General features: G+C 62.5%; 213 protein-coding genes, 4 pseudogenes and 2 riboswitches (1 of these 219 cut by a window edge). Of the genes and pseudogenes, 120 read left to right on the forward strand and 97 right to left on the reverse strand.

Annotation, left to right across the window (positions count from 1 at the left end; translation table 11 throughout):
* On the forward strand, positions 1–764 hold a 764-nt coding region (locus AC2ETI_RS09985), incomplete at its 5' end, for an acetyl-CoA C-acyltransferase (RefSeq protein WP_483633848.1).
* A gap of 72 nt (positions 765–836) precedes the next feature.
* Here the strand turns inward: AC2ETI_RS09985 and AC2ETI_RS09990 are convergent.
* A complete protein-coding gene (locus AC2ETI_RS09990) occupies positions 837–1052 on the reverse strand; it encodes a BldC family transcriptional regulator (protein WP_483633849.1) in 216 nt (71 codons plus the stop codon).
* 111 nt (positions 1053–1163) lie between these two features.
* On the opposite strand from AC2ETI_RS09990, the gene AC2ETI_RS09995 reads away from it, so the two are divergent.
* A complete protein-coding gene (locus tag AC2ETI_RS09995) occupies positions 1164–1571 on the forward strand; it encodes a RidA family protein (RefSeq protein ID WP_019747226.1) in 408 nt (135 codons plus the stop codon).
* Between the two features lie 22 nt (positions 1572–1593).
* Here AC2ETI_RS09995 and AC2ETI_RS10000 read toward each other — a convergent pair whose 3' ends face one another.
* A complete protein-coding gene (locus tag AC2ETI_RS10000) occupies positions 1594–1863 on the reverse strand; it encodes a DUF4235 domain-containing protein (RefSeq protein WP_007734706.1) in 270 nt (89 codons plus the stop codon).
* Positions 1864–2050: 187 nt separating this feature from the next.
* Between AC2ETI_RS10000 and AC2ETI_RS10005 the strand changes: the two genes are divergently transcribed.
* Entirely contained in the window at positions 2051–2266 is a 216-nt protein-coding gene (locus AC2ETI_RS10005; protein ID WP_019747225.1) for a hypothetical protein, read from the forward strand.
* Between the two features lie 7 nt (positions 2267–2273).
* On the opposite strand, the gene AC2ETI_RS10010 is transcribed toward AC2ETI_RS10005, so the two are convergent.
* The 4 genes from AC2ETI_RS10010 to AC2ETI_RS10025 form a co-directional block, all read right to left on the reverse strand.
* Entirely contained in the window at positions 2274–3431 is a 1158-nt protein-coding gene (locus tag AC2ETI_RS10010; RefSeq protein ID WP_029254636.1) for an AI-2E family transporter, read from the reverse strand.
* 64 nt (positions 3432–3495) lie between these two features.
* Complete coding sequence (locus AC2ETI_RS10015; protein ID WP_031332956.1) at positions 3496–3972, reverse strand: hypothetical protein; 477 nt, start codon at positions 3970–3972, stop codon at positions 3496–3498.
* A 136-nt stretch (positions 3973–4108) separates the two neighbouring features.
* Positions 4109–4264 (reverse strand): DUF6131 family protein, encoded by a 156-nt coding sequence (locus AC2ETI_RS10020; RefSeq protein ID WP_003945564.1) that lies wholly within the window; start codon positions 4262–4264, stop codon positions 4109–4111.
* A 164-nt stretch (positions 4265–4428) separates the two neighbouring features.
* On the reverse strand, positions 4429–4830 hold the full coding sequence (locus AC2ETI_RS10025; RefSeq protein ID WP_020968661.1) for a nuclear transport factor 2 family protein: 402 nt from the start codon (positions 4828–4830) through the stop codon (positions 4429–4431).
* Positions 4831–4929: 99 nt separating this feature from the next.
* On the opposite strand from AC2ETI_RS10025, the gene AC2ETI_RS10030 reads away from it, so the two are divergent.
* Entirely contained in the window at positions 4930–6267 is a 1338-nt protein-coding gene (locus AC2ETI_RS10030; RefSeq protein ID WP_483633850.1) for a DUF1254 domain-containing protein, read from the forward strand.
* A 52-nt stretch (positions 6268–6319) separates the two neighbouring features.
* On the opposite strand, the gene AC2ETI_RS10035 is transcribed toward AC2ETI_RS10030, so the two are convergent.
* A complete protein-coding gene (locus AC2ETI_RS10035) occupies positions 6320–7111 on the reverse strand; it encodes an SDR family NAD(P)-dependent oxidoreductase (protein ID WP_020906486.1) in 792 nt (263 codons plus the stop codon).
* 482 nt (positions 7112–7593) lie between these two features.
* Between AC2ETI_RS10035 and AC2ETI_RS10040 the strand changes: the two genes are divergently transcribed.
* From AC2ETI_RS10040 to AC2ETI_RS10060, 5 genes are all read left to right on the forward strand, one after another.
* A complete protein-coding gene (locus tag AC2ETI_RS10040; RefSeq protein ID WP_483633851.1) occupies positions 7594–8451 on the forward strand; it encodes a siderophore-interacting protein in 858 nt (285 codons plus the stop codon).
* 40 nt (positions 8452–8491) lie between these two features.
* Positions 8492–8672, forward strand: a riboswitch (cobalamin riboswitch).
* Positions 8673–8730: 58 nt separating this feature from the next.
* A complete protein-coding gene (locus tag AC2ETI_RS10045; RefSeq protein WP_483633852.1) occupies positions 8731–9744 on the forward strand; it encodes an ABC transporter substrate-binding protein in 1014 nt (337 codons plus the stop codon).
* Positions 9745–10497 carry a class I SAM-dependent methyltransferase gene (locus tag AC2ETI_RS10050; RefSeq protein ID WP_483633853.1) on the forward strand — a complete coding sequence of 251 codons (753 nt, stop codon included), beginning with the start codon at positions 9745–9747 and terminating at the stop codon, positions 10495–10497.
* On the forward strand, positions 10494–11534 hold the full coding sequence (locus tag AC2ETI_RS10055; protein WP_483633854.1) for a FecCD family ABC transporter permease: 1041 nt from the start codon (positions 10494–10496) through the stop codon (positions 11532–11534). The genes AC2ETI_RS10050 and AC2ETI_RS10055 overlap by 4 nt, the downstream gene beginning before the upstream one ends.
* Positions 11531–12304, forward strand: coding sequence for an ABC transporter ATP-binding protein (locus AC2ETI_RS10060; RefSeq protein WP_019747215.1), 774 nt, complete (start codon positions 11531–11533; stop codon positions 12302–12304). The genes AC2ETI_RS10055 and AC2ETI_RS10060 overlap by 4 nt, the downstream gene beginning before the upstream one ends.
* A 15-nt stretch (positions 12305–12319) precedes the next feature.
* On the opposite strand, the gene AC2ETI_RS10065 is transcribed toward AC2ETI_RS10060, so the two are convergent.
* Positions 12320–14680, reverse strand: coding sequence for an arylsulfatase (locus AC2ETI_RS10065; RefSeq protein WP_483633855.1), 2361 nt, complete (start codon positions 14678–14680; stop codon positions 12320–12322).
* Between the two features lie 177 nt (positions 14681–14857).
* On the opposite strand from AC2ETI_RS10065, the pseudogene AC2ETI_RS10070 reads away from it, so the two are divergent.
* From AC2ETI_RS10070 to AC2ETI_RS10080, 3 genes and pseudogenes are all read left to right on the forward strand, one after another.
* Positions 14858–15546: pseudogene (locus AC2ETI_RS10070) on the forward strand (HAD family hydrolase).
* Positions 15547–15558: 12 nt separating this feature from the next.
* A complete protein-coding gene (locus tag AC2ETI_RS10075) occupies positions 15559–16425 on the forward strand; it encodes a hypothetical protein (RefSeq protein ID WP_483633856.1) in 867 nt (288 codons plus the stop codon).
* A 55-nt stretch (positions 16426–16480) separates the two neighbouring features.
* Positions 16481–16894 (forward strand): PPOX class F420-dependent oxidoreductase, encoded by a 414-nt coding sequence (locus AC2ETI_RS10080; protein ID WP_030537614.1) that lies wholly within the window; start codon positions 16481–16483, stop codon positions 16892–16894.
* Between the two features lie 18 nt (positions 16895–16912).
* On the opposite strand, the gene AC2ETI_RS10085 is transcribed toward AC2ETI_RS10080, so the two are convergent.
* Entirely contained in the window at positions 16913–18289 is a 1377-nt protein-coding gene (locus AC2ETI_RS10085) for a WS/DGAT/MGAT family O-acyltransferase (protein ID WP_019747210.1), read from the reverse strand.
* A 369-nt stretch (positions 18290–18658) separates the two neighbouring features.
* On the opposite strand from AC2ETI_RS10085, the gene AC2ETI_RS10090 reads away from it, so the two are divergent.
* On the forward strand, positions 18659–19531 hold the full coding sequence (locus tag AC2ETI_RS10090) for a hypothetical protein (RefSeq protein WP_483633857.1): 873 nt from the start codon (positions 18659–18661) through the stop codon (positions 19529–19531).
* A gap of 159 nt (positions 19532–19690) precedes the next feature.
* Here the strand turns inward: AC2ETI_RS10090 and AC2ETI_RS10095 are convergent.
* A pseudogene (locus AC2ETI_RS10095) lies at positions 19691–20002 on the reverse strand (MarR family winged helix-turn-helix transcriptional regulator); the annotation flags it as partial.
* A gap of 62 nt (positions 20003–20064) precedes the next feature.
* Between AC2ETI_RS10095 and AC2ETI_RS10100 the strand changes: the two are divergent.
* Together AC2ETI_RS10100 and AC2ETI_RS10105 are read left to right on the forward strand one after the other, a co-directional pair.
* Complete coding sequence (locus AC2ETI_RS10100; RefSeq protein ID WP_060938310.1) at positions 20065–20940, forward strand: haloalkane dehalogenase; 876 nt, start codon at positions 20065–20067, stop codon at positions 20938–20940.
* Positions 20941–21108: 168 nt separating this feature from the next.
* Complete coding sequence (locus tag AC2ETI_RS10105; protein ID WP_019747203.1) at positions 21109–21747, forward strand: PAS and ANTAR domain-containing protein; 639 nt, start codon at positions 21109–21111, stop codon at positions 21745–21747.
* Between the two features lie 150 nt (positions 21748–21897).
* Here the strand turns inward: AC2ETI_RS10105 and AC2ETI_RS10110 are convergent, their stop codons facing one another.
* Positions 21898–22044 carry a hypothetical protein gene (locus tag AC2ETI_RS10110; protein ID WP_019747202.1) on the reverse strand — a complete coding sequence of 49 codons (147 nt, stop codon included), beginning with the start codon at positions 22042–22044 and terminating at the stop codon, positions 21898–21900.
* A gap of 185 nt (positions 22045–22229) precedes the next feature.
* Between AC2ETI_RS10110 and AC2ETI_RS10115 the strand changes: the two genes are divergently transcribed.
* Genes AC2ETI_RS10115 through AC2ETI_RS10130 form a run of 4 tightly spaced genes read left to right on the forward strand, consistent with a single transcriptional unit; the run spans position 22230 to position 25401 of the window.
* Entirely contained in the window at positions 22230–23417 is a 1188-nt protein-coding gene (locus AC2ETI_RS10115; RefSeq protein WP_019747201.1) for a zinc-dependent alcohol dehydrogenase, read from the forward strand.
* A 50-nt stretch (positions 23418–23467) separates the two neighbouring features.
* Positions 23468–23995 (forward strand): SRPBCC family protein, encoded by a 528-nt coding sequence (locus AC2ETI_RS10120; RefSeq protein WP_355333650.1) that lies wholly within the window; start codon positions 23468–23470, stop codon positions 23993–23995.
* Between the two features lie 51 nt (positions 23996–24046).
* The gene (locus tag AC2ETI_RS10125; RefSeq protein WP_355333653.1) at positions 24047–24622 is read left to right on the forward strand and encodes a TetR/AcrR family transcriptional regulator; all 576 of its coding nucleotides are present in this window, start codon (positions 24047–24049) and stop codon (positions 24620–24622) included.
* A gap of 8 nt (positions 24623–24630) precedes the next feature.
* Positions 24631–25401 carry a glucose 1-dehydrogenase gene (locus AC2ETI_RS10130; RefSeq protein ID WP_003945779.1) on the forward strand — a complete coding sequence of 257 codons (771 nt, stop codon included), beginning with the start codon at positions 24631–24633 and terminating at the stop codon, positions 25399–25401.
* Positions 25402–25445: 44 nt separating this feature from the next.
* Here the strand turns inward: AC2ETI_RS10130 and AC2ETI_RS10135 are convergent, their stop codons facing one another.
* Both AC2ETI_RS10135 and AC2ETI_RS10140 read right to left on the reverse strand, forming a co-directional pair.
* Complete coding sequence (locus tag AC2ETI_RS10135) at positions 25446–25931, reverse strand: RNA polymerase subunit sigma (protein WP_317558184.1); 486 nt, start codon at positions 25929–25931, stop codon at positions 25446–25448.
* 46 nt (positions 25932–25977) lie between these two features.
* Positions 25978–26316, reverse strand: a complete 339-nt coding sequence (locus AC2ETI_RS10140; RefSeq protein ID WP_355333658.1) for a hypothetical protein — start codon at positions 26314–26316, stop codon at positions 25978–25980.
* Between the two features lie 285 nt (positions 26317–26601).
* On the opposite strand from AC2ETI_RS10140, the gene AC2ETI_RS10145 reads away from it, so the two are divergent.
* Both AC2ETI_RS10145 and AC2ETI_RS10150 read left to right on the forward strand, forming a co-directional pair.
* Positions 26602–27489 (forward strand): SAM-dependent methyltransferase, encoded by an 888-nt coding sequence (locus AC2ETI_RS10145; RefSeq protein ID WP_355333661.1) that lies wholly within the window; start codon positions 26602–26604, stop codon positions 27487–27489.
* 184 nt (positions 27490–27673) lie between these two features.
* Positions 27674–29080, forward strand: a complete 1407-nt coding sequence (locus AC2ETI_RS10150) for a serine hydrolase (protein WP_483633858.1) — start codon at positions 27674–27676, stop codon at positions 29078–29080.
* Between the two features lie 80 nt (positions 29081–29160).
* Here the strand turns inward: AC2ETI_RS10150 and AC2ETI_RS10155 are convergent, their stop codons facing one another.
* Positions 29161–30114 carry an ornithine cyclodeaminase family protein gene (locus AC2ETI_RS10155; protein ID WP_483633859.1) on the reverse strand — a complete coding sequence of 318 codons (954 nt, stop codon included), beginning with the start codon at positions 30112–30114 and terminating at the stop codon, positions 29161–29163.
* Positions 30115–30262: 148 nt separating this feature from the next.
* Here AC2ETI_RS10155 and AC2ETI_RS10160 point away from each other — a divergent pair, with 148 nt between their 5' ends.
* The 10 genes from AC2ETI_RS10160 to AC2ETI_RS10205 are packed head-to-tail and all read left to right on the forward strand — an operon-like array spanning position 30263 to position 40817.
* Positions 30263–31849, forward strand: a complete 1587-nt coding sequence (locus AC2ETI_RS10160) for an ABC transporter substrate-binding protein (protein ID WP_128636513.1) — start codon at positions 30263–30265, stop codon at positions 31847–31849.
* The gene (locus AC2ETI_RS10165) at positions 31846–32877 is read left to right on the forward strand and encodes an ABC transporter permease (RefSeq protein WP_317558181.1); all 1032 of its coding nucleotides are present in this window, start codon (positions 31846–31848) and stop codon (positions 32875–32877) included. The genes AC2ETI_RS10160 and AC2ETI_RS10165 overlap by 4 nt, the downstream gene beginning before the upstream one ends.
* Positions 32870–33763, forward strand: a complete 894-nt coding sequence (locus AC2ETI_RS10170; RefSeq protein ID WP_317558180.1) for an ABC transporter permease — start codon at positions 32870–32872, stop codon at positions 33761–33763. The genes AC2ETI_RS10165 and AC2ETI_RS10170 overlap by 8 nt, the downstream gene beginning before the upstream one ends.
* Positions 33760–34758 carry an ABC transporter ATP-binding protein gene (locus AC2ETI_RS10175; protein WP_259117340.1) on the forward strand — a complete coding sequence of 333 codons (999 nt, stop codon included), beginning with the start codon at positions 33760–33762 and terminating at the stop codon, positions 34756–34758. The genes AC2ETI_RS10170 and AC2ETI_RS10175 overlap by 4 nt, the downstream gene beginning before the upstream one ends.
* The gene (locus AC2ETI_RS10180) at positions 34755–35735 is read left to right on the forward strand and encodes an oligopeptide/dipeptide ABC transporter ATP-binding protein (protein WP_021343104.1); all 981 of its coding nucleotides are present in this window, start codon (positions 34755–34757) and stop codon (positions 35733–35735) included. The genes AC2ETI_RS10175 and AC2ETI_RS10180 overlap by 4 nt, the downstream gene beginning before the upstream one ends.
* A gap of 60 nt (positions 35736–35795) precedes the next feature.
* On the forward strand, positions 35796–36755 hold the full coding sequence (locus AC2ETI_RS10185; protein ID WP_069147088.1) for a serine hydrolase: 960 nt from the start codon (positions 35796–35798) through the stop codon (positions 36753–36755).
* 29 nt (positions 36756–36784) lie between these two features.
* Entirely contained in the window at positions 36785–37546 is a 762-nt protein-coding gene (locus tag AC2ETI_RS10190) for a creatininase family protein (protein WP_259117343.1), read from the forward strand.
* The gene (locus tag AC2ETI_RS10195) at positions 37543–38637 is read left to right on the forward strand and encodes a serine hydrolase domain-containing protein (RefSeq protein ID WP_172932351.1); all 1095 of its coding nucleotides are present in this window, start codon (positions 37543–37545) and stop codon (positions 38635–38637) included. Before AC2ETI_RS10190 ends, AC2ETI_RS10195 begins: the two co-directional genes overlap by 4 nt.
* Positions 38638–38689: 52 nt before the next feature.
* Positions 38690–39535 carry a M55 family metallopeptidase gene (locus AC2ETI_RS10200; protein ID WP_259117346.1) on the forward strand — a complete coding sequence of 282 codons (846 nt, stop codon included), beginning with the start codon at positions 38690–38692 and terminating at the stop codon, positions 39533–39535.
* 13 nt (positions 39536–39548) lie between these two features.
* Positions 39549–40817 (forward strand): NAD(P)/FAD-dependent oxidoreductase, encoded by a 1269-nt coding sequence (locus AC2ETI_RS10205; RefSeq protein ID WP_259117347.1) that lies wholly within the window; start codon positions 39549–39551, stop codon positions 40815–40817.
* Here the strand turns inward: AC2ETI_RS10205 and AC2ETI_RS10210 are convergent.
* Positions 40777–41502 (reverse strand): GntR family transcriptional regulator, encoded by a 726-nt coding sequence (locus AC2ETI_RS10210; protein WP_021343097.1) that lies wholly within the window; start codon positions 41500–41502, stop codon positions 40777–40779. The two genes, AC2ETI_RS10205 and AC2ETI_RS10210, sit on opposite strands and share 41 nt — an antisense overlap.
* A gap of 350 nt (positions 41503–41852) precedes the next feature.
* Here AC2ETI_RS10210 and AC2ETI_RS10215 point away from each other — a divergent pair, with 350 nt between their 5' ends.
* Positions 41853–42239 (forward strand): hypothetical protein, encoded by a 387-nt coding sequence (locus tag AC2ETI_RS10215; RefSeq protein ID WP_483633860.1) that lies wholly within the window; start codon positions 41853–41855, stop codon positions 42237–42239.
* 517 nt (positions 42240–42756) lie between these two features.
* Positions 42757–43926 (forward strand): carboxylate-amine ligase, encoded by a 1170-nt coding sequence (locus AC2ETI_RS10220; RefSeq protein ID WP_483633861.1) that lies wholly within the window; start codon positions 42757–42759, stop codon positions 43924–43926.
* On the opposite strand, the gene AC2ETI_RS10225 is transcribed toward AC2ETI_RS10220, so the two are convergent.
* Positions 43920–44075, reverse strand: coding sequence for a DUF6131 family protein (locus tag AC2ETI_RS10225; protein WP_003945912.1), 156 nt, complete (start codon positions 44073–44075; stop codon positions 43920–43922). The genes AC2ETI_RS10220 and AC2ETI_RS10225 overlap by 7 nt on opposite strands.
* 145 nt (positions 44076–44220) lie before the next feature.
* Here AC2ETI_RS10225 and AC2ETI_RS10230 point away from each other — a divergent pair, with 145 nt between their 5' ends.
* From AC2ETI_RS10230 to AC2ETI_RS10240, 3 genes are all read left to right on the forward strand, one after another.
* A complete protein-coding gene (locus tag AC2ETI_RS10230; RefSeq protein ID WP_003945456.1) occupies positions 44221–44424 on the forward strand; it encodes a hypothetical protein in 204 nt (67 codons plus the stop codon).
* 77 nt (positions 44425–44501) lie between these two features.
* Positions 44502–45584, forward strand: a complete 1083-nt coding sequence (locus tag AC2ETI_RS10235; protein ID WP_019747189.1) for a M48 family metallopeptidase — start codon at positions 44502–44504, stop codon at positions 45582–45584.
* Between the two features lie 201 nt (positions 45585–45785).
* A complete protein-coding gene (locus tag AC2ETI_RS10240; protein ID WP_019747188.1) occupies positions 45786–46820 on the forward strand; it encodes a baeRF2 domain-containing protein in 1035 nt (344 codons plus the stop codon).
* A 37-nt stretch (positions 46821–46857) separates the two neighbouring features.
* On the opposite strand, the gene AC2ETI_RS10245 is transcribed toward AC2ETI_RS10240, so the two are convergent.
* Positions 46858–48024, reverse strand: coding sequence for a MinD/ParA family ATP-binding protein (locus AC2ETI_RS10245; RefSeq protein WP_020906466.1), 1167 nt, complete (start codon positions 48022–48024; stop codon positions 46858–46860).
* 385 nt (positions 48025–48409) lie between these two features.
* Entirely contained in the window at positions 48410–48754 is a 345-nt protein-coding gene (locus tag AC2ETI_RS10250; protein WP_020968637.1) for a hypothetical protein, read from the reverse strand.
* Positions 48755–48968: 214 nt separating this feature from the next.
* Here AC2ETI_RS10250 and AC2ETI_RS10255 point away from each other — a divergent pair, with 214 nt between their 5' ends.
* The 4 genes from AC2ETI_RS10255 (at position 48969) to AC2ETI_RS10270 (ending at position 52774) form a co-directional block, all read left to right on the forward strand.
* Positions 48969–49499: a hypothetical protein gene (locus AC2ETI_RS10255; RefSeq protein WP_020906463.1), complete on the forward strand. Its 531-nt coding sequence runs from the start codon at positions 48969–48971 to the stop codon at positions 49497–49499.
* 108 nt (positions 49500–49607) lie between these two features.
* Positions 49608–51038 carry a PepSY-associated TM helix domain-containing protein gene (locus AC2ETI_RS10260; RefSeq protein WP_483633862.1) on the forward strand — a complete coding sequence of 477 codons (1431 nt, stop codon included), beginning with the start codon at positions 49608–49610 and terminating at the stop codon, positions 51036–51038.
* Positions 51039–51063: 25 nt separating this feature from the next.
* The gene (locus AC2ETI_RS10265) at positions 51064–51564 is read left to right on the forward strand and encodes a copper chaperone PCu(A)C (protein WP_019747182.1); all 501 of its coding nucleotides are present in this window, start codon (positions 51064–51066) and stop codon (positions 51562–51564) included.
* The gene (locus AC2ETI_RS10270; RefSeq protein ID WP_483633863.1) at positions 51557–52774 is read left to right on the forward strand and encodes a Dyp-type peroxidase; all 1218 of its coding nucleotides are present in this window, start codon (positions 51557–51559) and stop codon (positions 52772–52774) included. Before AC2ETI_RS10265 ends, AC2ETI_RS10270 begins: the two co-directional genes overlap by 8 nt.
* 80 nt (positions 52775–52854) lie before the next feature.
* Here AC2ETI_RS10270 and AC2ETI_RS10275 read toward each other — a convergent pair whose 3' ends face one another.
* Together AC2ETI_RS10275 and AC2ETI_RS10280 are read right to left on the reverse strand one after the other, a co-directional pair.
* On the reverse strand, positions 52855–53991 hold the full coding sequence (locus AC2ETI_RS10275) for a GIY-YIG nuclease family protein (RefSeq protein ID WP_070796294.1): 1137 nt from the start codon (positions 53989–53991) through the stop codon (positions 52855–52857).
* 45 nt (positions 53992–54036) lie between these two features.
* Positions 54037–54624: a TetR/AcrR family transcriptional regulator gene (locus tag AC2ETI_RS10280; protein ID WP_225320295.1), complete on the reverse strand. Its 588-nt coding sequence runs from the start codon at positions 54622–54624 to the stop codon at positions 54037–54039.
* Positions 54625–54802: 178 nt separating this feature from the next.
* Here AC2ETI_RS10280 and AC2ETI_RS10285 point away from each other — a divergent pair, with 178 nt between their 5' ends.
* The 3 genes from AC2ETI_RS10285 (at position 54803) to AC2ETI_RS10295 (ending at position 58008) form a co-directional block, all read left to right on the forward strand.
* Positions 54803–56368 (forward strand): LVIVD repeat-containing protein, encoded by a 1566-nt coding sequence (locus AC2ETI_RS10285; protein WP_483633864.1) that lies wholly within the window; start codon positions 54803–54805, stop codon positions 56366–56368.
* The gene (locus AC2ETI_RS10290) at positions 56365–57021 is read left to right on the forward strand and encodes a DUF305 domain-containing protein (RefSeq protein ID WP_483633865.1); all 657 of its coding nucleotides are present in this window, start codon (positions 56365–56367) and stop codon (positions 57019–57021) included. The genes AC2ETI_RS10285 and AC2ETI_RS10290 overlap by 4 nt, the downstream gene beginning before the upstream one ends.
* Positions 57022–57084: 63 nt before the next feature.
* Positions 57085–58008 carry a DUF2797 domain-containing protein gene (locus AC2ETI_RS10295; protein WP_483633866.1) on the forward strand — a complete coding sequence of 308 codons (924 nt, stop codon included), beginning with the start codon at positions 57085–57087 and terminating at the stop codon, positions 58006–58008.
* 7 nt (positions 58009–58015) lie between these two features.
* On the opposite strand, the gene AC2ETI_RS10300 is transcribed toward AC2ETI_RS10295, so the two are convergent.
* Positions 58016–58486: a hypothetical protein gene (locus AC2ETI_RS10300; protein WP_020906455.1), complete on the reverse strand. Its 471-nt coding sequence runs from the start codon at positions 58484–58486 to the stop codon at positions 58016–58018.
* 704 nt (positions 58487–59190) lie between these two features.
* Between AC2ETI_RS10300 and AC2ETI_RS10305 the strand changes: the two genes are divergently transcribed.
* The 3 genes and pseudogenes from AC2ETI_RS10305 to AC2ETI_RS10315 form a co-directional block, all read left to right on the forward strand.
* The gene (locus tag AC2ETI_RS10305) at positions 59191–59559 is read left to right on the forward strand and encodes a roadblock/LC7 domain-containing protein (RefSeq protein ID WP_020906454.1); all 369 of its coding nucleotides are present in this window, start codon (positions 59191–59193) and stop codon (positions 59557–59559) included.
* Positions 59560–59671: 112 nt separating this feature from the next.
* On the forward strand, positions 59672–60037 hold the full coding sequence (locus AC2ETI_RS10310; RefSeq protein WP_269801276.1) for a pyridoxamine 5'-phosphate oxidase family protein: 366 nt from the start codon (positions 59672–59674) through the stop codon (positions 60035–60037).
* A gap of 78 nt (positions 60038–60115) precedes the next feature.
* Positions 60116–60859: pseudogene (locus AC2ETI_RS10315) on the forward strand (HNH endonuclease family protein); the annotation flags it as partial.
* Positions 60860–60903: 44 nt separating this feature from the next.
* Here the strand turns inward: AC2ETI_RS10315 and AC2ETI_RS10320 are convergent.
* The 4 genes from AC2ETI_RS10320 to AC2ETI_RS10335 all read right to left on the reverse strand — a co-directional run bounded on the left by AC2ETI_RS10320 (position 60904) and on the right by AC2ETI_RS10335 (position 64465).
* Positions 60904–61074 (reverse strand): hypothetical protein, encoded by a 171-nt coding sequence (locus AC2ETI_RS10320; protein ID WP_020906453.1) that lies wholly within the window; start codon positions 61072–61074, stop codon positions 60904–60906.
* 354 nt (positions 61075–61428) lie between these two features.
* Positions 61429–61797: an Rv1352/Rv1906c domain-containing protein gene (locus AC2ETI_RS10325; RefSeq protein WP_029537646.1), complete on the reverse strand. Its 369-nt coding sequence runs from the start codon at positions 61795–61797 to the stop codon at positions 61429–61431.
* A 288-nt stretch (positions 61798–62085) separates the two neighbouring features.
* Positions 62086–63204, reverse strand: a complete 1119-nt coding sequence (locus AC2ETI_RS10330) for an Ig-like domain-containing protein (RefSeq protein ID WP_400822751.1) — start codon at positions 63202–63204, stop codon at positions 62086–62088.
* A gap of 55 nt (positions 63205–63259) precedes the next feature.
* Positions 63260–64465, reverse strand: coding sequence for an Ig-like domain-containing protein (locus AC2ETI_RS10335; RefSeq protein ID WP_483633867.1), 1206 nt, complete (start codon positions 64463–64465; stop codon positions 63260–63262).
* 297 nt (positions 64466–64762) lie between these two features.
* Between AC2ETI_RS10335 and AC2ETI_RS10340 the strand changes: the two genes are divergently transcribed.
* The 3 genes from AC2ETI_RS10340 to AC2ETI_RS10350 are packed head-to-tail and all read left to right on the forward strand — an operon-like array spanning position 64763 to position 67370.
* On the forward strand, positions 64763–66262 hold the full coding sequence (locus AC2ETI_RS10340) for a SulP family inorganic anion transporter (RefSeq protein ID WP_172932344.1): 1500 nt from the start codon (positions 64763–64765) through the stop codon (positions 66260–66262).
* 35 nt (positions 66263–66297) lie between these two features.
* Entirely contained in the window at positions 66298–66723 is a 426-nt protein-coding gene (locus tag AC2ETI_RS10345) for a MerR family transcriptional regulator (RefSeq protein WP_019747166.1), read from the forward strand.
* A 26-nt stretch (positions 66724–66749) separates the two neighbouring features.
* Entirely contained in the window at positions 66750–67370 is a 621-nt protein-coding gene (locus AC2ETI_RS10350) for an L-threonylcarbamoyladenylate synthase (RefSeq protein WP_019747165.1), read from the forward strand.
* A 36-nt stretch (positions 67371–67406) separates the two neighbouring features.
* Here AC2ETI_RS10350 and AC2ETI_RS10355 read toward each other — a convergent pair whose 3' ends face one another.
* From AC2ETI_RS10355 to AC2ETI_RS10365, 3 genes are all read right to left on the reverse strand, one after another.
* Positions 67407–69320, reverse strand: a complete 1914-nt coding sequence (locus tag AC2ETI_RS10355; RefSeq protein WP_029254603.1) for an alkyl/aryl-sulfatase — start codon at positions 69318–69320, stop codon at positions 67407–67409.
* Between the two features lie 99 nt (positions 69321–69419).
* On the reverse strand, positions 69420–69983 hold the full coding sequence (locus AC2ETI_RS10360; RefSeq protein ID WP_483633868.1) for a TetR/AcrR family transcriptional regulator: 564 nt from the start codon (positions 69981–69983) through the stop codon (positions 69420–69422).
* The gene (locus AC2ETI_RS10365) at positions 69980–71215 is read right to left on the reverse strand and encodes a cytochrome P450 (RefSeq protein WP_483633869.1); all 1236 of its coding nucleotides are present in this window, start codon (positions 71213–71215) and stop codon (positions 69980–69982) included. The genes AC2ETI_RS10360 and AC2ETI_RS10365 overlap by 4 nt, the downstream gene beginning before the upstream one ends.
* A gap of 106 nt (positions 71216–71321) precedes the next feature.
* On the opposite strand from AC2ETI_RS10365, the gene AC2ETI_RS10370 reads away from it, so the two are divergent.
* A complete protein-coding gene (locus AC2ETI_RS10370; protein WP_483633870.1) occupies positions 71322–72167 on the forward strand; it encodes a glycosyltransferase family protein in 846 nt (281 codons plus the stop codon).
* Between the two features lie 113 nt (positions 72168–72280).
* On the opposite strand, the gene AC2ETI_RS10375 is transcribed toward AC2ETI_RS10370, so the two are convergent.
* Positions 72281–72439: a hypothetical protein gene (locus tag AC2ETI_RS10375; RefSeq protein WP_019747160.1), complete on the reverse strand. Its 159-nt coding sequence runs from the start codon at positions 72437–72439 to the stop codon at positions 72281–72283.
* 205 nt (positions 72440–72644) lie between these two features.
* Between AC2ETI_RS10375 and AC2ETI_RS10380 the strand changes: the two genes are divergently transcribed.
* Complete coding sequence (locus AC2ETI_RS10380) at positions 72645–73406, forward strand: SDR family NAD(P)-dependent oxidoreductase (protein ID WP_020723638.1); 762 nt, start codon at positions 72645–72647, stop codon at positions 73404–73406.
* Here the strand turns inward: AC2ETI_RS10380 and AC2ETI_RS10385 are convergent.
* The gene (locus tag AC2ETI_RS10385) at positions 73388–73600 is read right to left on the reverse strand and encodes a hypothetical protein (RefSeq protein WP_228118235.1); all 213 of its coding nucleotides are present in this window, start codon (positions 73598–73600) and stop codon (positions 73388–73390) included. The genes AC2ETI_RS10380 and AC2ETI_RS10385 overlap by 19 nt on opposite strands.
* A 144-nt stretch (positions 73601–73744) precedes the next feature.
* Between AC2ETI_RS10385 and AC2ETI_RS10390 the strand changes: the two genes are divergently transcribed.
* The 3 genes from AC2ETI_RS10390 (at position 73745) to AC2ETI_RS10400 (ending at position 77014) form a co-directional block, all read left to right on the forward strand.
* Positions 73745–74689 (forward strand): alpha/beta fold hydrolase, encoded by a 945-nt coding sequence (locus AC2ETI_RS10390; protein WP_259117369.1) that lies wholly within the window; start codon positions 73745–73747, stop codon positions 74687–74689.
* A gap of 261 nt (positions 74690–74950) precedes the next feature.
* The gene (locus AC2ETI_RS10395) at positions 74951–75724 is read left to right on the forward strand and encodes a VOC family protein (protein WP_019747156.1); all 774 of its coding nucleotides are present in this window, start codon (positions 74951–74953) and stop codon (positions 75722–75724) included.
* 135 nt (positions 75725–75859) lie between these two features.
* The gene (locus AC2ETI_RS10400; protein WP_483633871.1) at positions 75860–77014 is read left to right on the forward strand and encodes an alkaline phosphatase family protein; all 1155 of its coding nucleotides are present in this window, start codon (positions 75860–75862) and stop codon (positions 77012–77014) included.
* On the opposite strand, the gene murJ is transcribed toward AC2ETI_RS10400, so the two are convergent.
* From murJ to AC2ETI_RS10420, 4 genes are all read right to left on the reverse strand, one after another.
* Positions 77000–78616: a murein biosynthesis integral membrane protein MurJ gene (gene murJ / locus AC2ETI_RS10405; RefSeq protein ID WP_483633872.1), complete on the reverse strand. Its 1617-nt coding sequence runs from the start codon at positions 78614–78616 to the stop codon at positions 77000–77002. The genes AC2ETI_RS10400 and murJ overlap by 15 nt on opposite strands.
* A 97-nt stretch (positions 78617–78713) precedes the next feature.
* The gene (locus AC2ETI_RS10410) at positions 78714–79742 is read right to left on the reverse strand and encodes a beta-ketoacyl-ACP synthase III (RefSeq protein ID WP_003945837.1); all 1029 of its coding nucleotides are present in this window, start codon (positions 79740–79742) and stop codon (positions 78714–78716) included.
* 161 nt (positions 79743–79903) lie between these two features.
* The gene (locus AC2ETI_RS10415) at positions 79904–80545 is read right to left on the reverse strand and encodes a response regulator transcription factor (RefSeq protein WP_003945784.1); all 642 of its coding nucleotides are present in this window, start codon (positions 80543–80545) and stop codon (positions 79904–79906) included.
* Complete coding sequence (locus AC2ETI_RS10420) at positions 80533–81771, reverse strand: sensor histidine kinase (RefSeq protein WP_269586554.1); 1239 nt, start codon at positions 81769–81771, stop codon at positions 80533–80535. The genes AC2ETI_RS10415 and AC2ETI_RS10420 overlap by 13 nt, the downstream gene beginning before the upstream one ends.
* Before the next feature lie 109 nt (positions 81772–81880).
* On the opposite strand from AC2ETI_RS10420, the gene AC2ETI_RS10425 reads away from it, so the two are divergent.
* The 4 genes from AC2ETI_RS10425 (at position 81881) to AC2ETI_RS10440 (ending at position 87725) form a co-directional block, all read left to right on the forward strand.
* The gene (locus AC2ETI_RS10425) at positions 81881–82663 is read left to right on the forward strand and encodes an ABC transporter ATP-binding protein (RefSeq protein WP_019747152.1); all 783 of its coding nucleotides are present in this window, start codon (positions 81881–81883) and stop codon (positions 82661–82663) included.
* The gene (locus tag AC2ETI_RS10430) at positions 82663–85146 is read left to right on the forward strand and encodes an FtsX-like permease family protein (RefSeq protein ID WP_483633873.1); all 2484 of its coding nucleotides are present in this window, start codon (positions 82663–82665) and stop codon (positions 85144–85146) included. The genes AC2ETI_RS10425 and AC2ETI_RS10430 overlap by 1 nt, the downstream gene beginning before the upstream one ends.
* 21 nt (positions 85147–85167) lie before the next feature.
* Positions 85168–85800 carry a class I SAM-dependent methyltransferase gene (locus AC2ETI_RS10435; RefSeq protein ID WP_483633874.1) on the forward strand — a complete coding sequence of 211 codons (633 nt, stop codon included), beginning with the start codon at positions 85168–85170 and terminating at the stop codon, positions 85798–85800.
* Positions 85801–85889: 89 nt separating this feature from the next.
* On the forward strand, positions 85890–87725 hold the full coding sequence (locus AC2ETI_RS10440; protein ID WP_020906438.1) for an acyl-CoA dehydrogenase: 1836 nt from the start codon (positions 85890–85892) through the stop codon (positions 87723–87725).
* An 85-nt stretch (positions 87726–87810) separates the two neighbouring features.
* On the opposite strand, the gene AC2ETI_RS10445 is transcribed toward AC2ETI_RS10440, so the two are convergent.
* Entirely contained in the window at positions 87811–88440 is a 630-nt protein-coding gene (locus AC2ETI_RS10445; RefSeq protein ID WP_244891399.1) for a hypothetical protein, read from the reverse strand.
* Between the two features lie 179 nt (positions 88441–88619).
* Here AC2ETI_RS10445 and AC2ETI_RS10450 point away from each other — a divergent pair, with 179 nt between their 5' ends.
* Entirely contained in the window at positions 88620–89342 is a 723-nt protein-coding gene (locus tag AC2ETI_RS10450) for an ATP-binding cassette domain-containing protein (RefSeq protein ID WP_019747147.1), read from the forward strand.
* Positions 89343–89347: 5 nt separating this feature from the next.
* Positions 89348–91360, forward strand: a complete 2013-nt coding sequence (locus AC2ETI_RS10455; protein WP_019747146.1) for a YhgE/Pip domain-containing protein — start codon at positions 89348–89350, stop codon at positions 91358–91360.
* Here the strand turns inward: AC2ETI_RS10455 and AC2ETI_RS10460 are convergent.
* The gene (locus tag AC2ETI_RS10460) at positions 91357–91935 is read right to left on the reverse strand and encodes a nucleotidyltransferase family protein (RefSeq protein WP_020968602.1); all 579 of its coding nucleotides are present in this window, start codon (positions 91933–91935) and stop codon (positions 91357–91359) included. The two genes, AC2ETI_RS10455 and AC2ETI_RS10460, sit on opposite strands and share 4 nt — an antisense overlap.
* A 65-nt stretch (positions 91936–92000) precedes the next feature.
* Between AC2ETI_RS10460 and AC2ETI_RS10465 the strand changes: the two genes are divergently transcribed.
* From AC2ETI_RS10465 to AC2ETI_RS10475, 3 genes are all read left to right on the forward strand, one after another.
* Positions 92001–92246: a helix-turn-helix transcriptional regulator gene (locus AC2ETI_RS10465; RefSeq protein WP_019747144.1), complete on the forward strand. Its 246-nt coding sequence runs from the start codon at positions 92001–92003 to the stop codon at positions 92244–92246.
* A complete protein-coding gene (locus AC2ETI_RS10470) occupies positions 92243–92731 on the forward strand; it encodes a hypothetical protein (protein WP_019747143.1) in 489 nt (162 codons plus the stop codon). The genes AC2ETI_RS10465 and AC2ETI_RS10470 overlap by 4 nt, the downstream gene beginning before the upstream one ends.
* 85 nt (positions 92732–92816) lie before the next feature.
* Positions 92817–93800 carry an LLM class F420-dependent oxidoreductase gene (locus AC2ETI_RS10475; RefSeq protein ID WP_195849569.1) on the forward strand — a complete coding sequence of 328 codons (984 nt, stop codon included), beginning with the start codon at positions 92817–92819 and terminating at the stop codon, positions 93798–93800.
* 4 nt (positions 93801–93804) lie between these two features.
* On the opposite strand, the gene AC2ETI_RS10480 is transcribed toward AC2ETI_RS10475, so the two are convergent.
* Both AC2ETI_RS10480 and AC2ETI_RS10485 read right to left on the reverse strand, forming a co-directional pair.
* Positions 93805–96132, reverse strand: coding sequence for a VanW family protein (locus AC2ETI_RS10480; protein ID WP_355333745.1), 2328 nt, complete (start codon positions 96130–96132; stop codon positions 93805–93807).
* A 294-nt stretch (positions 96133–96426) separates the two neighbouring features.
* The gene (locus AC2ETI_RS10485; protein WP_259117384.1) at positions 96427–97782 is read right to left on the reverse strand and encodes an acetyl-CoA C-acetyltransferase; all 1356 of its coding nucleotides are present in this window, start codon (positions 97780–97782) and stop codon (positions 96427–96429) included.
* Between the two features lie 130 nt (positions 97783–97912).
* On the opposite strand from AC2ETI_RS10485, the gene AC2ETI_RS10490 reads away from it, so the two are divergent.
* On the forward strand, positions 97913–99259 hold the full coding sequence (locus AC2ETI_RS10490; RefSeq protein WP_113682200.1) for a 3-oxoacyl-ACP reductase: 1347 nt from the start codon (positions 97913–97915) through the stop codon (positions 99257–99259).
* Positions 99259–100122, forward strand: coding sequence for a MaoC/PaaZ C-terminal domain-containing protein (locus tag AC2ETI_RS10495; protein WP_042950937.1), 864 nt, complete (start codon positions 99259–99261; stop codon positions 100120–100122). The genes AC2ETI_RS10490 and AC2ETI_RS10495 overlap by 1 nt, the downstream gene beginning before the upstream one ends.
* Before the next feature lie 101 nt (positions 100123–100223).
* Here the strand turns inward: AC2ETI_RS10495 and AC2ETI_RS10500 are convergent, their stop codons facing one another.
* Together AC2ETI_RS10500 and AC2ETI_RS10505 are read right to left on the reverse strand one after the other, a co-directional pair.
* Positions 100224–100823 carry a TetR/AcrR family transcriptional regulator gene (locus AC2ETI_RS10500; RefSeq protein ID WP_003945885.1) on the reverse strand — a complete coding sequence of 200 codons (600 nt, stop codon included), beginning with the start codon at positions 100821–100823 and terminating at the stop codon, positions 100224–100226.
* Between the two features lie 72 nt (positions 100824–100895).
* Entirely contained in the window at positions 100896–102074 is a 1179-nt protein-coding gene (locus AC2ETI_RS10505; RefSeq protein ID WP_483633875.1) for a glycoside hydrolase family 3 N-terminal domain-containing protein, read from the reverse strand.
* 101 nt (positions 102075–102175) lie between these two features.
* Here AC2ETI_RS10505 and AC2ETI_RS10510 point away from each other — a divergent pair, with 101 nt between their 5' ends.
* The 4 genes from AC2ETI_RS10510 (at position 102176) to AC2ETI_RS10525 (ending at position 108458) form a co-directional block, all read left to right on the forward strand.
* On the forward strand, positions 102176–102643 hold the full coding sequence (locus AC2ETI_RS10510; RefSeq protein ID WP_003945900.1) for a universal stress protein: 468 nt from the start codon (positions 102176–102178) through the stop codon (positions 102641–102643).
* A 45-nt stretch (positions 102644–102688) separates the two neighbouring features.
* Positions 102689–103777, forward strand: a complete 1089-nt coding sequence (locus AC2ETI_RS10515; RefSeq protein WP_483633876.1) for an isochorismate synthase — start codon at positions 102689–102691, stop codon at positions 103775–103777.
* Positions 103778–103906: 129 nt separating this feature from the next.
* Positions 103907–104080 carry a DUF2613 domain-containing protein gene (locus tag AC2ETI_RS10520; RefSeq protein WP_003945488.1) on the forward strand — a complete coding sequence of 58 codons (174 nt, stop codon included), beginning with the start codon at positions 103907–103909 and terminating at the stop codon, positions 104078–104080.
* 43 nt (positions 104081–104123) lie between these two features.
* Positions 104124–108458: an alpha-(1->3)-arabinofuranosyltransferase gene (locus AC2ETI_RS10525; RefSeq protein ID WP_483634004.1), complete on the forward strand. Its 4335-nt coding sequence runs from the start codon at positions 104124–104126 to the stop codon at positions 108456–108458.
* Between the two features lie 23 nt (positions 108459–108481).
* Here AC2ETI_RS10525 and AC2ETI_RS10530 read toward each other — a convergent pair.
* A pseudogene (locus tag AC2ETI_RS10530) lies at positions 108482–109531 on the reverse strand (acyltransferase family protein); the annotation flags it as partial.
* Between the two features lie 216 nt (positions 109532–109747).
* On the opposite strand from AC2ETI_RS10530, the gene pgfA reads away from it, so the two are divergent.
* Both pgfA and AC2ETI_RS10540 read left to right on the forward strand, forming a co-directional pair.
* Positions 109748–110881: a cell envelope lipid trafficking protein PgfA gene (gene pgfA / locus AC2ETI_RS10535; RefSeq protein ID WP_483633877.1), complete on the forward strand. Its 1134-nt coding sequence runs from the start codon at positions 109748–109750 to the stop codon at positions 110879–110881.
* A gap of 169 nt (positions 110882–111050) precedes the next feature.
* On the forward strand, positions 111051–112007 hold the full coding sequence (locus tag AC2ETI_RS10540; RefSeq protein ID WP_020906427.1) for an ABC transporter substrate-binding protein: 957 nt from the start codon (positions 111051–111053) through the stop codon (positions 112005–112007).
* On the opposite strand, the gene AC2ETI_RS10545 is transcribed toward AC2ETI_RS10540, so the two are convergent.
* On the reverse strand, positions 111988–113214 hold the full coding sequence (locus AC2ETI_RS10545) for a lipopolysaccharide biosynthesis protein (RefSeq protein ID WP_031331334.1): 1227 nt from the start codon (positions 113212–113214) through the stop codon (positions 111988–111990). The two genes, AC2ETI_RS10540 and AC2ETI_RS10545, sit on opposite strands and share 20 nt — an antisense overlap.
* A 33-nt stretch (positions 113215–113247) precedes the next feature.
* Between AC2ETI_RS10545 and AC2ETI_RS10550 the strand changes: the two genes are divergently transcribed.
* A complete protein-coding gene (locus AC2ETI_RS10550; protein ID WP_483633878.1) occupies positions 113248–114987 on the forward strand; it encodes an MmpA family trehalose lipid delivery protein in 1740 nt (579 codons plus the stop codon).
* Here the strand turns inward: AC2ETI_RS10550 and AC2ETI_RS10555 are convergent.
* Positions 114934–116148, reverse strand: a complete 1215-nt coding sequence (locus AC2ETI_RS10555; RefSeq protein ID WP_483633879.1) for a glycosyltransferase family 4 protein — start codon at positions 116146–116148, stop codon at positions 114934–114936. The genes AC2ETI_RS10550 and AC2ETI_RS10555 overlap by 54 nt on opposite strands.
* A 173-nt stretch (positions 116149–116321) precedes the next feature.
* Between AC2ETI_RS10555 and AC2ETI_RS10560 the strand changes: the two genes are divergently transcribed.
* The 5 genes from AC2ETI_RS10560 (at position 116322) to AC2ETI_RS10580 (ending at position 121932) form a co-directional block, all read left to right on the forward strand.
* Positions 116322–117092, forward strand: coding sequence for a class I SAM-dependent methyltransferase (locus AC2ETI_RS10560; RefSeq protein WP_003945692.1), 771 nt, complete (start codon positions 116322–116324; stop codon positions 117090–117092).
* A 4-nt stretch (positions 117093–117096) separates the two neighbouring features.
* Positions 117097–117984, forward strand: coding sequence for an ROK family protein (locus AC2ETI_RS10565; RefSeq protein ID WP_483633880.1), 888 nt, complete (start codon positions 117097–117099; stop codon positions 117982–117984).
* A gap of 139 nt (positions 117985–118123) precedes the next feature.
* The gene (locus AC2ETI_RS10570) at positions 118124–119311 is read left to right on the forward strand and encodes a phosphotransferase family protein (protein WP_483633881.1); all 1188 of its coding nucleotides are present in this window, start codon (positions 118124–118126) and stop codon (positions 119309–119311) included.
* A 1-nt stretch (position 119312) separates the two neighbouring features.
* Entirely contained in the window at positions 119313–120482 is a 1170-nt protein-coding gene (locus AC2ETI_RS10575) for an Rv3169 family protein (protein ID WP_133727629.1), read from the forward strand.
* Between the two features lie 4 nt (positions 120483–120486).
* A complete protein-coding gene (locus tag AC2ETI_RS10580) occupies positions 120487–121932 on the forward strand; it encodes an aldehyde dehydrogenase (RefSeq protein ID WP_020906420.1) in 1446 nt (481 codons plus the stop codon).
* A 330-nt stretch (positions 121933–122262) separates the two neighbouring features.
* On the opposite strand, the gene AC2ETI_RS10585 is transcribed toward AC2ETI_RS10580, so the two are convergent.
* From AC2ETI_RS10585 to AC2ETI_RS10605, 5 genes are all read right to left on the reverse strand, one after another.
* Positions 122263–122964, reverse strand: coding sequence for a (2Fe-2S) ferredoxin domain-containing protein (locus AC2ETI_RS10585; protein WP_483633882.1), 702 nt, complete (start codon positions 122962–122964; stop codon positions 122263–122265).
* Positions 122961–123932, reverse strand: a complete 972-nt coding sequence (locus AC2ETI_RS10590) for an ABC transporter substrate-binding protein (RefSeq protein WP_416314913.1) — start codon at positions 123930–123932, stop codon at positions 122961–122963. Before AC2ETI_RS10590 ends, AC2ETI_RS10585 begins: the two co-directional genes overlap by 4 nt.
* Positions 123933–124018: 86 nt before the next feature.
* Positions 124019–124837, reverse strand: a complete 819-nt coding sequence (locus tag AC2ETI_RS10595) for an ABC transporter ATP-binding protein (RefSeq protein ID WP_047889134.1) — start codon at positions 124835–124837, stop codon at positions 124019–124021.
* The gene (locus AC2ETI_RS10600; protein WP_003945625.1) at positions 124834–125841 is read right to left on the reverse strand and encodes a FecCD family ABC transporter permease; all 1008 of its coding nucleotides are present in this window, start codon (positions 125839–125841) and stop codon (positions 124834–124836) included. Before AC2ETI_RS10600 ends, AC2ETI_RS10595 begins: the two co-directional genes overlap by 4 nt.
* 117 nt (positions 125842–125958) lie before the next feature.
* Positions 125959–126094: riboswitch (cobalamin riboswitch) on the reverse strand.
* Positions 126095–126110: 16 nt separating this feature from the next.
* Positions 126111–126623 carry a TetR/AcrR family transcriptional regulator gene (locus AC2ETI_RS10605; protein WP_483633883.1) on the reverse strand — a complete coding sequence of 171 codons (513 nt, stop codon included), beginning with the start codon at positions 126621–126623 and terminating at the stop codon, positions 126111–126113.
* Between the two features lie 148 nt (positions 126624–126771).
* On the opposite strand from AC2ETI_RS10605, the gene AC2ETI_RS10610 reads away from it, so the two are divergent.
* Genes AC2ETI_RS10610 through AC2ETI_RS10620 form a run of 3 tightly spaced genes read left to right on the forward strand, consistent with a single transcriptional unit; the run spans position 126772 to position 129014 of the window.
* The gene (locus tag AC2ETI_RS10610; protein ID WP_483633884.1) at positions 126772–127710 is read left to right on the forward strand and encodes an alpha/beta hydrolase; all 939 of its coding nucleotides are present in this window, start codon (positions 126772–126774) and stop codon (positions 127708–127710) included.
* Positions 127711–127720: 10 nt separating this feature from the next.
* Positions 127721–128680 carry a cation diffusion facilitator family transporter gene (locus AC2ETI_RS10615; protein WP_019747118.1) on the forward strand — a complete coding sequence of 320 codons (960 nt, stop codon included), beginning with the start codon at positions 127721–127723 and terminating at the stop codon, positions 128678–128680.
* Between the two features lie 28 nt (positions 128681–128708).
* Positions 128709–129014: a hypothetical protein gene (locus AC2ETI_RS10620; RefSeq protein ID WP_047889131.1), complete on the forward strand. Its 306-nt coding sequence runs from the start codon at positions 128709–128711 to the stop codon at positions 129012–129014.
* Positions 129015–129072: 58 nt separating this feature from the next.
* Here AC2ETI_RS10620 and epsC read toward each other — a convergent pair whose 3' ends face one another.
* From epsC to AC2ETI_RS10650, 6 genes are all read right to left on the reverse strand, one after another.
* A complete protein-coding gene (epsC, locus tag AC2ETI_RS10625) occupies positions 129073–129651 on the reverse strand; it encodes a serine O-acetyltransferase EpsC (protein WP_019747116.1) in 579 nt (192 codons plus the stop codon).
* Positions 129652–129656: 5 nt separating this feature from the next.
* Positions 129657–130592: a cysteine synthase A gene (gene cysK / locus AC2ETI_RS10630; protein WP_003945916.1), complete on the reverse strand. Its 936-nt coding sequence runs from the start codon at positions 130590–130592 to the stop codon at positions 129657–129659.
* Between the two features lie 170 nt (positions 130593–130762).
* Positions 130763–132592 (reverse strand): phosphoenolpyruvate carboxykinase (GTP), encoded by a 1830-nt coding sequence (locus AC2ETI_RS10635; protein ID WP_483633885.1) that lies wholly within the window; start codon positions 132590–132592, stop codon positions 130763–130765.
* A gap of 277 nt (positions 132593–132869) precedes the next feature.
* Positions 132870–133208, reverse strand: a complete 339-nt coding sequence (locus AC2ETI_RS10640; protein WP_483633886.1) for a DUF6802 family protein — start codon at positions 133206–133208, stop codon at positions 132870–132872.
* Between the two features lie 133 nt (positions 133209–133341).
* Positions 133342–134682: a hypothetical protein gene (locus tag AC2ETI_RS10645; RefSeq protein ID WP_483633887.1), complete on the reverse strand. Its 1341-nt coding sequence runs from the start codon at positions 134680–134682 to the stop codon at positions 133342–133344.
* Positions 134675–135607: a hypothetical protein gene (locus AC2ETI_RS10650; RefSeq protein ID WP_483633888.1), complete on the reverse strand. Its 933-nt coding sequence runs from the start codon at positions 135605–135607 to the stop codon at positions 134675–134677. Before AC2ETI_RS10650 ends, AC2ETI_RS10645 begins: the two co-directional genes overlap by 8 nt.
* A 163-nt stretch (positions 135608–135770) precedes the next feature.
* Between AC2ETI_RS10650 and trmB the strand changes: the two genes are divergently transcribed.
* Genes trmB through AC2ETI_RS10665 form a run of 3 tightly spaced genes read left to right on the forward strand, consistent with a single transcriptional unit; the run spans position 135771 to position 140165 of the window.
* A complete protein-coding gene (trmB, locus tag AC2ETI_RS10655) occupies positions 135771–136529 on the forward strand; it encodes a tRNA (guanosine(46)-N7)-methyltransferase TrmB (RefSeq protein ID WP_019747110.1) in 759 nt (252 codons plus the stop codon).
* Positions 136526–137233, forward strand: coding sequence for an NYN domain-containing protein (locus AC2ETI_RS10660; RefSeq protein WP_003945733.1), 708 nt, complete (start codon positions 136526–136528; stop codon positions 137231–137233). Before trmB ends, AC2ETI_RS10660 begins: the two co-directional genes overlap by 4 nt.
* 10 nt (positions 137234–137243) lie before the next feature.
* The gene (locus AC2ETI_RS10665; protein ID WP_021343022.1) at positions 137244–140165 is read left to right on the forward strand and encodes an MMPL family transporter; all 2922 of its coding nucleotides are present in this window, start codon (positions 137244–137246) and stop codon (positions 140163–140165) included.
* A gap of 1 nt (position 140166) precedes the next feature.
* Here AC2ETI_RS10665 and AC2ETI_RS10670 read toward each other — a convergent pair whose 3' ends face one another.
* Together AC2ETI_RS10670 and AC2ETI_RS10675 are read right to left on the reverse strand one after the other, a co-directional pair.
* Positions 140167–142011 carry a DUF2339 domain-containing protein gene (locus tag AC2ETI_RS10670; protein WP_483633889.1) on the reverse strand — a complete coding sequence of 615 codons (1845 nt, stop codon included), beginning with the start codon at positions 142009–142011 and terminating at the stop codon, positions 140167–140169.
* 137 nt (positions 142012–142148) lie between these two features.
* A complete protein-coding gene (locus AC2ETI_RS10675; protein WP_483633890.1) occupies positions 142149–142721 on the reverse strand; it encodes a TetR/AcrR family transcriptional regulator in 573 nt (190 codons plus the stop codon).
* A 150-nt stretch (positions 142722–142871) separates the two neighbouring features.
* Between AC2ETI_RS10675 and AC2ETI_RS10680 the strand changes: the two genes are divergently transcribed.
* Both AC2ETI_RS10680 and AC2ETI_RS10685 read left to right on the forward strand, forming a co-directional pair.
* Entirely contained in the window at positions 142872–143399 is a 528-nt protein-coding gene (locus AC2ETI_RS10680) for a cupin domain-containing protein (RefSeq protein WP_477846300.1), read from the forward strand.
* Between the two features lie 35 nt (positions 143400–143434).
* Complete coding sequence (locus AC2ETI_RS10685) at positions 143435–143887, forward strand: MaoC family dehydratase (RefSeq protein WP_416314908.1); 453 nt, start codon at positions 143435–143437, stop codon at positions 143885–143887.
* Positions 143888–143891: 4 nt separating this feature from the next.
* Here the strand turns inward: AC2ETI_RS10685 and AC2ETI_RS10690 are convergent, their stop codons facing one another.
* The 4 genes from AC2ETI_RS10690 to AC2ETI_RS10705 are packed head-to-tail and all read right to left on the reverse strand — an operon-like array spanning position 143892 to position 147684.
* A complete protein-coding gene (locus AC2ETI_RS10690; RefSeq protein WP_019747103.1) occupies positions 143892–144611 on the reverse strand; it encodes a DUF1707 SHOCT-like domain-containing protein in 720 nt (239 codons plus the stop codon).
* A 17-nt stretch (positions 144612–144628) separates the two neighbouring features.
* On the reverse strand, positions 144629–145285 hold the full coding sequence (locus AC2ETI_RS10695) for a response regulator (RefSeq protein ID WP_037134012.1): 657 nt from the start codon (positions 145283–145285) through the stop codon (positions 144629–144631).
* 4 nt (positions 145286–145289) lie between these two features.
* A complete protein-coding gene (macS, locus tag AC2ETI_RS10700; protein WP_003945490.1) occupies positions 145290–146513 on the reverse strand; it encodes a MacS family sensor histidine kinase in 1224 nt (407 codons plus the stop codon).
* Complete coding sequence (locus AC2ETI_RS10705) at positions 146506–147684, reverse strand: AI-2E family transporter (protein WP_069147046.1); 1179 nt, start codon at positions 147682–147684, stop codon at positions 146506–146508. The genes macS and AC2ETI_RS10705 overlap by 8 nt, the downstream gene beginning before the upstream one ends.
* 192 nt (positions 147685–147876) lie before the next feature.
* Between AC2ETI_RS10705 and AC2ETI_RS10710 the strand changes: the two genes are divergently transcribed.
* Entirely contained in the window at positions 147877–149355 is a 1479-nt protein-coding gene (locus tag AC2ETI_RS10710) for an adenylate/guanylate cyclase domain-containing protein (protein ID WP_003945952.1), read from the forward strand.
* A gap of 9 nt (positions 149356–149364) precedes the next feature.
* Positions 149365–150471 (forward strand): lysylphosphatidylglycerol synthase transmembrane domain-containing protein, encoded by a 1107-nt coding sequence (locus AC2ETI_RS10715; protein WP_020906399.1) that lies wholly within the window; start codon positions 149365–149367, stop codon positions 150469–150471.
* Here AC2ETI_RS10715 and AC2ETI_RS10720 read toward each other — a convergent pair.
* The gene (locus AC2ETI_RS10720; RefSeq protein WP_007734477.1) at positions 150468–151148 is read right to left on the reverse strand and encodes a FadR/GntR family transcriptional regulator; all 681 of its coding nucleotides are present in this window, start codon (positions 151146–151148) and stop codon (positions 150468–150470) included. The genes AC2ETI_RS10715 and AC2ETI_RS10720 overlap by 4 nt on opposite strands.
* 163 nt (positions 151149–151311) lie before the next feature.
* Here AC2ETI_RS10720 and AC2ETI_RS10725 point away from each other — a divergent pair, with 163 nt between their 5' ends.
* From AC2ETI_RS10725 to AC2ETI_RS10740, 4 genes are all read left to right on the forward strand, one after another.
* The gene (locus AC2ETI_RS10725; protein WP_483633891.1) at positions 151312–153048 is read left to right on the forward strand and encodes a 2-isopropylmalate synthase; all 1737 of its coding nucleotides are present in this window, start codon (positions 151312–151314) and stop codon (positions 153046–153048) included.
* A 78-nt stretch (positions 153049–153126) separates the two neighbouring features.
* Positions 153127–153675: a YceI family protein gene (locus AC2ETI_RS10730; RefSeq protein ID WP_019747097.1), complete on the forward strand. Its 549-nt coding sequence runs from the start codon at positions 153127–153129 to the stop codon at positions 153673–153675.
* Between the two features lie 64 nt (positions 153676–153739).
* Positions 153740–154117, forward strand: coding sequence for a DUF3054 domain-containing protein (locus AC2ETI_RS10735; protein ID WP_047889123.1), 378 nt, complete (start codon positions 153740–153742; stop codon positions 154115–154117).
* Positions 154118–154174: 57 nt separating this feature from the next.
* The gene (locus AC2ETI_RS10740) at positions 154175–155647 is read left to right on the forward strand and encodes a peptide MFS transporter (RefSeq protein ID WP_047889122.1); all 1473 of its coding nucleotides are present in this window, start codon (positions 154175–154177) and stop codon (positions 155645–155647) included.
* A 6-nt stretch (positions 155648–155653) separates the two neighbouring features.
* Here AC2ETI_RS10740 and AC2ETI_RS10745 read toward each other — a convergent pair whose 3' ends face one another.
* From AC2ETI_RS10745 to AC2ETI_RS10755, 3 genes are all read right to left on the reverse strand, one after another.
* Complete coding sequence (locus tag AC2ETI_RS10745; RefSeq protein WP_047889121.1) at positions 155654–156391, reverse strand: sulfite exporter TauE/SafE family protein; 738 nt, start codon at positions 156389–156391, stop codon at positions 155654–155656.
* Between the two features lie 30 nt (positions 156392–156421).
* A complete protein-coding gene (locus AC2ETI_RS10750; protein ID WP_047889120.1) occupies positions 156422–158101 on the reverse strand; it encodes an NTF2-like N-terminal transpeptidase domain-containing protein in 1680 nt (559 codons plus the stop codon).
* Between the two features lie 107 nt (positions 158102–158208).
* Entirely contained in the window at positions 158209–160026 is a 1818-nt protein-coding gene (locus tag AC2ETI_RS10755) for a penicillin-binding transpeptidase domain-containing protein (RefSeq protein ID WP_483633892.1), read from the reverse strand.
* A gap of 96 nt (positions 160027–160122) precedes the next feature.
* On the opposite strand from AC2ETI_RS10755, the gene AC2ETI_RS10760 reads away from it, so the two are divergent.
* A complete protein-coding gene (locus tag AC2ETI_RS10760) occupies positions 160123–160677 on the forward strand; it encodes a hypothetical protein (protein ID WP_029254565.1) in 555 nt (184 codons plus the stop codon).
* A gap of 14 nt (positions 160678–160691) precedes the next feature.
* Here the strand turns inward: AC2ETI_RS10760 and AC2ETI_RS10765 are convergent, their stop codons facing one another.
* Entirely contained in the window at positions 160692–161492 is an 801-nt protein-coding gene (locus tag AC2ETI_RS10765; RefSeq protein ID WP_020906392.1) for an HpcH/HpaI aldolase family protein, read from the reverse strand.
* On the reverse strand, positions 161489–162313 hold the full coding sequence (gene hpaH / locus AC2ETI_RS10770; RefSeq protein ID WP_047889118.1) for a 2-oxo-hept-4-ene-1,7-dioate hydratase: 825 nt from the start codon (positions 162311–162313) through the stop codon (positions 161489–161491). The genes AC2ETI_RS10765 and hpaH overlap by 4 nt, the downstream gene beginning before the upstream one ends.
* Positions 162314–162420: 107 nt before the next feature.
* Between hpaH and AC2ETI_RS10775 the strand changes: the two genes are divergently transcribed.
* The gene (locus AC2ETI_RS10775) at positions 162421–163017 is read left to right on the forward strand and encodes a MarR family winged helix-turn-helix transcriptional regulator (protein WP_021333122.1); all 597 of its coding nucleotides are present in this window, start codon (positions 162421–162423) and stop codon (positions 163015–163017) included.
* On the opposite strand, the gene AC2ETI_RS10780 is transcribed toward AC2ETI_RS10775, so the two are convergent.
* Positions 162984–163619, reverse strand: a complete 636-nt coding sequence (locus tag AC2ETI_RS10780; protein WP_020906389.1) for a flavin reductase family protein — start codon at positions 163617–163619, stop codon at positions 162984–162986. The two genes, AC2ETI_RS10775 and AC2ETI_RS10780, sit on opposite strands and share 34 nt — an antisense overlap.
* The gene (locus tag AC2ETI_RS10785) at positions 163616–164071 is read right to left on the reverse strand and encodes a VOC family protein (protein ID WP_019747088.1); all 456 of its coding nucleotides are present in this window, start codon (positions 164069–164071) and stop codon (positions 163616–163618) included. The genes AC2ETI_RS10780 and AC2ETI_RS10785 overlap by 4 nt, the downstream gene beginning before the upstream one ends.
* A gap of 281 nt (positions 164072–164352) precedes the next feature.
* On the opposite strand from AC2ETI_RS10785, the gene AC2ETI_RS10790 reads away from it, so the two are divergent.
* The 3 genes from AC2ETI_RS10790 to AC2ETI_RS10800 all read left to right on the forward strand — a co-directional run bounded on the left by AC2ETI_RS10790 (position 164353) and on the right by AC2ETI_RS10800 (position 167459).
* Complete coding sequence (locus AC2ETI_RS10790) at positions 164353–165954, forward strand: ABC-F family ATP-binding cassette domain-containing protein (RefSeq protein WP_483633893.1); 1602 nt, start codon at positions 164353–164355, stop codon at positions 165952–165954.
* A gap of 51 nt (positions 165955–166005) precedes the next feature.
* Positions 166006–166545 (forward strand): hypothetical protein, encoded by a 540-nt coding sequence (locus AC2ETI_RS10795; protein WP_387405300.1) that lies wholly within the window; start codon positions 166006–166008, stop codon positions 166543–166545.
* Positions 166546–166688: 143 nt separating this feature from the next.
* Complete coding sequence (locus AC2ETI_RS10800) at positions 166689–167459, forward strand: alpha/beta fold hydrolase (protein ID WP_387405378.1); 771 nt, start codon at positions 166689–166691, stop codon at positions 167457–167459.
* 18 nt (positions 167460–167477) lie between these two features.
* On the opposite strand, the gene AC2ETI_RS10805 is transcribed toward AC2ETI_RS10800, so the two are convergent.
* Both AC2ETI_RS10805 and AC2ETI_RS10810 read right to left on the reverse strand, forming a co-directional pair.
* Complete coding sequence (locus AC2ETI_RS10805) at positions 167478–169556, reverse strand: heavy metal translocating P-type ATPase (RefSeq protein ID WP_483633894.1); 2079 nt, start codon at positions 169554–169556, stop codon at positions 167478–167480.
* Positions 169557–169668: 112 nt separating this feature from the next.
* The gene (locus AC2ETI_RS10810) at positions 169669–170319 is read right to left on the reverse strand and encodes a DUF305 domain-containing protein (RefSeq protein ID WP_153213260.1); all 651 of its coding nucleotides are present in this window, start codon (positions 170317–170319) and stop codon (positions 169669–169671) included.
* 215 nt (positions 170320–170534) lie between these two features.
* On the opposite strand from AC2ETI_RS10810, the gene AC2ETI_RS10815 reads away from it, so the two are divergent.
* A complete protein-coding gene (locus tag AC2ETI_RS10815; protein WP_019747082.1) occupies positions 170535–171248 on the forward strand; it encodes a response regulator transcription factor in 714 nt (237 codons plus the stop codon).
* Positions 171245–172351, forward strand: a complete 1107-nt coding sequence (locus tag AC2ETI_RS10820; RefSeq protein ID WP_483633895.1) for a sensor histidine kinase — start codon at positions 171245–171247, stop codon at positions 172349–172351. The genes AC2ETI_RS10815 and AC2ETI_RS10820 overlap by 4 nt, the downstream gene beginning before the upstream one ends.
* Here AC2ETI_RS10820 and AC2ETI_RS10825 read toward each other — a convergent pair.
* Positions 172335–172625, reverse strand: a complete 291-nt coding sequence (locus AC2ETI_RS10825) for a YiaA/YiaB family inner membrane protein (protein WP_003945505.1) — start codon at positions 172623–172625, stop codon at positions 172335–172337. The two genes, AC2ETI_RS10820 and AC2ETI_RS10825, sit on opposite strands and share 17 nt — an antisense overlap.
* Positions 172626–172805: 180 nt before the next feature.
* On the opposite strand from AC2ETI_RS10825, the gene AC2ETI_RS10830 reads away from it, so the two are divergent.
* Complete coding sequence (locus tag AC2ETI_RS10830; RefSeq protein WP_483633896.1) at positions 172806–174014, forward strand: macrolide family glycosyltransferase; 1209 nt, start codon at positions 172806–172808, stop codon at positions 174012–174014.
* Between the two features lie 6 nt (positions 174015–174020).
* On the opposite strand, the gene AC2ETI_RS10835 is transcribed toward AC2ETI_RS10830, so the two are convergent.
* Together AC2ETI_RS10835 and AC2ETI_RS10840 are read right to left on the reverse strand one after the other, a co-directional pair.
* Positions 174021–174467, reverse strand: coding sequence for a hypothetical protein (locus AC2ETI_RS10835; RefSeq protein WP_019747080.1), 447 nt, complete (start codon positions 174465–174467; stop codon positions 174021–174023).
* Between the two features lie 57 nt (positions 174468–174524).
* Positions 174525–175931, reverse strand: a complete 1407-nt coding sequence (locus AC2ETI_RS10840; protein WP_019747079.1) for an aminotransferase-like domain-containing protein — start codon at positions 175929–175931, stop codon at positions 174525–174527.
* A 138-nt stretch (positions 175932–176069) separates the two neighbouring features.
* Between AC2ETI_RS10840 and AC2ETI_RS10845 the strand changes: the two genes are divergently transcribed.
* Positions 176070–177290, forward strand: coding sequence for a pyridoxal phosphate-dependent aminotransferase (locus AC2ETI_RS10845; protein WP_141487732.1), 1221 nt, complete (start codon positions 176070–176072; stop codon positions 177288–177290).
* A gap of 83 nt (positions 177291–177373) precedes the next feature.
* Here the strand turns inward: AC2ETI_RS10845 and purQ are convergent, their stop codons facing one another.
* Positions 177374–178051, reverse strand: coding sequence for a phosphoribosylformylglycinamidine synthase subunit PurQ (gene purQ / locus AC2ETI_RS10850; protein WP_019747077.1), 678 nt, complete (start codon positions 178049–178051; stop codon positions 177374–177376).
* Positions 178048–178287 (reverse strand): phosphoribosylformylglycinamidine synthase subunit PurS, encoded by a 240-nt coding sequence (purS, locus tag AC2ETI_RS10855; RefSeq protein ID WP_003945817.1) that lies wholly within the window; start codon positions 178285–178287, stop codon positions 178048–178050. Before purS ends, purQ begins: the two co-directional genes overlap by 4 nt.
* Positions 178288–178452: 165 nt before the next feature.
* Here purS and AC2ETI_RS10860 point away from each other — a divergent pair, with 165 nt between their 5' ends.
* Positions 178453–179100, forward strand: coding sequence for an MBL fold metallo-hydrolase (locus AC2ETI_RS10860; protein WP_029254557.1), 648 nt, complete (start codon positions 178453–178455; stop codon positions 179098–179100).
* 8 nt (positions 179101–179108) lie between these two features.
* Here AC2ETI_RS10860 and AC2ETI_RS10865 read toward each other — a convergent pair whose 3' ends face one another.
* From AC2ETI_RS10865 to AC2ETI_RS10880, 4 genes are all read right to left on the reverse strand, one after another.
* Positions 179109–180470, reverse strand: coding sequence for an Ig-like domain-containing protein (locus AC2ETI_RS10865; protein ID WP_030534664.1), 1362 nt, complete (start codon positions 180468–180470; stop codon positions 179109–179111).
* A gap of 226 nt (positions 180471–180696) precedes the next feature.
* Positions 180697–181401: a DUF2334 domain-containing protein gene (locus tag AC2ETI_RS10870; protein WP_019747074.1), complete on the reverse strand. Its 705-nt coding sequence runs from the start codon at positions 181399–181401 to the stop codon at positions 180697–180699.
* A gap of 123 nt (positions 181402–181524) precedes the next feature.
* Positions 181525–182022, reverse strand: coding sequence for a glutathione peroxidase (locus tag AC2ETI_RS10875; RefSeq protein ID WP_003945816.1), 498 nt, complete (start codon positions 182020–182022; stop codon positions 181525–181527).
* Between the two features lie 46 nt (positions 182023–182068).
* Positions 182069–183007: an ABC transporter substrate-binding protein gene (locus tag AC2ETI_RS10880; RefSeq protein WP_483633897.1), complete on the reverse strand. Its 939-nt coding sequence runs from the start codon at positions 183005–183007 to the stop codon at positions 182069–182071.
* Positions 183008–183129: 122 nt separating this feature from the next.
* Between AC2ETI_RS10880 and AC2ETI_RS10885 the strand changes: the two genes are divergently transcribed.
* The 3 genes from AC2ETI_RS10885 (at position 183130) to AC2ETI_RS10895 (ending at position 186739) form a co-directional block, all read left to right on the forward strand.
* Entirely contained in the window at positions 183130–184116 is a 987-nt protein-coding gene (locus AC2ETI_RS10885; RefSeq protein ID WP_483633898.1) for a sucrase ferredoxin, read from the forward strand.
* 125 nt (positions 184117–184241) lie between these two features.
* A complete protein-coding gene (locus AC2ETI_RS10890; RefSeq protein WP_020906373.1) occupies positions 184242–185519 on the forward strand; it encodes an acyl-CoA dehydrogenase family protein in 1278 nt (425 codons plus the stop codon).
* Complete coding sequence (locus tag AC2ETI_RS10895) at positions 185516–186739, forward strand: acyl-CoA dehydrogenase family protein (RefSeq protein ID WP_019747070.1); 1224 nt, start codon at positions 185516–185518, stop codon at positions 186737–186739. Before AC2ETI_RS10890 ends, AC2ETI_RS10895 begins: the two co-directional genes overlap by 4 nt.
* 131 nt (positions 186740–186870) lie before the next feature.
* On the opposite strand, the gene AC2ETI_RS10900 is transcribed toward AC2ETI_RS10895, so the two are convergent.
* Complete coding sequence (locus tag AC2ETI_RS10900) at positions 186871–188283, reverse strand: C4-dicarboxylate transporter DctA (RefSeq protein ID WP_003945501.1); 1413 nt, start codon at positions 188281–188283, stop codon at positions 186871–186873.
* Between the two features lie 119 nt (positions 188284–188402).
* Here AC2ETI_RS10900 and AC2ETI_RS10905 point away from each other — a divergent pair, with 119 nt between their 5' ends.
* Positions 188403–189989: a sensor histidine kinase gene (locus tag AC2ETI_RS10905; RefSeq protein ID WP_019747069.1), complete on the forward strand. Its 1587-nt coding sequence runs from the start codon at positions 188403–188405 to the stop codon at positions 189987–189989.
* On the forward strand, positions 189986–190675 hold the full coding sequence (locus AC2ETI_RS10910; protein WP_003945570.1) for a response regulator: 690 nt from the start codon (positions 189986–189988) through the stop codon (positions 190673–190675). Before AC2ETI_RS10905 ends, AC2ETI_RS10910 begins: the two co-directional genes overlap by 4 nt.
* Before the next feature lie 12 nt (positions 190676–190687).
* Here AC2ETI_RS10910 and AC2ETI_RS10915 read toward each other — a convergent pair whose 3' ends face one another.
* The 3 genes from AC2ETI_RS10915 to AC2ETI_RS10925 all read right to left on the reverse strand — a co-directional run bounded on the left by AC2ETI_RS10915 (position 190688) and on the right by AC2ETI_RS10925 (position 194882).
* Positions 190688–192802, reverse strand: a complete 2115-nt coding sequence (locus AC2ETI_RS10915; RefSeq protein WP_019747068.1) for a S9 family peptidase — start codon at positions 192800–192802, stop codon at positions 190688–190690.
* Positions 192799–193692: a phosphoribosylaminoimidazolesuccinocarboxamide synthase gene (locus tag AC2ETI_RS10920; RefSeq protein ID WP_019747067.1), complete on the reverse strand. Its 894-nt coding sequence runs from the start codon at positions 193690–193692 to the stop codon at positions 192799–192801. Before AC2ETI_RS10920 ends, AC2ETI_RS10915 begins: the two co-directional genes overlap by 4 nt.
* A 155-nt stretch (positions 193693–193847) precedes the next feature.
* Positions 193848–194882, reverse strand: a complete 1035-nt coding sequence (locus AC2ETI_RS10925; RefSeq protein ID WP_020906369.1) for an ABC transporter substrate-binding protein — start codon at positions 194880–194882, stop codon at positions 193848–193850.
* Positions 194883–195132: 250 nt separating this feature from the next.
* On the opposite strand from AC2ETI_RS10925, the gene AC2ETI_RS10930 reads away from it, so the two are divergent.
* The gene (locus AC2ETI_RS10930; RefSeq protein WP_030534668.1) at positions 195133–196065 is read left to right on the forward strand and encodes a tyrosine-protein phosphatase; all 933 of its coding nucleotides are present in this window, start codon (positions 195133–195135) and stop codon (positions 196063–196065) included.
* 96 nt (positions 196066–196161) lie between these two features.
* Here AC2ETI_RS10930 and AC2ETI_RS10935 read toward each other — a convergent pair whose 3' ends face one another.
* From AC2ETI_RS10935 to fepB, 3 genes are all read right to left on the reverse strand, one after another.
* Complete coding sequence (locus AC2ETI_RS10935) at positions 196162–196824, reverse strand: response regulator transcription factor (RefSeq protein WP_019747064.1); 663 nt, start codon at positions 196822–196824, stop codon at positions 196162–196164.
* Complete coding sequence (locus tag AC2ETI_RS10940) at positions 196821–198134, reverse strand: sensor histidine kinase (RefSeq protein ID WP_223257921.1); 1314 nt, start codon at positions 198132–198134, stop codon at positions 196821–196823. Before AC2ETI_RS10940 ends, AC2ETI_RS10935 begins: the two co-directional genes overlap by 4 nt.
* Before the next feature lie 111 nt (positions 198135–198245).
* Positions 198246–199241, reverse strand: coding sequence for a Fe2+-enterobactin ABC transporter substrate-binding protein (gene fepB / locus AC2ETI_RS10945; RefSeq protein WP_047889107.1), 996 nt, complete (start codon positions 199239–199241; stop codon positions 198246–198248).
* 66 nt (positions 199242–199307) lie between these two features.
* Between fepB and fes the strand changes: the two genes are divergently transcribed.
* The gene (gene fes, locus AC2ETI_RS10950) at positions 199308–200543 is read left to right on the forward strand and encodes an enterochelin esterase (RefSeq protein WP_080909059.1); all 1236 of its coding nucleotides are present in this window, start codon (positions 199308–199310) and stop codon (positions 200541–200543) included.
* A 15-nt stretch (positions 200544–200558) separates the two neighbouring features.
* On the opposite strand, the gene AC2ETI_RS10955 is transcribed toward fes, so the two are convergent.
* The 4 genes from AC2ETI_RS10955 to AC2ETI_RS10970 form a co-directional block, all read right to left on the reverse strand.
* Complete coding sequence (locus AC2ETI_RS10955) at positions 200559–200972, reverse strand: HIT family protein (protein WP_019747060.1); 414 nt, start codon at positions 200970–200972, stop codon at positions 200559–200561.
* Between the two features lie 66 nt (positions 200973–201038).
* Positions 201039–202460 carry an adenylosuccinate lyase gene (purB, locus tag AC2ETI_RS10960; protein WP_019747059.1) on the reverse strand — a complete coding sequence of 474 codons (1422 nt, stop codon included), beginning with the start codon at positions 202458–202460 and terminating at the stop codon, positions 201039–201041.
* A gap of 91 nt (positions 202461–202551) precedes the next feature.
* Positions 202552–203160 carry a TetR/AcrR family transcriptional regulator gene (locus tag AC2ETI_RS10965; protein WP_483633899.1) on the reverse strand — a complete coding sequence of 203 codons (609 nt, stop codon included), beginning with the start codon at positions 203158–203160 and terminating at the stop codon, positions 202552–202554.
* A gap of 64 nt (positions 203161–203224) precedes the next feature.
* Complete coding sequence (locus tag AC2ETI_RS10970; RefSeq protein WP_179154745.1) at positions 203225–204340, reverse strand: pyridoxal phosphate-dependent aminotransferase; 1116 nt, start codon at positions 204338–204340, stop codon at positions 203225–203227.
* A 207-nt stretch (positions 204341–204547) separates the two neighbouring features.
* On the opposite strand from AC2ETI_RS10970, the gene AC2ETI_RS10975 reads away from it, so the two are divergent.
* The 4 genes from AC2ETI_RS10975 to AC2ETI_RS10990 all read left to right on the forward strand — a co-directional run bounded on the left by AC2ETI_RS10975 (position 204548) and on the right by AC2ETI_RS10990 (position 212494).
* Entirely contained in the window at positions 204548–206158 is a 1611-nt protein-coding gene (locus AC2ETI_RS10975) for an ABC transporter substrate-binding protein (protein WP_020968549.1), read from the forward strand.
* A 54-nt stretch (positions 206159–206212) separates the two neighbouring features.
* Positions 206213–209581, forward strand: a complete 3369-nt coding sequence (locus AC2ETI_RS10980) for a serine hydrolase (RefSeq protein ID WP_483633900.1) — start codon at positions 206213–206215, stop codon at positions 209579–209581.
* A 20-nt stretch (positions 209582–209601) separates the two neighbouring features.
* Entirely contained in the window at positions 209602–210999 is a 1398-nt protein-coding gene (locus AC2ETI_RS10985; protein WP_019747054.1) for a serine hydrolase domain-containing protein, read from the forward strand.
* Between the two features lie 106 nt (positions 211000–211105).
* A complete protein-coding gene (locus AC2ETI_RS10990) occupies positions 211106–212494 on the forward strand; it encodes a sensor histidine kinase (protein ID WP_030534674.1) in 1389 nt (462 codons plus the stop codon).
* Positions 212495–212497: 3 nt separating this feature from the next.
* On the opposite strand, the gene AC2ETI_RS10995 is transcribed toward AC2ETI_RS10990, so the two are convergent.
* Complete coding sequence (locus AC2ETI_RS10995; RefSeq protein WP_024487527.1) at positions 212498–213172, reverse strand: response regulator transcription factor; 675 nt, start codon at positions 213170–213172, stop codon at positions 212498–212500.
* Between the two features lie 117 nt (positions 213173–213289).
* Between AC2ETI_RS10995 and AC2ETI_RS11000 the strand changes: the two genes are divergently transcribed.
* Positions 213290–214123: a phosphatase PAP2 family protein gene (locus tag AC2ETI_RS11000; protein WP_202022464.1), complete on the forward strand. Its 834-nt coding sequence runs from the start codon at positions 213290–213292 to the stop codon at positions 214121–214123.
* Here the strand turns inward: AC2ETI_RS11000 and AC2ETI_RS11005 are convergent.
* Positions 214059–215138, reverse strand: a complete 1080-nt coding sequence (locus AC2ETI_RS11005) for an ABC transporter substrate-binding protein (protein WP_230091086.1) — start codon at positions 215136–215138, stop codon at positions 214059–214061. The two genes, AC2ETI_RS11000 and AC2ETI_RS11005, sit on opposite strands and share 65 nt — an antisense overlap.
* 99 nt (positions 215139–215237) lie before the next feature.
* Between AC2ETI_RS11005 and AC2ETI_RS11010 the strand changes: the two genes are divergently transcribed.
* On the forward strand, positions 215238–215693 hold the full coding sequence (locus AC2ETI_RS11010) for a MarR family winged helix-turn-helix transcriptional regulator (protein WP_019747049.1): 456 nt from the start codon (positions 215238–215240) through the stop codon (positions 215691–215693).
* Between the two features lie 6 nt (positions 215694–215699).
* Here the strand turns inward: AC2ETI_RS11010 and AC2ETI_RS11015 are convergent, their stop codons facing one another.
* From AC2ETI_RS11015 to purD, 4 genes are all read right to left on the reverse strand, one after another.
* Positions 215700–216641 (reverse strand): substrate-binding domain-containing protein, encoded by a 942-nt coding sequence (locus AC2ETI_RS11015; RefSeq protein WP_483633901.1) that lies wholly within the window; start codon positions 216639–216641, stop codon positions 215700–215702.
* Positions 216642–216832: 191 nt separating this feature from the next.
* A complete protein-coding gene (locus AC2ETI_RS11020) occupies positions 216833–217666 on the reverse strand; it encodes a helix-turn-helix domain-containing protein (protein ID WP_031332880.1) in 834 nt (277 codons plus the stop codon).
* Between the two features lie 111 nt (positions 217667–217777).
* Complete coding sequence (locus AC2ETI_RS11025) at positions 217778–219436, reverse strand: GMC oxidoreductase (RefSeq protein ID WP_019747046.1); 1659 nt, start codon at positions 219434–219436, stop codon at positions 217778–217780.
* A 152-nt stretch (positions 219437–219588) separates the two neighbouring features.
* Complete coding sequence (gene purD, locus AC2ETI_RS11030; RefSeq protein ID WP_021333105.1) at positions 219589–220845, reverse strand: phosphoribosylamine--glycine ligase; 1257 nt, start codon at positions 220843–220845, stop codon at positions 219589–219591.
* Positions 220846–221016: 171 nt separating this feature from the next.
* Between purD and AC2ETI_RS11035 the strand changes: the two genes are divergently transcribed.
* The 6 genes from AC2ETI_RS11035 to AC2ETI_RS11060 all read left to right on the forward strand — a co-directional run bounded on the left by AC2ETI_RS11035 (position 221017) and on the right by AC2ETI_RS11060 (position 227422).
* Positions 221017–222639, forward strand: a complete 1623-nt coding sequence (locus tag AC2ETI_RS11035; RefSeq protein ID WP_259117449.1) for an ABC transporter substrate-binding protein — start codon at positions 221017–221019, stop codon at positions 222637–222639.
* Positions 222636–223670 (forward strand): ABC transporter permease, encoded by a 1035-nt coding sequence (locus tag AC2ETI_RS11040; RefSeq protein ID WP_080945744.1) that lies wholly within the window; start codon positions 222636–222638, stop codon positions 223668–223670. The genes AC2ETI_RS11035 and AC2ETI_RS11040 overlap by 4 nt, the downstream gene beginning before the upstream one ends.
* Positions 223663–224484, forward strand: coding sequence for an ABC transporter permease (locus AC2ETI_RS11045; RefSeq protein WP_020906350.1), 822 nt, complete (start codon positions 223663–223665; stop codon positions 224482–224484). The genes AC2ETI_RS11040 and AC2ETI_RS11045 overlap by 8 nt, the downstream gene beginning before the upstream one ends.
* Positions 224481–225398: an ATP-binding cassette domain-containing protein gene (locus AC2ETI_RS11050; protein ID WP_483633902.1), complete on the forward strand. Its 918-nt coding sequence runs from the start codon at positions 224481–224483 to the stop codon at positions 225396–225398. Before AC2ETI_RS11045 ends, AC2ETI_RS11050 begins: the two co-directional genes overlap by 4 nt.
* Before the next feature lies 1 nt (position 225399).
* Positions 225400–226047 carry an ABC transporter ATP-binding protein gene (locus AC2ETI_RS11055; protein WP_483633903.1) on the forward strand — a complete coding sequence of 216 codons (648 nt, stop codon included), beginning with the start codon at positions 225400–225402 and terminating at the stop codon, positions 226045–226047.
* A 70-nt stretch (positions 226048–226117) separates the two neighbouring features.
* Positions 226118–227422: an HNH endonuclease signature motif containing protein gene (locus tag AC2ETI_RS11060; RefSeq protein ID WP_483633904.1), complete on the forward strand. Its 1305-nt coding sequence runs from the start codon at positions 226118–226120 to the stop codon at positions 227420–227422.
* Positions 227423–227509: 87 nt separating this feature from the next.
* Here the strand turns inward: AC2ETI_RS11060 and AC2ETI_RS11065 are convergent, their stop codons facing one another.
* Positions 227510–228034 carry the final stretch of an ArnT family glycosyltransferase gene (locus tag AC2ETI_RS11065; protein WP_483633905.1) on the reverse strand. It continues 1626 nt past the right edge of the window, so only the last 525 of its 2151 coding nucleotides appear in the window; its start codon lies off the right edge, out of view; its stop codon occupies positions 227510–227512.

Below are 228034 nucleotides of genomic sequence, written 5' to 3' on the forward strand. Positions count from 1 at the left end.
CCTACGACGGCCTCCACGACATCTTCACCGACCAGGCCATGGGCCTGCTCACCGAACAAGTCAACCAACAAGAAACCGCCCACATCACCCGCGCCGAGCAGGACGCCTTCGCCGCCGCCTCACACCAGAACGCGGCCCGCGCCTGGAAAGACGGCTACTTCGACAACGAAGTAGTCCCCGTCTCCATCCCCCAACGCAAGGGCGATCCCATCGTCTTCGCCCAGGACGAAGGCATCCGCGCCGACACCACCACCGAATCCCTCGGCAAACTGCGTCCCGCGTTCAGCAAGGACGGCACCATCACCGCCGGCTCCGCCTCCCCGATCTCCGACGGCGCCGCCGCCGTGATCGTGATGAGCAAAACCAAAGCCGAAGAACTCGGCCTGACCTGGATCGCGGAAATCGGCGCCCACGGCGTCGTCGCCGGACCCGACTCCACCCTCCAGTCCCAACCCGCCCGCGCCATCGCCAAGGCCTGCGCCAAGGAAGGCATCGACCCCACCGACCTCGACCTCGTCGAAATCAACGAAGCGTTCGCCGCCGTCGGGATCGCCTCCACCCGCGAACTCGGCCTCGACCCCGCCAAGGTCAACGTCAACGGCGGCGCCATCGCCGTCGGACACCCCCTCGGCATGTCCGGCGCCCGCATCGCCCTGCACCTCGCCCTCGAACTGCAACGCCGCGGCGGCGGCATCGGCGCAGCCGCACTCTGCGGCGGCGGCGGACAAGGCGACGCACTCATCATCCGCGTCCCCAAGGCGTAATTACTTCATCCTGACCAGACAGGTCGCCGAGCCCTCATCGTGCTCGGCGACCTGTCTGTTTCATGTCGGAGGCTAGTTCGGATCAAGCGTCGTCAAACGGTTACGCAACAACTTCTCGATCTCCGAACGTCGGTATCTCCGATGTCCGCCAAGCGTTCTCAGAGTGCCGACCTTGCCCTCCCTCGCCCACCTGGACACCGTGGTCCTGTCGACATGGAACAGTGCGGCAACCTGTTTGGTTGTCAGCCATTCGTCGGCAGATGCTGCGTGCTCTTCTTCTCGGCTCATTGACAGTGATTCGTAGCCGTAGCGTGGATGGATGGGTCCGACAATGAATTGGCAACCCCTGGCGCGCTGTGAAAGACTCGCTGCAAAACTTTACTATTCCTTGGGGAAAATATGTCGAAGTCGGTAACTCTGATCCGTTCCACATCACTCTCATCGGTCGCTGAATACGCCTATGCAGCAACGGCTCCCGCCGAGGCTCGACTGATCTTCCTGGCCGGATCCTGCCCGTTGAACGAGGACGGCTCCACTGCCGCCATCGGCGACTACGCAGGACAGGCAGCCAAGGCCGTCGACAACCTGAGAACAGCTCTCTCGGACGCGGGCGCGTCCATCACCGACGTGATCAACACCCGCGTCCTGGTGGCGTCGAGCAATCAAGCCGACCTCGTTGCTGCGTGGGAGGTAGTCCGCGACGCGTTCGGTGATCACGACGCCCCAAGCACTCTGATGGGTGTGACCGTTCTCGGTTACGACGATCAACTGGTCGAGATCGAGGCAATCGCGGCCGTCGTCGACTGAACTCGAACCGAACCGGGCGTTCCTACCGGGGATCTTCGTGAGCAAGGGCCTGGTAGCCCTTTGCCCCCGCACGATCCACAGCGGCTCGCACAACAGCGAAGATGGCTCCCTGCAGGGCGGCGGCGATCAGGACTTCCTTACTCGACCTGCTCAAATCTTTTGGCTCGGGCGCATTCTTGTCGTCACCGATGCGCTTCCACACCTGTTGGAAGACGGCGCCGGCCAGAATGCCGCCGAGGACGCTCGTCGCCAGTGAGAGTGGCTTGTACATCGCTTTCGATACTGCGCTCATTGCGCGGATCCTCCATGGTTCGATTCGTACCGCCTGAGCGGGCTGACCGACTCTCCCTACCCCACAGGCGAACTGTCGAAACATTGCACCGGCGCGGCGCGAAGTTGACTGTCGCACGTTATGTTCCACGGTTTGCCATTTCGCGCGCCGGGTAGGATCGTCTTAGCGAAAGAAGGTTGTGTAAGTCATGGAAAACTACAGAATCGAACTACCGGACGGTACTACGGTGATGGAAGATTTCGTCTCGGATCGCGCCGCCATCGCATACGCGGTCGATCTGAATCACGGGTGTAGCGAGAAAGTATCGGTATTCCGTATCACCGACGAAGGGGAAACCATCCCGACTCGGATGTGCCCCAAGCCGAATCCTGGTTCGCGGCGTCGCGCGCGAAGCGTCCGATAGAAACCGGTCAAGAAGCGTCGAGGCGAGGGAAGAGCGTTTCTCTTGCGAGCAACAGCAAGGCCGCAGCGACCGGAATCGCCAGCAACGCACCGACAATACCGAGCAACGCTCCGCCCAACAGGACCGCGACCACAGTCACCAACGCCGGGACCGCTACCGTCTTCCCGATGATCTTCGGAACGAGCAGGTAGTCCTCGAGCAGACGTAACGCGATGAAGAATGCAACTGTCGCCAATGCCGTTGGGACAGAGACTGTCAGGGAGACCAGGGCGACGATAACCCCTGCGATCGTGGAACCGACTATCGGGATCAGATCGAGCAGAGCGACCAGCAGCGCCAGGATCAACGGGTACGGCACGTCGAAGATCAACAACCACGCGAAGGTGCACACTGCGGTGATCACGGAGATCAGAACATTGCCGAGGACGTACCCACCCACACCTGCCAGTATCTGATCACCGATGGCGATTGCTCGGGGCCGCCGCGAATGTGGCACCAGCCGATACAGATTCGTGCGGATTCGTGGATAGTCGATCAAGAAGTACGTCGTCAGTACAGCAACGATTCCGGCGTCGGCGACTGCGCTGAACACCGCCCGCCCCGCACCGAGCAAACCCGTCGCGAGCGCAGAACCCGAACCATCCAGTTGTGTGGTGAGGTGCTGCTCGAGGTGATACTTCTCATCGAGGTCGTTGACGATCGGGTACCGGTCACGAATGTGTGTCAGGAGTTCGGGAGCGTGCGATGCAAACTGACGTCCCTGCTCGACCAGCGGGGTGATCGCAGCAACGAGAAACAGCGCCAACATCACTGCAATTCCGAGGAGTACCACGGTGACTGCGATCCAGCGCCGGAAATGTCTCCGCTCCAGCCAGACGATCATCGGTTCGATGCCCACCGCGAGAAACAGCGCGACCACGATCAGGATCAGCATGCCTCGCGCCGCAAGCAGCACTTCGATCACCGCATAAGTCACGGCAACTCCGGCCGCGGCGCTCAGACCGATGAAGAACGGTGACCGACGGTCGAATCTCGGTCCGGGCTCACCCAGCGGCCGGACAGGCGTCGCCAATGCTGCGGCTTCGCGTTCCGCTTCCGCCATCGGATCTACGGCTTGGACTTCACTTTCGGAGTCCGGTGAACGGTCTGCGGAACTGGGATCCATTCAAGCCACCTCACGATCCGCGCGACTTCCCGGCACGGGAGTGAGTACCCGTGCCGTAGTCGGATCAACCTCGAGGCCTCTCCGCTCCGCTTCGGGTCAGTGCGAGCCCGGTTCCCACAACTCCGATGATCGACACTGCGATGGCGATACTGGGCCAACCGTCGCTCTGCCAGTAGACGTCGTCGAGAGTGATCAGCAACGCGGCCTCGTCGACGATGAGCCCGAGTGCAATACCCAACGCGATGCCCATCCATGTTCGTGCGCGAGGGCTTCGGTCTACGAGGCCGAAGATCGCCACCCCGGCCAACAGGAGGATTCCCCACAGGTAATGGTGAAGGTGCGTCCCACCAGCACTGATGTCGCCGACGTCCCTGGTGTCGATCTGGATCAACCAGGTCACCAGACGTGCTCCACCGAACGTCAGTGTGAAGGCCACCCACGCCAACACCAAACCGCGGCGTGATTCGTCAACTTGATTCCATCTGCGAGGAAACCTGAATCTCTCCGCAGGTTTCTCTTCCGCATGATCTCGAGAAAGCATCCTTCATGTTTACCCGACGCAGCTCAGAGCGATACTTTCGGGTAGAGACACCGAAAATCAATTGGAGAACGAAAAAGCGGTACTCGATCTCCGAAGAGATCAGGTACCGCCTTCTCAGCTACTCGCGCAGTATCGATCAATACCAGACTTTTCGTCCGCCCACTGCACGCCCGGTAGCACCGAGGATGGACAAAACTGCACCTACGACGACCAAAATGATGCCGACGGTGGTCAGAATGCTCAACCCCGTGAAAAAGCCGATCAACGCCAGAATAATGCCGAGAACAATCATGTGAGAACCTCATCCGGTATGCGTATAGAAATGATCTACTCAACTGACGCTACTACAAAAACTTCACAATCAAGAAATCCGATAATCGACATCATCAATACGAAACTCGTATTACTACCCAATAATGTCGGCGTTAAAACATTGGCCTTTCTTTTTCTTATCCCTCACGGTTCGATGCCTTCGATCTTGGCCTCGACGGCCGGCGTGATGTGGCTCAACACGCAGCGCCAACGACCGTCTCGCCGGGCGAACACGTCGGTGGTCCACTCGTCGGCGTCGTACTGCCTTCCGTCGTAGTGCGCAGTATTGGTGATCCGCGTGGTGAAAAGCGCAACGTCACCGAAGAAACGCACGCGAGCGCGCCCGACGCGATCCATCGCCGAATGAGTCAGGTCGCCAGAGGCCACGAAGCCCAGAAACTCCGCCTTGGTGGACACCCCGGACTCCGAGACGATCACCCAGTCGTCGGCCATGAAGTCGCCGATCCTTTCGGCGTCGTTCGAGCACATCGCGACGTTCCACTCGTCTGCAGTTGCAGTCAGCACCGCTGTTTCCTGATCCGACATGGCCTCTCCCTCTACCGTCGTCACCCTCGGCGGGTGATGCCTCGACGGCAGGGTTCCCGCAAGGTGGACGTCGAACCGACGAACTACGAGAGGGCAGAGATGACAGACACCAGTCGCACCGAGCTTGCAGCTCAGGCGTACATCTACGGATTTCCCCTCGTTTTCAATCTCGACCAGGTCCATCGGTACGTTCACGACGGTGTCGGAGCGAACCCCGCCGCACCTTTCAACACCTTCAGTCACGCCCGCACACTCGCCGGCCCGGCAGATACTTTTGTCACGATCAACAACGACACCGTGTATTCCATGGCGCAGATCGACCTTTCTGTCGGCCCCGTTGCGCTGCACGTCCCCGATACCGATGGCCGTTACTACGTCCTCCAGTTCGTCGACGCCTGGACAAACAATTTCGCTTACGTCGGGCACCGTGCCACCGGCACCAGGAGCGGAGACTTCCTTCTCGTCCCACCCACCTGGACCGGAACCCCGACCGCCCAGACCACAGTGATCAGATTTCCCACGACCGTTGCATCGATCGTCGGTCGGTGGGCGTGCGGCGGCGACGACCTCCCCTCCGTGCACGCCTTGCAGGACGCCACCACCCTGACCGTCGTCGACTCCGCCGGGGCTCCGGCCGGTCTACCGGTCCCCGACTCCGAGGTCAGCCAGGACCTCCTCTTCCTCGAGAAACTCCGCATCTGGTCGCAGGCCTTTCCGCCGGCCCCGCGCGATCGAGAACTCCAGGATTCGTTCTCACCGATCGGAGTCAACGAGCACGGGGCCTCCCCCTATGTATCGCTGTCTGCCGACGACGCTGCGGCGCTCGCAGACGGGTTGACCGCCGGAGAGAAGAATCTGCACGAAGCACTCACGCACGGCTCCAGCCCCGAGGCCAACGGTTGGAAGCTGACTTTCCACGCCTTCGACTACAACCTCGACTACTTCGAGGTCGGTGCAATCGACGATCCACAATTCAAGATCGCCGATCCCAGGTTGCGAATCATCGAACGAGCGGCGGCGGCCAAGGGCGGGCTGTGGGGCAACCACCCCTACGAAGCGGCGTACATCATGACCTACGTCGACGATCAGGGAACGCAATTGAACGGAAACCGCACCTACACGATCAGACTCGACCCCACTCCGCCGGTGAGCGCCTTCTGGTCGCTGACGATGTACTCGGTGCCGGACTTCTTCCTCGTGGCGAACCCCATCGACCGATACTCGATCGGCGACCGCACTCCCGGCATCGTCCACGACGCCGACGGTGCGTTGACGATCACAATCAGTCACGAGGAGCCGAAAGATGCCACGGCGAAGGCGAACTGGCTCCCCTGCCCGCGCGGAGACTTCCGACCGGTCCTGAGAATGTACGAACCTTCGCCCGCCGTACTCGATCAGTCCTACGTCGTCCCCGCTATCACTCGCTCGCGAGAATGACGGCTCACGTCTGACGGCCTGCCCCAGGCCAGGCCGTCAGACGGACACAGAATCAGGCGTGAGTGCCGCCGTCCACACGGATCTCCGTGCCGGTGATGAAGGCACCATCGTCGGATGCCAGCATCGCGATAACTCCCGCAACACTTTCCGGCCCGGCCATGGGAGCACCACCGGACTCCAGATCAGTGCTCAGAATTGGCGACAGCTTGCCGAAGAGCGACCAGTCGGTGTCTTCCGGCAGGTACGACGCCGTGGTGTCGGTGATCCCGCTCTTCACACTGCCCGGAGCTACCGCGACGGCGCGCAGACCCTGCTTGCCGTATTCGAGAGCCAGTGCGTGAGTGAAGGACTGGATTCCTCCCTTACTCGCCGCATATGCGGCCATGTACGGGTGCGCGAAGGCTGCGGAGGTGGAGCTGAAATTCACCACCACTGCGTTGCCGGTGGCCAGGAGAGCTGGCAGTGCCTGACGAGTGACGAGGAAGGTGCCGGTCAAGTTCACGGAGATCACCTGATTCCACAAGTCCAGTGAGGTCTCGTGGGTGTGCCCGCCTCGCAATATCCCGGCGGCGTTGACCAGTACGTCCAATCCCCCGAGAGCCGAAATTGCCTGACCCACAACCGTGATGACGGAACTCTCGTCACCGATATCGACGACGACGGTGTCGAGACGACCCTCCGTCGAGGCATGTTCAGCCGACCTCCGGGTGTCTGCCAGACCCTTCTCGGAGATGTCGGCAGCGACCACGCGGCCACCTTCGGCGAGCAACCGCAGCGCGGTGGCCTGCCCGATTCCCGATCCTGCGCCGGTGACGAGAATACGACGACCTTCGAAACGATTCATTGCTGTGTACCTTTCACGAAAACGAGTTGGCTGGTAATCCAGGCTCGGCGGCGCCGACACTCACAACTCACCCGCGAGAAACTTCAGGTACGGGAAATACGCAGCACTGCAACAGGTGTGGCACTGCGAAATCTCAGCGAGGTAATGCTCGCCGAAGTGGCGAATGTCAGACGGATCCGGCCGGTGCGGCCAAGGCTCTTTCGATCCAGACAAGACCAGAGGGGCGGCGGTCGATCGCCTTACGCCCCCGGCGGAATGTCGCTACGCCGAATCGGGCCGTGCGCAGTGCACGGCCGGAATCGAGAGTACAGCGGCGTATGGACATCACAGGCACCGTAGCAGCGCGAGTACAAGTCGCTCAAACGCGTTGTTCGCGACGCAGGTTTGATTCAGGTAATCAGATGTCACTTCTGGACAACTGTGCCGACTTAGGCAGCACTAACCTGATGGCATCTCGAAAACCCGATCCAGGAGCACAGTCGATGACACATGCAGACGCCACGAGCACAACAACTCCCCGGGCGAGCGTCCTACGAACCGCTGACCACAATCGCGGACTCAACGACGTTCTCGCCGTCGTCGAAGCAATGGAGCGACCGAGCGACCACCTGCTGCGGATCACGGCTCGTTTGACGGAGTCGACCGACGATCCGACCTGGTCACGCCCGAACGTCACCGTACGAATGAATCTCGGGCCCAATTTCGACGACGCTTCGCGTGTGTACACGGTGCGTTCCTACGATTCCGCCACCGGATCGATCGTCATCGACGTGGTCCTGCACGGACAGACCAGCCCGATGATGAGGTGGGCAGCGGCGTTGACCATCGGTGACACCTTCGGTCTCACCGGTCCGCGACCACACTTCTTGGTCCCCGACGTTCCAGGTCGACGGATCGCACTTTTTCTGGACGGCACCGCAATACCTGCGCTGTACTCGATCATCGAGCAGCTACCTACCGACGTGGTCGGAATCGGCTGGGTCACAACAGATGACGAGGTCGCTTTCGCCGAACTGCCCACCCTCCCCGGCCTGGAGCTTCACCGCGTGAGCGCAGATCTCGCCGAGCCCGACGGCCCACTGGCGGTACGAGCACGCGAGCTCGCAGATCCCGCGAGCTACGTCGTGTGGGGAGCCGGTGAACGCAACGAGATGCGCGCAATCCGTAGGCACTTTCGGTCGACCGTCGGACTCGACAAAGACGACGTCGCGATATTCGGATACTGGAAGCGCGGCATCAGCAACACCGAAATCGACCTCCGTCGGCGCGAGAACTACGAGCGCATCCTCGCCGACGGTGGAACCCTCACCGACATCGACGACCTGGCCATCGAGATCTGATCGCGTACACCGGCCGACCTGACCGGCCGTGCACTGCGGTGATAAGTTCCTCTGTGCCAGCGGACCTCCACACAGGGGGTCAGGGAATCCGGTGTGAATCCGGAACTGACGCGCAGCGGTGAGGGTGACCGCCCGGGCTTACGCCACTGGATGAAAATCTGGGAAGGCGCTCGGGTGGGGCGATCTCGAGTCCGAATACCGGCTGGCAGCAGGGGTCAACAGGCGCCTGTTCACACGGTAACGGGCTCCGCGAACGAGCCCCTGCGAGAACGAGATTCCATGCGTCTGTCCAGACTTCGCCTACCCGCCGCTGCCGTCGCGGCCTTGTTGAGCGCGTCGTTGGTTGCCTGCTCCTCCGACGACAGTGCTGCCCGACAATCCAACTCTTCCGAACAATCGCGCGTGACAGTCCAGAACTGTGGCCGAGACGTCACGGTGGAGCGACCGATCGAACGGGCGATCGCGGTAAATCAGCCTGCGGCCGAAATGCTGTTCGCACTGGGAGTGCAGGACCGGATGGCCGGCTACGCCATGAGCGACGACGACGTACTCCCCGAGTTACGTGAGGCACGCGGTCAGGTTCAAGCTTTCGACACCGAGTTCCCGTCCTTCGAGAGTGTCCTCGAACGCGAACCGGACATGGTCTACACGACCTTCAATTACACGTTCACCTCGGAAGGCATCGCCGACCGGACCAAGTTCACCGACCTCGGGGTCGCGACGTACCAGTCGCCCAGCGAGTGCACCGGTCAGGATGCCGAGCAGAGCAAGGCCCTCACACTCGACGACTTGTACGCCGAAATCGGCGACGTGGCAACACTGTTCGACGTCAAGGACAAAGGTGTCGAGCTGACCGAGAGTTTGAAGGATCGCGCGGCCACCGCCACGGCGTCGCTGGGAGCCGAAAACGTGACGCTGGCGTGGTGGTACGCAGTCACGAAGACTCCGTACTTCGCCGGGTGCTGCGGTGCACCGGGAATCATGACCGACGCGGTGGGCGCGAAGAACGCCTTCGACGACAACAAACAGTACTGGCCCGAAATCGGTTGGGAGAGTGTGCTCGATCGAGACCCGACCGTGCTGGTGCTCGCAGATCTCGACCGCGGCGGAGACGGCGACAGTGCCGCAGACAAGATCGCGTTCCTCGAATCGGACCCGGTCGCCAGCAAGCTCACCGCAGTGAAGAACAAGCGTTACATCATCCTCGAGGGAACCACGATGGATCCCTCGATCCGCAATGTCGGTGGCATCGAACAGCTCTCCGACGGGCTGCGCCAGTTGGGTGTGGTCTAGATGTCCGCGGAGATCAGTGAACTGGTGCGCCAGTGGGACGACCAGCAGGCGGCATACATCGCCGACCGCGAAAAGCGATTCGACGCGATTCTCGACGTTCTCGAATTGCAGTACGCGCACACCCCGTTCACGGTTGTCGACCTGGCCTGCGGACCGGGCTCACTGAGCGCCCGGATCCTCGAGAAGTTCAAGCACGCGAGCGTTGTGGGGATCGATTACGACCCGATGCTGCTGGAAGTCGCCCGTCAGTCGTCGACTCGTTTCGGAGACCGACTGCAGCTGGTCGACGCAGACCTGCTGAGCACCGATTGGCCGACTTCGGTGACTGCACCGGTGCAGGCGATAGTGTCGACAACAGCGCTGCACTGGTTACAACCACAACAGCTCGTCGAGGTGTACCGGCAGTGCCGCGAACTGCTGAGTCCTGACGGAGTCCTGCTCAACGGTGATCACTTTCGCTTCGACAGCCGCTTCCCTGTCATCGGTCGATGGGCGAAGGCTCACGACGAGCAGACGCAACGCTCCGCCTTTGCTGCCGGCGCTCCCGAGTGGGACAGCTGGTGGGACGAGCTGCGGGCAACTCCCGGCATCGGACCAATGACCGACGAGCGAGAGCGCAGATTCGCCGGACGCGACGCTACCGCGCCCACTGCCGTCGACTTCCAGTTGGCGGCGCTCGCGCAAGCAGGTTTTCGAGAGTCGGGAACGGTCTGGCAACTGTTCGACGACTACGTGGTCTACGGCGTGAGATGACGACAAGAGTTCGCCTGCGTGACAAACCTACAACCGTCACCCTGCTGTGGGTGATCGGTGTTGTCACGCTGGCCGGGTCGGCCGCCCTGGCGATCACGTTGGGGCCGGCCGGTCTGTCGGTCGGTGAGGTGGCCTCGATCGTCATCGGCCATCTCGGCGGTACCGCGGCGGACGTCAGCCCTATCCGCGACGGCATCGTGTGGGATCTCCGTCTGCCACGTACTCTGCTCGCCGCGCTCTGCGGTGCGGGCCTCGGGCTGTGCGGGGCGATCATGCAGTCTCTGCTTCGCAATCCACTGGCTGATCCTTTTGTCCTCGGTATCTCGTCCGGCGCCTCGACCGGTGCCGTACTGATCGTGATCCTCGGAGTGGGGTCGGGGGTGATCGGCTTGTCGAGCGGCGCCTTCATCGGCGCGGTGATCTCCTTCGCCCTTGTGTTGCTGCTCGCCCATGCGGCCGGCGGCACGCCGGATCGGGTGATCCTGGCCGGAGTCGCCGCGACCCAACTGTTCTCGGCGCTCACCTCGTTCATCGTGATCACCTCGGCCGATCCCGAGCAGACTCGCGGCGTGATGTTCTGGCTCCTGGGCTCACTCGGCGGCGCCGACTGGCTCGACGTCGCGCTCTGCGCTGCGGTGGTCGCCGTCGGCCTCGTGGTCTGCCTGACTCACTCCCGCGCACTCGACGCCTTTGCCTTCGGCGAGGACGCGGCGTCGTCGCTGGGGGTGAACGTGTGGCGGGTGCGCGTGACCCTGTTGTTGGCAACAGCTTTGATGACGGCGGTGATCGTGAGCGTCGCAGGCGCCATTGGCTTTGTGGGCCTCGTCCTCCCGCATGCGGCACGGGCTCTCGTCGGTCCGAGCCATCGGCGACTGCTGCCCGCGTCCGCACTGATCGGCTCGATCTTCCTGGTCTGGGTCGACGCCGTGGCACGTACAGCCATTGCGCCGCAGGAACTCCCGGCCGGTGTGGTAACCGCGTTGGTCGGTGTGCCTGCGTTTGCCGTCATCCTCTGGAGACGAAAGGCCAGGCCATGACACTCGAAGCGGCCGGCGTCAGCTGGCGGGTCGGCGGGGCGCTCATAGTCGACGCCCTCGACGTGTCCCCCACCGTCGGAAGTACGGTGGGGCTTCTCGGCCCCAACGGTTCGGGAAAATCGACACTGCTGAAACTGCTTGCCGGGCAGAACCGTCCGACAATCGGGGAGGTGACTCTGGACCGAACTCCGTTGCCTGACTGGAAACGCCGAGATGTCGCGCGTCGGATTGCCACCGTCGATCAGCACAGCAACACGGAGATCGACCTGACGGTAGCCGAGGTCGTCGAATTGGGACGCACCCCGCACCGCGGATTGTGGGGCGGGCATTCAGGTTCCGACCGCGACGCCGTCCGCGCGGCGATCGAACACACCAACCTCTCCGGGATGCTCGACCGGTCGTGGCACACCCTGTCCGGCGGGGAGCGCCAACGCGTGCAGATCGCGCGCGCCCTCGCTCAGGAACCTCACGAGTTGCTGCTCGACGAACCGACCAATCACCTGGACATCAACCATCAACTCGAATTGCTCGCGCTCGTGCGTCGCCTGCCCACCACCACGATCATGGCATTGCACGATCTGAATCTGGCCGCCATGTTCTGCGATTCGATAGTGATGCTGAACCGTGGCTCCATCGTTGCCCACGGAAGCCCGACCGAGGTCCTCACCGCCGACCTGATAGCCGAGGTCTACCAGGTCGATGCCGAAGTCCGCCTGGACGGTCCCGGCGGAGTACCCACCGTGAGATACCTTCCACCCAGCTCGGATTAGACGCACGCGGATCTGTCATTCACGCGAGAGCATCGCCACTGCTTCGCGTTCGAGGTCGACGTACGGTTCCCCACTGACGTCGATCGCCACCCGGCTGAGCGTTCCACCGGTAAACGCCCATGGTGAGGTACCCGGGTAGTCGTCGGTCACAGGCTCCCCGCTGTCACGGCCTGCATTGAGCCCTTCGCCACCGCCGATGCTGAACTTGCCTGGCTGAGTGCGGATTCTGCCCTCACCGACTTTCCGATCGCCGTAGTAGAGGCCGAGCACCCCGTGCGCAGTGCCCGACGGATCCTCACCTTCCTTGTCGAAAGTTGCTGCCAAGATTACATTTTCGCCGATGGGAAGGTCTTCGGTGGCATCGATCTTCTGCTGTTCACTGCCGAGGAAGTTGTACACGTAATGCAGTCGGTTGTCCTTGACGTACAGCGAGTGACCACCGAACCTGCCGCCATGCGAGAACAGCACACCGGCCGCACCCGGTTCGGCCAAGTCGACAACTGCCCCGATCGAGTATGAACGATTACGAAGGTTGACAGCGACGGCTTCCGGTACCTCGGCTCCCCCTGGACGGTAGACGTACCGGTTGCGCGGCGGAGCCAGCTGGGGGCGAGGTGTGGTGAGGAGTTCGACACCTGACCGATCATCCAGTGGCAGAGCTTGATTGGCGCCGGCCTCGTGGAACCACAACCCCACGAGCTCGGCGAGCCTGCCGGGTTCTTCGCCGGAAAGGTTCCGGAGCTCGGCTCGGTCCACCTCCGTGTGGTAGAGCTCCCAGGTGTCTTCGGAGAAATGACCCCATCCGCTCAGAGTCGGGTGCGTGGTGACGGCCTTCCACCCGTCATGCCAAATCCCTCGTCCTCCGAGCATCGAATAGAACTGGGTGTGCTTGGCGGTGGGGATGTTGCCGGCGTCGAAGCTGTACCGCATGCTCACGCCTTGGATCGGGTGCTGGGTGTATCCCTTCACCGTGTCGGGCAAGTCGACACCGACGCAGTCGAGCAGAGTCGGGACGACGTCGATGGCATGGTGGTACTGATCTCGAATCTCGCCTCGGGCGTCGATACCCTCCGGCCACGAGATGATGCAGGGGTCGCAGGTTCCGCCGTTGAACGAGTACCGCTTCCACATCTTGAAGGGCGTGTTGAACGCCATCGCCCACCCGTTGGGATAGTGGTTGTACGTCTCGGTGCTGCCCAACTCGTCCAGCTTTGCCAGGTTCTCGGCGAGGTCGTCGGGTACCCCGTTCGCGATTTTGTTCTCGTTGACTGAACCGTCGGGTCCGCCCTCACCGCTGGCACCGTTGTCGGAAACCACCACGATGATCGTGTTGTCCAGCTGCTCGATTTCTTCGAGGTATTCGAGCAGGCGTCCGATCTGATCGTCGCAGTGCGAGAGGAAGCCCGCGTACACCTCCGCCATCCGTGAGAACAGTCGTTGCTCGTCAGCGGACAGGGTGTCCCAGGGGCGGGTGAAATCCAGCGGCGGGAACGGTTCGCCGCCAGGTCCGGTGCGGGTGTCAGGAGTGCCTATCGGGTTGAGTGAGGGCAGAGTCGTGTCGTTCGGGACAAGTCCCATGTCCTTCTGCCTCGCCAGAATCTCATCCCGCATGGCTTCGTACCCTGCGTCGAACCTGCCTGCGTAGCGATCGGCCCATTCGCGGGGCGCGTGATGTGGAGCGTGTGCGCACCCGGGTGCGTAGTAGAGAAATACAGGCCGGTCCGGAGCTATCGACTTCACGTCGCCGATGTATTCGAGCGCTCTGTCGGTGATGTCGACGCTGAAGTGATACCCCTCTTCCGGCGTCGACGGCTGTTCGACGGGGTGGTTGTCGTGGACGAGGTCGGGATACCACTGATTGGTCTCGGCACCGAGAAAGCCGTAGAACCGCTCGAATCCGCGACCGACCGGCCAATTCCGTTTCGTGGAAGCAAGATTCATCTCGTCTTCGGCGCAGAGGTGCCATTTCCCGACCATCGCGGTACTGAACCCCTGCTCGACCAGAACCTCGGCGAGCGTGGCACATTCGGGAGGGATGTGACCGTTCCCGCCGGGAAACCCGACCGCGCACTCACTGATGCAAGCCATTCCGTTGGTCGTGTGGTTCCGGCCGGTGAGCAGACACGATCGCGTCGGTGAGCACAGCGCTGTGGTGTGCCACTGCCCGTACCGCAATCCGTTGCCCGCGATGCGGTCGATGTTCGGCGTCTCGATCGGTCCCCCGTAGCAACCCAAGGCGCCGAATCCGACGTCGTCGAGAACGATGTAGAGAATGTTAGGCGTGCCGGCGGCAGCCTTCGGCTGCTCGTACGGGCTCCAGTCGGGAATCGAATCGCGAATATCGAGGTTGACGACGCCTTTGAATGCGTTGGCCATGACCTGGCTCCTTGTAGGTGATCTGAATGCCAGCCTCTACGGCTGCATGGTCAATCGCATACCCCGATTGTGCTCACCGAAGCGCTGTCGCCCGAAATGGGCGATGCCATCTTCGGCAGGAGGTCCGAGTATGAAAGTGCCGGGTCTGTCATCGCCTCACTGGAAGCCAGGGACCACATGAGCAGTCAATTCGTTGAAGCCTCCACCTCCGATAACCCTGACCCGCTTCCGAGCTGGCAGGACGGCACGCCGAAACAGGCCATCAGGCAATTCGTCGAACGCGCGACGACTGAGGGAAGTCCGGACGAAATCGCACCGGAAGACCGGATCGCAGTCTTCGACAACGACGGAACTCTGTGGTGTGAGAAGCCGATGCCGATCCAACTCGACTTCATCTTGCGCCGCCTCGTCGAGATGACCAACCAGGATCCGACTCTTCGCAACCGTCAACCGTGGCAGGCGGCCTTCGAGCAGGACTACGCCTGGTTGAACGATGTGATCTCGAAGCACTATCGCGGCGACGACAGCGCACTGAAGGTGCTCGCGGCCGGTGTCCTGGCGGCATTCGCCGAAGTCACAGTCGACGAATTCGAAACCCACGCCGGCCCGTACAGATATGGAACCGAATCGGCCGACGACCCGTCATCGCGGCCGGAAACAGCAACGGTGACCTACCGATGTTGCAGTTCGCCGAACACCCGAACATTCCGGCACTTCGTCTTCTGGTGCTCCATGACGATCCGGAACGCGAGTTCGACTACGTGGACGGAGCCGAGCACGCACTCGACGCCTCGCGCGCAAACGGGTGGACAGTGGTGAGCATCAAAAACGACTGGAAGACAGTCTTCGAACCACTCGCCGAATGACAGTATGGACGTGTGACCCTCGATGATGTCGCCGACGAACTCTACGGCCTCGACCCCGGCGAGTTCGTCGAGGCGCGTACAAAGCATGTGAAGGCTGCCCGGGAGGACAACGACCGCACACTGGCCGCGGAGATCGGAAAACTTCGGAAGCCAACCACCGTGGGATGGTTGGTCAATCTCATTTCGCGCAATCTATCCGAAGATCTGGATGCACTTCTCGCGCTTGGCGAATCGCTACGCGACGCCCAACGCCATCTCTCAGGTCAGGACTTGCGACGGCTGACGACACAGAGGCAGCAGGTGGTGCGAAGTCTCGCCCACAAATCCGGTGAGATCGCGGCTTCGCGTGGAAAGAATGCCGGTGAGGATGCGTTACGTGATGTCGCGCAGACCCTCAATGCCGCCCTGTCCGACGAGGAGACTGCCGCGCAGGTCCGACTCGGACGAGTTGTGACCGCTGCCAGTTACAGCGGTTTCGGGCCGGCGGGACTTGCTGTAGTGGAGGAGGATTCCGCACAAGATGCCCCTGCGATCCACACCGAAGACAGCGCTCCGGCCAAATCCACTGCTCCGGATCGCAAGGCCGAACAAGCCAAGGCGAAAGCAGAATTGAAGGAAGCCAGGGCAGACCTCGAGAAAATCCGACGACGGGTCAAGGCCGAGACCGCCCAGTTCGAGGATGCCAGGTCAAAGCTGTCCGACCTCGACCGCCGCATCGAAGAACTCCGCGCCGATCTCGAACACGCAGAACAGGAACGACAGTTCGCCAAGAACACCGAGAAGGCTGCCGGCGTCGCGGTTCGAGAGTCCGAGGATGAGCTTCGCGAGGCCGAGCGCCGGGTCGACGAAGCAGAAGAGGGCCTTGACGAGACGGAATGAGTTGCACGTTCGGAGATCTTGACCTCTACAGCAGTTCAGGTTCTAGCGTGATTTCATGACATTCACCCGAATCGAACTCGACTACCTGGCCACACAGACTCTCGGACGCCTCGCGACGGTTCAACGGAATGGAACGCTGCAAGTCAGTCCGGTCGGATTCCACTACAACCCGGATACAGCCACGATCGACATCAGCGGTTACAACATGACGGGCAGCCGTAAGTTTCACAACGTCGCGGAGAACGGGCGGGTCGCGTTTGTCGTGGACGACATCGCATCTGTAGATCCATGGCGGGTCAGGTGCGTCGAAATCCGTGGACGGGCAGAGGCTTTGGATGTTGCGGGCGCTGGTGCGCATGGTCTCGACGCACCGATCATCCGTATCCACCCCGAACGCATCATCAGCTTCGGCCTCGACGACAAAGAACTGGACGTCCACCAGTTGGTCGTGAACGGACGTGACGTCTGAATGCACGAATCGAATTGATCAGCCTGCGGCGGCTTCGAGTTCACTCAGTGATTCCTCGAGGTGGCCCAGGAGCCGCTGCAGGTGCGGAACATTGCGGCGGCAACCGACGAGACCGAACTGCATGGTGTCCGCGTAGCCGATGACGGTGATGTTCATTGCCTGCCCGTCCAACGGAATCGATGCCGGATAACAGCTCTCGAGCTTCGCGCCATTCCAGTATCGCGTCGTCGTCGGGCCGGGGACGTTGGAAATCACCAGATTGAAGACTGGACGCCCGGTGATCAGTCGGGATGAACCAGGGATCAGCGGCAACCCGAGGCCCGCGACGTTCAATGCACTGAGCGCCGTGATCTGAAGGGGCGTCAGGCCCGACATCAGGGACTTGGCGCTACTCATCGAGTCGTGAACTCTCTGAAGTCTGGCCGCCGGATCCGCCAATTCGGTTGCCAGATCACACAACACCGCACCTACGGCATTGCCGGAAGCCTCACCCTCAGTGCCTTTACGAAGTGATACCGGCACCATCGCGATCAACGGTTTGTCCGGCAACTCGTCCAGTTCGATCAGGTATCGCCGTAGCGCGCCCGCGCACATAGCCAACACCGCATCGTTGAGCGTCACGTCTGCAACGCAACTGACCTTGCGCAGGCGCTCGATCGGCCACGACTGCGCGGCGACACGCCTCGCTCCGGTGATCGGGACGTTGAAGATCGATTTCGGGGCAGCAAACGGCAACGGTGCGACGTGGTCCTTCACTGCCGAGGCAGCGGCGTTCACTATCGCAGGGCCCACCCCGACCACATCTTGCACGGTCTCGATCACGGAGCCCACCCGCCTCTGCAGGTCCAGCCCGCGACTGGCTCGAACCCGCCCCGAAGAAGGTCGCTGCGCCCACGGAGGCATCGATTCTCGATCGAGCGGGTCCGACGAGAGGCTGCGGTACCACGCCTGAACAGCAGACACACCATCCATGAGTGCATGGTGCGTCTTCATGTACACGGCAACTCGGCCGTCGGCGAGACCTTCGATCACGTACGCCTCCCACAGCGGCCGGTGCCGATCGAGCAGCGTGCCGTGGAGCATGGAGGTCAGCTCGAGCAATTCGCGGACTCGTCCCGGCTTGGGCAGCGCGAGCAACCGGACGTGATACTCGAGATCGACATCCGTGTCCTCCGTCCAACGCACCGGCGCGAAGTTCGACAAGAACTGCACCGGCTTGCGGCGGAAGAGGGGGCGAATCGAGTCGACGTCGGTGAGCGAACGGTAGAGCGACCTGGCGAATTCGCCGTCGTCTCCTTCCGGCGGAACGAAAAGCGACAGTCCACCGACGTGCATGGGATGCTCTCGTGACTCCATCAGCAGGAACATCGAGTCGAGCGGCAGCATCAGCGTCATGGCGATCCGTTCTCTCGGGCAGCTGCCCGGAGTACCGATCAGCCGCTGTTCGACAAAGTTACTCGCCCTGACTTCCCACATTGGCGACTCCGACAAAACATTGCCCCCTCGATTTCGACAGGAGTCCGATATTCCCGTCGACGAACGCCTTTTCGGGTCGTAGCACCTCACAGCGATGCGTGGGTGAATGACGAGACACAGAGCACTGCAACAAATTTCAATCCTCACAGCCACAAGTAGTAGCGAAGGCGATCGCAGTAATACTTTTGTCGGAATTGTTTCAAATTGTCTGTACATCCAAGTCACACGTGACTACCGTCACTCATCATCACAATCCCGACTGGTCGGTTGTACCCAAAGGAGAAATACATGTCCCGACGTTCGACGTCGCGTGGGCTTTTCGGCGCACTCGCCACCGCAACTGTGTTCGCCACCGTCACCGCGGTGGGAAGCTTGTCAGCAGGTATTGCAGGAGCCGCCCCGGCAGCGGAGATCCCCTTCGGCGGTTGGGATTCATGTCCGATCGACAATCCCGAGACCAGCACCTGTATGGACGTCACGGTTACCGGCGGAAACATGAAGATCGGCAAGCTTTCCGTCGGCATTCCCGCCGGGGCGATGCGCATCGCAGGCGGAGTTGCCTACCGGGAGAATCCAGAGGCCGAATTCGGATTCGACCAAGTCTTCATCCCACCGAACGACAACAGTCGGGGGATCTACGCCGAACCTATCGACATCCCCGGGGGCGCACTCGGAATCGACCTACCATTCAACAATCTCTTCGGACTGAACAAGGCCTCGGCCACCGTCGAGTCGACGTCTGCACTTCCCACCGTGGATGCATTTCAGCTTGGTGTGAAGCTACCCGTCAAATTGAAGATCGCGAACCCTCTCCTCGGCGGCAAATGCTACCTGGGCTCGGACAACAACCCCGTTCAACTCAACTTGGATGTGACCGAATACGGCGTCCTCGAAGAGGTTCCAGGTTTCCCGGATACTGCCGTCGTTCGAAACACCGGGCACACCGGACAGCCCTTCGCCGTCCCGACAGCTTCCGGATGTGGCCCGTTCGGCGTTCTGAATCCAATCGTCAACTGGCGCGCCGGGCTTCCCTCGTCCACCACGTCCAACTCCCTCGCCACGACGAGTGACGTCTACAACATCGGTGCCGACAGCCTCAGGCCACGGCCGGCCGGCTCACCCGAACCTGCTGCCGTCGCCGCCGAACGTAGCGCCAAGTAAGTAGGTCGGACTTCATTCATCGCCGGCTTCGGTGGCGTCGAGTAACGCACCGAGGGCGCGGTGGAGCTCGGCCAGTTCCCGCCCACCGGTTTTCGTCAGCACTTCCGTATTCTTTGCATCCAATTGGCGGACAATGTCTTTAGCGAGTTCTATGACTCGTTTCCCCTCGTCACTGAGATCGAGGCAAACGGCTCTCGCATCGCGACTGTCTCGTTCGCTGACAACAAACCCGCTCTTCTCCAACGCTCGCACGAGCTTGGATATGTAGATTCGCTGCAACCCTGTGTGCGCGGCGAGTTCTCGCTGACTAGGCCTCTCCCCCGCACTCACCAGACCATGGAGAGACGCGAGCACCGAATACTGGGCGTGGGTCAACCCGAGGTGCGCGATCGCTCGGTCAACCCCCGCCCGCCAGCGCAAGCCAAGGTGCCACACCAGCGACCCCGTCGTCCATATTTCTCGATCTTGCATTCAAATAGAATACATGGCTACTATCTAAATTAGGGTACATGGAAACTATTTGAGGAGTCGCAATGCCCACAATTCCCGTGCTCGACTCGACTGTGGCCTACCGCTCGTGCGGAGACGGAACACCCTTCGTACTTATCCACGGGAACCCCACATCCTCCTACCTGTGGCGAAACATCCTCCCGCAGATAGGAAATCTCGGCCAAGCGCTTGCCCCTGACCTCATCGGAATGGGCGCGTCGGGCAAACCGCCAATCGACTACGGTTTTCTCGACACCGCCCGTTACCTCGACGCATGGTTCGACCAGATGGAGCTCGACGACGTCGTACTCGTCGGACACGACTGGGGCGGGGCACTTGCACTGGACTGGGCTGCCCGCCATCCCGAACGCGTTCGAGGTGTTGCCTTCTTCGAAACGATCCTCCGTCCGATGACCTGGGACGAGCACTTCCCGGGAGACGCACGAGCGCGGGTCGAGGCCCTGAGAGCTCCCGGCATCGGCGAGACCAAGGTACTCGACGAAAACTTCTTCCTCGAAATTGCGCTTCACAGAACAGTTCTCGGAGAACTGTCCGAAACCGATGCTGAAACCTATCGCGCCCCTTACCCCTCGCCGGAGAGTCGCCGGCCCCTTCTCGAGTGGCCACGGTCCTTCCCCGTCGAAGGAAGTCCCGGCGACGTGAATGCACGAGTGGCGGCGTACAGCGATTGGCTCGCAGAAAGCAGCGAGGTACCCAAACTCCTTCTCACCTTCAGCGGCCCCGCCGAACTTCTCATGATCGGACCTGACGAAGTCGCGTGGAGCCGATCGAATATCGCAAACCTCGAGGTGAAACAGTGCGGTCCCGCAGGACATCTCGCCCCCGAGGATCAGCCTGCGGCCATCGCGGCGGCGATCACCGAATGGACACAGCGGCAACACTGCTTCAGCCGCGACTGAAGTGGGACCGTCGCCACGTTCTCTGAGCGCCGGTTTCCCCGACCCATGCGGTAGCGATCCAGACGGTGCTCCGAAATATGGGACCGACACCACCTCCGCCGGATTTGTCCGATATAACTAACTGGCGAGTACGCCGGTTGGGACGAGGTCGAGAACGAGGGGGCGTGTGTGGTGAACGAGGACGGGTTGGGGCGAACGTCGGGATCGGGGGCTCCACACCGGGTGGGCGGCTTTCTTTATCACCGCAACGGCGACCGGTGGGAGTGGTCGGACGAAGTCGCACGGATTCACGGATACGAACCCGACCAAGTGGCTCCGACGACGGAATTGATGCTCGCGCACAAGCATCCCGACGACCGAAGACACGTTGCCCAGACACTCCATGCCATCCGCACTTCAGGCGGCCCGTTCAGCAGCCGCCACCGCATTATCGACACCGCAGGGGACACTCACTCGGTAATCGTCGTCGGCGACAGCGTCGTGGACGAGTCGGGTGCTGTGGTCGGCAGCTCAGGCTTCTACATCGACGTCACCGAAACCCTGGACAGCACGGTGAAAGCATCTGTCGACGTGCTGGTCAACGAAATCACTGCTTCTCGCGGGGTGATCGAGCAAGCCAAAGGCATGCTCATGGTGATCTACGGAATCTCTGCCGATCGAGCTTTCGACATCCTCGTGTGGCGTTCGCAGGAGACCAACGTGAAACTCAGGGATGTTGCCGAGCAGTTGATAGTTCGCACGCTGGACGATTTCCGGGTCCCGACACTTCTGCGGACCCGGTTCGATCACTTGCTGTTACAGGGTTGAACTTCTAACCCGGCTGAACCACGAACTGGGAGATGCTTAAGGCGGTTCCCGTGGCTGGCTGCTCAACCTCGAGGAACCTCGCCCGCATTGATTCCGGGACGGTCCGATGCGGCCTATCCCCGTTGTTACCCAACGCGGAGTAAAAGGAAACTACTTGTCGTCAGACTTCTTCTCGGAGGTCTCCTCGACCAGTTCAGGCGCCTGTTCTCGAGTTGCCATTCCGCCGTCGCCGCCCTTGTCCACGGGCCCTGGGTGCCCACCCTTGGGCGACTGGTCGTTGTTGTCTTTCTCGGTCATGCGGTCATCCCCGTCATTTGGTCCTGTCAGTCATACGGCGTGCGGCCTTTCAGGAGCCTCGGCCCGCCTCCCTCTCAATCTAACGCTCTCAGCACTTCCCGCAACCCTCACCGGTTTTGTTTGCATTTCAGCGCTTTCGGGCAGGTGACTGCGAACAGCATTTCCGCGATGAGAGGTCGATCCCAGTGCGCGCAGTGACTTGGCAAGGCAAACGAAAAGTAAGCGTCGATACGGTTCCGGACCCGAAGATCGTCGAACCCAGTGACGCGATCATCAAGGTCACCACGACGAATATCTGCGGATCCGATCTGCACCTGTACGAGACTCTGGGTGCGTTCATGAATGCCGGCGACATTCTCGGTCATGAACCGATGGGCATCGTCGAAGAAGTCGGCTCGGAAGTCACGAATCTCGAGATAGGCGACCGCGTCGTGATCCCGTTCCAGATCTCGTGTGGCAACTGTTTCATGTGTGATTCGAGCCTCTACACACAGTGCGAGACGACTCAGGTCCGCGATCAGGGAACGGGCGCAGCGTTGTTCGGCTTCTCCGAGCTGTACGGCTCGGTGCCAGGCGGGCAGGCCGAGTACCTTCGAGTACCGCAAGCACATTTCACACACATCAAAGTTCCCGAAGGTCCCGCGGATTCGCGATTCGTCTACCTCTCCGACGTGCTTCCCACAGCCTGGCAGTCGGTTGAATACGCCGACATCCCGCCGGGTGGGTCCGTGACCATCCTCGGTCTCGGACCGATCGGTGACATGGCGGCCCGCATCGCTCACCACAAGGGATTTCGAGTAATCGGCGTGGACCGTGTACCCGAACGCCTTGCACGCCTTGCCGAACGCGGGATCGAAACCCTCAATCTCGACGACTACGGCAGCAAGATCGGTGACGCAGTCAGAGATGCGACGAACGGCCGTGGAACCGATTCGGTGATCGATGCTGTCGGAATGGAAGCTCACGGGTCTCCGATCGGAAAGCTCGCGCAGCAGTTCGTCGGACTCCTTCCCGATGCTCTTGCCGCGCCTGCGATGCGTAACGCAGGAATCGATCGACTCGGTGCGGTCTATTCGGCCATCGACATCGTTCGGCGCGGGGGGACGATTTCTCTGATCGGTGTATACGGCGGCATGGTTGATCCACTGCCGCTGATGACTATGTTCGACAAGCAGATTCAGCTCAGGATGGGTCAGGCGAACGTCAAGAAGTGGGTAGACGACATCATGCCTTTGCTCACTGATGACGACCCACTCGGCGTCGACACCTTTTCCACTCATCAGCTGCCGCTCGATCAGGCGCCACACGCCTACGAGATCTTTCAGAAAAAGCAGGAAGGCGCGGTCAAGATCCAACTGAAACCGCACGGGTAATAATCAGCACCGATTCCATCCACGTTCGACAGAAAGAAACTGAAACCGAAATGGCTCGCGAACTCACCGTCTCCGACAGCGTCGTCGTCAATGTCGACGCGCTTTCTCTCTATGAGCTCATCAGCGATCCCACTCGCATGGGCGACTGGAGTCCCGAAAACCTGGGAGCTACCTTGCGGGGAGACCGCGAAAGCGCTTTCCTGGGTATGGAGTTCGACGGGCACAACAAACGTGGGCGCGCGCAGTGGACCACAAGATGCACCGTCACCGCTGCCGACGCCGGGAAACTGTTCGAATTCCGTGTTCACAAGATCGGCCTTACCACGCCACGAATCTCTGCCGCTATTGCAACCTGGCGGTACCGATTTCAGCCCGTCCCCGGTGGAACCCGAGTTACCGAAACGTGGATCGACGACAGACGGGGCTGGCCGGATTTTGCGGCCGACATATTCGACAAGGTTGCCACCGGCGGAAAGACGTTCGCCGACTTTCAGCGCGGCAACATCCGCAAGACGCTGCTGAACATCAAGAGCGCCGTTGAGCAGGAGGTATCCGGCATCGAAGGCAGCACCGGCTGACCGACCAGCACTGCTTGTGGCAGTTTCTGCCACTTTTGGTACAGTGCGGATATGGCAACAGCCCGCCGCACTGCACTACTTCTCCGCGTCTCGCAGAGTTGCGCTGCCGCTTTCGTCGAACGCGGCGACACTTCGACGACCATCGCGGAGCTCGCCGAACGGGCAGAAATCTCCGAGCGCACCTTCTATCGCTGCTTTGCCACCAAGGAAGAGAGCATCTGGCCGATGCTCGACGAGGGAAACCGCAGTCTTGCCACCGCCCTCAGCGCGCAATCCCGCGAATTCGGACTCTCAGCGGCAGTGAAGACGGCCTTTATCGCATCGGTCGGCGAGTCCTTCGAGCCGATGACTCGGTCACTGATGCCCATCATCTTCGGCGACGCGGCGCTCCGGAGAGTTTGGGAATCAGCAACTTTCGAGACGATGGAACTGATCCGCCCAGAAGTTGCACGTCTGATCGATCGGCCAGAAGGCTCGCTCGACACGACAGCGGCTTCGGGCCAGGCAACACTGGCGGTAGTGGCCGCACTGCGCGAGATGGCAGACCTCCGGACCCCCGCACCCAAGGCCATCGCCCGCGCGCTCGGCGCGTTCTCGAAGCCATATCTCGCAACACCAACAGGTTAGGAACAATCATGACTCAGGATCTCTCCGGAAAAATCGTTCTCGTCACTGGCGGCGCACGCGGCCTGGGCGAGGCGTTTGCGCGCGGCATCGTCGCGGGTAACGGCCGCGTCGTCATCGGCGACCTACTCGACGACGACGGCCGAGCAGTGGCCGAATCTCTCGGCGACGCAGCACGTTACGTTCACCTCGACGTCACCGATCCGGCGTCTTGGAAGTCCGCCGCCGAGTACGCGGTATCCGAATTCGGCGCGATCAACGGTTTGGTCAACAATGCCGGAATCTCGGCTTCCGGCCAGACGGTCGCCGAAGAACCGCTCGAGACGTTCCAACGCATCATCCAGATCAACCTGGTGTCCGTACACACCGGTATCCACACGGTGGTGCCGTTCATGAAGGCAGCAGGCGGCGGATCCATCGTGAACATCTCCTCGGCCGCCGGCCTGATGGGCATGGCTCTGACCAGCGGTTACGGCGCAGCCAAGTGGGGCGTGCGTGGGCTGAGCAAGATCGCCGCCGTCGAACTCGGTCGCGACAAGATTCGGGTCAACTCCGTACACCCCGGCATGGTCCTCACCCCCATGACTGCGCCGACGGGCATCAGCCTCGAAGAGGGCGCATTCCCCAACAATCCGTATCGCCGTGTCGGTCGCCCGGAGGAGTTGGTCGGTGCGGTCACCTACCTACTTTCCGACGATGCCTCGTACACAACAGGTTCCGAGATCGCCGTCGACGGTGGTTGGACCGCCGGACCGTCGATCGAATACATCGCCGGCCAGTAAGGCAGGGATCCGTTCCCGCCTGAACCTGCGCATTCCGAACGTCCTCAGGTAGATACCAACGTCTCCCTGATTGCATTCGGAGAACTCAACTTTCGCAGGCGCTGCAGCGCACGATGCAGGTCGAGTGACACCTGGTCGGTCGTACGGGCGAGCGATGTTGCCGTCGCCTCACTGTCGAGGCCGACGATCAACCGCAACACCAGGACATCGCGTTCGACAACCGGGAGCGCTGTTGGAGGCGGGAGCGGGCCACTGCTGAACCGGTCGGATGCCGCCCGAGCAATCGCGACGCTTGTACTCACGTACAGCAGGCGCAGGAAAGGCTGATTCGCCGCCGATCCGCCACAAACTGCCGTGAGAACAGAGATGCATGCAGCATCCGCGGCGGAGTCGGAAACGGCCCGATCAAGCTCGGCGCGGCACCGCAGCACAACCATCGGGCGAAACACTGCGTACAGATCGGTCATGGCTTCATGGCTACCGCTCCGTGCCGCGGCGGCCAACATCTCGAGCGAGCCTTCCTGCAACATGGGCTTACAATCTCTCTCGACCCGAAATTCGTCGTGTAGCCGGGGATCAGCTGGATCCGAACAGTCCGGCGAAGGGGTTCACTGTCGGCGCAGGTGCCTGATCTTGCCCGCCTTGCCATTGGTTCTGATTGCCCCAGTCGTTGCCCTGATTCCAGTTACCACCCTGGTTCCAGCCGCCGTTTCCACCATGGTCCCAATCGTGCGAGTGATCGCCACCCTGATCTCCGTACGGACTGTTATCAGCCTGTGTTACATCATGATTCACAGTATCCGCCGAGGCCGGTGCGGCGAGCACGGCAACGGGTACGGTCAATACCGCACCCGTCACAGCGAGCTTGGTCCAGAAGTACTTCCTACGTTGTTCCGGTGCGGATAGTCGTGTCATGATCGATCCCTTCTCCGAAGATTTCTCCAGACTCTCTCTGGCTGTCCCGAACGGGGCACACACCAGTGAAGTCCTGCATCCTGGCCGTCCACTGGCACAACCCTGGCAGATTCCTGGCAGGGCTGATTTCAAACCGAACGCCTTGCACTACACAGTGTTCCGATGCCGCCTCGTTGTTGTTCGCACCCCAGTTCCGACCGTTCCGTTCCAGGCGGCAAGGGGTCGCTCGGGCGTAAAGTCGAGAGGGTTCGGCTCAGTCGTCCAGAGCGGAAGGACACCCAGAAAATGCGGAGCGATGGAGATACGTGGGACATCGTCAGTAGCGTCGGACTCACCGCGCTTGCAGTGGCGACCTTCCGCGCATTGGAAAGCGCCCGCTCGGACGCGATCATCGAAGACAAGTTCGCATCGTGGTTCGTAGAAGCTGCAGCGGAGCCGCATTTCACAGCTCTTCTGAAAGATCCGGCACTCCTCGACGACACACCCTTCGGCGGTTTCATGGGATTGCGAACCAGGTTCTTCGACGAATTCTTCTTGTCGTCAACCGAATCCGGAGTAAAGCAGGCGGTAATCGTTGCGGCGGGGTTGGATTCGCGTGCGTACCGGCTGGATTGGAACTCAGAATCCACAGTGTTCGAAGTAGATCAACCAAAGGTACTGGAGTTCAAAGCCGAAGTGCTCGCGGCGCGCGACGCCCAGCCGAAAACTGATCGACGCACTGTGCCTACGGATCTGCGCAACGACTGGCCGACTGCGCTCGCGGAGGCCGGTTTCGATCCGAAGGACCCTACTGCATGGTCCGCAGAAGGCCTGCTCGCTTATCTCCCCGGCCCGGCCCACGACGCCCTGTTCGAGCGGATCGACGAACTCTCGGCCACAGGTAGTCGGTTGGCAGTGAACGACTTTCCGGCCGGCACGGACCCGAGGAAGCTGGCGACCATCAGATCCAAGTACTTTGCCGAGAACCCATTCGGAGACCTGGACATTTCGCAACTGTTCTACAGCGACAAACGATCCGATCCCGGCCGGTGGCTCACTGAACACAATTGGACCGTCCGACGCTTCAGCTCGGTGGAGTTGGCAGATCTGTACGATCGCCGGATTCCTGATCTCCCCGAAGAGATCGCCGCACTGTCGACGCAGCCTTCTTTCCTGGCCGCGACCAAGAACTAACTCTGGCAGTCCTCACGAAAGTTACTCGGGTGCAGTATTTCTCCGTTTTGTCCAGCTTCACTATGCGTGTCACCACGACAGGTAGTTGACGGTACTCGAGGATGAACCGATTCAGTACTTCAGGCTGAGTACGTCTACACCTCAGACGGACGCGCGCCGAAGAGAACGCTGATGAAATGAGTCCATGAAACTCGAACACGCACGCAGGAAGAGTCGCCCGCTCACGCTGGTGGCACTTGCCTCCGCAGCGGTATTCGCCCTCGCCGCATGTACTTCCGGGCCGGATTCTGCACAGACCTCTGACAACAGCACAAAGGTCTCCGCCACCGAGACACCCACGACAGTCACGATCCCCGACAGCCCCGTCGGCAAGCAGATCAGCTGGCTTCTCAGTGCGTTCAACACGAGCGCGCCATTGACCCAGGAAGAAATCGCCGAGCACTTCGGACCCACCGCACCAGTTGTCCTGACGCCTCCGGACTTCGACTCCATCCGAGCCGGACAGCCGTGGGCAACAGTGAATTACAAGGGAGGCGATACCGACGGCACCATCTCCATCACCAGTACCACCGGCGGCGCGTTCGACATAAACGTCGTCGTCGACGGCGACGGGTTGGTCCTTGGAATGGCGATAACACCGACCAAAGACGATCATGTGCCTGCCGCATCGTGGCAAGAGCTCGAGGCAGCTGTCAAAGCACTTCCCGCGCCGACGAACTTGACCGTCACCGAGGTCACCGGCGGAAAGAACGCCGAAGTCTTCGGTGTCGGCGACACCTCACCACAGCCCACAGGGTCAACGATCAAGCTGTACGTTCTCGGCGCGGTCGCGACGGCTGTCCAGAACGGGACACTCTCGTGGGATCAGAAGCTCACCATCACCGACGACCTCAAGTCGATGCCCGGCGGGACCATGCAGGACCTGCCGTCGGGAACCGAAGTCACGGTCCGGGAGACCGCCGGCAAGATGATCTCGATCAGCGACAACACCGCCACCGACATTCTGATCGCTGCTGTCGGGCGCGAGCAGGTCGAGGCCGAGTTCGCCCCGATGGGCATGGCGGATCCTTCGCTCAACATTCCACTGAAGCCGACCCGCGCACTATTCCAACTCGGCTGGGGCAACGATGGCGCACAACGTATCGCCTGGCGCGACGGAACCCCGGACGAGCGTCGAGCAATACTGGCGGCACTACCTGGCGGCCTGGTGGACATCCCGGCGTCAGCATTCACCACCCCCGCATGGCCTTTCGACATCGACTGGTTCGCCTCGCCCGCCGACCTGCGTGCCGCGTTGGTCTCGTTGCAAGAAATGGCGAAGACCGAGAGCGGTGCACCGGTTCGAGACATACTGGCCGAAGATCCGGCGCTCGGTGACGAGTCCGCGAAATGGTTCACCTACGGCGGATTCAAGGGCGGCAGCTCCATCGGGGTCCTTGCGGGTGCCTACTACGTGGAACACGACGATCGCGCCTGGGTCGTCACCATGCAAACTCACGGTGACGACGCTGCCCTGGTTGCCGATCCGGCTCTGTACTTCGATCCGGTCGACGACGCGATGCTCCTGATCCAGAAGGATGCGACCAGCTAGAACGCACGTCCCAGCGCGAGCCGACGTCACCGAAAGGCCTGTCCCGACAAGTGAATCGTCGGGCAGGCCTTTGTCATCCCTCAGGAGAGTACGACGCTCTCGAGTCTTTCCGCGATCGCTTTGCCGACACCCCAGTCGAGTGCTGCACACCCGACCGACTTGAACACCGTGCGACCGTGGCGCTCCACGCCGGATTCCATTACCGCGCCCAGTGATCGGAGGTCGGAGATGGGGAACTCTCGCTCGATTGCCGACCGAACTTCGCCCGATCCCTCCAGGCATCCGGCCACGTCGTCCAGCACGGTGACCGTCGAGGCATCGATGAGCCCGGCAGGCAGTTCCGTCATCGACGGACGGAAAGATCCGACTGCATTGACGTGGACGTTTGCCGGTAGTGCTGCGAGGTCGAACAACGGTGACGTGGCACCGGTCGCACAACACACCACGTCAGCATTTGCGACACATTGGTTTGCCGACCCTGCTACCGAAAACCGGAGTCCTGGATGCCGAACTTTCGCTTCGTCGACAAATCGTTGTGCATGGGCGAGGGTCCGACTGTATACCGAAATCTCTTCGAATTCCCTTACTGCACAGCAGGAATCAAGTTGTGTCCCGGCCTGGGCGCCGGAGCCGAGGATCGCCAGACGCCGGACCCTTTCCGGCGCCAGTACGTCCGTTGCCACGCCAGAGACCGCACCGGTTCGCAGCGCGGTGAACCGGTGGGCTTCCACACTGAACCGCGGAAGCCCGGTGGCTCCGTCGTACCAGAGCACAGTGCCTTCGATGCGCCTACTTCCGTCGATGTCGTAGATCGTCAACGTCTTGACAACGGCGTCGCGGGTGGACCGATGCAGTGCAGACATCACGAGCAACTGGCCGTCCGCCACGACCGTTCGCGGTGGTTGTTCGAGCCTCCCCTCGTGAAGTTCGGTGATGGCACTGGCCACCGCTGCGACGGCGACCCCGACCGGAATCAGCGAGTCGAGCCTGGCGAGGTCGATGTGTGGAGCCACTGCATGATCTTCGATTTCCATCTTTTCGATTCCGTTTCTCGGGGTGTACTTCAGGGCTAGTTCACTGAAATTCCTTGACATCCAATCGGTAAGGTATTACACCTAATGCATCCTCGCAAGGCTCCGTACGAACCCGCCGTTCCGAACGAACGGCCCGAAGGTGGATCTGATGGACAAAACAATGACGCGGTTCTCGAGGCGTACCGCTCTGATCGGAACTGCAACAGCACTCGCACTGGTTCTCGGTGGTTGTTCAGGCGCAGCTAAGGACGCAGGCGCTTCGTCCGAGCCCGCCGGCGAGCCGCAGCGGGGCGGTGAACTGCGAGTTTCTATCGGCGCAGAACCGATTGCACCTGCGTTCGACATGGGAACCATGGCCGTCACCTCGGTGGGCACGGCATCGATCGCCACCCTCGCCTACAACGGACTGGTCGACTTCCAGGACGGTCAGGCGGTACCCGAACTTGCTACGTCCTGGAAGCAGACTTCCCCCACTCAATACGTCTTCGCCCTCCGCGACGGTGTGAAGTTCACCGACGGAACGCCGTTCGATGCCGAAGCCGTCAAATTCAATCTCGATCGATTGCTCGACCCGAACGGAACGGGTGCGAACCTGCCTCCGTCTTTGGAGTCGGTCGAGGTCAGCGCACCCAATGAAGTAACCATGAATCTCTCCACCCCGGCCGGAGGGTTCGTCGCCTCGTTGCGCCGTGGACGGGTGATGATGATGTCCCCCACCGCCGTGACGCAATACGCCAAGACCGATCCGTTCAAAGCTTCGGTGGGCACCGGTCCGTACAAGTTCGAGGAGTACAAGACCGGTCAGTACATCAGGCTCGTCCGCAACGACGACTACTGGGCTGACGACAACTACCTGGACTCGATCAAGATCTCGATCCTTCCGGACCCGACCACCTCGATGCAGGCATTCGTCAACGGGGAACTCGATGTCCTCGGTGTGACACCGGCCCAACTCGCACAAGTCAAAAGCCGAGGCAACTCGGTCATCAAGACGTCGATCAGCAACACGTTCAACTACGTCAGTTTCAACCAGGCGGTCAAGCCTTTCGACAACGTCGACGTCCGCCGCGGATTCTCTGCGGCGATCAACCGTGACGGTATCGCACAGGGCATTTACCAGGGATACGCCGACCCGGCGAGTGGGCCCCTCAGCCCGAAAATCGGCGATGCATACTCGGACCTCTCCGGCCTTGCCTCACAGACGTTTTCAACAGACAAGGCAAAGGAATTCCTGAAGAACGGAAACTTCGACTTCGGTACGACGGTTCCGTTCAGCACCTTCACCCAGGCCCCGTTCTCGACAGAAGCCGATGCGGTTGCCGAACAGCTCCAGAACGTCGGTGTCAAAGTCGACCTGAGCAAAGAGGAGTTCGGATCCTGGGCTCAGAAGATCTACACCGCAAAGAATTTCACGGTCATGAACAGCGGCCAGACCACGGCCACCGTCGATCCCGACGAGATTCTCTACCCCTTGTTCCACAGTAAGGGCGATCTGAACGCCTCTTCGATCAACGATCCTGAACTCGACAAGCTGCTCGACGCTGCCCGCGCCGAACAGGATCCGCAGCAACGGGCACAGATGTACCAGCAGGCATCCAAGCTGATCGCGGACAATGCATACGCAGCGTTCACCGTGTACCCGCAGAAGATCGCCGCAACCAGCCCGTCGGTCGGCGGATACGAATTCACGGAGGGTGGCACCAATCCGCTCTCGAGGGTTTGGCTTGCGAAGTGAGCGTGATCGAAGCGGTACCTGATTCCGATATGCCGCCGAAGGAGAGAGAGCCCGCGCCCTCGTCCGGCCGACTGCGTCGAATCGCGCGCACCCTGTTGATCAATGCCGCGCAGCTGGGAATCGTCGGACTCGCCGCAACTTTCCTGATGTTCGTACTTCTTCGGACAATCCCAGGGGACCCCGCTCGCACGGTAAGCGGTCCCGGCGGGTCCGTCAGTCCAGAGCAGATCGCACGTATTCGTTCCGAACTCGGCCTCGACAAGCCGGTGGTGGTCCAGTATTTCGACTGGCTGTCCGCAGCCGCTCGCGGCGACCTCGGAAAGTCGTTGGTGCTCAACGACTCGGTGACAACCTTGCTGTCCGACCGCATCGTCGTCACACTCCAACTGGGCATGTACGCGCTTGCCTTCGCATTGTTGGTGGCGATACCACTGAGCGTCCTCGCTTCGAGGTTCACCAGCGATCGCGCGAACCGGAGTGTGCGACTGGTCGGAACTCTGGGTATCGCAGTACCAAGCTTCTGGTTGGCTCTCCTGTTGATCATCGCGTTCCAGAACGTCTTGCCGACGTTCGGATACTCGTCGCTCAGTGACGGTATCGGCGCACATTTCCAACACATGATTCTTCCGACCATTGCGCTGGGTGTCGGTATGTCGACTCTGCTCTTCGAGACCACGCGTGCATCCTTGATCGGCACACTCAACTCCGATTACGTCCGGACGGCAAGGTCATTCGGGATCCCCGAGCGTCGCGTTTACTCTCGATACGCACTACGGAACGCACTACTTCCCACTGTGACGATCGCCGGACTGGAGATGGGCGCGCTGATGGGCGGAGCACTCCTCGTCGAAAATGCTTTTGCCGTTCCCGGTATGGGCCGACTCCTCGTTCAATCCGTCTTGGCTCGCGACTACACAGTGGTGCAGGGTTGCATCCTCGTGCTGGTCATCGTTGTCGTATCTGTCAATCTTCTGATGGATGTCGTCTATTCCCTCATCGATCCCAGAGTCAGGACCGACAATGACTGAGTCATTCGGGGCTGCGCTGTCCCCGTCTTCCCCAATCGCGCCGAGCACACGTCAGCGGCGTCGATTCATGGCCCGCATTCTCTCCTTGCCTGGTCAGAAGGTGGCATGGAGCATTCTGTTCGTACTGGTGTCGGCGGCCGTGCTCGCGCCTCTTCTCGCGCCGCACTCCCCCAACGTGCAAGATCTCACCTCGACTCTCGCCCCACCCAGCGGTGAGCATCTCCTCGGAACCGACGATCTGGGTCGAGATCAGTTGAGCCGTCTGCTGTTCGGACTCCGCACGTCACTCGCCGTCAGTGCTGCCGTGACGTTGGGTGTCATGGTCATCGGACTACCGCTGGGAATGCTGGCAGGTTTCACCCGGGGAATTGCGAACACCGTCATTGCTCGACTCATCGATGTCGGGTTGGCTTTGCCGTCGTTGCTGCTCGCGCTCGCGCTCATCGCCGCGATGGGAGCCGGAGTCACCAGTACGATCATCGCTCTCGTTGCCGGCTACACGCCGTATCTCGCACGGGTCACCCGCAGTGTCGTGCTCAAGATTCGTGAAGAGGAATACATCGACAGCGCAGCCGTGAGCGGAGTTCCGACCTGGCGCATCATCGTTCGGCACGTCACGCCGAACATGATCGAATCAGTGTCGGTTCAGCTGACCCTGATCTTCGCCTTCACCGTCATCGCCGAAGCCGGGCTCAGCTTCGTCGGCCTCGGTATCCAGCCACCGACCTCGTCTCTCGGCAACATGCTCGCCCTCGGGTCGACCCACAGCATCGACCTGCCTTTGATGTCGATAGTCCCCGGATGCACCATCGCCCTCGTCGTCATCACGTTGCTGGTCTGCGGAGACGGCCTTCGCCACGCGCTCGACCCGAGGAGCCACCGATGACGAAACCGCTACTGTCGATCACGGATCTCCACGTAGCTCTGTCCGACAATCCCGCACTGCGACCGGTGGACGGAGTCAGCTTCCACATAGATTCGGGTGAGAGCGTCGCTCTGGTCGGTGAAAGCGGTTGCGGCAAATCAGTAACGTCGTTCTCCGTACTCGGTCTCCTCGAAGGGTCCCTGGCTGCGCATGGAGAGATGGTCTTCGACGGCCGGCGATTCGACATGTCCGACCGTGGTGCGCTGGCGCCGCTTCGAGGCACAGACATTGCGATGATCCCCCAGGACCCCGGAACCTCGCTGAACCCGGTAGTGAGCATCGAACGACAACTCGGCGATCTCGTCCGCATCCACCACAAGCTCTCCAAACGCGTTGCCGCCAAACGAGTACGCGAACTGCTGGCCCGAGTCGGGATTCCGGCCCCGGATCGGGTTGCCGGAGCGTTTCCTTTCGAACTGTCCGGTGGCATGCGACAACGTGTACTGATCGCAATGGCTCTGGCCTGCGAACCGACGATGCTGATCGCCGATGAGCCGACCACCGCCCTGGACACCACCGTGCAGGCGCAGATCATGGACCTGTTGCAAAGTCTCATAGCAGACGAGGGGATGTCCATGATGTTCATCTCGCACGATCTCGGACTGGTTTCACAACACTGCAACCGGGCGTACGTGATGTACGCGGGCAAGATCGTCGAATCCGGATCGGTCGACAACGTACTGCGTGAACCGGAGCACCCCTACACGCATGCGCTGGTCGACTGTTTGGAAAGTATGAACTCGGGTGCACGACGCTTGAAGACGGTACGAGGGATCGTTCCGGCGTTGCCTGACCGAAAGCACGGTTGCCACTTCGCGCCACGCTGCGATCGCGCGGGAGACGAATGTCTTTCCATCTCACCCGAACTCGAAAGGAGTGGACACAGTCTCGCGGCCTGTCTGCACCCGATGACAGGCTCACATCAGCACGTTTCGGCAAGTGAGGTGGCTCGATGACTACGCACCAATTCGTTTCCACACGCGAAGTAGCCCGATTGGAGGGGATCACCCATTCCTTCCGCACCCGTCTGGGCGGCCGTGCCGTGCAGGCACTTCGGGGCGTCGACCTGTCGATCCCGGCAGGGCGGTCTCTCGGACTGGTCGGCGAAAGCGGAAGCGGAAAGTCAACTCTCGGTCGGGTTGTGACCGGCCTGCTCGAGCCGTCCGGCGGCAACCTGGAAATACTGGGGCAGCGTGTCACCGGCAAGTCCTCTCGCAAGCGAGCCCCGGGATCTGTGCAGATGATCTTCCAGAACCCGCGAGCATCGATCGATCCGAAGCTGCCAATCTGGCGTGCCGTCGCCGAACCCCTACGCATCGGCGGGCATTCGGCGCGACGCAAGGACGTCGACGACTTGCTCGACCGCGCCGGACTGAGTGCGTCGTACGGAGATATGTACGCGCACCAGCTTTCCGGCGGGCAGTGCCAGCGAGTGGCCATCGCACGCGCCGTCGCCGCGAAACCGCAACTCATCGTCGCCGACGAACCTGTCTCCGCCCTGGATGTTTCGGTACAGGCACAGATCCTCAATCTCCTCAAGGACATTCAAGAGGACTCCGGAACATCCTTCCTTTTCATCAGCCATGATCTAGGAGTCGTTCGATTCTTCTGCGACGAGGTTGCCGTCCTGTATCTGGGTCAGGTGCAGGAGTACGGTTCGACCGAGAGCATTCTGACCGACCCCGCACACCCGTACACGCGGGCATTGGCCTCGGCATCGCCGACACTGTTCTCCGAAGCTGCGCGAGAGCGAATCATCCTCACCGGCGAGCCCCCGAAGCCTGACAACCCGCCGAGCGGCTGTGTCTTTCACGAGAGATGTCACCTGCGCATCGGCGCGATCTGCGACACGGTCTCGCCTCCGACGTATTCCACGCCCTCAGGCGAGGCGCGTTGTCATCTTTACGCCCCGCCTCACTCCGCGAGTTCATGATCAGGTCACTGCCTTGATCGAAACATTCTCCTCCACAACAACTACCCGGAACGGAAGAACATGAGCACCAACCCCCTCAGGATCCTCGCCTCCATCGCCGACGTGTGTGACGACGCAAACGCCACCGTTGCGTTTCACGTCCGCAGCCTCGACGGAAAACTCGAAATCGGTTCCGGCGCCGATGCACGTTCGGTGACCGCCTCGACCTACAAGGTTCCCGTCATGCTCGAGGTCGCCGCCCAGGCATCCGAGGGGCGCATACAACTGGCTGACCGGATCAAGGTCCCTGCAGACAGGCGCACCATCGGGCCCTCCGGGATTTCAGCGATGACGGACGACGTCGAAGTATCGATCCGGGACTTGGGCCTACTCATGATGCAGGTCAGCGACAACACCGCCACCGACATCCTGCAAGAGATGGTCGGTACCGAGAACATCATGAGCCGACTCCGCTCGCTCGGATTGAACTCGACCGACATCACCACCGACTGCGAAGGCATCATTTCGCTTGCTCTCGAGGAACTCTCGACCGAGAATTACGCAACTTTGCAGAACACCTCCACCGGCAACCCGTTCGGACTGCCCGAGGACGAGTTCGTCGCGGCAATCGCAGCGGGCGAGTCGTTGAACGCGCGCGGCGGCAACACCAGCACCCCGCGCGAGATGACCGAACTGCTCAGCCTCATCTGGACGGACAAGGCTGCAGACGCCGAGGCCTGTGCCGAAGTGCGGCGGGTAATGGGCCTGCAGTTCGCGCCTCACCGCCTCTCCTCCGCGTACGTCGACGGCCCGACGATCTCCGGCAAGACCGGCACGTTCCTAGCCGGCGTTCGCAACGAGGTAGGAGTCGTCGACTTCGGCGACGGGGACGTCTACGTAGTCGCAATCTTCTTGAAAGACAAGAACAACCACATGCGTAACGGCAAGGTGGACGCGGCAATCGGGAAGATCGCCGCACTTGCGATCGACAGTCTTCGGAACGCAAGTCGCGGCGCGGCTGCGACGGCGGTAACAGCCTGATGACCCCTACGCTCGTAGCACCTCACTCGATGGCAGAGATGACGTGGACCCAGGTGCAGGAGGCGATGAATGGCGGGATCCGCAACGTCATCTTCGCGGTGGGAGCGACCGAACAACACGGCCCGCACCTGCCACTGTCCACCGACACCCTGATCGGCACTGCCACTTCACTTGCCGTCGCCGCACGGCTCGGGACGACGATAGTAGCGCCCACCATCGCGTTCGGGGTTTCCCCGCACCACATGTCCTTCCCCGGAACGCTCTCTCTACGCGAGGCAACGTTTGTCGACGTGGTCGAAGACTACGTTCGCAGTCTCGCCGCTCATGGGTTCGACAATATCCTCGTCATCTCGAGCCACGGCGGTAACTTCGAACCCCTCGCGCATCTGATCGAGAGAGTCGGACCCCGGATCGGCGAGACACGGATTCATGCCCACACCGATCTTCTCCAGTTGCTCACAGCTTTCGAAGCAGTGGCAGAGGAGGATTCGATCTCTCCCGAGGCCTGCGGATCCCATGCCGGTGATTTCGAAACATCGATAATCCTCGCACTGCGACCCGACCTCGTCGACATGAACGCCGCCGAGCCCGGATTCCTCGGACGCTTCGACAAAGACACTGCCACAGCGTTGTTCGACGGCGGAACCAAAGCATTATCGGTGAACGGAATTCTCGGCGACCCCGTCGCCGCACTGGCGGCACGCGGCGAACGGTATCTCGAATCACTGACCACAATTGTCTCGGAATACTTTTGTGCCGAGATCACCAAGCACGAAGGACGCGAAAGGTGACCGTCGACGTACAGGAGGTGGTGCAGGCCGAGCTCGACGCAATGGTCACCGCAGACGCCCAACTCGGCATCCAGGTTGCGGTGTACCAGCATGGTCAGCTGGTTGTCGATGCCTGGTCCGGACACACCGAACCCACTCGAAGTGCGCCTGTCCGAAGTGACACCCTGTTCCCGATCTTCTCGTGCAGCAAAGGCCTGATGTATACGACGGTGCATCTGCTGGCCGAACACGGCGAACTCGACTACGACGCACAGGTCAGCGACTATTGGCCGGAGTTCGGACAGAACGGCAAGGGAGAGGCGACCATTCGACAGGTCCTCGTACACACGTCCGGAGTCCAAGACATCACACACGACTTTCACCTCGACGACTGGGACGGCACCTGCGCTCGCCTGGCCGAGTCCGAGGCCATGTGGATTCCGGGTAGCGAGACCGCTTACCGCGGACTGTCTTCCGGATTCGTTCTCGGCGAGGTAGCAAGTCGCGTGTACGGGAAGCCCTTCGGCCAGATCGTCACCGAACTGATCTGCGAGCCTTTGGGTATCACGGATCTGTTCTTCGGCGTTCCCGCTTCGGTGAAAGACCGCATCGCAGTTCTCGCGAATGACGAATCAGTTCTGACCGGTCCCGCGTCGAGCCCCGATACTCGGATCATGGCCGAACTCTTCAACACCCCGTCGATTCAGGCATCAGCTGTACCTGCCGGCGGCGCCATCACCTCCGCCCGATCCCTGGCAAGACACTACGCGTCGTTGATCGGCGATGGTGTGGACGGAGTGCGTCTACTCCCGCCAGCGCGGACCACTCTGGCAACGACGCTGGAAACCGATGCGTACGATCAAACGCACAAGGCGCCGGTCCGCAAGGGTTTGGGTTATCTACTGGGCGACAAAGGGATTGCAATGGGCGGACGGTCGAATTCATTCGGCCACAGCGGGTTCGGCGGTTCGTACGGGTTTGCCGATCCGGACTACGGTTTGAGTTTCGCGCTCACGAAGAATCGACTGGTTGCCACGACGCCTCTCGAGGTGCCGGCCTCGGTCGTCCTGGCGAATACGGTACGAGAAGCTTTGTCCATCCCGAACGGTTGACCGCCCCGGACCGAGTCGTCACGAAGATAATCGACAAACGGAGAGTCTCACTATGCACGTTTACATTTCGGTGGACATGGAAGGCATCGCAGGAATTGCGACGCTCGACCAGATAGTTCGTGGAGGTCACGGATACCAACGTGCGCAAGCACTGATGACGGCCGAGGCCAACGCGGCAATCGCCGGAGCATTCGACGCGGGCGCGCAATCGGTGCTCGTCAACGACAGTCATGGAACGATGGACAATCTGCTGCACGCCGAACTGGATCCGCGGGCGCGGGTTCTGTTCGGATCGCCGAAACTGCAGTGCATGGCAGAGGGTCTCACCGCTGAACACGACGTGGCCCTTTTTGTTGGCTACCACGCTCCTGCGGGTGGTCCGGGTGTGCTGGCACATACGTTCTCGGCTCTGTTCACGGATGTTCGTCTCGACGGCAGGACCGTGTCGGAAAGCGATGTGAACTCGCTCTACGCGGCTACTCACGGCGTGCCGGTCGGCTTGGTCACTGGAGATGACGTGATCTGCGGGTTGGTCAGCGCTACGTCTCCTTCGACCGAAACCGTCGTGGTGAAGCAGGCGCACGGGTGGTCTGCTACCAACTCGCTTCCGCCGAGTCTGGCGTGCGCAGCCATTCGCGATGCATCCAGACGAGTTGTGCAACAGTGCGACTCGCTGAAGCCGACGAAGTTACGCGACGAGTGGGTCCTCGAAATCGTTCACCCGACAATAACTGCTGCGGAGATGGCGGAGGGTGTCCCCGGTTCTCGGCGAACGTCAGATCGAACCATCGAGCATCGCTTGAACACCGTCGACGACATCATCGGACTGATCACCGTCAACTATCAATTGGCATCTGCCGGCCTCCGCGGACAGATGACGATCGCCAACCGTCAGTAGAGGGCAAATTTCCATGAGAGTGACCGTTATCGGTGCAGGTTCGATCGGGTTGTGTTCGGCGCTGGCTTTGGCTGCCGAGGGAGCCGACGTGTGTGTAGTCGACGCGAGGGCTGCGGGAACCGGCGCGTCGAGCCATAACGCCGGGTGGGTCGTCCCGAGCATGTCGGCCCCCGTCCCTGCCCCCGGAGTACTGACCCAATCGTTGAAGTGGATGCTGCGTCCTGACAGCCCGCTGTACATCAGCCCCAGCCGCGACCCTCGCCTTGCCTCCTTCTTGATTGCGATGCTTCGCAACTGCACCACAACGAGATTCGAATCCGGTCTGCGAAATCTGATGGCACTCAATCATCGGACTTTCGAGCTTTTCGACGAACTCGAGCGCACTGGGCTTCAGTTCGAAGACCACCGATCCGGATTGGTGCAGCTGTTTCGCACACAGAAGTCGCTCGACTCCCACGCCGAAGAAATGACGCTGGTGCGAGCACTCGGCGGTGACGAATTCGACGTACTCACCAGTGCCCGAACGGCTCAGCTGATGCCGGGACTCTCGAGCTCGGTCGTCGGTGGGATCGTCTGTCCCCACGAGAGATTCCTCGACCCCGCAGCCTTCGTCGAAAGCTTGATCACACAGTGCGAGAGCCTCGGGGTCGAGATCGTGGAGGGCACCGAACTGACGCTGTCGGAAGACTCCATCGGTAACGTGACGGCATCTGGAGCAGAACGGCCGATGACGTCCGATAATTTTGTGGTCGCCGCAGGCGCTTGGAGCGCGGACGTGGTGCGAGGACTCGGGTACACACTCCCCGTCCAATCCGGGAAAGGCTACGGTTTCGACGTTCCACCGATTTTCCCCGTCGGAACTCGGGCGTCGTATCTGTCGGAAGCCAAGGTTGCCGTCACCCCGTTGTCCGGTGCGACCCGAATGGCCGGCACCATGGGATTCGGAGGCCGAAGTGAACACATCGACAAGCGAAGGGCCGAAGGCATACTGACCTCGGCAGCCGACTATTTCGACACCTGGGAACCTCCGCAGAATGCAGTCCCGTGGACAGGGCTACGCCCGATGACACCCGACGGGATGCCCATCATCGGTCGCTTACCTCACCATCCGAATGTCACTGTCGCCACCGGCCACGCGATGCTCGGTATAACCCTCGGCCCCGTCACCGGAGAGTTGGTCGCTCGCAGCGTGTTCGGCCGAAGCCTCCCTGCCTATGCCGGCGTGTTCGGGCCAGACCGCTTCAGTCGGACTTTTCGGAGCGTCCGGCCCACAACCCGCTGACGTGGTGGAGGTGTGCAGTCATGACAGCTTCGGCCGCAACCGGATCTCGTGATTCCAACGCCTGCAGGAGTTGATCGTGCTCCCGAGCCGACCCGACCAAGTCCTTGCTGCCTGCAATGCCTTTCAGCCCGGACAGGCGAGTCTGATCGCGCAACTGCTCCACCACCTTGACCAGCCGTGCGTTACCCAGTGCAGCCAAAAGTTCCAGGTGGAAGTCCTTGTCCAGGGTCAGGAATGAGACCAGATCCCCCTCGGCCGCGGCGTTCTCGACGCGCTTGCTCAGCGTCCAGAGATCGGTGAGATCCAACGGGGGTTCGAGCGCGGCAACCTTCGCCATTGCAGGTGGCTCGAGCATCAGCCGGATTTCGACGATCTCCGCGAGTTCGTCATCCGTCAGTTCGACGATGCGAAAGCCGCGGTTCCTCACCATCTCGATGAGGCCTTGGCTCTTCAGATCGAGGAGAGCCTCGCGTACCGGGGTGGGCGAGACCTCGAGCTGCGCGGCGATGTCGCCGATCGCGTAGAGCCGGCCGGACTCCAGTTCACCGCTCGAGATCCGGGCCCGAAGCAGCCTCGTGGCATCGCTGCGCAAGCTGGTCCGTGCCAGTGGCTGAAATACGGCACTCTGCTTTTCGTCGCCGGTACTACGATCTGCGCTTGAACCGGCCGGCTGCTTCGTCCCCATACCTGCACCCTAATACCCAGCGATGTCCAATATGTAATACCTAACATTTTATGTGACAAAGATCGTTCCAGCTCGCGCCGATGTGCAAGCTGAGACCGCCCCGGCCGAGATGCCGAGCTCGGTCGCCGACTGGGTTGACAGATGAGGTCCGGATACAGAGAAGCCGCTGTGCTTCCAGTGTCATCCGGATGCACAGCGGCTTCGCCAAGTCTTAGCCCGTGGGGGGCTCGGTCTCGTCCGACGAGAATCCGTCGAAGAATGCGATGACCTTCTGAAGAAGTGCCGCGATGTCGAAATCTTCCAAGCTACCCATTGCGTTCGTCCTTTCGTTTAACACTGGAGGATGAAACGTGCATCTTGCAATTTCCAATGTAAAGCATGAAAAGCATTATTTCTCGACCACGTGGCACTTCGGTTGCAAATACCTCACTCAGCAAGATATGAGCAAATCACCGCAAATAACAGCTCCCACCCGCAATATTTCCACTTCCCACAACCCATTAAATTCCCTAATTCGCAAGTGGGTAAATCTTGAGAAAAATTTCCGGACGCGTCGATTACGAAAGATCATCCTGGTGAAACTCTCAATCCAAGACCACAAGGCAGAGGAAGTTGCGACACGGATGACACGCAGTTTTCCCGCTTCCAAGAGGCGCCATCCACATACATGGTGGGCATTCGGCGGCGATAACGAACCGGTAGCAACACAATCCCAGGCACTTTCTCCCATCTTCTGACTTTCACCCATGACCACTCGATATTTTCGCAGATGAAACGCAATACCAGTTCAAAAATTTCATATCTTCAGTGGATACTGTGCACGCGATTAACTGATCAAATGTCTGTTGACTCACCGAGTCCCCACACTTCGCCAGAACTTCACATCCGAATGCTGGACGTTAGTTTAGATGGGGTCGCATTTCTCGAAATCTGCCCGATAAAGGCGGCCCCACGGATAAACCGCGACTGGACCGCCGCAGGCCACCAGGTCACGATCCGCGCCTCGACGAAGGCGTGCAGGCAAAGTTCACACGAGGGTGAAATCGGGGGTGAGACATGCCTTGGGGTCTCGTTTTACCGAGTCCGACACAGTACGTTTTCCCAGGCACGCCAGTCCCCAGATTCATACGGTGTGCAAGGGCTCGTTGACGCTTCCGAGATGTTGGCAAGACCGACCACAGGCCCCGTTCTCCCGACGAGAACGGGGCTTCCTCGGGTCGGTTTCCGCCTTCGACCGACCGGGTAGACGCGAGCATGGGCGCCACCTGCTCGACCGGATTCACCGCTGGCCGCTACGAATCGACGACCCCGACCGTCGGCGTCGAAGAAGAATTCATCCTCGTCGACCCGACATCCTGGCTGCCGTCCACCGACAATGCCGCGGTTGCGGAAACCGCGTCGACACTCGGTTTGGATCTTCAGCTCGAGTTATCCTGCTGCCAAGTCGAGACCAACTCTCCCGTGTGCCAGAGCATCGACGAACTCCGAACCCACTTGATCGACATGCGTCGGCTCGCGGCGAAAGCGGCCGAGTTGAACGGCTGCAGGCTGTTGGCCGTCGGCGCACCGCTTTCGGGGCCTTCTCGTTTCGAGATCAGCGACTCCCCTCGCTACCGCCAGATGGGCGAACACTTCGGCGCCCTCGCCGCCGAACAAAGTATCTGCGGTTGCCACATCCATGTGGGCGTCGCTGATCAAGTAGAGGCCGTGCAGGTCTGCAATCACGTGCGCATCTGGTTGCCTGCCCTGCTGGCACTGAGCGCCAACTCCCGTATCCACCAAGGAGTCGACACCGACTTCGCGAGTTGGCGGGCGATCCAATGGTCCCGGTGGCCCGTCGCCGGGCCGCCGCCGTACTTCGAGACACCCGGGGACTTCGACACTGCGGTCGCGAAGATGGTGGATTGCGGCGTGATGCTCGACAAGCGGATGGCCTACTGGGATATCCGGCCTTCCTGCCACCTACCGACCGTCGAGATCCGGGTCTGCGACGTTCAGCCGACGGTCGACGACACCGTATTGCTTGCAGCACTTGTGCGCGCGCTGGTCGCCACTGCACTGCGCGCCGTCGAACGAGGAGTCGTCGCTCCGCGCACTTCCCTCGAGAACCTCCGCCTCGCAACCTGGGTGTCCGCGAAGGAGGGCGTCCTGGGCGCGTCGATCGATCCGGTTACCACACAAAGAATTTCGGCCGCGGAACAGTTGCACCGACTCCTGATCCATGTCCGTGACTCCCTCGACGAGACAGGCGAGTACACGAGCGTGGAATCAGCACTGCGCGACAAATGCGTGACCGGCGGCGGCAGCGACTGGCAACAGCGAACGCTTCGCCAGGTCTGCCTGCGGAAACTGATCGCACGTGCGGTTGAGCGCACCGTCCCGACTGGCACGGATACGCATGACGGGTCGACCCCTGATCAGTAGTAATGCCTCCGACCACCGATAGCGTGCCCGGCCGCGCCTAGCGCGTACAGGATGATTCCGATCACCAACAAGACGACACCGATCGTCCAGAGGATCGGAATGTTCACCACGAAACCGATAATCAGCAGGATTACGCCGAGGATGATCATCACAAGCTCCTTCAGTGCGTTCACTCGGGCGGATACGCCCGCCTCGAGCCGCATACATCAGGGATACCCGTCGGCTGAGCGTTTCATACCCACTCTGACCGGGTATTTCGCTGGGCACCATAATATTTGAAGAATCGAGCCCGCCATGATGAGAATTGTGACTCTGATCGTTCTGATCTGGCTGATAGTCGGGGCCGTCGCGGCCGGCCAACGCGGCTACTACAGCAGTTCGCCGACCAACTGCGCCGGCGTCGGGACCATCGCGCTCACGGTCATCGCCGGCCCGCTGAATTACTTCGGCGTCAACCCCAAAGTCACGGATTGCACGCTCCCCCAGCCCACCGAGTGAGCTGCCGGACATCCGCGCTAAACCGACTAGTCGTTACCCTGGAGGTGAGTCGACACACATCGAAGTGAGGGGCCACCATGACCACTGCACCAGATCGCACCCGAATCGAGTTCCCGGACATCAGCTCGCGTGCGTGGGAACACCCAGCCGATCGGGCCGCATTGGTGACGCTCCGGACGCTTCGGGGGTTCGACACTGTTCTGCGGACGCTGTCCGGACTGCTCCAAGAACGTCAGCACCGCCTCATGTACCTCGCCACGTCAGTGCGAGTCGACGAACGCCAGTTCAGTGACCTGAACGATCTGCGCCGTGACTGCGTCGAGATCCTGCAGGCCGACGAGACACCAGAGCTGTTCGTACTCCAGACCCCGATGGTCAACGCCTTCACCATCGGCATGGACAAGCCGTTCATGGTGGTCACTACTGGTCTGCTGGACGTGATGAACTACGAGGAGCAACGGTTCATCATCGGCCACGAACTAGGCCACGCACTGTCCGGCCATGCCGTGTATCGCACCATCTTGATGCATTTGATGCGACTGGCCGGAACCATCGGATGGCTGCCGGTCGGCGGATGGGCACTGCGCGCGATCATCGCCGCCCTGATGGAATGGCAACGCAAGTCCGAACTGTCCGGCGATCGTGCAGGACTACTGTGCGGCCAGGACGTACACACAGCGATTCGCGTGCAGATGAAATTGGCCGGCGGATCCCGAGTCAGTGAAATCGACATCGACGCGTTTCTCGCCCAGGCCGCCGAGTACGACGCCAGCGGCGACCTCCGCGACGGTGTACTCAAGCTCCTCAACATCGAACTGCTCTCTCACCCGTTCTCGGTGCTTCGCGCCGCCGAACTCAAGAAGTGGGTGGACAGCGGAGACTACGCCGCGATTCTGCGCGGAAACTACCCCCGCCGCGGCGATGACGACGGAGCGAAGATCAGCGACGAGTTCAAGAATGCAGCCAAGACGTACAAGCAGAACTTCGACGAGTCGGAAGACCCCTTGGTCCGGATGGTGCGCGACATCGGTAGCGGATTGGGCGGTGCCGTGGGCGCCGTCGGGAACGGCGTCGGCGACGTAGCGACGGACATCAAGGAACGATTCACTCACTGGCGCAAGAGTTCCGACAGGTCGAAGGGCACTGACGACGCCGATTAAGCAGAATCGGGACCTGCCACCGAAGGCAGTCGGCGGCAGGTCCCGGGTTCTTGGCGTGAAGGTGATGCAGGCTTCCCTCTGCACCACCCTCACGTTCACAGACAGTACCAGCAGTCGAACAAACGTGCGAACTGAAAGCGGTCGTGTCGAATCACCAGTTGTCGGGTACGCGGCATAGGACCACTACAGAAGGGAGCCGACATGCATGCTGGGCGGCTGAAGAAGGTCGGTTCGAGTGACGGCCCGTTTGCCTCCGTGTACTTCGAAGACGTCCGCAACCGGGAAGATGCACGCGAGCGCTTCGAACTCGAATGGCGCTCGATGCGCAATCAACTCACGAAACAGGGAGCATCGGAATCGCTGATCGCGCGACTGGACGAGGTGAAGGACAACCATCACGGCATCTCAGGTCGCGCCGGACGCGCGATCGTCGCCACATCCGAGGCAGTGCTGATCGACGATATTCTGCTCGAACCTGCCGGCTCCACCATCGCGACCTTGGGCGAACTGCCCTACTTGATTCCACTGATCGCACACGGATACGACACCGAACCGTTCCTCATCGCAAAGGTCGACCACACCGGCGCGGACCTGTGCGTGCGCGATGCTCGCGGGCGTGACGTGTACGGCGAAACGGTAGACGGCGACGGCTTCCCGGTCCACAAGGCGCACGTGGGCGGCCAGGAGCGGTACACCGACAGCCAAAGCCTCGTGGAGGAGAACATCCGAAAGAACCTGACACAGGCCGTGGAGCGCGCGGCGGCGCTCGCCCGCGAACACAAGGTCGCACTGGTGGTCGTGATCGGAGAAGTACAGTCCCGCAAAGCTTTTGCACAGCTCCTACCGTCGACGCTACGGGTGGTGGACGTCGAAAAAGGTTCGCGTTCAGTCGGTTCGACACCCGCCGAGGTGTCGAAGTCGATTCGTGAACTGATCGACACGCAGCGACTACGCAGAATGGATGCGGAAACCGAACGCTACGTCGCAGAGCAGGGCCGGGACTCCGGCCTCTCCATCGACGGGACCGCACGCGTCCTCGACGCCCTCGAGCAGGGCAAGGTCGAGACACTGCTGCTCACCGATCCCGACGACAAGGAAGTCACCAGTGGAAAGCTGATCGGGCCCGCCGATCGCGTACTCCCCTACATCGCAATCGGGACCGGCACCGAGCTGGTACAGATCGACGAACGCCTCGTTCTCGCCGACGGATACGGCGCGATACTTCGGCACCCCTGAACACCGGCCTGATGATCAGATTCGGGGGCGAGCACGTTCAGCGAGAAGCGTGCTTGCCCACCGAGTCCGGGAAACCGTCGGCAATCGCTGCGACGAGTTCCAGATATGCCCGTGCAGTGCGCTTGTTCAACAATTTCAAGTCGATCGGACCGCCCTCACCGAGGTGATCGTCATAGGGCAACGTCTTGACCGCTCGCACTCCACGCTGAGCGAAAACGTCCTCGAGTTGGTCGAGGTCGAGCGAAGACGAACCCGGCCGCGTCGCATTGATCGCCACGACCGACCTGCTCACCAGATCTGCGTATCCGTGCTTGGTCAGCCAACTGAGCGTTGCTGCAGCACTACGGGCACCGTCCTGCGCCGTCGGGCTGACGACTACCAAAGCGTCTGCTTCGTCGAGAATTCCGTACATGGCCGAGTGCATGATTCCGGTGCCACAGTCGGTGATGACGATGTTGTAATGCACCTCGAGAATTCGCAGAGTATCGAGGTAGTCCTGCTCGTTGAAAGACTCCGAAGTTTCCGGATCTGCCTCACTCGCAAGGATTTCGAGTCGGCTGTCGCCTTGCGAGGTGTAGTAGCGAACATCGCTGTACGTACGAATGTCACCGTCGGCCAACAGATCACGAACGGTCAGGTGATGTTCACGTCGTTCACGATCAGCCAGAGTCCCCAGGTCGGGATTGGCGTCGATGGCTACGATTCGATCGCCACGGATCGACGCGAACGTCGAACCGACGGTCTTTGCCGCCGTGGTTTTTCCCACACCACCCTTGAGTGAGATGAAAGCAATCTTGTACACGCCGCGCACTGTTCGGTTGGCACGACGCACCAGAGCTTGATGTTCGAGTTCGGCGGCCGACTGCCCGGTGTTGATCCGACCCCCGGTGAGTTTGAACAACACACTGCCCAAACCGCGTTCGGGTGGACGCTTCGCCCGCTTGATGATGTCCAGATCGTCGACGGACGTCATAGCTCTGGGCGTCGAGGTCCGAAAATCGGTCGGCTCTTCACGACGTTGCTGGCGCATCCGCTGACTGGGCAACGGTTTTGCCGCAGGTTCGTCGAATTGCGGCGTGAAGGTGACGGTTCGAATCGACGTTGCGTAACCGTCGTCGGACGCGTCGAAAAGGCCGTCGCCCTGAGTCGTTCCGGAGTTGTTCCCCAGGACTCCGTTATTCGAACCGTTGTTATCGCTGCGCACCGTTTTCCTAGGTCGAGTTCGGAATCATTTCGGACATAGCCTCTCGGACGCTATCACTCTGGCGGGCTTGCCGTTCTCTGCTCAATACCGTCACGGCACAACAGACCGTTACACCCGCACTTCGATGACTTTGGTCCCCACGCCTGTGCCGATCTCAGCAAATACGAACGTCGTAACGATATGCGGCACAGATATCTTCATCTGCCGCTGAAAACAGCCTTCCGCAATGTCAGGGCAAATCCCTTGGTAACAAACGAGAAAAGGGAGGGTGATCACCTGGGCGATCGCCCTCCCTTCATGGACAAGTGTTCAGCTGCTGCAGAATTCCGCGCTCTCGAACGAAGTGCCCCCAACCCTACGGATCACTCGTACCATTCGACCGCCATCACGGGCAGAGCACACTCTTCACGTATGCACCACTCGGTTTGACGGTGCCGTCCGACCTCACTGCGCCGAAATACGACTCTCGATCCGTCGTTGCCCCGTAAGGCGCGTAGTCGTTGAGACGGTAGAAGATGAGCGGCCCCAACCAAGACTTGGTTTGCTTGTCTGCCATCGCTGCCTGATAGATCTCGAGTTGACGTGCTTCGCTGACGCTGTCGGGAGTCCCACTTGTAGGCGCCCCGAACTCGGTAATCCAAATCTTTTTTGCAGAATCTCCGTTGGCAGTCATGATTCCGCGAAGGCTCGGCCGAACGATCCCGCCGCCCGCGAACGACTCGACACTCATCTGAGACCACGAGTTCCAGTCATGTTCATCTGTAGGCAGCGCCGGATACGAGTACGGATGATGACCGACAGCGTTGAACGATGACCGTGCACCATTCGTATACAGGGATTGCAAGAATGTGAGTGGCGCGACCTGACTGCCGTCGACGGCGTCAAACCGACTCGGCCGGGCTCGACTACTAGCCCTCGTAGTAGCTGCCTGTATCCTTTCGCGTATGACGCCGGGTCCGAAAGATGTCGCGCAGCTGCGCGGCGCTTTCGTGGGCGGTACCTCCGGCGCGGTTTCCGTCGCAGCCCACGCGCTCGGTGGCGGCGGCATGGCCCCGTCCGAGAGCGCGGTGGTGTTGTTGATCCTCGCGTGCGCGAGCGTCGGCGCGGTGGTCACGTCCATCGACACTCGCCGATCCCCTGCCCTCTTGCTCGCCCTTATGCTCGCTGCGGGTCAGGCCATCGGTCACGCGACATTGACCATCGCTTCGGATCATCAACACGGCCTGCTCCTGTCGCTTCCGATGCTCGCAGCGCACATCGCTGCCGTCGGAGTGTGCGCAGTTCTGATCCGCGGCGCAGAACACGGGTACGTCGTGGCGGCATCGACGGTGGCGGCAATCGTCGCCGTCCTATTGCGCCCGTGGGCACCTGAACCCTCGCCGTTCACTGCGCGCACTCGATACCGCGCCAAAGTTGTTCTGCGTCAACTTCTCACCTCAGGCCTGGGCACTCGCGGCCCACCGGCATTCGTGTAACTCACCTTCCCTTTCCTCTCACGCACGTGAATACGTGCGCCACTTTGCTGTGCGCCTTTATTAACCGCCCGCGGTTAATAAAGGCGCACGGCGGGATCGAGTACACGCATGTCCGCACCCGAATTGGAGCGCGCACAGACACGCGCTTCCAACGACAGCTCTCCCCCGAAGAAGCAGGTCGGCGGCGCCAGACCGCTGATTCTGCGCCTGCACTTCTATGCCGGAATCCTCATCGGGCCGTTCATCCTCATCGCCGCGCTGAGCGGTGGTCTCTACGCGATGGCGCCCACCATCGAGAAATTCGTCTACAGCGACTACCTCCAGACCGACACCACCGGACAAATCGCGTCGCTGAACGACCAGATCCGTTCCGCCCAGCAGTACCGCCCTGACCTGACCGTCTCGGCAGTACGTCCGTCCCCTGCGGCCGGAGAAACCACGCGGGTCCTGTTCACCGATCCGTCGTTGGGCGAATCGGAGAGGCTCGCAGTCTTCGTCGATCCAGTGCTTGCACAGCCGGTCGGCGAGCTGGCGGTATACGGAAGCAGTGGTTCGTTGCCACTGCGCACCTGGATCTCTCAGCTGCATCGCCACCTTCATCTCGGTGAACCCGGCCGCCTCTACAGCGAATTGGCCGCGTCGTGGATGTGGGTGGTCGCACTCGGTGGCGTCTACCTCTGGTTCCGTCGTTACCGCACCGCCCGGAACGCTCGACTGCTCACGATCGACCGAGCATCCGCCGGACGAAGCCGGACCCTGAACTGGCACGGTGTCGTCGGCATCTGGATAGCAGTTGCATTGGTCTTCCTCTCGGCGACCGGCCTCACGTGGTCGACCTACGCCGGAGAGAACGTCAGCAATCTGAGAACCGCATTGAGTTGGACGACGCCCTCGGTCGTGAAAACTCTCGGCGACGCTCCACCACCGGCAACGGGCGGGCACGAGGGTCACGACATGGCCCCCGCCGCCGCCGGCACGCTGACAGACACCAACGTCGGACGTGTCGACACCGTCCTCGGTATCGCCAGGTACAACGGGATCACCGGTCCGGTCGAAGTATCGATACCCGCGAACGCCGAGACGGCGTTCACCGTCGCCCAGACGCGTCAGCCGTGGGTGTACAGCAACAACACCATCGCAATCGACGGAGCGACGCAGAAGGTCACCGACGAGTTGTGGTTCTCGGATTGGCCACTCGCAGCCAAACTTTCGGCTTGGGGAATCCAGCTCCACATGGGCCTGCTGTTCGGCCTTGCCAACCAGATCGCACTCACCGCACTGGCACTCGCTCTGGTCAGCGTGGTCATTCGGGGCTACATCATGTGGTGGCGCCGACGCCCCACCCGCGGCTCCGACTGGGCTGTCGGCCGGGCCCCTGCCCGCGGCGGGATTCGCAACCTCTCCCCGCTCGGCATTGTTGCGCTGGTTGCGGTAACCGCACTGGTGGGCTGGTTTGTTCCGCTACTCGGCATCAGTCTTCTCGCATTCCTGCTGATCGACGTTTGCATTGCGGCGTTCAAACGCCGCGCCACCACCTGACACCTCACGAATCACGGAGACACACATGACTGTTCGAACAAAGATATTCGCAGCTGTTGCACTGACCGCAGCTCTCGCCTTGACCGGCTGTTCTTCGAACTCCGACAAGGAAACCGAAGCCGCACAATCCATCACAGTTCAGGATCAATGGGTCAAGGCAGCACCCGAGGGAATGAGTGCGGCGTTCGCCGAACTCGTCAACTCCAGCGACAAGGACGTACGCGTGGTCTCGGCAACCAGTCCCGCGTCATCGCGACTGGAACTGCACGAGGTCGTGACCGGGGACGGCGGCACCATGACGATGCGCCCCAAGGACGGTGGGTTCCTGGTCCCTGCCAACGGGTCCGCCAGCCTCACCCCGGGCGGTGACCACCTGATGTTCATGGACCTGTCCGCGCCGCTGCTCCCGGGCGCAGAAACCGACCTCACATTGATCTACGACGACGGTTCCAGCACCACGTTCACAGCCCAGATTCGCGACTTCTCCGGTAATCAGGAGAACTACGACCCGAATCACGGTGGCTGAGAACACGAACCCGCCCAGCCGAGCACTCAGCCGGCGGCGCCTTCTCGGAGGAGGTGCCGCCGCGCTCGGCGTCGCGGGAATAACCTGGGGCGCAACCACAGTGGTCGAGCGCAGCGAACACGAGCAGCAAGCAGGCAAGCTGGTGGAACCGTTCCACGGCGTCCACCAAGCTGGGATCGCCACCACTCCGCAAGCGCACGGCACGTTCATCGGGTTCGACCTCTTGCCTGGAGCCGATCGAGCAGTCGTGGTCGGGATCATGAAGATGTGGTCCGAGGATGCGTCACGGCTGACCGCCGGTAACCCGGCGTTGGCCGATACCGAACGGGAACTGGCCGTGGATCCGGCCCGCTTGACGGTGACCGTCGGCTACGGCCCTGGCCTGTTCACCAAGCTGGGATTGCAAGCACGTCAACCGGACTGGTTCGAGCCGTTGCCGAGCTACGAGATCGACCGACTTGACGATCGATGGGGCGGATCGGACCTGTTGCTGCAGATCTGCGGCGACGATCCGGTGACCATTGCTCATGCTGTGCGAGTTCTGACCAAGAACGTCCGATCACTGACGACAATCCGGTGGACACAAAAGGGATTCCGCAACGCTCGCGGCACCACGCCCGAGGGAACCACGATGCGCAATCTCATGGGCCAAGTGGACGGGACGGTCAATCCGGCTCCGGGAACAGTGGATTTCGATTCACTGATCTGGCACGACGGCGCCGGTCAACCGTGGCTGGCGGGCGGAACCTCGTTGGTACTACGACGCATTCGTATGGAAATGGATACCTGGGACGAACTCGATCGCTCGGGGCGTGAACTCACCATGGGGCGCACGTTGTCCAATGGCGCTCCGCTCAACGGAACCAACGAATTCGACGACGCGGATTTCACACTCACGGACAAGTTCGGCATTCCGGTGATCCCGCCAGGATCACACATCGCGCGAGCCCACCAGACGCATGAGAAGGAGCAGTTCTTCCGTCGGGCATACAACTACGACGACGCACCCGAGGGCGGGCAGACCTCGAACTCGGGATTGATCTTCGCAGCATTCCAACGGGACATCGCCGAGCAATATCTACCGGTCCAACAGCGATTGAGTGACTTCGACGCACTCAACGAGTGGACGACGCCGATCGGTTCTGCGGTGTATCTCATTCCGCCGGGATGCACCGAGAACGACTATGTGGGAAGCGGATTGCTCGGCTGACAACCCCGGGTAACGACATTGTGGGGGCGGGATCCGTTCGGATCCCGCCCCCACAATGCCTTCTACCTGAAGTTGTTGCGTTACTTGGACTTACGAGGTCCCGGCATAACCGCCCCCGGACGAGCGGTAGTCAACCTCGTGACCCAACCGCTGACGGGCCACTTCTTCAGGCCGACGTTGTGCGGGGTGACCTCGGTTCCGACGTACTTGGCAGCGAGCTCGTCGTCGACGGTTCCGTTGAACCGCCACAGTTGGCTTCCGTCGGCATTGCGAGTGGACACCTCCCATGACTGAGCGCGGAATGCACCACGAATGATGCTGTCGGCAAACACCAGAACGGGGATTCCGATCTCGGCACGAACAGCTGCACCGGCAGACCACTCGGCGCGCGCGAGTTCGTAGATCTCTTCCGGCGTTGCTCCCGGACGAGCGGAGGCCGGCACGTGGAGGACGATGCTCGGCGTCGGGAGTTCCGGCGCGGGATCGGCCGAGTAGCGCAACGCGAGTTCCTCGACGCGGGTCGCACGGGCGTCCTTGTCCGATGTATCGCCCGCGAGGTTGGTCAGGCCGTCTCCCGCATCGGTGATTCGCAAGGCTTCCACGATGCCGCGGACGACCTCGTCGGCAGTGGCGGCCGAATCCGTGGCGGCAGCGACCGAGCGGAGAAGAACGAAGTGCTCCACCGCCGAACCCGCGTCGTAGATTTCACGGATGCGGGCGATCTTGGCTGCTGTCACAGCAGCATTCGACTCGGCTGGGCCGTCCGCTCCTTCGAGATTCGCAAGTTCACCGAGCGCTTCGAATACCGGCGCGAACACTTGATTTCCCGTGCCGTGCCCGACATGGAACACCTGATCGTTGCGCGGGTCACGCAGGGCAAAGACGTACTGCCCCAATCTCTTCCCAACCTTTTCGGTGAACGGCTGCGGAGCCGGCTTCCTGACGACGACCTCGGTGGACAGAGTGCGCATCACGGCCAGACGGAGTGCGTCGGGCACGCTGGTGGAACCGGCAGCACCGGAAAAGATTGCCGCCGAAGCAGCGCTGATCGAGGTGAACGTGCGGCCGACTTGCTTCTCGAGAGATGCAGAGACCGTACCGACCGCAGTCAGTTTTGCATCGAGGGTGCCGTCACCCTCGACAAGGAACTCCTTGATCAACGGAGCAACGAGCAGGGTGGAGCCGATAGCGCGAGGAACTGTCCAGACAATAGCCATGCCACGAGCCTAGGCGATCACCTCGAGACGCGAGGCGAACGCGACTCAGCCCGCCGCTGCCGGCCCGGCCAGTCCCTGCACAAGAAGGTTCCAGGCCGAGTGCGCAACTTCTTTCCGCGAGCTCTCGGCAGTCCGTTCCATGATCGCGGCGAACATGGCGATCGCCAGGATCACGTCCTCAGCAGTCACGGACTCTCGTATCTTCCCAGTTCGACGCGCCTCGTCGAGGCGCCCTTCGAGGAGATCGGTCAAACGGGCGCCGGCCGAATTCAGTCGCGAGTCGCCGAAGGAGACCGGCTTGATGACCTCCACGAACACGATGGAGGTAGTGATCTGGTCGACCAACAAACGAAAAAGATCGTCGAGAGTCGAATCCGGATCAGCCGCCAGATCTTGCAGCTCGACGATGTTCTCGTCGAACACCGCGAGTGCGAGGCTTTCGCGAGTGGGAAAGTGCCGGTAGAGGCTGCCCTGGCCGACGCCGGCCGTGCGGGCGATCAGGCTGAGCGGAGCAGCAAATCCCTGGGTGGCGAACACCTCGCGAGCTGCTGAGATGAGCGCCGCACGATTGCGCGCCGCATCTCTCGGCCCTCTGTTGAGAGATCCGCTATTGACGCGGCCAGACGATGTCACGCACACTACGATACCAACCGGACAGCATTGTCCGGTTGGTTGCGGCCCGACACCGGTTCACACCCCGACCCGATCGTCGCGAGCGCTCGAACGCGCGCCTGCCCTCCGTGCTGCCTGTCCTTGAGGTACGTCTGCCCGTGAGATACGAAAGGCAATCCCGCACCGGGAGTTGGACTCGATGAAATCGTTCACGACCATCAGAACCAGATCTGCCATCGCGCTCGTCACCTTGATCACCGTCCTTCCCGTGTGCGTCGCTTCTGCTGAGCCCGCCACTGCCCCGGGCTCGATCCACGAGAACCCGGGTGTCGCTTCCAACGCTGCAAGCCGCGCCGAATGCGGCCCGGGCTCGATGCCCGAGACCGGGTTGCAGGGTGATGTTCCGGCCGAGGACCGAAACAGCGGACGCAGCCGAGACGGGTACAGCTGCAACATGTCTCAGATCGGCGTTTACTCGGGTCGCGGCGGCGGGATCACGTCCACCAACTTCGAACACTGCTCGTACGTCGGCAGCTTCTTCCCCGGGAACCTCCTGGGCCCCGCGCAGGGCGTGCAAGTTCTCGACGTGTCGGATCCTGCCAATCCTGCTCTCACCGCCACGCTGACCGAACCTGCGATGCTGGCCGGAACGTGGGAGAGTCTCAAGGTCAACACCGCGCGAAAGCTGCTGGTGGGCACGGGCGTTCCGCTCTTGACCGGCGTCGGTCTGATGTCGGTCTACGACATCTCCGATTGCGCGCACCCGAAACTGCTCAACCCAGGACCAGGAACCGATCTGGGGATGCTGCTGCCGATCACCAATCACGAGGGTGGATTTTCACCGGACGGGAACACCTACTGGTCTTCCGGCACCGCTCCCGGCGTGGTGAGCGCCGTCGATCTCACCGATCCCGCCAACCCGCGTGTCGTCTGGCAGGACCTCATCGGGTTGTCGACCCACGGCTTCGGAATCACTCCAGACGGAAATCGCATGTACTTGTCGAACAATCTCGGCGGAATACATGTTCTCGACATCAGTGAGGTTCAGCGCCGCGTCCCGAATCCTCGGGTGCGCCAACTGTCCCAGCTCTCGTGGACCGACGGTTGGGCCACCCAACACAGCATTCCGGTCACCTACGACGGTTCGCCGTACCTGTTCACCGTCGACGAAGGTGGTTCCGGCGGAGTCAAATTGATCGACGTCTCCAATGACGACGAACCGGCGGTCGTCAATTCGGTGAAGCTCGAGATCAATCTGCCGGAGAATCAAGATGCTGCGCTGGCGTCTGCTGCCGGCGGATCGCTGTTCGCGTACGAATCTCACTACTGTTCGGCCGATCGCCCGGTCGACCCGACGGCGCTGGCATGCGGATGGATCTCGAGCGGGATTCGGGTCTTCGATGTTCGAGATCCCTTCGACGTCCACGAAATTGCGTACTTCAACCCACCCGCTCGGACCGGCGACAATCTCCAACTCGCCAACTCGCCGCACGCTCTCGCCTCGCTCATCGGGGTACCCATTCTCAGCACGCCGGCAATCGCGCAGTCGATCGCGCAGGGCCAGTTCGACCCCGGCCAAGCGCTGAGTTCGCGATCGGGCATGGTCGTTCTCGGCGACATCTCGACCGATTGGTGCTTCTCCCCACCCGAATGGCGCGGTACCACGTTGTGGGCGACGTGCGCCGACAACGGCTTTGTTGCCATGCAACTCGAAAACGGTGTCTACACACCACCCGCTGACCAGAAGACGACCGTGGGATCATGACGGCGCCGCGATCGGTCAAAGCCGTCGCACTCGTGGCTGCGGCACTGATGCTGCTCGTACTCGGCGCAGCATTACGTCCGCTGTTCGCACCCGAGAACCACACGCAGACAGCTGTTCTGAGCGAAACCGAAATCGGATTCGTGCATGACATGGCGGCCCACCATCAACAGGCCCTCTTCATTCTCGCGCGTCTGAGCCCCGATGTGGACCCGGCGGTTACGAGACTGGCCCAGCAGATCGACGATGTTCAGAGAACGGAAATCGGTGTCATGCTCGGTTGGCTGAGGTTGGCCGGTGTCCCGCCGAGCAGTAGAACGCCGATGGCGTGGATGGAGGCGTCACCGAGCGGCGCTGGCGACTCTCATCATCACCCGGCAACGCCGGAAACAGAGGCCGACGCCATGCCGGGTATGGCTACGACGGAAGAACTCGAGAAACTGAGCGCCGCTCGCGGGCTCGACGCCGAGGTTCTGTTCCTGCAACTGATGGAACGCCACCACCGTGGCGGGATCGCCATGGCACAGGTGGCCGATACCCTGTTCGAGAGCGGGCCGGTGAAACAGTCCGCCCGCGACATGATCAACACGCAGAGTCAGGAATCCGGGCTGATGACACTGATGCTCGGACAACGTGGGGCGCAACCACTGCACTGACCCGCATGTGCACTGACTACCATGGGTGTCGACCTGTGAACTACAGAAGGAATCGACACTTCAATGACCCTGCTCGTTCGCGGAATCGAATGGTCGAACCCGACAGCACCGCGGATCCGATGCGTCGACGACACCACTTCCGCTACGACCTTCTACACTCACGACTCGGTTCTGCGATTCTCCGTCGACGAGGCGAAGGGCCGCCGTTGCCTCGGGTGGCGAGATCTCACCGCCGAAGGTCCGGGACACTCGCCGTGTGACCGCGGGGCCACGGTCGTTACCGGGCGCCAGTGCGATCGATGCCGAAATCGTGAGGGATTCACCACCGTTCATCAGGCACATGTCAGCGGCGCGCACATTCATCCGAACGTGCGCACCTATCTCACGCAACCACAATGGCTCTACATCGACATCTTCGCCGGCGGTCAGATGAAGGTGGGGACGGCGGCCGAGTTCCGCAAGCATCCGCGAGTCGCCGAACAGGGAGCGGTCTGCGCATTGTTCGTAGCGCGGTCGACGGACGGTTACAGCATTCGTTCCCTCGAAGCCCGAGTTTCGGAGCACTTGCACTTGAGCCAGGCCATACGTACGTCTCGGAAGATCGAAGCGCTGACAGGACCCTTGGATCGCGAGAAACTGCGAAAGTCGTTGCACCACTTCGTATCGTCGATCAAAGACGAGCTGAATGACATCGGATCGGACATCGACGGAATCGAGATCCTGGAGGCTCCCGAAGAATGGACGGCGCCGGCGTGCGCCGACGTTGTCTTCGATGCGGCACCGTTGATCGCGTATCCGCACACTTTCGAGTCCGGGGAACATTCCTTGCACTTGGAGGGCCTTGCCGGTTCGATCGCCTCGCTGCGGATCGACCCCGATCCTGAATCGCCACGCTTCGTCGCGGATGTGTCCGGACTGGTCGGTCGAACCATCACCGTCGGCGAGTTCGAGTCCCCTGGCGTGGCGATTCAGGAATCGTTGTTCTGAAAGTAGGTCAGCAACTTCCCGCGGTCGCTGCGGCGAATCCGCGAGTGACCTCAGCCTGCTCGTCGGCAGACAAGCTCGACCATTCGGGATAAGCCTGGATGGAGGTCAGCATGTCGTTTGCCAATGATTCACGCGTCATGCCCATTTCCTCGCCCGACTCGTCAATTGCCGGCTGGTATGCGTCGAGGTACCGGAGAACGTCGGAGCACGCCTGCGCGTAGGTCCGTGGCAGTGCCGAACTCACATTCGGGTCCGACGGGACCTCAGCCGGGACGCTCGAGTCGACCGACGGTGCCTCGGTAGTCGATTCCGACGATGTCGCCGGAGCCTCGGATGACGTCGTCGGTGACGCAGTGGTGGTCGCCGAAACGGAGGAAGTGAGTGTTCCGACCTCGGTCGGCTTGTCTCCGTCAGAACCGCAGGCAACCAGCGCCACCAGCGAGCAGGCACCGATGAACCCGGTGATCGTTTTCTTCATCCTTCAAGGATGCCAGAGGGCGTCTGGCGCTCGAACGGACCGGCATCGTCGACCGGCGAGAATCGTCCGGGCAGCCTGTCGATTCCGAGCGCCTCGTCGGCCCGCCTACAGGATTGGACCATATGCCCCGTCTGCGAACCCATGCTACGGTGACTTAACTGTAAAGTAACTATGGGTGGGATTGTCCGGTCTGCCGCGTTCATCCGGAACGCTCTGATCGGAAATAGTTCGTCTTTAAGGGGCTGGAACGAGTGGGACTTTTTCGTCGACGAGGCTCCCGGGAGGAAGACGACGATCGCGGGCAGAACCTCGATCGCAGCGACCCCGGGTATGCCGCCTGGTTCGCGAACGTCTCCGACGCGGGCGGTCAGCCGGTTCCGTACAAGCGGCCGCTTACCGCGCCGGTGTATCCGCAACTTCAGACGCCGGTGCCGGACTTCGAGACGGATACGAGATGGCCGCTCAGCGCACCCCCCGGGGACGGCTGGCTGCCCGCAGACCGCATCGACGAATTCGAGTCGTCGAATGGCCGCTCATCTGCACCGAACGGAACGAGCCCACAAATCTCACAAGCTGAACAGTTGCCGCCCAGCCCACTCCCGACACCGCAACCAACGATTCCACCTCGAAATGTACCGATGACTTCATCACCGAAGCATCACCTGGAGTCGCCCCGCGCGACTCTGCCCTACCAAGGAGAAGCAATGAGCAACATCGACAAGATCCTCGGCGAACTGATGCGCATCGACGGTGCCAGCGGTGCAGCCGTAGTCGACGCCGACAGCGGGATGGTTCTCGGTATGAGCGGCAACCCGTCATTCAGCCTCGAGTACGCCGGCGCCGGCAACTCCGAGGTTGTGCGAGCAAAGCTCCGCACGATGAGTAACTTGGGGATTACCGACACCCTCGAAGACATTCTGATCACCCTGAGTAACCAGTACCACCTCATTCGCGTCCTCGAGACGCCCGGACTGTCAACGCTGTTCGTGTACCTGGTTTTGGACCGCGCGCGTGCGAACCTGGCACTGGCCCGCCACAAGCTGGGCGAACAGACACCCAAGATCGAAATCTGACGCTTCCACTCCCTTCCCGACAATGCCCGGTCCTCGCCAACGGTGAGGACCGGGCATTGTTCGTTCCGCACCGTCGATTGGTGAACGTCGCGCCGGCACCGATACTGGGACAGTGACTATCGCGGATACTCCTTGCGTGTGGTTGACCACCCTTCGAAGCGACGGCTCGCCGCACACGACCCCGGTCTGGTTCTTACTGCGTCAGAACACATTCTGGATACCGAGCGCCGAGCAGAATCGGAAGGTCCGGAACCTGCTGGACGATCCTCGGGTCTCGTTGGCAGTCGACGGATCCTCTCACGACCCGTGGGTCGCACAGGGGTCCGGGACAATTCATCACAACGTCGGCGAGTTCGGCGATCTCCTGAAACTTTTCGGCGAGAAGTACGACGGCTGGGATGCCGCAGACGAAACTCGTGAAGGTCCGCGAGTTCTCGTGTCGGTTCCGGTGACGCGATGGCTACTTCGACCGGACTGACAGACAGTGCCGGTTCAGCCCGAAATGTCGTGAATGACATACTTGTAGTTCATCTCTCGCAGAAATGGACTCTCCCACATGGCACGCACGGCACATCACAGGCGCGGCATCACCGGCGTCACCATCGGCATTGCTGCCGTGATCGTGCTGGGAGGTTGCGCCAATTCCAACGCCGACGCACCCGAAACATCTTCTCTCGGTTCGGGAATCGGATCCGGCGTCACGACGACGGTATCAGCCGGAACTTCGGCTCCGTCGTCCGCCGCAATTGAAATGCTGGCACAGATCCCCATCAAGGGACGCGCACCCAAGACCGGATACGACCGTGCACTGTTCGGTACCGCCTGGACCGACGACGTCACCGTCGAGTTCGGCCACAACGGCTGCGATACCCGAAACGACATCCTGCGGCGCGACCTCACCGACCTGACATTCAAAGACGGCTCCAAAAGCTGCTCGGTCCAAACCGGTACGCTCCGTGACCCGTACACGAACAAGACCGTCGCCTTCACCCGCGGCCAGGACACGTCTTCTGCAGTCCAGATCGACCATGTTGTCGCACTCTCGGACGCCTGGCAGAAGGGCGCGCAGCAGCTCGACACGCAAACGCGAACCAATCTGGCCAACGACCCTCGAAACCTGCGCGCTGTCGACGGGCCCACCAACCAGAAGAAGTCGGATTCCGACGCGGCGTCGTGGCTGCCGCCCAACAAGGCATACCGCTGCCAGTACGTGACTGCTCAAGTGGAAGTGAAAGCGGCATACGGTTTGTGGGTTACCCAAGCCGAACACGACACCATCGCAGACATTCTCGCGACCTGCTGAACTCTTGCGGTGATCAGCGACATTTGATCAGAGGACTCTGATCAGCGACCTTTGATCAGATACCGCACAATCGCCATCCCGAGCGCGAGGCCCAACACGGTGGCCAGCGCTGCAACCAGACCGTGGCCGGTCAGTGCGACGAACACACCGGTTATGACTGCGACGACGGCAATGATCCCCGCGTCCACTCTGCTTTGACCACGTTCAGGCATGGCACTCTCTCGTGCTGTCAGGTCCGTCCGCTCCCCTCGTAGCGGACGGACCCAGCGGCAATCTGTCGAAATGCGCGAACTCTGGTGGCCTCACCGGGCTGACTTTGCGGGCGGTCCTGCGAGGCCGGCACGTCCCCCGGAGCCAACTCACATCGGTTCACGAAGTCCGTACCTTCGCAGAATATACCGATTGGTAGGTAATTACTGAGGGCTAAAGTCCCTGGTCATGGACTCATGCGACGAGTGGTCGAAAACTCGAGACGAACGAGCGCATCCGCGAGCCGAGCGTTAAATCGAGATGGCAGAGGGCCGTGGTCACGTCCAGAGGTCCATCTCGACATAGAGCGGAGACGTCTAGGACCCGAAAAGCGATCCCAGATCCAACGATCCGACTGACGACACTCTCTTCCAATCAGCGCAATACGCGGTGGTGAAGCGAGAATCCGTCAAGAGAATGGTGACTGTCGCCGGTTCGAGGGTGCTTTCGAACTCGAGGACATTCAATTCACCGTCGCCGTCGACTTTTGCCCGACCGTATATGCACGGCATATCAGCTGATACGGGTCCAGACGTCGTGTAGGTTCCCGGCAACACCTCCCACGGCACGTCGAACAGCCCATGACCGGGAATCGTTCCCGGCGCTGCTGAGGCCGCAGACGTCCCGATCATTGCCACACCGACAGCTACTGCTGCAGCGGACGCGAGCAAACTAACCTTGCGCATTTTCCCTACCTTGTTCATACCTGAACCGCAGCGGCGAGTTCGAAGGCTTGTTGACGTAAGAACCCGCGGTTCGCGCAGTTCTTCAACTAACGGTAGTAAAAGGGCACGAGTTTTGGTGAGCTACCTTTTGTGGTTCTGGCCCGATTTCCGTGACGGAGACTCCCATTGAGAAAAATAGGGCACGCCGGCGTTGCGGCTCTCGGCATGGTTCGAACCTGTCATTCCAGTATTCGATCACACAACCGTATTCGAGCCGAAACGTCGACGCTCCCCTGCCGTTTGGGTGACTCAGCCTCCAAGTGAGCCCGTCGGCAGCTTCGAGAAGATGTCCCCGAGGCTTCCGGTTCCACCAGGAGTTTCCGGTTCCGTCGGATCCACCGGCTCGACGACGATGACGCCGGGCACAGTGACGGTCACGGTCTTGTCCGCAGATTCCGAAGAACTGAACTTCTTGGTACCCAAGAACTTTGCGGTGATGCGATGCTCGCCCTGGTCGCGGAACGGCCAGACCAGTTCTGCATGGCCATTGGAATCGACTGTGGCGCTACCGATCTTCGTCTCGCCGTCGAAGAACTCGACCGTGCCCTCACCCGGGTTCGGGTCGATACTCGCCGCAATCTTGACGTCTTCGCCCGTCAGTGCCTCCAGTGCGACAGCGACCGTCGTCTCGGTCTGGTTGGTCGCGAATACCTCGGTAGTCGAGAGGGCGCTGCGTCCCTCGCCCGAAGCAACACAATACCCAGCGGCATTGACCCACCGGGACTCACCGAAACTCATGCTCGTGTCTTTGATCTTGATACTCGGGCTCGTCGCCCCGGCGCGCAGGTGCGTCGTCGCGTTTCCCTCGTCGGACCGAGCTTCGAGTTTCAATTCGACTGCCGGCAAACGAAAGTCCGTGTTGGCCTTGACTTGCAGCCCTTCCTTTGGCTTGTTGTCGTTCGCGCTCGGACCGTCGTTGATTGTCTTGTTGCCGGTACCGGTAATTCGCAGGTACTCACCCGCCGGGTTCGCGTTTCCGTCTGCGCCCACCCGGAGCAGCACCGCAGTCTCGCCGGTCAAGTTCGACGACGAATCACCGACGAGGGAGTACGAAACCAGGGTTGCCCCTTGCGGTAGTGCGATGTCGTACTTGATACGACCGGTGTCCGAATCCGAACTACGCATGGTGCCCGGATGCAGTTTCACTGTGAACTGTTCGCTGGGACGCACGGACGTGGGCGCCGTGACCTCCAGGTTGTCGGAGAACGACGAATCCCAATCGGTGGCGCCGTCGACCCGGCACTTGTGTTCGAAGGAAACTGTTCGCGTCACGGTATCGGAAGCCGCTGCTACCGGAGCGGACACAGCGAGGAGTCCGGCCGCGACAGCTGGTACGACTGCGCAAACAGCCAGAGAACGGGAGTTCATATGTTGCCTTTCAAAAAGACTCGGTCATCGAGTGTTCGGTGAAGTAGGACCGTGATCACTTGCCACCGAGCGAACCTGTGGGCAGCTGCGGCAGAACGGACTCGAGGCTGCCGAGACCACCCGGATCGGTCGGGTCGGGATCGACCGGGCCTGTTGAATCACCGGTCACCGTGAGCATGTGTGCCGCCGACGTGTACTTCGCCTCGTCGCCGGTAGCTGTGAAGACTGCAGTCACGGACTTGGTACCCGCCTTACCGAAGGTCAGATCCAGGCGGGCAATACCGCGAACCACCGGCCGCGGGTCACCGACGGGCTTGCCGTCGACCATGAACTGTACTGTTCCCGTTGCGTTTTCCGGATCGACGTGAGAAGCAAAAGACACCTTGGTACCGGTAGCGGCCGTCGTCGGTCCTTCGAGCGTCGTCACGATGTCTGCTCCAGGCTCGGGATCAACAGGTCCGAGGTCTCCGTCGATTTTCGTGGATGCCAATGCGCCGGCACCGGCGTTGAGGGGACCCGTCTCACCGTCGCGAGGAGAACAGGATGTGGGCGCCCAGATGGTTCCCGCGAGCCAGTGACTTACCTGAGGGAGGAAGGTCAAAAACGACTCCGGCCCGCCGAAAGTACCTGCAGCACCCGAAGTCCGGACATTGGTTTCGACTGCGCCGGACGGCCCGGCCTTTACGGTGATTCTGATCTTCGGAAAGACGATGTTGGTCTCGGCTCCGGACTGAGCGTTGATCGCAAGCCCGCCGTGCGCACCCGACGACGATGACGGACTGTTGCCGATCGCTTCGTTTGCGCCGGACAACCGGAGTATCGGACCGTCCGCTGCGGGAGTGCCGTCTTCGTTGACACGAATCACCGAAGCAGGTTTCCCGGCAACAACATTGCCCGGATCGGTGACCGTCGCCGAGACGAACTCCGCGTTGGTCGGAATCGGCAGATCGATCTTCAGACGCGAGATCTTCTTGACACTGGCGCCGCTCACATCGTTCGGGATCTGGACGCTACCCGGATCCACGTCGATGTCGAAGACTTGACCTGGCGCCACGACCGAAGGAGCCGAAACTCGCACCGTAGCAGGCTTTCCGTCTGACGAAGGACCGGAAAACGCACTCGGAACTGCGCGGCACGTGACCTGAAACGTTGTCGACGTGGTTTCTGCAACGGGCGCCGCGGTCGCCGGAATCACGGCCACAGCGGTTCCACCGGCAAGGAGGCCGGTAAGGAGCGCAGCATTCAGTAGGCGTTTTGACATGATGTCCTCTCGGAACAACCTGATTGACGTTTGCCGCCGAACTGTAACGGAGCCAGCGCCCGAGTTGACCCGTTTTCAATAAACAAAAACCACACAGTAGGTAAATACTTGGCAAGGGTTACTGATCGTCACATCTGACCGTCACCGCGAGCCTTGCCCCTCTCGATCAATCTCGCGATTCGAGATTGACTGCGGGGAAACATAATTCGACAGAAATCCGCGCCGTAGTGAGAACTCTGTTCATACTCTACCCTTACGGGAGGGTAGAGTATGAGAAACTCGTCAGGACGGAATCTCATGGCAGTAACCATCGCTTCATCCACCAACGACAATTCGGTTCGGGCCGCGCTCCGGTCACCTCGCCGTCTCAAAACGGAAGTTTTGGCCGGACTGGTCGTGGCGTTGGCACTGATTCCCGAGGCGATCTCGTTCTCGATCATCGCCGGCGTCGATCCGCGGGTAGGACTGTTCGCGTCGTTCACGATGGCAGTGACCATCGCCGTCGTCGGCGGACGACCCGCAATGATCTCCGCAGCTACCGGCGCCGTCGCACTGGTCGTCGCTCCACTGACGCGCGAGTACGGAATCGACTACCTGATTGCGACAGTCCTTCTGGCCGGCCTGCTCCAGATCGTGTTGAGCCTCCTCGGCGTCGCCAAGCTGATGCGCTTCATCCCGCGCAGCGTCATGGTGGGATTCGTCAATGCACTGGCCATCTTGATCTTCATTGCCCAACTCCCCCACCTGATCGATGTTCCGTGGCTCGTCTACCCACTTCTGGCCGTCGCCCTCCTGATACTCGTATTCCTGCCGAAACTGACCAGCGCGGTCCCGGCTCCACTGGTGGCGATCGTGCTACTGACCACCGCCACAGTCGTTTTCGCGTTCAACGTCCCCAATGTCGGCGACGAGGGCGAGCTTCCGTCGAGCCTGCCGACGCTACTGTTCCCCGACGTCCCTCTGGACATGCACACACTGTCGATCATTGCTCCGTATGCATTGGCCATGGCGCTCGTCGGCCTCCTCGAATCGTTGATGACGGCCAAGCTCGTCGACGACGTCACGGATACTCACTCGAACAAGACCCGAGAAGGGTGGGGCCAAGGCGTCGCGAACATCGTCACCGGCTTCTTCGGAGGCATGGGAGGGTGCGCGATGATCGGCCAGACCATGATCAACGTCAAGGTCTCCGGCGCTCGCACTCGAATCTCGACCTTCCTGGCGGGCGTGTTCTTGCTGATACTCGTGGTCGGCCTCGGCGATGTCGTGGCGTTGATTCCCATGGCCGCATTGGTAGCCGTCATGATCATGGTCTCGGTCGGCACTTTCGACTGGCACAGCATCAATCCGAAGACCCTGCGCCGCATGCCGATCGGCGAGACATTGGTCATGCTGGTCACCGTGGCGGTCACCGTCGCGACCCACAATCTTGCCTACGGCGTGATCGTCGGAGTGATCACCGCGATGGTCATCTTCGCCCGCCGCGTCGCGCATCTCACCGAAGTGATCGACGTCGCTCATCCGGACGAGGACACCCGTGTCTATGCGGTTCGAGGCGAGCTGTTCTTCGCATCCAGCAACGATCTGATCTACCAGTTCGACTATGTCGACGACCCGAAGAACATTGTCATCGATCTGTCCGAGTCGCATGTCTGGGATGCGTCGACCGTGGCGACACTGGACGCGATCACCACCAAGTACGCGGCCAGAGGCAAGAATGTCGAGATCGTGGGGCTCGACGACGCATCGGCCGAGCGCCATCTGCGCCTGTCCGGACGCCTGGGTGACGGTCACTGAGAGTATGGAAGCCCAGCGCGACGAAAGTAGGAGTGATGTCTGAGCCGGAACATGCGGTCCAGGGACAGAACATGCAGATCGGGCAGGTTGCCGAACGCACCGAACTGTCGATCAAGACGATCCGTCATTACGACGAGGTCGGTCTGGTCACTCCATCGGAGCGGACCGCCGGAGGATTCCGCTTGTACACCGAGGCGGACGTCCAACGGCTACTGGTAATCCGACGAATGAAGCCGCTCGGATTCAGTCTCGAAGAAATGAAACAACTCCTCAATTCCCTGGCAGTGCTCGGCGACGAAGCTTCGGACGCATCAACACGAACCGCCGCAACCGAATTCGTCACCGCCTGCCATACCCGGGCGGAAGAAAGCTGCACACACTTACGTAAGCAACTCGCCTACGCCGAAGAGCTGACGGGATTGCTCGCCGACCACAGTCTGAACGGTGAACGGCATTCGTGATCTGCAAGCTGAACTAAGCTGGGTTGATGGCCCGATATTTCGACGTTCACCCGGAAAACCCGCAGCCGCGCGCGATCAGCCAGATCGTCGAAATGCTGCGCAACGACGCGGTCATCGCCTACCCCACCGACTCCTGCTACGCCCTGGGTGCCCGAATGGACAATCACTCGGGCACCGATCGGATCCGCGAGATCCGTCACCTGCGGTCGGATCACCACTTCACGCTGGTCTGTGCCGACTTCGCGCAGCTCGGGCACTTCGTCCACGTCACCAACTCGGCGTTCCGGGCGGTCAAAGCGGCTACGCCTGGGCAGTACACGTTCATCCTTCCCGCCACGAAGGAAGTTCCGCGTCGACTGGCACACGCCAAGAAGAAGACCGTCGGAGTGCGTATCCCCAGCCACCCGGTAGTGCGGGCGCTCTTGCAAGAGTTGGGTGAACCGATCCTCTCCAGCACCCTTCTCCTGCCCGGCGCCGAGGAGCCGATGACGGACGGCTGGCAGATCAAGGAAGAACTCGACCACCAACTCGACGCCGTCATCGACTCGGGTGACTGCGGAACCGAGCCCACCACGGTGGTCGACTATTCGTCCGGCGCCCCCGAGATCGTGCGCGTCGGCGCGGGAGATCCTTCCCGTTTCGAATGATCCCCCCGCCCGTGCCACATCACGGATGGCAACGTGTCACGGCGTCACGATGTCGAACCACAGATCGAAGTCCTCCAGCAGCGAGATGAACGTCTCCAGTTCAGACTGATCTCCCACAGCTTTTGCCGTTCCGGCCTTGATGGATTCGGTGAGCGAGGTCGTTCCCAGATACACCTCGTTGAACACGGCACGGGTCAAGGTCAGAGTCAGGGCGGCCGAAGCATCTGCCTTGTCCGTGTCGTAATTCAGCACGCCGTTGCGCACTGTGACCAGGACGTTGTCCGCAGTGTCCGACAACACGAATCGCAACGACAGGTCGACGTCGGCAGCTTTGGGACCGTCGAGGCGAACTGCCCAGAAGTCCAGCATCTGCTCGAGAGGCATCACGGCGACAACGGCCGGGCCGGTGGGGTTGTTGGACGGCATCGGTGCCAGCGGATGCCGCAATTCCATCGCTCCGACCAGGTAGAAGTTGCGCCACGTACCGTTCTCGGCTTGGTAGCCGAGTTGTTCGTACGTGTCCGCCAACAACTCTCGCGCTTTCTGGTTACTCGGATCGGCGAACACCAGATGGTTCACCAGCTCGGCCGCCCAGCGATAGTCGCCGTCGTCGAACGCCTGCTTGCCCTTGGTCAGAAGCGCATCGGGTCCGCCGACGGCTTCGACGTAGCGCTTGCCGTTCTCCACCGGCGGATGAGGATTGAGGTGAGCGGGAACGCCGTCGAACCAACCGAGATAGAAGGTGTAGATCGCTTTGACGTTGTGACTGAGCGAGCCGTAGTACCCGCGGTTGTACCACTGCTTTCCGATGGCGTCGGGTACCTCGATCTGGTCGGCAATCTCTACCGGTGTCAGTCCCTTGTTGGCAAGACGCAACGTCTGATCGTGCAGATACTTGTACAGGTCTGCCTGATCCGACATCAGCTTCAAGATCTTGTCGTTGCCCCACGTGGGCCAATGATGCTGCGCGAAAATGATTTCGACGTCGGGGAAAAGTTCCATCGCCAGACGAACGTAGTGCGACCAGGCCTTGGCGTCGCGAGTTTTGGCGCCGCGCAACGTGTACAGGTTGTGCATTGTGTGCGTGACGTCCTCCGCTGACCCGAGCGCCTTGAAATCGGGTAGGTAGAACAACATTTCGGACGGCGCTTCGGTGCCCGGCGCGAGCATGAACGTCACTCGCACGCCGTCGATGACTTCTTCGTGTACCGGTTCGGTGATGACGTCGGTCGGCACCGCGAACGTCGACGTGCCGTGCGACGTGGACAGTCCGAGACCACCGGAAACCTGCCCCTGCGGGCCTGGACGCAGGAATGATCCGTACATGTACATTCCGCGACGCGTCATCGCCGTTCCGGCGAGCACGTTCTCGGAGATCGCCTCCTCCGTGAAACTGTCTGGTGCATAGACTTTTACGGCACCGGACTCGATCTCTTCGTCGGTGACAAATCCTTTGACTCCGCCGAAGTGATCGCCGTGGGAGTGTGTGAAGATGATCGCCTTGACCGGGACCTTGGGGCGGTGCTGGTAGTACAACTCCAGCGCAAGAGCGGCTGTTTCCGCGGACATCAGGGTGTCACCGATGATCAACCCGGTATCGCCCTCGATGATCGTCGTGTTCGACAAGTCCTGGCCGATCACCTGGTAGAGGCGATCGGCAAGCTTGAAGAGCCCGCCGCCCTTTCCCATCAAAGTGGCTTGGCGCCAGAGACTCGGGTTGACGGTGTCCGGCGCTTCGCCGTCGGCGAACCCATAGGCGTCGTAGGAGAAGATGAACTGTCCTTTGTCACCCTTGACCAACCCGCCGTCGATGAGCGGCGCCACCAGACCGCGAGAAATCAGTTCGAAGTCGAATGTGTCATCGAACGGAAGATCACGGAGGACCTGGGCGTTCGCAAGGCGAGTCGCTTCGGTAGCGGGCTTGGGGTCGAGTTCGGATGGTGTAGTCATCTTCTCTTACGCTCCTCGGGAACTCGCGGTGTCCTGTGTCTGGATACCGGTTCATCCTCGATCGCCACGTAGTCCTCGCGCATCACCCGGAAGGGATGATCACGTGGTTCGTCCAGCGTTCAACAGCGCAGCAACGAACTCACGCACCAACGTCCGCTCGTCGTTCTCGTCCGCACCCGGCACCATGAGCAGCGAGAGGATCACTCGCACGATCCAGCGGGCTCGTGACGCTGTGCCTGCTCCGATTTCACCGAGCATCGCGACGCCCAGTCCGTTGATGACGTCGGATGAATTGGCAAGTTCACCTGCAAGACTCGCATCACCCGGAGTGAACCATGCAGCCAACGTCGGAGTGCTGCGCACCGCGGACACTGCGGTGCGCATCGCCTTTTCGAGACGCTCGCTCGGATCATCGATGGTCGCTACCGATTCCGCGATCGCAGTTCCCAGTCTGCGCGCTTCGCGGTGAACGAATGCAATGTGAAGGGCCTGCCGATTCTCGAAGTACCGATACAGGGTGGCCCGGGAACATCCTGCAGCAGAGGCTATCTCCGCCATACCAACGGCGTTGACACCTTTATCGACGAACAGTTGCGCCGCACTGTCGAGGATCTTCTCGGCTGCCGCCAAGGCGCGCCCCTCACCGAGCCAGTCGTTGCTCACGGCCGGGTCACCGACATGGGCGCTGTGAGTGGACGGCGCACGTAGTTGCCCGGCGCGTATTGCATCGCGTCGACGTCGATATGGAAATCTGGAATCCGGGAGAGCAACTCTTCCAACGCAACTCGAGCCTGCATCCGAGCTGCCGACGCCCCCAGACAGTGGTGGGCGCCATGACTGAAGGTGAGAATCTTCTGCGGTCGACGCAAGACGTCCAACTCCGCCGCGTCGGGTCCGTACTTTTCGGGATCACGATTGGCCACACCGTACATCAACAAAACCTTACGTCCTGCCGGAATCACTTTGCCGCCCAAGGCCACATCCCGAGTCGTGGTGCGTGCCAGTCCTTGGACCGGTGAGGTGAGTCGAAGCAACTCGTCGACCGCGTCGGTGATCAATGCGGGATCGTCCAGCAGGATCTGACGCTGATCGAGGCGTTCGGTCAGCATCGCCACCGAACCACCCAGCATTCCTGTCGTGGTGTCGTTTCCACCGGCCACCATGGTGAAGGCGAAGCCCAGAATCGACAGCAGGCCGGACATGTCGCCGTCTTCACCGAGTCCAGCGGCGAGTAGGTGCGAAATCGTGTCGTCACCCGGTTCGACCTTGCGGCGGTCGATCAGCGAAGCGAAGTACGTCATCAGCTCACCGGTGGCGGCCTGTGCCGTCGTCGCTGCCGCGGCCACACCACCTGCCGAATTGGCAGCGACAATGGCTTCGGTCCAGCCGTCGAACTGGTCACGGTCCGATTCCGGCACACCCAGATAGTGTGCGACAACCATCGACGGCAACGGCTTGAAGAGCTCGACGACGATATCGCCACTGCCACGCGCTTTCAACGCTTCGATACGTTCGACGACGAATTCGCGGACCATCGGCTCGACCGCCGAGACCTGACGCGGAGTGAATCCCTTCGACACCATGCGCCGGAACTCCGACTGCACGGGCGGATCCTGCATCACGAACGGCGGATTGTCCTGCATCCCGATCTGCTCGAGCTCACCATAGACGGTGGTCAATCCCTTTGCCGACGAGTACGTCTCGTAATCACGAGCGGCGTTGTAGACGTCTTCGTGACGGGTGAGCACCCAGTAGTCGTCCTGCGGTGAGGCTTCCGGCACCACGTTGTGCACCGGGTCGTTCTCTCGCAATGCGTCGTACATGGCCCAGGGCGAACGCCAGGACTCCCCGGTGGAAGGAACAAACCGTGGCGAATGTGACACAGATGTTGTCATGACTCGACTATGAGACAAATTGATAGATGTGTCAACGTTGACGACTAATATTTCTGCGATCAATATCGAGTAACCCGCTTCCACGCGGAGCACTATCGTGTGTCGGGTGATCACGGATCCGAAGAACCACCTGAACAGCTCTGCCACCGGACGCCGCGCCGTGGTTGCGGTCCTACTCCCCCGCGAACATCTCCCCTTCATCAGGGACTGGTGCCTGCACCACATCGAGCAAGGCTGGGAGGTTGTTCTCTACGACAACACCGGTTCCGTCGGGTCCACCCGCAAGACAAGCGCATTCAGCCTCAACCGTTGGCACGGCCGCAGCGAGGACAAGAGAGGCAACTCTTACGGCGCCTTCACCCGATCGATGTCGGACAGTGAAGTTCAGGTCGCATTCCGCAAAGAACTGCACGACCTTCCGTTGACGATCGTCGACTGGCAACCGCGCGACGCGGACGGTCGGATCGTGCACGGACAGGTAGAGGCCTACGTCGATTACGTGAGCCGGTACCGCGACACCGTCGCATGGGCAGCATTCGTCGACGCCGACGAATACCTCCAACACGCACCAGGATTGGACTGGGAGGTTCTACTTGCCGGAGTTACTCAAGCGGGTTCGCACCGCGTCGTTCTCGATGCTCTGGTTTACGAATCCAGGTGGACGCGCGACGGGCAACTGCGAGACGTCGAGGAATTGAAATGCCTTGGACTGCAAAGCCACGGCTGCAAGAACATCGTGAGGCTGTCGGAGATTCTGCGAGCGGACGTCCACTGGGGATGGAAGACAAGCGAACCGGACAGCCTGGTGCGGCCCGACCGATCCCTCTTCTACTTCCGCCATTACCGCGGTTCGGAGGCGGCACTCGACTTCACTCCGCTGCCGAACTTCGGACCCCAAGTCCACGAAGAAGGTGTGGATGTTCCGGCGGCAATTGACGTATCACAGAATTGAATGTGCCTGCAAGACACAGGTATTCAGGTACAGATAAACCTCCGGCCCGCATCCACGAAGGCAATGCCTTCAGAATGCGGGCCGGGGGCCGTAAATCCGGTTCAGCGAAGCAATCAAGCCTTCGGCTGCGAGCTTCCTGCGCCACCAATTGCGCCGAGAAGACCAGCAACTGCGCCGATGCCGACGAGAACGCCGCCCAGGCCTGCAATGATCTTCTGGAAGTCGCCGAGCTGTGCCAGGTCCGTCTTGCTGCTGCCAGTGGTGAATGCCATGTCTAGCTCCTCATCATGGAATGTGTACGCGGTCCGCGCGCCCGGTATGTAACGGCGCTCACAATATACGTAAGACAGCCGAAATTTGAAGCGGTGCCGTTGAGTGGGACGTAACTCACATCTCATCCAGCGGGAACCCACGAGTAACAATGCGCGATTCGGACAACGCTTCGGGAACCGTTGAATGACGAGCAGGAGAACAGCAGTGGGCAAGTTGGATGGAAAAGTGGCCCTGATCACTGGCGCAGGGCAAGGCGTCGGCCAGGGTGTTGCGTTTGCGCTTGCCAAGGAAGGTGCTTCCGTCGCGGTGGCGGGCCGCACTGAGTCGAAACTCGTAGTCACATGTAACGAGATCACCGAACGCGGCGGCCGTGCCGAACCGGTGCTCGTGGATATCGCCGACGCGGGTTCCATCACCGCTGCCGTGGCGCGAACCGTGGAACTGTTCGGCGGCGTCGACATCCTGATCAACAACGCCAGCCTCAACCCGCTCGGCAACGTCCTCGACCTCACTCCGGAGCGCCTTGCCGACGGATTGACTTCCGGTCCCGTCGCGACGCTGCGAACCATGCAAGCCTGCTACCCGTTCATGAAGGAACGCGGCGGCGGGGCGATCATCAACATGGTCAGTTCCGTGGCCGTCCGTTGGGACGCCGCCGGCTACGGCGGATACGCGGCCGTGAAGGAATCCGTCCGAGCCCTCAGTCGCGCAGCAGCGTGCGAATGGGGCGTCGACGGGATCCGAGTCAACGCGGTTGCTCCTCATGCATCCTCGCCCGGGCTACAGCGTTGGGCAGATGCGCGTCCGGAAGAGGCTGCCGCTTTTGTTGCCGGGATTCCGCTACGGAGGATCGGGGACTGCGAAACGGACATCGGCACCGCGGTGGCTTTCCTGGTCGGCCCGGATGCCGCGTATCTGACTGGAGCAACAATTCCGCTCGACGGCGGTCAGTCGCGCTGGGGCTGAGAGCTGGCGTCGTCGAAGGCGAGCACCGCCGACTTGGCTTCGGCGATCGGGCGGCGGAAAACGAAACCGACCAGAACGGATGCCAAAACCAGCGCGGCCAGAACAATGAGCCCGACCATCCACCACATGGTTTTCAGTATGCCCGAACCGACCTCCGCCGGACGCACACCACGGCCGTCGGAAAGCGATGACAACCGCGAAAAGTACTTGACACCAGTCAAATTCCGTTTTGCCCGTTTCCCGAGCTTCCCGATAATCCGTGATCGAGGACACAGTTTCGGATACCGAACCGGGACGAGAGCGTGACTGGAACCGCGCCTCGGTGCATCCTGTCAGGTATGGAATCCGCTGTTTCGGCCGAACCCGCCGACGGAAGCACCCTCACACACCCGTGGGGCGGGACAAGCAACATCACCGACCTCGGCGGTGATGTTCATTGGATCGACTTCGGCGGTCCCAGCGGAGCGCCGCCCATCGTGCTCGTTCACGGTCTGGGCGGCTCGCACCTGAACTGGGTGCGGGTGGCACCGACGCTGGCGGCGCGCACGCGTGTGTACGCACTGGACCTCGCCGGATTCGGACTCACCTCTGCCCGTGGGCGGCACACCGGCGTCGACGCCAACGCAGCACTCCTGAATCGCTTTCTCGAGACAGTAGTAGGTGAACCTGCCGTCCTGTTCGGCAATTCGATGGGGGGAATGGTCTCGGCAATCTCGACCCATGCCAATCCCGAATCAGTTGCCGGCCTGGTGCTGGTGGATCCGGCGCTCCCACTGCCCGTCCAACTTCCCGATCTGACCGTCGCCGCCCAATTCGCGCTCTACTCGATGCCGTACGTCGGTGAGCAGGTTCTCGGCTTCGGACGCCGGAAGATGTCCGACCGGCAGTTGGCCGCTCAGATGACCAGATTGTGTTTTGCCGATCCGACGCGAGCAGACCCCGCGGTCCTCGACGCGGGCGCTGCCTTGACTGCGATTCGTCGCGGCGAACCCACTCAGGATGCCGAGTTCCTGCAGGCAGCACGGTCACTGTTGATGACCCTCGCCCGTCCGGCCTCTTATCGAAAGACACTGCGAGAGATCACGACTCCGACGCTCCTGATACATGGCGATCGCGATCGGCTTGTCCCGGTCGAGGCCGCCCGGGCAGCCGCCGCCGCACATCCACACTGGACCACCATCATTCTCGGCGACACCGGTCACACCCCTCAGTTGGAGATTCCGGACGAGTTTTCACGTCACGCGCTCGCATGGCTCGATCGCACGGGGCTGATCACGAGCTGACACGTACCGGCACTACACCCGCGGAACGGCCTCGCCGATCGAGCAAGTGCCCCATCAACTTCGGCGTATCAAGGACGATTCGGCGATCGACTACGTCGGCAGGTCCGGCCCACCGGTAAGCGCGAACGGTCAAATACTCCAAAGCTCTCGAGCCCTGGGAATGTGTCGGGGTACGCGCGTAGCGTGAGATTCGCGCCTTCCTCGGCCAAGCATTTGCGCGACCCGTACTTGTGTATCCGTTTCGGTAAAGGAGAGTTTCAGATGCCCGCACGCACAGCGCTCGACGGAACACCCTGTTGGATCGACCTCACCAGCTCCGATACCGAGGTCGCCAAATCCTTCTACACCAACGTGTTCGGTTGGCAGACTGACACAAACGACGACCCGCAGTACGGCGGCTACGCGATCTTCAGCAAAGACGGGCAGCCCATCGCCGGGCTCGGACCTCAGCAGGAGGGAAACCCGTACGGCAACGTCTGGACCACCTACATCTCCTCGACTGATGCGGCAACGTCGGCGTCCAAGGCCGAAGCCGCGGGCGGAATGATCATGATGCCGTCGATGCAGGTCGGTCCCCAGGGCAGCATGGCGATCGTGGGCGATCCTGCCGGTGCAGTCGTCGGTATCTGGCAGGCAGATCAGCACCACGGCTTCGGTCTGGTCGGCGAGGCCGGAGCCCCGGTGTGGCACGAGACTTTGTCCAAGAACTACGCCGCGGTCCTGCCGTTCTACACCGACGTGTTCGGCTGGACTTACGAGTCCATCGGCGACAGCGACGAGTTCCGGTACTCACAGGCCAAGCAGGGCGACACCGTCGTCGCCGGTTTGATGGATGCCAGCTCGTTCCTCCCGGCAGAGGTGCCGTCGTTCTGGCAGGTGTACTTCGGGGCGGACGACACCGACGCGGCCGTCGCCAAGGTCGTCGAATTCGGCGGCAGCGTCTTGCGCGATCCCGAGGACACGCCCTTCGGCCGTCTCGCGTCGGTGGCCGATCCACTCGGTGCCAAGTTCCAGATCTCCACGATCATGGAGTGAATCTCCGCGCAGAGGCCGCACCGGCCCGCGGTCTCTGCGCGCTGATCATCTGGAAAGTCCCGATTTGACCGCACGGATTTGAACACTCGCCCAGAAGGTATGCAGTTTTCTGCGTCCAACGCCTAATCTCATGGGATGCCCGCCCCCGCCCCTCTCCTCGATGTGTACTCGCAGCCGACTCTGTCGACGCTTGCGCCGTCGGTACTCGCTTCTCTCGGAGTGAGCGGCGAAGCGAACCGTCTCGATCTACAGCCCAGCCAGAAGACTGTAATTCTGCTGGTAGACGGGATGGGCGCGAACTTGCTCGCCCGCAACGCCGAACACGCACCATTCCTGAACTCACTGATCGGAACGCCCATACGGGCAGGATTCCCCACGACGACGGCCACCAGCATCGTCTCGTTGGGGACCGGGCTGCCCTCGGGGGCGCACGGAATCACCGGTTACCAGTCTTACGTCGAAGAAGCCGATTCGGTGTTCAACTGGCTGGGTTGGCACAGCGCGGGCAAGAAGGAATCTCAGACCGACTCCATCGTCCCGGAGACCCTGCAGCCGCAGGCCACGACCTTCGATCGTGCCGCGGCCGCCGGCATCACCGTCACTACCGTCGTTCCGTCCAAATTCGACGGCAGCGGCCTCACCCGGGCAGGAATGCGCGGCGCCCAGTTCGCCGGAATCCAGGCATACGGAGACCTCCTCGCTCGCACCGTGGCCGCGTCGAAATCTGCCGACCGTACGTTCACGTACTGCTACATCAGCGAGATCGATGCACTCGGCCACGTCTACGGCCCCGAGTCCGAGCCGTGGATTTTCCAACTGATGCTTGTCGATCGACTGGTCGAGCAACTCGCCGCCGCTCTCGGTCCGGACGTGAGATTGCTGGTGACGGCTGATCACGGAATGGTCGATGTGTTGGACGAGAACAAGATCGACTTCGACAACACTCCGATTCTGTCCAAAGATGTACTCGCTCTTGCCGGTGAACCTAGATGTCGTCACATCCATACCCGAGAAGGCGCTGCACAAGATGTTGCGGACCGCTGGCGCGCCGAACTGGGTGACCGCATGTGGATCGGGACGAGATCCGAGGGCATAGTCGCAGGATTGTTCGGGCCTGCAGTGCATTCCGAGTATCGCGGCCGGATCGGTGATGTCATCGCCATTGCGTCCGGGGACGTGGCCGTCGTACGTCGATCTGTCGAATCGGGACTGTCCGGCCTCCGTGGACAGCACGGCGCCCTCACTCCGGACGAACTGCTGGTACCGCTCTTGTCCTCAGGACAACAGTAGGGCCCGAGCCCGGCGAATCTCGGGAACACCGACGACCCTGCATGCGCCCAACAGGACGACTCCTCCGACGGCCGCACCCGCCGACAATGAAATAACAGCAGCAAGCCTGGGCTCGGGAACTCGGTTCTGAACCGCCACCACCAAAGCGAGCGCACAACCACCTGCCAGAATTGCCGCCGCCGAAATCCTTCCGACGGTGGCCTGCACGCGACGGAATCCCAACAGCCCGTATCTCTTTCGAAGCAGGATGTGGCCGAGCGCCGCTCCGCACACGTAGGAGAACGAGCCCGCCGCACAGACGGCCAGGACCAGCGTTTCGTCACTCGCCGACAGAGACGCAAGTAGAACGAGCGCCGTCTTGGCTACCACCATCACCAGCGCGATCACCGCGGGAGTTCGGGTGTTGTTGTCGGCGTAGAACACTCGAAGCTGAAGCATGACCATCGCAAAGGGCACCAGCCCGAATGCACTGACCGCAACGGCCGTCCCGATCAACCGGGCACTGCTGCCGTCGACCCGGCCGAAGAAGATCAGGGTGGTCAACGAGGGGCCGAAGACCATGAGCGCCACCGTGACCGGAATCAGCGCCACCACTGAATACCGGGCTCCCCGGCCGAGATCGGATACGACGCCGACGTCGTCACCCGCAGCAACCGACCGGGCGATCCGCGGCATCAGCACCGTCAACAACGACACACCGAGAATGCCGTACGCCACTTGAAACAGCAGATCCGCGTGCGTGTACATCGAGTAGACGTGACGGGAGAGAGTGACCTTCATCGTCACCCACACACCGATCTGACCGGCAACGACGTACACAAGTACCCAACCGAGCAACGGCGCCCCGACGCGCACCGGGCGCCAGGTGTGCGGTACGACCCGCACGCGAAGGCGCCACCGAAACCCGTTGCGGTGCAGCGATCGAGCAACGACGGCGGTTTGCGCCACGATCCCGAGCAGAGTGCCGATACCGATCACCAGAACCTGCGCGGTGGTCATCGACTCGGGAGTCAGAGCCACCGGCCCCGGGATACACAGGAAGACCGCGACCGTCACCAGAAGGACGACGTTGTTGATCACCGGCGCCCAGGCCGGCGCGCCGAACACTGATCGAACACTGAGTACTGCCGTCATCATCGCCGTGACGCCGTAGAAGAAGATCTCCGGCAGAAGCAAGTACGCGAAGAGCGTCGTCAACTCTCGTTGAGCCGGATCATCGATCACGGCCGAGACCAGAGGCGGCGCGCACACCACCGCCACTACCGTCACGAGCGCAAGAGCAAGCGCTCCGACGGTGAGAACGCGCTGCGTCTGCTCTCGTTCGAGCGTCCGCCCACGACTTCGCTGCCGTGTCAGATACGGAAGCAGAACGCTGGCGAGAATCCCGCCGAGGAGGAGCTGATAGACCATGTTCGGGAAGCTGTTGGCCGCGTTGTACGCATCACTGACCAGGGCGATGCCGAGGACCGCGGCAAGGGCAAGGGTGCGGACGAAGCCGGTGATCCGGCTGACCGTGCTGGCGAGCGCCACTTGCCCGCCCATCTTCGCCAAGCTGCCGCCCGTCACACCCGTACGTTCGGACTCCCCCATACTCTCGACCATCTCGCCAGAGTGCCACATCGCAGAGGTACGACGATCTGGACGGAAACGGAAGAGCGCCCCGAACCGTGGGGTTCGAGGCGCTCGTCACGAGAGAAGATCAGGCTGATTCCGCTCCAGCCAACGGAGGCATGACGACAACCTGGCCGGCGAAGGACAGACCCGCACCGAAGGCGAGAAGCAATGCCTTGTCGCCCGGCTTGCACTGGCCGTCGCGCAGCATCTGCTCCATGGCGAGCGGGATCGAGGCCGCGGACGTGTTGCCCGTCTCGGCGATGTCGTTGGAGACGGGGAAGCCCTCGGGCAGCTTCATGCTGCGAGCGATGACCTCGTTGATGCGCTGGTTTGCCTGGTGCGGCACAAAAGCGTCGATGTCCTCGATACCCAGCCCCGACTTCTCCAGGGTGCGAGTGGCGACCTTGCCCATCTCGAAGGCAGCCCAGCGGAACACCGCGGTACCGGCCATCTTGATCCACGGCCGAGGTCCGGTCGGGTTCTTGGTGTAGTCGAGCCAGCTCGGCTCCTGAACGATGGCGTCGGACTGGCTGCCGTCCGAACCCCACTCGACCGGGCCGATTCCGACGGTATCGCTCGGGCCGACGACAACTGCGCCTGCGCCGTCACCGAAGATGAAGCGAACGCTGCGATCGGTGGGCTCGGTGGCCTCGCTCATCAACTCGACGCCGACGACGAGTACGTGATCAACCGTGCCGCCGCGAACCAGGTCGCTGGCCACCGCAAGGGCGGTACAGAAACCGGCGCAGCCTGCCGCGACGTCGAATGCAGCCGGACCCTTGATGCCGAGCTCGTGGGCGACGATGGACGCAGCCTGAGGAGTCTGCAGGTCCCACGTCGACGTCGCGATGATCACGGCGCCGATCTGCTCGGGAGCAATGCCGCTGACGTCCAGTGCTTTACGGGCCGCGCTGATCGACATCGCGAGGATGCCTTCACCCTCGCCGGAGAACCGGCGCGACTTGATACCCGATCGCGTCTGGATCCACTCGTCGGTGGAATCGATCAGCTCGCAGATCTCGTCGTTGGTCACGACTCGCTCCGGGCGGTGAACGCCGAGCCCGAGAAGGACGGACTGCCGACCTCCGGCCACACTGGCAATCGGCTTACCCATTGATCGATCTCCTCGTTGGTTTCTGGTGATGACGCGCATTCGACATCACACGTTACGTACAGGACATAAGCCCCTGCCTCTCAGGTCACCGTTCGATCACGGCAACAACATGAGGCTGGCTCACATTACGCTTCGGTCAGGTATGTAGTCCAGATCCACGATCAGGCGCGTAAATGAGCTAGAACTGCCAAAACACGACGATGCCCGCTTTCGGAAGCCGACAGGCCGAGTTTTGCGAAGATATTTCCTATGTGCTTGCTCACAGCAGTGTCGCTGACGACCAGTTTCCTGGCGATTTCCTGATTTCCCAGCCCCTCCGCCATCAGTCCGAGAACCTCGGACTCGCGTGGGGTCAGTGATCTGATCGGATCGTCGGCGCGTCGACGGCTCATCAGTTGGGATACGACCTCGGGATCCATCACGGTTCCGCCGTCGACGACCCGGTTCAATGCGTCGACGAACTCGGCTACCTTGCCGACCCGTTCCTTGAGCAGGTACCCGACCCCGCCGGCGCCTCCTGCCAACAATTCACCGGCGTAGCGATCCTCGACGTACGCGGAAAGGACCAGGACGGGAAAGCCCGGGCGAAGCTTGCGCACCTCGATCGCCGCTCGAAGCCCCTCGTTGGTGAAAGTAGGAGGCATCCGGACGTCGAGCACCGCGGCGTCGGGGGCGGTCTCCTCGAACACCGTGAGGAACTGTGCGGCGTCGGAGACGGCAGACACCTCGAAGCCCTCTCCGCGGAGCAGCAGTGCCAGCCCCTCTCGCAGGAGAGCGTCGTCCTCGGCAATCAGAATCCGCACGGTAGTTCCACCCTCATCGTTGTCGGTCCACCCTCCGGGCTCTCCAATACTGCGGTTCCTTCGAAAGCCTCGACCCGGCGTCGGATACCCGCCACGCCGCCGCCCGGACGTTCGTTCGCGCCGCCCTGACCGTCGTCGATCACGTCGATGAGCATCGTCTCACCCAACGAGTCGTCCGACGTCTCCGTCCGTGCCGTGACGGTGACGCTGCGCGCTCCGCTGTGTTTTGCGACGTTGGTCAAGGCCTCGGCGACGACGAAGTACGCAGCGGCCTCGACGGCAGCCGGGGCACGGCGGAGCTCGTCGATCTCGAGTACGCAGGGCACGGCGGAGCGCCCGGCGAGCGCGGAGATCGCGCCCTCCAGACCCAACTCGTCGAGGATCGGCGGGTAGATGTCGTGCACCAACGTCCGGAGTTCGCTCAACGCCTCGGTGGCCGCATCCTGGGCCCGATGCAGTTGTGGCAGAGCCTGGTCCGGATTGTTCTGCAACGACCGCTCGGCCATCCCCAACATCATCACCACCGCGACCAGACGGTTCTGCGCGCCGTCGTGCAGATCCCGCTCGATGCGCTTGAGTTCGGCCGAATGTGCGTCGAGCGCCGCAGCGCGGCTGGCCGTCAGGGCGGTGACGCGCTTCGAGAGGTCCGAACGCGTGTCCGGCGCAAGCAAAGTCGTGGTCGACCAGCTGATCCACTTCGCCATCGCGGGGATCAACCACCACGCGATCAGGAGGTACAGGATGCCGATCAACGGCATTCCGGCAGCGCCCAACCACGACGTCACGGGGTACGGATTGTTGACGGGTTCACCGGCGGGCATCTGCTGCCAGTACAGCGGGACGGCAATCGAATTGAGTGCACCGAGTGGCAGAGCAATGGTCAGCATCGCCGCGACGAAAGCCCCCAGACCATGAATCGACAGCCAGGCCGCGTCGCGCCTCGTCGACTGATCGGTGAGGAACCGGCGCCAATCCCCGAAGGTCGGATTGCTTGGCATCGGTGGGTATCGCTGCAGAACAGGGCGTCCGGTGTACGCAGCCGTTCTCTTGCGGGCCAGACCCGCCCACCACCGGAGCACCCGCACGTACGACGGCAACAGCAACCAGCCGACGATCAGAATCGAGAGCGACAGCAGAATGAGACCGACCATCAGCAAGAACAGGGAGACCACGGCTGCCGCACCCTCGACGAGCACGTACACCGCAGCCCTGGTTCTCTTCTTCACTGCCCCAGCATGCCGCACCTGATGCCGCGATCCACTACAGCTGGCTACACCATTGATTCGGGACCCTGCTGGATGTCGACGAATGCCGAATCTCCATAGCGTTCATCCCATGAAGAATCGACACTCGGTCCTCGCCCCGCCGGCCCCTGGTGCCACGGCCGCCCGAACATCCGCCGTGCGACTCGAAGGCGTCAGCAAGATCTACGGCAACGGCCGCGGCGCCGTGACCGCCCTCGACAACATCAGCCTCACCTTGCCGCGCAGCACCTTCACCGCCGTGATGGGCCCGTCCGGATCGGGCAAGAGCACTTTCCTGCACTGCGCCGCAGGGCTCGATCGACCGAGCAGCGGATCGGTGTGGCTGGGCGACACCGAGATCTCACAGCTGAAGCCGAAGGCCCGCAGCATCTTCCGTCGCGATCACATCGGTTTCGTCTTCCAGGCCTACAACCTGCTCGGCGCTCTCGACGTCGAGCAGAACGTCACGCTCCCCCTACTCCTCGCCGGACGACGAGCCGACAAGCAGTACCTGACCTTCGTCCTCGAATCCGTCGGACTCGGATCGCACCGCAAGCGCAAACCCTCCGAACTGTCCGGCGGTCAGCAGCAACGCGTCGCCATCGCGCGCGCCCTCGTCACTCACCCCGACGCACTCTTTGCCGACGAGCCGACCGGCGCCCTCGACTCCCGCAGCGCCAAGCAGGTTCTGGAGTTGTTGCGCCGGACAGCCGCCGAGTTCGATCAGACCATCGTCATGGTCACGCACGACCCGGTGGCCGCGTCGTACGCCGATCGTGTGCTGTTCCTCGCCGACGGAAAACTTGTCGGGCACATCGACCGCCCGACGCCGCAGCAGATCGCCGAGCGCATGACACACCTCGGGGACTGGTGATGATGAAAGCGCACACCTTTGCGCACCTGAAAGCGCATCGCTCCGGTTTCGTCGCCGTGTTCGTCTCCGTATTCTGCGCAGCGCTCCTCACCTGCGGTCTGGGTGTGCTGCTGGAATCGGGAGTGCGAGGCGGAGTCTCACCACATCTCTACGCCGGTGCCGACGCCGTCGTGAGTGCACCACAGGCGCTCGAGGTCAAGGAAGACGCCGATCAGCCTTTTGCCGAGCGCGTTCTCCTCGACGGCGATACCGTCCGCAAGCTCGATGCCCTCGATGTCACGGTGATTCCCGACATCTCCGTCCCCGTCAGCACCGCCGAGGGCGTCGTACTCGACGCACATCCTTGGAACACAGCACAATTGGCGCCGTATTCGCTCACCGAAGGTCGCGCTCCGCAGAGCCGAGACGAGGTGGTCTCGACCACGGGCGCCGCTCTCGGCGAGCAAATCACGCTGGCTCACGGCGCGATAGACGACGAGTACACCGTCGTCGGCACAGCTGATTCGGCCTCGGTGCCATCACCCGACCGTCCGGCACTCGTCTTCCTCGACGACGCAGAGGCCGAACGGTTGTGGCCGCACCAGAACGCTGTCACCGCAGTCGGATTGATCGCTCCCGAAGGCGTGGATGCTGCCGCTCTCGCCCGCGATGCACTCGCCGGAACCGGCGCGGAGGTCTCGACCGGCACCGCACGCGGAGGCATCGAATTCCTCGACGCCGGTGCTGCGCGGACCCAGTTGATCGTGCTCTGTGCGTCGTTTGCCGGTCTCGCGTTGATGGTCAGTATGTTCGTCGTTTCCAGCACGCTGTCGCTCTCGATCAACGCCAGACGGCGAGAGTTCGCTCTGCTGCGGGCAATCGGGGCCACCACGCGACAAGTCCACGTCATGATCGGGCGTGAAGTGCTGCTCGTCGCGGCGGCTGCGGCTGCGCTCGGCGCGGTGCCCGGATTCCTACTCGCCCGATTCCTGGGTGCACAGTTTGCCGACGCCGGGGTCATGCCCACCGATTTCGCGCTGGCCTACAGCCCGCTTCCGGCGATCGCGGCTTTCCTGATCTGCGTACTCACTGCCCGCGCGGCAGCGGCGATCGCGGCACGACGACCGGCGAAGCTCGACCCCGTCGAAGCGCTTCGCGAATCCGAAAGCGGCCCGGCGAAACTGAGCCGCGGACGCATCGCCACCGGGCTGATCTTCGGCGCCGCCGGCCTCAGCGCGTGCGTGCTCCCCGCTTTCCTGCCCGGCAGCGTGGCAGCCGCTGGAGCCGGTTCGAGCGCACTGTTGTTGATCTTCTCGGTCGCGCTGCTCGGCCCCTTGTTGGTGCGCGGCATCATCAAGGTGATCGGCGGTCCACTGCGTCGTAGTGGGTCGGCGTCCAAAGTTCTCGCTGCCGCCAACGCCGAATCCAATTCGAGACGGCTCTCGTCGGCGGTTGTTCCATTGGCTCTCGCAATCGCACTGGGCTCGGTGCAGTTCTTCAGCCAGAGCACCGTCGCCGCCGAGGCGACCAACCAGTCGATCAAGGGCGTCACCGCCGACCTGATCGTCGGCGCGCCGGCCGGTATCGCTCCCTCGCTCCTCGACTCGATCGCATCGGTGCCCGGAGTGAGTGCGGCAAACCCGGTGGTCCGCAGTCAAGTCCTGCCGGTACCCAGCGGTGAGGAAGGCGGCTCAGCCGACAGCGCGATCGCTGCCCAGGGCATCGACGCCGCCAGCGCCGACGCGACCCTCGATCTCGCGGTGACCGAGGGCGACCTGAGCGCTCTGACCGGCGATACCGTTGCCGTGAGCGAAGACGGCGCCTTCACACTCGGAGCCAAGGTAGGTCAGCGCGTCGACCTCTATCTAGGGGACGGCACACTGGTGCATCCGATGGTCGTCGCAAAATATGGTCGCGGCCTCGGATTCGGGGACGTGACCATGCCGATCGAGACTTTGCGTCAGCACTCCACCGACGCTCTGATCGACACCGTTCTGGTTGCTGCCGAACCCGGACGGTCGGCCGAAGTCCAGCAGTCGTTGCGTTCGTTCCCCTCGATCGCCGCGATGAACCAGGACCAGTTCGGGGCCGCGGGCGAAGATCAGCGTCGTATGCAGTCCTGGGTCAGCATCCTCGCCGTCCTCGTCCTGCTCGGCTATCTCGCAGTCGCCGTCGTGAACACCCTGGTCGCCGCCACTGCCGAGCGTTCCCGCGAGTTCGCGCTCCTTCAACTGGTGGGCTCGCGGACGAGGCAGGTCCGAGCGATGATGCGCATCGAGTCGTTGATGGTGGTGGGAATCGCCGTCGTGGTCGGATCGCTGATCGCCCTGCCGCCTCTGATGGGTATCGCCGTAGCGGTGTCCGGGCAGCCGATCCCGGCGATTTCACCGGCGATCTACGGTTCCATCGTCGCGGTGACCGCTGTTCTGGGATTTGTCTCCATCGCGATCCCGACGCGCGCCGCCCTACGCAAGAACCCGATGGACGGAGTGCGTAACCACTGAGTGGCACTACCGTCGTCATCTATGGATGCGGCGGCCTGGGACAAGAAGTACGAAGAAACCGAGCTCGTCTGGGGCGCTCCTCCCAACGAACTGCTGGTGGAATACGCGACGGCCCTCCCCCACGGCCAGGCACTCGACCTGGCGTGCGGCGAGGGCCGTAACGCGTTGTGGCTCGCGACCCGCGGTTGGGAGGTCACCGGCATCGACTACTCGGCCGTCGCGATCGAGAAAGCCCGCACGATCGCGGCCCGCTCACCCCGATCGGTTCTCGACCGGCTCGACTACCGATGCGGCGACGTCACCGTCGCGGATTACGCCTCAAGGAACGGGCAGGGATACGACTTGGCCCTGCTTCTTTACCTTCATCTGCCCGCACCACAACGCACCCTGGTTGTGAACCGTGCCATAAATTCTCTGAAACCTGATGGAATCCTCATGATTTTGGGGCACGACCGAAGCAACATCGACTACGGCGTCGGCGGACCGAAAGATCCCGAAATCCTTTACACACCAGAAGAATTGATGCAGGAGTTCGAAGGAAGGCTCGAGTTCGAGATCGCCGGAAATCCGCACAGACACACCGAAACGGGAATCGCGGTCGACACACTTGTCATCGGACGCAAATCCGGTGTTGGCAATGCAAAGAACGGCTAGTAACATGTATTAAGTTACCGACGAGTAATAAACTTCGGGCGGTACTAGGAGTGCTGGACCGCACCACCTCACTGGGAGAAGCAGAAGACATGGGCCATTACAAGAGCAACGTTCGGGACCTGGAGTTCAACCTCTTCGAGGTTCTCGGACTGGAGAAGCCACTGAGCGAAGGCGCTTGGGGCGACCTGGATGCCGACACTGTCCGCAACATGCTGGCAGAGGTCGCACGCCTGGCCGAGGGACCGCTTGGCGAATCTTTCGCCGACGCGGACCGCAACCCCCCTGTCTTCGATCCCGAGACGCACACCGTTGCACTTCCGGAATCCTTCAAGAAGTCGTTCAAGGCTCTGTGGGATGCCGAGTGGTACCGCATGGGACTGAGCGAAGAGGTCGGCGGCGTGCCGGTTCCCCGCTCCGTCGTGTGGGCCATCGGTGAGCTGATCCTGGGCGCACAGCCTGCAGCGCACATGTACCAGGCCGGACCCGCCTTCGCGGACGTGCTGTTCAACAACGGCACCGAAGAGCAGAAGAAGTGGGCAGCCACCATCGTCGAACGCGGATGGGGCGCCACCATGGTCCTCACCGAGCCCGACGCCGGCTCCGACGTCGGTGCCGGACGCACCAAGGCGATCAAGCAGGACGACGGCTCCTGGCACATCGAGGGCGTCAAGCGCTTCATCACCTCGGCCGACTCGGACGACCTGTTCGAGAACATCTTCCACCTCGTTCTCGCTCGCCCCGAAGGTGCCGGACCCGGCACCAAGGGCCTGAGCCTGTTCTTCGTCCCGAAGACGCACTTCAACTTCGAGACCGAAGAGTTCGGCGAGCGCAACGGCGTCTTCGTCACCAACGTCGAACACAAGATGGGCCTGAAGGTCTCCGCCACATGTGAGGTCACCTTCGGTGGCCACGGCATCCCCGCACAGGGCTGGCTGGTCGGCGAGGTCCACAACGGCATCGCCCAGATGTTCGACGTCATCGAGCACGCTCGAATGATGGTCGGCACCAAGGCAATCGCCACCCTCTCCACCGGTTACCTCAACGCTCTCGATTACGCCAAGCAGCGTGTTCAGGGTGCTGACCTGACCCAGATGACCAACAAGGCAGCGCCGCGCGTGACCATCACGCACCACCCCGACGTGCGTCGCAGCCTGGCAATGCAGAAGGCATACGCCGAAGGCCTGCGCGCGGTGTACCTCTACACCGCAGCACACCAGGACGAGGTTGTCGCCCAGCTCGTCTCGGGCGCAGACAAGGACACCGCGTTCCGCGTCAACGACCTGCTGCTCCCGATCGTCAAGGGCGTCGGCTCCGAGCGTGCGTACCAGTACCTGACGGATAGCCTGCAGACCCTCGGTGGCTCCGGCTTCCTGCAGGACTACCCGATCGAGCAGTACATCCGCGATTCCAAGATCGACTCGCTGTACGAAGGCACCACGGCCATCCAGGCTCAGGACTTCTTCTTCCGCAAGATCGCTCGTGACCGCGGCGTCGCGCTCGCTCACGTTGCCGGACAGATCAAGACCTTCATCGACAGCGAAGCCGGCAACGGTCGTCTGAAGGCGGAGCGCGCACTGCTCGCCACCGCACTCGAAGACGTCCAGGCCATGGCTGCCACGCTCACCGGCTTCCTCATGGGAGCTCAGGAGCAGCCCACCGAGCTCTACAAGGTCGGCCTCGGTTCCGTCCGCTTCCTGATGTCCGTCGGCGACCTGCTCATCGGCTGGCAGCTCCTCCGCCAGTCCGAGATCGCTCTCGCGGCACTCGACAACGGCGCTTCCGACAAGGACAAGGGCTTCTACGAGGGCAAGGTCGCCATCGCGTCCTTCTTCACCAAGAACGTCCTGCCCGAGCTCACCGCTTCACGCGAGATCATCGCGAACACCGAGAACGACATCATGGAGATCGACGAAGCAGCATTCTGATTCGTTCCTGATTCATGAAAAGTGCCGGTCCCGAGAATATTTCGGGACCGGCATTTTCATGCTCGGCAGTCAATGGAATCTGTGGTCATCTGCGCTCGACGGTCGGGCAACTGATCTGTGCGGACAGTACGGACGTCGTCGGTTGTTCGCCGGGCCGTGCCGCCGTTCCTACCAGGGAAAGCGCCACGCGCCTGCGGTCCGGAGAACTGACTATTTCGATGGAATTGTCGACGCCGCCGCCGAAGGACACGAACTGTCCGCTCTGATCCGAGAACATCATCGTCGCCCCGGACTGACCTGGTTCCGGGTTTTCGTTCACGTAGACCTGCAACTGGAAATCACGCCCCGGATATTCACCGCCGCCGTCGTACTCGTAAAAGGAACTGGTGTGCACCTCGTAGGCCCACTGGCGGTGACCGGCGGGCAGCGAATCCGCCCAGTTGTGCTCGAAACACGTGACGGATCCGGGCAGCGAGACATTGGCTGCGCCGCTCCACCCACCGGACAGGGTGATGGCTCCGTATGGCGCTGCTTCGGACTCGTGCCGATCGGAAGGCAAGGGCGGAACGGTCACGGGTCCGACATTGCGACCGGTGAACTCGAAAAGCCTCTCGCTCGACACGAACGGGGGCGACTCGCGCTCACCGGCACAGGAGACAACCGACAGGGTGGCCATGACCAGTACCGCGCACATACCGCGTCTACGAACCGGCACCTCGACTCCCCCGTTCCGTTTCCAACAGAATACATACCGTTCGGTCTCCAAGTTGCCGGACGTGTCCGACACATCCCATTCATGGGACAGCTCGCCCGCTACCGATGTGATTGGGTGAGCACGAACGTCCACTGAACCAGCACTCGGTTCTTTCGAAGGCCGAGTAGATCAACAGACAGGTGATCATCGTGGTCGCACCAGAGCACGCACAACTCGATTACGCCCCTGAACTGGCATTGACCGCCACGGACTTGGCGCTCGACGGCCCATGGGGGCCGGTGTTCGGACCCGTCAATCTCGAGATTCGTGCGGGCGGTGTGACCATCCTCGAAGGCTCCGCCGGTTCAGGACGTACGTCCTTACTTCTGACACTCAGCGGACGAATGAAAGCCAGTTCCGGATCACTGTCCGTCTTCGGTCGAACGCGTCCCCGAGAGATCTTCGAGATCGCCGGGGTCGCCGGGTTCGAGGACATCGACGAGCTTGCCGAGTCCGTCACCGTCCGAGATCTGATCACCGAACAAATTCGCTGGGATGCGCCCTGGTACAAGCTCATCGGACGTGCCGGAGACCGCGAACTCGAAGCGGTGTGCGCTCCCGTCTTCGGCGATCATCCCTTACCTGCGCTCGGCCGGTACGTCAGCGATCTCGGGGAACTCGAGGCGACCCTGCTGCGTATCGCCGTCGCGAACACGAAGAAGCCGGCCCTGCTCGTCGTCGACGATCTCGAACAGGTGCGGCGCGACTCCGAACGCGCGTACCTCGTCGAGCGACTCGTCGAGATGGGGAGCTACCAGACCATCATCGCGTCGACCGTCAACCCGCTGCCCGACGGATCACCCATCGATGCCGTCGCCCTGCTCCAAGAAGTCACCAATCCCGACCAAGAAGGGGCGAGGTAACCGCGATGCTCGCTGGAATGTCTCTCGGAACCGAACTCAAGCGGTTCTCCCGCGGCGCGATGCCCAGGATCGCACTCGTCACCATCATCTTGATGCCACTGCTGTACGGCGCAATGTACCTGTGGGCCTTCTGGAATCCGTTCGGTGAGGTCAACAAGGTCCCCGTCGCACTGGTCAACACCGACCGCGGTGCAATGGTGCAGGGTCAAGAGCTCAAGGCTGGCGACGAAGTAAGCCAAGCACTTCTCGATTCCGGTGAGCTCGATCTCCACCTGGTCTCACAGCAGGAAGCCGAACAGGGAGTCTCGGACGGGACGTACTACTTCTCTCTCACTCTGCCCGAGAATTTCAGCGAGGCCGTTGCCTCCCCGACGTCCAAGGACCCCCACAAAGCTCAGTTGCAGTTCACCTTCAACGACGTCAACAACTACCTCGGCACCATCATCGGCCAAAATGCCGCCCAGCAGGTTCTCAGTCAAGTCAGCGACAAGATCGGCGCGCAGTCCGTCGAGACGGTTCTGGTCGGATTGACCGATGCGGGTGCAGGTTTGAAGCAGGCCGCCGACGGAGCACTCCAGCTCTCGGCCGGAGTGAACACTGCCAATGCCGGAGCCGGCGAATTGGCGTCGGGCTCGAAAACTCTGGCAGACAACATGGTTACCGCACGTGACGGTGCAGCCACTCTTGCCGGCGGTACAGCGCAACTCTCGACCGGTATCAATACCGCCACGGACGGTGTCCTCGCACTGACCGACGGTTTGGGGCAACTCGATCTCGGAGCCGTCCAACTGGGCGACGGCGCAAGCCAACTCAGTGGTGGCGTCACCCAGGTCGTCGACCAACTGAGCGTCCTCGGGAACACACAGGCAGACGTTGCACAACTGGTCGGGCAGGCGGTGGCCAGCCTTCGGCTGAACCCGGATCCTGTCAGCCAACAGATCGCCAATGCCCTCGCGCCTGCCCAGGACATGCTGCGCACTCAGGGTTTCGGTGAAGCGACCATGGGCCAACTGGGCGAACTCAAGAGCGGTGCACAACAACTCGCTTACCAACTCGACGATCCGTCGAGCACCTTCCGAGCCGGGCTGAATGCCGCGGCCAACGGCGGCGGTGAACTCCGCAACGGCCTGGTGCAGCTGCGTGACGGCGGTCAGCAAGTCAACGACGGCGCGCAAACCCTCAGCAGTGGACTGGTTCAACTCACCGACGGCAGCGTCCAACTCTCCGATGGTGCAGCCAAACTCGCCGACGGCACCGAGCAACTCCGTGCCGGGTCTGCCGAACTCGCGACCAAACTCACCGAGGGCGCCGGTCAGATTCCCAGTTGGACCGATCAGCAGCGAACCGCAACCGCTCAAACCCTCTCCAGCCCGGTCGAACTACAGGAGACCTACGAGAACCGGGCAAGCACCTTCGGTACCGGTTTTGCTCCGTTCTTCCTGCCCCTCGCGCTGTTCGTGGGCGGCATCATCACCTGGATGCTGCTCAAGCCGCTCCAGAACCGGCCCATCGCAAACGGACTCGGCGCGCTGCGAGTGGTCCTCGCCTCGTACTGGCCGGCATTGCTCATCGGCATCTGCCAGGTGATCGTGATGTACCTGGTCGTGCACTTCGCCGTCGGCCTGCACCCCACACACGCCCTCGGCACCGTCGGATTCCTGATGCTCATCACTGCCACGTATATGGCGTTGATCCAGGCATTCAACGCCATCTTCGGAGTATCCGTCGGACGCGTCATCACCCTGGCGTTCCTGATGCTGCAACTGGTTTCGGCCGGCGGCATCTATCCCGTCGAAACCACCGCGAAACCGTTCCAGATCATCCACCCCTTCGACCCGATGACCTACGCGGTGAACGGGCTACGACAACTCACCGTCGGCGGTATCGACTCGAGACTGTGGGTCTCGATCGCCGTCCTCGGCGGCCTTCTCGTCGCCTCACTCGGGGCCAGTTCACTTGCTGCACGCCGAAATCGGCAATGGACCATGGACAGGCTGCATCCGCCGATCGAAGTCTAGGTCAGGGTCTCCGGCCAAGGCTCCACGGTCAGCGCAGGCCATTCCCTGCGCCACCGTGCCGCCTTGGCCTCGTAAACCTCTCTCGGCGCCAGCACCGGGTTGGGGCGGACGATCATGTCGAAAAGATCGTCGTATCCATGCGGGGCATACACGTCCACAGTGCCGCCCGCGGCCTTGGTGATCCCGAAACAGCAAGTTGTGGAAGCGAAGTGGTCGATAGCGTCGCGGCAACTGGTGAACGGAACGCCGGGAATCCCGAAATGCTGCTCGTACCACAGGTGCACGCGGGCTTCGTTGCGTACTTCGACATCGGCATCCACATCGGCGAACAGTTCTGCCGCCGAACGAATCACACGGTCCTCCGCGTCGTAGCTCAGATCGCCGGCGTCGAAATAGAAGAGGTCGTAGTCCTTGATTCCGGCGCCGAGGTCACGGCCGTCGATGTGATTCCAGACGGTTTGGAAGAGCCCACCCGCCGTCAGGTACCACTCCGGCAATCCCAGCTTCGGCGCCCGATCCACGATCGTTGCGACCACTGGATTGGCCAGGGCGATCTCGAGAAATCGTTCACGCATGCTCGTCAGCCTCTCATATGACAAGTAAACTTGACATCATGTGACAAGTATTCTTTACTTTTCCTATGACTGGAAAGGCCGGCGACAACAACGTGCGGGAGCACCGACGCCTCGCCGGCCTCACCCAGGCGCAACTGGCCACGGCAGGTCAGGTGAGCAGACAGAGCATCGTCTCCGTCGAACGCGGCGACTACGCACCGAGTGTCTACCTGGCACTTCGCCTGGCACTGGCACTGGGGACCACCGTCGAAGCGCTCTTCCCCTTACCCGAATCGGCACTCACCGCAGAAATTCCAGAGGAGACGGCATGAGCACCATGATGAAGGCAATGCGGTTCGTCGGAGATCTGGACGACGACTTCTACAAGGACGAGCGGCAGCGCGACGTCTGGAACGAAGCCTCGGCGGTGGGATTGCAGAGTGTCTTCTGGGCAGTCTTCGTCAGCTCGGCGATTCTGCCCTGGGTCGCCGGCCGAACAGGGGCGTGGATCTCGCTCGCGCTGCTGATCGTCGCGCTGTTCGGCTCGGTGGTCACGATTGTCTATGCACTTCGACGCGACGTCGATGTCTACGTGTTGTCCAACTACAACCGTCCCCGGGTCGTGATCAGCATCGCGCTGTACCTCGTCGCCGCAGTCGGCATCATGGCGCGCCTCAAATTCGATTCGTACGAAGAATCGTCCACGTGGGTCGGCGCTCTCGTCGGCGGAATCGTCGGTGGCGGCGTCGCAATCGCGGCAGTCAAGCTTCACCAGCAGCGCGCCAAGCGACGCGAAGCGGCCGAAGAACTTCTCTGAATTCCGGAAGTCTGCCCGGCACAACGGAATCCATAGAGTTGGTAAAATCGTGCCAGGTCAACCGATCGCGAGTAACGTCGAAACGGTGAGCACTCGCCTCGGATACCAGATGCCCAACTTCAGCTACGGCGGTCCGGTCAAGGACCTCTTCCCCACCGTCATAGCGCAGGCCCGCGAAGCCGAAGCCGCAGGCTTCGACACTGCATTCGTGATGGATCACTTCTACCAACTCCCCGGAATCGGAGCGCCGGACGCCCCGATGCTCGAGGCCTACTCGGCGCTCTCCGCGCTGGCGACGGCCACCGAGACCATCCAGTTGTCTGCACTGGTCACGGGAAACACCTACCGCAATCCGCCCATGCTCGCCAAGACCGTCACCACCCTCGACGTGGTGAGCGGCGGTCGGGCCATCCTGGGCATCGGCGCCGGTTGGTTCGAACTCGAACACAATTCGTTCGGATACGAGTTCGGAACGTTCACCGAGCGCTTCCAGAAGCTCGACGAAGCACTCCAGATCATCGCGCCGATGCTCCGCGGTGAGCGCCCAACCTTCGACGGCAAGTGGTACCACGTCAAGGACGCCATCAACGAGCCTCGCGTCCGCGACGACCTGCCGATCCTGCTCGGCGGCGGCGGTGAGAAGAAGACGTTCGGCCTCGCCGCTCGCTTCGCGGATCACCTCAACATCATCTGCGACCCGTCGGAACTGCCCCGCAAGATGGAAGCACTTGCGGCACGCTGCGACGAAGCCGGTCGCGATCCCGCAACCCTCGAGACCAGCTTCCTCACGTTCATGATGATCGACGAGGACGGCGACAAGGCTCGCGCGCATCAGCGAATGTTTCTCGCGGAGCGTGGCCTCGACATCACCACGGCGCCGCAAGACGTGGTCGCCAAGGCCACCGAGCGCCATTTCGTCGGCAGCCCGGACGACGTCGCCGAGCAGGTTCAGACGCGCATCCTCGACCACGGCATCGACGGCGTCGTGATCAACCTGATCACCAACGGCGAAGAGCCAGGCATCGTCGACCTCGCGGGCCGCACCCTCGGCCCACTCGTCGGCAAGTAGGTCCCTACTCGCACTTCACGATCGGCACCGGGTCGTACTTGACGGTCCGGGTGTTCGAGGAAATCTCGGCGCCACTCGCGTGGTCGGTGATCACGCGGGTGTCGCTGACCGTGAATCCGGGCGCACCGCTCGAAGCCACACAACCAGGCCCCTCCGGCAACGTCACGGTGTTCGGCGACGTCGGCGACGTACGCGGGCCGGTCGTCGAAGCGACATCGACGGTTTTGGTTCCCCAGATCCGAACGGTGATGTTCGACGACGTCGCAATCGTCTCGATCATCACGCCGGTCTTCGCCGGATTACGGAACTGCAAGTCGATCGCTCCATCGAAGATGGTCGCCTCACGCGCCTCGGGGTACCGCGAGATGTAGTAACTGTGCTCGGTGTGCGCGACGTCGTCCATGCCTGCGAAATACGTCGCGTTGTAGAGCGTCGTCGCGAGCTGGCTGATACCGCCGCCGACAGCCTTGTCCGGGCGACCATTGTTGATGATCCCCGACTCGACGTATCCCTGAGCCGCACCGCGCGGACCCGTGTACTCGTTGAGCGAGAACGTATCCCCTGGCTTGATCACGGCCCCGTCGATCTCCGATGCGGCCAGGCCGATATTCACACCAGACGCGTATTCGAAACCACCGGTGGTGAATTCGCCGATCACCTCGTTGATGCCGAGGGCATCCGCGGCTTCGGTGGTCAACGCCGGCGGGACCGGTCCGTACACGGCGGGCGTTGCCCGAGAAGCCGTGCTGCCCAGCAGAACCGGAAGTTCCTTGACCGTGTCCGGCCAGTTGATCAGATCACCGACAACACCCGGCACAACCGACGGCTTACCACCGGCGAAGGTGAACGACGCGTCCTTGGGTTGTACTTCAGTCGATACCAACTGCGGAGTCAGAATCTTGATCGCAGCATCCGTGTTGTACTGCGGAGTCAGCCCACCCGAGCCGTCAGGTGTGAAGGTCAGAACCTCACCGATCTGGTCGACGCCGAGCGTCGCAACCTTGCCGTCACGGCCGTTGACCACGACATCACCCGAGGCAGCCGGAATGGCAATCTCCTGCAGTGCGCGATCGACACCGGCCTGAGTGACCGTCACCGGCACCTCGTCGACCGGAAGATCGACGACGCCACCGTCAGACCACTCCGCGGCGAAGGTTGCGCCCGCCTGCTGCGTTTCGAGAGCCTGCCCGGCGGCAGGTGAAACACCCGTCGCCTTCCCACTCTCGAACACGACTGCGCCTTCGACGGGCGCACGATCGCTGTTCGCCGCAAGCTGCGACATCGAGGCATCCAACGCACCCTGGTCGACCGTCGACACCACGGGCACCTCGCGGGAGCCGAAGAACGACGTGATGCGGGTGATCGGGTTGATCGGCTGAGCGTTCACGCCCGAGAGCGTCGCCGACCAGTCGACGTCCACACCCGCAGATGCGGGAACGATCTCGGCATCGACGCCGCCGGCATGTACCGCTACCGGTTCGACGAGCCTTGGGCCGAGTTCGGCGCGCAGCGTGGCCTCTGCGTCGGCAGGCGTGAGATCACCGATGTCCACCCCGGCGACCTGGGTGCCGCGTGGTGTCTTCCCCGACGACGTGAAGATGTCCACTCCGTAGGCAATCACTGCGACGGCAAAGATGGCGCCGAGTGCTATCGCTGGTTTGACCCACTTACGGGAAGAAGCCGGAGCGGGCGCTTCTGGCTGTTGTTGCGGTGCTGGTGGTGCAACTGCCTCTGGTTCGCGGACAACAGGCTCGTACTGCTGCTGGATGGGTTCGAATTGCTGGGTGTCGTACTGCTGCACGAACTCGGGACGCGGCGGCTTCGGGGGAACCACCACTGCCGGGGGCTCGAACTGCTCTGTCTGCTCGTCGATGGTTTCTGTCGCCGGAGCCGAGTCGACTACTTCCGTCGGCGGTGCGTCCTCCGCTGGGACGACTGGGATGACGGTGGTGACCTCGTTTGCCGATTCGTCGATGGCCGGTTCGACGATTGTGGGCTCGACGATTGTCGGCTCGTCGATTGTCGGCTCGTCGAATGTTGTCTCGACGTCGGTCGGCTCGATTTCTGCTTCGTCGACTGTCGCTTCTGTGGAGTCGATTGCGTCTTCGTCGACTGGCCTTGGTACTTCGGCTGGTTCAGGTCCTACTGATTCAGCCTCGACAACTGCCTCGGTGTCCTCAGGGGTCTTGGGTTCCTCGACCGACTCGGTCTCTTCGACCGCCTGAGGTTCCTCGACCGCCTGAGGTTCCCCGACCGACTCGAGTTCCTGTTCCGGGAGGGACGAGTCCTCGCTGTTCGTCTTCTCGACGGACGGACCCTCTTCGTCACTCACCTGTTGGCTCCTCGCTGCATCAACCGTCGCTGCGGCGCTCACCGACAACTCAATACAGGATATCCGGACATACGAGAGCCCCGCGCTGCTGCCAGGTCGGGGGTCAGGCAGCAACACGGGGCTGTCATGAATATCGGTAGCTATTCTGCAGCGTTACACGCCTGCGCGAAAAAGTTTGCAAAGAGTTCGGGGATCCGGCCACCCCTCGTGGCCGGATCCCCGATTACGCATCCCCTCGCCACGATCACTGCAGGTGAGCGCAGTTTTCAGTCGCGTGGGGAGATTGTGGAGCGGTTACCGCTCGATGATCGCCGTGACACCCTGGCCGCCGGCCGCACAGATCGAGATCAGACCGCGGCCCGAACCCTTCTCCGCGAGCATCTTTGCGAGGGAAGCCACAATACGTCCGCCGGTTGCCGCGAACGGGTGACCTGCAGCCAAGGACGATCCGTTGACATTGAGCTTGCTTCGGTCGATCGATCCCAACGCGCCGTCGAGGCCGAGGCGTTCCTTGCAGTACTCGTCGGACTCGAAGGCCTGCAGGGTTGCCAGAACCACCGAAGCGAAGGCTTCGTGGATCTCGTAGTAATCGAAGTCCTGCAAGGTCAGACCGTTGCGGGCCAGCAAACGCGGAATCGCGTACGTGGGAGCCATGAGCAACCCGTCTTTGCCGTGGACGTAGTCGACGGCAGCGGTTTCGGAATCGACGAGGTGCGCCAGAACCGGAAGATTGCGCTCGGCTGCCCACTCGTCGGTGGAGAGGAGGACTGCAGAAGCGCCGTCGGTGAGCGGCGTCGAGTTGCCTGCCGTCATCGTCGCGTCGCCGAGCTTGGTACCGAAGACGGGCTTGAGCGTCGACAGCTTCTCGACGGTCGAACCGGGACGGAGGTTGTCGTCGCGGGTCAGGCCGAGGAACGGGGTGACGAGGTCGTCGAAGAAACCGCGGTCGTAGGCAGCCGCCATGTTCTTGTGGCTGGCAGCGGCAAGTTCGTCCTGGTCCTCGCGCTTGATGCCGAATTCCTTGGCGGTGATCGCAGCGTGGTCACCCATCGACTTGCCGGTGCGAGGCTCGCCGTTGCGCGGAATTTCGAGGCCGAGCATGCCCGCACGGACGTTGCCGAGCAGCTTGATGCGGTCGCCCGTGGACTTCGCGCGATTGAGGGAGAGCAGGAACTCGCGCGCCTGATCGTTGACGCCGATCGGGGCGTCGGACGTGGTGTCCGTGCCGCCGCCGATGCCCGAATCGATGCGGCCGGCCGAAATGGCGTCGCCGACGGCGATGATCGACTGCAGTCCCGTGCCACACGCCTGCTGAAGGTCGTACGCCGACGTGTACGGGCTCAGCGCGCTGCCGAGAACGGACTCGCGAATGAGATTGAAATCACGGCTGTGCTTGAGCACCGCACCGCCGACGACCATGCCGAGCTTCTCGCCCTGCAGATTGAATCGGCTCACCAGACCGTCGAGCGTCGCAGTGAACATGTCCTGGTTGGACGCCTGTGCGTACGCCTTGTCCGAGCGTGCGAACGGAATGCGATTTCCGCCGACGATCGCAACCGGACGGCGCTGACCTGCGGACTTCGTAGCGGCTGCGGCCGGTGCGGTGCGCGGTGCGGCGGGCTTTGCGTTTGAACGGGCTTTGCTTGTCACTTGCGTCTCCAAGGATGGTGCGATTACCTGTTGAAGACTATTCTTACTCAGTAGTAAGTTACTTGTCTATCGCCGCATTCTTCCGATTGCCCGGTGAGAGACAACCCGAAACACAACAGAAGGTAGGACCGTGGCAGCCAGCAAGGGAGCTCCCGACCTCTATTCACAGTTCCTCTCGTCCGCCCCCGGCGCATTCATCGCGTCGAAGGCCGGCCTGCCCAGGCCCGAGAACCTGCGTCGCTACAAAGCAGGGGAACCCGCACTCGCCGGACCTGTCCTCATCGGCGGCAAGGGTCGGCTCGCAGAACCACTTCGCGTACTGCTCTCCGACTACCCCGCGGCTCAGGCACACGACAGCAGCTTCGGCGGACTCGTGTTCGACGCCACCGGAATCACTCAGGTCAGCGAGCTCGAGCAGCTGTTCGAGTTCTTCCAGCCCGTGATCCGCAACCTCGCACCGTCGGCTCGCGTCGTCGTTCTCGGCACGACGCCGGAAGAAACGTCGAGCGTCGACGAGCATGTCGCGCAGCGCGCGCTCGAAGGCTTCACCCGCAGCGTCGGCAAGGAGATCAAGCGCGGCTCCACCGCTCAGCTGGTCTACGTCTCCCCCAAGGCGTCCACCGGACTGTCCGGCGTGGAATCGACTCTGCGCTTTCTCCTTTCGGCGAAGTCCGCCTTCGTCGACGGCCAGGTCATCGTCGTCGGTGGTGAAGATTCCGTCGCGCCCGCAAGCTGGGACAAGCCGCTCGAAGGCAAGGTTGCCGTCGTCACCGGCGCAGCCCGCGGCATCGGTGCCACCATCGCCGAGGTGCTTGCCCGCGACGGCGCACACGTGGTCTGCGCTGACATCCCGGCCGCCGGCGAAGCACTGTCCGAGACCGCGAACAAGGTCGGCGGCACGTCCCTCGCCCTCGACGTCACGGCGGCCGACGCAGCCGAGGTCCTCGCAGCTCACCTCCTCGAGCGTCACGGCGGAGCCGACATCATCGTCCACAACGCCGGCATCACCCGCGACAAGACCCTCGCCAACATGGACGAGGGCCGCTGGAACATGGTCATGAACGTCAATCTTCTTGCACCGCAGAAGATCACCGAGCACCTCGTCGAGAAGGGCGCCCTCAAGGAAGGCGGCCGCGTCGTCGACGTCTCCTCCATCGCCGGCATCGCGGGCAACCGCGGCCAGACCAACTACGGCACCTCCAAGGCCGGCGTCATCGGCCTCGTACACGCCGAAGCTCCCGTCCTGGCGAAGAAGAACATCACCATCAACGCCGTCGCACCGGGCTTCATCGAGACCGCCATGACCGCAGCCATCCCCTTCGCCACCCGCGAAGCCGGCCGCCGCATGAGCTCGCTCCTGCAGGGCGGCGAGACCGTCGACGTCGCCGAGACCGTCGCATACTTCGCCAGCCCGGCCTCCAATGCCGTTACGGGACAGGTCGTTCGCGTCTGCGGCCAGAGCCTCCTGGGCGCATGATGGCAACAAAGACCGTCGCGCTCACCGAGCAGCCGAAGACCATCGACATCTACTCCCGGGCGGTACTGGGATTGTTGCCGTGGAACAAGTCCAACTCGCGCTCGGTGCCACAGCAGACCTTCACCCTCACCGGACTGAAGGTCGACACCGACAATCTGGCGGCGTACTGCCGCGTGACCGGACTGCGATTCGGCGACACTCTGCCGATCACGTATCCCTTCACCTTGGCCTTCCCGACCGTGATGAAGCTGATGGTGTCGAAGGACTTCCCCTTCGCCGCCGTCGGCTCCGTTCACGCCGAGAACGTCATCGAATCGCTGCGGCCCATCTCCGTCAGCGAACCGCTTGACCTCTCGGTGCATGCCGAGAACCTGCGTGAGCACCGCAAGGGCCTGCTGATCGACGTGATCACCGAAATTCGGGTGGGACGGGAACTGGTCTGGCGACAGACCTCGAGCTTCCTGAACCAGCAGAAGACCTCCCTGTCCGGCCAGCCAGGTCCGGAGCCCAAGGCCGACGAGGTCCCGCCGATGCCGATGAGCACCATCCGCGTCGACCAGACCACGATCAGCAAGTACGCCGCTGTCTCCGGCGACCGCAATCCGATTCACGTCTCGTCTCTGGGCGCCAAGGCTTTCGGTTTCCCGAAGACCATTGCTCACGGAATGTGGAGTGCCGCGGCAGTTCTGCGGACCGTCGAGGGGTCCGTCGCGGACAAGGTCACCTACAGCGTGCGTTTCGGCAAGCCGATTCTGCTACCGGCGACGCTGAATGCCTACGCTGATCGCACCGACGACGGCTGGGATCTGTCGCTGCGTCACCCGAAGAAGGGTTACCCGCACGTCACTGCGACGCTGCGCTGACCTAAGTTTTGTCGGGTTTCCCACCCACCCCAATTGAGCGAACGTACCTTTCGGCGCCTTGGATGCGCTGAAAGGTACGTTCGCTCAGATTGGTTTGGGGGCTATTCGGACTTCTTCTTGCCCGACAGACCGCGCCACGCGAGGGATTCGAGTAGATCCGCTGCGGCATCCACTTCGATTTCCCCACCCGCGACCCGGTCGGCTACCGCCTCACCGGCGCCGACGAGCGCGATGGCGATGATCCCGTAGTCGTGCGCGGCATCAGGATCCTTGGTGCTGGACTCGAGCAGATGCGCAGTCAACTCGATCAACCGATCGCGGCTGGACTGCACGGTTCCCGCAAAAGCCTGCTGCCCGACGGCCTGACGGTAGAGCACCATCCACGACTTGCGGTTTGCGCCCACGAACCCGAGGAAGCCCTCGAGAGCGGCGCGCAATTGTTCACGCGGAGTCAGGTTCGGCGCGCCGGCCGGGGCGAGCGCTTCGAGGAAGCGGAGCCCTTCACGATGAATGCACGCCGCGAACAGCTCTTCCTTCGAGCCGTAGTACAGGTACAGCATCGGCTTCGAGATCTCGGCTTTGGCTGCGATGGTGTCCATCGAAGTTTCGTGAAACCCCCTGTCGGAGAACACGTCCACAGCCGCGTCGAGCATCTGCTGCTCACGCACTGCGCGTGGCAGTCGCTTGGTACCGCCGGCCATGCTTCCTCCAACCACAGGGTAAATGTCGATCTTACTCTACGGTAAGATTGTGCGTCGAATCCTGACTTCGACTCAGCAGGTCACGGCACCTTTGGCAGTGGCAACTGTGACCACGGCCTGATCGACCCGCGCCTGCGGAAGCTCACCGGACGCGACGGCCCGCTCGAGATGGTCGAGCACCCGCGGAACGTCGTCGGTTGTCAGCCACAATGCCTGATCGACTCCAGCCACCAGCGCAGCCTGAACCGCGTCGGCAATATCGTATCGGTCGGTGATCGCCTGCATTCCGCTGAGGTCGTCGGTGAATACCGGGCCGGTGAACGGCGCTGCGCCGTAACCCACTCCGTCGCGAAGCAACGCGACGGCGGCGGGGCTGATGCTGGCAGGGGTACCGGGCTCTGTCAGACCGGGAACCTCGAGGTGACCCATCATGACGCCGACTCCGGTTCCCGACAGCTCCCGGAAGGGAATCAGGTCCGACGCGATCAGATCCTGCAAGGGCGGCGTTGTCACCTCACCCCGGTGCGAGTCACCCGACGCGCTGCCATGTCCGGGAAAGTGCTTGATCACCGGGAAGATTCCGGCATCGCGCATACCCTGCGCGTACGCACCGGCGTAGGCAACCACGATCTGGGGGTCGTCGGAGTACGAGCGGTCCCCGATCACGGAGTCGTCGGGTTGGCTGCTGACGTCGACGTCGGGGGCGTAGTTGACGGTGATCCCGAGATCCTTCAACCCGCGTCCACGCTCGAGCGCCATCTGGTACGTCTGTTCCACTGTCATCGTCTGCGCCGTTTCCCTGGCCGACGGATCGGGCCCGAGGATGTCCGCGACGCGGGAAACTCGTCCACCTTCTTCGTCGATCGTCACCATCAACGGCAACTTCGACGCCGAAGCAACCTGCGGCACTTCGCGATTGGTGAGCATCGACTGATCGGTCCAACTTCCGACGAAGATGCCGCCGATCTCCTCGTTCTGCACTATCGACAACGCGTCGTCGGTCCCGGTGACGCCGACGTTGAGCAGCTGGGCAAGTTTCTGACGCAGGGACAGTGAAGCCAGAAGGTCACTACCGCACGACGCGGCGACGGGCGCGGAGCTGGATGCCGCAGGCGTCGACGTGATCTCGGAGGTGGTGCTGGTCGGGGCGCTCGAAACCGGATCGGCGGTCCCGTTTTCGCCCGAGCATCCCGCAACCAACCCTCCGCATAATGCAATGGTCGTCGCAGCCTTCAGAAACTTGATCCGCATACCTCGACCGTAACGGACCCGGTACCCATACACTCCCTCACGGGCACATCGGGACGGTAGCCTGGAAGAGAACCGATTCCCCCGCTGACGAGGAGGTCGTGATGCCACAAGGTCTGATGCTCATCGCGTACGACGGTTCCGACAACGCCAAGCGTGCAGTCGACTATGCGGGGCGTTTCCTCTCCGCCAATCGTGCTGTTCTCGTCACTGCCTGGGAGCCGATGGTTCGCCAGGCCGCTCGCATGTCCGGCCTGTCCGGGGTGATGCAACCGGAGTGGGTTCCCGACGACGACGTCGAGGACATCGCGTACACCGACGCCAAAGTCACCCTCGCCGAGGGCGTCGCACTGGCCGAGGCCGCAGGCCTGACCGTCGAAGGCAGAAGCGCCGAGTGCCGATCCGCGATCTGGTCTGCAATCTGCGAAACCGCAGACGAATTGGACGTCGACATCATCGTGACCGGCACCCGTGGCACTACGGGTTTGCGGTCGCTACTGCAGAGCAGCGTCGCGGATCATGTTCTGCGTCACAGTCATCGGCCGGTGTTGATCGTCCCTCCAGGGAAGTGACCTTCGCGCATTCCTGATCCGTGGCCGACTAGTGTCGAAGCCACCATGGACGGTTTTGTTCTCTCGCGCCCCGATCACAGCGTGGTCACCCGCGGCGTACGACGCAGCTTCGACAGCTCCGACGCGGCCACCCACGCTCTGTCGGCAGGTACGACAAAGCTGATCGTCGGAGCGCTCCCCTTCGACCCGGCTGCCGCAACGGCGTTGTACGAACCTGCCGAGGCGACGATCACGTCGCGGCCGTGGCAACCGCGCGATCCCCAGGCCCTGCCCACGACCCGGGTTGACCGGGAGATCCCGTCGTCGTCGGAGCATCTTCGTCGGGTGGAAAAGTTGATCGGACGCCTCCGCAGCGGAGAGATCGACAAGGTTGTCGCGGCTCGCACTGTGGAACTTCGCACGCAGACCCCGATCTCTCCGACCGCGCTCGCCGCACGCATGGCGGCGCTCAATCCCGTCGCCAACACCTTTGCCGTCGACCTCTCTGCTGCGGGAGCCGAATTCGAGGGCCACAGCCTGGTCGGCGCGACGCCCGAAGTATTGGTCAGTCGACGCGGGCGCGTCGTGACGTGTCGCCCGTTGGCCGGGACCACAAAGCGATCCGCCCACGCCGATCAAGACCGCGAGGCAGGCGAAAGCCTTCTGCATTCGACGAAGAATCTGGCCGAGCACGCCTTCGTGACGGCGTGGATCCGCGAGGTCCTGCAACCGATGTGCAGCGATCTGTCGGTGCCGGTAACTCCCGAACTGACCAATACTCACGAGGTCTGGCACTTGGCCAGCCCGATCCGCGGCACGCTGCGAAACGACACCACTGCGCTCGACCTCGCCATCGCTCTGCATCCGACGCCCGCGCTGTGCGGAACACCCACCGACGCGGCACTGAAAGTCATCCGCGAGACCGAGGAGCCTCGCCGTTTCTACGGCGGCGCCGTGGGATGGTGCGACGAGGCCGGTGACGGCGATTGGGTGGTTGCCATCCGCTGCGCCGAGATCAGTGCAGACGGCCGCAACGCCTGGGCCAGCGCGGGTGGTGGAATTGTCGCCGAATCGGATCCGCAGGACGAACTCGACGAGACATCTACGAAACTGCGCACTCTGTTGACCGCGCTCGGTGCCGAAACCCTCGACTGACCAGCACGTCACGAGGGTAATCGTCCGGATTCTCGAGTGCGGGTGATACCTTGACCCGAGCAGTTCGTACGGGCCGGTAAGTCCGTCCGACCGCGAACGACCGACTAACGACCAATTGGGAGATCCGCGATGACGAAGTTCCTTGTCCCCGGTGTGGCCAGCGCTGTCATCGGTGCCGTTCTGGGTGCCGGCGTCATCTTCGGTGTCACGGCCGCCGCGTCGGACAACACTCGTCCCGAGATCGACCGCAGCGGAAACGCAGATTCTTCCGTGCTGAACCAGGTTGAGTACGGCAGCCGCTGAGAGCGCAGGCCTCGCGAGTTCCCGTTCTTCCGCCGACGCAGCGGTGTCTTCGGTAGACACCGCCCCGTCGGCAGAGCCCCTGTCGAAGCGGTGGCTGTTCGGCGCCTCCGTCGTAGCGTTTCTTCTCACTTTTCTGCAATCGCCGGGTCTGATCACCGCTGACACCAAGTACGACCTGACGCAGAATCCGTTCGGTTTTCTCGAACGCGCGTCGCATCAGTGGAGTAGTCAGGCCCCGCTCGGCCAGGTTCAGAACCAGGCCTACGGATATTTCTTTCCGCACGGGCCGTTCTTCGCGCTCGGCGAGTTGGCGAACGTTCCGCCGTGGATCACCCAGCGCATCTGGTGGGCGCTGCTTCTGATCGCAGGATTCTGGGGCATCATCCGAGTTGCCGAGGCTCTCGGTATCGGCAGCCGTAGTTCGCGCGTCATCGCAGCGGTTGCCTTTGTTCTTTCTCCCCGCGTGCTGACCACGCTCGGTTCGATTTCCTCGGAAACCCTGCCGATGATGTTGGCGCCGTGGGTGTTGTTGCCGGTGATTTTGGCCTTCGGCCCTGTGCGTGGAAAACGAGTCCCTGGACTCCCTAACCGCTCACGGGGGTTGAGGCGGTTAGCCGCACAATCCGCGCTTGCCGTCGCGCTCATGGGTTCGATCAATGCCGTCGCCACCGCCGCGGCCTGCCTGGTCGCGATCATCTGGTGGCTCTCGCACAAACCCAACCGAACATGGCTGACGTTCACCGCGTGGTGGGCGCTGTTCGTCGCTCTCGGCACACTCTGGTGGATCGTGCCGCTACTGCTGCTCGGCAAGATCAGCCCACCGTTCCTCGACTACATCGAGTCCGCCGGCGTCACCACACAGTGGGCGTCGCTGGCCGAGATACTTCGCGGCACGGACAGTTGGACCCCGTTCGTCTCCCCCGAACGCATTGCCGGCGCCGTCCTGGTCACCCAGCCCGCAGCAGTTGTCGCCACCGGTCTGGTTGCCGCCGCCGGCCTCGCCGGGCTCTGCATGCGGTCCATGCCTGCTCGCGGCCGGCTGACGCTCATCCTGTTCGTCGGTATCACCGGCCTGGCCGCGGGATACGTTGGTGAACTCAGCTCACCGGTGTCGGAGTCGGTACGCCTGTTCCTCGACTCGGCGGGCGCTCCGCTGCGCAACGTCCACAAGCTCGAGCCGTTGGTCCGTCTGCCGCTGGTGCTCGGACTCGCACACCTGCTGGCCAAAGTGCCACTACCGGGATCGGTTCCACTCGCCCGATGGCGCCGCGCGTTCGCCCATCCCGAGCGCGAACCGATGGTCGCACTGACCAGCCTGATCCTCGTTGCCCTCACCCTCTCGACTGCCTTGGCCTGGACGGGAAAGCTCGCTCCCCGCGGTGCTTATCCGGACGTTCCCTCGTACTGGAACGAAGCAGCGCAGTGGCTCGAGGACAACACCTCCCCCGGATCGGAAGCCGAACGTGCCCTGGTCGTCCCGGGAGCGCCCTTCGGCAGCCAAGTCTGGGGTCTGACGCGTGACGAACCGCTTCAGGCTTTGGCGAGTACGCCGTGGGCGGTGCGTGACTCGGTCCCGCTGACCCCTCCCGGCGCAATCCGAGCGCTCGATTCCGTGCAACGTCTCATCGCCGACGGACGTCCGTCGGACGGCCTCGCACAGACCTTGCTTGGGCAGGGCATCCACTACCTGGTGATGCGCAACGACCTCGACGGCGAAACGTCGCGCTCGGCCAGGCCGATACTCGTGCACCAGGCGGTCGAAGGCTCGCCGGGGATCGAGCGAGTCGCCCACTTCGGTGAAGACGACAGCCCCGAACCGATCGAAGGGCTGGTCGCGGACAGCGATCTGCGTCCCGGTTACCCGGCCATCGAAATCTTCGAGGTCACCCCGCCCGACGGCACCCCGGCGGTCAGTGGCCCGTACTCCGTCGACCTGAACCAGGTTCCGCGTGTACAAGGTGGGCCGGAATCGTCTGTGCGACTTCACGAAAGCGGGCTGGTTCCGGGGACCGGGCCGATGATTCTCGCCGCCGACGCCGAAGCTGCGGGACTGCCCGTCGATTCTGTCACCGTCACCGACACACCGCGCGATCGGGAAACCGATTTCGGTCAGGTCGACAACCACAGTTCCGCCCTGCGCACCCCTGACGACGCTCGTCGTACCTACAATCTGGTGCCCGACTACCCGGTAGCGAACACGCCTCTCGTGGAAGGCCGTTGGAGCGGAGCTTCGATCACCGTTTCCAGCGCCGCCTCAGATGCCACCCAGCTGGGCGGCACCTCACCGTCGAGCAGTCCCGCGTCGACGGTCGACGGCGATCCGGCCACCGGCTGGTTCAGCAACGGCATCGAGCGCGCACTGGGCCAGTGGCTGCAGATCGACTTCGACACACCGATTTCCAGTGGGTTGCTTCATCTGACAACCAGTGCCGCGGCAATCGGAGCTCCCGTCAAATGGCTCGAGGTCTCGACACCGAACGGCAGCACGGCGGTGAAGGTGGAGCGTCCCGGCGAGCCCATCACCGTCTCGATCCCGGGCGGCAACACTCCGTGGGTACGCGTCACAGCGACTCACACCGAAAACGGATCGCCTGGAACACAGTTCGGCATCAGCGAACTCTCCGTCGAAGACTTCTCCGATCGCAGCGCGCCGAAGACCGTACCGATCCGTTTCGACACGGTCCTGCCGAGCACGCCGACGGGCGCATCTGTGAACGCGTGGAACCTGAGCCAGGAGTTCCCCGGCCGCAACGCCTGCGCCGATTCGACGGACCGCGTGCGGTGCAGCAATGCATTCATGGCGATACCGGAAGAGCCGAGCCGCTTCCAGCGCACGCTCACGGTGGCCGAAAACACAGTCGTTGCACCGACACTGACTGTCCGAGCGCGTCAGGGCAACGCTCTCGAAGACCTGCTTTCCGTCCCCGGCCGAATCACGGCTTCGGGTTCGAGCGACATCGGCGACACACGCGGATCTGCCTTCGCTGCCACCGACGGCGACGCACGCACCACGTGGTCGGCGCCGCAGAGCACCACCGAACCGGGCGGCCCGAAACCGACGCTGACTCTCAATCTTCCCGAGCCCACCCTGGTCACCGGCCTGGACATCACGCGGGGACTTGGCACTCTACCGTCGCTGCCGACCAGTGTCGCGGTGAATCTCGGCAACGGGCCGCAGGTTCGAGAGCTGCCCGAACCCTCGGACGACACGCCTCGAACCAGTCGAGTTACCCTCTCCCCCTTCGTCACCGACAAGATCGTCCTGAGCATCACCGATTGGGAACCGGTCCTCGATCAGACGGCGCTCGGCTTCGCCCAGGCGCAGCCCACCGGCCTCGCCGAGGTCGGCGTCGTCGGTGCCGACGGAACCCCGATCGCCGGTTCCGGAGTGCAGGGCGCAGAATCATTCGACAACCGCACCGTCACCGTCACCTGTGGCGACGGCCCGACCATTTCGGTTGCCGGACAGCAATTCCCCACCTCGATCACGGCGACGTCGACGCAACTTCGGACCGGCGCACCCGTCGAGGCACGTGTGTGCGGTCTGGACGCTTCGGCGACTTTGCCGGCGGGACAGCCTGAAGTGGTCGTCGAACCAGGCCCCGCATTCTCGGTCGACAATCTCGATCTGACGGCGGTCGGTCCTTCAGCCGCGCAACGGAATACACCGCTCGAATCGACCGCGTGGACGGCGAATCACCGCGAACTCACCGTCACGAGCTCGTCCGCCGATCAGCTGATCGTCAATCCCGAGAGCACCAGCATCGGTTGGATCGCCACGGCGCCGGACGGTTCCGAGCTGACGCCGGTGGTCGTGAACGGTTGGCAGCAGGGCTGGATCGTGCCGGCAGGCACCGCGGGAACCGTCACCATCGACTTCCCCAGCGACCGTTGGTACCGCCTCGGCATCTTCGGCGGGCTCGTGTTGCTGATCCCGCTGTTGTTCGCGGCTCTTGTCCCCACGCGCCGAGAGCCCAAGCCCCTCACACCACCCCGACCGTGGCGCAGCGTCGCGGCAGGATGGGTGGGCGTGCTCGCGGCGGCCACCGTCATCGGCGGCGGAGTGGGAGCGGCGATCGCAGTCGTGTGCTCGATCCTCGGACTTGCCGCGCTGCGAATCTTCGGCCCGGCTCGGACCGCACGCATTCTCGTCGGCACCGCCGGCGTGGCCGCGATGATCGGCATCACGCTGCTCTCGACCGGGCCGTGGCGGGCACCGGGCGGCTATGTGGGCGATTCGTTCGCGATTCAGTTCTCGATGTTGGTGGCCTTGGTCGTGACCGGGTTGGCCGCGTTGCCCTTCGCCGGTTCACCGATGTGGCGGCGCTTCTCCCACCGCGTGACCGCGACGCGCGCCGGTTCCTCCACCAAGGCGTAACTGGCCGAGGCCACAGCGACGCTCAGGACGACCGTGAGGGCCAGGACGTAGAAGAAGCTGCCCGAGAACGGAACTATGCCGAATACGGGGAACACAGCGTTCAGTACGGCCAGGTGCCAGATGAACAGGCCGTAGGACCAGCGTCCGATTGCCAGCGCCAAAGGACTGGCCAGGAACCGATGCTGCGATTGATCGCGCAGAACCAGTGGAGCGATCAACGAGAAGCTGATGATCGCACCGAGTGCAATCTTGATCGCGTACTGCCACGGCTCAGGCCGCACCAGACCTTCGGGCCCGGCCAGATCGGTGCACGAGAGAACGAAGGCGATAAAGGCAATGAGGGTCAGGAGTACCCGACGGTGCGCGAGGCGATGCACCCATGTCGACGGGCCCACTGCCAGCTCGGCCAGCACCATGCCGGCGCCGAACCACGGCAGGTAGCCCGGCAACCAGTTGTCGTGGTGGATAGCGTCCGGTGTCGGAATCGGAATGAATGCCCACGTCAAGGCCAAGACCGACACCCCGAGCAGAAGCGGCAGCCGGAACCGGACCGAGTTTCCTCGTAGTCGGACCATCAGATACGCGAAAAGCGGCAGCAGAACATAGAACGCCACCTCGACCGACAGGCTCCACATCTGCGTGAGGCCCTCGGTGAGTGTCAACGGCACGAAGACCTGCGCCAACCCGAGATTCGCCAGCCACACCTGGTAGCCCCCGCCGGCACCGGGCAGGAACAGCAGGATCAGGACCACTGCCACCCAGTACGCCGGCAGAATGCGCGTCGCGCGGGAGATCCAGTACCGGACGGTCGACTGCGGCTGCCCGATTCCGCGAGCCTTTGCCGCGTGGGGGCGCCACAGGAGAAATCCGGACAAGGCAAAGAACACCGCTACGGCGAGATCGAGTCGACCGAACGCGCGCCCGATCGCACCGGACTGCGCTTCACCGGTCTGGAACGCGACATGGGTGACGAGGACGCCGAGCGCGGCCAATCCACGCATACCGTCCAAAGCCGGAACGAAGCCCCGAGCCTGTGGCGGGACCGTCTGAGAGGAATTCGTGGAACTGATCATCACGGATAAGTGTGCACCCCAGGCCGATTGAGGGAAACCACCAGGCACTCACAACAAAATGCCTGGCCAATTCATGCCCTCATGCGACAAACCGGGCCGGTGGACTGTTAGTGTTCTGCCACACATGGTGTCCATCGGGGGCCCCATGCGATCTGCGCAGCTCATATTGTGCCGGTTGGGGAACCTCGAAAGACTTAACGGGTTAGGAGTCACAGCATGGCGGAACGCTCAGGGCCGAGCCGGATACTTCCTTGCATTCTGGTGGGCCTCGGTGCCTTCCTTTTGGCCATCGCCATCCTCATTCCTACCTACACGGTAGGCAAGCTGGAGAAGACGCCACTCGACCTCGAGGTGACCACTGTCGCCACAGGCACCGGTAGCGTCCTCAACTCGGCGGCCCTCCTCGGCGGAAAGGCACAGGTCGACACCAACGTGCCGATCGTCGCTCAGCGCTACGTCACCACGCAGGACCCGTCCGACGCCGACATCATCACCGTCGAAGCCGGCCAGACGGTCCGTCGTACCGACAAGCAGGGCGATACCGGACTGCTGACCGCAACCCTGGACCGCGTCACGCTCGATCGCGTCAGCTCGATGCCGACCAACGATCCGGTCGGAACCGTCCAGACGTCCAGCGACCAGCCCGCCGAAGAAGTTTCCCGCGACGGTCTGCAGTACAAGTTCCCGTTCAACACGGAACAGAAGAGCTACCCCTACTTCGACCTGAACGCTCGCGCCACGAAGGACATCGAGTTCGTCGAAGAGACCGAGATCAACGGTCTGAAGGTGTACCACTTCCAGCAGACGATCGATCCCGTCGACCTGTCGAAGGTCGTCAACTCCCCCAACAACAAGCTGAGCCTTCCCGCTGACACCTGGGGCGTTCCCGGCGGCGCAACCCCGATCACGATGACGCGTTGGTACACCAACGTCCGTGACCTGTGGGTCGAGCCCAAGACCGGTGTCGTCGTCAAGGGCCAGGAGCAGTTGCACCAGTACTACGGCCGCAACAAGGATGCCGTCGACGTCGAGGTTCTCAAGGTCACGCTGCCCTTCGACGAGGCGACCATCGAGTACCAGGTCCAGCAGGCTCGTGACGGCATGGACAAGCTCTCGCTGTTCGGCCGCACCGTCCCGATCGTGGCAGGTGTCCTCGGAGTCATCGCGCTGATCGCCGGTATCTTCCTCGGCCTTCGCGGCGGCAAGGGCGGAACTCCGGCCCGCGCTGCACACGGCGGAACGAACCAGAATCCCAGCGGCCAGGGTTCGCCCGAGCCGGCTCCGGGTGAGCACGACTGGACCTCGGACGACACTCAGGTGATCCCGCGTCCGGATCTGCGCAAGGACTGATTCAGGCAGTAAGCAGAGCGCCCCTTCCACACGGAAGGGGCGCTCTGCTGCATTTCGGGACTTTGTTGCCGGATCGGCGTACGGATTGGCGCAACGGGTCGTTCCCTCCGCGTGGTCGCGGGCTTAGCGTTTTCTGGAAGTCCAGACCACCCCGAACACGAGGAGCCACATGCCCGCATCAACAGTTCTGGGTTCGCACATCTGTGTCAGCGATCTGACACGTCGGAGATTTGTTGTCGGCAGTGCTGCATTCTCCGGGCTGTTCGCCGCCGGTTGCGCAAGGTCCGCCGGTACCGAGGGCGATGCGTCCGGGATGCGCACGGTCACGACCTCGCTCGGAACCTATGACATTCCGGTGACACCGAAGCGCGTCGTCGCCATCGACTCCCGACTCGACCTCGAACCAGCCGTTGCGATGGGCCTGCCGGTCATCGCGTACAGCTTCGACGCCGCCGAGCCGTGGGTTCCAGCCGATCCCACGGCGCAGGTGTTCGAGGCACCGGTCAACGTCGAGGCAATTCTCGCGCTGGAACCGGACCTGATCATCTGCACCGACATCGGTGAGGCCTCCGACATGTGGCCGCTGCAGCAGTTGAGCCAGACAGCGCCTGTGCTTCCGATGGACTTCACCCGTCCGTGGCGCGAGAACATCGATCAGTTGGCGAGTTGGCTGAATCGCACCGAGAACCCCGAAGTCCGTCAGGTCATCGGAGCGTACGAGGACAAGGCAGCCGGATTGAAGGAACGCCACGCCCGGAGTTTGGCGAGCAAGCAGATCGTGCTGCTGAACTATGTGAATCAGAAGGTCAACGGCGTCAACCGAAAGGGCATCTCCACGCAGGTGGCCGAAGACCTCGGCGTCCAGCTCCAGTGGCCGGTCGAGGGACAGAAGGAGATCTCCACCGAAAATCTGGTGACTTCCCTCGACTCGGCCGACGGAATGATCGTCACCACCGCGCCCGGCGTGGATCCCGTCACCGACGACCGCGCGATGTGGAACCGTATCCGCGCAGTACAAGGCGACAACGTCGTCTACACGGGCGGGAACATCAACTACGGATCCGTCTACACCGCGATGCGTACGCTCGACTACTTCGACGATTTGTTCACGCGTCTGGAGAACTGACGTCGCTGTGAGGTGCCGGCCGGGCGCGGTCGGCACTTCGCACTGCGGCGACGGACACCGCCAAGGCCGTCGTCGACGCAACCACCACGGCGACGCCGATCAACTCTCCCGGCGTCTTCGCCCACACCAGCATGACCGTCGCCTCCACAACCAGTCCTGCCCACGCCAGAAGGGCCACTCGCGTGCGTTCTGACGCGATTGCGGACAGCAAGGCACCCTGGAGTACCGCCAGCGCTGCACCGTGCAGGGCGAAGGCCCACAGCATCGGAGCCACGGCGGCGTACGCGTCGCCCACGAGCATCGGCACCAGCGGGCCGGCAACCGCCGCCCCCAGAACCAACACGGCGCCGATACCGACGAGCACCGCCAACGCCGAGCGAACCGCTTGCGCCGAGTGCGCCGGATTCGCCATCTTCGGGTACAGCACGACGCCCACTGCCTGTGGCAGCCAGAACGCCACCTTCGTCGCGACGGCTCCGAGTGCGTAGACGCCGGCGTCGTACTCACTGAGGACGACGCGGACGATCAGCAGGTCCAGCGAAGACAACGCGATCAGCGCGAGCTGGACCTGTGACGCCGCGAGCACGGAGACGACGCCGATCCGCACCGCACGGTCCTCGCTCACCGAGACGGTTCGGTCGACCACTCGGACTATCGCCACCAGCAACGCAGTTCCGGCCGCGCCCGCGACCAATGCCGCGCCTGCCCCGCCGCCGAAAGCCAGAACGATTACTGCCGGAAGGACTTTCATCACCCCGGCTCCGGCCAGCACGGCGCTGAGAGTGCCGAATCGACCGTGACCCTGCAACAACCCCTGCTCCGTTGCCAGTAGAACCAACATGGGCGCGGTCACCAATGCCGAGAACGACGCCACGATTCCGGTGTCGAGCAGCCACGCCATCGCCGGAGCGAGCGCAACCGCGAGGACGGCGACGATCGCGGTGCATCGATACCCCAACGACCGCAACGCATCTGTGCTCTTGCCACGCACCGCCTCGCGGGCGACCACCGTCTGCAACGCCAAAGCCGGAACCGCAAGTACCAACTGGGCGGCAAGCAGACTCGCGAACTCGCCGTAGCCGACCGGACCCAACCATCGGCTGGCCAACCATGCCAACAGGTACGACGCGACATTGGCCGTCATCGATCCCACCAAAACCATGCCGACCCCGGCCGCGGCGGCGCGATCGAGTGGTTGGCGAGGCATGGCAGTAATGATGCACCACGTATCGTGCGCGTCATGACAGTGCAAGCCGGATACCGCCGTTACCTGCCTGCGGCGTACAGCCTGGCGCTGGCACTGTTGATCCTCGGACCGCTGCTGGGCCCCGGCTACCTCCTGCTGCGCGACGCCGTCAGCACGCCGCGCTCGTACCTGACCGACTCCGCCCTCGGACTCACCGACGCCGCAGCCCGCGCCGTTCCCCAGGACGCGCTGATCGCAGCGTTGAGCACCGTGATCGACGGCGGACTGGTGGTCAAGTTCATCCTGCTGGTGGCGCTCTGGCTCGCCGGTTGGGGTGCGGCGCGCATGGTCGCCGTCCTGCTGCCGACGGCCGGTCTCGGTCCACAACTGGTCGCGTCGACGGTGATGCTCTGGAACCCCTACGTGGCCGAGCGCCTGTTGCAAGGACATTGGAGCCTGCTGACCGGTTATGCCGCACTGCCGTGGATCGTGGGTGCCGGAATCGGAGTTCGCCGAGCCACGCCCGGGTCCTGGTGGGCGTTGGCCGCGTCACTGGCATTCGCGGGCCTGACACCTACCGGCGCTCTACTCGCTCTGACGGCCGCGCTGGTGGTGGTTGCCACCCCCGGAGGCCGAACCTCGGCCATGCGGCGTGTCTGCGGCGCTATCGGGCTGTTCCTCGTCGCCGCCTCGCCGTGGTTGGTCGCCACCTTCGTATCCGGAGCAGCAGGCGACGGTTCCGATCCGGCGGGAGTCGCCGCCTTTGCCGCCCGAGCAGAACCCGGACTCGCGACGCTCGGCAGCCTCGCCGGGCTCGGCGGTATCTGGAACTCGGCAGCGGTACCATCCACGCGCACAACACTCTTCGCGTTGGTCGGAACAGTTCTTCTGCTTGTCGTGGTGTTTGCCGGTGTGCCCGCTCTATGGCGCCGACGCCGGAACCCCGTTGTCAGTGGACTCGGCGCGCTGGCCCTGTTCGCGGTGCTCGCTCCGACCCTGGGCGCTACTCCGTGGGGGCTCGACGTCGGCCGATGGTCGGTCGAGGTGTTCACCGGCGCCGGTCTACTGCGTGACGCCCAGAAGTGGGTCGCGCTGGCCGTACCGTTCTACGCACTCGCTGCCGCCGCCGCGGTGATGTGGGCGGGCAATCGGTTCTCCCTTCCCCGCCCGACATTCTCGATCGCCGCCGTCGTGGTGACGATCGTGGCACTACCGGATCTGGTGTGGGGTGTCGGCGGCGCGTTGAAACCCGTGCACTATCCCGGGTCCTGGGCCGTGGTGGCCGAGCAACTACGAGACGAAACCGGTGACGTTGCAGTGCTTCCCGCTGGGATGTTCCGCGCCTTCCCCTACAGCGGTGATGCGCCGGTACTCGATCCAGCACCACGCTTCCTACCGCTCGACGTTCTGCAGACCGGCCAACTGGTGGTTGCCGGTGGTGCTGTCGGCGGTGAAGGAACCCGGGCCACCCAGGTCGAGGATCTGCTGCTTGCCGGCGGGAGTCCTACGCAGTTGGCCGATCTCGGAGTCGGATGGGTACTGATCGAGCGTGAGACACCAGGCCAGCTCGGCAAGGCGGCAGCGACACTCGACGGGTTGGAACAGGTCTTTGCCGACAACGATCTCGAGCTCTACCGGGTACCGGGAGATGTTGCCGCGCACGAAGCCTCGACCGGCGTCCGAACGGCCGTCATAGTTACGCATCTCGCCTGGATACTGATGGGCGTGATCGCGCTGATCTCAGTCGGACTGAACCAGAACCGAATTCGACTCGCGAGGCGCGGCCAGTCCTGAGACCCACCGACCGTCCTTGTGCGCGGTCAGCACCTCGAGCACTCCGGTGCCGGTCTGCTCCCAGGAGAACTCGCCCGACCACACCCGAGCTTTCTCACCGAGCACCGTGCGGAGTTCGTGGTCGCGGAGCAGGGTGCCTGCCGCCTGCGTCAGATCAGCGATGTCGCCGTCGACGGCGTGCTCACCGCCGACCAACAGCCCGGTCACTCCGTCGACGATCGAATCGGTCAAGCCCTTGGAACTGCGGTAGCCGATCGTCGGAACGCCGTGCTGCGCAGCCTCGATGACCGCCAGGCCCCACCCTTCCTTCCGCGAAGGCATGAGGTGAATCCACGACTGCGCAAGGAGTTCATGTTTACGAGCCTCGTCGACGTGACCGTAGAACGAGACGGCGTCACCGATTCCCAACTCGGCGGCGCGATCTCGCAGGTTCTGCTCCCACCAACCACCACCGATGACGTCGAGATGGATGTCCGGAAGCGTCGGACGCAGGGCTGCGACGGCCTCGAGTGCGTCCTCGATCTGCTTGTGCGGCACCAGTCGTGAGAGAACCGAGATGGTGGGACGCTCGGCCCTGGTGATCGATCCACCCGCGTCGACGCCGACGGGGAGCCGATCGGCACCGTTGCGCACCACGGCAATTCGTTCGCGCTCGACACCGAGGTCCACCAATTCTTCGGCCGAAGGAAGCGACACCGTCAGATACTGACTACGTCGATGGGTGCGCGGTGACAATCGCGATTCGACCCACCAGCCGATCCGGCCGACGAGCTTGCCTGCCACCGGCCATTGTTCACGATGGCAGTGATGGACCAGAAGCGTGACCGGCGCACCCGCCACGGTCTTCGAGAAGAAGGGGATGCCGTTCTGGGTGTCGATCACCGCGTCGGGGCGAATGCCCTTGAGCGATCCGACACCCAGACGTCCGGCGGCAATGGCGGCCAGAGCGCGGGGGTACACGCTGAAACGTCCACCGGCCCGGCTGATCGTGATGCCGTCTCGAACCTCCGACGCGGGCGCCCCGGGGTACGACGCCGTCCGCAGCGTCACCTTGATACCGCGCTCGGCCAACTGGGATCCGACCTGCTCGAGGTAACGCTCGCTTCCACCACCCTGGGGATGCCCGGTATCGCGCCAGCAGAGCAACAGAACCTCGCGCACGTGCGTTACTCCCTGAGTTGGTCGGTGGCCACCCCGGTTCGGGCGATCCTGCGGGATGCCCCGCCTGACCGGCCGGTAACCCTGCCGAACACCCTAACTGTTCGAGCGTCCGTATTGCCGCGCTCCTGACGGTGTTCGTGGACCGGGCGACCCAGTGGCTAAAGTTGCTACCCGTGACCAAGCCCGCAGTGACCCGCATTTTCGGCCGACGGGCAACCCTGAAACGCTCGTTCGGCCTGCTCAGCGACTTCCGCCACGAGCAGTCCGCGCCCGACATCTTCTACGGCGCGCTTGCGCGCGACTCCGTCGAGTTGATCTCGGACCTGCACGAAGGTCACACCGGACGATCCCTCGACGGTCTCACTGTCCTCGACGTCGGCGGTGGTCCGGGCTATTTCGCGGAGGTCTTTCAAGCCGCAGGTGCCCGCTACATTCCCGTCGAACCCGATCCGTCGGAGATGCACGCCGCGGGTCTGACCGTGGGCGGCGCGGTGCGTGGATCCGGTTTGGCACTGCCGTTCCTGGACTCGTCCGTGGACATCTGCTTCTCCTCCAACGTGGCCGAACACGTCAGCGAGCCGTGGCTGATGGCCGAGGAAATGCTGCGCGTGACCAAGCCCGGCGGCTTGATGGTTCTCTCGTACACCCTGTGGTGGGGTCCGTTCGGCGGCCACGAAACCGGACCGTGGCACGCGCTGGGGGGCGAGTACGCAGCCAAGCGGTACCTCCGCAAGACCGGACGCGAACCGAAGAACAGATTCGGGGTGTCGTTGTTCAAAGTCGGCGCCACCGACGGCCTACGCTGGGCCCGTGGAACCAGCCAGGGCACGTTGCTCGCCGCGATCCCGCGCTACCACCCGTCGTGGGCGTGGTGGATGGTCCGAGTCCCCGGTCTTCGGGAGTTCCTGGTGAGCAACCTCGTCGTGGTTCTCGAAAAGCGATAGCGACATGCGCCTCGCACTCGATATCGGTGGCACCAAGATGGCGGCCGGCGTCGTGTCCGAGGACGGCCGCGTTCCCGTGTTCGACAGTGTGCCGACGCCGCAGACCGACCCGTGGGGAGCGTGTGCGGCGCTGCTCGAACGAGTCGCAGACGGCCGCGACGTCGACGGTGTGGGCATCGCTTGCGCCGGGCCGGTGGACACCGTCGCCGGCGTCGTCGCCCCCATCAACATCACCGAGTGGGCACAGGGATTCGAGTTCGTAGCGGGCGTCCGCAGCGTCTTTCCCGATGCCGGAACTGCCCTCGCCATGGACGGAGCCGCAGCGGCATTGGCGGAGTTCCACCACGGCGCCGGACGCGGAACCCCGAACCTCCTGAGCCTGGTCGTCTCGACGGGAATCGGCGGAGGAATCGTCCTCGGCGGTGAGATTGCTCGGGGTCGCACGGGGAACGCCGGTCACATCGGCCACCTCGTCGTTCCAGGATCTTCCGAACCGTGCAGCTGCGGGGGCGTCGGCTGCCTCGAGACGGTGGCCAGTGGACCGTCCGCGGTGCGATGGGCTCGTAGCCAGGGCTGGTCGGGAAACACCGGCCGTGAACTAGCCGAGGGTGCACGCAGCGGCGACGCGATCGCCGTGGACTCGCTTCACCGCGCAGGCACGGCGCTCGGTGGTGCCATTGCCTCGGCGGCTGCCCTCCTGGACGTGGACCTTGCGGTGATCGGCGGCGGTTTCGCCCAGTCGGGTGCACCGCTGTGGGAACCGATGCTCGACGCGGCTGCCCGACATGCCCGTTTGTCGTTCATCGCCGGGCTCCGGATCGTTCCCGCCGAGCTGGGTGGCGCCGGAACTCTGACCGGTGCGGGCTTGCTCGCGCTCACCGCCGTTATCTGACACGCGTTCTTCCCCGATAAATCCGCAGGGAGTCCCACTAAACGGGTGCCACCTGTTCCCAATTTCTGTAACGTGTTTTAGTGTTCTGACTCACACCGTTACGGGCATTGCACGTGACGCCTACGGGAAGGAGGTGACCGTGAGCCCAGACGCTTCCTCATCTGACGTTGCCTCGACTGCTTCTTCGACCGATGAAACCGAGCATCACGCCCAGGTCGCCCGACCGAGCGATTCCCTCCGCGACACCGAAGACCTCCGTGAGCGCCTGGAACGGTGGATGGCCGGCAAGGTGCCGAGCGGATCCACTGTGACCGTCGCCGACGTCACCTTGCCCGCAGCCAACGGCATGTCCAGCGAAACCATCCTCTTCGACGCCACCTGGGACGGCGATCATCATCCCTTGGTCGCTCGGGTGGCACCGACGGAATCGACCATGCCGGTGTTTCCGACCTACGACCTCGAATCCCAGTTCCGCACCATGGCTCAGGTGCGCGAGCACTCGGCGGTGCCCGTACCCGCGGTGTACTGGTCAGAATCCGACCCGCACGCGTTGGGTGCGCCGTTCTTCGTGATGGAACGAATCTCCGGCGACGTGCCGCCAGACGTCATGCCGTACAACTTCGGATCGTGGGTCACCGAAGCGTCCCCCGAGCAGCGAAAAACCCTCCAGCGCAGCTCGGTCGACGTCCTGGCTCAATTGCACGCCATCGACAAGCCGTGCGAGCGTTTCGACTTCCTCCGACTCCCGAATTCGGGAACGACTGCACGAGACGCATTCACGGCGCACATCGCCGAGCAGCGCGCGTACTACGAGTGGGTGGTCTCCGACGGCATCAGATCACCGCTCATCGAACGTGCCCTCGACTGGATCGAGGAGAACAATCCCGCGGACGATTCTCCGGCGGTGCTCTGTTGGGGCGACTCGCGCATCGGCAACGTCATGTACCAGGACTTCGCGCCGGTAGCCGTACTCGACTGGGAAATGGCAACTCTCGGCCCGCGAGAGATGGATCTGGGCTGGATGGCATTCCTGCACAGGTTCTTCGAGGACATCGCCGGACTGGCGAACCTACCCGGTCTTCCCGACTTCCTTCGACTGCCGGATCTCGCGCAGACCTACGCCGAGATCACCGGCCACACCCCACACGATCTGGAGTTCTACGTTACCTATGCCGCACTGCGTCAGGCGGTCATCATGTGGCGAATCCAGGCCCGCGCCATAGCTTTCGGCCAGTCGCAGCGACCCGAAGATCCCGACGACATGATCATGCACCGCGCTTCGCTCACTGCGATGCTCGACGGTACCTACTGGGAGAGGTTGGCCTGACATGCTCTCACCGATGGACGACTATCCCGTTCACCAGATCGCCGAACCGATCCGTCACGTAGCCACCTCGGATCGAAACTTCTACGACCGCTACTACTTCAATTGCTACCCCACCGAATCCCCCGACGTGTTCCTCATCGTCGGACTCGGCCAGTACCCCAACCTCGGCGTCATGGACGCATTCGCTGTCCTTCGCCGCGGTGACGACCACATCGTTGCTCGCATGTCGAAGGCGCTGGGTGCCGACCGTACCGACACCACCGTCGGACCTCTGCGCGTCGAAGTGCTCGAAGGGCTGCAGAAGCTCCGCGTCGTACTCGAACCGGGCAGCGAATACGATCTCTCCTTCGACATCACCTTCGATGCCACCATCCCCGCGGCGCTCGAGCCCAAGCACTTTCGCCGTCAACTCGAACGAGTCACGTTCGACACCTCACGCTTCCTGCAGACCGGCACGTGGACCGGATCGCTCACCGTCGACGGGGAGGACTTCGCGATCGACCCGAAGACGTGGCGAGGTAACCGCGACCGCTCGTGGGGTGTGCGTCCGGTCGGTGAAGCCGAACCGCAAGGCAGACGCGCCGTCGACGGAATCCAGAACTTCTTCTGGATCTACGCGGTCATGCAGTTCGACGAGTTCACGATCTCGGTGATCATGCAGGAAGACGAGCAGGGCAGGCGCATCGTCGAAGAAGCCATGCGAGTGTGGCCGGACGAAGCCAGGGACAACGAATGGCTCGGCCGGCCCGAACACGAACTGACGTTCTGCCCCGACACCCGCGACGTCACCGGAGCGACCATTACCTTCCACCGGCCAGGCGGTGAAGTCCTCACCGTCGCCTGCGAACTGCTGCTGGCCAACTACATCGGAATCGGCACCGGCTACGGGCTCGAACAGGACTGGCGTCACGGAATGTGGCAGGGCGAACTCGTCGTACAAGGGCTCCGCCACAAGGTCCACGAGATCGAACCGTTCCAACGCATGTTCTCCCCCGTCGACAACCTCGCGTCCTTCACGCTCACCGAAGGCACGAACACCAACACCGGCACCGGTCTTTTCGAGGTAGCCGCCATCGGACCGCACGAGAAATACGGATTCACCAGTTTCACCGACACCGCACAGGCAGACGACGCGTATGCCCTCGCGGCGACCGACAACACCGAGGAATGAATTGATGACTGACTACGACAAGCTCTACATCGGTGGAGCATGGGTGGCCCCGGCCACCGACCAGGTACTCGAAGTGTTCTCTCCCGCAACGGAGGAGCGCGTCGGCAGCTGTCCCATCGCAGCACCGGCAGACATCGACGCGGCCGTGTCCGCAGCCCGCGCGGCGTTCGAGGGACCGTGGTCACGCACCACCCCCGCCGAGCGCGGCGCGATCCTCGCCAAGGCCGCCAAGCTGATCGAAGAGCGCAGCGCGGAAATCAACCAGCTCATCTCCAACGAGATGGGCCAGCCGCCCGCCATGGTCGGCATGATGCAGCAGACCCCGTCGATGGCGACGCTGGGCTACTACGCCGAGCTGGCCGACAAGTTCGCGTGGGAAGAGAAGCGCACCGGCGCATTCGGGCAGACCAAGGTGACCCGTGAGCCCGTCGGCGTCGTCGCCGCCGTGCTGGCCTGGAACGTCCCGCTGTTCCTGGCGATCAACAAGCTGGCCCCCGCACTGCTCGCCGGCTGCACCGTACTGCTCAAGCCCGCACCCGAATCCCCTCTCTCCGTCCACGTGATCGCCGAGATCTTCACCGAGGCAGGCGTTCCCGAAGGCGTCATCTCCGTGCTCCCCGGCGGAGCCGAGACCGGCGAATACCTGGTCTCTCATGCGGGCATCGACAAGATCACGTTCACCGGATCCAGCGCCGTCGGCCGCAAGATCGGTGCCATCGCCGCGCAGAACCTCAAGCGCTGCTCCCTCGAACTGGGTGGCAAGTCCGCCGCGATCATCCTCGAGGACGCCGACATCGCCGCCGGAATGCCGATGCTCGTCATGTCCGGCCTGATGAACACCGGCCAGGCCTGTGTCGCTCAGACCCGAATCCTCGCTCCCCGTTCGCGTTACGACGAGGTCATCGAGGGAATGAAGACCGCGGCAGGCTTCATGACCGTCGGCGATCCGTCCGATCCCGCAGCACAACTCGGTCCGCTGATCTCCGAGAAGCAGCGCGAGCGCGTCGAGGGCTACATCGCCAAGGGCAAGGAAGAAGGCGCGCGCGTCGTACTCGGTGGTGGACGTCCCGCCGGCCTGGACAAGGGCTGGTACGTCGAGCCGACGATCTTCGCCGACGTGGACAACTCGATGACCATCGCACGCGAGGAGATCTTCGGACCCGTCCTCTCGGTGATCCCGTACGACTCCGAGGACGAGGCCATCAAGATCGCCAACGATTCGGATTACGGCCTCGCCGGATCGGTGTGGACCACCGACATCGATCGCGGACTCGAAGTTGCCGCGCAGATCCGCACTGGTACCTACGCGATCAACTGGTACGCCTTCGATCCCGGATCACCGTTCGGTGGTTACAAGAACTCCGGTATCGGACGCGAGAACGGACCTGAGGGCCTCGAAGCCTTCTGCGAGACCAAGTCCGTACTCATGCCGCCCGGCTACGTGGGCTGACCCACCCGGGAGTTGGCACCCTTTGCTGACAGTTGGCACCCGTTCCGACCTGCCGGAACGGGTGCCAGCCCCATGAAATGGGTGCCAACTCCCAGCGAATCCACAGATCCACCCGGTACCGTCGAAAACGAATCAGTCATCTCACAAAGGACATTCATATGCTCACCAACGCCATCAACGCTTTCCTCGCACTCTGGGGCAGCGCCTCCGTCGGCAGCAGTGGATACCAGATCCCGCCGGGAACCCTTCCCTTCGGTTCCTGAGACAGGACAACAGAACCCGCTGAGCGCACTTCGCGCTCAGCGGGTTATATGTTTCGCCGACCTGTATCTACCGGTCCAGAACGTGATCCATCAATTGATTCTCCTGACCTGCGACCAATGCTTCAGCGTCACCGGCGTCCACGTGCCCGAACCAGGTGCCACCGGGGTTCGCGATCACCAACGGGCCCAGGTTGCACGGGCTCAGACAACCGGTTCCCGTCACCTTTGCCGAAGTGCCTTTGGCCGCCGCACTCATGGCCCGGTGGAGAGGCCCTGCTCCGTACGCCATGCAGCGGGGCCCCTTGCACACCAACAGATGTGTATCGTGCTGCTCGATCACCGACCAAGCCGGACTGCGATACGACGCCGGACTGGCAGTGATCGGCTTTCCGGCCGCGCCGAGTTCATCGATCACCTGCGCGGCCACAGCACCTTCGAGCGTTTCCGATTCGTGGAGCGAGACTTCCAGTTCGGCACCGATCCGGGTTTCGCGCCAGTTCGCAACAGCCTTGCTGGTCCACGTGAGCAGGTACCGATCCCTCGGCACCGCAACTGGAATCAACACGACCTTGCCCACGTCATCGGTATGCGCTCGATCGAGTTCCTCGTGAAGGCTCGGCGACGCGACATCGAGGTACGCAACACGAACGTCGGCGTCGGTGCCGGCCCGAACAGCGTCGAACATCCGTCGCGCGGCCGACTCGTCGAGGCCGCTGACGGTCGGCCGCAGTACGACGATCACCCGATTCGAACCACTGTCGACACTCATGCCGACGGCGCGGTTGTCCAGTCGATCCCGCTCGACGGAGCAAGTCCGAACTCTTCGATCTTCGCGCGCAGCTCTTCCGCGCCGTAGACGTTGGGGAATCCGCTGGTGAACATCGCGAGCGGGAGTACGACGAAGCGGTTCTGCTTGACGGCGTCGAGATCGCGTAGGCCTTCTCGGCTCTTGATCGCGTCGATCTTGCCCTGTACTTCGTCAGCGCTCTTCTTGTAATCCATGATCACGATGACGTCGGGTTCTGACTTCGCGACGGTCTCCCAGCTCGCTTTGAACCAGGTGTTGTCGACGTCGGCGAACACGTTGGTTCCCCCGGCGACGTCGATGATTCCGTTGGGGGCTCCGTTGCCTCCGCTGGTGTACAGATCTTCTTCACCGCTGTCGTAGATCAAGACCTTCGGCTTGTCGGCGGCATCTGGCGCGGACTCCAGACGTGCCAAACGTGAATCCAATTCGGTCAGTGCCTCGGCGGCGGTGTCCTCGGTTCCGAACAGCTTGCCGTAATTGGTCACGTCCGCACGAAGGGCATCCCACGGACCCATCGTGCCGAGCGCGGAATCCGCTGCGGCACTCTGCCGACAACTATCGGAGATCACATATGCATCGATGTTGTTGCTCTGCAGCGATTCCGGCGTCACACCGGAGGCTCCCTTGAACAAGCCACTGTAGGAGCCGACCACCAGGTCCGCCTGCTTACCCAGAATCGTCTCCAGCGTGATCGTTCCGTCCAGGTGTGGGACGTCCGCAATTCCAGGGCCGAACATCGACTCCATGACCGCGTCGTTGTTCGTGTTCAACACGACGGCCGCGAGACGATCCAAACCGCCGACTCGGAGAATGGTGCCGATATTGGCCGCATTGCTTGTCGCAACGACGTTCTCGATCGGAAGCTGGAAAGTGCTTTCGGTCCCGCAGTTCTCCAATGTCACCGAAGTCTTGTCTGCAGCTTCGTCCACCGGTGCAGTTGCCGAGCAGCCGGCAACTGTCAACAACGCTGTCGCGGCTACAACCGCACCGAACGACGCTCGAGTCTTGACATGTATCAAAGTGCACTCTCCGAAAATGATTGTTGTAGTTGAGAATTTCGTGATTCGAATACGAGGTGTGAACGGCCTGTCGCGGGGTTCACGAGCTCGAAAGTCTCGACGCCGAAGACAGTTGCCACCACCGAGGTGGTGAGTACGTCGGATGGATGTCCGAACGCCCTGGCCACTCCATCCGCGAGCACGAGCACCCGATCGCACACTGCCGCAGCCAAATCGAGGTCGTGCAGTGCCATGATCACCGTCCGGTCCAACGACCGGACCAGATCGAGCAGTTCGAGTTGATGCCGGATGTCGAGATGATTGGTCGGCTCGTCGAGGATGAGCACGCCGGCGTCCTGCGCGAGACCTCGGGCGAGAAATACCCGCCGACGCTCGCCGCCGGAAAGCGTGTCCATCGAAGAGAACCGGTGCTCGATCATTCCGACCTCGCCCAGAGCACGATCAACGACGGCATTCTCGTGCTTTCCGCCGACACTCCAGGGCTTTGCATGTGGCGTGCGCCCCAGAGTCACGTACTCGTGAACCAACAAATCGGCGGGACTCTGCTCTTCCTGCGCCACAAAAGAAATGGCTTTGGCCCGCGAACGCGCGGACATCGCGTGCACGGACTCGCCGCCGACGCGGACGTCACCGTCAGCGATCGGTCCGAGACCGGCAAGCGCACGCAACAAAGTCGACTTGCCCGATCCGTTCGGACCGACGACGCCTACTACTGCACCGGCGTCCGCCGCGATGTCGACGCCCTTGACGACGGTTCGGCGGTCGATGCGGACAACGACTCCGGACGCGGTCACCGCCAGGGCGCGGGCGCTCACGAACTGCCACCGAATCGGTAGCGCCGACGGCCGAGAAGCAGGAGAAACAGCGGGGCACCGATCACCCCGGTCACCACGCTCAGCGGGATCTCGGTCGGCCGCAACGAGGTCCGCGCCACGACGTCGACCCACACCAGGAACGACGCGCCGATCAGCGCTGCCGCCGGCAACACCACTCGATGTCTGGCTCCGACAAGCATGCGTGTGACGTGCGGTATGACCAAGCCTACGAAGGCAATCGCGCCGGACACTGCAACCATCGTGCCGACCAACGCTGCCAGCACGCCGAACAGCACGTTTCGCAGGGTTCGGATGGGAATACCGAGCGAAGCCGCGACGTCCGGTCCGGCCGCCAGCGCATCCAGCCAACCGTGCAGGGCGAACACCGCTGCCGTCAGCAGGAACACTACGATGACCGGCGCCCACAACTTGTCCCAGGATGCCCCGGCCAAACTTCCCAGGAGCCAGAACAATACGGACTGCGCGGCCTGGGAATCATTGGTACGCAGCACCAGAAAACTCGCGATCGCCGACAGGGCGGATGCGGTAACGGTGCCGGTCAGAACCAATCGCAGTGGAGTGATACCGCCTTGCAGCGTCGCGATGGTGAAGACGAGAATCGCAGCTCCCAACGCCCCGATCATCGCGCCGAAACTGAGCGCCCACACTCCCGCGCCGGCGAACAGTCCGGTGGTGATGACGGCGGTGGCACCCACACTCGCGCCGGACGACACTCCCAGCAAGTGGGGATCGGCGAGAGCGTTGCGGACGAGGGTTTGCACCACCGCGCCGGCGACGGCAAGACCAGCGCCGACGGCCAGACCGAGCAGTACCCGAGGTGCTCTGATCCCCCACACGATCGCAAGTTCGGAACGCGTGACGGGTGGGCCTCCGAAGCGCGAGTGCACCACGTCCACCACAGTGGACACGGGGAGCATCTCGGATCCGAATGCCAACGCGCACACAGCAGAGAGCACGGTGACGACCAGCAGAGCGGGCAGCACGATACCCGGACTGAGCCGTCCTCGAGGCGCACCAGCCTTCGGCGAAGGCAGGTGGGTAGGTGGAGACAGAGCTCCGCCAACAGCATTCATGGTGTGACCGATCCATCCTCGTGGCATGACACAACGTCAACGAGGGTGGTATCTGGCTACGGTCGACGCAGGGACGACCTCACAGTGGCGGGACCGCGCCGGAATTGCACCGACTTCCCATTACCTCGATGATGACGTCAGAACCATAACGGACCGCAGTCACCATTCGATACACCGGATCAGGATTCCGACGCGATCATCGATCTCGCCTGCCGCACGACGGCTTCCGTTCGCACTCGAAGTTCTCCGGGTGAATCCGATTCCAGCACAACCCGATGCACCTGGCTGTCCACGGCAGTCACAGTCAGCCGCGACGTCAACAACGCATCGTCCGCACTGAAACCGCGGCTCTGCAAGTACTCCGAAAAACCCAGTACCAGTTGCCGATTCATTCCTTCGACCTGCTCGATGAGCTCACGCGTACGCGGAACCTGATCGTAGAGCAGGTGAAAGAACTCTCGCGGCTTACTGTTCACTTCGACCGCGCACTCCACCAACATCCGGACGGCCTCGTCCGGGGTGAGTTCACGCTCGACGATGTCGGCAAGGCAGAGCGCCAAACTCTCCCGCGCAGCACCCACGTGACGGTTCGCCAACTCCGCAAGGATCTCGTACTTGTCGCCGAAATACTGGTAGAGCGAGCCCACCGACACCCCTGCTTCGTCAGCGATCCGGTTGGTGGTCGCTGCCATGCCCTCCGACGCGAAAACGCGAGTAGCTGCCTCCAGGATCGCGTCGTAGGTAGCCCTCGAGCGCTGCTGGGAGGGCCTTTTCCGCCGAGTCGACACGGTCCTCCGATGCGAGTTGTCAGCCGCGACGCCGATACCGAGAATTGTGTAGGTGACCAGCGCCGACTACTCGAAGTTTATGCCCGACCGGTACACCGACCACATGCCGGCGCCGACCCCGACGTGGTGGGAGTGGAACGGCAACACCGTCCACGTCGCACGGGCAGTGGTTCCAGACGCGCCGGTTCGTGTTCTCGGCATCCACGGCGCCGGCGGCTACTCGGGCGCATTGTGGCCGTTCGCCGGGATCGGCGTGAAACTCGGAGCCGAAGTCCTCTTCCCCGATCTTCCGCTGTACGGCGACACCGTCGTAGCCGATCCCGCCGGCGTCCGGTACGAGCAGTGGGTCGATCTCCTCTGCGATCTCGTCCGGGACGAGAAGGCAGCCGACGATCGGCCGCTGGTGTTGTTGGGCGCCAGCATCGGCGGTCTGCTGGCCTACGAGGTAGCCGCGCGGACCGGTCTGGCCGACGCCGTCGTCGCCACCTGTCTGCTCGATCCCTCGAATCCGTCGGCCAGAGCTGCCGCGGCGCGCTTCGGCCCGATGGGTGTCTACGGCGCTCCCCTGATGCGCCGCACCGAACGACTGGTGGGCCGTATCCGCGTGCCCATCCGTTGGGTCGCCGACGTCGCGAACATGAGCAGCAACCGTGAACTCGCGACGCTGTGCGCAACCGATCCGCGCGGTGGCGGTGTTCGGGTGCCACTCGGATTCCTCAGCAGCTACTTCTCGTTCGAGCACACCGCACCCGAAGCATTTCGGACGACGCCCGTCTTGCTCACCCACCCGGCCGACGACCGATGGACGCCACCCGAACTGAGCCTGCAGTTCCTCCGCCGCATCAACGCACCCACCGAATTCGTGATGCTGGACGGGTGCGGGCACTTTCCCGTCGAAGAGCCGGGCCTGACGCAGTTCCACGACGCCGTCGACACACTGCTGCGCTCCGTCGCCGAACGTCACCGCACGAAACCGTCGCCACCCGCCTAGCCTGAAGTTCGTGAGCATCGAACCCAAGGCCGAGCCGACGGGAAACGGCGACGAGAGCACCACGACAGTCGTACTGGCGTTTGCGGCTAACGCGCTGATCGCCGGGGCCAAGACGGCGGCCGCCATCGTCACCGGATCTGCATCGATGGTCGCCGAGGCCACCCACTCCTGGGCCGATACCGGCAACGAAGTGCTGCTGCTGATCGCGAACCGCCGCTCGAAAAGGGTTCCCGACCGAGACCAGCCACTCGGGTACGGCCGGGAGGCCTACATCTGGTCGATGTTCGCCGCCCTCGGACTCTTCGCGCTCGGTGCAGGTGTGTCGATCACCCACGGCATCCAGGAACTGTTCCATTCCGAACCGGCCACCGACTTCGGTGTCGCCTACGCAGTCCTCGGCGTCTCGTTCATCCTCGAAGGCATCTCGTTCCGGCAGGCGTACAAGCAACTCCGAACCGAAGCGTCCGCCGTGAACCGCGACGTCATGGCCCAGGCGCTCAACACGTCCGACCCGACGACCCGGGCCGTGTTCGCCGAAGATGCTGCGGCACTGATCGGTTTGGTCATCGCATTCGTCGGCGTCCTACTGCACCAGATCACCGGTTCACCGATCCCCGACGCCCTCGGCTCCATCTTCGTCGGCATACTTCTCGGAGTCATCGCGATCATCCTGATCGACCGCAACCGCCGATTCCTGGTCGGCGAAGAGGCCTCACCGACGCTGCGGGCAGCAGCCGTCGAAGCTCTCACCCAACTACCCGAGATCAACCGAATCACGTTCCTACGCATGGAATACCTCGGGCCGCGGCAGGTGTACCTGGTGGCCAGCGTCGATCTGGTCGGTGACTACGCGGAGTCCCGAGTGGCCCACACGTTGCGCGAACTCGAACGCTCACTCGAGCAGAGTCCACGCGTCGTGCGAGCGATCCTGACCCTCTCGACGCCCGAAGAACCGTCGATCGCAGTCTGAACTTCCGGCCGGGCGATAGGCTCGTTCGATGCGCGCACTGATCGTGATTCTTGCGGTTCTGGGATTTGTCGTCGGGGGAATTCCTGTGGTGGGCAGTCTGATCGATGTGATGACCAGTCAAGACAAGACCATCGTCTATCAGGGTGCCTACGAACCGATCCGGGGTGTGCAGATGAGTCGCGACTACGAGTCGTCGTTGAACATCGCTTTCGACGCCCGATCGGACAATCCACGCTGGCTCGTCCTGGCCTGCTATCCCCTGATCGGAGCAGCACTGGGCGCTGCGACGGCCGTCGTACTGGGACGTCGCGGGTGGCACCTGACGCGAGCCTGAACAGACGCCGATGGCCACCCGCCGTCTACACGAGGGTGGCCATCGAAGAAGGAGTGCTTCAGATGTACATCGCAGGATCGATGTAACTGTTCGGGTCCACCAGTTTTTCCTTGGTGGTCCGTGGCCGCGCCACCGCCGGGATACCCGTCGCGATGGATTCGGCCGGAACATCTCTGGTGACAACGGCATTGGCGCCGATAGCGCTACCTTCACCGATGACGACAGGTCCGAGGATCTTGGCACCAGCGCCGACGGTGACCCGGTCTCCCAGCGTCGGGTGACGCTTGACCTGCTCGAGCGAGCGACCACCCAGGGTGACGCCGTGATAGAGCATCACGTCGTTTCCGACCTCGGCCGTCTCCCCGATCACGACGCCCATGCCGTGGTCGATGAAGAACCGTCGACCGATGGTGGCACCGGGGTGAATCTCGATGCCGGTAACGAAGCGTGTCAGCTGCGAGAGCACTCGCGCCGGGCCGCGTAGTGCAGGGACGACCCACATACGATGCGCAACCCGATGCGCCCAAATGGCATGCAGCCCTGAATAAACGAGCGCGTTCTCCACATTGCTGCGCGCGGCAGGATCCTGACCGCGCGCAGCCTGCAGGTCCTCGCGAATTGTCCCGAGGATACTCACAAGTCTCAGTCCCGAATGTGTTCGAACAGCGGGGTGGAGATGTAACGCTCGCCGAAGTCGCACACGACAGCCACGATCAGCTTGCCGGCGTTTTCCGGACGCTTCGCCAACTCGAGTGCGGCCCAGACGATGGCGCCGGACGAGATGCCGCCCAGGATGCCTTCCTTGGTGCCGAGTGCGCGAGCGACCTCGATGGAATCGGGGAACGAGACGTCGATGATCTCGTCGTAGATCTCGCGATCGAGGACGTCGGGCACGAAGTTCGCGCCGATTCCCTGGATCTTGTGGGGACCGGGCTGGCCACCGTTGAGGATCGGCGAGTCGATGGGCTCGACGCCCACGATCTTGACCTCGGGCTTGTACTTGCGAAGGGTGCGTCCGACACCGGTGATGGTGCCGCCGGTGCCGATGCCGGACACGAAGATGTCGACGGCGCCGTCGGTGTCGGCCCAGACCTCTTCGCCCGTCGTTGCCTCGTGGATGGCCGGGTTGGCCGGGTTGGCGAACTGGCTGGCCGAGACAGCGTTCTCGGTCTGCTCGACGATTTCCTTGGCCTTGGCGACTGCACCGGCCATGCCCTCGGAGCCCGGGGTCAGCACGATCTCGGCGCCGTAAGCACGCAGCATCACGCGACGCTCGGTGGACATGGTCTCCGGCATGGTCAGGATGACCTTGTAGCCGCGAGCAGCACCGACCATGGCGAGTGCGATACCGGTGTTACCACTGGTGCCCTCGACGATGGTTCCGCCGGGCTTGAGTGCACCGGACTTCTCGGCGGCGTCGATGATTGCCACGCCGATCCGGTCCTTGACGCTGTTGGCCGGGTTGTAGAACTCGAGCTTGACGGCGACCTGTGCGTCCAGGCCCTCGGTCAGACGGTTGAGCCGCACGATCGGGGTGCGCCCGACCAATTCGGTCACGTTGTTGTAGATCCCGCTCATATCTGGTCCTCCTGAGGATCGAGTGTGTCGACCCGCTCGATTCGCTGATCACTGCTTTACGGCTGAACTGCATAACGGCTACAGGCAAGGGCATACAGACGACCGATGCCGCATCGGTTCATCAAATTGAACCAATGCGGCATCAGGCCACTACATACGGGGGCGGTTTATCAGGCCAACCGCTGCTTCAGAGCTTCGAACTCGTCACGAATGCCGGTCGGCAGCTTCTCGCCGACGAAGTCGAACCACTCTTCGATGAGCGGGATCTCGGCCTTCCACTCGTCGATGTTGACCGCGAGGGCCTCGGTGATGTCGGCGTCCGACACGTCCAGGCCTTCGATGTCGAGTGCCGATCCGGTGGGAACGACGCCGATCGGGGTGTCGATGCCGGCAGCCTTGTGCTCGATGCGCTCGACGATCCACTTCAGGACGCGAGAGTTCTCGCCGAAGCCTGGCCACAGGAAGCGTCCGTCGTCGCCACGGCGGAACCAGTTGACGTAGAAGACCTTGGGGAGCTTGGACGCGTCCGCGGACTTGCCGAGGTCGATCCAGTGCTGGAAGTAGTCACCGACGTTGTAGCCGAGGAACGGCAGCATAGCCATCGGATCACGGCGAACCGTACCGACCTGGCCTTCGGCTGCTGCGGTCTGCTCGGAGCCGACCGTTGCACCCATGAAGACGCCGTGCTGCCAGTCACGAGCCTCGGTGACCAGCGGAACCGTCGTCTTGCGGCGTCCACCGAACAGGATTGCCGAGATCGGCACGCCCTTCGGGTCGTCCCACTCGGGAGCCATGATCGGGCACTGCGACATCGGGGTGCAGTAACGCGAGTTGGGATGAGCCGCATGGGTGCCCGACTCGGGCGTCCACTCGTTGCCCTTCCAGTCGATCAGGTGCTGCGGGTCGCCTTCGAGGCCTTCCCACCAGACGTCACCGTCGTCGGTCAGAGCGACGTTGGTGAAGACCGTGTTGCCCTGGTCGATGGTGCGCATGGCGTTGGGGTTCGACGACCAGTTGGTGCCGGGAGCCACGCCGAAGAAACCGAATTCCGGGTTGACGGCGTAGAGCTGTCCGTCCTCACCGAAACGCATCCAGGCGATGTCGTCACCGAGGGTCTCGGCGCGCCATCCGGGGATGGTCGGCTGGATCATCGCGAGGTTGGTCTTGCCACAAGCGGAGGGGAATGCCGCCGCGATGTAGTAGGCCTTGTCCTCGGGCGAGATGAGCTTGAGGATGAGCATGTGCTCGGCCAGCCAGCCCTCGTCGTGCGCCATTGCCGAAGCGATACGCAGCGAGTAGCACTTCTTGCCCAGGAGAGCGTTTCCGCCGTAGCCGGAACCGAAGCTCCAGATCTCACGATCCTCGGGGAAGTGAGTGATGTACTTGGTGTCGTTGCACGGCCACGCGATATCTTCCTGGCCATCGGCCAGCGGAGCGCCCAGCGAGTGAAGCGCCTTGACGAAGAATCCGTCGGTGCCGAGCTTGTCGAGAACCTTGCTGCCCATGCGGGTCATGACGCGCATGGAGACGACGACGTACTCGGAATCGGTGAGCTCGACGCCCAGCTTCGGATCCTCGGCGTCGAGGGGGCCCATGCAGAACGGCACGACGTACATGGTGCGTCCACGCATGCAACCGCGGTACAGGTCACCCATGAGGGTGCGCATCTCCGCCGGGTCCATCCAGTTGTTGGTGGGACCTGCGTCGATTTCTTCCTTCGAGCAGATGTACGTACGCGATTCGACTCGCGCGACATCGGACGGATCGGAGTTGCCGAGGAAAGAGTTCGGCTTCTTCTCGTCGTTGAGGCGGGTGAAGGTTCCTGCCTCGACCAACTTCGTTGTCAGTCGGTCCCATTCTTCGTCCGAGCCGTCTGCGAAGACGACGCGATCAGGCTGGGTGAGTTCGGCAACCTCTTGCACCCATGCAAGCAGTTCCTTGTGCTGCGTGGGGGGCGTGCCGTCAGTTCCATTGAGACCGGGAATGGTCGCTGAGGTCATCAAACTCTCCTGGGGTGAGCCGGAACCGGGTTCTCGTGACACCGGATGCAAACTGCAGCGCCCCGATACCAGTCGATCCCGGTGTCCCCCTCTCGACGGGGTCCAGCCGCGTCATCCACTCACGTGGATTTCACGGACGCCGGGTGTCCTATGTATTGAGGTTAACGCTGGCTGTTCACCTGCAGGTAATCGGGTGCGGTCAGAAATGTCACAGAAACGATTCAGTTGGTGTGTTCAGGTGCCTACCCGGCGCTCAGAGCACATAAACGGAACCTTTTCAGAGCGCTCCGGCATCGATTTTCTGCCACACGAGGGCGCCTTCGTCGTCTCGACTGCATTCCCAGGCCGAGTAGTCGCCGTCCGACTCGATCATCGTGAGGCGATCGGCGCTACCGTCGCGATCGAAGTCGGACACGATCACGACGTCGTCGTCGGAGTGGACGACACGGCTGTCGACCGTTCCGTCACCGTCCAAGTCGAAGGCGTCGAAGTTCAGGTCGCCGGCATCGACCGGTCCCAACGAGGGCCCGAAGGTTTCGGGCTCGATACGCCCAGGATCGAGCGCTTCGGCTTCGTGCCCGTCGATGTGTCCGGCCGTGATCAGAAATGCGTCCATTACTCCCCCTACTGGATGGTGACCTACTGCTTCGGCAACCCCTACCGAAACCGTCCGCTCAGTATTACCAGACCCCGACGATCAGTCGTGGCCGAAATTGCGGCGCTGTGGAGAACTCTGCACTCGCGGAATGTCAGTAGGCGGCGTTCAAAACGGCGAGGTCGCGCTCGCACGACGCCAGTTGCCCTGATCTGGCCGCGGCAAGCTCACGAAGTTCACCGTCGATCTCCACGATTCGGGCCTGCGCCGACGCCACCTGCTCGCGGCTCTCCGCCATGATCGCCGCTCCCAGATCCGCCTCGGCCTCGAGCAGAACACTCTGGACTCGCTGCTCCCACTGTGCGCGAACCGTCGACATCGATTCGACGATCCACGACCTCGAGTAGGCACGATCCGCCGTCAGCCCGCGAGTTCGCGCCAACCACCACGCCGCGGCGCCACCCAGAACCAACGTCACGGGGATACTCGCGAACTCCAGGGCCGGAATCATCTCCAGCGGAGTCACCGCGATACGGCCGAGGCCGAGACCCGCGGACGCGCCGACAAGAATTGTCACCCGGTCCTCGTTTCCGCGCTGACGGCGCGGCGGGCCTTCCGGAATCCGTGGGGAAGGCATGTACCCGGTCGTGCCCGCCACTTCCACCGCTGCCGCCATCGCAGCATCGAACACCCGGGTGTGATGGTCGACCTCGTGCTGCAGTCGCGTCGGCACGCTGCCCAATTCGGCTCGCGAGGCCGCATCGACCCAGGCACGTGCCCCGGCGACCGTCGCCCGGGTTGCCTCGGCGATTTGTTGTGACAGATCCCCGCGCGCTCGTTGCAGTCGGCTTCGCACCTGCACCAGGCGTTCGCCTCGCCGGCCGTCGCGGTCTGCGAGCAACTGTGATCGCTCGGCCCGCAGTTCGGCACCAGGAACGCTGTCACGCAGATTCCGGATCTCTATCTCGATCATCCGGCGCGTCTGCGCGATGACACCGGAATCCGAACCGCCTGCTTCCCTCTCCCGTGCCGCCCGGCTCACGACGGCAACGAGCGACTGCTCTTGACCAGGCGCAATCGGGACCACCGGGGCCTGAGCAAAAGCGGTGCAGTGCGACGCGAGAATCTCGGCATCACGCCGGCGCACCGCCTGCCAGTCTCGGTAGACGTCGATGCGGGTCAGCGCGACCACCACCGGGATTCCGCTCTCTGCAGCGTCGTCGAGAAGAAGAAGATCCTCGCGTCCGATCACACTGGCGGCGTCGACGACCAGAAGTACGACGTCGGCGTCCACCTCGCGTGTCACTGTCGAACAGGCATCCGAAGCATTGAACATCCGGGCGACGTCTTCCCGTCCACACCTCGGTGGGCCGACAACGTAAATTCTAGTGCCACTGGATGTTTCGGCGGCGACCTGGCGACCCGGATCGGATGCCGGATTCCATCGCTGCACCACGCGCAGCACCGAATCCGGAAGTACCGAAACGCTATCCATCGGTCACCGCCGGAGCGGAGCGATCGCCCCCGAGCTGCGCCCACCGACGCACATACCCGCGGCGAATCAGTGAGACCCTTTGTTGCGGAGCCTGTTCCGACTCGTCCACGAGCTCGCCCCACCACCGGCTGCATGTGCCCGCGTCGTCGGCGGTACGAGGATCGGGAGGCTCGCCTTGACGCAGGGCTCGAATTTCGGGGCTCATCATCGCCGCCGCGGCGCCGAACAGCACCGCGGAGTCCGAACTCAGATACAACTCGATCTCGTCCCTGCCCGCAGCGCTGCGCGAGGCAGACCGCCTCAGCGCCGGGCCGATCTGCTCGACCCGGCCCCACCACTGCGCCTCCAGAACAGGTCCGAGAGCCGCGAACAACTCTTCGACGCCGCGCCCGGTCAGTGTCTCCACCGGAACCGTGGGCACGCCGACGTTCTCGGAGATTTCCGCGGCCCGTCCCAGCGCCTCGTCCCAGCGCGGACCGAACAAGTCAGCCTTGTTCGCAGCGACGACCACACGATCGGAAACTCGGGCAATGGCTCGGCCGTCGACGTCGCGGACCGCGTCGACCACCACGTAGACAACGCAACGACGACCCAGATCGGGGTTCGACGTTCCAGGGACGTCGAACGCGCGCGACTCGGTCACCACAACCGGTGCGCCGACGACTCTGTGCGAGAACCGGTCGTCGCGCCCCAGGATCCGCGCCAACGACGACCGCCCCACCCCGGCTCGCCCGGCGACCACCAATTCGAGCGGCGCGCTCAGCGATCCGAGCACCGAGTGAACCGCCTCTGCGGCTCCCGAATCGATCGACGTCAGCCGATATGCCAGAGCGCGCAAGTGGTCGATCGGCTCCGCGCAGGCGTCGTCGATCGATTCTGCGGGCAACATTCGTGACCAATTACTGCATGCAAATCCTGTGTTCATCCCCACCCCACGTCCCCATCGTGTCGGTGAGATTCTGTCAGGTTCTCGGCAAGGACGGCAGGTGACACCACTCTTTCGCTAGCTGTCCGAAGTCGGCTGTTTCAGGACTTTCCGCAGAAAGTCTCAACTCAAACTTCAGACCCGTCTGCGCTAAACGGGGGTCATGCGTGACAATGGGTTCGTGAACGAAGCCGATCAGCATGCACCGCAGACCCCTGACACGGGGCAGACGGACCACGCCAAGGGGTCCCGTCTCCATCCGAGAGTGACCAGCTTTCGCTCTCGCCGGGGTGCGCTGACCGACGCGCAGCAGCAGGCTTGGGACCGTCAGTGGCCGCTCATCGGCGCCGACGTCTCGGACACACCGCTCGACGCGAACGCCTGGTTCGGACGCGAGGCACCCCTGATCATCGAGATCGGTTCGGGTACCGGCACCGCGACGGCCGCTATGGCCAAGGCGGAACCGCACGTGAACCTGATCGCGATCGAGGTGTACCGCCCGGGGCTCGCGCAGCTTCTCCAGCAGGTCGAGCGTGAAGAGATTCCCAACGTCCGCGTACTACGCGGTGACGCGATGGACGTACTCGAGAACATGGTCGCCCCCGAGTCCCTGACGGGCGTCCGGGTGTTCTTCCCGGACCCGTGGCCCAAGGCCCGCCATCACAAGCGTCGCCTCCTGCAGGGGCCGACGTTCGCGCTGATCGCCAACCGCCTCAAGCCCGGCGGAGTCCTGCACGTGGCAACCGATCACGCCGAGTACGCCGAATGGATCGAAGAAGCCGGCAATGCCGAGCCACTGCTGACCGCACTCGACTGGGAGTCTCCGATGACCCACGAGCGTCCGGTCACCAAGTTCGAGGACAAAGCCCATAAGGTCGGTAGTGCAATCACCGAGCTTATATGGGGGAAGATCAGAGCATGAGCGTCAGCGAACAGCTATCCGACGACGTGACGTCGTCGGAATCTCCTCTCGACTTCGGTCGTGACTCCCGCCACCCCAAGCGGGTGCTTCTGGTCTGGGACGCCCCCAACCTCGACATGGGCCTCGGCGCCATCCTCGGTGGCCGGCCTACCGCCGCCTACCGGCCACGATTCGACGCTTTGGGTCGTTGGCTGCTCTCTCGCACCGCCGAACTGTCCGCACAGAACAGCGGCACGCTCGAGCCTGAAGCGACCGTCTTCACCAACATCGCGTCCGGCAGCGCCGACGTCGTTCGTCCTTGGGTCGAAGCCTTGCGTAACGTGGGTTTCGCGGTGTTCGCCAAGCCGAAGGTCGATGAAGACAGCGATGTCGATTCGGACATGCTCGAGCACATCGCGCTCCGGTACGGCGAGGGCCTCGCCGGAATCATGGTCGCGTCCGCCGACGGCCAAGCGTTCCGCGAACCTCTCGAGGACATCGCAGCAACCGGTATCCCGGTCCAGGTTCTCGGGTTCCGTGAACACGCCAGCTGGGCTGTGTCGTCCGATATCTTGGACTTCGTCGATCTCGAGGACATCCCAGGTGTCTTCCGTGAGCCTCTGCCACGGGTAAGCCTGGACACCCTGCCCGACGAGGGCGCCTGGTTGCAGCCGTTCCGACCGCTTTCTGCCCTGCTCATCGGGCGAAAAAGTGTTGCCGAGTAGGAGTTGATCAGTGTTCGCCAGCTGGGGAAGCATCGTCTATCGAGCCCGCTTCACCGTCATCGCTGTCATGGTGGCGGGGCTCCTCGGGCTCGCTGCGTACGGCCTGAGCCTGCAGGATCATCTCAGCCAGAGCGGCTGGGACGATCCGGGGTCGGAATCGGTAGAGGCTGCAAAACTCGCTGACGGCACGTTCGGACGCAGCACGACGGGTGACGTTCTGGCGCTGTACACGGCGCCGGAGGGCAAGACCGTCGACGACCCCGAGTTCCAAGCGAAGGTCATCGACAATCTGCAGCGGCTCGTCGCCGACAACCCCGACCAGATCATGAAGATCAACGGCTCGTACTTCAAGGTCGACAACGGTCTCTCGGTGGCGGCCCTGGCGGACAAGACCAAGCAACACGCGGTCACCAGCATCGCGATCGCCGGCGACAACGACACCGCGGTGTCCAACAACTTCCGCGACGTCGAGTCGCAGTTCTACATCGACGGCGTCGACGTGCAACTCGCCGGCCTGCAACCTGTCGCGAATTCGCTCAACGACACGATGGCCAACGACATCAAGCGCATGGAAATGCTCGCGATTCCCGCCGTCGGTGTCCTGCTGTTCTTCGTCTTCGGTGGCGTCGTCGCTGCAGCCCTCCCGTTGATCGTCGGCGGTCTGACCGTCATCGGCGCCAACGGCATCATTCGACTGATCACCAACTTCACCGAGGTCAACGCGTTTGTTGCGCCCGTGGTCTCTCTGGTCGGCCTGGGTCTCGCGATCGACTACGGACTGTTCATCGTCAGCCGTTTCCGAGAAGAGATAGCCGAGGGGTACGACACCCCGACCGCAGTACGCCGAACGGTCATGACGGCGGGTAGAACGGTCATGTTCTCGGCGACCATGGTTGCCGTCAGCCTCGGCGGTCTGCTGTTGTTCCCGCAGGGCTTCCTCAAATCGGTGGCCTACGGCGCCATTGCTGCCGTCATGCTTGCCGCGATCTCGTCCATCACGATTCTTCCCGCGATTCTCGGCATTCTCGGCAAACGGATCGACGCGCTGACCTTCAAGAAGCTGCGCCAGACCAAGACCAACGAGGAAATCGAGAACGGTTTCTGGGGCAAGCTCACCCGCTGGGTCATGCAGCATCCGCTCAAGGTCGCGGTCCCGATCGTCGCGGCTCTACTGCTGATGATCATTCCGCTGACGGGCATCAAGTTCGGCGGTATCAACGAGACGTACCTGCCCCCGGACAGCCCCACGCGTGTCGCGCAGGCGCAGTTCGACGAACTCTTCCCGGGCAATCGCACCGAGCCCGTTCGACTCGTCATCGAGGGAGCGGACAACACCACTCTCGGTCAGATTTCCAAGACCGCAAACGCTGCGCCGGGTCTGGTCGAGAAGTTCACTCCGGAGGTCGCGACCAAGGACGGGGTCAACGTCCTCAAAGCCGGTCTGACCGAGCGCAACGAGGCACGTCCCACCATCGACTATCTGCGATCCGCGGATTGGCCCGAGGGCACAACTGTGCTCGTCGGCGGTACTCCGGCCATCGAGCAGGACAGCGTCGACGCGTTGCTCGACCGTCTGCCGCTGATGGTCGTATCGGTCATCCTGCTGACGACGCTGCTGATGTTCTTGACGTTCGGTTCGCTCGTCCTGCCCATCAAGGCTGCGTTGATGAGCGCGCTCGGCCTGGGTTCGACGCTCGGAATCTTGACCTGGATCTTCATCGACGGGCACGGTTCCGGTCTCTTGAACTTCACGCCGGGACCGATCATGTCTCCCGTCCTGGTGTTGATCATCGCGATCGTCTACGGCCTGTCGACCGACTACGAAGTGTTCCTGCTCTCCCGCATGGTCGAAGCGCGAGCGCAGGGCGCGAGTACTACCGAATCCATCCGAATCGGCACGGCACATACCGGCCGGATCATCACCGCTGCCGCACTGATTCTGATCGTGGTCACCGGTGCATTCGGCCTGTCCGATCTGGTGATGATGAAGTACATCTCGTACGGCATGATCTCCGCGCTGATCATCGACGCCACGCTGATCCGAATGTTCCTGGTCCCCGCGACCATGAAACTGCTCGGCGACGACTGCTGGTGGGCCCCGGCCTGGATGAAGCGGATCCAGCAGAAGATCGGGCTGGGTGAGCCGATCCTCGACAACGAACTTGTGCTCGCAAACGTCCCGCAGATCGCGCCCGTCGGTGCGATCGCCGGACCGGGTCAGCCGCGCAAGATCGAAGCGGCCTCGCGGGTCATGCCGCCGCCTGCCCCGGCTGCACAGCCGGAAAGCGGACCTCGTGTTCCCGATCCTCTCACCGAGCCCATTCCGCTCAGCGAAATGACGATCAAGGCACCGAACACGGATACACCTGCCGCGGAGAAGCCGGCACCGCGACGTCGTCTCGATATCGGGAGTGCAGCCAGCGCGCCCCAGAACTTGATCGAGGCACCGGTCCCCAATCCTTCGTACCGACCGCAACCGAACACCACCGACAAGCGGAGAAACCCGACGCCCGCTGCGCCGGCCGAGCGTCCCATCGAGAGTTGGTTGTCGGACCTGCGGGCTCGGGAACAGACTCCCCCGGCCTCACGGCCGCTGCCGGTGGTCCGGACGCCTTCGCGTACTAACGGTTCGGCAAGCAGCGGTTCAGGTACCAACGGCTCGAGCCGGAATGGCTCTGCAAACGGTGCTACCAACGGTTCTGCAACAAATGGCGCTGCAACAAATGGCGCTGCAACAAACGGCTCGGCCCCGACCTCGGTGGAGGCGACCCCCCAGTCGCCGCCTCCACCGATCGCTCCGGAGCGTCGTCCCACCGAGCCCCGAGTCTCGGATGCCTCTGACGGCGACGACAACGCCACCGGCAGGCACCGACCTGACGACGCAGGCGCCATCAGTGTCAGCGAGCTCATCGCTCGCCAGAAGCGAAGCTGACTCATGATCCAGAAGCGGAGCTGACCTGCTCCTGCTTGGCGAAGGCTCGTGCATAACGAGTCCCGACCAGCAGGAGCAGCAAGCCGACCACCAGGAAGGCAGCGCTGCGCACCAGCCCACTGAGCGTGGCCAGGTCGAAGAGGAACAGCTTGGCCACTGCCGCGCTGGTGAGAGCAAGACCAGCTCCGAGCAAAACGCGAGCATGCTGACGGTTGTTCAGGCCGAGCACCAGCGCTGACGTGGCGGCAAGCATCCAGACGATGGTTGCAACGCTGTGCCCGGCAACAAATCCGGTTGCACTGTCGAAGATTTCGACGCCGGATGAGACGAGCGCACACGTCACCGCGTAGAGGACACCAAACCCTGCGGCCGCCCATAGAACCGCTGCATTCGAATCGGCGATCAACTTCAGTCGGTGAATCGCCCACACCAGCATCACCAGTGCACCTATCGCCGTCAGGCTCGAGAGTGCCGTGATCGCACCGAGTTGCATGGATGCGGCACGGGCAGTCGTCAACGCTTCCGGCGGAACCGTCGTGAGGTATCCGATCGATCCGATTGCCGCAAAGGCGGTTCCGAGGGCGAAGACGAAGCGCGAACCTGCATACAGCGAGACTCCGAGGAAGATCATGCCGACGGTGAGGACCAGCGGTACGACCAGAGATTCCGTCGCCCCGGACAAGCAGCACAGCAACAATGCAAGAGCGCCGGTTGCGCCCAGTCCGAATCGCAGTTGCGTCGGCAAAGGCTTGGCCGCCGCTGCAGCGGAAAGTAGTAGTGCCGCAGCAATTCCGTACAGCACTGCGGATTCGGTGCGCCCGAGCACGGCTCCGACGCTCATCAGCGGAAGAGACGAGACAACAAAGGTAGCGGTGGACCACGCCCCTGCAACTCCGCCGCGCGAGGGCGAACCCCTCCACTGCACGGCCATCGCGCAGCCGGCCCCCACGATTGCAACCACGCCGGCACTGATCACCAATTGCACTGCACTGTTACCGGATTCGCTGAAGATTGCATTCGACGCTACCGCTACGAGCAGCGCGAGAACCACGGGTACGGTGCGCGCCATACCCAGGTACTTCCAGTCACGACCGAGCTGGGCGGAGAATGTCGCCGACTGGATCGCGAAGAGGAAACCGATGAGGGTCAACGATATTCCCGACGTCAACACGGGAGCCAGCACCGCTGCGCCCAGAACGATCATGAGTGCCAGTGATTCGGAATCCCATTTCACCGCCAAAGCAACCCCGGCCGCGGCAATCCCGAAGGCAATCACCACCGCGAGCGGCGTCGTCACCCAGCCGTAGAGAACCGAGGCCGCGACGACGTCGAGGTACATTCCCGCAAAACCGGTGGCGGCCAGAGCAATCGCTCCCACTTTGCCGCCTGGTCGTCCGTGGACCCGCACCCCGGCAAACACCAAGGCGCCGGAAAGGAGTGCGCCACCGAGCACCCGCAGCGGCGGTCCGAAGAATCCGGCCTGCGCTGCAAGTACCAGCAGCATCACGACGCCGATCAGTGTGACGGCAACACCGGCCGCGGCCAGGAGTCGACTGATGAGACCGTCGCGTTGCCACCAGGGCTGGCGAGGTGCGGCAACCGGATACGTCGGCGGCTGCCAGGTGGGCACGTTCTGCTGAGGACGCATTGGCGGCATCTGTGGCGCCGGAGCTGCGGGTGCCGGAACTACCGGCATGGGCGGGGGAACAGTAGCCGAGGCCAGCTGAGTCTGCAGGATCGACAGGTTCTGGCCCATGTGGCGCAACTGCCGGCCGATGCTGTCGCACTCGGCTGACAGGGCGGTCACCAGTCGCGGATCGACGGCGGAAGAGCTCGGTGTGGTCATGGCTACGAGCTTGCTGCGTGGCCGAACCGATCAGATGAGTAGTACTACTCGATCAGCCTGGGGAGTTCTCGTATTCAACTGAGGACACCTTCGACTGACGGCACCATCGACCGACTGCATCATCGACCGACAGGGAACTATCGCCGAGGCGCTGCATTCCGCAATCGTTCGGAGAGCAACCGACCCGAAGTGTGAAGCGGAGCGGGATCCTGACGCGCCCGAGCGAGGACAAGCGCGCCCTCGAGTGCGGACAAAGCGAGAATTGCCTCGGACTCTGCGTCTTCGCGGGACCAACCGTCGGCTTCGAGGCGCTGAGCCAGCAGCCCCAGCCACGAGTTGTACCCGTCCGCACAAGCACCACGGATGACCTCGGATTCGGTTGCGGCATCCAGTGTTGCCGTAGCCAGGGCGCATCCACGTTCGTAGGCCGAATCCGACAAACGTGCAGCCAGTGCGGCAGCAAATGCGGAGATCGCGGTGGCGGCATCGGGTGAGCTCTCCAGGAGATGCCGGATGAAATCGGCCATTGCCTCACCGCGTCGCCTCAGAGCCTCGCCTGCGAGTTCTTCCTTGCCACCGGGAAAGTGAAAGTACAAGGACCCCTTGGTGGTCGCGCTCGCCGAGAGCACTTCCGACACACCCGTTCCCGCGTACCCCTTCCGCTGCAACAAGTCGGCAGCGGCATCGACCAACAAATCCCTCGTAGACATAAGTTCAACATACCGATCAGTACACATATCGACAACACTTGAAGTGCATAAATAGCCAAAACCTTGCATCACTAGACCGATTGGTACATGATTCGAGAATCGAAACCGGAGCGCAGCCAACGACGCTCACGACGGCAAAGGACCAAATCGATGTCACCGAATTCCGCAAACCACACCACGACGACCGTCCTCGGGCCGGACGTAGATCTTGCCGGGACTCTCGCGGCCACCGGCGTCCGGATGATGGTTCGAAGCAAACAAACCGAGGGGGGATTCTCTCTTGTACAACACCGCATCGCTCCGCATTCGATGACCTCACCGGTCCATCGCCACAGCCGCGAAGACGAGTACACGGTGGTTCAAAGTGGCCGCGTCGCAGCGATGGTCGGAGACGAGGTCGTCTACGCGGAGACTGGCGCCATGATCTTCAAACCGCGTGGCCAGTGGCACGCCGTGTGGAATCCCGACGACGCTCCAGCACGGATTCTCGAAATCATCACTCCCGGAGGGATGGAAGACCTGTTCGAACTGATGCCGAAACTACTGGCCGAAGCAGGTTCCGCCGCGGAATCGGTTGCAGCGCGGGTAGAAGCAAATTTCGGGATCGAATTCGATCTCGTTGCCACCGCCGAGATCGCACAGACGCACGGTGTGGGATTCGGCATCGATAGTCACTGACCGACTGCCAGCACCTACCGATCAAAGGAAGATTCATGCTTGTACTCACCGGAGCAGAAGACCTCAGCGCCAACCTGAACCAAGAGTTGGGCGTCAGCGACTGGCACGATGTCACGCAGGAGTCCATCGACGAGTTCACCCGGGTCACCGGCGACGATCAGTGGATTCACGTCGATGTGGATCGCGCGAAGGAGTCACCGTTCGGTGGAACGATCGCGCACGGCAACTACACGCTCTCACTCGGACCCATGTTCTCGTATGCGATGTTCTCGCTCGAGGGTTTTGCGTTTGCTCTCAACTGCGGATTCGACAAGGTCAGGTTGCCTGCTCCGCTTCCGGTTGGCTCTCGCGTCCGCATGCGTGCGACGTTGAGCAAAGTCGAACCGATCAATGGCGGCGTCCAGATCACGGTGACCCAGACATTCGAACGAGAACACGGTGACAAACCCGTGTGCGTCGCCGAGATGTTGACCCGCGCGTATCACTGAAAGGTCAGGAGCCGAACATCTTTCGGATCGTGGTACCGAAGGGATGCTTCGCGGTGACACTGCCGAATCGCACCTTGCCGTGCACCACCAGATGCAGCGGGCCCATCTGCGGGCCGGAACGAACCTTGTTCGACGCGCTTCCTCCGACTGCCTCGACACCGTTCATGTCCACCGTCGCCTCTTCGGGAACGATCAGTGAAATCGAACTGGCGTAGTCGTCGATCGAGATGTTCACGACCTGCGTCTGCATCACAGCGCGCGTGAAATCGATAGTCACACTGGACATTCTGGTATCGACCACGACAGCGGGAGGAACGATCCATGCGCCGTTCCGCGTCACCGTCGCCATTCGTCCACGAATCACGGCAGCATTTGCCGCTCCGTAGTTACCGACTACCGGAGCCCCGACGGGAGCGCGGTAAGGCGGGCTCGGGTGAACCGGCGGCGGCTGGGGTTGGTATGTCGGCGCAGGATACGGCTGGCCTTGGTACATCGGCTGACCTGCATTGGGATACGCGGGTGGGTCGTAGTCGGAGATCAGCGTGATGCCCGGAAGATCGGCGAGAACCGAGTTGAGCTCACCTCGCGTCTTTGCAGCCAAGGCAGTGTCCATGCGCTCGGTGAACTCACCGAGCGAGAGCATCCCTTGACCGACAGCTTTCTGCAGCAGCTCGCCGACGTGCTCTCGTTCGGCATCGGATACGCGTAGATTCCTGGCCTCCATGATTTCCAGGATAAACGTTATTCGAGACCTTGTTCTATTGCGTATCGCGTGAGCTCGACGCGATTGGCCAACTGAAGTTTCCGCAGCGTCGCCTGGACGTGGTTTTCGACGGTCCGGTGGCTGAGAGAGAGCCTCGTGGCGATCTGTTTTGCGCTCAGCCCCTTGGCGACAAGACGGAGCACTTCGGTCTCACGGTCGGTGAGCCGAGGCAGCTCGGGTGCGCGATCGTCGGCCGGTGCCGTCGACATCCGGCGGTACTCGCCGAGCACCAATCCGGCGAGGCCGGGTGTGAAGACGGCTTGTCCGTCGAAAGTCGCTCGCACGGCCTCGAGTAGTTCCGCCACCGAAGCACTCTTGACCAGGTAACCCGACGCTCCGGCTTTGACCGCGTCGAGGACGTCGTCACGCTCGGCGGAGGCGGAAAGCACGAGTACCTTGCTCTTCGGCGAAACCTCGAGCACCGCGGTGGTGGCGTCGGCACCGTTTCCGTCCGGCAGGTTCATGTCCATCAGAACCACGGCCGGTTGCACGGCGGCGGCTCGGCGGCGTGCACTCTCGACACCCTCCGCCGTGGCGCTCACGGTGAAGCCCGCGGCTTCGAGGTCCCGGGAGACACCGTCGCGCCACATCGGGTGATCGTCGACGACCATCACCGTCACCGGATTCTCGCCCATTTCGTCAGCCACGCTCACTCTTCCCCTTCGGAACGTTGATCTCCCATTCGGTGCCCTCCCCCGGCCCCGTTTGCAGGACTGCAGTTCCGCCGAGCACCTGTACTCGACCGAGAATGGACTTCGATACTCCCATGCGGCCTTCGGCCTCGGCCTGCGCCAAGCGACCTTCGGGGATTCCGACGCCGTCGTCGCGGACACTGACGATCACCTCGTCCGGCAGATCTTCGAGCAATACGTACGCCTTCGCCGCAGGACCGGCGTGCAGCCCGACATTGGACAGGGCATTGTCGACGATGGCTGCCAGTTCGATGGCTCGATCGCGCTCGATCACGACCGGGTGCGCGGGCGTCGACACCGACACCGACGTGCTGGCCTGCGTGGTCAGCAGCGGACACAGATCCACTGTCTGTCCGCCGACATCTGCCGCGGCACCCGAAACCTGCTCGGAAATCAGCATTCTCAACGCGACCTCCTGCTCGCCGGCCAGCGCGGCCAGCTCAGCTGCCTCGCCGCCGAGTGCGGCTCCTCGCCGGCGCACCATCGCCAGCACCTGCAGAACGCCGTCGTGCACTTCGCGTGCCAAACGTTCGCGCTCTTCGGTAGCCGCCGCCAGACGTACGGCCTGCTCGAGTTGTCGATGCGAGCGCCGAGCGGTGGTGGTGGCCAAGCCCAACGCCAGGCCGACCGATACGAGCACGGGAGCCGTCGCATCGCGCCAGAGGTCCAGGTTGACCTGGTCGCGGATGATCGCGCTGGCCGCCGAGATGACAACTCCGGACGCCATACCGAGCCACGGCCCGCCGAGAATTGCCGCGGAGATGACCGCGTTGGTGGCCCACAGCGTGGTGGGGAGCGTCTGGTGATTCTGATACCACTCGTGGTCGGAGACCAGCCTCGTCGACGCCATCAGCAAGATGACGACAACCTGATCGGCGATCACCACCTGGTACCGCGGCAGCTTCTTCCCGAACAACGCACCGGAGGTCCCGAGCAACAGTGCCGACACCCCGGTCCACACGGCCATCAGAGCGACGAAGAACCAGCTGAGCCGGGAGTTGGTGTAGTCGGAGGCCGAAGCGAACTGGTAGCTGATCGCGTACACCAGCGTGACGAGGCGAAATGCCTGCGCCGCCCGCCACAGCGGGGCATCAGGGTCGGTGTCGACGCCCGACGCCTCGCGAACGGTCGGCTGATAGTGCAGCCGACGACGGCGGGTGGGCTCAGTCATCGGGAGGAGTGGGGTTCACGATGCGAGGCTCGGCGCGCGGCTCGTCGGGTTCGGCGGGGAACAGTGGGGTCTCCGGATCTTCGACGTGCAGTTCGGCGTACGCGATGTCCGGGTCGTCGGCGAGGAGGGAACGAATGGCGGTATTCAGGACCGCGACGATCGGAACAGCCAAGAGCCCGCCGACGATTCCGGCGAGGACGATGCCCGTTGTAATGGCGAGAACCACTGCCAGCGGATGCAGGCGAACAGCGCGACCCAACAACAGCGGTTGCATCACGTGCGCTTCGAGCTGCATGACGCCGATGATGATGCCGAGGACGATCAGTGCCGTCAGGAAACCCTTCGTGACCAGAGCGACAAGCACCGCGAGAAAACCGGTCAGAAATGCACCGACGATCGGGATGAACGCGCCGATGAACACCAACGACGCCAGCGGCAGGGCGAGCGGCACCCCGAGAATCGCCAGGCCGGCACCGATACCGATCGCGTCGGCGGCGGCAACCGCGACCGTGGCCCGCACGTAACCGATCAGCGACCCGAAACCTGCAGAACCGGCGATCCGCACGCGACGACGAGCGTCGGTGGGAACGATCCGGGTGACGAACTGCCAGATCTGGTCGCCGCCGTAGAGGAAGAAGATGAGAGTGAACAGCGTCAGCAATGCCCCGGTGAAGATCTCGCCGATGACCGTCGCCGTGGTCAAGGCGCCGCTGGTCAGGGACTCACGATTGGATTGCACCGACTTGACGACCGAATCACCCGCCTGGCGGATCTGATCCTCGCTGAAATGCAGCGGACCGCTGGTGAGCCAGTTCTGAATCTGCGTGACGCTGGCCGTGAACTGGTCGGTGAGCTGGGGCAACCCGTCGATGAACTGCTCGACGACAAACGTCATGATTCCCGCGACCAGTCCGATCGAGGCAAGCAGAACGACGATGACGGCTGCCGAGCGAGGAACACCCCACACCTGTAGCCGATCGACAACCGGAATCAACAGAGCCGATGCCAGTAGAGCCAGCCCCACCGGGATGAGCACGGTCTCGAGGCGCAGAACCACATATCCGAGAACCAGTAGCCCGGCAAAGATCACGATGAGGCGCCACGACCATTCCGCCGCGACGCGCACGCCCGGGTGCACCGCCCGAGCGTCGGCGGAGATGGGTTTGTTCATCCTCGAAGCTCGCTCCGCACGCCCCCTGTTTGCGTTCACCTCGCGAGCCTAACCGGACCGGCCGACACAGGTGAGCGGACCAATAATCGGACGCGCGTACCAACACTTCGAGCTCTGCCAGCTAAATTGAACCCTGTGCGGGCCTCATACAGAGCAATAGCGGTGACCATCCGCAGCCGGTGGCCCCTCTATATGCTCTCCATGCTCGCAGCCAATCTGATCGGCGCGGTGCTGGTCTTTGCCTTCGTCCGGTACGGCGTGCCGATCCAGGAGTCCGATGCGATAGTTGCCGACCGTGTCCGCAACTTCGCAATCTTCGGCGTTTACCTGGCATTCGCCGGTGCCGTCAGCCTCACCGCGGCGGCAATGATGTTGAAATCGGTCATCCGTTGGCGGCTGCGCGGGGGTCCGCCGACGAGATCCGAGCAGATGGCCGCACTGCACGCGCCGCTTCGCCAGGCCATCGTCCACCTGGTGCTGTGGATTCTGGGCGGCATCATCTTCGTGTTCCTGACCATCACCGAGATGCCAGGACTCGCGATCGCGGTGATCGTGACGGTCTGTATGGCCGCGACCACGACCTTCGGGTTCACCTACATGCTCGGTGAGCGCATTTTGCGTCCGGTCGCCGCCCAGGCCTTGAGTGAGGGCGAATTCGATCGGACCATGGCGCCGGGCGTCGGAACCCGGCTGGCGATGACCTGGGGTCTCGGCACGCTGATGCCAGTCGCAGGCATCATCTTGCTGTGCTCGACGCAGCTCACGACCGATCTCGAGTTCTCCCCCGACTCACTCGCGTGGGCGATCCTGCTCATCTCGATCATGGCGATCGTGCAGGCCTTTGCACTGTCGATGCTGACGGCTACTCAGATCTCCGATCCGATCCGACAACTGCGACGCGCCATCGAGCGAGTGCAGCGCGGCGCCACCGACGTACGCGTCGAGGTGTTCGACGGCAGTGAGATCGGCCGGCTGCAGGTCGGCTTCAACCGCATGATGAAAGAGTCCGACGAGCGTCGCTTGCTGCGTGAGCTCTTCGGCCAGCACGTCGGCGAGGACGTGGCCCGGCGCGCGCTGAAGTTCGGTACCGAGCTGGGCGGCGAAACTCGATTCGTGGCAGTTCTGTTCGTCGACATGGTCGGATCAACCGGTGCCGCGGCCGAGCGCCCGCCGGGCGAAGTGGTCGAGCTGCTCAACGAGTTCTTCCGTGTGGTCGTCGACGTCATCGATCGCCACCACGGTTTTGTCAACAAGTTCATGGGAGATGCGGCGCTCGCCATCTTCGGTGCACCACTCGATCGACCCGACGCTCCGACGGCAGCTCTCGCGGCGGCTCGCGAGCTGCGGTTCAAGCTCAACGACATCACCGGCCTGGACGTCGGTATCGGTGTGAGCGCGGGGCTCGCGGTCGCCGGCAACATCGGTGCTGCCGAACGTTTCGAGTACACCGTGATCGGCGATCCGGTCAACGAAGCGTCGCGGCTCACCGAGCTCGCGAAACTTCGGCCCAGCCGGGTGCTGGCGTCGACGAGCGCGCTGTATTTCGCCGACGAAGAGGAACAGGCCGAGTGGGAACTCGGCGAGCAAGTCCAACTGCGTGGACGCCGACGACTGACGCATCTGGCGTGGCCCGAAAAGTATCCAGAGGTCGATCCGGATCAAATTGGTTAGGGTGAGTCGATGGCTCAGCCTGGAAACACCCCACGGCGACTGAGACGACCACGCTCGCCCGTGGCCGAGACCAGTCGGGCCAGAGGGCGCTTCTGGTGGTTGAAGTGGCTGCTCGGGGTGGCTCTGATCGCCCTTCTGATCGTCGAGGGAATCATCCTGTGGCCTCGTCTCAACGAGTACTGGCAAGCTCTCACCGAAATCCATTGGGGTTGGGTGGCTGCCTGTGTAGCCGCCCAGGCGGTGTCCCTCAGTGGTTACGCGTCCGTTCAGCAGCGCCTTCTCAACGCGGCAGGTGTTGTCGCCGGTCACCTCAAGAACCTCTCGGTCATCTACGCCAGCACGGCGATGGCGTTGACGTTGCCTGCCGGCCAGGTCTTCTCGACAGCGTTCACGTACAAGCAGACTCGAAAGTGGGGGGCTACGCCGGTTGTCGCGTCCTGGCAGTTGGCAATGTGCGGTGTCATCGCCGCCGCGACTCTGGCACTACTCGGTGCCACTGGCGCAGTGGCGTTCGGCACCAAGGTCAGCCCGGTGACGCTGACGATTTCGCTCGTCGGCATGGCAGCACTGTTTCTGGCGTTGCGATACGTAGCCCAGAATCCCGGCAGCATCGAACGCATCGGGCACCGAGTTCTGGCGCTGTACAACCGTTCCCGCAAAAACCCGACCGGGCGCGGTATGCACCGTTGGTCCGAAATCCTCAAGCAACTGGACTCGGTTGAACTCAGTCGGACCGACACTGCGGTTGCCTTCGGATGGTCGGCAGTTCACCGAGTTGCCGACGTCCTCTGTCTCGGTTTCGCTTGTTGGGCAGTAGGAGCCGATCCGTCCTTCGCCGGCCTGCTGATCGCGTTCACAGCGGCGAAAGCGGTGGGCAGTATTCCCCTCATGCCGGGCGGTCTCGGCTATGTCGAGCCCGTGCTCATCACAGCACTGACCATGGCGGGCTCTACCTGGGCGCAAGCCGCAGCAGCGGTATTCGTTTATCGGATAATCAGTTTCGTACTTGTCGCTCTGGTGGGATGGCTCGTCTTCCTCGTGTCATTCCGTGCAACCCACCACGAAGACCTCGAGATGGATCTCGAGTTCGAACGCCGCGAACAGCCGGGCGTTTAACGTCGCAACGCTGCCGCCATGTCGTCGAGGTGGGCTCGGCTGATCCGTACCGCTGCCTCCGCGTCGCCGGCTTCGATGGCGTCCACCAACATTCGATGCTCGTCCGCATCCGGCTGACTGTGTGGATGCAGGTCCAGAACCGCGATCAACTCGATCAACGCGGCCCGCAGACGCGGCACAAAAGTCTCGAAGAGTTCCGACAGCACGGGATTGTGTGCCGCATCCACCACTGCCCGGTGGACGGCGATATCGGCGTCGACAAACGCTGCGTCCCCAGAGTGCGCGGCAGCAGTTCTACCGTCGAGCGCCTGCCGCAGAGCCGCGACGTCAACGGCATCGCGGCGCTGCGCTGCGAGGCGAGCCGCTTCGATCTCGACCGCGTTCCGCACCTCGACGACATGAAGAATCGCCTCGGCTTCGAGCACACGCGGCCACTGATCCGGGGGTGTCGTACTCCGTAGGAAGACGCCGGCACCCTGTCTCGATTCGAGCATGCCGAGGCCCGCGAGGGTCCGCACCGCTTCCCTGATGGTGGACCGACCGATACCCAACTGCGCAGCCAAAGTGGTTTCACCTGGAAGTTTGGCGCCGACTTCCCATTCACCGCTCACGATCCGCGCTCGCAGCAACTCCGCAGCCTGGTCGGTGAGCAGCCGACGCTCGACGATCGGTGACACGTGAACTCCTCAGGTTGTCTGATAAGTGATTTCGTTCTAGTGTAGCCCGCATGGCTACAGGAGCACTCCTTCTCGACTGCCGCGGCGGGGCCTGACAGACCGGCACCCCTCCGCGGGGTTTCGCCATGCCGGTCTCTCGACTCGACCGCAGGAGAAACCGAAGATGAGTACTACCCGCGCCAACCGCTGGAACAACCAGAAGCCGTCACCCATGCCGTCCGAGCGCTATCGCGCCGCGTGGGATCGCGTCGACATTCCGATTTTCGACCGAACGTGGCCGTCCAATCGCACCACCGCGGCGCCCCGGTGGGTGCCCGTCGATCTGCGTGACGGCAATCAAGCCCTCGCAGAACCGATGGACCCCGAACGCAAGCGCCGAATGTTCGAACTGATGGTGGCGATCGGCTACAAGGAAATCGAGGTCGGCTATCCCTCTGCGAGCCAGACCGATTTCGATTTCGTTCGCGACCTGGTGCGGTTCGATCTCGTTCCCGACGACGTCACCATCGTCGTATTCACCGCCGCGCGTACGGATTTGATCGAACGGACGTACCAGTCGATCGAGGGACTGCCGAACGCGGTCGTCCACATGTACACCGCGACTGCGCCGACGTGGCGAAACGTGGTTCTCGGCAAGGAGCGAGAAGAGCTGCACGACATGATTTTCCGCGCGGCACAGGACGTGGCCCGTGGCGGCGAAGGCCACGACGGGTGGCGATTCGAGTTCTCCCCCGAGGTCTTCAACCTCACCGAACCCGATTACATCCTGCAGGTCTGCAACAGCCTCACCGAACTCTGGGACGCCAGTCCCGATCGCCCGGTCATCCACAACCTGCCTGCCACAGTCGAAATCGCCACCCCCAACATCTATGCCGACCAGATCGAATACATGCACCAGAACCTGGCCCGACGCGATTCGGTGATTCTCTCGGTCCACCCGCACAACGACCGCGGCACCGGGGTTGCATGTGCCGAACTGGCAGTACTGGCCGGCGCGCAGCGCGTCGAGGGATGCCTGTTCGGCAACGGCGAGCGCACGGGCAACGTCGACCTGGTCACGCTGGGGCTGAATCTGCATGCACAGGGCGTCGATCCGGAAATCGACTTCTCCGACATCGACAAGATCCGTCGAACGGTGGAGTACTGCAACAGAATTCCCGTCCACGAGCGCCACCCGTACGGCGGCGATCTCGTGTACACGGCATTTTCCGGAACCCACCAGGATGCGATCAAGAAGGGCTTCGCCCATCACTACGAGAGTGCTGAGGCTGCCGGCGTCGATCCGGGATCGGCGCCGTGGGCAGTCCCCTATCTGCCGATCGACCCCGCCGACGTCGGCCGCGATTACCAGGCGGTGATTCGTGTGAACAGCCAGTCGGGCAAAGGCGGAATCGCTTATCTGTTGCAGACCGAGTACGGGGTCGAACTCCCCCGGCGCCTGCAAATCGACTTCGCCTCGCGGGTACAGCTCGAAACCGACGACTCGGGCACCGAAATGACCGCCGACCAGCTGTGGAAACTGCTGCTGCGCGAGTACGGGTACAACGGAGGAGTGCGTCGGTACTCACTGGAACACACCGCCGACGGTGATCAGTTGTTCGTCGCCATTGATCGCGACGGACGCGAGGTCACCGCCGCCGCGAGTGCGTCCGGCCCGGTCGAGGCATTGAGCAAGATCCTGACGGAACAAGGCTCGGCCGTCGAGGTCGTCTCGCTCACCCAGCATTCACTGCCCCGCAACCCGGAGTCTTCCGGTAGTGCGAATTCGGCAGTCACCATCGCAGAATGCGTGGTGAACGGCGAAGGGCGCTGGGGCATTGCGGTGCATCAGTCGGTGACAGCGTCGGCGCTTCACGCCGTCTATGCCACAAGCACAAACACTGTGATGCAGCTCACATGATCTTGCGGAAGGATTTCCAGGGGTCCATAGTTGAAGCTACAAGAACTTGAACATTCAACTACTTATTCAGGAGCTTCCATGACCACCGCAACCTTGCCCACATTGACCGCCGGAACCTGGGTCATCGACACCGTCCACTCCACTGTCGGATTCTCGGTTCGCCACCTCATGGTTTCCAAGGTTCGTGGAACGTTCGACGAGTTCTCGGGAACGATCACCGTTGCCGAAGACGGAACCCCCGCCGTCGAGGCCGAGATCTCCGTGGACTCCATCAACACCAAGAACGAGCAGCGCGACGGCCACATCAAGTCCGCTGACTTCTTCGACGTCGAGAAGTTCCCGAAGGCCACCTTCAAGTCCACCGCAGTGCGCTCCAAGGGCAGCGACTTCGTCCTCGCCGGCGACTTCACGCTCCACGGCGTCACCCGCGAGGTCGAGCTGAACCTCGAGTTCAACGGCGTCAACCCGGGCATGGGCCAGGGCCCCGTCGCCGGATTCGAAGCCACCACCGTCATCAACCGCAAGGACTTCGACATCTCCATCGAGATGCCCCTCGAAGGCGGCGGAGCAGTTGTCGGCGACAAGATCACGATCACCCTCGAGATCGAAGCCGGCCTCCAGGCCTAACAGCACTGTGCGCCTTTATTAACCGCCCGCGGTTAATAAAGGCGCACAGTCGTATGGTGTGAGCGTGAAGAAGTACGCACCATTCCTGCTGATCGACGCCATTCTTGTCATAATCTTCTGCGCGATAGGGCGCCGTACCCACGAAGAAGCCAACGCGCTCGCCGGTCTGGCGAAGACATCCTGGCCCTTCCTGACCGGCCTGGTGATCGGATGGGCTGCCACGTTCGCGCTGTACCGCGACAAGTTCAACGCCGTTCTCCTTCTTCCCACCGGCATTGTCGTTTGGCTCGGCGCCGTCGTCATCGGCATGATCCTGCGAGTGTTGAGTGGCCAGGGCACCCAGTTCAGCTTCATCGTCGTCGCGACGCTGGTCCTCGGCGCGTTCCTTCTCGGTTGGCGCGCACTCGCTCCGCTGGTATCGAAAATCCGCACCAAGTCGTAACCAAACTCCACGGCTCGGAACTACCCGAAATGCTCGAGCACGTAGGACACTTTTCGGATGAGCAACACTACGGAGCCCGTCGAACGTAGCGAGAAAGAAGACCGGGGGTTCTTCGGCCAACCCTTTGCGCTGGCGAACCTGTTCGGCGTCGAGATGTGGGAGAGATTCTCCTTCTACGGGATGCAAGGCATCCTCATCTACTACCTGTACTACAGCGTCAGCGACGGCGGCCTCGGCATCAGTCAGGCGGCAGCGACCAGCATCGTCGGCGCGTACGGCGGCACCGTCTATCTGTCGACGATTCTCGGCGCGTGGGTGGCCGACCGACTTCTCGGCTCCGAGCGCACGCTCTTCTACAGTGCTTCGCTGGTGATGGCCGGCCACATCGCCTTGTCGGTTCTTCCCGGCATGTGGGGTGTCGGCGTCGGCCTGGTCATGGTCGCCTTCGGCAGTGGCGGCCTGAAGGCCAATGCGACCTCTCTGGTCGGAGATCTCTATTCCGAACAGGATGTTCGCCGCGACGCCGGATTCTCCATCTTCTACATGGGAATCAACATCGGCGGTCTTGTCGGCCCACTGCTCACCGGAGCCGTCCAGGACGCCTGGGGATTCCACGCCGGTTTTGCTCTCGCCGCGGTCGGCATGGCTCTCGGCCTGATCCAGTACACGCTGGGCCGCAAGCATCTTCACGGAATCGGTGCCGAGCCCGGCAACCCGTTGCCCGCAGACAAGCGCGCGCTCTACATCGGGATCGGCATTGCCGCGATCGTCGTCGTCGCGGTCGCCTCGATCACCGGTTTGATCACGGCCGACAACATGTCCGACGTCGTTGTCGGACTCACGATCGTCGCGTCCGTCGGTTACTTCCTCCTCATGCTCACCAGCAAGAAGGTGACCAAGGTCGAACGCAGTCGAGTCTTTGCGTTCATCCCGATGTTCATCGCGAGCGCGGCCTTCTGGTCGCTGTTTCAGCAGCAGTTCACTACCGTGCCGGTGATCTCCGACAAACTCCTGGACCGCAATCTCTTCGGTTGGGACTTCCCGCCGACGTGGGTGCAGTCGATCAACCCGGTGTTCATCATCATCTTTGCCGGCGTGTTTGCAGCGATGTGGACAAAACTCGGTGACCGTCAGCCGTCGTCGCCGATCAAGTTCGCGCTCGGTACCGGCACCATGGGTCTGGCGTTCCTGGCGTTCATCCCGATCACCGGTGGCGGACCGAACAGTGCACCGCTCCTCGGCCTGGCCGGCGTGCTTCTGCTCTTCACCTTCGCGGAACTCTTCCTGTCCCCCGTCGGCCTTTCCCTTGCAACCAAACTCGCGCCCGAGCATTTCCACACTCAGATGGTGGCGTTGTTCTTCTTGTCCGTTGCGTTGGGTTCTTCGATGGCGGGAACCTTGGCCGGTTACTTCGACATCGACGACAGTCGCCCGTTCTTCCTGATCATCGGTTTCTCGTCGATCGGAATCGGAGTGATTCTTGCTCTTGCCTCGCCGTGGATCAAGAAGCTGATGCAGGGCGTGAAGTAGACGGTCTCACTTCACCCACAACCACAGAGCCAACACGAATCCCGCTGTCGCCACTGCCACACGCAGTACCGATGGCGGGATTTTCTTGACGACGGGCGGGCCACACCACCCTCCGGCCAAAGCGCCGAGTGCCATCGCCAACGCGGCCACCCAATGCACCTGTCCGGAGAAGGCGAAGATGAGTGCAGCCACAAGATTGGCAATGCCGAGAAAGAAGCTCTTCAGGATCGTTGCACGCCACACCGTTTCGGAAGTGAGGATGAGCGTCGCGGCCAGGAAGATGACGCCGGCACCGGCACCGAAATAGCCGCCGTAGACCGCGACGGCAAACAGTGCTGCCGAGTAGATTCCGGGACGGTCACCGCCGCCGGACAACTCACGAATCTTCGGTTGCAGTAACAGCGCGAGCGAGGCGAACACGACCATCGCCGGCACAACGGATTCGAACGAACCTTCCGGTGCCAACCACAGAATCAGGGCACCGACGATGCCACCGGCAGCCGAATAGAGAGACCAGCGAACAAGTTTCGGACCGGTATCGGCAACTTCACGGGACGAGTTCGCCAATGCGCCGACGCCGACGGCCACCAACGCGACGGTATTGGTCATGTTCGCGCTGACCGGCGAGAGCCCGACGCTCAGCAGCGCCGGGTACGAGACGATCGATGCAAGACCGGTGACAAAACCGACTAGACCGCTGAAGAATCCCGCTACGACGAGGAAAAGGAAATCGAGCAGGTTCACGAACCAGGAATCTACTCGCGGTGCTTGGTACTACTTGTCGGCAGGCTTGCCGAGTTCCTGGAAGAGCTTGTCCGTCATCTGCATTGCTCGATCACCGCCGTCAGCGTCTGCGACGAACACTGCAAACGCGAAGTCTCCGCGTGATCCGTAGAACCAGCGATCGTCACCGCTCGCTGCGCCGGCCGCCATCATGTCCGGGTACCCAGCCAGTCCGCCGGCGCCTCGCATGGCGTCACGCAGACGATTGTTGACGTCGCCGGGCAATGCCGTCGGCGCGACGTCGGCGGTTGCCGGTTGTCCGAAGACCATCATCGGCAGCGGGGCACTGCCGCGGGCGATCGATGCCGCGAGCATCGCCATTCCGAACGGAGTCACGGTCGGCGCGCTCGCGTCGTTGGACGTCTTGTTGGCCATGACGTTGTTCATCGCCTGGTCCACGCCGGGACGGTTCGCGGCAAGCACTGCTGTCTGCTGTTCGAGTCCCTGAATGTGGAAGCCGTTGCCGAGTCCGAGTTGCTGCCCGGTGTCGGCCAACTGCTCGGCTGACACGCTGCCGGGGTCGACGCCGTTCTGCATCGACGATGCGAGACGGACCAGATCGAGTGCGCCGCCGGCCGGGCGCAACCCGGTGAAGGCGATCGGGCCCTGTTCGATGGCCTGATTGTTCTGTGCTGCAGCCAGAATGGCACCGTCCGACGGGCGGATCGCCACGATGGCCGCGGGAGTACCTGCACTGACGACAGCTTCGATCGCGGCGAGTTGAGCGTGCGAGTCGAGAGTCGCGGCGACATCGGGGCCGGGAGGTCCCTGGAAGCCGGCTTGCTTGATCGGGAATCCGTTGGGCTCGACCAGGTTGACCGCCCAGCCGGCGGTGGCGTCGCGATTGGCCTGCCACACGGTCCGCAGCGGGTCCAGCAACGGCGAGTTGATACGACGGTCGGAGGCGATCAGTTTGGGTGTCTTGACCACGACGACGCCGGGGATCGCAAAATCGCTTTCCAGGTAGGCGTAGTCGGGATCGCGGAGCAGTACGGCGGTGACGGGCTTGCCGGGGTTGGCGGCGAGGTCGGCCAACATCGACTCCGAAGTGACCAACGGTGCGACAGGTTCAAGCACCGTGGCGAGGCGACGAGTGGTGTCCACGGGGTCCGGCATGGTGGCCGGGTCGAGAGTGATCGCGTTGATGGTCTGCTCGTTCATGAGCAGGGTGCCGGTGCTGTCGACTACCTTCGGCGGCGCTGCGTCCGTGCGGGTGTACGAGACGGTGCGACCGTTGCCGAGGTCGGGAACGAGGACCGACGGGTCCCAGGACACCCGCCAGCCGACCGACAGATCGCGAACCTCACCCTGCGACTGGTAGCTCCAGTCCTTGCCTTCACCGAAGTTCCAGGACGCGTCGAGTGTGAAGAGTCCGGAGTCGCTACCCAGGTCCATGACCTGAGCGACGTCGAAGTCGGTGGACTTGGCGGCCAGTCCGTCGAACATCTGCTGGATCGACGGCCGCGCGGCGTTGGGGTACGACGTGAGCGCCGCGGCAGCTTCGGCGTCGTGGTTGTTGAGGGCGGTGACGAAGTCCTCCACCACCGAGGCGGCGTCGGATTTCTTCTCCCCACCGATGACACACGACGCGAGCGCCACTGTCAGAACGACAGCAGTTATCGACGCAACGACATATTTTCCACGACGGTTGTGCTGTCCTCCGGGCCCCATGCATGTAACTCTTTACTTCTGTCACACGAGTAACAAGCACGGGATGCCTACGAACGTGTCACGGTTGAGCTACGACGGCGTGATCCAACTGCAACGGAAAACAGGTTTCAGCGCAGAAAAGTACCCGCTACCTGCACGGCAGGCGAAGAGCTGTCGGCGCCGGCAATGAACACCGCAAATGCGAGATCTCCCTTGATTCCGACAAACCACCCGTGTGCTGGACCACCTTCGGTTTCGGCCGTACCGGTCTTGCCCAGAAGCCCCGGAATGTCCTGCAACGACGTTGCTGTACCGCCTGTGACGGTCTCGCGCATCATCACCCGCAACTGTTCGGTCACCTCGATGGGCGCCGGTGCCACGGTCTGATCTGCCACGCCGGGCTGTCCCTTGACCAACATCGGCGCGGGTGTCGTCCCGTTGGCGATCGAGGCCGCCACGAGAGCCATCCCGAAAGGCGTGGCGGTCACCGTGCCCTGTCCGATCGCGGACTCGACGCGTTCGGCGGGTGTGTTCGCATCGGGGACGTTGCCCGTCACCGTCGTGAGGCCCGGAGTGACGTAGTCGACGCCAAGCCCGAACTGCAGAGCCGCGTTGTGTAGAGCATCGGCAGGCAGACCGACGGCCATCCTGGCCATGGTGGTGTTGCACGACTTCGCGAACGCGGTGTGCAGCGGAACCGATCCGAGGTCGAACTCGTCGTCGTTGGGGATCTGACGGCCCTCGATGTTCTCGGTACCCGGGCACGCCAGAACGGTGTCCGGTGTAGCGACGCCGGCTTGCAGCGCCGCGGAGGTCGTCACGGTCTTGAACGTGGACCCCGGCGGGTACAGGCCGGTCAACGCAATGGGGCCCTGTGCGTCGGCGGGGGCATTCTGGGCCACCGCCAACACCGCTCCGGTCGACGGCTGTAGCGCTACGATCGCCGCCTGTTGCGTCACCCCGGCGAGCGCGTTCTCGGCCGCGAGTTGCAGTGGTCGGTCAATGGTGGTCGCGATGTTCGGAGCAACCGGCCCGTCTTGGCCGGCGACGGTGGTGACGGTTCCGTTCTGCTTCACCTGCTGCACCGCCCAGCCTGCGGATTTGTCCTGCCCCTCCTGCCACAGATCGGACAGCCCACTGAACGTCGGCGACGCCAAAGTTTTGTCCACCGAGAGCAACCGCGCTTGCGGCGCCAAGCTCACTCCGGGAATCGCCGCCAACCGCTCTTCGATCGGTGCAAGATCCTCGGCACGCAAAGTGATTGCGGTGACCGGCTTCCCGCTCGCCGACGCAAGGTCGCCGCTGAGCGATGCCGCCGTGATCGTCGGCGCGACGGGCGAGAGCAGGGCGGCCACGGCTGCCGTGTCCACCGGTGGAACCGCAGCGGAATCCAGATTGACCAGCGTCACCACCTGCTGCTCCATGATCGGCTGACCCGCCGCGTCCAGCACGGACGGCGGCGCACCGGTCGTGGGCGTGTAGCGCAGAGTGGTCGAGGAGGTCAGGTCCGGGGCCAGCAGCGCCGGGTCCCACTGGATCAGCCAGTTGTCCCCGCTTTTCGACGCGTTTCCCTGCGTCGAGTAGTTCCAGTCCTGACCTTCCCCGAACTTCCACGCCGCATCGAGTGTGAACGTCCCCGCTGAATCACCGGACTCGGTGGCGTCGGAGACGGTGAATGTTCCCTCGTCCTTGCCCAGCCCGTCGATCAGAGCCGAAATCGCAGTCGAGGCCGCTGCCGGATCGGTGGTCAGGGCTGCCGCCGCTTGCACGTCATCCGACGTGAGCGCGGAGGCGAACTCCTCTGCCACTGATTTCGGCTGGTCAGGGCCAGAACTGCAGGCAACTACCGATCCTGCGGCCAATACCCCCAGAGCCACGGCAGCCACGGGACGACGGAAAGTTCGGAAGCTCTGACGAGCGTGTGAAAGGCGCACGACTCCGATCATGCCCGAATTTGTGGCGCCGGTTCGACTATCGGTGTAATCATGTAATCAGTGCAATAAACGCACGTCATGCTCCACCAGCTTTCCGAGGAGAACGCCATGAAGAACTCACAAAGCTCCGGCGACCGCAGGTTCGGCCGTCCCGGAGGTTGGCAACAGGCATCGGTTCCCGACGCGAGTGATGCGTCCGACTGGTTTGCCGGTCGACTTCCAGATGACTGGTTCACCGGGACCGCCGACGTCCAGGTCGACCGCGAAGAAATCGTCGTGATCGGTGAACTCCCGGCAGTCGACGGTGGCGAGGCCGCCGCGGACGGAAGGATCTCGCGCTTTCGTGAAACCACGCGCGCCGACCGGATGCGCATCGCCGACGAAGCCGAGGCTCGCTACGGACGCAAGGTCGCCTGGGGTGTACGCCTGGACGAAAAGACCGTCCTGTTCACACATCTCGCAGTTCCGGTGATGACACGACTACGTCAGCCCGAACGCAAGGTTCTCGACACCTTGGTGGACGCGGGAGTTGCTCGCTCGCGAGCGGACGCTCTCATGTGGACAGTCCGGTTGGCGGGCAAGCACAGCGAACAATGGCTCACGGAACTCCGCGAAGCAATGTCGAAGGTCGACGATCTTCGGTCCGAAGGCCCGAAAATCTGAGGACCGTGCGATTTTCAGTAGACCGAGACTTCAACTCCACGAGTAGCTTTCGGAGCACGATACCTTTCCAACAAGGTCTCACAGCCTCGAACCAGCACCGCGACGTCGGTCCCGATTGCCACGAATCGACAACCGAGACCGATCGCAAAGTCGGCCACGGCGTCCGACCCCGCCAAAGTTCCCACCGGAACTCCGATTCGTGTGCACTCGTCCACCACGAATCGAAATGCCTCCTGCACCTGCGGATGCAGCGGCTGTCCGAGATGACCCGACGTCGCAGCGAGGTCCGACAAGCCCACAAAGACAGCGTCGATACCGGCTGTGCCCGCAATATCGCCGATGTTCGCCACAGCGCCGGGGGTTTCGATCTGCGCGATGAGAGTTATTCCGTCCGCGGAATTTTCGAGGTAGTCGACATCTCTGTTCCATCGTGAGGCGCGAGCGAGGGCGCTACCGACGCCGCGGTTCCCGAACGGCGGATATCGTGTTGCGGCAACGGCATCCCTCGCCGCTGAACCGGATTCGACCATCGGCAGCAGTAGCGTTCTCACGCCGATGTCCAGAAGTCTCTTGATATCAACGGCGTCGGTGCTCGGCGGGCGCACGATCGGTTCGACCGCATCAGCTGCAACAGCTCGCAACTGATCCGCCACCGACCGGAGGTCGTTCGGACCGTGCTCGGAGTCGATCAACACCCAGTCGAACCCGGCCCCGGCGCATATCTCGGCAGTGACCGCTTCACCGAGCCCGAGCCACAAACCGAGGGCGGGAGCAGTATCGGACCGAAGCGCGACCTTGAACGGCTTGGTTGTCATTGTTCCCCTTGTCCGGTCTCGGCGAACCGACACGAGACGGTGCCGAGCGAGCCGTAGTCGATGTGAAAGGTGTCCCCCGGCTGCGCCTGGATCGGACGGGTGAACGAGCCGGCAAGAATCACGTGGCCGGCTTTCAGTCCGACACCGAGACGTCCGAGTTTGTTCGCGAGCCACGCAACACCGATTGCCGGATGATTCAGGACCGCGGCAGCTACTCCGCTTTCCTCGACAACTGCGTTTCGATAGCAGAGCGCTGACACCCAGCGCAGATCGGTCTCGTTCGGTACCACCGGACGCCCACCGAGAATGATTCCGGCGTTCGCTGCATTGTCCGAGATGGTGTCGAACACTGTTCGTGTTCGACCTGATCCCGGGTCGACCTGCACGATCCGCGCGTCGATGATCTCCACCGCCGGAACGACATACCGCGTCGCGTCGAGTACGTCGTACAGTGTGACGCCGGGGCCACTGAGGTCCCGATCGAGGACAAACGCCAGCTCCACCTCCACCCGCGGAACAATGAAGCGCCCATTGGGTATCTTGGAACCGTCGGCAAAGAGCATGTCGTCGAGCAGTACCCCGTGGTCAGGTTCGGTGATGTTCGACGCACGCTGCATCACCTTCGAAGTCAACCCGATCTTGTGACCGATGATCGTCCTGCCCCTGGCAAGCTTTCTCGCGACCCATGCGGTCTGAATTGCATAGGCGTCGTCGAGGTCCATCTTCGGATATCCGAGGGAGAGCTGTCCGACCTGCACACCGGACAGCTCTGCTTGGTCGAGTTCTTCGGCGGCGGTCCGTATTTGACGTTCAGTCAGCATGACGCTCCTGCTGTCGAGATTTCTGGGGGAGGTGAGTGCAGCGATCCGCGCGCGAGACGCTTCCGCCGCATTGCCGCGGTCGGCCTGCAGACTTGTAAGCTCGATTCGTGGAAGCGACGGGAACAAATGCCGATCGGCGCGGCGCGGCGGGAACAAATGCCGAGCGCAGCAAACGGACCGCTGATGAAGCTATGGAACCCGTCCTGGCAATGTTCGACCAGTACGGATCTGCCGACGACCCTGCCGCTGCTCGACTGGGGCTGCTCGCGCTGTGGCTGGCCGACGACATCATCGGTTCGGTGAACCGAAGCCTCGAACCGTTCGAGATTTCCGAACGAAAGCTCGACGTTCTGCTCATCTTTGCCGCTCAGGCGATCAGCGACACAGACGAGCCATACATGCGGCAGACACCGAGCGGCATCTCGGATTACTTCGGGATCTCCCGTGCCAGTGCAACCGGCGTCCTCGACTGGCTCGAGAAGCGCGAATTCGTCGAGCGCACTCGGACCGGGACCGACCGCCGGTCCACTCCCATCCAGATCACGGAAATCGGGAAAGGCACTGTCGCGGAGACGGTTCCTGCCTTCGAAGAGGCTTGCCGTGACCTCCTCGCCCCTCTGTCCGATCGAGACCGAAAAGACCTCGGCCGAATCCTCGGCAAGTGGTGGACTCATTTCAAAGATCCGGACTCGACTGAAGGCTGATCGACCCGAGCGAGTCTGAACGGGTCGGAAGTGGTTGTGTACCAACCGCCACCGTGCATTCGCCCCACGAGATCGAGCGAAGCACCGTCGATGTGGCCTCGGCTCGGATCCAACACGTGCTCGTCGTCGACATGTGCGGTCGTGATCTCGCCGACCACGATCGATCGCCCGTAGCCGATCGACAACGTCTGTTGTTCCACGCATTCCAACGAAACTGGTGCTCTTGCCAACCGAGGGGGCGCAATGCTCTGTGAAGCAACCAGTTCCAGACCCGCGACAGCCGTTTCGTCGACTGCGGCTGGATAGTCTCCGGCGGTGATATTCATACTCTCGACAGACTCGAGATCTACAAGATTGATCACGAACTCACCTGTGTAGCCGATATTTCGAGCAGTATCCTTCGGAATTCCCTCACGAGCGCCGATCCCGATGCACACGAGCGGTGGCGTTCCCGACATCAGATTGAAGAACGAGAACGGGGCGGCGTTCACCGAGCCCCTGACGTCCACCGTCGTGATCCAGGCTATCGGTCTCGGAACGATGAGGGAGGCGAGGAGGTTGTAGCGAGACTTCGGTGCCATCTCCCCCACGTCGAAAATCATTCGTTCGCACCGGCCGCAGGCTGGGCGCGCAGGCTCTTACGGCATCTGCACAATCCGACCTGGTGGAGTTCGACGAGGTTGCCGGCCGGGTCACGCACGAACAACTGCTTGAGGTCGGGCGAGGCGACGTTGTCCAGAGCAAAGTACTCAACACCGAGCTTGTCCAGTTCACGTTCGGCGGCCCCGATGTCAGCGACCGCGAGCGCTATGTGATTTTCCACCGGATCCTTGCCCGGCCCCTTGCTGTAGGGCGAAGGTCCGTCGCTACCGAGAAGATGAATCTGCACGTCACTCGGAATATCGAGGAAGTAACCATGAATGCCGGGAATGTGCCAGCGTCCCGCATCCTGGGTCAGATTGAGAACGTCCCGGTAGTAGTCGCGGGTTCGGTCGGCGATGTCATTCCCCATCCCCAACCCGATGTGATGCAACTCGAGTACCTCTACGGCCATGATTTCCTCCCTGATACTTGCTCGCATATTTAGTATGGCAGCCATATCATCTGGCAGGCGTAACAATGCCGATGCGTTTGCCTATTGTCAAGATCACAAGGAGCCGGACTCGAATAACCCATTGCACCGCCAGGTCGACCGCGTTAGCCTGGAACACGAATCATTCCCGACAGAACAGGAAACGGGCCGTTGCTCCTCTAGAGGTTCATCACGCGAAGGCACTCGCACCCATCAGCAATTGCTGAGCCGGGCGCACAGTCCAAGCACCCTCTGGAGTACTCATGACCCAATCCCATCCTTCTCTGTCGCTCTCGGATCTCACCTTCATCTGGCCGGACGGCGAATCAGTCTTTTCCCGCACCAACTTCGTATTCCCCAGTGGTCGTGTCGGTCTCGTGGGACTTAACGGATCAGGAAAGTCGACTCTGCTGCGATTGATCGCGGGAGAGCTCTCACCGGAATCCGGATCCGTGACCGCTTCCGGCGAGTTCGGCTACCTCCGTCAGGACATCACACTCGATCCGAGTGTTCGGGTGGACGGCATCCTCGGTATCCACGAACTACGAAACGCATTGCACCGCATCGAAACCGGTGACGGATCCGAGTCCGACTTTGCACTCGTGGACAACAACTGGGATATCGAGGAGAGCGCTCTCTCCACCTTGCATCGACTCGGCCTCGCGAAGGTAGTTCCGGATACGGCGGCACTGAGCCGAACCGTGGGCACCCTCTCCGGCGGAGAGACCGTCCTACTCGGCCTGACCGCAACGCTGCTGAAGAATCCGCAGGTGCTGCTCCTCGACGAGCCGACCAACAACCTGGACCGCGACGCTCGATCACGAGTTCATGCTGCAGTCCAACAGTTTCCGGGAACCGTACTGATCGTCAGCCACGACCGGGAACTGCTCGACACCTCGGAGTACACGGTCGAACTACGTCGGGGGGATCTACGCGTGTTCGGCGGCAACTACTCGCACTACCAGGAGGTCGTGACCGCTGAGCAGGAAAACGCACTCGCCACTGTTCGCGACGCCAAGGCCGATCTGGCGAAGCAGAGCCGCGAGCTGATCGACGCTCGAACAAAACTGGACCGACGTAAGCGCTATGGGCAGAAGATGTTCGAGAACAAGCGGGTGCCACTGATTATCGCGCAGGAACGAAAACGCCAAGCCCAAGTTTCGGCCGGAAAGCTGGCCCTCAACCATATCGGGAAGGTGGACGAGGCCAAGTCCGCCCTGTCGGAGGCAGAGGAACTCCTTCGAGACGATCGCGAGATTCGCCTGGACCTTCCTGCTACAGAGGTTCATCCGGGGCAGCAGGTTGCGCGGCTCGCCGAGGTGACGTTGCGGAGCGGCCAAGGGGTATCGCTCCAGATCACCGGGCCGGAGCGGATTGCGCTACTGGGACGCAACGGAATCGGCAAGACAACATTGCTCGATGCACTCGCTGCGTCGACTCCGTTCGTAGCCTCTCGTGCGCTCCCCCAACGTCTCGACGTGTTCGACGAGAATCTCTCGGTGGCGGACAACGTCGCTTTGGCCGCGCCACACGCGACAGCCGAGGAAATTCGTGGGCAGTTGGCACGGTTCCTTTTCCGGGGAACGGATTCCGATGTGTTGGCTTCTGCGCTCTCCGGCGGTGAACGATTGCGCGCGGCGTTAGCGACGATCCTTCTGGCCGAACCCGCGCCCCAGCTGCTTCTTCTCGACGAGCCGACAAACAACCTGGACCTACCGAGTCTCGCTCACCTCACGCAGGCACTTTCCGATTTCCGCGGTGCCATGGTGGTGGTGAGTCACGATCTGCCGTTCCTGCGCGACATCGGCATAACGCGATGGATCAGCATGGACGAGAATGGTATTCAGGACATCGATCCCGAGTAGGCCGACGGTTGACGCTATCGGTGCGAGACGGTCTGGCCTTACTGTGGGGCGATGTGCCTTCACCTCGACGCAACCGCCGCGCTGTCGATCGCAGGTTGGGTTCGCGAAGAACCTACTCGATCGGCCTCTGCCCCAGTTCCGCAACCGCTGGTCGGCGTTTGTGATCAACTCATCGTGTGGGCGAGTTCGTTCTCCGTACTTGCCAGTTCCGACGACCAGGTGTGGTTTCTCTCGGCGGAGAACTATGCCGGTGGAGTCGGCGTCAGTGATGAGGCGTTTCCTTGGAATGCGTTCCGGCACGAGAGCCTGGCGGTCGCTTCCGGGCCGGCTGAGCGCGCGGCGATCAACGCCTTCTGGTCCACTCACCTCCCGATTCTGCTGTCGGTACGCAATGGGTACGAGTACCTGGCGCTCGCACCGGACGGTCAGGTTGTCCGTGGAGGAGAGCCTGAGTTCGAGGAGGTCACCGTCGTTGCCACTGATTTCGAGGATCTGCTTCGGGGCATAGCCGCAGGCGTCAGCACGGCAGACCCCTTCACCGATGCATTGCTTGGAACAGTGGGTACTGCCCGGCCGGGCAGTGACCGGTAGCTCTGAGGGAGGCCGAGTTGATTGCTCGACTTGTCGTGAAAGTTCACGGCATCCGTCGGAATGGCTCCGGACGACTACTCGAGTTCGTGTGCGCAGTAGCTGGCACCCATACTGGACGGGTGTTGCACGACGTGAGAAATCCGGTGGACGGTGCGCGGATCGCCTATCAGATCGTGGGCGATGGCCCACCCCTGTTGATGGTGCACGGCACAGCGTTGTCGCGCTCCATCTGGCGTGGCTTCGGGTACGTCAAGGCGCTCCAGGAACAGTATCGTCTGATCCTCGTCGACATGCGGGGTCACGGACGCAGTGACAAACCACACGACTCCGATTCGTATGCAATGGATCTGGTGGTCGGCGATCTCCTGGAGATCCTCGACACGGAGTCTCCGTTCGAACCGGCGCACGTCCTCGGATACTCGTTCGGCGGGCGCTCGGTGATGTCGCTGACTGTCGAGCACTCCGAACGGGTGCGATCGCTGACCGTCGGGGGCGGTAGTAGCCGGCCGATGACGGGGGCGTTCGACGCATTGTTCTTCCCAGGCTGCATCGACGCACTCGAAAGCGGCGGTATCGAGGGGTTTCTGAGCGGTTGGGGCGCGAGGCGCGGCAAACCGGTGGATCCACAGACTGCGACTGCCTTTCGAATCAACGATGCCCTCGCACTCGCGTCCTACATGCGCCGGGCCGAGAAGGAGCAGGGCATCGACGACGCCGTGCTTCAACGGATCACCACACCGGCGTTGTTGTTCGTCGGATCGAGAGATCGCGAGCGCCTGCCGGATACCGAGCATCTCGCGTCGCTGATCCCGGACAGTGCCTTGACTGTGATCGAGGGGGCTGATCACGCGAGCGCAGTCGCGGACTCCGAAGCTGTGCTGCGTGCGCTCGTTCCGTTCCTGAGCCGACAGTAGTCCGCCTTCATCCGCTCACTACTGCGGTGTGAGCACTCTCGACTCGAACGCGGTCACCGGTGGTTGCCGCAAGTCCAAGCGTCGCAGCAACTGGGCATTCGCGGCAACGACCACAGTGGATACCGACATCAGGATTGCTCCGACCTCCATCGGCAGCACAAACCCGACGGGCGCCAGTACTCCCGCAGCGAGGGGAACCGAAATCGCGTTGTATCCCGCTGCCCACCAGAGGTTCTGAACCATCTTGCGGTAGGTGGCGCGGGACAGCTCGATGACCGAGCTCACCGAACGCGGATCATCGCTGGCCAGAACAACTCCCGCCGACGCGATCGCCACGTCGGTTCCGGCACCGATCGCGATACCCACATCCGCCTGGGCGAGTGCCGGCGCATCGTTGACCCCGTCACCGACCATCGCCACGCGGTGGCCCGCAGCCTGAAGCCGAGATACCTGCGCTCCCTTGTCCTGCGGAAGCACCTCGGCGAAGACCTCGTCAATTCCGAGTCTGCGGGCGACCGAATGAGCCACGGCCTCCGCGTCTCCGGTGACCATGGCCACTCGAACACCGCGAGCGTGGAGGGCGTCGACGGCCAATGCTGATTCCGGGCGAATCTCGTCGGCCAATGCCAATGCGCCGATTACCTTCTCGTCACGCACTACATGCAGGACCGTCGACCCGTCACTGAGCCACTCTTCGGTCCCCGGGATCGCTGTGGCCCCGACCGATCTCAACATCCCCGGTCCGCCGACACCGACGCGAACGCCGCCGACGTCCGCAGCAACCCCGATCCCGTTGTGCGCCTGAAAGTCGGAACCCGAAGTGAATTCGAGCGACAACTCCCGCGCCGCTGCGACGACGGCGCGCCCGAGTGGATGTTCGCTGTCGAATTCGACGGCAGCGGCTGCGCTGAGAACTTCGTCGTCGGAATACCCGTCGACGCCGCGCACACCGACCACTGCGGGCTCCCCCTTGGTGAGAGTGCCGGTCTTGTCGAAGAGAACGGTGTCTACGTTGCGCATCGCCTCGAGGGCCATGCGGTCGGTGATCAGAATCCCAGCCCGAGCTGCTCGTTCCGTCGCGATGGAGACGACCAGCGGAATCGCCAACCCGAGCGCGTGCGGGCAGGCGATCACCAGAACGGTGATCGTCCGGGTGACTGCGCTCTCCGGTGTGCCCCAGATACTCCAGGCGATCGCGGTCAGCACTGCCGCGCCCAGTGCGTACCAGAACAGCAGAGCAGCGGCCTTGTCCGCCAACACCTGAGCACGACTCGACGAGTTCTGGGCCTGTTCGACCAGGCGCCGGATACCGGCGAGCGCGGTATCTTCTCCCACAGCGGTGACTCGAAGCCGAAGTGCCGAGTCGGTGGCTACGGTGCCGGCCACCACCTGATCTCCGACAGTCCGGCGGACGGTCTTCGACTCGCCCGTGATCATGGATTCGTCCATGTCGGCGCTTCCCTCGACGACCGTTCCGTCCGAGGGAACGCGGGCGCCGGGACGAACTATCACCAGGTCGCCGGTGGCCAGAGCTGCGGTGGGCACGGTTTCCACCGACTCCCCCACCACCCGTTCTGCCTCGTCGGGCAGCAAAGCGGCAAGCGAATCCAAGGCGCTCGATGTCTGACTGAGCGAACGCATCTCGATCCAATGACCCAACAACATGATCACGATCAGAAGCGCGAGCTCCCACCAGAAATCAAGAGTGTGATCCACCCAGTGCAGACTTGCAGCCCAAGAAGCGAAGAAGGCAACGGTGATGGCAAGTGCGATCAGAAGCATCATTCCGGGTTGCCGAGAACGTATTTCGGCGACAGCGCCGGTGAGGAACGGCTTGCCTCCCCAGAGGTACATCACGGTGCCGAGCACCGGTGAGATCCATTCCACCAGAGAGTTTTCCGGCAATGTGTACCCGACCAGATCAGCGAACATCGCATCTGCCGCAACAACCGGAACTGCGATTACCAGCATGACTGCGAACAACGTCCGGAACTGTGCGACGTGATCCGCGTGACCACCGTGTGCACCGTGCTCCATCTGGCTATGGTCCATCGCGCTATGGTCCGTCTCGCTATGGTCCATCTGACTGTGATCCATGTGGCGGTCATCCCCTCGCGTGTGATTCCGGCACTGCAGCGGTCAAACCATCAGCCTCGAACGTATGCCCGACTCGGCCACCGAGCAAGGTCACGCGGCCGAGGTCAACCGTTCATTTCTCCTTCAACATCGCTTCCATCTGAGTGATTTCCGCCTGCTGACCGGCAATGATCGCTTCTGCCATCTTTTCCGCCGATGGATCGAGCCCGTTGTCGAGTTCGGTCTGGGACATGGTGATGGCACCCTTGTGGTGCTCGATCATCATCGTCAGCCACAACTTGTCGAACTCCGCGCCACTGGCGTCGGTGAGGGCGGTCATGTCGTCGGCCGACATCATGCCCGGCATCTCGGCCATCCCGACGCCGTGTCCCGCATGCGCCGAATCATCCATGCCCTCCATCGAACTCGACGAAGGATCGGGGCGTCCCCACTCCGTCAGCAATTCCGTCATCTGAGCCATTTCCGGGCCTTGCGCTGCCTCTATCTGCGCTGCAAGAGAGAGAAGTTCGGCATTGTCGGTTCGACCGTCGACCATTCTGGCCATGTCCAATGCCTGCGCGTGATGCGGGTACATCCCTTCGAGAAACTCGATGTCGGCAGCATTGACACCCGCAGGAATCTCCGACTGTGCTGCGACGCTGGTCGTTTCGGAAGAATGGTTGACGCTCTCCCCGGAGTTGTCCGAGCATCCGGCAATCAACAGTGCTGCCGCTGCCACAACCGGTACGAACCGTGCGGCGCTCTTCCTGACCGTCAAAGACATGTTTCACTCCCGAAAATTGATTCTGTTCGATATGCACTGCACCACAATTGATTTGACAACAATGCTGCACATGCACAGTTGCCACGTTACCGGCGAAAATCCGCCTCGAAGCCCGATAACCGGCCCAAACAGGCTTCCTTCATCGAATCTTCACAGTCGAGCGGAAACCACCACACGACAGCAATGCAGACACACAGTCGACTAACCTCGGTTTGATGAGCGCCGAACTACGACCTGGTGAGGAACCGGGGCGTGTTCTTGTCGTCGACGACGAGACTGCCCTCGCGAAGGTTGTCGCCAACTATCTGACACGCGAAGGATTCACCGTGCGCCTCGCCCACGACGGGCCGAGCGCAGTACGCTCGGTGCGCGAATTCGAGCCCGCGCTGATCGTGCTCGATCTGATGCTCCCGGGCTTCGACGGCATGGAAGTCTGCCGACGAATCCGCACCTTCTCGGACGCGTACATCCTGATGCTCTCCGCCCGCGGTGAAGAGTCGGACAAGGTGACGGGTCTGGCGGCCGGCGCGGATGACTACGTGGTCAAGCCCTTCGGCCCCCGCGAGTTGGTTGCGCGAGTGAAAGCTCTGCTCAGACGGCCACGCGCGTCGAGTTTGCTGCCGAAAGTGCTGCCAACGCCTCCCGGACTCGACATCGACGTCCTGGCCCGCACGGTCCGTGTCGACGACAACCTGGTCGATCTGACCCCCACCGAGTTCACCCTGTTGTCCGCGCTCGCATCCCGACCCGACGCAGCCTGGAGTCGGGCCGAGATCATCGCCTCGGTGTGGGGGTCGTCCTGGTTCGGGGACCAGCACATCGTCGACGTCCATGTCCGTGCATTACGCCGCAAACTCGGCGACGACGCGACCGATCCGCGGTTCATCAGAACCGTCAGGGGCGTCGGATACTCACTGAGGTCGTCATGAACGCGGTCGTCATGAAAAAACTCGGCCTACGCGGAAAACTACTGCTCGCGCAGCTTGTCGTCCTGTTCGTCGCCTGCCTCGTAATCGCCGCCGTTGCCATCGCCGTCGCTGCCCCGCTCTTTCACAACCACCTCATGATGGCCGGCATCGAAGACTCGAATGTCCGTACCCACACCGAAGAAGCATTCGCTCAGACCATGACCATTGCTCTGTTGTGCGGGATCGCGGTCGCGCTGGTGGGCGCAGGCATCGCCGCGGTCTACATCGTCCGACGCGTCACGGCACCGATCACCATGCTGGCAGAGGCGGCGCAAAGCGTCGCCGACGGGAACTTCGACGTGACTATCGGCAGGTCCGACGTAGATGCCGATTTCACGCGTCTCGAAACGGCATTCGCCGACATGGCTGCACGCCTTGATCATTCGGATCGGGTCCGCAAACGACTGCTTGCCGACCTTGCCCACGAATTGCGCACTCCGGTATCGACTTTGGCTGCGTACGTGGACGGTATCGAGGACGGAGTTGTGCCGACAGAACCTTCGTCGTGGTCGGTGATGCGCGATCAACTCGAACGTCTGCGTCGGCTGTCGTGCGATCTGGCGGACGTCTCCGCTGCCGACGAACACGCTCTCGAACTCGATCGCCGGACCGAGAATCTCGACGACATCGTCTGCAGCGCAACGGCAGCAGCGGGGCCACGTTTTGCCGATCGTGGAGTCGAATTGACAACCGCCCTGCCTCCGCAACCGGTCACGGCCGAGGTCGATCGCCAACGAATCGAACAGATCCTCGCCAACCTGCTCGAAAACGCGTTGCGGCACACTCCAACCGGAGGTTCGGTGAAGGTGACACTCGCACGGGAAGGTGATCACCTCACGGTGTCCGTCACCGATACCGGTGACGGAATTCCCGCAGACCAACTCGAATCCGTCTTCGACCGTTTCCATCGCGGTGATCGATCCGACGGCTCTGGTTTGGGACTCACCATTGCGAGGAGCCTCGCGCTGGCGCATGGCGGCAACCTGACGGCCCGCCGCAACGAGCAGCCGCTCGGCAGCACCCTCGTCCTCACTTTGCCGATGGGACTCAGGCAGCTGCCTTGAACGGATCGTGCTCGGCGATCAACTTCTCGAGTCGAGCCTCGTCCACTCGAACCCTGACGGTAGACGCCTCCTGCTGATCACGAATCACCTTGGCCAACGTGAACGTACTGGTGACCAAGAACAGCAAGGACATTCCGAGAAATCCGCGTTGCCACGCATCGATCGGAAGATACGCAATTCCGAGGAGGGTGCCGACAAAACTGACGGCAAAGGCTATTCCGGCCTGCAGATAGAAGGCTGCGGTGGTCTTCGAAGGTGTTGTCGGTGTGCTCATGCTTCGAAGTCTGCTCGCCCATCCCGGCACTCGGATGCGTAGTCCTACTCGAGTGCGCACGGTACTTCCCCGGCAAAAATCAGATGCCGTTACCCATCCTGGTGGATAGTCTCGGTCCGGTATCCGGAGTTGTTCCAGAACAGTTGTTGTTCGACAACAGTCAGACGGCAGGAGTGATCGATGACCCGCAGACATATCGCCATGGTGAGCATTCCGGCACCTGGCCACGTCAATCCAAGCCTGGCGATCATCGCGCGTCTCGTCGCCGCCGGTCACCGCGTCACCTACGCCAACGACGAGTCGATGCGCGAGGTCATCGAGGCGACCGGGGCTGAATTCGCACCGTACGTCTCCACGCTGCCCAGCCTCGTTCCTTCCCCTGACGGCGCCGAACCGGAGAAGAGTTGGGATGGGGATCTGATCGATCAGTTGACGATTTTCCAGGACGACTACGAGGCGATGCTGCCGCAGCTGCGCCAAATCTACGACGACGACCGTCCCGACCTCTTTCTCTACGACATCGCCGGGATCCCCGCGCGAATACTGGCTCAGCAGTGGAACGTTCCCATCATCCAGTTGTCGCCGACGTATGTTGCCTGGGACGGCTACGAAGACGACGCCGCACCGATGTACGACGAGATTCGTTCCGATCCGAGAGGCGTCGACCTGCTCGATCGGGAGGCCCGGTTCTTCCGCGCCGAAGGCGTCGAGGTCGATCCGCGTGAGTTCACCGGACGCCCACCCCGTGCAATCGTGCTGATCGCAGAATCGATGCAGCCCAACGCCGATCGAGTGAACCGCGACGTCTACACGTTTGTCGGCCCCGCACTCGAACCGAGCAACCAACCCTGGGTGAACCCGGATCCCGAACGCAAGCTTGTGTTGATTTCGCTGGGTTCAGCCTTCACCGATCATCCGGATTTCTATCGCACCTGCGTCGAGGCTTTCGCCCCGATGGACGGCTGGCACGTCGTCCTCCAGATCGGAAAGCAGGTGCAGATCTCGGATCTCGGACCACTACCCGACAACGTCGAAATACACCGCTGGGTACCGCAGTTCGCGATTCTGCAGCAGGCCGACGCGTTCGTGACCCACGCGGGTATGGGCGGATCCAGCGAGGGACTCGTGACCGGCACGCCCATGATCGCGGTGCCGCAAGCCGTCGATCAGTTCGGCAACGCCGACTCACTCGTCGACGCCGGTGTCGCAGTACGCATCGACGGCGCCACCGTCACGGCAGTAGAGCTTCGAGAGGCGCTGACTCGGGTGAGCTCGGACGAGTTCCGCCGACGCAGTGCAGAGTTGGCAAAAGAACTCGCAGTGGCGGGCGGTGTATCTCGTGCCGTCGAGTTGATCGAGGCCGCCCTGCCAGACAGCGGGCGGCGGTAGTGGTGGCTACCAGTGCCAGGCGTCGCCGCCCACGTTCTTGACGGTTCGCTGCAGAACCGTGATGGTGGTGACGAATTCTTCTTCGCTGATTCCCTGCATCCGCTCTTCCTGCAGCATCTGCTGTACCCGCGCGGCGCGATCGAACTGCTGGGTGCCCGCATCAGTAGGGAGAAGGACAGACTCGTCTTCACGCGCCCAGCCCAGGTCGAGAGCAGAGTCGACGGCCGCGTCGATCACGTCAGTTGATTCGTTCGGACCGATCGTTCGCAGGAGGACAGCTCGCTCCACCCCTTCAGGGTGCAGCGAAAGTTGGTGCAGGACCCACCACCCCGGCTGGGTCACGCCGATTGCTTCGAGCGCTCCGCGCGTGCGCGCGCGAATCGCTTCACCGGCGCGCGCTGTCCAGAATCCGATCGGCTGATTGGCCGGTGGCTGCATCGCTTGTTTGTTCATGGACACGACGATAAAACCTCAACGGAAGTTCAGGTCAACCACCAGCGAGGTGAAGTTCTACATATGTTGTGTGATTGCTCGGCCGATGATGCGGGCGGCGTCGGGGAACTCACCCGGGTTCGGTCCGGCGTAGTTGAGCCGCAGGAACTTTCCGGTCGGTTCTGCCGGGAACCAATCGTCACCGGCCCCGACGATGACGCCGGCCGACCGGCAGTCCTGCACGACACGTTCGAGATTCGTGGTGTCCGGGAGCCGAAGCCAGAGGTTGAGTCCGCCTTGCGGTACAGCGTCGAGGTGAGCGTCCGGCGCATGCTCGCGCAGACTCGACACGAGGAGGTCGCGTCTGGCCTCGAGTTGGTGACGAAGCCGGCGCAAGTGCGTACGCCAGGCCGGTTGGGTCACGACGTCGAGCGCTACCGCTTGCAGCATCCCACTGACATACATCGAATCCGCCTGTGTATCAGCAAGAATCCGCTCGTAGGCCGGCCCTCGGGCGATCAATCCGGCAACTCGCACCGATGGCGACACGCTCTTGGTCAGTGCACGAAGGTAAACGACGTGTCCGCTGTCGTCGCGTGCAGCGATGGGGCTGGGATCCGCGGTGATTCCGAAGTCGAGCGCCGAACTGTCCTCGATGAGGAAGGCGCCGTGCCGACGGACGGTGTCGAGAACCTTGTCAGCCAACGACGGCGACCACAGCGCTCCCGTCGGGCTCGCGAAGCTCGGTTGCGCGTAGAACGCACGGGCACCGGTCTGTTCGAATGCACGCGAAAGCTCTTCAGGATCAGGACCGTTGGCGCCGCTGGAGATCGGAATGACCGTCACACCGGCCTGCGCGGCAGCCAGGATCGCACCCCAGTAGGTCGGCGATTCCATGAGCAACGGACGCCCCTCCCCCACCAGCGCACGGAAGGACGTCGCAAGCCCACCCTGACTGCCGGGAAGTACAACCACGTCGTTCGGCCCGGGCGGAGTGATCCCGGCGGGAGTTGCGGAACCCAATTCGGAGGCAAACCAGGACTGCAGTTCCGGAAGCCCGGCGGCGAGGGGCCGATTGAACACGGCGTCGGTTCGCGTCGCCCTGGTGAATGCTGCACGAACCAGACCTTCCGGCAACAGCTCTCGGGCCGGATAGCCGGAATGCAGCGCGATCACGTCGTTGGAGGTGGACTGCAGCGCAATAGGAAGCTGCAGACGATAGTTCGGCGATCCGAGCGCCGCGGTCTGCCACCCGTAATCGTTGGGTCGCACGACGCGTGCGGCGCGTACGAAGGTCCCCACACCGGGACGAGCCTCCACAACCCCCTGAGATACCAGCGTTCGCAGCGCCTTCTGCACGGTGACCGGGCTCGCCCCGTGCAGGCTCACGAGCGACCGAGTGGACGGAAGCTTCGCGCCTGGAGGTGCCGTCGCGATCCATTCGCGCAAGGCTGCGACAATCCTCGAACTGCTATCATTGGACATGTCGAATCATAGTAGCGCTACTCTCCTCTCGCCGCTAGCGCTATCGCGAATCAATGTCCGTTTCCAGACCGAACCCTGAGGCGCCCTTCTCATCTGAAACACAACTCGCCCACCCGAACCGGAGAGGTACGTAACCGCGTGAACACACCCATCGATCAGGCCCGCAAGCTCGAGAATGTCAGGTACGACATCAGAGGGCGAATTCTCGACAAGACCGAAGAACTCGAGGATCAGGGACACACGATCCTGCGACTCAACGTCGGTAATCCGGCCCCCTTCGGATTCGAAGCACCGGACGAAATCATGATGGCCATGATCCGCAATCTCCCTACCGCCCAGGGATATTGCGATTCTCGCGGACTGTATTCGGCGCGCACCGCGGTGGTCCAGTACTACCAGACGCGGGGTATCACCGACGTCACCGTCGACGAGATCTATCTCGGAAACGGCGTCTCCGAACTGATCACGCTGACGATGCAGGCGCTCTGCAATCCCGAGGACGAGATCCTGATTCCCGCTCCCGACTACCCCTTGTGGACGGCTTCGGTTTCACTTGCCGGCGGCACGCCGGTTCACTACCTCACCGATGAAAGCCAGGGCTGGGCACCGGACTTCGACGATCTGGAAGCCCGGATCTCTCCGCGCACCCGAGGGATTGTCGTCATCAATCCCAACAATCCGACGGGCGCCGTCTACTCGACGGAGGTGCTGCAACGCTTCGTCGACATTGCCCGCAAGCATGACCTGATGCTCTTCGCCGACGAGATCTACGAGAAGATCGTCTACGACGGCCGATCCATGACAAACCTTGCGTCGATGACCGGGCGAGACGTTTTGTGTCTGACATACTCGGGGCTGTCCAAGGCCTACCGCGTCTGCGGGTTCCGAGCCGGATGGCTGGCCATCACCGGACCACTCGAGCGGGCGTCGAGTTTCATCGAAGGCATCAAACTGCTGGCCAACATGCGAATGTGTGCCAATGTGCCGGCGCAGCACGCGATCCAGACCGCACTCGGCGGACGCCAGTCCATCGAGGACCTCCTGCTCCCGCAAGGTCGACTGACAGCACAGCGCGATCTCGCGCACAGCACGCTCAACAGCATCGACGGGATCAGCTGTCAGCAGGCCGACGGCGCGCTGTACCTGTTCCCGAAGCTCGACGTCGACAAGTTCGGCATCGTCGACGACGAGAGGTTCGTTCTCGATCTACTGGAATCGGAAAAGATTCTGGTCAGTCACGGCCGCGCGTTCAATTGGATCGAACCCGACCACTTTCGGTTGGTGACCCTGCCGAACACCGACGACCTCACGATCGCCCTCGAGCGTCTCGGCAACTTCCTCAGTTCCTACAGCCAGTAACCCGAGAACCGGGACGCCCCCACAAACGACTGAACGCCGACCGGATTTCCGGTCGGCGTTCAGTGGTGAGAATCAGCAGGCGATCAGGCAGTGACGATCGCGTCGAGTGCCGAGTAGAACAAGCCGAGTCCGTCGTCGCTCGGTCCGGTGAGAGCCTCGGTGGCGTGCTCGGGGTGCGGCATCAAACCGACGACGCGGCCGTTGGCCGAAGAGATACCGGCGATACGACGCTGCGAGCCGTTGGGGTTCTCCTCCGAGTAGCGGAAGACGACGCGGCCTTCACCCTCGAGTTCGTCGAGAACATTTTCGGAAGCCTGGAAGCGACCTTCACCCGACTTGAGCGGGATGAGGATCTGGGCGCCGGCCTCATAGCGTGAGGACCAAGCCGTGTTGTTGGCTTCGACCGTCAACCACTCGTCGCGGCAGATGAAGTGCAGACCCTGGTTACGGGTCAGGGCACCGGGGAGCAAACCTGCTTCGCAGAGGATCTGGAAACCGTTGCAGATGCCCAGGACCGGCATGCCGCCCTTGGCTGCTTCGACAACCTTGCCCATCGCGGGAGCAAAACGTGCGATCGCGCCGCAACGAAGGTAGTCGCCGTAGGAGAATCCGCCGGGAACGACAACCGCGTCGACACCCTTGAGGTCTGCGTCGCCGTGCCAGAGTTCGACAGCTTCACCGCCGGCCAGGTTGATGGCCCGAGCAGCATCGATGTCGTCGAGCGTGCCCGGGAACGTGATAACCCCGATACGTGCGCTCATGCCTCGACTCGCCTGACGGTCCAATCCTCGATCACCGTGTTGGCCAGCAGGCCTTCGGCGATCTTCTCGAGTTCGGCGTCTTCGACACTGCCGTCGATCTCCAACTCGAACCGCTTGCCCTGACGGACATCGGATACTCCTGCAAAGCCCAGGCGAGACAGTGCCCCGACAATTGCCTGTCCCTGGGGGTCGAGAATCTCGGCCTTGGGCATGACTTCGACGACGACACGGGCCACGTGCTGCTCCTCGGTACTAGTGCGCGAACCCGGAGTGAAACGCTCGGGTGATGGCCAGTTTACCGGGCGCACCCGAGATGGTTCGCATCGAGTGATCGGGGCGTGACGGCCAACACCCGCGAAACCCGCCTGCGAGTCACTCCAGGGCGGCGCATACTCGAAATCATGCGACTGACACATTTTGGCCATTCCTGTGTGCTCGTGGAGTTGAACGGATCGAAAATCCTCTTCGATCCCGGCAACTTCTCGCACGGATTCGAAGGCATCACCGGCCTCGACGCCATCCTCGTGACACATCAACACCCCGATCACGCCGACCCGGCGCGCCTACCCGAACTGGCCGAAGCAAACCCCGACGCGGTGCTGTACAGCGATCCGCAGACGGCTGAGAAGCTCGGTGGGCGCTGGACGGGAGTCCGGCCGGGCGACCGGTTCAGCATCGGCGACGTCGAGGTGACCGGAACCGGCGGAGAGCACGCGATCATCCATCCGGACCTACCGATGATCGACAACACCGCGTTCCTCCTCGGCGACGCCACCAACCCGGCGCAGTTCATGCATCCCGGCGATTCCCTCTACGTCCCCGAACAGAAGGTCGACGTTCTTGCCCTTCCCGCCGCCGCACCGTGGCTCAAGATCTCGGAGGCCATCGACTACCTCCGCGCGGTAGCGCCGCGCGTCGCGGTTCCCATCCATCAAGCGATCATCCGCGACGAAGCCACAGGCATCTTCTACGGTCGCTACTCGGAAATGGCTGCCGACGGTACCGAGTTCCGAGTTCTCGGCGAGGAGTCGAGCGTCGAAGTCGCCTGATTCAGTCCTCACGCACTCACATCGACGATGATCCAGCCGGTGCTCGTCCCACCTGCTGCGTCGGTGAGTGTGTAGAGAATCCTGTCGGTGCCTGTCTTCGTTCCGGCCTCGAACACCACTTCGCCGTTTTCGAGCTTTACGGCGCCACCGAGAAGTGACGTCGCCTCGACCCCGGTTACCTTGATCGAATCTCCGTTGCTGTCATGATCATTCGCGACGGCGTCGACGGTGACTGTGCCACCTGAGCGGACCTGCGCGGTGTCGAGTGCGGCGTACGGCGGGATCGGGCTTGCCGTGTACCGACCGACGTCGTCGAGTCGATCCGAGGCCACGTCCGCGGCATCGACGATGGCAGCAAATTCGGTGCCGTCGAAGCGCGAGAGGTCGTTGCCGTTCATGATGGTCGATCCCTCGGCGCCGCCGCCGTGATAGTCGTCGGCGTAGAAGTTGTGGCCCAACTCGTGGCGGAGGACGCGGCTGAAGTTGCCATCGGGCTCGGCACCGACCTGCGCGTAGCTGTGATCGAGTTCGAACCTCGAGTAGTAGGCATTGCCGCCACCGGAAGCGCAGACGACAGTCGCCTGGTCGACGCTCGTCCCGACCTGATCGGACCACAGACCTTCCAACTGGTCGAGGTCTTCACAACTGCTCGAATACGGGTCACTCGCGGCATCGGCCCGAAGGACAACCCGACCCAGGATCGGCCGAATTCCGACGTCTCTGATCCAGATGGCAGCGGTTCGGGCCATTGATTCCTCGGCCCGATCCAGAGCGACGGCGGGACTGCCTGCGCCGTGCGCGGAGTACCACTCGCCACTGAGATCCAATCCCACCACGAACTGCTTTACCGTCTTGCCGACGCTTGCGGCCGAGGCCGACGCGATAGAGGCGGTCGGCCACTTGGGTTTTGCGTCGATCGGCGCCGTGCTGCGACCGACCACGTCGGATCCCACGAACTCGATCGAAGCACCACGATCGAAAATCACCTGCCCGCGCAGTGTTCCGGCGGAGTCGACGATGGCCGAGACGATTGCGTCCGGTTGCCCTTCCACACTGCCGATGTACGAACGGGGCGCCGGGATCACCACATCGGTCAGCTCGCCGCCGCTTTCCTGTACGGCCATCGAGAAGTCGGATCCCCGCAGATTCATCTTGTGTAGCCGCAGTGTGAGTTGCTCACCTTCGTCGTCGACAGATGCGGTGCGGGTGCCTTCGCTCGCACCGCCGTCGACACCGCCCGTCGGCAGCGTGTGAACCACGCCGGTCGGAGCGGCAGACGCAACTGCCGGGACGATTGCAGCACAGACGACTGCGCCCACAGCCAGAGCGACAAGACCCTCGGCCGACTTGGAGAACCCTCGTGCGCGCATGGTGAACCTCAACTTCGTCTACTAGCGGCAGATTAACTGCACGCACTGTAGCAGCGAAAAGGTTGGGCGACGCCATACTCGAATTCAACGTCCACTTTATGCGACTTTGACCTAATCGGCCCTACTGCCTGCAAGGAACGGGATAAATGCGAAGAGTCTGCCTGCTCGGGCAACCCGGACACACGACACCATCTCGCAGCTATCGAATAGTTGCCAATGACCGAATTCAGGCAGCGCCGAGTTCCTGCGACGGGGAGTTCCATCGGTATACCTGCGAGGTGGCCTCATGAAAAAGCGCGAGGTCCACAGCGTCGAGAACAGCCTGACGTGGGCCCTCGTTTCCCAACTGCTTGGCAGTAATCGACAATCTGACCAGTCCCCCACGCTTGGCGGCGCGCCCGGCTCCGAGAACCAATGCGCGACACCACCACGGCTCGGCCTTGAAGCCCTCGCCGATACCGAAAACCCTTCCCCGCTGCAAGGTTCCACGGGTCAGATCGTGTACTGCGCCGAGGCCTGCCATCGTCCGAAAGCCGGTCTCCGGCAACACCGACATGGCACCAGGCGACGCCACCCAGCGCGGCGGTGCGAACACCCGGGTCCGAAGGCCTGCATGCTCGAGAACCCGATCCGCAGCGAGTAGTCGCAGTTTTGCTTCGTGCTTCGACAGAGTGGCGAACTCGGCTCGACGACGCTTGGTCGCGGCCTGGTCGTAGCCGTGCAGAACGATGGCGTCGCCGTGCTCACGACGCTCACGCAGCCAGGCCGTCGTCACCGCGTCGTCGGCCAGTCGATATTTGTCCTTCAGTCGCGGCGCCACCAGGAGCGACAGGCGGACACCTCGAGCGTCCATCTCGTCTGCGAATCCGGCAGCGAGATAACATGTCTCGTCTCTGATTCCGGATACCGACACGATCAGTTCTGCGGACATACTCCGATACTGGCAGCTGTGGGTGAACAGCACACTGCCGCCGGATGATCATCCGGCGGCAGTTTTCAGCACAGCTACTAATTCTTCGGAAGCGCAGCTACTAATTCTTGGGAAGCGCGGCTACTAATTCTTGGGAAGCGCGGCTTCGATGGCGGCGACAACCTCGGGAGCGTCAGGTTCGGTCCGCGGACGGAAGCGGTTGACGACGGTGCCGTCCGGTCCGATCAAGAACTTCTCGAAGTTCCACTGGATGTCGCCCGCAGCGCCTTCGGCGTCGGCAGCCTTGGTGAGTTCGGCGTACAGCGGATGCTGGTTCTCGCCGTTCACCTCGATCTTCTCGAGGAGCGGGAACGTGACGCCGTAGGTAGTGGAGCAGAACGTCTCGATCTCTTCGGCGGTACCCGGTTCCTGCCCCATGAACTGGTTGCACGGGATGCCGATCACGGTCAGACCGCGATCGGCGTACTCGCTGGCCAGCTTCTCGAGCGCCGAGTACTGCGGGGTCAGTCCACACTTGGATGCCACGTTGACCACGAGCACGGCACGGCCGTCGTATTCACCCAACGAGGTGGGCACGCCACCGAGGGTGTTGATCGCGATGTTCTGTACTGGAGTTGTCATAGGTCCAACTTAGCGACTTTTGCCGACTGCCAGTTCTCGCCCACTGCTACTTCGATGCTCCGAGAATGCGATCGAGGTCGTCCAGAACGGTGAGGCCGCCGAGCGGTCCGACGCCCGTGATCCAGTAGGACATGTCGACCAGATGTGGGTTCGGGAAGAATCCGGCGTTGTCCGCCACGGCCTTCGGCATCGTGCTGGGATCTGCTGGCTTCGCGGAGGTGACCAGGATGAGGTCGGCGTTGGCTCCGGAGACGAATTCCGGGGAGAGGTCGACGGAGATCGAGTTCTCCCAGTCGCGTGCGGGAATCGTGAGTCCCGCGCATTCGAGAGTGCTTCCGGCAAACGACGTTGGTCCGTACAGCGTCAGCACGTCGTCGCGTGGACGGATGAGCTGAGCGGTCTTGCCCTCGGTGCTGTGTTTGCTCGCCACTTCCTCGCAGCGTGCCGTGTAGTCACCGAGCAGTTCGCCTGCCTGATCGGTCTTGTTCAACGCCTCTGCGACGAACTGGACGTTGTCCTGCCACGGATCGGTCTGGGTCGCCATGTAGACGGTCGGCGCGATGGCAGCGAGTTGCTCGTACAGATCACCGTGCCGCGATTCCGTTCCGATGATCAGGTCCGGGCTCAGTGCGACGATCTTCTCGAGGTTCGGCGCCGCGACGGTGCCGACCATCTCGATCTCCGCGGCCTTCTCACCGAGGTACGCCGGAACCCCGGTCGTCTCGCTGAGGACCGCGGTGCCCACGGGAATCACGCCCAGCGCTACCGACGTGTCGAGCTGAACCGGCTCGAGCACGACAACTCTCTGCGGATCCATCGGTACGTCCGTGGTTCCGCGGGCATGGGTGACCGCGTGCACGGTGTCGGCGGACTGACTGTCGGTATCCGTCTTGTCGTCACTGCCACACGCCGTTGTCGTTGCCACGATGGCGGCGAGGACAAAACCACCCAGCACGTACTTCGCCCGCGAGTTACTGCGTTTCATTCCCAACACTCCTGTTACCGACTGCTTTCGACCGTCACAGCCACGCGCATTCACCACGGCTGAGCAAAGGATTCACCATCCAATAGTCTGGTGAGCCTAACCTACGAGACTGGAGCCTCATCATGTCTTCCCTTCCCTGCCACACCTGCAGCGACGGTGTCCTGGGGAAGGCATCTATGCAGTGCTTTCCGGAATTTGTCGCCAATCCGCAAACCAGTCGACGCCCTCACGCCTGTACACGGCAGTCGTCGACCGCCGGCGAACCGATGGTCGGTCGCGCCGGAACGACACATCTGTGGGTGTTGATCGAGCACCCCGGCCCCTGGCCGGCGTCCGCTCCTGACGACGTTCTCCCAGTCGCACTCACCGAAAAAATCTACGCAGCGCAGGGTCGTATCCGCCTCGTGGTGGTCCGGCGGCCCCGCAACCGCCGAGTCCTCACCCCGATGTGCGTACTCGCCTGGACGGACGGCACACGTCAGTGGATGCGGGAAGGGTCGGTCGACCGATACGAGGACCTGTCGGTACTGCCGTTCGAATCGATGGCCACCGGTGTGGAACCCGACTTCGGCCGCTCCCGCACGGAACCGCTCTTCGCAGTCTGCACACATGGAAAGAAGGATGCGTGCTGCGCGGAACTCGGTCGCCCGGTCGTGTCGGCGCTGAACGCGGCACAGATCGCAGATGTGTGGGAATGCAGTCACATCGGCGGAGATCGATTCGCGGCCAACATGATTGCGTGGCCCGCCGCAGTCTATTTCAGCCGACTGGACGGCAACTCCGCAATCGATGCAGCCGAAAAATACCAAGCCGGAGAATTGGAGCTGCTGCACCTGCGCGGCCGAGCGGCACTGTCACAGGCAGCTCAGGCCGCCGAACACGCAGTCCGACGCGTTACCGGCATCGTCGCGACGGACGCACTCGAGAGCGTCACCGAGAGCGTCGACGGAGAACATACGACTGTCGATCTTCGATTGGAGGCGAGAGACTTTCGCGTGGTCGTTCGACCCGGCTCTCCAGGGCAGCCGTTCCGACACGATTGCGGTTCCGGAGGAACTGTCGAATGGGACGGATGGAACGTAGAACACCTTCACGAGCAATCGCACTGACCACTCGATTCCGGTAGAACTGCCCGGCAGGCCATCGAACCGAGATTTGCGCGGACTGACAACACTTCGAATCAGGTCGCGATGAAGGATCGACGCCCCTGGTGATTACAGCTTGCATTCTTCCCATGACCACCGCACTGACGCCGAATGCCGTTTCCCGGTCTGCAGATCCGATCAAGAGTGAGGTCGACTACGAAACACTGGCAGCAAAATTCCGTCCGATCTTCGCGGACATCGCACAAGCCGTCGTCGAACGCGAACGCGATCACGTGCTTCCCTTCCAACAGATCGACGCACTCAAGAAAGCAGGCTTCGGCGCCGTTCGGGTGCCGACAACACACGGTGGATCCGGCGCGAGCATCCCGCAATTGATCCGGTTACTAGTCGAATTGTCGAGCGCCGATTCCAACATCACCCAGGCACTGCGCGGTCATTTCGCGTTTGTCGAAGACCGACTGGTCGCCGACCCCGGGCCTGAGCGTGACACCTGGCTCCGACGCTTCGCGGAGGGACAGTTGGTCGGCAACGCGTGGACCGAAATCGGCGACGTTGCATTGGGCGAAGCCAACACCAAAGTCTCGCCCGCACCCGATGCCGACCATTTCCTGGCGAACGGGGCAAAGTTCTACAGCACGGGTTCCATTTTCGCCGACTGGATCGACCTGTACTCGCAGCGCACCGACACCGGCGCATTCGTGATCGCCGCAGTCGAAGCGAGACAACCCGGTGTCACACACAGTGACGACTGGAACGGGTTCGGCCAGCAGACGACTGGCTCCGGCTCGTCCGTCTACGAGAACGCAATAGTCCAGCCGGAGAACATCTTCGACTTCTCGACGCGATTCAAGTACCAGACAGCGTTCTACCAACTTTTCCATCTCGCCACTCTCGCCGGCATCGCCAAGGCTGCGACAACCGAGATCTCTCGTCGAGTCGCCTCTCGTACTCGAACCTTCAGTCACGGCAACGCTCCGAGATACGCGCAGGATTCGCAGATCCAGCAAGTTGTCGGCGAGGTGTCCTCTGCTGCCTTTGCAGCCGAGGCCGTGGCGCTGCACGCAGCACAGTCGTCCCAATGGGCATACGAAGCTGCATTCTCCGGCTCGCCGGAGGAAGAGAAGGCCGCCAACATCGCAGCCGAAATCGATTCGGGGCGAGGGCAGGTCGCCTCGATCGGACTCGTCGTTCCGGCCACGGCCAAGATCTTCGACGCACTCGGCGCTTCCGGAGTGAGCCGCGACCTCGATCTCGATCGGTTCTGGCGCAACGCGCGCACCGTGGCCAGTCATAATCCGGTCGTCTTCAAATCCAAAGTTGTCGGCGACTACGAAATCAACGGAACCGAACCGATTTACGTGTGGGCCATCGGGACTGCACCGACCGAAAAGGATGTACAGGCATGACCGTGACCAGTGAAACCGAAGTCTTCGTCGGCGTTCCCGACACATCCGAAGGCTGGATCGACCGCGCTCGCGAGGTGAGCAACGTCCTTGCCGTCGACGCGCTCGCCCGCGACCGAGCCGGCGAACCACCGTTCCGAGAAGTCCAGCTGCTCAAGGACAGTGGTCTGGTGACACTGCTGGGTCCGATCGAGTTCGGCGGCGGTGGGCAGCGATGGGAGACCGCCTACAAGGTGGTTCGGGAGATCGCGCGCGCCGACGGCTCCATCGGGCAACTGCTCGGGTATCACTACCTGTGGGCATGGGCAGCCAGATTGGTCGGAACCGATCCGCAGATCTCCGCTGTCGAGGAGCTGTACACGAGCAACCGATTCTTCTTCGGCGGCGCAGTGAATCCTCGAGATACGGACCTCACCGTCGTGGACCGCGGAGACACCCTGGTGTTCAACGGTGTGAAGTCGTTTTCCACCGGCGGACGAGTCACCGACCTCACGGTGCTCGAAGGAATCATCGACGGAACTGCGACGCATGTGTTCGCTATCGTGCCGACTGCTCAGGACGGCATAGTCTTCCGCGGCGATTGGGACAACCTCGGGCAGCGCCTCACCGATTCGGGCAGTGTCGAGATCAATGACGTCGAGGTCGACTGGGCAAGTGCGGCAGGCTTTGTCGACAAGGAATTCCAACCTCTGGTCTACAACACCCTGAACTTCCCCGCGATCGAGATCGTGTTCGCGAACTTCTACCTCGGGATCGCCCGTGGCGCACTGGACACTGCGGCCGAGTACACCCGAACCCGTACGCGTCCATGGCCGTACGGCGGTGACAACCGCGAAATCGCAACCGACGAGTGGTACCTCCGTGAGGGCTACGGCGACTTGCAATCGAAGCTGTGGGCGGCGGAGGCCTTCGTGGATCAGGTCAGCCGTGAGGCCGACGCCGTGCTCCACGACGCTCGCGAAAACCTCACCGAGCAGGCTCGCGGCGACCTCGCCGTACGCATTGCGGCCGCAAAACTTCGCGCCGCCGACGTCTCCTTGGAGATCAGCAACAAGATCTTCGAACTGACCGGTGCCAGAGCCACGTCCAACGATGTCGGCCTGGATATCTACTGGCGCAACATCCGGACGCATACCCTTCACGATCCGCTCGCGTACAAGCGCCGTGAAGTCGGTAGTCGTTTTCTGACCGGCGAGATTCCCGAACCCACCTGGTACACATAGCACCCACGAACAGAAAGAGACCGTCGCACGGTTAGTGCGGCGGTCTCTTTCATCGTTACGACCAGGATCACTGATCGTAGATCGGGTTCCGCGCCTGCTGTGCGGTCAAACGTTCAGCAGAGCGGAAGTATCTAGTGATGGCTCACAAATGACTGCTTGGTGCCGGTCGGAGCCGTTTCGAGTTTGTGCTGCTCTTCTTCGTCCTCGTCGTCGAGCATCGTGGCTTCGTTGAACGGAATCTTCCCGTCGAGCACCTCGATGACGCGTTCCTTGTCGATCGTCTTGGTCCACGCGCCGACCAGGAGAGTCGCGACCGCATTGCCCGAGAAATTGGTGATCGCTCGCGCTTCCGACATGAAGCGGTCGATTCCGACGATGAGTCCGACGCCGTCGAGAAGCTCGGGGCGATGGCTCTGAAGTCCGCCGGCCAGCGTGGCCAGACCGGCGCCGCTGACTCCCGCAGCGCCCTTGGAGGCGATGATCATGAACACCAGCAGCGAGAGCTGTTCACCGAAGGCGAGCGGCTGTCCCATGGCGTCGGCGATGAAGATCGAGGCCATCGTCAGGTAGATCGCGGTGCCGTCGAGGTTGAACGAGTAGCCGGTGGGAACGACGATGCCCACCGTGGTGCGCTCGACGCCTACGTGCTCCATCTTGGCGATCAGACGCGGCAGTGCCGATTCGGAGGACGACGTGGCGAAGATGAGCAGGTACTCACGGGCCAAGTACTTGACCAGCTTGAAGATGTTGAATCCGGTGACGGCGCGCAGCAGCGTTCCGAGAACACCGAAGACGAAGATCAGGCAGGTCAGGTAGAAGCCGATCATCAGGGTTCCGAGCTGGACGACGGCGTTCAAACCGGTCTGGCCGACGACGCTGGCGATGGCGCCGAAAGCACCGATCGGGGCGAGCCAGAGAATCATCGTCAGGATCTTGAACACGAGCTTCTGGATGTATCCGACGGCCTTGAGAATCGGCTCACCCGACTTGCCGAGCGACTGGATCGCGAAGCCGACCAGAAGGGCGACGAACAGAGTCTGCAGCACGCTGCCGGCGGTGAGGGAGGACAGCATCGACGTCGGAATGATGGACGCGATGAAGTCCCAGGTACCGCCCGCGCTGTGGGCCTGATCTGCAAGCTTGGCCACGGAGGCCGCGTTGGGCGTGATGTTCAGGCCACTGCCCGGGTTGAGCAGGTTGCCGACGCCCAGGCCGATCGCGAGTGCGATGGTGGACATCCCGATGAAGTAGGCGAGTGCGAGGCCGCCGACCTTGCCGACCTTGGCCGCAGCTCGAACCGAGCCGATGCCGAGCACGATGGTGCAGAAGATGACCGGGCTGATCATCATCTTGATCAGGCTGACGAACAACGTGCCGAGTACACCGACGGACTTACCGAACTCGGGTGCGAGCCAACCGACGAGGATGCCGCCGATAACCGCGACGATGACGCTCATGTAGAGCCAATGCGTCTTGTCGCGCTTTGCCTTGGTGCCCTCGGGCTGTGGGGAACCGTCTACTGTCCCTGTTGCCGTGCTGCTCATGGGGTGTCCTTTGGATCGGATATCTGTGAAGTGATCGGGATCACTTCGAGTCGTGGAGAATTCTTGTTGCAAACAGGTGGGCCCGGAAGTTTGTGTTCATTACGTTCAGGAGGCGCTCGATGGTCGAACGAAAGACCGGCCGACGTATGAGCGTCGCCAGGCAGATCCTGCTCCTGCAATTGGCGTTGTTGGCGCTGGTCATCGGCGTGGGGGCCGCGCTCGCAGTTGTCGACGAACGCCGAGACAGCGACGACGCGATCCGCAGGCAGGTGAGCTCGATAGCGCAGACTCTCGCCCTGTCGGATTCGACGGCGGCAGCCCTGACGAGCCCGGACCCGACCGCGATTCTGCAACCACAGACCGAGAAAATACGACAGGCAACCGGCGTCGATTTCATCGTGGTGATGGCGCCGGATCGCACTCGATTCACCCACACGAGCCCGGAGCTGATCGGTCAACTGTTCAACGGAAACATTGACCGCGCACTCGCCGGCGTGACCTTCACGGAGACGTACGCCGGGTCGCTGGGGCCGTCGATCCGCGCAGTCACTCCTGTCTACGATTCCGGCGGAACCCTGGTCGGTCTGGTTTCTGCCGGTGTCACCCGCGAGCAGATCAGCAAGCAGTTCGCCCAAAGTGTTCCGGTCATCCTGTTCGTTGCCGGCGGCGGTCTTCTTGCCGCCCTCCTGAGTTCACTTCTGGTGAGCCGACGCATCAGGCGACAGACCCTGGGAATGGCTCCGGACGAACTGCGCACCATGTACGAGCACCACGACGCCGTACTGCACAGCATCGGTGAGGGTTTGGTGGTGATCGGGCAAGGCCGAAGCAAAGACGCGAGAGTGGACATCGTCAACGACGAAGCACGTCGCCTCCTCGATCTACCGGACGGACCCGTGCCACTTTCATCCATCCCCGAGACCATGCGGGTCGACGACGCCTCTCCCGCGAAGGATCAAGTGCACCTCACCGACAAGCGTGTGCTGGTGGTCAACCAACACCCGGTTGAGTGGGAGGGCAACAGAATTGGCACCGTGCTGACAATTCGCGATCACACCGAACTTCAGAACGTACTCGGGGAATTGGATTCGGTACGTAGTTTTGCCGAGTCGCTTCGATCGCAAGCCCACGAGAGCGCAAATCGTCTGCACACGATCATCACGATGGTCGAGTTGGGGCGAAACGAGGACGCAGTGGCCTTCGCCACCAACGAATTGCGGGTGTCCCAACAGCTGATCGATCGTCTGATGAATGCGGTCCACGAGCCGGCGCTGGCCGCACTACTGCTCGGGAAAATGAGCGAAGCGACCGAACGCGGGGTCGACCTGACCATCACGGAAGACACCGCGCTCGGTCCGGTTCCTTCGCTCAATGCACGCGAGTTGGTCACGCTGGTCGGCAATCTCGTGGACAATGCTATTGACGCATCGCGCGCGAGCGAGTCTCCGTGGGTGGAAGTGACGGTAATGGAAGAGGATTCGATGATGGTTGTTGCCGTCGCCGACAGCGGCCCGGGAATGACACCCGAAGCACTCGAAAAGGCCAAGGGCCGTGGCTACTCCACAAAATCCGGCTCTCGCGGACTCGGTCTCGCACTGGTCTCTCAAGTTGTGAAACGGCACGGCGGCACGCTCACCAGCGAGCCGGCGATGGGCTCCATGCTGGTTGTCCGTATCCCGCTGCGCGAGGCGGAAGCACCGCGATGATCCGTGTACTGATAGTCGACGACGAACCGTTGATCGCGCAGGCACACCGTTCCTACGTCGAGCGTGTGCCGGAATTCGTGGTCCACGGCGTGGTTCATTCCGGGAACGCCGCCGTGCGTGCAGTTACGGCGGCCAATGCCACCGACCAGCCCATCGACCTGGTCCTGCTCGACATCGGGTTGCCCGACGCCAGCGGTCTCGACGTGGCCTCCGCCCTGGGCGGGTTGCGGCCCAGTCCTGACATCATCGCGGTTACCTCGGCGCGCGATCTGGAGGTGGTCCGAAGCGCCGTGGCTCGCGGGATCGTCCTCTATCTTCTCAAGCCGTTCACTTTCGCAGCATTCCGCGACAAGCTCGAGCGCTACCTCGAATATCGCGCAGCACTTCCCGCTGGAGAGTCTGCGGTCAGTCAACACGACATCGACCGCGCGATGTCCGCACTACGAACGTCCGACGATCGAGCAGCGGCGCCGAAAGGCTTTGCATCTCAAACGCTCGGACTCGTCGCAGCGTCTGTCCGGGATTCTGAGGGACCCGTGACCGCTGCAGAGGTGGCAGCATCGGTCGGCGTGTCCCGGGTGACGGCCTGGCGCTACCTGGAAAAGCTGGCAGACGACGGCATGCTCACCCGGGAGACCGAGTACGGGCGCGCTGGGCGCCCTCAGGTTCGTTACCGCAGAACCTGATTGACACAGAATCTAGTTTGCGCCAACCGTGTCGAGAACCCAGGCGAACTCGAATGCGACCTCTTTCCACTTCTCGTACCGACCGCTGACACCGCCGTGTCCGGCGCTCATCTCGGTCTTGAGAAGTAGCGGAGCATCACCGGTCTTCGTGGCGCGCAGTTTCGCGACCCACTTGGCCGGCTCCACGTACAGAACGCGGGTGTCGTTGATGCTCGTGATCGCAAGAATGGCGGGATAGTCCTTGGCTTCCACGTTCTCGTACGGGCTGTACGAGCGCATGTAGTCGTAGACGTCCTTGTTGTGCAGCGGATCTCCCCATTCGTCCCACTCGATGACCGTCAACGGTAGCGACGGATCGAGAATCGACGTCAGCGGGTCGACAAACGGAACATTGGCGAGAATGCCGGCAAACAGTTCCGGAGCGAGATTGGCGACAGCCCCCATCAGCAATCCACCCGCACTACCGCCGTCGGCAACCATCCGATCGGCCGCCGTGACACCGGTGTCGATCAAATGCTTTGCGCACGAGACAAAATCGGTGAAGGTATTCTTCTTCGTGAGCGTCTTGCCGTTTTCGTACCAGTGACGACCCATCTCGCCGCCGCCGCGCACGTGTGCGACCACGAAGACGACGCCGCGATCGAGCAACGACAAGCGGGCAACCGAGAACGACGGGTCGATGCTCGCCTCGTAGGAACCGTAGCCGTACAACAGCAGCGGCGCGGGACCTTCCGGCGCACCTACGCGCCTCACGATCGAGAGCGGAATGCGGGTTCCGTCGTCGGCCACTGCCCAGTCGCGACGCTGCTCGTAATTACTCGCATCGAAGTCACCGAGAACAGGCTGCGACTTGCGCAGTGCCAGTTCACCACTGGCGACGTAGTAGTCGTACACCTGCCCGGGAGTGATGAACGACGTGAAGCCGAGTCGGATGGTGGGCTGCGCCCATTCCGGGTTGGACCCCATACCGATGCTGAAGAGTTCTTCGTCGAAGTCGATTTCGTGACGCTCGCCGTAGCCGTCATCCGTCAACGGCCACACGGCAACCCGAGTGAGCGCCTCGCGGCGGTAGCTCAGGACGAGGTGTCCGGCAAAAGCTTCGGCTTCTTCCAGACGAACGTCTGCGCTGTGCTCGATCAGCGTCGTCATGTTTGTCGGATCCGACACAGGAGCTTCCACCAACACGAAGTTCTCGGCCTTGACTCCGTCCACGACGTCGTTGTGGAGGATCAGGAAGCGGTCCTCTCCCCCGATCACCGCGTGTTCAGCGCCGTACTCGACGCCCTCGCGACGCGGGATGATGACGCGGAAGTCGCCTTCCGGGTTCGCCGATTCCAGCATCCAGCCTTCGCTGGTCACCTTGGAACCGACCCAGATCATCAGGTACTTCTCACTGCGGGTAGACCCCACCGAAACCCAGTACCGCTCGTCAGGCTCGTGGAACACCGAAACATCTTGACTCTGCGGCGTTCCCAGCTTGTGACGCCACACGGTGTCCGGACGCCAGGAATCGTCGACCGTCATGTAGAAGACGTGACTGTGGTCGATCGCCCAGGTGGCGCCAGGCGCGGTATCGGGAATCTCGTCGGCGAGCATCTCACCGGTCTCGAGGTTCTTGAACCGCAAGGTGTACCGCTCGTCGCCGACGATGTCCACCGAGTACGCGAGCAACGTGCCGTCCTCGCTGATGGAGAACGCGCCGAGCGAAAAGAACTCGTGCCCTTCGGCTTCGACGTTGCCGTCCATGAGGATCTGCTCGCCGGCCAGCTCGACGCCGGGCGTCAGGTTGGGCGGAGTCCAGTCGTCTTCACCGGCGATGGGGCACCGGCACTGGACGGTGTACGACTTGCCTTCCACGCTGCGCGAGTAGTACCACCACTTACCCATGCGAGTGGGCACCGACATGTCGGTTTCCTGCGTCCGCGACTTGATCTCCTGGAAGATCTTCTCGCGCAACGGCTCGAGCGCGGCCGTCTGCTCGTCGGTGTACGCGTTTTCGGCTTCGAGGTATGCGACGACCTCGGCGTTGTCCTTGTCCCGCAGCCACTCGTAGTCATCGACGAACGTGTGTCCGTGATGGGTACGTTCGGCGGGGACCTTCTTTGCGACCGGCGGGATCAGGCTCATGCGCTGGGACCGACCCAATCGTCGAAGGACAGACCGGAAATGCGCTCGTACGCCTCGATGTAGCGTGCCCGAGTCGCGTCGACGATCTCCTGCGGCAACGGCGGCGGTGTCGTGTCCGAGCTACGGTCCCAGCCGGATTCGGGGCTCGTGAGCCAGTCGCGCACGAACTGCTTGTCGAAACTGGGCTGCACCTTGCCCGCTTCGTAGCCTTCGAGAGGCCAGTAGCGCGACGAGTCGGGGGTGAGCACCTCGTCGGCGAGCACGAGGTTTCCACCGGAGTCGAGACCGAATTCGAGCTTGGTGTCGGCAAGGATGATTCCGCGATCGGCCGCGAAGTTGGAGGCGCGGGCATAAACGTCGAGAGTGTCCTCGCGAAGCTGCACTGCCAGCTTCTGGCCGACCTTCTCCACTACCTGATCGAAGCTGATGTTCTCGTCGTGATCCCCGAGAGCTGCCTTGGACGCCGGGGTGAAGATGGGGTCGGGCAGCCGCGACGCCTCGACGAGGCCCTCGGGCAACGCGACGCCGCACACTGCGCCGGTGTTGTTGTAGTCGACCAGGCCGGAGCCGGTGAGGAAGCCACGAACGACGCATTCGACGGGAACCATGTCGAGGGAGCGCACCACGAGAGCGCGGCCGAGAACCTCTTCCGGGATGCGATCGTCGTCGGGCTCGCCGGCCAGGTGGTTGGTGCCACCGAGGACGTTGAAGAAGAACACGCTCATCGCGGTGAGCACGCGACCCTTGTCCGGGATCGGCGTGCTGAGCACGTGGTCGTAGGCCGAGATCCGATCACTCGCGACAAGCAGCAGATGCTCGTCGTCGATCGTGTAAAGGTCACGGACCTTGCCACCGGCCAGATGAGTGTAGGAATCAAGTGTAGGACGCACCCGGTCACCCTATCGGGCGTTCGCAGTTCGTACAGAACCCCGGTAGCCGGGACAGGTGAGCGTCCTCGCCGTTCGGAGAGCTGTCCGCCCTGCTCATCCGGATATGCAGGTGGCCCCTCGCCAGCAGGCGAGAGGCCACCGTCACAGTCGATGAACTACTGGTTTGCGGGCAGCTTCGACAGGCCCTCGTCGATCGAATCCAGCGTCAGAAGAGCCGTCTGATAGGTCGCGGCCAACGAATGCTGGACCTGGACGACGTTGCCGGCCTTCACTGCGGGCAATTCCTTCCACAGCTCGGAATTGACCAGCTCCTGCAACTGCGGAGACATCGAGCCATCGGCGTTGAGGCCGTAGACGATCACGTCGACATTTCCGAGATTTTCGCCGATCTTCTCGATGGATACCTGTTCGACGTGGATGTCGGCGGGGTCTGCGGGGGTGCCGGGGAACTGCAGTCCGAGTCCGTCGAAGAGATTGGTCGTGTACGAAGACGCGTACTCGCGTGAGAAGGTGCCGGCCTCGGGCTTGCAGACGTTGCACACGCCGCCGAAGGTCAACGAGCCGAGCTTGTCCTTGTACTTCGCGGCCAGTTCGGCGGTTTTGGCGTCGTAGTCGTCCTTGAACTCGCCGTAGGTGTCGGAGACATTCGCGGCATCGGCGAACTGCTCGCCCAGCACTCGCCAATCAGCAGGAACCGTCGGTCCCAGGAAGACGACGGGAGCGGCCGCCTTGAGCTGCGCCATGTCCAGCTGGCTTTCGACACGAGCGGGAACACCCATGATGATCAGATCGGGCTCGGCAGCGACGATTCCCTCGTAGTTGAGCTGGGAGACGTTGCCGTCGGGCGCGACCTTCGGCAGAGCTTCGTAAGCGGCCTTGGTCTTGTCGTCCATGTTGCCGAGTTCACGGGTCCACTCACATACTGCTGCCAGGTTCGCTCCCGCCTGAATCAGCGGCAGAACTGCGTATCCGCAGGCCACGATCCGCTGCGGGTCGCTCGGGATCTCGATGGATCCGTTCTGTGCCTCGAAGACACGGGTCTGCGAGCTCGCGGCTGTCGTCGACGATTCGGACGACGCCTCCTCGGAGTTGCTGCAGCCGGCGACGCCGACCGCCAGCGCAGCTGCTGCGCCGATCACCACTGCGCGGCGAAACCACGACAGACCTTGAACCCGCATGTTGAACTCCATCTGAACGCACCGGACTGCTCCGGAATTGATTTGGTGAGGCTAACCAATATCAGGGCACTGGACCTTTACACAAACACAGGTCTCGAGGAATGAACTGCGCCTCCCGAGTCACTCACGCTCACAGCAGCACGCCTCCCACTGAGAGGGAGCAAAGCAAGATTCCTCTCGAATCGGACACGTGAACTCGCTACCTTGCCTTCGCGATACCTCATCGACCAGCCACTCTCTCCGCTCGACGAAGGGTTCACACATGTCCCGATCCACGCGCACGTGCTCGCTACGGTCTGCCGCGGCCATTGCGTTGACCAGCAGCTTTCTCATCACCGGTTTCGGCGCCTCGATCGCGCACGCCGAACCTGCCCCCTCGGCTCCACAGTTCGGCTCACTGGATTTCGGATCCAGCAACTTCGGCAGTGCCGAGCAAACCCCAGATGCTCCGCGGCTGACCGGGATCGACAATTTCCGCGACGTCGCAGGCACCGGCGCCGGATACTCGGGAACTCTCGGTCTGCCCGTGAACAAGGGAGTCTTCTACCGCGCGAACGCGATCACGCCCAAGGGCGATGACATGAGCATTCTCGAAAAGCTGGGACTGACAAAGGTTTACGATCTGCGCACGGAACCCGAGATCGCCAGCAAGCCGGATGTCCTGCCCGACGGGGTTGCGTACGAGAACATTCCGATCCTGTCCGGGAACATCGCCGAGATGGTCGCGAAGATCAAGTCCCCCGAGGACTCACGATCGATGATGCAGGACATGAACCGCGCCTTCGTCACCGGAGCGACGGAGCGAGCCGGGTTCGCACAGTTGCTCACGGGCCTCGCGGAAACCGAAGGCGCACAGGTCTTCCATTGCACTGCAGGTAAAGACCGCACCGGCTGGACGTCGTTTCTGCTGCTGAGCATCGCCGGTGTCGACCGCTCAGTGATCATGAATGACTACTTGCTGACCAACGAATACACAGCCGAAGGCATGAAGGCCACGCGTGCGGGTATCGCGGCGAGCCTGGGCGAACAGATGGCCGTCAACATGGAGCCCCTGTTGGGTGTCGAGGCAAGCTATCTCGATGCCGGCCTCGCCCAGTTGGACCTGACCTACGGGTCGGTCGATCGTTACCTGACCGAGGGCTTGGGTCTGAGTCCGGCGACCGTCATGACGCTCAAAGCCAAACTGCTGGGCTGAGCGATCCAGCTGCCCCGGGTTCGACGAGGGGTCGAACCCGGGCACGTGGAATTTCTCTGCCCGTGCCGTGCCGGATGCGCCGCAGCGTCACGTGCGTCAGCGCGATACGGCGATCACGTTGTTTCGGTACGCCCAGATGACGATCTGCACACGGGTGCGCACCTGCAGCTTCTTGCAGATGTTGCTGATGTGCGACTTCACCGTGCTCTGCTCGAGGCTGAGGGAATCTGCGATGTCGTTGTTTCCCAAGCCTTGTGACAGCAACTGCACCACATCCATTTCACGCGCGCTGAGACCGTGATCCGATCCGGAGCGCGCCGTGGACATCGGTGCCGGTTTGCGCCTCGCGAACTCCACGATCAGTCTCGACGTCAATCTCGGAGAGAGCACCGAACCACCCTCGGCCACGGTCAGCACTGCCGACGAGAGCTCCTCTGGATCGGCGTCTTTGAGCAGGAACCCTGCGGCGCCACTGTCGAGCGCCTCGAAAACGTACTCGTCGAGATCGAACGTGGTGATCACGACGACGCGGGTCGCCGGAAACTCGGCAAGGACCTCCCTGGTCGCGGTCAACCCGTCACCGTGAGGCATTCGGATATCCATCAGTACGACGTCCGGACGCAGTGCACGCACCTGCTCGTACGCCTCGACTCCCGTCTTGGCATGCCCGACGACGCGAATCTCGGGGTGACCGGAGAGAAACAGTTCGAACCCCTGCCGTACCACCTGCTGGTCGTCTGCAATAAGGACATCGATCATGCGTTGATCCTCCCGTTCACCGGCACCAGTGCCTGCACAGCCCACTCACCTTCCGAATTCGGTCCGGCGTCCAGTTGACCACCCATGAGCGTCGCGCGTTCGCGCATTCCCACAATTCCGAGGTTTTGCCCGTCGGAGGACGGACGAGCATTCCCGAGCGTATTGATCACCCGGACTCTCACCGCACCGGCTTCTCGGCTCAGACATACCTTGGACTCGCTACCCGGCGCATGGCGAAGGACGTTCGACAACGCCTCCTGGACGATGCGGTAGCACGTCAACTGGACTCCACTGTCCAGGTCGTCGAAGCGGCCGACCTTCTCGAGCGAGATCGACGAGATGGTGCGCCTGCAGTCGTCCACCAACTCGTCGATGTCGGAGACCATGGGCGTCGGGAAATCGGGGTCTTCCTCACCCAGACGGAGGATCCCCACGATCTGCCGCAAGCTGTTGAGGGCCCGCTGCCCCTGCTCGATGACGCCGCCCAGGAGGGCTTGCGCTTGTTCGGGATTGCTCGAGAAGAACTTGTCGGCGGCACGGGCCTGGATGATCATGCCGGTCATGTGGTGAGCCGCGACGTCGTGCAACTCACGTGCCATGTCCTGCCGTTCGGCGACAACGGCATTCGCGATCTTGCGTTCGCGGTCCCGGTGCAGATCCGCTACCGCCTGACTGTTCTCCATTGCTTGCTTTCGCAGACGCGCGACTATCTTTCCCATGGCGGCGACGACCAGAAAACTCGTGACGGTGTTTGCCGCCGGCTCGAGGAACAGGTGGGGCAACTCCCCCACCTGAACCTCTGCGACCGTCAGCCCGTCCCGCTCGGTGAGATACATCGCCAAGATCACGTCCATCGCCATTCCGAGGACCAGCAGTCCGACCAGACGCATGCCGCTCACCCGGATGGACACTGCCATGATCGCGAACCAGAAAAGCGGCGTGGCCCCCAGCGATCGACTGCCGAGGAAGAGCATCAATCCGCCGGATCCCGCCAACGTCAGGAGGTAGTACGCGATCGGGTACCGCCGGCGCGCACACGCCACAACGGTCAACACCGTCAGGAAACCCATGATGCCGACGACGGTTCCCGGATCGCTCAGCACTCGATTGCTCGTCTCGGGTTCAGTCTTGAGACTGGCGAGACCGAACACCCACGGCACACTCAGCAGGCCGACGATCACGGCCGCCGTGGCCGGGTTGTTCAGGTTGAAACGTCCCCACCCTCGCGATGCCAGGGCTTGCCCCGAGACATTCTGACCAGCCGAGTCGAACATCCACTCCCCATTCCGCATCCGATGATTGACGTTCATGGTGGCATGCGCGCACCACTTGGTCCCACATTCGACGAACGTGAAGGGAATGTTCGATTCTCGACTACAACCAAAGGACTAGTTCGGGGTGAAAGCACTAGTACTTATGGATCAGCCGAACTGCTCGACCAACCGGTTCACCATGTTGGTTGCGCTGTAGTAGTCGAGACGGAAGGTATCGAGCCCCACGGCATAGACATGGTGATCACGAATTGCCGGATGCTGCGCCAACAGGGGAAGTGCCTCGACCGCTTTCACCGCACCGTCGTCGGCGCTGACCAGGATCAGGGTGTTGCCCGCGATACCGTCGTAGAGGTTCTCGGCCGAGACCTGAATGATGTCCTTGCGCTTACCCATGGATTCACTGCTCTTCGCAGACTCGGGAATGTCGGCGACCGTGAAACCCATCGCCGTGAGCAACTTCGCCTGCCCGGACTCGTGCGTCCAGATATTGGCGCCGCTGCCGTCCTCGTAGTAGACGAGCGCGGTGGTCGGCTGCGGGGGAAGTGTGATCTCGGCCTTCGCTGCCTCTACTGCGCTGTCGAATTTCGCGACCGTGGCCGCTGCGTTGTCTTCGAGACCTGTCGCTTCACCCAGCACGGCGGCCACTTCCTGCCAACTACTTCCGCCGTAGTCCACCACTATTGTCGGAGCGATGGCCGTGAACTGTTCGTACAGATCGACGACGGAGTCACCTCCAGTCGCCGAGACGACGATGAGGTCCGGGTTCTGGGCCAGAACGGATTCTGCGTTCGCGCCGCCCATCGGCAGCACTGCGAGTCCACGTTCTCGAGCTATGTCGCCCCACTGTGTGAACAACCCCTGCGCATCCGATACGTCGGTATTCGGTCCCGTCGATGCGGTAGCCACCACCGGAGCATCGATCGACAACAGTGTGCCCGTCAGCGTCACACTGGTCGAGACGATCCTCTCCGGCTTCGACGTGATCTCCACCGGCCCCTTCGACGTTTCCACCGTGCGGGGCCAATTACCCTGCGATGCAGCCGAATCAGCACCGGAATCGGCATCCGCAGAACTACATCCGGCGAGAGCGAACCCTGCCACCAAGACTGCGGAGAGCACCTTCAAGGCGCGCGATTTTTTCATTGTGACGCCCACTGGCGGACCACTCCTCGAATTCAAAAGCCCATGAAATTAGGTTAGGCTGTGCTCATGCTAACTCAGGCGGTGACAGAATTGTCCGCTTCCCTCGCGGCCTCGCCCGACATCGACACCTTCTGGAACCGGATAGTGCAACAAGGCACGCCGATCATCGAAAGTGTTGACACACATACAGTTCGAGTAACTTTCCTCTGGCGACAGCCCGAGGAGACGGAAGTCGAGCGCGTCTACCTCGACGCAAACTCGTTGACCGACCATCACGCGGAACAACTCAGCGTGATGCAACGGATCGGCGAGAGTCCGGTGTGGTTCTACGCCGCCGAAGTCTCGAACACCTGGCGCAGCAGTTACAGCATCATCCCGGCGCCGAAGTCCGTAGTCGACGAATTCGATTATCCGGGAGCAGGCAAGGAAGACACGACCCGCCGCACCCGCTGGTTGGGGTTGCTCGAACACCGAATTGCCGACCCACTCAATCCGCTTTCCGCAGGCGTGGACACAAGGCGTTCCGTCGCTGAGATGCCCTCGGCGCCGGTCCAGTTCGGTTGGGATGCTCCAGTTTTCAGGAAGTCGATACAGCTCACCTGGGCCAGTTCGACGTTGGACGTCGAGCGGCCGGTGTGGATCTACGAGACCGTGGACGACGGATTGACACCGCTCGAAGAACGGCCGCTCGTGATACTTCTCGACGGGCGCCACTGGGCCGAGGTCATGCCAGCAGGTGCCGCCTTCGATCGTGCAGTCCAGACCGGCAAACTGAAGTCCTGCGTTTTGCTGGCCATTGATTCCGTTGACAATCAACGTCGTTCGAAGGAATTGCCGTGCAACCGGGACTACTGGAGCGCAGTCGTCGACGAACTACTTCCACAGGTGCGCGCCGTCGCACCCTTCTCGTCTGATCGAACGCGAACGGTGGTGTCAGGGCAGAGTTTCGGCGGCCTGGCCTCGATGTTCGCAGCACTCGAATTCCCCGAACACTTCGCGCTGGTCGCCAGCGGGTCCGGTTCATTCTGGTGGCCGACAGGCTTGAAGCGCGGCGAGGACGGTCCGCCGGGTGGAGACATCGCCGCACGCATCGAGCGCGATGGCGTGCCGGACGGTTTACGCGTTGTCCTCGAAGTAGGTAGGCACGAGTCCGACATGGTCGGGCACAGCGCAGCGGTCGCACAGGCGTTGAAGGCTGCCGGAGCGCAAGTGTCGTATCGGATCTTCGACGGCGGCCACGACTGGTTGTGCTGGCGCAGTGTCCTTCTGGACTCCGTTGTCGAACTGATCGGCAGTCCCTGAAAGTGGCCGGTGCCGCTAGTTCAGTGCACCGCGAATGACGGCAGCCGTGCTGTCGAGAATTGCCCGATTGGGCGTGCGAGGTAGCGCACGCAGGCCGAAGCCGTCGCCGCGATTTCGCGGAATGACGTGCAGATGAACATGGAAGACTTCCTGCCCCGCAACAGCTCCGTCAGAGAGATGCAGATTCACTCCGTCGACGGGGAGAGGTCCGGTACGCATCGCTGCGGCGATCTTCTGTGCGACGGAAAAGATCCTGGCACCGTCGTCGGAATCGAGCGTGGACAATCCACTGGCGTGGCGCTTCGGCACGACCAGGAGATGGCCGGATGTGAACGGCCGAATATCCATGAAGGCAAGGACATTCGCGTCGTCGTAGACGACGCTGGCCTCGGCCTCACCGGCGATGATGGAACAGAAGATGCAGTTCATGCTCTTCGACCCTGTGCGCCTTTTCGGTAGTGGTGACTACCGAAAAGGCGCACGGGGGCGTAGCCCTTACAGAATCGGCGACGGCGCATACGCCGCAGCTTCGGGGTTGGCGTCGACAAGCTTCTGCACCTCGGCGACAACGGCGTCGACCTGAGCAGACGCGGCGCCGACAAAGGCCGCCTTGTCGGCCAGTGCCTCGTCGAGTGCGGCGCGGTCGAGCGGCAAACGGTCGTCGGCGGCAAGGCGATCGAGCAGGTCGGGCTCCTTGCCTTCCTCACGCATCGCCAGCGCGACTGCGACGGCGTTCTCCTTGATCGCCTCGTGAGCGGTCTCGCGTCCGACGCCCGCGCGCACCGCTGCCATGAGAACGCGGGTCGTGGCGAGGAACGGCAGGTAGCGCGTCAGTTCCTTCTCGATGACGGCCGGGTACGCGCCCATCTCGATCAGCACGGTCAGGAAGGTCTCGAACATGCCGTCGATCGCGAAGAACGCGTCCGGGAGAGCGACGCGACGCACGACGGAGCAGAAGACGTCGCCTTCGTTCCACTGTGCACCCGCAAGCTCGGCTGCCATGGAGCCGTAGCCGCGCAGGATCACCTGAAGTCCGTTGACTCGCTCGCACGAGCGGGTGTTCATCTTGTGCGGCATCGCCGAGCTGCCGACCTGGCCGGGCTGGAAGCCTTCGGTGACCAGCTCATGGCCGGCCATCAGGCGGATCGTGTGTGCAAACGACGACGGGCCCGCGCCGACCTGGACGAGCGCGGAGATGACGTCGTGGTCGAGGGAACGCGGGTACACCTGGCCGACGCTGGTCAGTACGTGGGCGAATCCGAGGTGCTCCGCGACCTTCGCTTCGAGCTGCTCGAGCTTGGCCGCATCGCCGTCGAGGAGGTCGAGCATGTCCTGAGCGGTACCCATCGGGCCCTTGATCCCACGCAGCGGGTAGCGGTCGATCAGCTGACGCAGACGTGTCAGTGCAACGAGAAGCTCGTCGGCCGCGGAAGCGAAACGCTTGCCCAAGGTGGTGGCCTGAGCTGCGACGTTGTGCGAGCGGCCGGCCATCACGATGGACGAGTACTCGGCAGCGCGCTCACCCAGACGGGCGGCGACGGCGATACCGTGGTTGTAGACGTGTTCGAGAGAACGCACGATCTGCAGCTGCTCGACGTTCTCGGTGAGGTCACGGCTGGTCATGCCCTTGTGGACCTGCTCGTGTCCGGCGAGTGCATTGAATTCCTCGATGCGTGCCTTCACGTCGTGGCGGGTGACCCGCTCGCGGTCCGCGATGGACGCCAGGTCGACGTTGTCGATGACGCGCTCGTAGTCGTCGATGGCGTCGGCCGGAATGTCGATGCCCAGCTCTGCCTGCGCACGCAACACCGCCACCCACAATTGGCGCTCGAGCACGATCTTGTACTCGGGAGACCACAGAGCAACAAGCTCCGGGCTGGCGTATCGGTTGGCAAGGACATTCGGGATGCGGCTCACGAGGCCTCAGTCTAACGGTGGCCGAGCAGTGCTGTTACCCCCGAGCTAGAGCAGCTGTCACCCCCGAGCTAGAGCAGCTGTCACCCCCGAGCTAGACGACCGGCGGCGCCATCACGTCGATCGATTCCAAGAGCATTCCTCTGGCCAACCCGCGTGGGTCTGGGTCGTACTCCCCGAGCGCCGTGATCATCGCGCCGTCGACCATCGCGACAAGACGGCGCAATTGCCCCTCGGGAGCCGTTCGGCCCGAGCGTCGAAGCGCATCGGTCAACAGCTCGTCGAGCTGGGCGCGTAGGCGCAACTGCACGTCACGAAGCGCGGGATGACGGGCACATGCCACAAATCGTTCGTAGCGCGAGATCAATCGTTCGCGGCTCTCCGGCCGCTTCTCTTCGTCTCCGAGCAGCAGCTCGACCAAAAGTTCGACGGTTGATTCCGCGCCCCGCCGACGTTGGGTCACCGCAGCCACTCTGGCGCGCATCGCTTCCATGTCGGCGTTGCCGTTGAGCTCGACGGCACACGCGATCAGATCGTCGAGTGAGTCGAAGTAATAGGTCGTCGAAGCCAGAGGAAGGTCGGCCCTGGTTGCCACCGCTCGGTGACGAACGGCGTCGAACCCGCCCTCCAGCAAAAGTTCAGCAGCGGACGCCACCAGTGCTTGGCGACGTCGTTCACCCTTGGGCGTAGCTGCAGAAGACACCACGACATCGTGCCAGCAGAGGGCACCTCCGCATGGCGAAACAGCTCGAAGACCCTGCTGTTTGTTACCCGAGCCACTTCTCGAGGCGGGTCAGCGCCTCCTGAATGTCGGCTGTCGCGCCCGCGAACGAAAGTCTGACCATCCGGTTTCCGTGGACGGTGTCGAAATCGATTCCGGGTGCCAACGCGACCCCGGTATCTGTCAGCAACCGGGCACACCACGCGGTGGCGCCCTCGTCGCCACACAGATGGCCGATATCCGCGTAGACGTAGAACGCACCGTCGGCGGGAGCCAGCTCGGTGATGCCCAGTTTCGGCAACCCGGTCAACAGCAGTTCACGATTGACGGCGTACCGCTGAACGTGCCCGTCCAACTCGACCTTCGCCTCGTCCGAGAACGCCTCGATGGCGGCGTACTGAGAGATCGCGGGCGGACACACCGTCATGTTCGACGCGAGTCGCTGCAGCGGGCGCCGCAAGTACGTCGGCACCAACATCCACCCGAGCCGCCAACCCGTCATCGAGAAGTACTTGGACACCGAGCCGATCACAACGGATTCGCGTGAGGTCTCCCAGGCGCTCGACGTGTGCTGATCGCCGTATCCGATGCCGTGGTAGATCTCGTCCGAGATCAGAAGGGTGCCGTGCTGCTCGCACCACGTCGCCAACGCAGCGAGCTCCTCGGGCGAGATCACCGTGCCCGTCGGATTTGCCGGGCTGGCAACGATCAGACCGGCAGGCGGCGACGGCAAGGCCTCGAGCATGTCCACCGTCGGCTGGTATCGGGTTGCCGGCCCGCAGTCGAGTTCGACGACGTTGCAGCCGAGAGCGGCAAGGGTGTTGCGGTAGGCGGGATATCCGGGGCGAGCGACCACCACGGTGTCGCCCTCGTCGAACGCGGCCAGGAAAAGCAAGGTGAACGCCCCGGACGAACCTGTCGTCACCACCACGTCTTCGGCGTCGACGGCTATTCCCGATCGCTCGCTGTGGTAGCGCGCAATAGCTTCGCGTAGCGGCAGGATCCCGAAAGTCTCGGTATACCCGAGTAGTTCGGTGCCGAGGATCTCGCGCGTCGCACGTAGCACCGGTGCCGGCGCGGGGGTCGACGGTTGACCGGCAGCCAACGTCAGGACGTCACCGTGCGTCCGCTGACGTTCGGTCGCGGCCTTCCATACATCCATGACATGGAAGGTCTGGATATCTGATCGACGAGATTCTGAGCGCACACCCCGACGGTAGCCGAACCACACTTCCGTGAGAAACGACGACCATCCATTGTGACGATCCGACAGATTCAGGTGCTCAGCATGAGTCGATTCAACGAGACCTGGGCCACGTCCCTCGCGCAGCATTGATCAACGACATCCTTCGATCAAAAGGTGCATCAGATGAAAGCTCGCTCAGTGCCCACCGCGGCTCTGGTCACGATCGGCGTTCTCACGGTTGCCTCGTGCGGAAGCACCTCTGATCCTGGCGGCGGGACCTCCGGGGACTACGCCAAGGACGGGAGTTTCACGACGATCGTGAACACCGACCCCGGCAACCTTCATCCCCTGATCACCAACCTGACTGCCACGCAGGCAATCAACAGCTATACCAACGACTCGTTGTTGGCCATCGACCCCAAAACCCGTGCAGCGGGCTCGTATCTGGCCGAAAAATGGAGCGAGAACGGAACTTCGCTGAACTTCACCCTCAAAAAAGGGATCACGTGTGAAGACGGCACGACGTTCACTGCCCAGACAGCCGCGAACAACATCAACTGGGTCGTCGACAAGACGAACGGCTCGCCGTGGCTGGGAGCGTCGGTACCCGAAACTGCAGTAGCAACCGCCGATGGCGACGAGCTCACGATCAAGACGGCGGAACCTGCGCCCTTCCTGCTCGAGCGCATCGGTGCTCTCAAACTGGCATGCCAGGCAGCACTCGACGACCCCGCCAGTGTTCGCGGCAGCAGCAACGGAACCGGCCTGTTCAAGATCACCGAAGTAGTGGCAAACGATCACGTGACGCTCGAACGCCGCGACGGATACAACTGGGGACCGAACGGCGAAACCACATCGGACACCCTCGGAGTGCCCAAGGCCGTCACGATCAAGATCGTGACCGACGCGGCGACGACGGCGAACCTGGTCCTCACCGGAACGGTGAACGCAGCACCGGTGGCCGGTGCGGATATCGAACGTGTGGAAGCGTCCGGCCTGGAATCGATGACGTCGAACACCTTGAGCGGGCAGTTCATCTTCAACCACAATGCTGCTCTTCCCACCAAGGACGAAGCGGTGCGCAGCGCGCTCGTGCAGGCAATCGATCTCGACGACTACACGGACATCAACACCGGTGGCAAGGGTTCGCGCGCTACGGCATTGGCCGTTGTCGATCCGCGGGCATGTGACTACGACAGTGTCACCGGTGTAGTTCCGAAGTTCGACATGGCCGCGGCGAAGAAGACCCTCGCCGACGCCGGCTGGAAGCCCGGATCCGACGGCGTTCTGACCAAGGACGGTCAATCGCTGCAATTGACGGTCATCTTTGCCAACTACCGCGATACCACTTCTGCAGCAGCAGAATACGCGATGAAGCAGTGGCAGGAACTCGGCGCGAAGGTAGAGCTTCGCGGTGGTGACAACAATTTCATCATCTCCAATACGTTCGCGGCAAAGGACCTGACATCCTGGTCGATCTCGATCGGTCTGACCGTCCAGAGTGACACTCCCAGCATCTTCGTTCCGTACTTCTCCGGCCCGACCCCTCCGGCGGGCGTCAACTTCGCATCGATCGACAATCCCGAGTACACCGAACTGGCTGCGAAGGCCTCGGTTCTGCCCGGGCAGGAATCCTGCTCGGTGTGGAAGGAAGCGGAACAGGCGCTGTTCACCTCTTCTGACGTCGTTCCGGTATCCACATCGCCGAACTTCATGTTCTTCAACGGTGCGACGTCCCTGTACGCGCCGATTGGTGGAACCCTGGCGGGCCCAGGCATCCGAGTTCTGAAATAAGCCGGAAGACAAAGCTTTACGTCTGCATCTATTTCTCCGATTCGAAGGATCTACATGACTGACCGTCCATTTGTTCTCGACGACCTCCACCGCGTGGTCACACCCACTGAAACCGCAATCTCGCCCGACGGCACCGTGGTCGTCTTCGTTCGCTCGGAAATTGTTGCCGGAAAGGCAACTACATCTCTCTGGGCAGTGTCCCGCGATTCCCAGGCTCGCCGCCTCACTGCGGGGCCCGCCGATTCGGCACCTCGGTTCTCTCCGGACGGAACTTCGATTGCCTTCCTCCGCAAGGTCGGCGACTCCGCGCAGCTGCACCTGATCCCGCTCGCCGGCGGCGAGGCCGAAACCCTCACCACAGCAGCATCACTCCCCCTCGGTGCCGGCGCACCGGTCTGGAGCCCGGACGGAAATGCCATTGCATTCGCCGCTGTGATCTCACGTTCGGACTCCACCGATCCGAATGCGCCCATCGTCACCGACCGACTCGGATACAAGGTGGACGGCGCCGGTTGGCTCGGCACCTTCCGTCGCCACCTGCACACCGTCGATCTGGAGACGAAGGCAGTACGACGCCTCACCGACGGTGATTGGAATGCGGACGTACCGTCCTGGTCGCCCGACGGCACGGCTCTTGCCTTCACCGCGAATCTCGAACCGGACAGCGATCTGAACCTCACGTTCAGCGCTTACCGAATCCTCGTCGACGATCTGTCAGTTCCGCCGCAGCGACTCGGTCACGCCACCGGGGTGCAGGGCTCCACACTGTGGCACCCGCAAGGAGATTCGGTCGTCGCCATCGGCACCCCCGAGGTCCGTGTCGGAACTGCCGACCTGATCCGTCTGTCCGTCCCCGGCCCAACTGAGACACCGGTCGACGTCACCCTCACAGCTCATCTCGATCGCAACGTGATGCCCGGCGCGCCCGGTTACCCCGGTGGCACACCGGCACTGTCGAATACTCGCGACGAAATCGTGTTCTGCCTCCGCGATCGCGGATGGACGCATCTGTATGCAGCCGACATCGAAACCGGAACCTCTCGCTCCCTCGTCGCCAATCCCAACGAGGTCGTCTCGGCGCTCTCCGTTGCCCGTGACGCCCGCGTCGCCTCCGTCATCGTCACCACACAGCAGTCCTTCGGCGAGGTCGCACTCGTCGATCTCGACAGCGGCGCTGTCACCACGCTGACAAAATTCACCGCAGAAGCACTCCCCGAGGTGACCCTGTTTGCCGCCGAGGAGCGCGAATTCACCATCTCCGACGGCCGTACCGTGCATGGTTGGTTGCTGTCCGCTCCCGAAACTGATGGCGCTGCACCTCTTCTGCTCGACATTCACGGCGGACCGCACAACGCGTGGACCGGCGTTGCCGATACCTATCACCCCGCCCACCAGGTTCTCGCAGCGCAGGGCTGGCGCATCCTGACCCTCAATCCACGTGGATCGGACGGGTACGGCGCAGACTTCATGTATGCCGTCAACGGCGCCTGGGGTACCTCGGACCAAGCCGACTTCCTCGAGCCGATCGACGCACTTGTCGCCGAGGGACTTGTCGACGGGGACCGCCTGGCGATCACCGGGTACAGCTACGGCGGATACAGCACCTGCCACCTCACCTCGCAGACCGATCGCTTTGCCGCGGCGGTGGCCGGTGGGCTGATCTGCGATTTCAACGCCATGGCCGGAGTCTGCGATTTCGGTCCGCACCTCGCGTCGCTCGCCACCGGCACCACTGTTCCCGAGAACTCCGCGGGGCTCCTGGCAGCCTCACCGCTCGCCGCCGTGAAGAACGTGGTGACCCCGACGCTGATCCTGCACGGAAAGTCGGACGAGCGGTGCCCGCTGGGTCAGGCCGAGGCCTGGTTCGCCGCACTTCGCCAGCAGCATGTACCCACCCGACTGGTGGCGTATCCCGGTGCAAGCCACGGGTTCCTCGTCAACGGCTCGATCTCGCACCGAATCGACTACAGCACACGGCTCATCGAGTGGGTCAAGCGATACACCTCCGCGAAGCTGCCCAAGACCGGCCTGGCCAACGCATCTGCCGGCGCCGACGCATGGAAGCGCTCACTGGACGTACTGTGTGAGCGTTACGGCGTCACCGGTGCTCAATTCGGTATTCTCACACTCGATTCCAGCGGCAAGGAAATCACCCGTACGACGGTGGCTTCCGGCGTGATCAATGCAGACACCGGGGTCGAGGTATCCACCGACTCCCTGTTCCAGATCGGATCCATCACCAAGGTATGGACCGCGATGCTGGTCATGCAGCTGGTCGACGAAGGCTTGCTCGACCTGGACGCGACCGTCCGGTCGATCCTGCCCGACTTCGCACTGCAGGACGAGGAAACAGCCGCCCGCATCACGGTTCGCGCACTTCTGAACCATCGCAACGGAATCGACGGTGACCTCTTCATCGACAAGGGTCGCGGAGACGACGTCGTCGAACGCTACGTCGAGGGCCTGCGTGACTTCCGTCAGGTTCATCCACTCGAGGACGGCTTCGCGTACTCGAATTCCGCGTACGTCCTTGCAGCTCGTATCGTCGAGGTTCTTCGCGGCGGTATCTGGGACGACATCCTCAAGGAGCGGATCATCGATCCACTCGGCCTCGCGCACACACTCACGTTGACCGGAGATACTCCGAGATACTCTGTGGCAGCGGGCCATACAGGGAACTCCGTCGTGATGCCCGTCTGGCCGATCACGCGCTCGATGGGGCCGGCCGGCTGCATCACTGCCAGCATCGGAGATCTGCTCACGTTCGCGGAACTCGGCCTTCTCGAAGGTCAGAGCGTCGACGGTGTGCGGATCGTGTCGGAAAAATCAGCCGCAGCGATGCGTACACCCGAAATCGATATCAGCGAACTGTTCCCGGACAAGTCGGGCTGGGGTCTGGGTTGGTTCCACGAAACCTGTTCGGGCGAAGAAATTTTCGGCCACGACGGCAGCACCATCGGGCAGCACGCATATCTGCGCATCTTCCCCCGCCACAATGTCGCGATCGCGCTGCTGACCAGCGGCGGCAAAGCAGACGGCCTCTATCGTGATCTCTTCACCGAAGCCGCGGCCGCATTGGTCGGACTCGAACCTCCGCAAGCCCTCGCCCCGAACCCCGCGAGCGTGGAGTCTATTCCGGATTCGGTTCTGGGTAAGTACAGCTCGGGCGGAATAGCAATCGAGTTCCGTCGTGGAGAGTCCGCTGACGAGGCTGTGATCACCGTCATCGGTGACGTCATCCCGAATCCCGAGGAAGACGAAACAGCTCCGAAGAAGCCTGCAGCGGTGGCCACTCTCGTACCGTCGCAGATCCCGGGGACCTGGACCACCCGTCAACCCGGGGCTGCCGGTTGGACGACGGTACGGCCGCACCGCGACGGCGTGTACGTCGGATTCCGCTTCCTACCACGGGTTAACGCGTGACGACGACCGATACACATACGATGACGGAAACACCGAACGCCGAAACACAGAACGCCAGCGAACTCGAGGAATCAAAGATGCAAGAACAGCTTCAGGAACTCGTCGACCAGTGGAGGGTCGAGGCAAACATCCCCGGCGTCTCGGTCGGTATCGTGCACGGCGACAAGGACATCGTCGTCACCAGCGGCATCGAGAGCGTCGAAACCCAGCTCCCGGTCACCGACAAGACGATGTTCATGATCGGCTCCACCACAAAGGTTTTTGCTGCAACAGCCGCGATGGCACTCGTCGAGGACGGCCTACTCGATCTCGACACCCCACTGGTCGAGTACGTCCCCGAACTGACCCTCGCCGACGACGAAGCCACCCGCACAGTCACGATGCGTCATCTTCTGACGCACACCGGCGGATTCACCGGCGACGCCAGCCTCTCGGCCGGCTGGGGTGAAGACGCCCTGGGTCGATCGATTTCACGGCTGAAGGAACTGCGACAGGAATTTCCCGTCGGAGAGGTGTTCTCCTACAGCAACTCCGGATTCGTTCTCGCCGGATACGTCGTAGCCAAGATCAGTGGACTGACCTTCGAAGAGCTGGTCAAGCAGCGCGTTCTGGACCCACTCGAGATGAAGAACTCGGCGTTCCTGCCCTGGGACGTGATGACCCACCGGTTTGCACTCGGCCACTACATCCGCGAGGGTGAGCCGTTCGTGTCCAACGAGACCGGACTGGACCGCGGTATGACGCCCTGCGGTGGAATGTGGTCCTCGGTGCGCGATCAGCTCGTCTGGGCACGCTACGCACTGTCGGGCGAACACCCGGGTGAGGGACAGCCGCTCGACGAGTCCACCCGGTTGCTGATGCAGAAGCCGCAGCGTCCCGCCGCGATGATGTTCGAGGAAGTCGGCATCGGCTGGCTACTGACTCGATACGGCACCACACAGGTAGTGCGGCACGGCGGAAACGTCAGCAACCTCCAGGTCTCCGAGTTCTTGACCGTGCCTGAGAAGAACTTCGCCGTCACCGTGCTGACCAACGCACTCGGCGGCGGAATCGGCAAGAAGATCGTCGACTGGTGCATGGCTAACCTCGCAGAGTTGCCCGCGCCGGCATCTCTCGACGTGGTCGAGCCCGAACCCTCTGCCGTCGACGCCGTCCTGGGCAAGTACCAGGCCGGCAACCTGACCATGACCGTCGCCCCCGGTGACGAGGGAATCGGCGTCCGCATGGGCAGCGCGCAGGACCTCGGCGAATACGAGGACATCGTCTGGCCACCGGCGATCCCGATCGCCTTCGTCAACGACCTCGACTTCGCTGCTCGCGCCGACACCACGCGGACGTTGGGGCGCTTCGTCACCGATGACACCGGACGAGCCGTGATGCTCGAATTCGGCGGCCGAACCGCCAAGCGAGTGGCTTGATCCTCTAGACGGGTGACGCGGTCCGATTACGAGGCCGCGTCGCCCGTCTTTGTATATGCACAGCCTTTGTATATATGCACAGCCGCGAAGGTACAGACTGGACGCCATGAACGTCATCGGCGAGTCGATTCTGCACCCGTCCCGGTGGAGCGTGCGCGCCCGGACGACCGTGGCATCTACCCTCGTGATCGCCTTCTGCTTGGTGATCGCCGGGCTTGCACTGGTTTTCGTACTGGCGAACTCCCTGCACCTGTCCGCACTGAACAGCTCCGAGGCCCGTGCCACTCAATTGGTCCAGCAACTCACCGGGAAGAGCCCAGCCGATCTCGACCCTTCGCTTCTGTCCACCGACAGCCAGATCGGAATCGTGCAGATCGTCGACGCCGATCACCGAATAGTCGCCCAATCGCCTGGAACTGACAGCGACCTACTGTCCGAACGCATTCTCGGCCCTGACGAATCGGACACCTATGGAAGGGTCAAGAAGTCCGACGACGAGGACTACTGGCTGATCGGACAAGGCGCTCAGACGCCGGCCGGACCGGTCACCGTCTTCGTCGGCGCCGACCGTGAACCGGTTGAAACCGTGGTGACCACCGTTGCCGTTCTGCTCGCCATCGCCGGGCCCCTGGTTCTTGGACTGGCCGCGTTTGCCACTTACCGCCTGGTGGGTTCGGCTCTCGCTCCCGTGGAACGCATCCGCGCTCGGGTTGCCTCGATTTCGAGTGGCCGTCAAGGTGAACGAGTGCCCGTCCCGTCCGGGAACGACGAGATAGCCCGACTGGCAACAACAATGAACGACATGCTGGCGCGCCTCGACGAAGGCGCACTTGCTCAACAACGATTCGTCAGCGACGCCTCCCACGAGTTACGTAGTCCACTGTCCACGATCACGACGGCTCTCGAACTGGCACACCGACGCCCGGATCTCCTCGACGACGCACTGATCGAAGACGCGCTACTTCCCGAGGCGCGACGGATGCGGCAGTTGATCGAGGATCTGTTGATTCTCGCGCGCTCGGACGAAAGCGAACTCGAATCCATCGGTACCGTCGTCGACGTCGACCTCGACGACATTCTGTTCGCCGAGCAGAAGCGGATCGACGGTATCTCCGAGATCGCGGTCACCGCCACCGTTGCTCCGGTTCGCGTGTCCGGAGACCCGAGGGCGTTGGCGCGCATGGTGCGAAACCTGGTCGACAACGCAGTGCGGCACGCCGAGACCCTCGTGCATCTCGAGTGTTCCGAAGCCGGCCACGAAGCCCATATCGTGATCGAGGACGACGGGCCCGGAATCCCTGCAGCAGAACGCGAACGAATCTTCGGACGCTTCGTCCGCCTAGACCAGCCGCGGTCGAGGCAGGGAGGTGGCTCCGGACTCGGACTCGCCATCGCGTCGGAAATCGTTGCGGCGCATCACGGAACCATTTCCGTCAGCGAGAGGGTAGGCGGTGGAAGTCGATTCGAGGTGACAATTCCGCTACCGACCGATTGAAGATCAGGCAGTGCCGACAAAGCGGTACCCGATGCCTCGAATGGTTTCGATGCTGTGGGTTCCGAACGGGAGGTCGACCTTCTTACGTAGGTAACCGATGTAGACCTCGACGATGTTCTCGTCACCTTCGTAGTTGGTGTCCCAGACCGAGCGAACGATCTCGGTCTTCGTGACCACAACTCCGTTGTTGCGCATCAGGAACTCGAGAACGCTGTACTCACGTGGCGTCAGCGTCAATTCGATTCCCGCTCTGATCACCTGATGTTTGGCGGGGTCGAGGGACAGGTCTCCCACGGTGAGTATCGATGGACGCTGGGGAGCGCCCCGCCGCACCAGTGCGCGAAGCCGCGCGAGGAATACTACAAACGAGAAGGGCTTGACCAGGTAGTCGTCGGCACCGAGATCGAAAGCATCAGCGAGGTCGTATTCGCCGTCCTTCGCCGAGAGCATGAGGATCGGCGTCCACACCTCCCGGGCGCGTAGGTCCCGCACGATGTCGTATCCGTGTTTGCCCGGCAACATGATGTCGAGAACGATCACGTCGAATTCGTCGCTGCAGGCAATCGCGAATCCGTCGTCCCCGTTGAGTTCCACGGCGGTCACGAATCCCTCGGCTACCAATCCCCGCCGGATCGTCTCGGCCAGGCGTACTTCGTCTTCGACAACCAGTACTCGCACCACCGGCCCCGTTTCGTCGACACGCAGTTGTTCGGATGCACCCAGTAGAGCAGACGGTGGGCCCATGACCGAGTTACGTTCAGCGTTTCTTCAGCTTCTGATCGTCACACTGCATTCATGCCAGCAACTGTGTCGACCGTGCGAAACGTGGTCACCGAAGTCTTGACCGAGAGCACCACCGCAGAAATTGCGGTTGCCGCAATCGTGGTGGCAGCCGCGCTGTTCGCATTCGGTTCGATCTACCGGGCCTCCAGCGTTCGGTCAACAGCGCTCCGCGCGTCCGGGCTCGCCCTCGCCCTGGTGACGCTCTCGATCCAGGTATATCGAAACGGGTGGTTGACGAGCTTCGACGGGCCGGTGACCGACTGGATGGTCGATCATCGGAGCGGCGCCCTCAACCAGATCGCGGTCGCCGTCACAGATCTCGGTAGCCCGGTCGCCACCGCGCTGCTCGGGATCACCTGCGGAGTGCTCATATCGTGGCGAGCGCGTTCGGTTGTTCCGGGCTTGATCGTGATCGGAACCGTTGGCGGTGCGGCAGTCGCCAGTACGGTAATCAAAGCGCTCGTCGGTCGCGAACGTCCGCCGACCAACATCCAGGTTCTTCTCGAGACCGGCCACTCGTTCCCGTCCGGTCACGTCACCGGCACAGCAGCGCTGTTCGGCATTGCGGTTCTCGTTGTGAGCGTCGACCGAACACCGTCCGTCAAACGCCTTCTGATGCTGCTCGCCGTGACGGTCACCGTTGTCGTCGCGCTCACTCGCCTCTACTTGGGAGCTCACTGGCTCACCGACGTCGTTGCCGGAGCTGTTCTCGCAACGCTTGCCGTCACTGTGGGTGGCGCTGTCTTCCGGTTCGTCGGCACGCACAACCAGTCCGAATCAACTACTGCTGCAGTGCGCTCTGCAGAACCTTCAGCACTTCACGAGCCGCAGTCGGCCCGGTATTGAGGTAGAAGACGTCGTCGTCGACAGCAACGGCATGGTTGGCAATCACTCCACGTAACTGCGCCCACAACGGCGCGTTGGTCAACGTCGCCGGGTCCCCGCCTTGCACTCCGTAGAAGATCCAATCAGCGTCCGCCACGTTCAGCTCTTCCTCACTGATGTCTCGGGAGGTGTCGTCGAATTGCTGCGACTCCGGACGCGTCAGGCCGGCATCCTGGGCGATACTTCCGGTGAACGAAGGAATACCGAAGATGCGCAAGCGATTTCCGTTCTGGCGGGTGAACGACACTGTCGTCGGCGACGAAAGGGACGAACCCAAGGCCGCGGCGTCGGCGTTGAACGTATCCAGCAGTGCCGTCGCCTGCTGCGTCTTACCTACCCCGTCGGCAACCAGCAGGAAGTCCTGCTTCCAGTTGACGCCGGTCCCCTGCGTTGCCACGGTGGGCGCAATTGCCGAAAGCTGGTCGTACAGCGAATCAGCATCCTTCCCTGCAACATTCATCAAGATCAGGTCAGGATCGAGCTTGACGATCGCTTCGAAGTTCGGTGTGAAGCGCCCACCTGCGTCGACGACATCACCTAGCTGGGCGCGGAATTCGGGGTATGCGGCCAACAGGTACGGCGGCACCAGGTCCGCACCGTCACCACGAGTCGAAGCCGCAGGAACGACACCGAGAGATAAAAGCGCATCTGCTTGCCCGGTCGAAATGACGACAACCTTTTCGGGCTGCGATTCGATCGTGGTGTCCCCTTTGAAGTGTGAAACGGTACGAGGGAATTCGCCGTCCGACTTTCCGCTCCCCATTCCAGCCGGGACTTCTCGCGGAGCGACAAACGCAGAGTCCGCCGGAGTCGACGCACTGATGTCAGTGTCTGTGGGCGAGGCGTCGCTCGAGCAGCCACTGAGAGCTGCCACCAATGTCAGTGCGCCGATCAGCATTACACTGCGTGACTTCTGTCCAAAATTCATGATCGTGTCCCGTACGTCGTGAAGCATGACAGCTTCATCTACCGTCATGGTTAGGTGACCCTACCCTTTGAGGAACTGTAAACTATATCTGTGTCAGATACAGTTTTGGGGCGTGGATCACACGAGGTCGATCGCTACTCTGATCGCGTGCCCACTGCGGAAGAAGCATCGAGATCACTCATCGCTGCGGCGTTCGAATTGCGTCGAGCGCTGCGTGAATACATGGATACGTCGGGTACCGACGCGACTTTGCCAGAGGCACAATCCGAGGTACTTCACGATGTCGCGCACCATCCCGGCACTCGCATCGGGGCCGTGGCCGATCGCCTCTCCAGACGCCCGAACACCGTCAGCACGCTGGTGCGCATCCTCTCCGACAAGGACCTGATCGAGCGGCGACCCGATCCCACAGACGGCCGGGTGAGCACGCTTTTCGTGAAGGACGAGCGAAGCGCGCGCCGGGACCGTCGGTCCGAACTACGCATCGGCGTCCTGGCCCAAGAACTGACAGCCCTCGACGAAGGTGACCTCGACACATTGACCACTGCCATCGGCATCCTCGACCGAGTCAATCGATCACTGCGAGTTCACGCACCGCGATGATGCCACTCAGGTGACTTTCCCACTCTTCTCGTAGACGTCGGCAAAACGCCTCATCTGCTCCGTGATGCCCGTCAGGCTGTACCCCGTACGCAGTTCTACCGAGGCAACCTGGCCCGAAACCACAGCCGGAAGCCTGGTGAACGTCGGCGAATTGAGCTCCGGCGCGTCAGACCACGTCGGCGGAATCAGGAGGAGATCGGCCGGAAAGACGCCCGGCTCTTCCCAACTCGCTGATGCCCAGAAACCGTCCTCGCTGTCCAGCTTCGCGAATTCGACGCCCATCGTTTCGAGAATACTTCCGAGCGGAGTCCATCCCGGCACCGCGTAGTCAAGGCTCGACTCCAACGGAATCGCGTATGCAACAGAGATATTCGTTCGCGATGTGGCCAATTCACGCACCCGGTCACCGAGCGCACTCAACTCTTCCCGTTTTGCCGCGTAGACCGGCGAGGTGTCGGTGCCGCCGATACCCTGGACCAACGAGCTGAAGCTGTCCAACGCCGCTTGCGCCCCGTCGGTGATCTTGACACCTGCAATGGGAGCAACCTCTTCGACGCGAGCGATATCGTCGCCCCAGATGCTGTCGAAGTTTCCGCCGTTGTACGAACTCCAGATGTCGATGACCAGATCCGGGTCCACTGCCAAGAGTTTCTCGGCACTGATATCTGTGTCGGTCTCGCTGACATGGGCAATTCCACTGAAGTCGAATGCATTCAACGTGAATTCGTCGAGCCTGGAAAAGCCGATGATACCGACTGGAACGACCCCGTATTCGAGTAGCACCGGCGCGGTGTCCGCCGTCGCCACAATGCGTTCGGGGATCTTGTCGAGCGAAATCTGCTGACCACGCGCATCGACATACGTCCACGCATCACCGTCGGACTTCGCGTCGGTCGTCGAGGTGCCACATGCTGCCAGCGCCGTCGAAAGTGCCACTGCCACAGCCATGAAGATGGCCCTGCTACCGCGTTTCGAACGCGGCGCAACAAAATCGATCACTTCTGCCCCATGCTGTCGAGCGGGTTTCGGGCGAACCCCGAACCCGGAAAGTAAAGTAAGCCTCGCCTACATGGCTAACGGTAGAGCGGATCAGGGGATGACGCAATCGCGGAGTTTTGTCAAAGAATGTCGAAATCGGATCAACGATCCGCGTTCTTTCGAAATGCCATCGGCGTGACACCGGTGGACTGTTTGAAAGCGGCGACGAAACTACTGGGCGTCGAGTATCCGATCTGCTCTGCCACGTCGGCGACCGCAACACCTTGGCCGAGTAGGGACATCGCCACGTTCATCCGAAGCAGTACTCGCCACTGGCCGAAGCTCACGCCGGTGTCCACCTTGAACCGACGAGCCAAAGTGCTGGTGCTGACGCCGATCTCGTTCGCCCAGTCTCCGAAACTGCGTGGGTCCTCCGGATGGGACAACAGGTCGCGTGCAATCCGCCCGACCGGGCCCGAATCGGGGATCTTCATCGCTCCGCGCTCGTCGCCGGGAACAACGAGGTCGAAGAACACTCGCTCGGCGCGGCGCCTCGCGTCGTCCGACATCTCTCGAGCACTCAGATGCAGAAACAACTCGTAGAGTAGCGGCGTGCCGTGTACCGCAACCGGGCGATCACCGAGCGAAGGCCCCTGCCCTACAGCGCAATACACCGTCAGGAACTGCGCACCCGCGGCAACGCGCACCGAGTGTCGATGCAGTGCCGGTATCCACAGCCCTCGTCCCGGCAACAACGTCCACATCTGGGCGCCCGAGCGAACAACCACAATGCCGGAACGCGGGAACAGAATCTCGTTCGATCGGTGCGCGTGGGTTTCCCATGTCACCGGTTGATCAGCACTCGACGCACCACCCCACAGAACCAAATCTTCGGGCTCGTCGTCTAATTCGTGTTCCGATACCACCAGCTCGTCGCTCGACGGCACGCCCCACCGGAGCCAATCACCGTCGACCTCGGATTTTGTCCGCCTCACGTCTACATCCCTGGATCGACCGTCGTCTGTCCAGGTGACTGTAACCGCTACCCACGCCGAGCAGGTGCGGCAGGAAGTTGATCCCACCGCACCTGACCCCGAGTCGCCCCTCTAGTTCATGTCGTTCGCAATGATGTTCTCGATGTTCCGTTCGGCCAGAGCGGTGATGGTGACAAACGGATTGACTCCGACATTGCCCGGAACGAGGGATCCGTCCATGACATACAGTCCCGGGTACTCCGGCAGACGACCGTAACCGTCGGTCGCCTTGCCAAGCACACAACCGCCGAGGGGGTGGTACGTCAACTGGTCGCCCCACGTCTGCACCGGACCGAAGAGGTCGGTCCGGTAGATCGTGCCTTCCTTCTTGTTGATCTTGTCGAAGAGTTTCTTCGCCATGTCGATCGACGGCTGGTTCTGCGAGCGCTGCCAATTCAAACCGACTTTGCCTGTTGCCGAATTGAATTGGAACTGAGCACGTTGCGGATTCTTGGCAATCGCCAAGTACAGGCTGACCCACAGTTCGGTACCGGCTGGGAAGGGCGCGATTTCCGCGAACACAGGAGCGGATGTGTCAGCCCAGTTGTCGATACCCATCACGGGGATCGCCGACTGCTTCGCGCCGGTGGCGTCCCACATGTGATTGGCGCGACCCACCATCACGTTGCCGTTGTGCCCCCATTCCTGCCCAACCGCACCCGGCAAATTCGCCAGCTGCCCTTGTGCTTTCATCGCGACCAGGAGCTTACTGGTACCGATACTGCCGGCCGCGAAGAAGACCTTGTCCGCGGTCACCGTCTTGGTGCCGACGGTGTTGCCCTGCTCGTTGATCTGGTTCATCACCACTTGATATCCACCACCGGTCGCGGCCGGCGCAACCGAGGTCACGACGTGCAGCGCCGAGATCGTGAGCTTGCCGGTGGCGGATGCCGCAGCGAGGTACGTCTTGTCCAGAGACTTCTTTCCCGCGTTGTTGCCGTAGATGACCTCACTCACCAGGGCAGACTTGGTGACCTGACCAGCAGCTTCCTGCTTCATGTAGTTGAAGTCGTAAACATTCGGCACGAATGTTGTTGTGTAACCGGATCTCTCAGCGGTCTTTCGCCCGGTTCGTGCAAACTTGTAGTACTCGGTCGACTCGAACCAGGCCGGGTCGATGTTGTTGACCCCGAGCGCAGCGTTGGCCCGCGGGAAGTACGTCGAGTACATCTCGTTGGAATCGACCCCGGGCAGGATCTCTTCGAAGTAGTTGCGCTTGGGTGTGACGGCCATGCCGCCGTTGACCAGCGACCCGCCGCCGACCCCTCGGCCTTGATAGACCTTGATCCCGCCGAAGTCCTCGGCGTCGAGAACGCCGACGTAGCGGCTGATGTTCTTGTCCACCGAGCCGCCGGAGAAGTGTGAAACCGGTTGAACTGTACGGTCTCTGAGCCAGAAGGAACGTCCGTCAGGTGAGAGCATCGGGCAGAAGACCTTGCCGTCGGACCCCGGTGTGGTCCACGACTTCCCCATCTCGACCATGTGTGTGTCGATGCCGGCCTGCGTCAGCCGAAGTGCCGCAACGGCTCCGCCGTACCCGCTGCCGATCACGAGCGCAGGGACACGGTCTCCGTCGCTCAATGCTCGCCTGGGCGCAGCGGCGGCCGTAGTCCACGAGGACGAGAGCGCAGCGGCGCCCACAGCTAATCCTGTTGCTGCCAAGAAGTTTCTACGCGAGAGCGTGGAATTGGTACGTGCGTGCCGTTCGTTGGATCCAGCGCGAATGCTCAAGTGTGCCCTTCTCTTTCCGTGACCCCCGCGCTGAGATATACCGGGAGAAACCGAACGAGAAGTCCATACTCGTGGGTAACTTCGAGGAACCGTTGATTTTCCATGAAAAGGGCCGATGAACAGAAAGTTCACCGGCCCTCCGAAAGAACGAGTCAGGGAAGAGAGATGCGCCCTTCGACGGCGCCGAGTCCGATGTCCGTGCGGAAATGACCGCCGGGAAGCTTGACGTCGGCGATCTTTGCGTAGGCGTCGTCACGCGCTTCGGTCAGATCCTTGCCCACTCCGACAACACTCAGCACACGCCCGCCGGCCGAGACGACGGCTCCGTCTTCACGCTTTTTGGTACCGGCATGCAGGACTCCGTCGGCGTCGGCTCCGGTGATCACGTCGCCGGTGCGGGGGGTCGCCGGGTAGTTCTCGGCAGCAATCACGACCGTGACAGCGGAACCGTCGCGCCACTGCAACGGACCGACCGAATCGAGTGTTCCGGTCGATGCCGCATTGAGTAGACCGCCCAGCGGCGTTTCGAGGAGAGCAAGCACGGCCTGAGTTTCGGGGTCACCGAATCGGCAGTTGAATTCGACGACGGCCGGGCCGTCGACACCGATCGCGAGTCCGGCGTAGAGAAGGCCGGAGAAACTGCTACCGCGTGCGACCAACTCGGCAGCGACGGGCTTGACGACGTCGTCGACGATCTGCGTGACCATCTCGTCGGGCAGCCACGGCAAGGGTGTGTACGCGCCCATACCGCCGGTGTTGGGTCCGGAGTCTCCGTCGCCGACGCGCTTGTGGTCCTGAGCCGGGAGCAGCGGGATCACGGTTTCACCGTCGACGAGGCAGAAGAGCGAAACTTCCGGACCGTCGAGGAAGGATTCGAGAAGAACCGGGTGCCCGGTCTCGAGCAGTTCAGCGGCATGATCGCGCGCGGCGAGACGATCCGTCGTGACGACTACGCCCTTGCCCGCGGCCAGCCCGTCATCCTTGACCACCCAGTTGGGACCGAAGCGGTCGAGTGCTTCGTCGAGCTTGGCCGGATTGTCGACGATCTCGCTGTGAGCGGTCTTGACGCCGGCGACAGCCATCACGTCCTTGGCGAAAGCCTTCGAACCCTCGATGCGGGCGGCGTCGGCCGAAGGCCCGAAGCAGGCAATACCTGCTGCGCGCACCGCGTCCGCGACGCCGAGGACCAGCGGAACCTCGGGTCCGATGACGACGAGGTCGGCTTCGACCTTCTGGGCCAGCGCGGTAACCGCGTCACCAGAAGCTACGTCGACGGGGTGCTGCTCGGCGATTTTTGCGATCCCGGCATTGCCAGGCGCGCAGATCAGGGCCGTGACACCTGGATCGCGAGCAAGAGAGAGAAGGAGGGCATGTTCACGGGCTCCGGAGCCGATTACTAGTACGCGCACGGGGAACAGACTACGGCCTGCGATAACAGCGCTCTCGGAGTGCCACTGACGGGGCCAAGGTCCCAGCGTTCGACCTTTGTGCGAAATATCCGTTTCGAGATGAGATCATATGAATACCTGAATAGGTGAACAGATGTTTTCGGACACCTGTCCACCAAGGAAAGGACACCCGTGAAACTCCATAAACCAGGCGTTCTGACGCTCACCGCAACCGCCGCAATCGGCGCACTTCTGATCACGTCGTGCAGTAGCCCGACTGGCACCGACTCCTCGGGCAACAACGACGGCCTGGTCTTGGCCGACGGCTACGAACTGGGCGGCTACAACCCGGTCGCAGGCTTCGGCGCTGCCGGTGAGGCCAAGATGTACGACGGTCTCGTCCGGCTCACCGGAGGCACCGGTATGCCGGGATTCGAGCCGTCTCTGGCCGCGGAGATGCCCACGGCCAACACCGACGCGACAGTCTGGACGGTCAAACTCCGCGACGGGGTCACCTTCTCCGACGGGTCGACCTTCGACGCCGCCGACGTGGTTGCCACGTACAAGGCGATCCTCGATCCAGCTTCCGCCTCCGAAGCGCGGTCGTCGTACGACATGATCAGCGACGTCGTGGCCGTCGACGACAGCACAGTCGAGTTCCGCCTCGCCTACTCGTATGCCCCACTGCTGACGAAGATGCTGATCGGCATGGTTCCATCGGAGTCCCTCGCGACACCCGGGCTTGCCGCCGAATCGCCGTTGAACACCGCACCGGTCGGTACGGGTCCGTACACACTCGTCGACCTCTCACCGGATCGAGCGGTCTTCGAAGCGAACGAGAACTACTGGGACGGTGCGCCGGAGATCAAGAAGCTCACTCTCCTCTACGTTCCTGACGACAACACCCGCGCCCAACGTATGGTGTCCGGCGAGATCGACGGAACCAATCTCCCTCCACTGCTTGCCAATACGTTCTCGGGCAAGGACAACATGTCCGTGACGGCCCATCAGTCAGCAGACTGGCGCGGACTCTCACTCCCGACGAACAATCCCGTGGCAGGCGACAAAGCCGTGCGGATGGCGCTCAACCTCGCCGCCAATCGCCAGTCGATGATCGACAACGTCCTTGGCGGACACGGCCGCGTCGCCGCCACTCCGATCCCCGAGGTCTACGGCGATTCGTACAACCCGAACGCAACCTTCGCCTACGACCCGACCCAGGCCGAGCGAATACTCACCGAAGCGGGCTGGATCGAAGGTGCCGACGGAATCCGTTCGAAAGACGGTCAGCGGGCACAGTTCACGATCATGTACAACTCCGTCGACACCGTTCGACGCGATCTCGCTCAGGCATTTGCCTCCGACGCTCTCGCTGTCGGCATCGAGGTGGACCTCGAAGCACTCTCCTGGGACCGTATAGACCCTCGCATCAACCAGGATTCGACGCTTCTCGGTGGCGGCGACGAACCTTTCGACCCCGACACACAGGCGTACGACGCGCTGAACTCGAAGTACATCGCGCCCGGGGTCGGCAGCATCTACGACAACGCCAGTGACTACTCCAATCCAGCAGTCGACGCAGGCTTGGAAGTAGGACGCCGCAGCCTGGATCAGGCAACGCGTGATGCCGCGTATCGCGACGTACAGCAGGCGTACGTCGAAGATCCCGGATTTGTCATCCTCGTGTTCCTCGACCATACGTACGTGTCGAAGGATTCCGACTGGCAGATGTCCGGACCGGTACTCGAGCCACACTCACACGGTGTGACCTGGGGTCCGTGGTGGTCACTGCAGACGTGGGCCCGAGGGCAATGACAGCGGTCGACGTTCGGCCAGACGCGGGGCCGACACGGGGCCACCGTGACAACTCCCGCCGAAAGGCCATCCTCACGATGGTCGGTCGGCGGGTGTTGTTCATCGTGCCGGTCATCGCCGTGGTGTCCGCGGGACTCTTTGCAGCCGCCGCGATCTCACCGTTCGATCCACTGGTCGGCTACCTCGGCACGCGATACATGACGACAAGCGATGCGGACAAAGCGTTGATCGCCGACCAGATGGGTTTCGACAACCCCTGGTACAGCACGTACTGGAATTGGCTCCAGGGTGTGCTCACCGGCGATCTCGGGATCTCCAGATCGTTCAATCAGCCTGTTTCCCAAGTCATCTTCGAACGTCTGCCATGGACCTTGCTGCTGGTCGGGATCTCACTCCTCATCGCGATTCTCGCCTCGCTGACACTCGGTGTTCTCGCCGGAATCCGCAGTGGAGGATTCCTGGACAAGACCGTGTCCGGGCTGAGCGTCGTGGTCCAAGGACTTCCGCCGTTTGTCCTGTCGCTGGGTGCCATCGCGCTCTTCGCGTTGACTCTCGGCTGGCTCCCGGTCGCCGGACTGACCGACGGGGGCGCCGATCCCACACCGGGACAGGTGATCCGGCACTTGGTCCTACCGGTGACGGTGCTCGCCATTTCGCAAATGCCGTGGCTCCTACTTGCCGTCCGAGAGTCCGTCGTGGGTTCGAAAAGTGAGGGATTTGTCGCCGGCGCGGTAGCACGCGGTATCCCGACGCCGACCATCACGAAGCGCCACATACTGCCCACATCACTGGCACCTTTCGTCAACATCGTCGGCGTGCGGTTGCCCGAGCTGATAGTCGGGGCAGTGCTGGTGGAAGAGGTGTTCAGTTGGCCGGGGATCGCCGGCGCCATCGTCTCGTCAGCCCGTGACCTCGACATGGCACTGCTCGCGTTCCTCACCGTCGGTACGACATTGACGGTCATGCTCGGCTCACTGCTTGCCGACGTCCTCGTTGCAGTCCTCGACCCGAGAGTGAGTACCGATGGCTGAACGACGCTTCAAGATCGCCCTCGGCGTGCTGATCCTCGTTGCGCTGTACGCGGCGTTGGTCCCATGGTTGGCCGACGTCGACGACCGAGTCACAGACTTCTCGGCGGCTCGCCTGGCTCCGTCGTTCGATCACCCGTTCGGAACTGACTCGGCGGGCCGAGATCTATTCGTGCGCATAGCTGCAGGCATCAGAACCTCACTTCTGATCGCACTCGCCTGCGCGCTGCTCGCCACGGTGATCGGCGTCGCCGTCGGCACTACGGCCGGACTGGTCGGCGGCTGGGTGGACAGGTTCGTCATGCGCGGCACCGATGCCGTCAACGCGCTCCCCCACCTGTTGCTCGGCATCGTCATCGTCGCGATGTTCCGTGGAAGCATTGCCGCCATCGTGCTTTCGATCGCACTGACCCACTGGACCCAAGTGGCCCGGATCATCCGCTCAGAGATCTTGAGTCTGCGCGAGCGTCCCTACATCGACGCCGCCATTCTCGCGGGAGCAAGTCGACGTCACGTGATCATGCGCCACCTCGTGCCGGCGACGGCGCCACAGGCCTTGATCGCAGTCGTTCTCCTGCTGCCCCATGCCGTCTGGCACGAATCAACATTGTCCTTCCTGGGTTTCGGTCTTCCCCCGCACAAACCCAGTCTCGGGACGCTTCTCGAAGAGGCACGCAGTTCTCTACTCCTCGGCGGTTGGTGGACGCTTGCATTCCCCGCCGCAGTCCTCGTGATCGCCACCGTCGCTGTTGCAGTTGCCGGTTCGGCCCTGCGGTCGATGCTCACGCCCCCTCGACCTTCGGAGCTACGACTGTGAAACGCGGCCTACGCATCGAATCCCTCACCGTCAGGATCCCTTTGCCCGGAGGATCCGTAGTCCACGCTGCGAGCGACATCGACCTCGACGTTCCAGCCGGCACGGTGACCGCGCTTGTCGGCGAATCCGGGTGTGGCAAGTCGATCATCGCCACCTCGGTCATGAACATGTTGCCGCCGAATGCTTCTCGAACCGGAACGGTCACCGTCGGTACAGCGGACCTCGAGATCGACGTCTTCTCCGGCACCGCGTTCCGTGGGCGGCACGTGGCTCTCGTTCCACAATCCGCCGCAACACATCTCACCCCCGTCCGGACTGCGCGATCGCAGCTACAGGAGACGATCGACGCACTCGGCAGCGACCACACTTGCGACGCCTTGGCACTTCGCGTCGGACTCGAACCGTCGGCCCTGGACTGTTACCCGCACGAACTGTCGGGCGGCATGGCGCAACGCGTTGCCATTGCCGGTGCGCTGGCCGGGAATCCATCGGTGATCGTCGCAGACGAACCCACCGCCAACCTCGACCGCGAACTCACCGACCACGTCATGGGATTACTTCGAGAGTGCGCTGACTCCGGGGCGGCTGTCCTGCTCATCACCCATGACCTTGCATCACTCACCCGCAGCGATGTCGCGGATCGACTTGCCGTCATGTACGCATCACGCATCATGGAAACCGGTCCGGCGGCTCTGGTGTTCCAAGATCCGCTTCACGACTACACCCGAGACCTGCTCGGCGCCTTGCCATCCCGAGGCTTGACTCCTATGTCCGGATCACCACCGCAACTCACCGATCTCCCCGACGACTGCGTCTATCACCTACGACGCCCGGAGTCGAAACAATCCGGTGGCCCGACCGAACTGGTCACACTGGGTGACCGCACGTACCGAACGCTGCGGAAGGTGGGCTGACATGAGTTTGCAAGCTCTGGGAATTACCAGCGGTTACCACCGGAACCGACCGGTGCTCGAGAACGTCTCGCTCGAAATTCCGCCGGGAAGGCTGATCGGCCTGACCGGGCCTTCTGGCACCGGAAAATCAACACTTGCAAGGATTCTCGCCTCGTTGGATGCACCGTGGTCAGGCGAGGTGCGAATCGACGGATCACCCGTCGTGGGTACCAAATTCTCGGTATCCGCGGCACTGCGCGGGACGGTGTCCATGCTGTTTCAGTCACCTCGCGCATCGACCGACCCTCGGCAGACGCTCGCCTCGATCATCGGTCAACCCGGCGATATTGCCGGTAGGACAATCGATGTGGTCGCACTGGCAGCAGAAGTGGGCCTCACTCCCGATCTCTTGTCCCGTAGACCCCACCAGGTGAGCGACGGCCAACTGCAGCGCGCCTGTCTAGCGAGATCGCTGGCGCAACAACCGAAATACCTCATCTGTGACGAGGCGACGGCGATGCTCGACGCCGCTACGACGGCCGCGCTCATTCGGTTGATCGAGAGTCGCGCCACCGAAACCGGCGTCGGCGTATTACTCACCAGCCATGATCGCGAATTACTCGACGCCTGCTGCGACGCGGTCCACGACCTCGACAGTATTAGCGCTTAGCCCCTGCGAAATCCACCCTTGACTCGAACGGATGTTCGAGTATGATTCGGGGAGGGGATCGGGGGATTCAATGAGTGTCTATCTGTCGGACGTGGTTTCGGGTTCTGCGGTGGGGTTGCGCGGACGCCTGTGGCAGCTGTCTGCTTCTGAGTTGCGTGCTGCTGCTATCGAGGCGAGTGCGGAGATTCTTCGTCTCGAGGCTGTTCGGGTGGCGGTGGTGGACGAGTTGTCGATGCGGCCGGATGATCAGGTGATCGCCAGCCGCGGTGTCGGTTCGTGGTTGGCGGCGAACACGATGCTGCAAATCCGGGACGGGAAGAAGATCGCCGCCCTCGGTGCAGCGCTACGCCCGCTTCCGGCAGTGGCGGCCCGATTCGATGTCGGGGACTGCTCGTTCGATCACGCGGTGTTGATCGTGGCGTTCTGCGAATCACCACCGAAGGGCATGCCGGACGAAGCGCTCCCTCGCTGTATCGACTTGTTGTTGGCTGCGGCATCCGGTGTGGAGGCGACGACCACGAAGGTGCGGAGTGTTATCGCGACCTTGGAGCGCATTTTCGAGTCGGATGAGATTCCGCCCGCGGAAGATGTGGATCGGAACGAGTTGCGGATCGCGTCGACGTTGAACGGTCGGGTGGTGGTGCGCGGGGATTTCGATGCTCTCACCGGCGAAATGTTGTTGTCGGCGTTGTCGAATCTGACGATGCCCACCCCGGCACCCGATGGAACCCCCGATGCCCGGTCGGCGGCGAAGCGGACCGCGGACGGGTTCACCGAACTGATCCGCCGGTATCTGGACTGCGCGAAGACCGGTGTCGATGGGGGTCAGCGTCCGCACGTGAACGTGCACATCAACGCCCGTGATCTGGCGGAGCACCGTGACTGCGCCGCAACACCCGCTGCTCCTGATGGTGGAGCGGCTGTGTCGGATCTCGACGTCGGGCATATGCCCTGGCTCGGACCACTGTCCGTATCGCAGACCAGACTCCTCGGGTGCGATTGTTTCCTCTCGACCGTGCTGCTCGACGATCACGGGGCGCCGCTCGATGCGAAACCCGGGAAACGGTTGGTCACCGCGGAGCAGCGAGTGGCGTTGATCGCCCGGGACAAAGGTTGCGCGTTCCCCGGCTGCACGTGCGTGCCCGCGTGGACGGATGCGCACCATATCCGGCACTGGGCGAACGGCGGCCCGACGGTGATGAACAACCTTGTCCTGCTGTGCCGTTCACATCATCGATTGATGCACCGCAAAGCCGGGTTCGTCGGGAAGTGGGTGATCCGCATCGGGGTCGACAACAAACCGTGGTTCATCCCGCCGCCCTCGATCGACCCGCAGCAGCACCCGCGGCCGGCGAACACCACCTTCAAAACCTGAGGACGAACCTCAGACATACAACTTCACGCCAGGTCCGCATCGGGGGGGGAGCACCTCCGATGCGGACCTGGCGTGCGTTCATGTTGGTCAGCCCCCAACCGTCAAGTCGTAGAGGGTTACTCCGTCCACCGTTGTGGCGGTGAAGTTTTCGGTCACCCACGTCGAGATCGCGGTAGCGGTACCTTCGGCGTTCATACCGCCACCCATCCCACCGCCGGCGATGAAGAAGTGAATCTTGCCCTCTGACACGTACTGCTGGAACTGCGCGAGCGTCGGGGACGGATCACTCCCGTTGAACCCTCCGATAGCCATGACCGGTGACTGCGTCGCAAGCTGATAACCCGATGCGCTGTTGGACCCGATTGCCGCGGCGACCCACGTGAACTGGTCGGAGTTCTCTTCGAGTGTGGACACGATGGCAGCTCCCGGTGTACTGCCCTGAAGCAAACCACCGGCGGCGCCGCCTCCCATTGCGCCCCGCGTTCCGTCGGTGGTCGAAGTGGTGGTACCCGGAGCTGTTGCACCACCGGGCATCTGGCCCATTCCGGCAGGGGGCGTTCCCGGCGTTCCGGTCCCAGCCCCGTCAGCCCGACGGTTCCCGCCGTCAGCCGT

Source organism: Rhodococcus sp. MurmanLake-1 (genome assembly GCF_056945715.1).

Coding starts and splice junctions, on each gene's coding strand:
- AC2ETI_RS09990 (WP_483633849.1), bottom strand. CDS start 1,052: ATGAGCCGAGAAGAAGAGCACGCAGCATCTGCCGACGAATGGCTGACA.
- AC2ETI_RS09995 (WP_019747226.1), top strand. CDS start 1,164: ATGTCGAAGTCGGTAACTCTGATCCGTTCCACATCACTCTCATCGGTC.
- AC2ETI_RS10000 (WP_007734706.1), bottom strand. CDS start 1,863: ATGAGCGCAGTATCGAAAGCGATGTACAAGCCACTCTCACTGGCGACG.
- AC2ETI_RS10005 (WP_019747225.1), top strand. CDS start 2,051: ATGGAAAACTACAGAATCGAACTACCGGACGGTACTACGGTGATGGAA.
- AC2ETI_RS10010 (WP_029254636.1), bottom strand. CDS start 3,431: ATGGATCCCAGTTCCGCAGACCGTTCACCGGACTCCGAAAGTGAAGTC.
- AC2ETI_RS10015 (WP_031332956.1), bottom strand. CDS start 3,972: ATGCTTTCTCGAGATCATGCGGAAGAGAAACCTGCGGAGAGATTCAGG.
- AC2ETI_RS10020 (WP_003945564.1), bottom strand. CDS start 4,264: ATGATTGTTCTCGGCATTATTCTGGCGTTGATCGGCTTTTTCACGGGG.
- AC2ETI_RS10025 (WP_020968661.1), bottom strand. CDS start 4,830: ATGTCGGATCAGGAAACAGCGGTGCTGACTGCAACTGCAGACGAGTGG.
- AC2ETI_RS10030 (WP_483633850.1), top strand. CDS start 4,930: ATGACAGACACCAGTCGCACCGAGCTTGCAGCTCAGGCGTACATCTAC.
- AC2ETI_RS10035 (WP_020906486.1), bottom strand. CDS start 7,111: ATGAATCGTTTCGAAGGTCGTCGTATTCTCGTCACCGGCGCAGGATCG.
- AC2ETI_RS10040 (WP_483633851.1), top strand. CDS start 7,594: ATGACACATGCAGACGCCACGAGCACAACAACTCCCCGGGCGAGCGTC.
- AC2ETI_RS10045 (WP_483633852.1), top strand. CDS start 8,731: ATGCGTCTGTCCAGACTTCGCCTACCCGCCGCTGCCGTCGCGGCCTTG.
- AC2ETI_RS10050 (WP_483633853.1), top strand. CDS start 9,745: ATGTCCGCGGAGATCAGTGAACTGGTGCGCCAGTGGGACGACCAGCAG.
- AC2ETI_RS10055 (WP_483633854.1), top strand. CDS start 10,494: ATGACGACAAGAGTTCGCCTGCGTGACAAACCTACAACCGTCACCCTG.
- AC2ETI_RS10060 (WP_019747215.1), top strand. CDS start 11,531: ATGACACTCGAAGCGGCCGGCGTCAGCTGGCGGGTCGGCGGGGCGCTC.
- AC2ETI_RS10065 (WP_483633855.1), bottom strand. CDS start 14,680: ATGGCCAACGCATTCAAAGGCGTCGTCAACCTCGATATTCGCGATTCG.
- AC2ETI_RS10080 (WP_030537614.1), top strand. CDS start 16,481: ATGACATTCACCCGAATCGAACTCGACTACCTGGCCACACAGACTCTC.
- AC2ETI_RS10085 (WP_019747210.1), bottom strand. CDS start 18,289: ATGACGCTGATGCTGCCGCTCGACTCGATGTTCCTGCTGATGGAGTCA.
- AC2ETI_RS10090 (WP_483633857.1), top strand. CDS start 18,659: ATGTCCCGACGTTCGACGTCGCGTGGGCTTTTCGGCGCACTCGCCACC.
- AC2ETI_RS10100 (WP_060938310.1), top strand. CDS start 20,065: ATGCCCACAATTCCCGTGCTCGACTCGACTGTGGCCTACCGCTCGTGC.
- AC2ETI_RS10110 (WP_019747202.1), bottom strand. CDS start 22,044: ATGACCGAGAAAGACAACAACGACCAGTCGCCCAAGGGTGGGCACCCA.
- AC2ETI_RS10120 (WP_355333650.1), top strand. CDS start 23,468: ATGGCTCGCGAACTCACCGTCTCCGACAGCGTCGTCGTCAATGTCGAC.
- AC2ETI_RS10125 (WP_355333653.1), top strand. CDS start 24,047: ATGGCAACAGCCCGCCGCACTGCACTACTTCTCCGCGTCTCGCAGAGT.
- AC2ETI_RS10130 (WP_003945779.1), top strand. CDS start 24,631: ATGACTCAGGATCTCTCCGGAAAAATCGTTCTCGTCACTGGCGGCGCA.
- AC2ETI_RS10135 (WP_317558184.1), bottom strand. CDS start 25,931: ATGTTGCAGGAAGGCTCGCTCGAGATGTTGGCCGCCGCGGCACGGAGC.
- AC2ETI_RS10140 (WP_355333658.1), bottom strand. CDS start 26,316: ATGACACGACTATCCGCACCGGAACAACGTAGGAAGTACTTCTGGACC.
- AC2ETI_RS10145 (WP_355333661.1), top strand. CDS start 26,602: ATGCGGAGCGATGGAGATACGTGGGACATCGTCAGTAGCGTCGGACTC.
- AC2ETI_RS10150 (WP_483633858.1), top strand. CDS start 27,674: ATGAAACTCGAACACGCACGCAGGAAGAGTCGCCCGCTCACGCTGGTG.
- AC2ETI_RS10155 (WP_483633859.1), bottom strand. CDS start 30,114: ATGGAAATCGAAGATCATGCAGTGGCTCCACACATCGACCTCGCCAGG.
- AC2ETI_RS10160 (WP_128636513.1), top strand. CDS start 30,263: ATGGACAAAACAATGACGCGGTTCTCGAGGCGTACCGCTCTGATCGGA.
- AC2ETI_RS10170 (WP_317558180.1), top strand. CDS start 32,870: ATGACTGAGTCATTCGGGGCTGCGCTGTCCCCGTCTTCCCCAATCGCG.
- AC2ETI_RS10175 (WP_259117340.1), top strand. CDS start 33,760: ATGACGAAACCGCTACTGTCGATCACGGATCTCCACGTAGCTCTGTCC.
- AC2ETI_RS10180 (WP_021343104.1), top strand. CDS start 34,755: ATGACTACGCACCAATTCGTTTCCACACGCGAAGTAGCCCGATTGGAG.
- AC2ETI_RS10185 (WP_069147088.1), top strand. CDS start 35,796: ATGAGCACCAACCCCCTCAGGATCCTCGCCTCCATCGCCGACGTGTGT.
- AC2ETI_RS10190 (WP_259117343.1), top strand. CDS start 36,785: ATGGCAGAGATGACGTGGACCCAGGTGCAGGAGGCGATGAATGGCGGG.
- AC2ETI_RS10200 (WP_259117346.1), top strand. CDS start 38,690: ATGCACGTTTACATTTCGGTGGACATGGAAGGCATCGCAGGAATTGCG.
- AC2ETI_RS10205 (WP_259117347.1), top strand. CDS start 39,549: ATGAGAGTGACCGTTATCGGTGCAGGTTCGATCGGGTTGTGTTCGGCG.
- AC2ETI_RS10210 (WP_021343097.1), bottom strand. CDS start 41,502: ATGGGGACGAAGCAGCCGGCCGGTTCAAGCGCAGATCGTAGTACCGGC.
- AC2ETI_RS10220 (WP_483633861.1), top strand. CDS start 42,757: ATGGGCGCCACCTGCTCGACCGGATTCACCGCTGGCCGCTACGAATCG.
- AC2ETI_RS10225 (WP_003945912.1), bottom strand. CDS start 44,075: ATGATCATCCTCGGCGTAATCCTGCTGATTATCGGTTTCGTGGTGAAC.
- AC2ETI_RS10230 (WP_003945456.1), top strand. CDS start 44,221: ATGATGAGAATTGTGACTCTGATCGTTCTGATCTGGCTGATAGTCGGG.
- AC2ETI_RS10235 (WP_019747189.1), top strand. CDS start 44,502: ATGACCACTGCACCAGATCGCACCCGAATCGAGTTCCCGGACATCAGC.
- AC2ETI_RS10240 (WP_019747188.1), top strand. CDS start 45,786: ATGCATGCTGGGCGGCTGAAGAAGGTCGGTTCGAGTGACGGCCCGTTT.
- AC2ETI_RS10250 (WP_020968637.1), bottom strand. CDS start 48,754: ATGAGTGTCGAGTCGTTCGCGGGCGGCGGGATCGTTCGGCCGAGCCTT.
- AC2ETI_RS10255 (WP_020906463.1), top strand. CDS start 48,969: ATGACGCCGGGTCCGAAAGATGTCGCGCAGCTGCGCGGCGCTTTCGTG.
- AC2ETI_RS10260 (WP_483633862.1), top strand. CDS start 49,608: ATGTCCGCACCCGAATTGGAGCGCGCACAGACACGCGCTTCCAACGAC.
- AC2ETI_RS10265 (WP_019747182.1), top strand. CDS start 51,064: ATGACTGTTCGAACAAAGATATTCGCAGCTGTTGCACTGACCGCAGCT.
- AC2ETI_RS10275 (WP_070796294.1), bottom strand. CDS start 53,991: ATGGCTATTGTCTGGACAGTTCCTCGCGCTATCGGCTCCACCCTGCTC.
- AC2ETI_RS10285 (WP_483633864.1), top strand. CDS start 54,803: ATGAAATCGTTCACGACCATCAGAACCAGATCTGCCATCGCGCTCGTC.
- AC2ETI_RS10290 (WP_483633865.1), top strand. CDS start 56,365: ATGACGGCGCCGCGATCGGTCAAAGCCGTCGCACTCGTGGCTGCGGCA.
- AC2ETI_RS10295 (WP_483633866.1), top strand. CDS start 57,085: ATGACCCTGCTCGTTCGCGGAATCGAATGGTCGAACCCGACAGCACCG.
- AC2ETI_RS10300 (WP_020906455.1), bottom strand. CDS start 58,486: ATGAAGAAAACGATCACCGGGTTCATCGGTGCCTGCTCGCTGGTGGCG.
- AC2ETI_RS10305 (WP_020906454.1), top strand. CDS start 59,191: ATGAGCAACATCGACAAGATCCTCGGCGAACTGATGCGCATCGACGGT.
- AC2ETI_RS10320 (WP_020906453.1), bottom strand. CDS start 61,074: ATGCCTGAACGTGGTCAAAGCAGAGTGGACGCGGGGATCATTGCCGTC.
- AC2ETI_RS10325 (WP_029537646.1), bottom strand. CDS start 61,797: ATGCGCAAGGTTAGTTTGCTCGCGTCCGCTGCAGCAGTAGCTGTCGGT.
- AC2ETI_RS10330 (WP_400822751.1), bottom strand. CDS start 63,204: ATGAACTCCCGTTCTCTGGCTGTTTGCGCAGTCGTACCAGCTGTCGCG.
- AC2ETI_RS10335 (WP_483633867.1), bottom strand. CDS start 64,465: ATGTCAAAACGCCTACTGAATGCTGCGCTCCTTACCGGCCTCCTTGCC.
- AC2ETI_RS10340 (WP_172932344.1), top strand. CDS start 64,763: ATGGCAGTAACCATCGCTTCATCCACCAACGACAATTCGGTTCGGGCC.
- AC2ETI_RS10345 (WP_019747166.1), top strand. CDS start 66,298: ATGTCTGAGCCGGAACATGCGGTCCAGGGACAGAACATGCAGATCGGG.
- AC2ETI_RS10350 (WP_019747165.1), top strand. CDS start 66,750: ATGGCCCGATATTTCGACGTTCACCCGGAAAACCCGCAGCCGCGCGCG.
- AC2ETI_RS10355 (WP_029254603.1), bottom strand. CDS start 69,320: ATGACTACACCATCCGAACTCGACCCCAAGCCCGCTACCGAAGCGACT.
- AC2ETI_RS10365 (WP_483633869.1), bottom strand. CDS start 71,215: ATGACAACATCTGTGTCACATTCGCCACGGTTTGTTCCTTCCACCGGG.
- AC2ETI_RS10375 (WP_019747160.1), bottom strand. CDS start 72,439: ATGGCATTCACCACTGGCAGCAGCAAGACGGACCTGGCACAGCTCGGC.
- AC2ETI_RS10390 (WP_259117369.1), top strand. CDS start 73,745: ATGGAATCCGCTGTTTCGGCCGAACCCGCCGACGGAAGCACCCTCACA.
- AC2ETI_RS10395 (WP_019747156.1), top strand. CDS start 74,951: ATGCCCGCACGCACAGCGCTCGACGGAACACCCTGTTGGATCGACCTC.
- AC2ETI_RS10400 (WP_483633871.1), top strand. CDS start 75,860: ATGCCCGCCCCCGCCCCTCTCCTCGATGTGTACTCGCAGCCGACTCTG.
- murJ (WP_483633872.1), bottom strand. CDS start 78,616: ATGGTCGAGAGTATGGGGGAGTCCGAACGTACGGGTGTGACGGGCGGC.
- AC2ETI_RS10410 (WP_003945837.1), bottom strand. CDS start 79,742: ATGGGTAAGCCGATTGCCAGTGTGGCCGGAGGTCGGCAGTCCGTCCTT.
- AC2ETI_RS10425 (WP_019747152.1), top strand. CDS start 81,881: ATGAAGAATCGACACTCGGTCCTCGCCCCGCCGGCCCCTGGTGCCACG.
- AC2ETI_RS10430 (WP_483633873.1), top strand. CDS start 82,663: ATGATGAAAGCGCACACCTTTGCGCACCTGAAAGCGCATCGCTCCGGT.
- AC2ETI_RS10435 (WP_483633874.1), top strand. CDS start 85,168: ATGGATGCGGCGGCCTGGGACAAGAAGTACGAAGAAACCGAGCTCGTC.
- AC2ETI_RS10440 (WP_020906438.1), top strand. CDS start 85,890: ATGGGCCATTACAAGAGCAACGTTCGGGACCTGGAGTTCAACCTCTTC.
- AC2ETI_RS10455 (WP_019747146.1), top strand. CDS start 89,348: ATGCTCGCTGGAATGTCTCTCGGAACCGAACTCAAGCGGTTCTCCCGC.
- AC2ETI_RS10460 (WP_020968602.1), bottom strand. CDS start 91,935: ATGCGTGAACGATTTCTCGAGATCGCCCTGGCCAATCCAGTGGTCGCA.
- AC2ETI_RS10465 (WP_019747144.1), top strand. CDS start 92,001: ATGACTGGAAAGGCCGGCGACAACAACGTGCGGGAGCACCGACGCCTC.
- AC2ETI_RS10470 (WP_019747143.1), top strand. CDS start 92,243: ATGAGCACCATGATGAAGGCAATGCGGTTCGTCGGAGATCTGGACGAC.
- AC2ETI_RS10495 (WP_042950937.1), top strand. CDS start 99,259: ATGGCAACAAAGACCGTCGCGCTCACCGAGCAGCCGAAGACCATCGAC.
- AC2ETI_RS10500 (WP_003945885.1), bottom strand. CDS start 100,823: ATGGCCGGCGGTACCAAGCGACTGCCACGCGCAGTGCGTGAGCAGCAG.
- AC2ETI_RS10505 (WP_483633875.1), bottom strand. CDS start 102,074: ATGCGGATCAAGTTTCTGAAGGCTGCGACGACCATTGCATTATGCGGA.
- AC2ETI_RS10510 (WP_003945900.1), top strand. CDS start 102,176: ATGCCACAAGGTCTGATGCTCATCGCGTACGACGGTTCCGACAACGCC.
- AC2ETI_RS10515 (WP_483633876.1), top strand. CDS start 102,689: ATGGACGGTTTTGTTCTCTCGCGCCCCGATCACAGCGTGGTCACCCGC.
- AC2ETI_RS10520 (WP_003945488.1), top strand. CDS start 103,907: ATGACGAAGTTCCTTGTCCCCGGTGTGGCCAGCGCTGTCATCGGTGCC.
- pgfA (WP_483633877.1), top strand. CDS start 109,748: ATGGCGGAACGCTCAGGGCCGAGCCGGATACTTCCTTGCATTCTGGTG.
- AC2ETI_RS10540 (WP_020906427.1), top strand. CDS start 111,051: ATGCCCGCATCAACAGTTCTGGGTTCGCACATCTGTGTCAGCGATCTG.
- AC2ETI_RS10545 (WP_031331334.1), bottom strand. CDS start 113,214: ATGCCTCGCCAACCACTCGATCGCGCCGCCGCGGCCGGGGTCGGCATG.
- AC2ETI_RS10550 (WP_483633878.1), top strand. CDS start 113,248: ATGACAGTGCAAGCCGGATACCGCCGTTACCTGCCTGCGGCGTACAGC.
- AC2ETI_RS10565 (WP_483633880.1), top strand. CDS start 117,097: ATGCGCCTCGCACTCGATATCGGTGGCACCAAGATGGCGGCCGGCGTC.
- AC2ETI_RS10575 (WP_133727629.1), top strand. CDS start 119,313: ATGCTCTCACCGATGGACGACTATCCCGTTCACCAGATCGCCGAACCG.
- AC2ETI_RS10580 (WP_020906420.1), top strand. CDS start 120,487: ATGACTGACTACGACAAGCTCTACATCGGTGGAGCATGGGTGGCCCCG.
- AC2ETI_RS10585 (WP_483633882.1), bottom strand. CDS start 122,964: ATGAGTGTCGACAGTGGTTCGAATCGGGTGATCGTCGTACTGCGGCCG.
- AC2ETI_RS10605 (WP_483633883.1), bottom strand. CDS start 126,623: ATGGCAGCGACCACCAACCGGATCGCTGACGAAGCAGGGGTGTCGGTG.
- AC2ETI_RS10620 (WP_047889131.1), top strand. CDS start 128,709: ATGCGCGCACTGATCGTGATTCTTGCGGTTCTGGGATTTGTCGTCGGG.
- cysK (WP_003945916.1), bottom strand. CDS start 130,592: ATGAGCGGGATCTACAACAACGTGACCGAATTGGTCGGGCGCACCCCG.
- AC2ETI_RS10635 (WP_483633885.1), bottom strand. CDS start 132,592: ATGACCTCAGCGACCATTCCCGGTCTCAATGGAACTGACGGCACGCCC.
- AC2ETI_RS10640 (WP_483633886.1), bottom strand. CDS start 133,208: ATGGACGCATTTCTGATCACGGCCGGACACATCGACGGGCACGAAGCC.
- AC2ETI_RS10645 (WP_483633887.1), bottom strand. CDS start 134,682: ATGGATAGCGTTTCGGTACTTCCGGATTCGGTGCTGCGCGTGGTGCAG.
- AC2ETI_RS10650 (WP_483633888.1), bottom strand. CDS start 135,607: ATGAACACAGGATTTGCATGCAGTAATTGGTCACGAATGTTGCCCGCA.
- trmB (WP_019747110.1), top strand. CDS start 135,771: ATGCGTGACAATGGGTTCGTGAACGAAGCCGATCAGCATGCACCGCAG.
- AC2ETI_RS10660 (WP_003945733.1), top strand. CDS start 136,526: ATGAGCGTCAGCGAACAGCTATCCGACGACGTGACGTCGTCGGAATCT.
- AC2ETI_RS10670 (WP_483633889.1), bottom strand. CDS start 142,011: ATGACCACACCGAGCTCTTCCGCCGTCGATCCGCGACTGGTGACCGCC.
- AC2ETI_RS10675 (WP_483633890.1), bottom strand. CDS start 142,721: ATGTCTACGAGGGATTTGTTGGTCGATGCCGCTGCCGACTTGTTGCAG.
- AC2ETI_RS10680 (WP_477846300.1), top strand. CDS start 142,872: ATGTCACCGAATTCCGCAAACCACACCACGACGACCGTCCTCGGGCCG.
- AC2ETI_RS10685 (WP_416314908.1), top strand. CDS start 143,435: ATGCTTGTACTCACCGGAGCAGAAGACCTCAGCGCCAACCTGAACCAA.
- AC2ETI_RS10690 (WP_019747103.1), bottom strand. CDS start 144,611: ATGGAGGCCAGGAATCTACGCGTATCCGATGCCGAACGAGAGCACGTC.
- AC2ETI_RS10695 (WP_037134012.1), bottom strand. CDS start 145,285: ATGGGCGAGAATCCGGTGACGGTGATGGTCGTCGACGATCACCCGATG.
- macS (WP_003945490.1), bottom strand. CDS start 146,513: ATGACTGAGCCCACCCGCCGTCGTCGGCTGCACTATCAGCCGACCGTT.
- AC2ETI_RS10705 (WP_069147046.1), bottom strand. CDS start 147,684: ATGAACAAACCCATCTCCGCCGACGCTCGGGCGGTGCACCCGGGCGTG.
- AC2ETI_RS10710 (WP_003945952.1), top strand. CDS start 147,877: ATGCTCTCCATGCTCGCAGCCAATCTGATCGGCGCGGTGCTGGTCTTT.
- AC2ETI_RS10715 (WP_020906399.1), top strand. CDS start 149,365: ATGGCTCAGCCTGGAAACACCCCACGGCGACTGAGACGACCACGCTCG.
- AC2ETI_RS10725 (WP_483633891.1), top strand. CDS start 151,312: ATGAGTACTACCCGCGCCAACCGCTGGAACAACCAGAAGCCGTCACCC.
- AC2ETI_RS10730 (WP_019747097.1), top strand. CDS start 153,127: ATGACCACCGCAACCTTGCCCACATTGACCGCCGGAACCTGGGTCATC.
- AC2ETI_RS10740 (WP_047889122.1), top strand. CDS start 154,175: ATGAGCAACACTACGGAGCCCGTCGAACGTAGCGAGAAAGAAGACCGG.
- AC2ETI_RS10750 (WP_047889120.1), bottom strand. CDS start 158,101: ATGGGGCCCGGAGGACAGCACAACCGTCGTGGAAAATATGTCGTTGCG.
- AC2ETI_RS10755 (WP_483633892.1), bottom strand. CDS start 160,026: ATGATCGGAGTCGTGCGCCTTTCACACGCTCGTCAGAGCTTCCGAACT.
- AC2ETI_RS10760 (WP_029254565.1), top strand. CDS start 160,123: ATGAAGAACTCACAAAGCTCCGGCGACCGCAGGTTCGGCCGTCCCGGA.
- AC2ETI_RS10765 (WP_020906392.1), bottom strand. CDS start 161,492: ATGACAACCAAGCCGTTCAAGGTCGCGCTTCGGTCCGATACTGCTCCC.
- hpaH (WP_047889118.1), bottom strand. CDS start 162,313: ATGCTGACTGAACGTCAAATACGGACCGCCGCCGAAGAACTCGACCAA.
- AC2ETI_RS10780 (WP_020906389.1), bottom strand. CDS start 163,619: ATGATTTTCGACGTGGGGGAGATGGCACCGAAGTCTCGCTACAACCTC.
- AC2ETI_RS10785 (WP_019747088.1), bottom strand. CDS start 164,071: ATGGCCGTAGAGGTACTCGAGTTGCATCACATCGGGTTGGGGATGGGG.
- AC2ETI_RS10790 (WP_483633893.1), top strand. CDS start 164,353: ATGACCCAATCCCATCCTTCTCTGTCGCTCTCGGATCTCACCTTCATC.
- AC2ETI_RS10795 (WP_387405300.1), top strand. CDS start 166,006: ATGTGCCTTCACCTCGACGCAACCGCCGCGCTGTCGATCGCAGGTTGG.
- AC2ETI_RS10805 (WP_483633894.1), bottom strand. CDS start 169,556: ATGGATCACAGTCAGATGGACCATAGCGAGACGGACCATAGCGCGATG.
- AC2ETI_RS10810 (WP_153213260.1), bottom strand. CDS start 170,319: ATGTCTTTGACGGTCAGGAAGAGCGCCGCACGGTTCGTACCGGTTGTG.
- AC2ETI_RS10815 (WP_019747082.1), top strand. CDS start 170,535: ATGAGCGCCGAACTACGACCTGGTGAGGAACCGGGGCGTGTTCTTGTC.
- AC2ETI_RS10820 (WP_483633895.1), top strand. CDS start 171,245: ATGAACGCGGTCGTCATGAAAAAACTCGGCCTACGCGGAAAACTACTG.
- AC2ETI_RS10825 (WP_003945505.1), bottom strand. CDS start 172,625: ATGAGCACACCGACAACACCTTCGAAGACCACCGCAGCCTTCTATCTG.
- AC2ETI_RS10830 (WP_483633896.1), top strand. CDS start 172,806: ATGACCCGCAGACATATCGCCATGGTGAGCATTCCGGCACCTGGCCAC.
- AC2ETI_RS10835 (WP_019747080.1), bottom strand. CDS start 174,467: ATGAACAAACAAGCGATGCAGCCACCGGCCAATCAGCCGATCGGATTC.
- AC2ETI_RS10840 (WP_019747079.1), bottom strand. CDS start 175,931: ATGTCCAATGATAGCAGTTCGAGGATTGTCGCAGCCTTGCGCGAATGG.
- purQ (WP_019747077.1), bottom strand. CDS start 178,051: ATGAGCGCACGTATCGGGGTTATCACGTTCCCGGGCACGCTCGACGAC.
- AC2ETI_RS10860 (WP_029254557.1), top strand. CDS start 178,453: ATGCGACTGACACATTTTGGCCATTCCTGTGTGCTCGTGGAGTTGAAC.
- AC2ETI_RS10865 (WP_030534664.1), bottom strand. CDS start 180,470: ATGCGCGCACGAGGGTTCTCCAAGTCGGCCGAGGGTCTTGTCGCTCTG.
- AC2ETI_RS10870 (WP_019747074.1), bottom strand. CDS start 181,401: ATGTCCGCAGAACTGATCGTGTCGGTATCCGGAATCAGAGACGAGACA.
- AC2ETI_RS10875 (WP_003945816.1), bottom strand. CDS start 182,022: ATGACAACTCCAGTACAGAACATCGCGATCAACACCCTCGGTGGCGTG.
- AC2ETI_RS10880 (WP_483633897.1), bottom strand. CDS start 183,007: ATGAAACGCAGTAACTCGCGGGCGAAGTACGTGCTGGGTGGTTTTGTC.
- AC2ETI_RS10885 (WP_483633898.1), top strand. CDS start 183,130: ATGTCTTCCCTTCCCTGCCACACCTGCAGCGACGGTGTCCTGGGGAAG.
- AC2ETI_RS10890 (WP_020906373.1), top strand. CDS start 184,242: ATGACCACCGCACTGACGCCGAATGCCGTTTCCCGGTCTGCAGATCCG.
- AC2ETI_RS10895 (WP_019747070.1), top strand. CDS start 185,516: ATGACCGTGACCAGTGAAACCGAAGTCTTCGTCGGCGTTCCCGACACA.
- AC2ETI_RS10900 (WP_003945501.1), bottom strand. CDS start 188,283: ATGAGCAGCACGGCAACAGGGACAGTAGACGGTTCCCCACAGCCCGAG.
- AC2ETI_RS10905 (WP_019747069.1), top strand. CDS start 188,403: ATGGTCGAACGAAAGACCGGCCGACGTATGAGCGTCGCCAGGCAGATC.
- AC2ETI_RS10910 (WP_003945570.1), top strand. CDS start 189,986: ATGATCCGTGTACTGATAGTCGACGACGAACCGTTGATCGCGCAGGCA.
- AC2ETI_RS10915 (WP_019747068.1), bottom strand. CDS start 192,802: ATGAGCCTGATCCCGCCGGTCGCAAAGAAGGTCCCCGCCGAACGTACC.
- AC2ETI_RS10925 (WP_020906369.1), bottom strand. CDS start 194,882: ATGGAGTTCAACATGCGGGTTCAAGGTCTGTCGTGGTTTCGCCGCGCA.
- AC2ETI_RS10930 (WP_030534668.1), top strand. CDS start 195,133: ATGTCCCGATCCACGCGCACGTGCTCGCTACGGTCTGCCGCGGCCATT.
- AC2ETI_RS10935 (WP_019747064.1), bottom strand. CDS start 196,824: ATGATCGATGTCCTTATTGCAGACGACCAGCAGGTGGTACGGCAGGGG.
- AC2ETI_RS10940 (WP_223257921.1), bottom strand. CDS start 198,134: ATGAACGTCAATCATCGGATGCGGAATGGGGAGTGGATGTTCGACTCG.
- fepB (WP_047889107.1), bottom strand. CDS start 199,241: ATGAAAAAATCGCGCGCCTTGAAGGTGCTCTCCGCAGTCTTGGTGGCA.
- fes (WP_080909059.1), top strand. CDS start 199,308: ATGCTAACTCAGGCGGTGACAGAATTGTCCGCTTCCCTCGCGGCCTCG.
- AC2ETI_RS10955 (WP_019747060.1), bottom strand. CDS start 200,972: ATGAACTGCATCTTCTGTTCCATCATCGCCGGTGAGGCCGAGGCCAGC.
- AC2ETI_RS10970 (WP_179154745.1), bottom strand. CDS start 204,340: ATGGATGTATGGAAGGCCGCGACCGAACGTCAGCGGACGCACGGTGAC.
- AC2ETI_RS10975 (WP_020968549.1), top strand. CDS start 204,548: ATGAAAGCTCGCTCAGTGCCCACCGCGGCTCTGGTCACGATCGGCGTT.
- AC2ETI_RS10980 (WP_483633900.1), top strand. CDS start 206,213: ATGACTGACCGTCCATTTGTTCTCGACGACCTCCACCGCGTGGTCACA.
- AC2ETI_RS10985 (WP_019747054.1), top strand. CDS start 209,602: ATGACGGAAACACCGAACGCCGAAACACAGAACGCCAGCGAACTCGAG.
- AC2ETI_RS10990 (WP_030534674.1), top strand. CDS start 211,106: ATGAACGTCATCGGCGAGTCGATTCTGCACCCGTCCCGGTGGAGCGTG.
- AC2ETI_RS11000 (WP_202022464.1), top strand. CDS start 213,290: ATGCCAGCAACTGTGTCGACCGTGCGAAACGTGGTCACCGAAGTCTTG.
- AC2ETI_RS11005 (WP_230091086.1), bottom strand. CDS start 215,138: ATGACGGTAGATGAAGCTGTCATGCTTCACGACGTACGGGACACGATC.
- AC2ETI_RS11015 (WP_483633901.1), bottom strand. CDS start 216,641: ATGGCTGTGGCAGTGGCACTTTCGACGGCGCTGGCAGCATGTGGCACC.
- AC2ETI_RS11040 (WP_080945744.1), top strand. CDS start 222,636: ATGACAGCGGTCGACGTTCGGCCAGACGCGGGGCCGACACGGGGCCAC.
- AC2ETI_RS11045 (WP_020906350.1), top strand. CDS start 223,663: ATGGCTGAACGACGCTTCAAGATCGCCCTCGGCGTGCTGATCCTCGTT.
- AC2ETI_RS11055 (WP_483633903.1), top strand. CDS start 225,400: ATGAGTTTGCAAGCTCTGGGAATTACCAGCGGTTACCACCGGAACCGA.
- AC2ETI_RS11060 (WP_483633904.1), top strand. CDS start 226,118: ATGAGTGTCTATCTGTCGGACGTGGTTTCGGGTTCTGCGGTGGGGTTG.